Source organism: Eisenbergiella sp. OF01-20 (genome assembly GCF_003478085.1).
Taxonomy (GTDB): domain Bacteria; phylum Bacillota; class Clostridia; order Lachnospirales; family Lachnospiraceae; genus Eisenbergiella.
The window spans coordinates 1-190,513 of the sequence record NZ_QUES01000009.1 but is presented as its reverse complement, the minus strand read 5'-3'; the positions used below and the strand labels follow the sequence as shown (position 1 = coordinate 190,513).

156 protein-coding genes, 1 tRNA gene, 4 pseudogenes, 3 riboswitches and 1 other annotated feature are annotated in these 190,513 nt (G+C 48.1%); of the genes and pseudogenes, 124 read left to right on the top strand and 37 right to left on the bottom strand.

What is annotated here, in order from left to right:
* Positions 1–229: 229 nt before the first annotated feature.
* The 4 genes from DXA36_RS13315 (at position 230) to DXA36_RS13300 (ending at position 5,000) form a co-directional block, all read left to right on the top strand.
* A complete protein-coding gene (locus tag DXA36_RS13315; RefSeq protein WP_182479063.1) occupies positions 230–889 on the top strand; it encodes a GNAT family N-acetyltransferase in 660 nt (219 codons plus the stop codon).
* Between the two features lie 159 nt (positions 890–1,048).
* Positions 1,049–3,406 (top strand): ATP-binding protein, encoded by a 2,358-nt coding sequence (locus DXA36_RS13310; protein ID WP_118679942.1) that lies wholly within the window; start codon positions 1,049–1,051, stop codon positions 3,404–3,406.
* Positions 3,407–3,718: 312 nt separating this feature from the next.
* Positions 3,719–4,279, top strand: a complete 561-nt coding sequence (locus tag DXA36_RS13305) for a hypothetical protein (RefSeq protein ID WP_147366593.1) — start codon at positions 3,719–3,721, stop codon at positions 4,277–4,279.
* A 58-nt stretch (positions 4,280–4,337) separates the two neighbouring features.
* Positions 4,338–5,000 (top strand): topoisomerase DNA-binding C4 zinc finger domain-containing protein, encoded by a 663-nt coding sequence (locus tag DXA36_RS13300; RefSeq protein WP_118679938.1) that lies wholly within the window; start codon positions 4,338–4,340, stop codon positions 4,998–5,000.
* 92 nt (positions 5,001–5,092) lie between these two features.
* On the opposite strand, the gene DXA36_RS13295 is transcribed toward DXA36_RS13300, so the two are convergent.
* The 6 genes and pseudogenes from DXA36_RS13295 to DXA36_RS13275 all read right to left on the bottom strand — a co-directional run bounded on the left by DXA36_RS13295 (position 5,093) and on the right by DXA36_RS13275 (position 7,280).
* Positions 5,093–5,443: a DUF2200 domain-containing protein gene (locus tag DXA36_RS13295; protein ID WP_118679936.1), complete on the bottom strand. Its 351-nt coding sequence runs from the start codon at positions 5,441–5,443 to the stop codon at positions 5,093–5,095.
* Positions 5,444–5,450: 7 nt separating this feature from the next.
* Positions 5,451–5,645, bottom strand: a complete 195-nt coding sequence (locus DXA36_RS13290; protein ID WP_118679934.1) for a hypothetical protein — start codon at positions 5,643–5,645, stop codon at positions 5,451–5,453.
* Positions 5,645–6,070, bottom strand: a complete 426-nt coding sequence (locus DXA36_RS13285; RefSeq protein ID WP_118679932.1) for a VOC family protein — start codon at positions 6,068–6,070, stop codon at positions 5,645–5,647. The genes DXA36_RS13290 and DXA36_RS13285 overlap by 1 nt, the downstream gene beginning before the upstream one ends.
* A gap of 21 nt (positions 6,071–6,091) precedes the next feature.
* Positions 6,092–6,376: a DUF1905 domain-containing protein gene (locus tag DXA36_RS34230; protein ID WP_182479065.1), complete on the bottom strand. Its 285-nt coding sequence runs from the start codon at positions 6,374–6,376 to the stop codon at positions 6,092–6,094.
* Positions 6,377–6,415: 39 nt separating this feature from the next.
* Positions 6,416–6,748, bottom strand: a pseudogene (locus DXA36_RS34225) (iron chaperone); the annotation flags it as partial.
* A 452-nt stretch (positions 6,749–7,200) separates the two neighbouring features.
* Positions 7,201–7,280 (bottom strand) — tRNA-Leu (locus tag DXA36_RS13275).
* 364 nt (positions 7,281–7,644) lie between these two features.
* Here DXA36_RS13275 and DXA36_RS13270 point away from each other — a divergent pair.
* Together DXA36_RS13270 and DXA36_RS13265 are read left to right on the top strand one after the other, a co-directional pair.
* Entirely contained in the window at positions 7,645–8,301 is a 657-nt protein-coding gene (locus DXA36_RS13270; protein ID WP_182479062.1) for a GOLPH3/VPS74 family protein, read from the top strand.
* 133 nt (positions 8,302–8,434) lie between these two features.
* A complete protein-coding gene (locus DXA36_RS13265) occupies positions 8,435–8,692 on the top strand; it encodes a helix-turn-helix domain-containing protein (RefSeq protein WP_118679926.1) in 258 nt (85 codons plus the stop codon).
* A 42-nt stretch (positions 8,693–8,734) separates the two neighbouring features.
* Here DXA36_RS13265 and DXA36_RS13260 read toward each other — a convergent pair whose 3' ends face one another.
* The 3 genes from DXA36_RS13260 to DXA36_RS13250 form a co-directional block, all read right to left on the bottom strand.
* Complete coding sequence (locus tag DXA36_RS13260) at positions 8,735–9,358, bottom strand: DUF47 domain-containing protein (RefSeq protein ID WP_118679924.1); 624 nt, start codon at positions 9,356–9,358, stop codon at positions 8,735–8,737.
* A 119-nt stretch (positions 9,359–9,477) separates the two neighbouring features.
* Positions 9,478–10,530 carry an inorganic phosphate transporter gene (locus tag DXA36_RS13255; protein ID WP_118679922.1) on the bottom strand — a complete coding sequence of 351 codons (1,053 nt, stop codon included), beginning with the start codon at positions 10,528–10,530 and terminating at the stop codon, positions 9,478–9,480.
* A 216-nt stretch (positions 10,531–10,746) separates the two neighbouring features.
* Positions 10,747–11,343 carry a cytidylate kinase-like family protein gene (locus DXA36_RS13250; RefSeq protein ID WP_118679920.1) on the bottom strand — a complete coding sequence of 199 codons (597 nt, stop codon included), beginning with the start codon at positions 11,341–11,343 and terminating at the stop codon, positions 10,747–10,749.
* A gap of 115 nt (positions 11,344–11,458) precedes the next feature.
* On the opposite strand from DXA36_RS13250, the gene DXA36_RS13245 reads away from it, so the two are divergent.
* Positions 11,459–13,771, top strand: coding sequence for a sensor domain-containing phosphodiesterase (locus DXA36_RS13245; RefSeq protein ID WP_118679918.1), 2,313 nt, complete (start codon positions 11,459–11,461; stop codon positions 13,769–13,771).
* A gap of 47 nt (positions 13,772–13,818) precedes the next feature.
* On the opposite strand, the gene DXA36_RS13240 is transcribed toward DXA36_RS13245, so the two are convergent.
* Both DXA36_RS13240 and DXA36_RS13235 read right to left on the bottom strand, forming a co-directional pair.
* A complete protein-coding gene (locus tag DXA36_RS13240; RefSeq protein WP_118679916.1) occupies positions 13,819–15,174 on the bottom strand; it encodes an MATE family efflux transporter in 1,356 nt (451 codons plus the stop codon).
* A 234-nt stretch (positions 15,175–15,408) separates the two neighbouring features.
* Positions 15,409–16,248: an AraC family transcriptional regulator gene (locus DXA36_RS13235; protein WP_118679973.1), complete on the bottom strand. Its 840-nt coding sequence runs from the start codon at positions 16,246–16,248 to the stop codon at positions 15,409–15,411.
* Positions 16,249–16,549: 301 nt separating this feature from the next.
* Between DXA36_RS13235 and DXA36_RS13230 the strand changes: the two genes are divergently transcribed.
* The 9 genes from DXA36_RS13230 (at position 16,550) to DXA36_RS13190 (ending at position 28,939) form a co-directional block, all read left to right on the top strand.
* On the top strand, positions 16,550–17,500 hold the full coding sequence (locus DXA36_RS13230) for a calcium/sodium antiporter (RefSeq protein WP_118679914.1): 951 nt from the start codon (positions 16,550–16,552) through the stop codon (positions 17,498–17,500).
* 96 nt (positions 17,501–17,596) lie between these two features.
* Complete coding sequence (locus tag DXA36_RS13225) at positions 17,597–18,826, top strand: 6-phosphofructokinase (RefSeq protein ID WP_118679912.1); 1,230 nt, start codon at positions 17,597–17,599, stop codon at positions 18,824–18,826.
* Between the two features lie 288 nt (positions 18,827–19,114).
* Complete coding sequence (locus DXA36_RS13220) at positions 19,115–19,453, top strand: HEAT repeat domain-containing protein (protein ID WP_118679910.1); 339 nt, start codon at positions 19,115–19,117, stop codon at positions 19,451–19,453.
* A gap of 243 nt (positions 19,454–19,696) precedes the next feature.
* Positions 19,697–20,686 (top strand): LacI family DNA-binding transcriptional regulator, encoded by a 990-nt coding sequence (locus DXA36_RS13215; RefSeq protein ID WP_118679908.1) that lies wholly within the window; start codon positions 19,697–19,699, stop codon positions 20,684–20,686.
* 32 nt (positions 20,687–20,718) lie between these two features.
* Positions 20,719–23,028 (top strand): glycogen/starch/alpha-glucan phosphorylase, encoded by a 2,310-nt coding sequence (locus DXA36_RS13210; protein WP_118679906.1) that lies wholly within the window; start codon positions 20,719–20,721, stop codon positions 23,026–23,028.
* A gap of 51 nt (positions 23,029–23,079) precedes the next feature.
* Positions 23,080–24,552, top strand: a complete 1,473-nt coding sequence (gene malQ, locus DXA36_RS13205) for a 4-alpha-glucanotransferase (RefSeq protein WP_118679971.1) — start codon at positions 23,080–23,082, stop codon at positions 24,550–24,552.
* Positions 24,553–24,701: 149 nt separating this feature from the next.
* A complete protein-coding gene (locus tag DXA36_RS13200; protein WP_182479061.1) occupies positions 24,702–26,093 on the top strand; it encodes an MBL fold metallo-hydrolase in 1,392 nt (463 codons plus the stop codon).
* 208 nt (positions 26,094–26,301) lie between these two features.
* On the top strand, positions 26,302–27,759 hold the full coding sequence (locus DXA36_RS13195; protein ID WP_182479060.1) for a 5-bromo-4-chloroindolyl phosphate hydrolysis family protein: 1,458 nt from the start codon (positions 26,302–26,304) through the stop codon (positions 27,757–27,759).
* Positions 27,760–27,790: 31 nt separating this feature from the next.
* A complete protein-coding gene (locus DXA36_RS13190) occupies positions 27,791–28,939 on the top strand; it encodes a toxic anion resistance protein (protein WP_118679900.1) in 1,149 nt (382 codons plus the stop codon).
* Positions 28,940–29,002: 63 nt separating this feature from the next.
* Here the strand turns inward: DXA36_RS13190 and DXA36_RS13185 are convergent, their stop codons facing one another.
* A complete protein-coding gene (locus DXA36_RS13185) occupies positions 29,003–29,449 on the bottom strand; it encodes a CYTH domain-containing protein (protein WP_118679898.1) in 447 nt (148 codons plus the stop codon).
* 388 nt (positions 29,450–29,837) lie between these two features.
* On the opposite strand from DXA36_RS13185, the gene DXA36_RS13175 reads away from it, so the two are divergent.
* Both DXA36_RS13175 and DXA36_RS13170 read left to right on the top strand, forming a co-directional pair.
* Positions 29,838–30,392: a DJ-1 family glyoxalase III gene (locus tag DXA36_RS13175; protein ID WP_118679894.1), complete on the top strand. Its 555-nt coding sequence runs from the start codon at positions 29,838–29,840 to the stop codon at positions 30,390–30,392.
* A 63-nt stretch (positions 30,393–30,455) separates the two neighbouring features.
* Positions 30,456–30,938 carry a CBS domain-containing protein gene (locus DXA36_RS13170; RefSeq protein ID WP_118679892.1) on the top strand — a complete coding sequence of 161 codons (483 nt, stop codon included), beginning with the start codon at positions 30,456–30,458 and terminating at the stop codon, positions 30,936–30,938.
* Between the two features lie 71 nt (positions 30,939–31,009).
* On the opposite strand, the gene DXA36_RS13165 is transcribed toward DXA36_RS13170, so the two are convergent.
* The 7 genes from DXA36_RS13165 to DXA36_RS13130 form a co-directional block, all read right to left on the bottom strand.
* Positions 31,010–31,213 carry an alpha/beta-type small acid-soluble spore protein gene (locus DXA36_RS13165; protein WP_009255824.1) on the bottom strand — a complete coding sequence of 68 codons (204 nt, stop codon included), beginning with the start codon at positions 31,211–31,213 and terminating at the stop codon, positions 31,010–31,012.
* A gap of 404 nt (positions 31,214–31,617) precedes the next feature.
* Positions 31,618–33,171, bottom strand: a complete 1,554-nt coding sequence (locus tag DXA36_RS13155) for a helix-turn-helix transcriptional regulator (RefSeq protein ID WP_182479059.1) — start codon at positions 33,169–33,171, stop codon at positions 31,618–31,620.
* A 274-nt stretch (positions 33,172–33,445) separates the two neighbouring features.
* On the bottom strand, positions 33,446–34,138 hold the full coding sequence (locus DXA36_RS13150; RefSeq protein ID WP_118679886.1) for a class I SAM-dependent methyltransferase: 693 nt from the start codon (positions 34,136–34,138) through the stop codon (positions 33,446–33,448).
* Positions 34,139–34,192: 54 nt separating this feature from the next.
* Positions 34,193–34,801: an ATP-binding cassette domain-containing protein gene (locus DXA36_RS13145; protein WP_118679884.1), complete on the bottom strand. Its 609-nt coding sequence runs from the start codon at positions 34,799–34,801 to the stop codon at positions 34,193–34,195.
* 169 nt (positions 34,802–34,970) lie between these two features.
* Positions 34,971–35,672: an ABC transporter permease gene (locus DXA36_RS13140; RefSeq protein ID WP_243114647.1), complete on the bottom strand. Its 702-nt coding sequence runs from the start codon at positions 35,670–35,672 to the stop codon at positions 34,971–34,973.
* Between the two features lie 185 nt (positions 35,673–35,857).
* Positions 35,858–36,979, bottom strand: coding sequence for an ABC transporter substrate-binding protein (locus DXA36_RS13135; RefSeq protein ID WP_118679882.1), 1,122 nt, complete (start codon positions 36,977–36,979; stop codon positions 35,858–35,860).
* 103 nt (positions 36,980–37,082) lie between these two features.
* Positions 37,083–37,340: a TM1266 family iron-only hydrogenase system putative regulator gene (locus tag DXA36_RS13130; protein WP_118679880.1), complete on the bottom strand. Its 258-nt coding sequence runs from the start codon at positions 37,338–37,340 to the stop codon at positions 37,083–37,085.
* A gap of 368 nt (positions 37,341–37,708) precedes the next feature.
* Between DXA36_RS13130 and tig the strand changes: the two genes are divergently transcribed.
* The 22 genes and pseudogenes from tig to DXA36_RS13020 all read left to right on the top strand — a co-directional run bounded on the left by tig (position 37,709) and on the right by DXA36_RS13020 (position 62,941).
* The gene (gene tig / locus DXA36_RS13125) at positions 37,709–39,025 is read left to right on the top strand and encodes a trigger factor (RefSeq protein WP_118679878.1); all 1,317 of its coding nucleotides are present in this window, start codon (positions 37,709–37,711) and stop codon (positions 39,023–39,025) included.
* 152 nt (positions 39,026–39,177) lie between these two features.
* Positions 39,178–39,783 (top strand): annotated as a pseudogene (gene clpP, locus DXA36_RS13120) (ATP-dependent Clp endopeptidase proteolytic subunit ClpP); the annotation flags it as partial.
* Positions 39,784–39,874: 91 nt separating this feature from the next.
* Positions 39,875–41,149, top strand: coding sequence for an ATP-dependent Clp protease ATP-binding subunit ClpX (clpX, locus tag DXA36_RS13115; RefSeq protein ID WP_118679874.1), 1,275 nt, complete (start codon positions 39,875–39,877; stop codon positions 41,147–41,149).
* A gap of 129 nt (positions 41,150–41,278) precedes the next feature.
* Positions 41,279–43,729: an endopeptidase La gene (gene lon / locus DXA36_RS13110; RefSeq protein WP_118679872.1), complete on the top strand. Its 2,451-nt coding sequence runs from the start codon at positions 41,279–41,281 to the stop codon at positions 43,727–43,729.
* Positions 43,730–43,768: 39 nt separating this feature from the next.
* Positions 43,769–44,362, top strand: a complete 594-nt coding sequence (yihA, locus tag DXA36_RS13105) for a ribosome biogenesis GTP-binding protein YihA/YsxC (protein WP_118679870.1) — start codon at positions 43,769–43,771, stop codon at positions 44,360–44,362.
* 18 nt (positions 44,363–44,380) lie between these two features.
* On the top strand, positions 44,381–45,535 hold the full coding sequence (gene ytvI / locus DXA36_RS13100) for a sporulation integral membrane protein YtvI (RefSeq protein ID WP_118679868.1): 1,155 nt from the start codon (positions 44,381–44,383) through the stop codon (positions 45,533–45,535).
* Positions 45,532–46,521: a D-isomer specific 2-hydroxyacid dehydrogenase family protein gene (locus DXA36_RS13095; protein WP_118679866.1), complete on the top strand. Its 990-nt coding sequence runs from the start codon at positions 45,532–45,534 to the stop codon at positions 46,519–46,521. The genes ytvI and DXA36_RS13095 overlap by 4 nt, the downstream gene beginning before the upstream one ends.
* On the top strand, positions 46,522–47,289 hold the full coding sequence (truA, locus tag DXA36_RS13090) for a tRNA pseudouridine(38-40) synthase TruA (RefSeq protein WP_118679864.1): 768 nt from the start codon (positions 46,522–46,524) through the stop codon (positions 47,287–47,289). It abuts the gene before it with no gap.
* Between the two features lie 18 nt (positions 47,290–47,307).
* Positions 47,308–47,871, top strand: a complete 564-nt coding sequence (locus tag DXA36_RS13085) for a VanZ family protein (protein WP_118679862.1) — start codon at positions 47,308–47,310, stop codon at positions 47,869–47,871.
* Positions 47,872–47,902: 31 nt separating this feature from the next.
* On the top strand, positions 47,903–48,547 hold the full coding sequence (locus tag DXA36_RS13080) for an HdeD family acid-resistance protein (RefSeq protein ID WP_118679860.1): 645 nt from the start codon (positions 47,903–47,905) through the stop codon (positions 48,545–48,547).
* A 48-nt stretch (positions 48,548–48,595) separates the two neighbouring features.
* Positions 48,596–49,477 carry an aldose 1-epimerase family protein gene (locus DXA36_RS13075; protein ID WP_118679967.1) on the top strand — a complete coding sequence of 294 codons (882 nt, stop codon included), beginning with the start codon at positions 48,596–48,598 and terminating at the stop codon, positions 49,475–49,477.
* A gap of 63 nt (positions 49,478–49,540) precedes the next feature.
* Positions 49,541–50,926: an MATE family efflux transporter gene (locus tag DXA36_RS13070; RefSeq protein ID WP_118679858.1), complete on the top strand. Its 1,386-nt coding sequence runs from the start codon at positions 49,541–49,543 to the stop codon at positions 50,924–50,926.
* 39 nt (positions 50,927–50,965) lie between these two features.
* Positions 50,966–51,688 (top strand): histidine phosphatase family protein, encoded by a 723-nt coding sequence (locus DXA36_RS13065; RefSeq protein WP_118679856.1) that lies wholly within the window; start codon positions 50,966–50,968, stop codon positions 51,686–51,688.
* 128 nt (positions 51,689–51,816) lie between these two features.
* Positions 51,817–51,930, top strand: a riboswitch (THF riboswitch).
* A gap of 73 nt (positions 51,931–52,003) precedes the next feature.
* The gene (locus tag DXA36_RS13060; RefSeq protein WP_118679854.1) at positions 52,004–52,732 is read left to right on the top strand and encodes a folate family ECF transporter S component; all 729 of its coding nucleotides are present in this window, start codon (positions 52,004–52,006) and stop codon (positions 52,730–52,732) included.
* Positions 52,733–52,889: 157 nt separating this feature from the next.
* On the top strand, positions 52,890–53,108 hold the full coding sequence (locus DXA36_RS13055) for a cation transporter (protein ID WP_118679852.1): 219 nt from the start codon (positions 52,890–52,892) through the stop codon (positions 53,106–53,108).
* A gap of 229 nt (positions 53,109–53,337) precedes the next feature.
* Positions 53,338–54,093 carry an ABC transporter ATP-binding protein gene (locus tag DXA36_RS13050; protein ID WP_118679850.1) on the top strand — a complete coding sequence of 252 codons (756 nt, stop codon included), beginning with the start codon at positions 53,338–53,340 and terminating at the stop codon, positions 54,091–54,093.
* Positions 54,071–54,994 carry a SufB/SufD family protein gene (locus tag DXA36_RS13045; protein WP_118679848.1) on the top strand — a complete coding sequence of 308 codons (924 nt, stop codon included), beginning with the start codon at positions 54,071–54,073 and terminating at the stop codon, positions 54,992–54,994. Before DXA36_RS13050 ends, DXA36_RS13045 begins: the two co-directional genes overlap by 23 nt.
* Positions 54,995–55,227: 233 nt before the next feature.
* A complete protein-coding gene (locus tag DXA36_RS13040; RefSeq protein ID WP_182479058.1) occupies positions 55,228–55,956 on the top strand; it encodes a LytR/AlgR family response regulator transcription factor in 729 nt (242 codons plus the stop codon).
* Positions 55,953–57,272: a sensor histidine kinase gene (locus DXA36_RS13035; RefSeq protein WP_118679844.1), complete on the top strand. Its 1,320-nt coding sequence runs from the start codon at positions 55,953–55,955 to the stop codon at positions 57,270–57,272. Before DXA36_RS13040 ends, DXA36_RS13035 begins: the two co-directional genes overlap by 4 nt.
* Before the next feature lie 174 nt (positions 57,273–57,446).
* Positions 57,447–57,662 (top strand): hypothetical protein, encoded by a 216-nt coding sequence (locus tag DXA36_RS13030; protein WP_118679842.1) that lies wholly within the window; start codon positions 57,447–57,449, stop codon positions 57,660–57,662.
* Between the two features lie 100 nt (positions 57,663–57,762).
* Entirely contained in the window at positions 57,763–61,257 is a 3,495-nt protein-coding gene (locus DXA36_RS13025; RefSeq protein ID WP_118679840.1) for a tetratricopeptide repeat protein, read from the top strand.
* Positions 61,241–62,941, top strand: coding sequence for an Hsp70 family protein (locus DXA36_RS13020; RefSeq protein WP_118679838.1), 1,701 nt, complete (start codon positions 61,241–61,243; stop codon positions 62,939–62,941). The genes DXA36_RS13025 and DXA36_RS13020 overlap by 17 nt, the downstream gene beginning before the upstream one ends.
* Positions 62,942–63,050: 109 nt before the next feature.
* On the opposite strand, the gene DXA36_RS13015 is transcribed toward DXA36_RS13020, so the two are convergent.
* Positions 63,051–64,118 carry a PTS transporter subunit IIC gene (locus DXA36_RS13015; RefSeq protein WP_118679836.1) on the bottom strand — a complete coding sequence of 356 codons (1,068 nt, stop codon included), beginning with the start codon at positions 64,116–64,118 and terminating at the stop codon, positions 63,051–63,053.
* A gap of 167 nt (positions 64,119–64,285) precedes the next feature.
* Positions 64,286–64,798, bottom strand: coding sequence for a transcription repressor NadR (locus DXA36_RS13010; RefSeq protein WP_118679834.1), 513 nt, complete (start codon positions 64,796–64,798; stop codon positions 64,286–64,288).
* A 520-nt stretch (positions 64,799–65,318) separates the two neighbouring features.
* Here DXA36_RS13010 and DXA36_RS13005 point away from each other — a divergent pair.
* The 12 genes from DXA36_RS13005 (at position 65,319) to DXA36_RS12945 (ending at position 82,479) form a co-directional block, all read left to right on the top strand.
* Positions 65,319–67,046 carry a cache domain-containing sensor histidine kinase gene (locus DXA36_RS13005; RefSeq protein ID WP_118679832.1) on the top strand — a complete coding sequence of 576 codons (1,728 nt, stop codon included), beginning with the start codon at positions 65,319–65,321 and terminating at the stop codon, positions 67,044–67,046.
* Between the two features lies 1 nt (position 67,047).
* Positions 67,048–67,800 (top strand): response regulator transcription factor, encoded by a 753-nt coding sequence (locus DXA36_RS13000; protein ID WP_118679830.1) that lies wholly within the window; start codon positions 67,048–67,050, stop codon positions 67,798–67,800.
* Between the two features lie 319 nt (positions 67,801–68,119).
* Complete coding sequence (locus DXA36_RS12995) at positions 68,120–69,868, top strand: extracellular solute-binding protein (protein ID WP_118679828.1); 1,749 nt, start codon at positions 68,120–68,122, stop codon at positions 69,866–69,868.
* 52 nt (positions 69,869–69,920) lie between these two features.
* Complete coding sequence (locus DXA36_RS12990; protein ID WP_118679965.1) at positions 69,921–70,868, top strand: ABC transporter permease; 948 nt, start codon at positions 69,921–69,923, stop codon at positions 70,866–70,868.
* A gap of 20 nt (positions 70,869–70,888) precedes the next feature.
* A complete protein-coding gene (locus DXA36_RS12985) occupies positions 70,889–71,803 on the top strand; it encodes a carbohydrate ABC transporter permease (RefSeq protein WP_118679826.1) in 915 nt (304 codons plus the stop codon).
* Positions 71,804–71,956: 153 nt separating this feature from the next.
* Positions 71,957–73,852 (top strand): hypothetical protein, encoded by a 1,896-nt coding sequence (locus DXA36_RS12980; protein WP_118679824.1) that lies wholly within the window; start codon positions 71,957–71,959, stop codon positions 73,850–73,852.
* 297 nt (positions 73,853–74,149) lie between these two features.
* Positions 74,150–75,901, top strand: coding sequence for a sensor histidine kinase (locus tag DXA36_RS12970; RefSeq protein WP_118679820.1), 1,752 nt, complete (start codon positions 74,150–74,152; stop codon positions 75,899–75,901).
* A 16-nt stretch (positions 75,902–75,917) separates the two neighbouring features.
* Positions 75,918–77,414, top strand: a complete 1,497-nt coding sequence (locus DXA36_RS12965; protein WP_182479057.1) for a response regulator transcription factor — start codon at positions 75,918–75,920, stop codon at positions 77,412–77,414.
* 97 nt (positions 77,415–77,511) lie between these two features.
* Positions 77,512–79,125, top strand: coding sequence for an extracellular solute-binding protein (locus DXA36_RS12960; protein ID WP_182479056.1), 1,614 nt, complete (start codon positions 77,512–77,514; stop codon positions 79,123–79,125).
* Entirely contained in the window at positions 79,125–80,030 is a 906-nt protein-coding gene (locus tag DXA36_RS12955) for an ABC transporter permease (RefSeq protein WP_118679814.1), read from the top strand. Before DXA36_RS12960 ends, DXA36_RS12955 begins: the two co-directional genes overlap by 1 nt.
* Before the next feature lie 9 nt (positions 80,031–80,039).
* A complete protein-coding gene (locus tag DXA36_RS12950; protein WP_118679812.1) occupies positions 80,040–80,933 on the top strand; it encodes a carbohydrate ABC transporter permease in 894 nt (297 codons plus the stop codon).
* A gap of 13 nt (positions 80,934–80,946) precedes the next feature.
* On the top strand, positions 80,947–82,479 hold the full coding sequence (locus DXA36_RS12945) for a sulfatase family protein (RefSeq protein ID WP_118679810.1): 1,533 nt from the start codon (positions 80,947–80,949) through the stop codon (positions 82,477–82,479).
* 76 nt (positions 82,480–82,555) lie between these two features.
* Here DXA36_RS12945 and DXA36_RS12940 read toward each other — a convergent pair whose 3' ends face one another.
* The 5 genes from DXA36_RS12940 to DXA36_RS12915 form a co-directional block, all read right to left on the bottom strand.
* Positions 82,556–82,837 (bottom strand): hypothetical protein, encoded by a 282-nt coding sequence (locus tag DXA36_RS12940; RefSeq protein ID WP_118679808.1) that lies wholly within the window; start codon positions 82,835–82,837, stop codon positions 82,556–82,558.
* On the bottom strand, positions 82,838–83,536 hold the full coding sequence (locus DXA36_RS12935; RefSeq protein WP_118679806.1) for an ABC transporter permease: 699 nt from the start codon (positions 83,534–83,536) through the stop codon (positions 82,838–82,840).
* A complete protein-coding gene (locus tag DXA36_RS12930; protein ID WP_118679804.1) occupies positions 83,508–84,263 on the bottom strand; it encodes an ABC transporter ATP-binding protein in 756 nt (251 codons plus the stop codon). The genes DXA36_RS12935 and DXA36_RS12930 overlap by 29 nt, the downstream gene beginning before the upstream one ends.
* An 88-nt stretch (positions 84,264–84,351) precedes the next feature.
* Positions 84,352–84,999, bottom strand: a complete 648-nt coding sequence (locus DXA36_RS12925) for a TetR/AcrR family transcriptional regulator (protein ID WP_118679802.1) — start codon at positions 84,997–84,999, stop codon at positions 84,352–84,354.
* 497 nt (positions 85,000–85,496) lie between these two features.
* A complete protein-coding gene (locus tag DXA36_RS12915) occupies positions 85,497–86,387 on the bottom strand; it encodes an AraC family transcriptional regulator (RefSeq protein ID WP_118679800.1) in 891 nt (296 codons plus the stop codon).
* A gap of 213 nt (positions 86,388–86,600) precedes the next feature.
* Between DXA36_RS12915 and DXA36_RS12905 the strand changes: the two genes are divergently transcribed.
* From DXA36_RS12905 to DXA36_RS12860, 10 genes are all read left to right on the top strand, one after another.
* On the top strand, positions 86,601–87,833 hold the full coding sequence (locus DXA36_RS12905) for an MFS transporter (RefSeq protein WP_118679796.1): 1,233 nt from the start codon (positions 86,601–86,603) through the stop codon (positions 87,831–87,833).
* Positions 87,834–87,884: 51 nt separating this feature from the next.
* Complete coding sequence (locus DXA36_RS12900; protein WP_118679794.1) at positions 87,885–89,339, top strand: FAD-dependent oxidoreductase; 1,455 nt, start codon at positions 87,885–87,887, stop codon at positions 89,337–89,339.
* Between the two features lie 99 nt (positions 89,340–89,438).
* A complete protein-coding gene (locus DXA36_RS12895; RefSeq protein WP_182479055.1) occupies positions 89,439–90,998 on the top strand; it encodes a sialate O-acetylesterase in 1,560 nt (519 codons plus the stop codon).
* A gap of 82 nt (positions 90,999–91,080) precedes the next feature.
* Positions 91,081–91,971 carry a tocopherol cyclase family protein gene (locus DXA36_RS12890; protein WP_118679790.1) on the top strand — a complete coding sequence of 297 codons (891 nt, stop codon included), beginning with the start codon at positions 91,081–91,083 and terminating at the stop codon, positions 91,969–91,971.
* A gap of 358 nt (positions 91,972–92,329) precedes the next feature.
* Complete coding sequence (locus tag DXA36_RS12885; RefSeq protein WP_118679788.1) at positions 92,330–92,764, top strand: DUF523 domain-containing protein; 435 nt, start codon at positions 92,330–92,332, stop codon at positions 92,762–92,764.
* 19 nt (positions 92,765–92,783) lie between these two features.
* Entirely contained in the window at positions 92,784–93,500 is a 717-nt protein-coding gene (locus DXA36_RS12880) for a LytR/AlgR family response regulator transcription factor (protein ID WP_118679786.1), read from the top strand.
* A gap of 8 nt (positions 93,501–93,508) precedes the next feature.
* Positions 93,509–94,630: a sensor histidine kinase gene (locus DXA36_RS12875; protein ID WP_118679784.1), complete on the top strand. Its 1,122-nt coding sequence runs from the start codon at positions 93,509–93,511 to the stop codon at positions 94,628–94,630.
* A 254-nt stretch (positions 94,631–94,884) separates the two neighbouring features.
* Positions 94,885–95,307 carry a hypothetical protein gene (locus DXA36_RS12870; RefSeq protein ID WP_118679782.1) on the top strand — a complete coding sequence of 141 codons (423 nt, stop codon included), beginning with the start codon at positions 94,885–94,887 and terminating at the stop codon, positions 95,305–95,307.
* Positions 95,288–96,064, top strand: coding sequence for an ABC transporter ATP-binding protein (locus DXA36_RS12865; RefSeq protein WP_279221547.1), 777 nt, complete (start codon positions 95,288–95,290; stop codon positions 96,062–96,064). The genes DXA36_RS12870 and DXA36_RS12865 overlap by 20 nt, the downstream gene beginning before the upstream one ends.
* Complete coding sequence (locus DXA36_RS12860) at positions 96,058–98,103, top strand: FtsX-like permease family protein (protein WP_118679780.1); 2,046 nt, start codon at positions 96,058–96,060, stop codon at positions 98,101–98,103. The genes DXA36_RS12865 and DXA36_RS12860 overlap by 7 nt, the downstream gene beginning before the upstream one ends.
* A 104-nt stretch (positions 98,104–98,207) precedes the next feature.
* On the opposite strand, the gene DXA36_RS12855 is transcribed toward DXA36_RS12860, so the two are convergent.
* The gene (locus DXA36_RS12855; RefSeq protein ID WP_330425026.1) at positions 98,208–99,203 is read right to left on the bottom strand and encodes a sulfatase-like hydrolase/transferase; all 996 of its coding nucleotides are present in this window, start codon (positions 99,201–99,203) and stop codon (positions 98,208–98,210) included.
* Positions 99,204–99,245: 42 nt separating this feature from the next.
* Positions 99,246–99,677, bottom strand: a complete 432-nt coding sequence (locus tag DXA36_RS34015) for a sulfatase-like hydrolase/transferase (protein WP_330425025.1) — start codon at positions 99,675–99,677, stop codon at positions 99,246–99,248.
* A 381-nt stretch (positions 99,678–100,058) separates the two neighbouring features.
* Here DXA36_RS34015 and DXA36_RS12850 point away from each other — a divergent pair, with 381 nt between their 5' ends.
* From DXA36_RS12850 to DXA36_RS12790, 13 genes are all read left to right on the top strand, one after another.
* Positions 100,059–101,528, top strand: coding sequence for a sulfatase (locus DXA36_RS12850; RefSeq protein ID WP_118679961.1), 1,470 nt, complete (start codon positions 100,059–100,061; stop codon positions 101,526–101,528).
* A gap of 427 nt (positions 101,529–101,955) precedes the next feature.
* On the top strand, positions 101,956–103,320 hold the full coding sequence (locus DXA36_RS12845) for an ABC transporter substrate-binding protein (protein ID WP_118679778.1): 1,365 nt from the start codon (positions 101,956–101,958) through the stop codon (positions 103,318–103,320).
* A gap of 91 nt (positions 103,321–103,411) precedes the next feature.
* Positions 103,412–104,341: a carbohydrate ABC transporter permease gene (locus tag DXA36_RS12840; protein WP_118679776.1), complete on the top strand. Its 930-nt coding sequence runs from the start codon at positions 103,412–103,414 to the stop codon at positions 104,339–104,341.
* Positions 104,338–105,168, top strand: coding sequence for a carbohydrate ABC transporter permease (locus tag DXA36_RS12835; protein ID WP_118679774.1), 831 nt, complete (start codon positions 104,338–104,340; stop codon positions 105,166–105,168). Before DXA36_RS12840 ends, DXA36_RS12835 begins: the two co-directional genes overlap by 4 nt.
* 55 nt (positions 105,169–105,223) lie before the next feature.
* Positions 105,224–106,111: a class II fructose-bisphosphate aldolase gene (locus DXA36_RS12830; RefSeq protein ID WP_118679772.1), complete on the top strand. Its 888-nt coding sequence runs from the start codon at positions 105,224–105,226 to the stop codon at positions 106,109–106,111.
* Positions 106,112–106,181: 70 nt separating this feature from the next.
* A complete protein-coding gene (locus tag DXA36_RS12825; protein WP_182479054.1) occupies positions 106,182–107,624 on the top strand; it encodes a sulfatase family protein in 1,443 nt (480 codons plus the stop codon).
* A gap of 20 nt (positions 107,625–107,644) precedes the next feature.
* Positions 107,645–110,077, top strand: a complete 2,433-nt coding sequence (locus DXA36_RS12820) for an alpha-mannosidase (protein ID WP_118679768.1) — start codon at positions 107,645–107,647, stop codon at positions 110,075–110,077.
* A 44-nt stretch (positions 110,078–110,121) separates the two neighbouring features.
* Entirely contained in the window at positions 110,122–112,548 is a 2,427-nt protein-coding gene (locus DXA36_RS12815) for an alpha-mannosidase (protein WP_118679766.1), read from the top strand.
* Positions 112,549–112,601: 53 nt separating this feature from the next.
* A complete protein-coding gene (locus DXA36_RS12810) occupies positions 112,602–113,567 on the top strand; it encodes an ROK family protein (protein ID WP_118679764.1) in 966 nt (321 codons plus the stop codon).
* Positions 113,568–113,589: 22 nt separating this feature from the next.
* A complete protein-coding gene (locus tag DXA36_RS12805; protein ID WP_118679762.1) occupies positions 113,590–116,736 on the top strand; it encodes an alpha-mannosidase in 3,147 nt (1,048 codons plus the stop codon).
* 67 nt (positions 116,737–116,803) lie between these two features.
* Positions 116,804–119,395, top strand: coding sequence for a glycoside hydrolase family 2 protein (locus tag DXA36_RS12800; protein WP_182479053.1), 2,592 nt, complete (start codon positions 116,804–116,806; stop codon positions 119,393–119,395).
* 66 nt (positions 119,396–119,461) lie between these two features.
* Complete coding sequence (locus tag DXA36_RS12795; RefSeq protein ID WP_118679758.1) at positions 119,462–121,555, top strand: glycoside hydrolase family 36 protein; 2,094 nt, start codon at positions 119,462–119,464, stop codon at positions 121,553–121,555.
* A 124-nt stretch (positions 121,556–121,679) separates the two neighbouring features.
* Complete coding sequence (locus DXA36_RS12790; RefSeq protein ID WP_118679959.1) at positions 121,680–124,103, top strand: alpha-mannosidase; 2,424 nt, start codon at positions 121,680–121,682, stop codon at positions 124,101–124,103.
* A gap of 81 nt (positions 124,104–124,184) precedes the next feature.
* Here DXA36_RS12790 and DXA36_RS12785 read toward each other — a convergent pair whose 3' ends face one another.
* A complete protein-coding gene (locus tag DXA36_RS12785; RefSeq protein WP_118679756.1) occupies positions 124,185–124,922 on the bottom strand; it encodes a DeoR/GlpR family DNA-binding transcription regulator in 738 nt (245 codons plus the stop codon).
* Between the two features lie 236 nt (positions 124,923–125,158).
* On the opposite strand from DXA36_RS12785, the gene DXA36_RS12780 reads away from it, so the two are divergent.
* The 4 genes from DXA36_RS12780 (at position 125,159) to DXA36_RS12765 (ending at position 130,613) form a co-directional block, all read left to right on the top strand.
* Complete coding sequence (locus tag DXA36_RS12780) at positions 125,159–127,471, top strand: pyruvate formate lyase family protein (RefSeq protein ID WP_118679754.1); 2,313 nt, start codon at positions 125,159–125,161, stop codon at positions 127,469–127,471.
* A 50-nt stretch (positions 127,472–127,521) separates the two neighbouring features.
* Positions 127,522–128,409 carry a glycyl-radical enzyme activating protein gene (locus DXA36_RS12775; protein ID WP_118679752.1) on the top strand — a complete coding sequence of 296 codons (888 nt, stop codon included), beginning with the start codon at positions 127,522–127,524 and terminating at the stop codon, positions 128,407–128,409.
* 127 nt (positions 128,410–128,536) lie between these two features.
* Complete coding sequence (locus DXA36_RS12770; protein ID WP_182479051.1) at positions 128,537–129,913, top strand: AraC family transcriptional regulator; 1,377 nt, start codon at positions 128,537–128,539, stop codon at positions 129,911–129,913.
* 19 nt (positions 129,914–129,932) lie between these two features.
* Entirely contained in the window at positions 129,933–130,613 is a 681-nt protein-coding gene (locus DXA36_RS12765) for an ATP-binding protein (protein ID WP_182479050.1), read from the top strand.
* Between the two features lie 701 nt (positions 130,614–131,314).
* Here the strand turns inward: DXA36_RS12765 and DXA36_RS34395 are convergent.
* Both DXA36_RS34395 and DXA36_RS33530 read right to left on the bottom strand, forming a co-directional pair.
* Positions 131,315–131,423, bottom strand: a pseudogene (locus DXA36_RS34395) (transposase); the annotation flags it as partial.
* Positions 131,424–131,631: 208 nt separating this feature from the next.
* On the bottom strand, positions 131,632–132,030 hold the full coding sequence (locus tag DXA36_RS33530) for a zinc ribbon domain-containing protein (RefSeq protein WP_243114645.1): 399 nt from the start codon (positions 132,028–132,030) through the stop codon (positions 131,632–131,634).
* Positions 132,031–132,291: 261 nt separating this feature from the next.
* Here DXA36_RS33530 and DXA36_RS12745 point away from each other — a divergent pair, with 261 nt between their 5' ends.
* The 26 genes from DXA36_RS12745 (at position 132,292) to DXA36_RS12615 (ending at position 163,828) form a co-directional block, all read left to right on the top strand.
* On the top strand, positions 132,292–132,939 hold the full coding sequence (locus DXA36_RS12745) for a CatB-related O-acetyltransferase (RefSeq protein WP_118679746.1): 648 nt from the start codon (positions 132,292–132,294) through the stop codon (positions 132,937–132,939).
* An 11-nt stretch (positions 132,940–132,950) separates the two neighbouring features.
* The gene (locus DXA36_RS12740) at positions 132,951–133,274 is read left to right on the top strand and encodes a hypothetical protein (RefSeq protein ID WP_147366591.1); all 324 of its coding nucleotides are present in this window, start codon (positions 132,951–132,953) and stop codon (positions 133,272–133,274) included.
* Positions 133,255–134,004, top strand: coding sequence for a MerR family transcriptional regulator (locus tag DXA36_RS12735; protein ID WP_118679742.1), 750 nt, complete (start codon positions 133,255–133,257; stop codon positions 134,002–134,004). Before DXA36_RS12740 ends, DXA36_RS12735 begins: the two co-directional genes overlap by 20 nt.
* Positions 134,005–134,133: 129 nt before the next feature.
* Positions 134,134–134,907 carry an inositol monophosphatase family protein gene (locus tag DXA36_RS12730; RefSeq protein WP_118679740.1) on the top strand — a complete coding sequence of 258 codons (774 nt, stop codon included), beginning with the start codon at positions 134,134–134,136 and terminating at the stop codon, positions 134,905–134,907.
* A gap of 50 nt (positions 134,908–134,957) precedes the next feature.
* Positions 134,958–136,325 carry a leucine-rich repeat domain-containing protein gene (locus tag DXA36_RS12725; RefSeq protein ID WP_118679738.1) on the top strand — a complete coding sequence of 456 codons (1,368 nt, stop codon included), beginning with the start codon at positions 134,958–134,960 and terminating at the stop codon, positions 136,323–136,325.
* 187 nt (positions 136,326–136,512) lie between these two features.
* Positions 136,513–137,772: an SGNH/GDSL hydrolase family protein gene (locus tag DXA36_RS12720; protein WP_118679736.1), complete on the top strand. Its 1,260-nt coding sequence runs from the start codon at positions 136,513–136,515 to the stop codon at positions 137,770–137,772.
* Positions 137,773–137,825: 53 nt separating this feature from the next.
* Positions 137,826–138,527 carry a nuclease-related domain-containing protein gene (locus DXA36_RS12715; protein ID WP_118679734.1) on the top strand — a complete coding sequence of 234 codons (702 nt, stop codon included), beginning with the start codon at positions 137,826–137,828 and terminating at the stop codon, positions 138,525–138,527.
* 75 nt (positions 138,528–138,602) lie between these two features.
* Positions 138,603–138,833: a binding site (T-box leader), on the top strand.
* 138 nt (positions 138,834–138,971) lie between these two features.
* Positions 138,972–141,632 (top strand): valine--tRNA ligase, encoded by a 2,661-nt coding sequence (locus tag DXA36_RS12705; RefSeq protein WP_118679957.1) that lies wholly within the window; start codon positions 138,972–138,974, stop codon positions 141,630–141,632.
* A gap of 157 nt (positions 141,633–141,789) precedes the next feature.
* Positions 141,790–143,103 carry a bifunctional folylpolyglutamate synthase/dihydrofolate synthase gene (locus DXA36_RS12700; RefSeq protein WP_118679730.1) on the top strand — a complete coding sequence of 438 codons (1,314 nt, stop codon included), beginning with the start codon at positions 141,790–141,792 and terminating at the stop codon, positions 143,101–143,103.
* Positions 143,104–143,139: 36 nt separating this feature from the next.
* Complete coding sequence (locus DXA36_RS32915) at positions 143,140–143,295, top strand: hypothetical protein (protein ID WP_182479049.1); 156 nt, start codon at positions 143,140–143,142, stop codon at positions 143,293–143,295.
* A gap of 12 nt (positions 143,296–143,307) precedes the next feature.
* Positions 143,308–144,717 (top strand): tetratricopeptide repeat protein, encoded by a 1,410-nt coding sequence (locus tag DXA36_RS12695; protein ID WP_118679728.1) that lies wholly within the window; start codon positions 143,308–143,310, stop codon positions 144,715–144,717.
* 136 nt (positions 144,718–144,853) lie between these two features.
* On the top strand, positions 144,854–145,180 hold the full coding sequence (locus DXA36_RS12690) for an anti-sigma factor antagonist (RefSeq protein WP_118679726.1): 327 nt from the start codon (positions 144,854–144,856) through the stop codon (positions 145,178–145,180).
* Between the two features lie 52 nt (positions 145,181–145,232).
* Positions 145,233–145,688 carry an anti-sigma F factor gene (gene spoIIAB / locus DXA36_RS12685; protein ID WP_118679724.1) on the top strand — a complete coding sequence of 152 codons (456 nt, stop codon included), beginning with the start codon at positions 145,233–145,235 and terminating at the stop codon, positions 145,686–145,688.
* A 3-nt stretch (positions 145,689–145,691) separates the two neighbouring features.
* Complete coding sequence (locus tag DXA36_RS12680) at positions 145,692–146,432, top strand: SigF/SigG family RNA polymerase sporulation sigma factor (protein WP_118679722.1); 741 nt, start codon at positions 145,692–145,694, stop codon at positions 146,430–146,432.
* An 80-nt stretch (positions 146,433–146,512) separates the two neighbouring features.
* Positions 146,513–147,529: a class B sortase gene (srtB, locus tag DXA36_RS12675; RefSeq protein ID WP_118679720.1), complete on the top strand. Its 1,017-nt coding sequence runs from the start codon at positions 146,513–146,515 to the stop codon at positions 147,527–147,529.
* Positions 147,530–147,578: 49 nt separating this feature from the next.
* Positions 147,579–148,562 (top strand): hypothetical protein, encoded by a 984-nt coding sequence (locus tag DXA36_RS12670; RefSeq protein ID WP_118679718.1) that lies wholly within the window; start codon positions 147,579–147,581, stop codon positions 148,560–148,562.
* A gap of 126 nt (positions 148,563–148,688) precedes the next feature.
* Positions 148,689–153,413: a SpaA isopeptide-forming pilin-related protein gene (locus DXA36_RS12665; RefSeq protein ID WP_118679716.1), complete on the top strand. Its 4,725-nt coding sequence runs from the start codon at positions 148,689–148,691 to the stop codon at positions 153,411–153,413.
* Positions 153,414–153,782: 369 nt separating this feature from the next.
* Positions 153,783–153,868: riboswitch (cyclic di-GMP riboswitch) on the top strand.
* Between the two features lie 102 nt (positions 153,869–153,970).
* Positions 153,971–154,055, top strand: a riboswitch (cyclic di-GMP riboswitch).
* Between the two features lie 114 nt (positions 154,056–154,169).
* Positions 154,170–154,679: a CAP domain-containing protein gene (locus DXA36_RS12655; RefSeq protein ID WP_118679712.1), complete on the top strand. Its 510-nt coding sequence runs from the start codon at positions 154,170–154,172 to the stop codon at positions 154,677–154,679.
* A gap of 227 nt (positions 154,680–154,906) precedes the next feature.
* Positions 154,907–155,539, top strand: a complete 633-nt coding sequence (locus DXA36_RS12650) for a stage V sporulation protein AA (protein ID WP_118679954.1) — start codon at positions 154,907–154,909, stop codon at positions 155,537–155,539.
* A complete protein-coding gene (locus DXA36_RS12645; protein ID WP_118679710.1) occupies positions 155,529–156,023 on the top strand; it encodes a stage V sporulation protein AB in 495 nt (164 codons plus the stop codon). The genes DXA36_RS12650 and DXA36_RS12645 overlap by 11 nt, the downstream gene beginning before the upstream one ends.
* 252 nt (positions 156,024–156,275) lie before the next feature.
* Positions 156,276–157,718 carry an alpha-L-fucosidase gene (locus DXA36_RS12640; RefSeq protein ID WP_118679708.1) on the top strand — a complete coding sequence of 481 codons (1,443 nt, stop codon included), beginning with the start codon at positions 156,276–156,278 and terminating at the stop codon, positions 157,716–157,718.
* 277 nt (positions 157,719–157,995) lie between these two features.
* Positions 157,996–158,874 carry a nucleoside hydrolase gene (locus tag DXA36_RS12635; protein ID WP_118679706.1) on the top strand — a complete coding sequence of 293 codons (879 nt, stop codon included), beginning with the start codon at positions 157,996–157,998 and terminating at the stop codon, positions 158,872–158,874.
* Between the two features lie 279 nt (positions 158,875–159,153).
* Complete coding sequence (locus DXA36_RS12630; protein WP_118679704.1) at positions 159,154–160,854, top strand: extracellular solute-binding protein; 1,701 nt, start codon at positions 159,154–159,156, stop codon at positions 160,852–160,854.
* A 56-nt stretch (positions 160,855–160,910) separates the two neighbouring features.
* The gene (locus DXA36_RS12625) at positions 160,911–161,816 is read left to right on the top strand and encodes an ABC transporter permease (protein ID WP_118679702.1); all 906 of its coding nucleotides are present in this window, start codon (positions 160,911–160,913) and stop codon (positions 161,814–161,816) included.
* 17 nt (positions 161,817–161,833) lie between these two features.
* The gene (locus DXA36_RS12620; protein WP_207666358.1) at positions 161,834–162,745 is read left to right on the top strand and encodes a carbohydrate ABC transporter permease; all 912 of its coding nucleotides are present in this window, start codon (positions 161,834–161,836) and stop codon (positions 162,743–162,745) included.
* A 48-nt stretch (positions 162,746–162,793) separates the two neighbouring features.
* On the top strand, positions 162,794–163,828 hold the full coding sequence (locus DXA36_RS12615; RefSeq protein ID WP_118679700.1) for an AraC family transcriptional regulator: 1,035 nt from the start codon (positions 162,794–162,796) through the stop codon (positions 163,826–163,828).
* Positions 163,829–163,879: 51 nt separating this feature from the next.
* Here DXA36_RS12615 and DXA36_RS12610 read toward each other — a convergent pair whose 3' ends face one another.
* Entirely contained in the window at positions 163,880–164,746 is an 867-nt protein-coding gene (locus DXA36_RS12610) for an AraC family transcriptional regulator (protein WP_118679698.1), read from the bottom strand.
* 296 nt (positions 164,747–165,042) lie between these two features.
* Here DXA36_RS12610 and DXA36_RS12605 point away from each other — a divergent pair, with 296 nt between their 5' ends.
* The gene (locus DXA36_RS12605) at positions 165,043–166,095 is read left to right on the top strand and encodes a uroporphyrinogen decarboxylase family protein (protein WP_118679696.1); all 1,053 of its coding nucleotides are present in this window, start codon (positions 165,043–165,045) and stop codon (positions 166,093–166,095) included.
* A gap of 50 nt (positions 166,096–166,145) precedes the next feature.
* On the opposite strand, the gene DXA36_RS12600 is transcribed toward DXA36_RS12605, so the two are convergent.
* On the bottom strand, positions 166,146–166,952 hold the full coding sequence (locus DXA36_RS12600; RefSeq protein WP_118679694.1) for a MarR family winged helix-turn-helix transcriptional regulator: 807 nt from the start codon (positions 166,950–166,952) through the stop codon (positions 166,146–166,148).
* Positions 166,953–167,568: 616 nt separating this feature from the next.
* Between DXA36_RS12600 and DXA36_RS12590 the strand changes: the two genes are divergently transcribed.
* The 6 genes from DXA36_RS12590 (at position 167,569) to DXA36_RS12565 (ending at position 172,984) form a co-directional block, all read left to right on the top strand.
* Positions 167,569–168,648 carry a cellulase family glycosylhydrolase gene (locus DXA36_RS12590; RefSeq protein ID WP_118679690.1) on the top strand — a complete coding sequence of 360 codons (1,080 nt, stop codon included), beginning with the start codon at positions 167,569–167,571 and terminating at the stop codon, positions 168,646–168,648.
* Positions 168,649–168,811: 163 nt separating this feature from the next.
* Entirely contained in the window at positions 168,812–169,960 is a 1,149-nt protein-coding gene (locus DXA36_RS12585; RefSeq protein WP_118679950.1) for an aldo/keto reductase, read from the top strand.
* A 74-nt stretch (positions 169,961–170,034) separates the two neighbouring features.
* On the top strand, positions 170,035–170,472 hold the full coding sequence (locus DXA36_RS12580; protein WP_118679688.1) for a hypothetical protein: 438 nt from the start codon (positions 170,035–170,037) through the stop codon (positions 170,470–170,472).
* 6 nt (positions 170,473–170,478) lie between these two features.
* Positions 170,479–170,940, top strand: a complete 462-nt coding sequence (locus DXA36_RS12575) for a YaiI/YqxD family protein (RefSeq protein WP_118679686.1) — start codon at positions 170,479–170,481, stop codon at positions 170,938–170,940.
* A gap of 218 nt (positions 170,941–171,158) precedes the next feature.
* Entirely contained in the window at positions 171,159–172,127 is a 969-nt protein-coding gene (locus DXA36_RS12570) for a hypothetical protein (RefSeq protein ID WP_118679684.1), read from the top strand.
* A 14-nt stretch (positions 172,128–172,141) separates the two neighbouring features.
* The gene (locus DXA36_RS12565) at positions 172,142–172,984 is read left to right on the top strand and encodes an SMODS domain-containing nucleotidyltransferase (RefSeq protein ID WP_118679682.1); all 843 of its coding nucleotides are present in this window, start codon (positions 172,142–172,144) and stop codon (positions 172,982–172,984) included.
* 60 nt (positions 172,985–173,044) lie between these two features.
* Here the strand turns inward: DXA36_RS12565 and DXA36_RS12560 are convergent, their stop codons facing one another.
* Positions 173,045–173,836: an ElyC/SanA/YdcF family protein gene (locus tag DXA36_RS12560; protein ID WP_118679680.1), complete on the bottom strand. Its 792-nt coding sequence runs from the start codon at positions 173,834–173,836 to the stop codon at positions 173,045–173,047.
* Positions 173,837–174,028: 192 nt separating this feature from the next.
* Positions 174,029–176,161, bottom strand: a complete 2,133-nt coding sequence (locus DXA36_RS12555) for a hypothetical protein (RefSeq protein WP_118679678.1) — start codon at positions 176,159–176,161, stop codon at positions 174,029–174,031.
* A gap of 226 nt (positions 176,162–176,387) precedes the next feature.
* Between DXA36_RS12555 and DXA36_RS12550 the strand changes: the two genes are divergently transcribed.
* From DXA36_RS12550 to DXA36_RS12500, 11 genes are all read left to right on the top strand, one after another.
* Entirely contained in the window at positions 176,388–178,304 is a 1,917-nt protein-coding gene (locus DXA36_RS12550; RefSeq protein WP_118679676.1) for a cache domain-containing sensor histidine kinase, read from the top strand.
* Complete coding sequence (locus tag DXA36_RS12545) at positions 178,282–179,892, top strand: response regulator (protein ID WP_182479047.1); 1,611 nt, start codon at positions 178,282–178,284, stop codon at positions 179,890–179,892. The genes DXA36_RS12550 and DXA36_RS12545 overlap by 23 nt, the downstream gene beginning before the upstream one ends.
* Before the next feature lie 161 nt (positions 179,893–180,053).
* Entirely contained in the window at positions 180,054–181,418 is a 1,365-nt protein-coding gene (locus tag DXA36_RS12540; protein ID WP_243114644.1) for an ABC transporter substrate-binding protein, read from the top strand.
* Between the two features lie 153 nt (positions 181,419–181,571).
* A complete protein-coding gene (locus DXA36_RS12535) occupies positions 181,572–182,351 on the top strand; it encodes a carbohydrate ABC transporter permease (protein ID WP_243114643.1) in 780 nt (259 codons plus the stop codon).
* A complete protein-coding gene (locus DXA36_RS12530; protein WP_243114642.1) occupies positions 182,352–183,191 on the top strand; it encodes a carbohydrate ABC transporter permease in 840 nt (279 codons plus the stop codon).
* A gap of 15 nt (positions 183,192–183,206) precedes the next feature.
* A complete protein-coding gene (locus tag DXA36_RS12525) occupies positions 183,207–184,019 on the top strand; it encodes a sugar phosphate isomerase/epimerase family protein (protein ID WP_118679670.1) in 813 nt (270 codons plus the stop codon).
* A gap of 14 nt (positions 184,020–184,033) precedes the next feature.
* Entirely contained in the window at positions 184,034–184,777 is a 744-nt protein-coding gene (locus DXA36_RS12520) for a sulfite exporter TauE/SafE family protein (RefSeq protein WP_182479046.1), read from the top strand.
* A gap of 238 nt (positions 184,778–185,015) precedes the next feature.
* Positions 185,016–185,789, top strand: a complete 774-nt coding sequence (locus DXA36_RS12515) for a nitroreductase family protein (protein WP_118679666.1) — start codon at positions 185,016–185,018, stop codon at positions 185,787–185,789.
* Between the two features lie 10 nt (positions 185,790–185,799).
* Complete coding sequence (locus tag DXA36_RS12510) at positions 185,800–186,147, top strand: ArsR/SmtB family transcription factor (RefSeq protein ID WP_118679664.1); 348 nt, start codon at positions 185,800–185,802, stop codon at positions 186,145–186,147.
* A 135-nt stretch (positions 186,148–186,282) separates the two neighbouring features.
* A complete protein-coding gene (locus DXA36_RS12505) occupies positions 186,283–187,035 on the top strand; it encodes an EFR1 family ferrodoxin (RefSeq protein WP_118679662.1) in 753 nt (250 codons plus the stop codon).
* 176 nt (positions 187,036–187,211) lie between these two features.
* Positions 187,212–188,141 (top strand): family 43 glycosylhydrolase, encoded by a 930-nt coding sequence (locus DXA36_RS12500; protein WP_118679659.1) that lies wholly within the window; start codon positions 187,212–187,214, stop codon positions 188,139–188,141.
* Here DXA36_RS12500 and DXA36_RS12495 read toward each other — a convergent pair.
* Positions 188,108–188,746, bottom strand: a complete 639-nt coding sequence (locus tag DXA36_RS12495) for a Crp/Fnr family transcriptional regulator (RefSeq protein ID WP_118679657.1) — start codon at positions 188,744–188,746, stop codon at positions 188,108–188,110. The two genes, DXA36_RS12500 and DXA36_RS12495, sit on opposite strands and share 34 nt — an antisense overlap.
* A gap of 113 nt (positions 188,747–188,859) precedes the next feature.
* On the opposite strand from DXA36_RS12495, the gene DXA36_RS12490 reads away from it, so the two are divergent.
* The gene (locus DXA36_RS12490) at positions 188,860–190,200 is read left to right on the top strand and encodes an MATE family efflux transporter (protein ID WP_118679655.1); all 1,341 of its coding nucleotides are present in this window, start codon (positions 188,860–188,862) and stop codon (positions 190,198–190,200) included.
* 116 nt (positions 190,201–190,316) lie between these two features.
* On the opposite strand, the pseudogene DXA36_RS12485 reads toward DXA36_RS12490, so the two are convergent.
* Positions 190,317–190,513, bottom strand: a pseudogene (locus tag DXA36_RS12485) (hypothetical protein); the annotation flags it as partial.

The following is a 190,513-nucleotide window of genomic DNA, read 5'->3' as shown; positions in this document are numbered from 1 at the left end:
ATCAAACACGAATTTAAAGGGTGAAATAAGAATTAACTAATACATTTTAGGGGTTTGAGAAAAATACTTCTTGACTTTACAGTTAGTGTAAAGATTATTATAGCGTTAACAGGAAGCGGGAGTCAAGGACGAGTGCCCGCAGGCGCATGGAAAACGTAACAGTTCAGACGGCAGTGGGATGAGTTATGCGGCGCCGGAATGCTGTAAAACAAAAAAGGAGCGTATGGCTATGGAAAACAGAGGAACGGGTATTGTATACAGAGAACTGGAAAAAAGGGATTATAAGGCGGTGGAGGATATTATAAGAAAAACCTGGGGTTATGATAAGCTCAGCCCCAATCCGAAGGATGCGCGGCGGATGGCCGCTTTATATCTGCGAAGCTGTCTTGCGAGAAAGACATTTTCCAGAGTGGCGGTAAGAGGGGATAAGGTACTGGGAATCATTATGGCGCGCAGCGAGGCGGCAGGAGGCCGGATCCGCCTGGGGGATGATCTCCGCCAGACTGCGGCGGCCCTGCATCTGCTCACAACCAAAAGCGGGAGGCGGATCGGACGCATGTTTTCCGGCTTTGATAAAACGGATCAGGAGCTGCTGAAGGAATGCGGACGCCGCTTTGACGGGGAGCTGGTTTTCTTTGCCCTTTCGGAGGAGGAAAGAGGGAAAGGGACGGGAAAGCAGCTGTTATTACGGGCACTTGCCTATCTGAAGGAGGAAGCGGTTTCCGAATTTTACCTGTACACGGACAGCACCTGCAATTATCCGTTTTATGAAAGCCAGGGATTTCTGCGGCGCGGGGAAAAGACAGTGGATTTCAGACCGGCTGCGGATTATACGCTTCATATGTTTATTTACAGTTACTCATTCGGGAAAGCTGATTCTGCTTCCTGACAGAAGGAACTCCCTGCGCAACAGTTCAGACGGCCCTGCTGCTTTCTGTGCCTCCATCTGGTTCCAAAGGCTTGTTTTTCCCATGCAGAGATGGTAAGATGACCATAAACTATCGGTTCACGGAAAGAACAGGATAGAATAAAACTGACGGAGCAGGGTATGAAGGCAGGAAAAACATCTAATAGAAAACAAACCGCAGCCATGGCCGCCGGGGGAGCCGCGATGGTGCTGCTGGTACTGTTTCTGCTGGTATGGATGGTGCGGGAGGACAGGAAGGAAACCAACAGGACCATCCTGGAAATCAGCGATATCTATCTGGCGGAGATGGCCGATCAGATGGCCGGTCATTTTGATACGACAATGGCGAGCCAGTTTACCCGTGTAGGCAGTGTCATGACCAATATCGAACCCAGGAATCTGGAATCGCAGGAAACGCTGCAGCAGTTCATGGCGGAAAAGCAGCAGAACAATAATTTTGCATTCCTGGCGATGCTGGATGAAAAAGGGAATTACTACTCGGCGGATGGCTGTTATCCTGCGGCGGAGGTTATCGAAAGTGCGCAGGCACTTCTGGACGGACAGCCCAAATGCATGGAGTCCAACCGGACCCTGCTGGGACGCCAGATAATCCTTATTTCAGCGGTGATGGAACCTATTCCCTTCGGAGACACCCGGATGGTGGCGGCTATTGTGGGGATGGAGCCTGCCTATCTGAGCGAGAGACTGTCCCTGTACCGGGAAGGCGCCAATGCTTACGGGAATATTATAGACAGGGAAGGCAGCTATATCCTGCGGTATGAAGGAAAGGAAGAAGACGGTGAAAATGTCCTGGATTTTCTGGAAAGCAACGCTGTGTTTGATGACGGGTATACTTCCGATATGCTCAGCAGGGAGATCAGAGAGGGAAAAACGGGAGTGACGGCATTCACTCTGGACGGGGTGCATAAATATCTGTATTATATCCCCCTGTCCGTGAACGGCTGGTATATGTGCGTAAGTATGCCCTATGGAAAGCTGGATGAAAGGATCAGTGAACTGAGCGGCGGCATGACCCGGATGGCGATGGGGATCATCCTGATTATTACAGTCGCATTACTCAGTATATTCATTGGCTATGCCATGATTATAAGGCAGAAAAACCGGCTTCTTGCACGGGAAAAAAGCTCCACGGAGCAGGCACTCAGGCTGGCGGAGGAGGCCAGCCTGGCTAAGAGCGAATTTTTATCCCGGATGTCCCATGAAATACGGACGCCGCTGAACGGTATTATCGGGATGAACCACATTGCCATGCATAACCTGGAGAACCGGGAAAAGGTGAAGGACTGCCTCCATAAGGTGGAACTGTCCTCCGGCCAGCTGCTTTCCCTTCTGAATGATGTGCTGGACATGACGAAAGTAGAGAGCGGCAAAATTGAGCTTTGCGTGGAACGTATGGAATTCGGGACAATGCTGGAGCAGCTTGCCGCGATTGCCGGTTCCCAGGCGGCGGAGAAAAATATCGATTTCCGTATGGAGACGGAGATGGACAGGGATACCGCCTATCTGGGGGATTCCCTGCGCATCAGCCAGATCATCAATAACCTTCTTTCCAATGCTTTTAAGTTTACGGAACCGGGGGGACGGGTAAGCCTCCGTGTACGGGAAACGGATGTCAGGGAAGGCCTCCGCCGCCTGCAGTTTACAGTGGAGGATACCGGATGCGGGATCCGTGAGGAAAATAAGGAAAAAATATTCCGGCCCTTTGAACAGGAGTGCAGTGCCACCGCAAAGAAATACGGCGGCACCGGCCTTGGGCTGGCTATCAGCAGGCGACTTGCGGAGCTGATGGGAGGCAAGCTTACGGTGGAAAGCCGGCTGGGAGTGGGCAGCTGTTTTACCGTAGAAATCCCTTTATGGGAAGCCGGGGACGGGGAGCCTGCGCTGCAGGGAGCGGGACAGAAAGAGAGAGAGCCGGAAAATCCTTCGCAGGGAGCGGCGCATTCGATGCATCAGGGGAACGGGCAGGATAATCCGGCGCCTGAAGTCTCTCCGGAAGAAAACGGGGATTTGCAGGACAACGGAGCGCCTGCCGATACCGGAACACCTGCCGATACCGGAGGAGTGAAACCGGAGGGCAGAGCTTTTGAAGGCAAACGGATCCTCATCGTGGAGGATAACGAACTGAACCGGGAAATTGCATCCGAATTTATCCATATGATGGGGGCGGAATCAGAGACGGCGGAAGACGGGAAAAAGGCAGTGGAAAAGTTCGCCGCCTCCCCTGTGGGCTATTATGATATGATTCTTATGGATATTCTCATGCCGGAGATGGGCGGCTACGAAGCTGCCGGCCTTATCCGTTCCATGGAGCGCAGGGATGCGGGTACGGTTCCGATCCTCGCCATGACGGCAAATGCTTTTGCGGAGGATGTGGAAAAGAGCAGACAGGCGGGTATGAACGCCCATATCAGCAAACCTGTTTCTGCCGAACTTCTGTATGCACAGATGGATAGGTTTTTTCGGAAGGAAGATTCCTGAGAAATAAATAAAGTCCCGGAAACCAGAGAATGCTTAGACGCAATTGAAAGCTACCTCTTGTCATTTCTCACTGATGATAGTGACCAAGACATAGATACACTCATATCTAGTACATTTGGCGATTTTCTTGCTACCGCAAAAGAAAAAGAACGCTTGAAAATCATATTCACAACAATCAGAGAGCATATACTGAACACGATTAGTAGCGCAGATAAGCGATCGGCTTTTAGTCGCACATTGCTTGGAACAAAACAACTCCTTGAATTAGAAAATTGGGTTAATGAAAACTGTGATGGGCTAATGAGCTGTGAGATGACATCAGAAATTCTACAGTTAATTATTCAAAAACTGATTGAATACAGTGAAAACAAATGTCTGAGGGCAGTGATAACAGCAGAATCAATACCCATTATGGCCAATATGTGGATTGATGGAGCTTCGTATAAGCAAATTTGTGATTATGCATCTGAAAATGATGTCAAGATTATCCGCAGGAAAAAGGAAGGAGATATACAGCTTGGAGAAATCATTGATATTTGCGATGATGGGTTTGGATATGCCTCAACACTCATTATTAATGCGATCGCTGAGCTCATGCAACTACATTACGAAGAAATCGAAGACACATGTAGGCTGCTGGGTGAACTAAGCAGGCAGATGCGATATGGCCTTCCATCTAAAAAGAGTATTATTATTTATGAATCAGGTTTTGGCGATAGAGTTATATCTTTAAGACTTGCAGCGGTACTTTCAGGGGTTCCAATAAAAAACAAAAGGCAATTTCAAAAGGTGGCAAAAGAAAGAAAAGACGTTTTAATGGAAACCCTGACTGGGTTTCCTCGAATATTTTCAGATAGAGTATCTGAAATATAATAATTAACCTGAGTTCTGTATTGTTAATCGCACTTGACTATAAGAGGAGGAGTCGTTCATGGGTATATTTGATAAATTGTTCGGCAAGAAAAACGATGAAAGCGAAAGTCCAAAAGCTAAGCCAGAGCCAAGGGCCAATACTGTTTCGAATTCCCCGCATGTGGATGTTCGAATCTCATGTGGCAGCTGTAATGGCTATTATAAAATCCGTGAAGGGAAATATGGTGTATTTGCAGGATGTTCTAATTATCCGACATGCAAATCAACATTGAATATTCCCGACTTTATATTAAAGTATATACAAAACTATGGATTGAACATCTATCGCTGGGAAAAGGAATGCTATAAATGCAAAAAGAAAACGCCAGTTTATTCTTATTATCTTGATTATGATCTTGCTGATTTGGACGAACTCTTTAGCCTAGGTGGCCCCACAGTTGGATTGGGGGATTTAAGTTATATTGATGATTTGCTATCAAAGCAAATATCAACTATTCAGTTACGCTATAGCAATACCACAAAATCAAAATATATGGCTAATATATGTGAACATTGCGGCGCATTGCAAGGTAGGAATTATGTTGTGGATGATCCACATGAAATCATTGGTGAACTTTGGCATGATCGGGATATGGGAAAATATCTTTATACCAATATCAAAATAAAAGATATAACTCCGCTTAAAATGGATATTAAGCAACTATATGCCCAAGAAGAATAGTTACCTATATTTACGGGTTGAGTATGAGGAACGCTCAATTGTAATAAATCCGCTCCGTACAAATACGAAGCGGATTTATTACGGTTTCACATTCAATTCTTTAAAACCTTCTCCATCGGTTTGCCTTTCGCTAATTCATCAACCAATTTGTCAAGACAACGGATTTTCTGCATGAGAGGCTCTTCGATGTTCTCTACACGAACGCCACAGATTACGCCTGTAATCTTATGTGCATTAGGGTTGATTTGCGGGGCTTCAGCAAAGAACGTCTCAAAATCAACCTCTTTTTCAATTTGCGCCTGCAATCCACTGTCGTCATAGCCCGTCAGCCAGCAAACCACCGTGTCGAGTTCCTCTTTGGCACGGCCCTTCTTCTCCACTTTTTGAATATACATGGGATAAACGCTTGAAAATGTCATCTTATATACACGCTCGTTGTCCATTATATTTTTATCCTTTCTCCTCCTGTGCTTGTTCCTTCTCGATCAATGTCAGCGCAATTTTCAGAGCGGCGATTCGCCGTTTAAGAAGAGTCTGTTGTGACTTGCCCAGTTTGGCGGCGTCCATCTTCTTGCACTTATACAGCGTGGTCAGCAAAGCGCGATGCGCTTCGCGGAGCTCGTCAGGAGTAAAGCCTGCCGGCATCAGCCTTGCTCCTGTTTCGGCTGTTCCTCGGCGACAACATTCCAATTCACGCCGAACTGATCCGTTACGGCGGCATGGAATACGCTGTAGAACGTTTCGGTCGACGGAAGTGTCACTTCGCCGCCTTGGCAAAGCGCATCGAAGATAACCTTTGCCTCCTTGCCCGTGGGCACGGCAGCGGTCAGCCTGATGTTGCCCCCTTCTTTGACCGGTGTTGCTTCATCCGCAAACCAGACATTCGTACCACATATTGTCATCTCGGCGTGCATCACCCAGGTGCGCATAAGCTCCGGCGGGGTCTTGGAACCCTCCGGCATATAGTCTCCATAAGGCAGGACTTTCGGCTCGCCACAATGGAATATTGCGCGGTAAAAATCCAGCGCGTCATTGCAGTTACCGTTAAACACAAGATAAGGTGTAATCATTATCAGCTCTCCTTCTTTATTTTATTTCCTCTCCGTTATCTTAACGGTCACCGGATCGCCAATTTGCTTGCCGATTTTTGCCCGGATGTCCTTTCGGATACCGATGATATAGCAGACAGAGCCGTCCGGGTTCTTCACTCCCATGTTCACGACACTGCCATCGTAAGGCTCGCCGTCAAATGTTGCATGGACTTTGACACGTCCCTTGCCGAATTCCCCACGGACATCGTATGGAAATACAACATAGGCGCCGCATTTATCGGTGGACTCAATGATTGCATCATATTCATAAGTTTTATCATTCATCTTATTCTTTTCCTGGACGCAGGCCACACGCCATCGCGCCATGTCCGCTATCAGCTCAAAGTCAATGGGCTTGTCAAACGGAAACTGAACCGCACCCTTCGTCCTGTGATACCCAGTCAGGCGTTCTTCAAAGGGCGCAAGGGACAAATCGCCGGGATAGATGCCAATATGCTTTTGAAACGCCGCAAAGTGGATAATGTTCTCGCCTTGCCAAAATGTAGGCATCTGCCAGGAGATTTTCTCCACGGCATCTGGTGCGGTAGCGCGGATGGCTTCACGCACTTTATGCAAAATCAGCTGAACTGCCGCAGGCTGGCCGGCGATATATTCATCAATCGTATTTAATTTACCGCAATAATGGTCTTGATTCATCTTCTTGAACTCTTTGCCACATTCCGAGCATCTCCACATAATAACACCTCTCTTGCCAAAGTGTACATACAATCCACTTTTTTAATCCGCTGGTTTAATATCAGATCACTCTATCAGTTTAACTGCCTTTTTCTCAGTGAGACAATATTGTTTATTATAGGCAAAAAGCTTTTTATTTACGCATAGAATTTACCCGAAACACTACTGTAAACCGTGCAAAGTCCACAAGGGTGAATCAGAAGTTCGGCGATAAAGGTACGTGTAAATGTAATGTCATAAGTTAAACAACATCAGCGGTTAATTATTTTGGTTTTAAATAGAGGGTGCCGCTCAATCATCTCTATTCAATGATTTTGCGACACCCTCTGTACGCTGTTGTATAGTACGCACCTTCTCTCCTTTTTCTCTAAACAAAATCATGTTTAAGTAAGGACATTTCGGTGTTAAATTCATGCGGTTAACAGGACTTGAACCTGCATGGTCTCCCACCAGAACCTAAATCTGGCGCGTCTGCCAATTCCGCCATAACCGCAAATCACAGCATAGGAATGCTGTCACGGTCTATATTATACCGTGGCAGTTTCTGGCTTGTCAATAGTCAGGAAGGAAAAAGACAGGACAAAGCGTATCAACCGTTACAGTTAACGCCCCCTGTGGTGCTGCCGCGTGGTTTTGCCCTCCGGCTTTTCCCACAGGCTGTTATTCGTCCTCCTGTTGTAAGACTTTTTTCCTGCTTATTCGTAATAGTTATTGACAAAAGGGAAGAGAACGAGTATATTGTAAGTAGCAAGTGATAAGTAGTAAGTAATAAGTGGTAACCTATACACATTATGCAGGAAACGGCAATCGGCAAAACCGATACGGTACTGTTTTTTCTTAAAGGAGGAAATGACAGAATGAAAGAACTTGGATTAACACAGCAGTATTTATTATGCGCATTGAATAAAAATGGGAAACTGTCCGCCTGGTCGGTGGAGCAGCAGGTATGTCTTACAGGAGGAGCGTTACTGGAATTGATGGGTGCAGGCTGCTGCGAAGAAGAGGGAAAAAAGATTGCAGCAAGGAAGGAACCCGGAGAAGAGAGAAGCTATTTACGCCCTTTTTATGCTTATCTGGCGGAGAAACCCAGAAAAATCAGTACGATAGCCTCTGATTATGCATTTTCTTTTACGGATAAAAGGATAAAGGAGCTTGTATACAGCGTGGGCGGATCGTTGGTAAAGGAAGGCTGCGCGAAGGAAGAAAGCAAAGGGATACTGGTGGAAAGCCTGCGTTTTTATCCGGAGGAGGGATGTGTGGATAACGTTATCCAGCAGCTCCGGGCGGAACTTCTGGAGGAGGGCGAGGTGAGCGATGATATCGCCGCTTTGACGGCTCTTTTGGATACAAGCGGGCTTTTAAAGCAGTATTTCAGTAAATATGAATCGGAACAGTTGAGGAAGCGGATCAAAGAGGTCAGGGAATCGGAGCAGGGAACCACGGTTAAGAAAATGATGGAGTATGTGGAGACAATGATTATAGCGGTCAGCATATCGGGAAGTGCCGCCACCTGATTCCTTCGTTTAAAAAAGAAACGTGAAAACAAATATAAAAGCTGCTGATGAAAAGAAGAAAGCCGGCAAAGAAAAGGCTGTAAATAAAAAGACAGTAGATAAAAGACAGTAAATAAAAGGCAGGGTGAGGAAAATGGGCAGGCAAAGAAGTCTGGAAACAATACAGACAGCTGAATTTGTTACCATTGGGGAATTGGTTCGTCTGACGGAATCCCGTTACAGCACGCTTAAATTTTATACGGAGGAGGGCATGATTCCTTTTGAACAGGCAGAAGAGAATCTCACCCGCAGATACCGGAGGGAGGAAGCGGTATCCCGGATCCGGGAAATTAAGCAGATGCGGGAGGACGGCATGGCTGTGCCGGAAATAAAGAAGGCGCTTGGTGTATAAAAAAGCGCCTTCTGTTTTGCATAAATGCTGCGGGCAGGGGGATCAGCTGTATTTCAGGAGGACGGCTTCCACCACGTCGGCGGCGTCTTCACATTTGTCGCAGCATTTTTCCATACGGTTGTAGATGGTGGTCCAGGCAAGGATCTCCACAGCGTCGGCCGGTTCCGTATAGAGCCGGTGCATGGCCTCCGTATACAGGCGGTCGCCGGTTTCCTCCAGATGGTTGATATCGATGATCATTTCCTTAATCACTTTGGATTTACGGAAATTCTCAAATTCCAGCATCAGCTTTTTAAGGGAATAGCAGCAGTCATTGATGATGGAAACAAAGGATATGGCATCCTCCCGTAACGAGGTGATCCCGAACATGTACAGCCGAAGAAGGACATCCTCCAGGCTGTCGGTCACATCGTCCAGGGCTTTGGAAAGCTCCAGGATATCTTCCCGGTCGATGGGGGTGATAAATTCCTTCATGAGCTTTTCCAGGAGTCCGTGCTTGGCAATGTCCGCGGTATGTTCGATATTATGCAGAGATTCGATATGGACAGCCAGCTGGGCGGGATCAAAATTCAGAAAATCCTCCTTCAGCATATCTGCGGCCTGGCAGGAATAGGTAACCGCTTCTACAAACATCTCAAAATAATTATTTTCTTTTTTACGTGCCATGATAGTTTCCTTTCTTGAGGGCTTGAATTATATTTGCAGTCTGCTTCCATAATCTTGATGGCCTTTCGGCCGGCTGCTTTCCTGCATGATGCTGTCCGGTGAACCGGGCATGGGGGACTTCAGAAGAGGAATAAAAATAATTTTGCGAAAAGATAACCGATAATGCCGCAGCCCGGGAAGGTCAGTACCCAGGTCAAAACCATTTCCTTCACTACGCCCCAATTTACGGCGGAGAGCCTGCGGGAGGCGCCCACGCCCATGATAGCTGTTGTTTTTGTATGCGTGGTGGATACCGGGATTCCGGTCAGGGAGGAGAGCAGCAGGCATACGGCACCCGCCATATCTGCGGCAAAGCCCTGGTATTTTTCCAGCTTGACCATATCCATACCCACGGCTTTGATGATACGGTAGCCTCCAATGGAGGTTCCGAGAGCCATTACCATACTGCAAAGGATCATGAGCCAGAGAGGGATTTGGAAAGAGGTGACCCCGTCCTTCCCGCCGGCAAGAAAGATCCCCAGCATGAAAACCCCCATAAATTTCTGGCCGTCCTGCGCACCGTGCATGAAGGCCATCGCCGCCCCGCCGGCGATCTGCGCCCCTCCGAAAAAGCGGGTGGTACCGCATCTGTCCCTGTGTCTGCAGGAAAACTCCACGCCCTTAGCGGAAAGCCAGCCCAGGGCAAAACCAAGGAGCGTGGAAAGGATCAGGCCGTAAATAACCTTGATCCATTCGGAAAGCTGGATGCCTGCCAGACTGTTATGCATGGCGATAGCGGCACCGGAAAGCCCGGCAATCAGGGCATGGCTTTCACTGGTGGGAATGCCGAACCACCATGCTGCGGTGGCCCAGGTGACAATAGCCACAAGCGCCGCACACAGGGCTACCAGGGCCTGCTCCGGGTTTCCCCCGAAATCCACCATATTATAGATGGTGGAGGCGACGCTGGCATTTATCATAGTCATTACAAATACACCGAGGAAATTAAAGACAGCAGCCATGATGATGGCATGCCTGGCGCTGATGGCTCTGGTAGATACACAGGTGGCAATGGCATTGGGCGCGTCGGTCCAGCCATTGACAAGAATGACTCCCAGGGTCAGCAGGGCGGTGATGGCAAGGGCGGGATTGGATAGAAGCTGCGAGAGAAAAGCAGAGAAGCTGATAGTCATTTCTTTACCCTTTCTTAACATGTATTAAACGTGCAATTTACATTGCCTATTATATAGGAAGAAAAAGAAAAAACCATGCCTGCGGCGCCTATTTTACATACTTTTTACAAAGGTTAAAAAGATGCCAAAAAAAGAAGAATTTCCGGGAAAAAGGACCCGGAAATTCTTCTGTAATGCTGCGGGGCTTTGCCTGGCAAAGACAGTTTCTCCCCATACTTATTTAACCAGCGAACAAATCAGGCGGACGCATTTATCAACGCCCAGGGTAGTACTGTTAAGAACGAGGTCATAGCTTTCCGCCCGCCCCCATTTTTTGTCGGTAAAAAAGTTGTAGTAGAGGCTTCTGTCCTTATCCCTTTTTTTGATCAGGGATTCCGCTTCACGGGAGGAGATGTTCTGCCGTTCCATAATCCGTTTGACGCGTTCCGGCATATTGGCACGTATGAATATGGAAATCACATCCGGATAGGACTCCAGTACGGAATCGGCACATCTGCCCACGATGATGCAGGATTCCTTATCTGCCAGCTGACGGATGACCTGGGACTGTACATTGAACAGCATATCATTCATAGGCAGCCCGAAGCCGGTCATTTCATTGGAATAATCCGAAGGCACGGTATACAGCCAGGGATTGGCCCGCTTTTCATCCACAGGCTTCAGGTGCTCCATTCCGATACAGCTCTTTTCGGACGCCATTTGAATCAGCCTGCTGTCGTAGCATTCGATTCCTAGTTCACGGGCGGCAATTTTACCGATTTCATGACCGCCGCTGCCGAACTGCCTGCCGATTGTAATAATTGTGTTTGCCATATGAAAACCCCCTTTTCTATGGAAAGAAACACACGCCATAAGTGACCTTGCCGGTAACAGGGAAGGTATGGAACAGTTACCCTTCTTACTATTATAATACCGCAAAAAGGAAGGGATGAAAAGACATTGCTTTTTTTCCTGTGCTATTTATAATAGAGAGATAGAAGGAACAAAAAATACGAAAAGGCAGGTTACGGAAGAGATGGACGGATATGTGGGACTGTCCGGGGAGTCGGCAGTTTTTACCCATATGCTGGAGAAGTATGCACTGGGTTTTTCCGAAAAGCTGACGTTGGAGTCAAATGAAGATTTTATTTATCTGAGCGATCCGGTTACCTATGAGCTGTACCTGATCAATGTGGTTGATCCCGGCAAGATAAAACGGACATGGGGAGATTACCAGGGAAAAAAATGCTATCAGGTACTGCAGGGCAGGACGGAGCCTTGTCCTTTCTGTACGAATGACATCCTCAGCAGAGAGCAGTATTATATCTGGAAGCATCATAATGATATCATCAACGGCGACTATATTCTGAAGGACAAGCTTGTGGAATGGGAGGGGAAAACAGTCCGAATGGAAGTGGTCATGGATGTTTCCGGGCCGGAGAGGACGGATGAGGTGCTGCAAAGAAGCCTGAACGGACAGAATGTCCTTGCCTCCTGCATGCGTTCCCTGCTGGATCAAAAGGAGGCCTCAGGAGCCGCCAGGGAGCTGCTTTCCAAGATGTGCCGCTTTTTTGGAGCGGAAGAAGGGTTTATGCATTTTTTTATCCAGTCGGGAAAGGTGATCCGCTGGGATCAGAAGCAGGAGACAATACGGACGATGGATAAAAAACTCCCCTCCTTCCGGCTTCGCTCCTATTGGGAGGAGCTTCTTGCCGGCGGGAAGCAGGTTATCGTCAAGGATGCTGCGCAGCTGGCCGGGAGGGATGATACCAGCTATCAGGTGCTGAAGGAGAGCGGCACGCAATCCTTCTGCCTCACCCCTATTTGTGCGGGGAAACGGCTCCTGGGATTTATGGGCCTGAAGAACATTACCAGATACTGGACGGAGCTTTCCCTGCTGAACATGCTTGCCGATTATACTTCCGCATTCCTGATGAAGGAAGAACTGAAGCTGGAAAATCAAAGAATCATGTATTATGACGGGACCACAGGGTATCTGAATTTCGAAGGCTTTAAAAAGAATGCGCTGAAACTGTTACAGGAAAATACCGATAAAAAGTATGTCCTGTGGTACTCGGACCTTAAAAAATTCAAATACATAAATGATGTATTCGGTTATGAAACGGGGGACAAATTCCTGAAGTACTGGGCGCAGTCCATTGCCCGGACCATGGAGCCGTGGGAAACCTTCGGGCGTATTTCCGGGGATAAATTTGTGGTACTGCGATGCTACAGGGATGAAAACGAGCTGGAGAGGCGCTTCCGGAATATGGCGGATACGCTGGAGCTGTTTGCTCAGGATTATAAAGGCGTGCGCGTGGAATTCGCCTGCGGGGCCTATCTGATGGAAAATCCCGAAGACAGGCTCAGTCTGAATGAAATGCTGGACAGGGCCAATATGGCGGAAAAAAGTGTCAAACCTCTGTCCGGCAGCCATATGGCTGTGTACAGTGAATCTATGCGAAGCAGTGCGGTCAACGAAATGCAGATGGAATCGGCGGTACGGGAAGCTATGGACAGGGAGGAGTTCGTTATGTACCTCCAGCCCCAGGTATCCCTGAGACCTGCGCGATGCCTCCGTGCGGAAGCGCTTGTCCGGTGGAAAGGGACCGACGGCTGTCTTGCATATCCTTCTGTATTTATCCCTATACTGGAGCGGGAAGGGATTATTGCAAAACTCGACCGGTATATGTTTGAGCATGCCTGCCGGTACGTGCAGGACTGGCGGGAAAAGGACGGCAGGCCGCTGTGTGTCACGGTAAACGTATCCCGCATGACCATGCTGCAGCCCGATTTTGTGGAAAGCTTCAGCCGGATAAAGGAAGCATACCATATTCCCCGGGGAGGTATTGAGCTGGAATTCACCGAAAGCGTTATTGTGGAAAATCATGAGGTGTTCCGGGAGATTGTGGACGGGCTGAAGGAAGCGGGTTTTCCCTGTGCCATGGATGATTTTGGCGCGGAACAGTCCTCTTTGAATATCGTAAAGGATATCCCCATGGATGTTCTGAAATTTGACAGACGGTTTTTTGAAAAAGGGAAAGAGGATGAGAGAGGGCTGGCTGTGATTTCCTGTATGATGAAGCTGGCGGAGGCCCTGAACATGGAAACGGTGGCCGAAGGCGTCGAGGACAGCGAACTGGTGGAGCTGCTGAAAAAAATGGGCTGTGACTATATCCAGGGATATGTATTTTCCAAACCCATGCCCGCAAAGGATTACCAGGCCTTTCTTGCGGAATTTTCCGCCGCCTCTGTTACGTGACAAATGGACAGAAAAAAGGATCCGGCTGCCGGATCCTTTTTTTCTGTTTATGTAAGGCCCCGGCTGCGCTTCAGCCAGTTGCCTCTCAAATAATAGACGATGAACATAACCGAGGTTACCGTCCAGGTCAGCGGATAGCTGAATGCCACCGTAGAAACCTCCGGACGGAACGGGACAATCACGAGAATCCAGATGACGCGCAGGACGCAGATACCGAAGCAGGTAAGGAGCATGGGAATGATGGAATCCCCGCAGCCTCTTGCCGTACCCCCCAATATCTCGATACAGATATAAGTGATATAGCTCGGGGAAATGACGGCCATCATATGAAGCCCGATGTCGATAACACTGTCGTCCGAGGTAAACAGCCGGAAGAAAATCCGCCCTCCCAGCAAAACGACGGCACTGAGCAGAACACTGGTAAAAGCGGCCATACCCAGGCAGACCTTGACGCTTTTATGGATTCTGTCGTATTTGCCGGCACCGAAATTCTGACCTGCAAAAGTAGTAATTGCCACGCCATAGGCGCCCATGATCATCCAGAAAATCCCGTCAACCTTTCCGTATGCGGTCCATGCGGCAATCGTATCCGTACCGAACGAGTTGATGCTGGCCTGGATGATCAGGTTGGAAACGGAATACATGGTGGACTGCAGCCCGGCCGGCAGCCCTATACGGATGATATGCTTCAGAATCCCCGGCGTAAACCGGATTTCCCGCACACGAAGCTTGTAGGAATCCTCGGCCCGTATCAGGGCCGCAAGAACCATAACCGCGCTCGCCACCTGGGAAAGAGAAGTGGCTATCGCCACGCCTGCCACACCCATTTTTAAAACTACCACAAAGAAGACATCCAGAATAATATTTATTAAACACGATATAATCAAAAAATACAACGGACGCTTGGCATCCCCCACCGCACGGAGGATACCGGATCCCATATTATATAACAAAGAAGGGATGACACCCAGGAAATAAATACGCATATAAGTCAGAGAAAGCTTCATGATATCATCCGGCGTATTCATAAGCTGAAGAGCTGCCCCCGCAAAAAGAATGCCAAGAACCATAATAACAGCGCCCCCTGCAAGAGAAAGGGCGATAGAGGTGTGTACGGCTTTTTTGACATCGGAATGATTTTTAGCCCCATAAAACTGGGATATAATAACGGTAGCACCTGAAGAAAGCCCTACGAAAAAGCCAACCAGCAGGTTGATCAGAGTGGACGCAGGCCCTCCTACCGCAGCGAGCGCCTCTTTCCCTACAAAATTACCCACGATTACAGCATCGGTGGTATTATAGAGCTGCTGAAAAAATGTCCCGAAAAGAATGGGAAAAAAGAAAAGCAAAAGCTGCTTCCAAATAACCCCTTCTGTAATCTGATTTGCTGTCTGCTTTTTCATACATTCCTCCTGCCCGTTTGACCGGTGTAAATAACAGCCTGAAAGCGGCTTCTTCCTATTATAAAGGGTTTATTTGGGAAACTCAATAGCCGTTTACGGGGAATTTTTCCGGACAACAAAACGATTGTTACTGTTCGCTTCGTAATCAGTAACAATCGTTTTGGATGCGGCTTAATGATGTGCGGTTTTACGGCGGGAAAGCCGGTGCCGCAGAGCCTGTGATGTGACTTGGGATTACACCTTCTCTACAGGTATCCAAATCTCGTTATAATCATCTTCCGGGTTCTCGCATAATGGTGTATACATTTCAATATTGTAGTTACCCGCAAGCTTATATGTTTTGCATGAGGGCAGCCATTCACTCCATATCTTTGTATTCACATCCTGTAATGCTTTCGGTAATGCACCATGGCAGGGGAATATAGCCCAGGTACCTGCAGGAATTACTTTTGTTACATAATCATCCGGAACCTCATTCCATGGAATATAATTATCGGCAATTAAGTAATCAAAGTTCTTTCCGTCAATGTCCATACATATTCCGTACATACCACATACCGTCTTGTTTTCCAAGCTTGTCATATGCTCCTTCCAAAACATGGGGATTTCGTCATAAGCAGTTTCCGTATGGAACCTGCGCAGCTTTCCCATTACTGTAAACTGTGACTTTTCAACAATTTTGTACTCTAACATAGTACCGCCCTCCAATGTGAGTTTTATTTTCAGTGGAGCAAAGGAATTCAGGTTGCTGCCTTGCTCTTTAGCAGCAGAAGGAGTTATTCCATGGAACTTTGTGAATGCCCGGGTGAAGCTGTCCGGTGATTCGTAACGATATTTCAGGGCAACATCAATCACTTTTATATTAGTAGAACATAGCTCCTGGGCAGCAAGTGTCAGACGGCGGTTTCGGATATATTCACCAACTGTGAATCCGCATAGTACATGAAAGATTTTTTGGAAGTAAAAGCTTGATACATAGGCTTTGCCGGCAATATCATTGATATCCATATCTTCCGTCAGATTATCTTCTATATATGCTATCGCATTGGTAATACCCTCATTCCATCCGTTCATAAACATCCTCATTCCTTGTCACACCGTAATTATATTATAGGAATATGCGTGTGTATTTTCCCTGCATTTCCTGTTCTTTTGTGTCGGGCTGTAATTGTTCCCCGTATGAAAGAAGCTGTCAGCCTATGGATAGGATTATACATTTTTTCCACAGGCAAGTCACTAATAAATTAATGAGATAACTTATCCATGATTCGGAAGAGAAGCGATACTAATCCGCTTGACGGATCGGACAGAGGAAAGGTATACTGAAAACTGTTCGTCAGAATGTGATAAAAAAGGCGATTTGGAGGACTGGTAAATGGTTTCAGTAATTTTATTATTTGTTGCAGGGCTTGTGTTAATCTGCTTCGGCGGAGACAAGCTGGTGGATGCGTCGGTGGCACTGGCTAAAAAGATCGGGATCCCCCAGATTGTTGTGGGGGCTACGATAGTGAGCATAGGTACAACCCTGCCGGAGATCCTGGTGTCTACGACGGCGGCTTTTGATGGTTCTGCCGCAATCAGCGCGGGGAATGCTTTCGGCTCGATAATATGTAATACGGCCTTAATCGCGGGTTTTGCCCAGCTTATCCGGCCGGTAAAGAAGGTGGAATTCACCTCACTTGCGTGGCGGTGTCTGTTTTTCTTCGTTTCGATATTGGCCTTGACTGCATACGGCTGGTTTACCGGAAGCTTTGACAGGCTGAGCGGAATTGTGCTTCTGTGCCTGTTTTTACTGTACGCATGGCTGAATATGGTGCGTGCCAAATCCGAAGAGGAGGTCACGGCAGAAACCGAAGAAAGCCTGGCGGAGCTGAAAAAGATATCCCTTCCCCGGAACCTCATGATGCTGGCGTTCTGTGCGGTGCTTTTGTTTTTAGGCGCCAACCTGCTGGTGGACAACGGTATCATCATTGCCGGCTATCTGGGGGTGCCGGAGCGTGTCATCGCCGTAACCGCCATCGCTCTGGGGACGTCTCTGCCGGAGCTGGTAACGACGATTATGTCCCTGATTAAGGGATGCGAAAACGTGGGGCTGGGAAATATTATAGGGGCCAATATACTGAATATGCTGCTTGTAATCGGTATTCCCGCCACGATAACCGGTATGGAACTGGAAATGCAGACCGTACGTGTGGACGCACCTCTCGGGGCGCTGCTCATGGCCGTGCTCATCCTGCCTATCCTGTTCCGGAAAAAAGGGAGCCGTGTCCAGGGAGCCGTGCTTTTAGGCATATATGCCCTTTACTGCGCATTCAACTTTTTCTAAGACTTGCACTTGTAATAGGGAAATGAATCTGCTATAATTTTAACGATCTATGCAAAGAAAACTATTTTTTTAAGAATTTTAAAAGGAGATGTCAAAATGAGAGGAAACATTGTAGTTGGACAGTCCGGCGGACCGACAGCCGTAATCAACTCTTCCGTTGCAGGCGTATACGCCGCAGCCAAGAAGCTTGGAGTAAAGAAAATCTATGGTATGGTTCATGGTATTCAGGGATTCTTACAGGACAACCTGATCGACCTTGGAGAGTATCTGGATGACGAAACAGGTATCGAATTACTGAAGAGAACTCCTTCCGCATTTTTAGGCTCCTGCCGTTTTAAAATGCCTAAGATTGAAGGACATGAGGAAGTATATGAGAAAGTATTTGAAATCATGGAAAAGCATGACATTGAATGTCTGTTCTATGCAGGCGGAAATGATTCCATGGATACGGTGAAGATGCTGTCCGATTATGCAGCAGCTCATAACAAACCCCAGCGCTTCATGGGCGTTCCCAAGACGATTGACAATGACCTGCCGGTAACCGATCACTGCCCCGGATATGGTTCCGCAGCTAAATATATCGCAACCAGCATGAAAGAAATCATCCGCGACAACGAATCCTTTGGTGTGGAGAAGCCCACCATCTGTATCGTGGAGATCATGGGCCGCCATGCAGGTTGGCTGACCGCAGCAGCAGCTCTGAGCCGCGGGGATGACTGTACCGGACCGGATGCAATCTACCTTCCTGAAGTTACCTTTGATATGGACAAGTTCATGGAAAAGGTAAAACATCTGGCAGCAACCAAATCCTCCGTTGTAATCGCTGTTTCCGAAGGAATTGCTCTGGCTGACGGACGTTTCGTATGTGAACTGGGCAATGCTTCCGATTTCGTGGATGCATTCGGACATAAGCAGCTTTCCGGCTGTGCCGCTACTCTGGCTAACAAAGTGGCTGCGGAGACAGGACTGAAGACCCGTGCGGTAGAATTCTCCACCCTGCAGCGTGCTGCTACCCATCTTGCTTCCCTCACAGATATCAACGAAGCCTTCCAGGTGGGACATGATGCGGTTGTTGCTGCAGAAGAAGGAAAGACCGGCATGATGATCACTCTGGACAGAAACGGAGACGATCCTTACCAGTGCGGTACCAGCGCTTATGATATCCATGCAATTGCCAATGTGGAAAGACCTGTTCCGGCAGAATGGATTACCGAAGACGGCTGTGATGTGAACGAAGGCTACGAGAAGTATGCAAGACCTCTTATCATGGGTGAACTGCAGCCGCTGTATATCAACGGTGTTCCCCGTCATCTTGTTAGAAAATAATAAGTATAGAAGCTTTATGGAAGAAGCAGTATCGGTTAACCGGTGCTGCTTCTTCCGTTTTTATACAAATTATATAGATGACAGTACTTTTTTAGTCGGATTTATAGTATTTTTAGAACATGGACACAATTTAGACACATTTGGGGTATACAGTTATATATATCGAGTAAGACACCGGCTGTGCTGACCTGAATATAAGCCAGAATAGCAGGCGCTTTACCAAGAGGGCGGGCATTTGACGGATGTGGCAAAAGCCGCAGCCCCGAGAAAATTCAGGAGGCGGTCAAGATGAGTGATCAGAAAGAATTAGCAAAAATCCAAAAATTTGTAGAAAAGAAAAAAACAGCTCCCATTATTAAAATGATGGGTAAAGCGGACAGCGATGTACTTGTAGCTGCATTGGAAGCATTGGGATCGATAGGAGATGAGGACTCTTTTAATCAGATTACTCACTATCTCGAGCATGAAGATGCACGGGTAAGGGTTGCAGCCTGCAAGGCAGCGTTGGTTATTGATACGGAATATATGAAGACCAGGGTCAGACATCAGCTGATGGTAGAGGCGGATCCGGAAGCCAAGAAGCAGATACAGGATGCGCTGAACAGTGCAAAAGAAACCAGAGTCTGAAACGGATTGTACATAACGAATGAGGTGGCTGTAGGAAAGGCGGCGTAATACGTTGCTTTACCTACAGCCATTTTTTGTACGGAAGGAATCGCCCGGATACCGTTCAAGGCCCTTTGTGCCGTGAACGGTATCCGGGCGATTTCCGGGCTTGACAAGAGGAAACGGATGGAGTATGATTTGAACAACAGGGAAAACGTTTTCCGAAAACCGTAAGAGGAAAACGCAGGAAAAAGGAGGGATGAAATGGCTTCCATCAGGGATGTGGCACAGAAGGCGGGAGTGGCAATTTCCACCGTTTCCAAAGTATTAAACCAATATCCCAATGTAAGTGAAGAAACGAAAGCCAGGGTTAATGAAGCGATCAGGGAGCTTCATTTTACACCGAACACCATAGCTTCCGCGTTGTCATCCAAGCAGGCGGGCAGAGTGGCCCTGCTGCTGAATCTGAATACCCAGACCCAGGCGATTGACGAAATTGATATGCAGTATCTTTCCGGAGCGATTAATAAAGCACAGGAAAGGAAGCTGGATGTCATCACCGTGTTTTTTTCCATGATAAGAGACAGGGACGTTATGGGAATCGTCAATTATCTTAAGGCACAGAGCATTGAAGGGATTATTATTTACGGAATGAGCCGTGAAGATAAGGTACTGCACAAGCTGGTAGAAGAGCAGCATTTCCGGATCGTGGTAGTGGATGCCCCGTTTGTCAACCCCTATACTTCTTCGGTGCAGATTGACCATGAAAAGGCCCAATACGATGTGGCGAAGAAAACAGTCCTGGAAAACAAAGGGAAACGGATTCTTTATATTGCAGGCAAGAAAAACGGCTTTGTTACCGGGGCCAGGCTGAACGGCATGAAACGCCTCGCGGAGGAAGAAAACCTGTCCTTATTTGTCAGGCAGGGGGAATTCAGTGAAAAGAAAGCCAGACAGCTGACCTTCCAGTATGCCCGCAGCAGGGATATCGTGGTATGCGCCTCGGATCTAATGGCTATCGGTGCCATGAGGGCCTTGCAGGAGATGGATATTTTCCGGCCGGTCTGCGGCTTCGACGGCATCACTTTAATGGGGTATGCAGGAAAACAGATGAATACGGTGAGACAGGATTTTTACAGGGTATCCGCCGAAGCCATGGAAGAGATGTCCCGGCTTCTGGAAGGCGGGGAAGGACGGGAAGTCCTTCTTGATTATTCCATCATAAGAATGCAATATCTGGATATTATATGTTAAAATAGTAAATGCAGAGACCAGGAGGAAGAACAATGGCATTAATGGATACAATTCAGAGAGAAATACTGGAGGAACGGCTGGAGCAGGAAATGGAAGCTCTGGCACAGGAAATGTACGGGAAAAAAATTGCGGAGATATCGGATCAGGAGCTGTATTACGTGATCCTGAACCTGACAAAGGGGCTGATGCATGCCACAATCCCTACGGACGGAAAGAAAAAGGTTTATTATATTTCCGCAGAATTCCTTATCGGCAAGCTGCTTTCCAATAACCTGATTAACCTGGGGGTTTATGACAAGGTGGAAAGCATCCTGAAGGAAAAAGGAAGGGAGCTGTCCCGGATAGAAGAAGCGGAACCGGAGCCTTCCCTTGGCAACGGCGGGCTTGGCAGGCTTGCGGCCTGCTTCCTGGATTCCATCGCTACCCTGGGGCTGCCGGGGGAAGGGATCGGCCTGAATTATCATTTCGGCCTGTTCCGTCAGGTTTTCAAGGATAAGCTGCAGACGGCGGAAAAGGACGCGTGGCTGGAAAAGCAGTCCTGGCTGAATAAAACCGACACCAGCTTTGACGTATATTTTGGAAAGAAAAAAGTGACCTCCCGGCTTTATGACATAGATGTCATAGGGTATGACAGCGGCGTTAACAAGCTGCGTCTGTTCGATTTGGAATCTGTGGATGAGGATTTGGTAAAAGACGGAATCACCTTTGATAAAGAGGACGTGGAAAAGAACCTCACACTGTTCCTGTATCCGGACGATTCGGATGAGGCCGGCAATCTGCTCCGTATTTACCAGCAGTATTTCATGGTGAGCAACGCGGCGCAGCTGATATTAAAAGAGATGAGGGAGAAGCATTATGATCTGCGCAAGCTGCATGAGCATGCGGTGATCCAGATCAATGATACCCACCCTTCCATGATTATTCCGGAATTAATCCGTATCCTGGTGGAGGATAAGGCGTTTACCATAGATGAGGCGATTGAAGTGGTGAGCAAAACCTGCGCTTATACCAACCATACGATCCTGGCGGAGGCTCTGGAAAAATGGCCCTATGCCTACCTGCAGAAAGTAGTGCCTCAGCTCATCCCCATCATTGACGAGCTGGATAAGCGGATAAAGGCTGAATTCAAGGATCCCAAGGTACAGATTATCGATAAGGACAAAAGAGTCCATATGGCGCACATGGATATCCATTACGGCTTTTCCGTAAACGGTGTGGCGGCTATCCATACCCAGATCCTGGAGGAAACGGAGCTTCATCATTTTTATGAGATTTATCCGGAAAAGTTCAACAACAAGACAAACGGTATCACCTTCCGCAGATGGCTGCTTTCCTGTAATAAAGAACTGACCGCCCTGATCGGGGAAGGGATCGGAAACGGATTTAAAAAGAACGCGGATGAACTGGAGAAGCTTCTGGCGTATATAAACGACAAGAACTTCCTGGACCGTCTGGAAGCGATTAAAGTGGATAATAAAAAGAAGCTGGCGGCTTTTATACAGGAAAAGGAAGGGGTGGAAATCAATCCGGATTCCGTATTTGATATTCAGGCCAAGAGACTCCATGAATACAAACGCCAGCAGATGAACGCGCTGTATATCATCCATAAATATCTGGAGATCAAGAGGGGCAAGAAACCCTCCGTTCCGGTTACCTATATCTTTGGAGCCAAGGCGGCGCCCGCATATATCATTGCCCAGGATATCATCCACCTGCTTCTGGTGCTGCAGGATATCGTGAACAACGATCCGGAAGCAGGCAAATATATGAAGATTGTTATGGTGGAGAATTACAATGTTAGCTATGCGGAAAAGCTGATTCCCGCCTGCGATATTTCCGAGCAGATATCCCTTGCTTCCAAGGAAGCATCCGGGACCGGCAATATGAAATTCATGCTCAACGGTGCCGTGACACTGGGAACCGCGGACGGCGCCAATGTGGAAATCCATGATCTGGTGGGGGAGGACAATATATACATTTTCGGAAAAGATTCCGAGACCGTCATTGCCCATTATGAGAAAGCCGATTACGTATCGAAAGATTATTACAAAAAAAGCCCGGTTATCAAGGAAGCGGTGGACTTCATCATAGGGGAACAGGCCATGAAGGCCGGTCATAAGGAGAATCTGGAACGCCTGTACAAAGAGCTTCTGAATAAGGACTGGTTTATGACCCTGCTTGATCTGGAGGATTATATCGCCGTCAAGGATAAGATGCTGGAAGATTATAAGGACAGGGAAAAATGGAAAAAGATGATGCTTGTTAATATTGCCAAAGCCGGCTTCTTCTCTTCTGACAGAACCATCAGGGAATATAACAGGGATATCTGGAAATTAGACTGATTAGGATTCGTGCGCAAAAGCGGACAGAGGGGCGTACAGATGGGAGCAGAAATGAGAAGAAGTGGTATTTTAATGCCGGTGTCCAGCCTTCCTTCGGAATACGGAATCGGATCCTTTTCGAAGGAAGCATATGAATTTGTGGATTTTCTGGAAAGCGCGGGGCAGAAGCTGTGGCAGATACTGCCCCTGGGACCGACAGGGTACGGGGATTCCCCGTACCAGTCCTTCTCCACCTTCGCAGGGAACCCGTATTTCATTGATTTGGAAAGCCTTGTGGAAGAAGGCTGGATTACCCGTGCAGAATGTGATAAAATGGATTTTGGAGAGGATGAATGTTATGTCGATTACGAAAAGATGTATCATTCCCGGTTCCGGATCCTGAAAAAGGCTTTTGACAGAAGCGGCATAGAAGAGAAGCCGGAGTATCAGGAATTTGCAAAAGAAAATGCGTTCTGGCTGGAGGACTATTCTTTATATATGGCTGTGAAGGATTCTCTGGGGGGCGCGAGCTTCCTGACCTGGGAGGAGGATGTCAAGCTCCGTAAGGAAGAAGCGCTGGCCAAGCTGCGAAAGAAGCTTTCACAGGAGATTGCTTTCTATAAATTCCAGCAGTTCCTGTTTACGAAGCAATGGCTTGCTTTAAAGAGTTATGCCAATAAAAAGGGAATCCTCATTGTGGGCGACATTCCCATTTATGTGGCCCTGGACGGAGCGGATACCTGGGCAAACCCGGAGCTTTTCCAGTTGGACGAAGACTGTACCCCTCTGGCGGTGGCAGGCTGTCCGCCGGATGCGTTTTCCGCAACCGGGCAGCTTTGGGGGAATCCCCTTTACCGTTGGGAATATCATAAGGAAACGGGCTTTGCCTGGTGGATAAAACGGATTTCCTATTGCTATAAGCTGTATGATATCCTGCGGATCGATCATTTCCGCGGTTTTGAATCCTACTATTCCATTCCGTACGGAGATCCCACAGCGGAGTTCGGGCATTGGGAAAAAGGGCCTGATTACGACTTTTTCCGTACCCTGAAGCAGGAACTGGGGAAGAAAGAAGTAATCGCCGAAGATCTGGGATACCTGACCCCGGCGGTTCTTAGCATGGTAAAAAAGACAGGTTATCCGGGGATGAAGGTGCTGCAGTTTGCTTTTGATCCCAGGGAAGAGAGCGATTATCTGCCCCACAACTATACCAGGAACAGCGTGGTGTATACGGGGACCCATGATAACCAGACCACAACGGCCTGGGTGGAGGAAATAGGCAGGGCCGATCGGGCCTTTGCCAAGCAGTATCTTAACGTAAAAAGAAACAAGGACGTGCCGGAAGCCATGGTAAGGGCGGCGCTTTCCAGCGTTTCCGACACTGCTGTTATACCGGTTCAGGACTGGCTGGGCCTTGGGGCCGAGGCCCGTATCAACACCCCGTCAACGTTGGGGGAGAACTGGAAATGGCGTCTGAAAAAAGGACAGTGCAGCCAGGAGCTTGCGGAGTACATCCGCGGGCTGACAAGACTGTACGGCAGATAGCAAAGATAAGTAACACAGAACAAAAAACCGCCGCAGGGCGGTTTTTTGTGCTTAAAAGAGGAGGGAAGGCAATAAAGGGCATAACCGTTCAGACAGGTCTGAACAGTTGACAAGGGACAGCAGAAGTCAAATTACCAGGAGGTATGGGGATGGAAAACAAGAATAAGACGTATTTGGAAAAACCTGCGGATTTTAGCAGGGAAAAAGCCGGGGAAGGCTATCCGCTTCTTCTTTATATGGAAAGCGACGGGAAAAAGCAGCATTGGGATCAGGAAAAATACCCCTGTTTTTTCTGGCAGGTATCGGTGGACAAGGATACGGAACATATGGACATCGCGGAGCAGATGCGTTCCCTGGTGGAGGAATTCCCGATTGATGTGAGCCGGATTTACGGGATGGGAGCCGGGAGGGCGGCCGATATGCTGTGGGAAATGATGGGAGCCTATCCGGATTTATTTGCTGCCGCAGCGGTGTCAGGCGGGGCAGGGCAGACCTGGAAGGTAAGAAGGGCCTCCTATGTGCCGGTCTGGATATTCGGCCGTGAGGACGACAGCTATTGTCCGGCGGGCGGACAGATCTGGTCCTCCCAGGGAAAGCTGCTCCATGGGTGTCTCACGCTGGCAAGAAGCCTGCGGGCGGCAGGAAATGAACGGGTGCTTTATTCCTGCAGGCCGGAAATGACCGGGGAAGAGTTTCTGGAGGACAAGGAGGTTCTTCCGTGGATGTTTGTCCGCAGCAAGAGGGAGGGCTACCGCATTGAAATGCTCCGCCCCGGTGTATGGAAGCTGCAGGATTACACGGGAAGCTCTTTCTATGTGGTGGAAGGAAATACGGCGGCACTGGTCATCGATACCGGCATGGGGCCGGAACCGGTAACCCCCTGGATCAGGAAAATAACTCCTCTGCCGCTGGAACTGGCGCTTACCCATTGCCATGGGGACCATATGTACCATGCGGACGAATTCCCGACAGTATATCTGTCTGCCAAAGAGAAGGAGCCGCTGGAAAAGATGAAACATACCATGCTGGAGGGAAGGGCTATCGCCTATGACTCCCTGCAGGATATTCCCGACGGAACCGTGATCGATCTGGGCGGGCTGGGGATTGAGGTGATGGAACTGCCGGGACATACGCCGGGCAGCGTACTCTTTATCGATCATACCCATAAGGTGATTTTTACAGGAGATGCTATCGGATCCGGGCAGATGGTCCTGCTGCAGCTGGATCCTGTGATATCCCTGCAGGAATATAAGAAAAATCTGGAGCGTCTGTACGGACGTCTGGAAGAGATGGACGATTATGTGCTGCTGGGAGGGCATATGGAGCAGGAGGGCGGTTATCCCTTCGGCACCCCCTATAACCCTTCCCCCTATAATCCGCTTGGCAGGGAAGTGGTGCAGGATATGATGGAGCTGTGCGATATATTCGGAACGGATAAAGTGAAAAAACAACGGATGCCGCCGGATCGGCTGTGTGCGGAAACCGCCTTCCTGGGATATTATGGAAAAGCCGGATTGTGTGCGAGAGACAGCCAGTTCTGATTTTACTGTAAAAAGGACACCAAATACCGCCGGGAAAGCCTTCGGAATTGTTTCTGAAGGCTTTCTTAAGAAAATCATTAGGATTTTAACCGTTGGTTTCGTTGATTTTTTATAGCATATCATATATAATTTATCCAGACGTTTATCTTGGATGAGACGGGGAGATGGAACGGACCGGGCTGTAACGGACAGAGACTGGGAGAATAATATGAGCGATAAAGATTGGACAGACCTGGGGAACAATATCAGGGATATGGTGGATGACGCTGTCAGGTCACAGGATTTCAGAAAACTGAATGAAAATATATGCCGTACGGTGTCGGACGGGATTGACAATATCAGCAGAAGCATAAAGAAGAACCTGGGGTATGAGAACCCGAATGACCCCGGTCAGAATCATAACGGGCAATGGGGGCCCCCTTATACCAACGGGCCCGGCGTACGGCCGGGACAGCCGCAGGGACCTAATCCAGCCGGTCCTTTTCCCAATAACGGGGCGGGCGGCTGGCGCCAGGGAAATGCGGCCGGGCCGGGACAGGGCGCTGCGCCCCAGGGGAATCCGGGTCAGGCCGGTTCCTGGGGACGGCAGGGCGGTATTCCCTACGGAAACAATCCGTCGGGACAGTGGCAGTATAACCGTCCGGCACAGAACGGCCCGGGGACATCGGTGCAGAATGCCTTTTCATCAGCAAGAAACAGCCTGATGCAGCATCCCCTCTATGCCAAGACCTTCGGATCCCAGGCGGGCGGAACCGCCTTGTCTGCGGTGGGCTTTACGGTTGCCGGCTGTTCGGCGGTGGGAATCCTGATAATCGCCCTGGTGGGCCTTGCAAGCACCTGGGTGGGAGGCATGAGCGTGGCGATCGCGGTTCTGGCCGTAGTTCTGGGCGGTTCCTCCCTCATGGCGTGGAAGGGGACTTCCATTCTGGGAAGGGTAAAAAGGTTCCGCAAATATGTGGACGGCCTGAAGGGCAGGACCTACTGCAGCGTGAAGGAGCTTGCGGAAGCGGTTGGCAAAAATGAAAAATTTGTCCGCAATGACCTCCAGAAGCTGATAAAAATAGGCTGGTTCAAGCAGGGGCATATGGATCGCCTTGGGACATGCCTTATCGTCAGCCATGAAACCTACCGGCAATATGAAGACACACAGCTGCAGCTGGAGGAACGCCAGAAGCAGGAAAAAGAGAAAGTGCTGGAAATGAAAAAAGCAACGGACGGGCTTTCCGATGAAGTGAAGGAAATGATCCGGACGGGGAATGAATATATTATCCAGATAAAAGAAAGCAACGATGCCATCAAGGGAGAAGAGATATCTGAGAAAATTTCCCATATGCAGATGATTGTGGAGAAAATTTTCCAGAGGGTGAAGGAGCATCCGGAATTCGCCCCGGATCTTCATAAATTTATGGAATATTACCTTCCCACCACAGTGAAGCTCCTGGATGCCTATGAAGAACTGGATAAGCAGCCTGTCCAGGGCGAAAACATCACAAGCGGAAAGTGTGAAATCGAAAAGACGCTGGATACGCTGAATGTAGCTTTTGAAAAGCTGCTGGACAGCCTGTTTGAGGATACGGCCTGGGATGTTGCAACCGATATTTCCGTCCTGCATACCATGCTGGCGCAGGAGGGGCTGACGGAGTCCGGAATGAAAGCAAAAGAATAAGACTGCAAGAAAGATAAAAGGAGCATACAAAATGAGTGAAGAATTCAAAGATTTTACCGCAACGCCCACACTGACACTAAACCCCATGCCAGAGGCGGCTGCGGCGCCCGCACCTGCACCGGAAACAAGACTTGTGCAGGACGAAGCAGGCTGGGATGACAGCATGCTCAGCACGGAAGAAAAGCAGATGGTGGTGGATTTTTCCAAACAGATAGACCTGAAAAATTCCAATCTGATCATGCAGTATGGCGCAGGTGCGCAGAAGAAGATGGCGGACTTTTCCGAGAAGGCACTGGATAACGTAAAGACACAGGATCTGGGAGAAGTAGGTGATCTTCTCAGCGGCGTGGTTTCCGAATTAAAAAGCTTTGATGCGGAAGAAGAAAGAGGCGTTTTTGGATTCTTCAAAAAATCGGCAAATAAAATAACGGCCATGAAGGCGAAATATGCCAAAGCCGAAACCAATATCAATAAAATCTGTCAGGTTCTGGAGGGGCATCAGGTACAGCTGATGAAGGATGCCGCCACGCTGGATAAAATGTATGAGCTGAACAAGACCTATTTTAAAGAGCTGTCCATGTATATCCTGGCCGGCAAGAGAAAGCTGAAGGAGGTCCGGGAAGGGGAACTGGCGCAGATAACGGCAAAAGCCCAGCAGTCAGGACTGCCTGAGGACGCCCAGGAAGCCAGGGATCTGGATTCCATGTGCAACCGTTTTGAGAAAAAGCTTCATGATCTGGAGCTTACCCGCATGATTTCCATCCAGACGGCTCCTCAGATCCGCCTGGTACAGAATAATGATACGCTTATGGTGGAAAAGATCCAGTCCACAATAGTTAATACCGTCCCTTTGTGGAAGAGCCAGATGGTCCTCGCCCTGGGAGTGGAACACTCCACCCAGGCCGCTGCCGCACAGCGCCAGGTTACGGATATGACCAACGAACTGCTTCGTAAGAATGCGGCGACACTCAAGACAGCCACCATCGAGACCGCCAAGGAATCCGAACGCGGAATCGTGGATATGGAGACACTGAAGATTACCAACGAATCCCTGATTTCCACGCTGGACGAAGTAATGCGCATCCAGCAGGAGGGCAGACAGAAACGTCAGGAAGCGGAAGTGGAAATGGCGCGTATGGAAAACGAACTGAAAACAAAGCTGCTGCAGATCAGCGGCTGATGCGGAATGCGAAAAGGAGACTGAAATCCAGTCTCCTTTTTTTGATCTGCAAACCGCGGCCGATCAGAATTTCTTGGTACTTAGAGTGGAATTATGATAAGCCGGATCATAGGTTACCTCATCCAGGAACCAGGCGGGAGGAACAAAGGCTTCCGCTTCTTCTTCGGTGGGAAATTCCACCTCCGCTATCATAAGAGGGGCAAAAAGACCTTCGAAAACATCCAGCTCAATGGTATAGGGCGGCAGTGGAATGAGGTATCTGCGTTTGGTGATGATATTGCCGTCCGCCTTGGCAATCAGGTGATGATAAGCCTCTTTATTCAGGGGAAGATTATATTCTTCCCTGGCCATAAGGCCTTTTCCTTTATAGGTGAGATAATACGTATCGTCTTCCCTGCGGACCCGGACAACCGGGTTCGTATTCAAATAGCCCTGTTCAATCAGATGGCTGTCGTAAGCGGAGAGATAGTCCGGGAGTTGTCTGATGGTAAATTTTCTTTCTATTTCCATAATCGGTTCCTCATTTTCCCTGCATGGACCGTATCCTGCAGATTCTTCCCGCGTGAAGCGGGCCAAGGCCATGAATACCTGGCTTGTCAGCTGCGGGGTATTTGACTTGACCTGCTTTCAGTGTAACACAGGGTGCCGGGGCGTACAAGAAAAAACAGGCGCTTTGTGGGTGTTTGTAACTGTTCAGATGGCCCGCAGGATAGGACAATGATAATATACTGTATTCCGGCGTCGTATAAAATTAAGGAAATATTCACAGTTTTTTTATTGGATATCAGGCGGCTTTTTGGTACAATGAACAAGGACATAAGGGAATAGGAAAAAAAAGTAAGGCCAAAAAAATAATATATGTCGGATAAGCGCGTAAAATGCGCGGATGGGAGTAAAAATGAGCAGAATCGGGATTTTTTTTGCAGAAGGATATGAAGAGATTGAAGCGCTGACTGTGGTGGATTTGGTAAGACGGGCAGGGCTTACCATTGATATGATCTCGGTTTCGGGAGCAGGAGAAGTGACAGGTTCTCATGGGATAACGGTAAAAATGGACAGAACGCTTTCGGAAACGGATTTTTCCCGGATGGATATGATTGTCCTTCCTGGTGGAACGGCGGGAACCACAGGACTGGAGAACTGCGGGGTTTTGATGGACAGGCTGGATGAATTTTATCAATCCGGGGATAAGTACATCGCTGCTGTCTGTGCGGCACCCAGTATTTTCGGGCACAGGGGATATCTGAAGGGAAGGAAGGCAACCTCCTACCCCACCTTTGAAAGCCACCTGGAAGGGGCTGTTGTTACCCGAGCAGCAGCGGAAGTGGACGGACATATCATAACGGGAAGAGGAATGGGGTGCTCCATACCCTTCGGCCTTGCCATTGTAGAGCAGTTTCAGGGGAAGAACGCGGCGGATGAGCTTGCGGAAAAAATTGTATACGACAGGTAACTGCGAAGATACGGTACCGTTACTACGACAGATAAGGAATAGAAAAGGGAGTTATTACAGCGAATGAATATTTTATTTTTTCTGACGCCAAAAAGCGAAGTGGCCTATGTAGAAGAAAATGACAGCCTTCGTCAGGTTCTGGAAAAGATGGAGCATCACGGATATGCGGCGGTTCCGCTGCTGTCTTCCGGGGGAAAATACATCGGCACGATAACGGAAGGGGATGTCCTTTGGAGGCTGAAAAAGGAAGGGTTTCCGGAGCTGCACGAAATGGAGGAAATCTCCGTTATGGAAATGATAAGGAACCGGGATAATAAGCCCGTACATATTAATGTGGATATGGAAGGGCTTATGGAGCGGATAATGAAGCAGAATTTTGTTCCCGTTGTGGATGATGATAAGGTCTTCATAGGAATAGTTACCAGAAAGGATGCCGTTCAGTATCTGGTTGACGAATTGAAAAAAATTAAGACCGGCAGCACAGCAGCAGAAAAAGTACAGATGGCGGTGCACACACGCAATCAAATGGCAGGCAAATATAAGTAAGGACAGGCAGTAAGGACAAACAAATATCCCGGCAAGCTTATAGCTTGCCGGGATTTCTGCTGCAGAAAAAGTTATTTCATCTGCTCTTCCTGTTTCTTGATCATTCTACGAACCATTTCTCCGCCGATAGAACCAGCTTCTTTGGAAGTAAGGTCACCGTTGTAGCCTTCTTTTAAGTTAACACCTAATTCAGAAGCAACCTCAGTTTTGAAACGATCCATTGCTGCCTTTGCTTCAGGGACCTCTACTCTATTAGATCTGTTAGAACTTGCCATTTGAATTCACCTCCGTAATTCTTGTTTCTATTTTTCTTTGTTTTTTAGATAAGCGGGCGGCGACATTCGTTTGCCGTCCGCTTATCCAGGGGGATGTCTGAATTCGCATGTCGGCGTTCCGTTTGTTTCCGTCGCTTATCTTGATGTTATTATTTGCGGAATTCATTTAATTATTATGACAATATATGGTAATTTTTCAGAGGCGTTTTTTGGGGGTAAATAGGTTGTTTTTGTCTGGGAAAATCGTTATACTGTTAGCATATGCAGTCTTTTTCTTCTTTATATATAGAAAGAAAACAAAATACGCTTCCCTAACTTCCTTTTTTAAAATGATAAACGGCGGCTTGAAATTGTTATTTCAAAACCGCCGCCCGTCAAAGACGCAACAGGATTTCCCCCCGGAGTTAAATGCGTTCTAGAAAATACGCATATTCTTTAGCGAAATAGGCAAAACTGCCTCCAACCTCCAATGCAGGAACTTCCTTGTTTAATTCTTGAAGGAATTTTGCAATTGCTTCACGGTATTCTGCAACATTCCGGGTTTTCAATAAATTTGTGTTGGCTGTAAGGGCCGTTTGAGTAAGAGCACGGATCGTTTCGCAGTTGATTCGTTCTGATTCGAGAGCGAATTGTGACGATAATATCCTGCTTTGGAAAATGATGTCGTCAATACGCTTTTCAGCAAGTGCATGTTCACTTTGCTTGCCGTTTCGTTTTGTTAATTCCATTAAACGCTCGTATTCACAACAAAGAGCTTCGCATTCGTGATAAGTTGTTTGCAAAACATCCGTATATTTCATTATCTTTTCGGTGGCGGTTACGCATTCGGCGAGGTTGCCTTCTCTTGCGGTTTCAACGGAAGCATTGAAACCGTTAATGTTCATGCTGTAAGCGGTGTTGGCTAATTGATGAAGGTCAGTTGATAAATTGTGTAAATGTTTGAAATCATCTGTTATGTTTTTCAATACGTTTATGCTTGTGCTAACCTCTTTGGCAATATATAAGAATGCTCTGCCGCACCCGTTCAATGATTTGGCGGCAACATGTGCTGATGCCGCAGTGTTCCCGCCAGTCTCAACGGCTTTATCCATCTTTCTGATACAGGCTTCAACGCAATTTGCAGCTTCTTGTTTAATATCCTCATTAAGCAGTTCAATCGCTTCGTTCATTAAGGTAATCATGTATTCTTTATTCCCAACAAATTGACCGCACAACTTGGCATAATCTGCTTCAATCGCATCAAATTGGTCTTTTGGTGGGGAAATACGCCCAGTTTCAATACCGCAAAAGAAACGCAGCAGATTCATTTGGAAAACCCCGTCATCAATGCAGCGAATCAAGGTAAATATTTTGTCAAACATTTCAAAAGAGGACGTACCACCTGCTGCCAAGTTCCTTACATTCTCATTTCTAAGTTGCTCCATGCGCTTGGCAAGATTACTTAACTCATTTGCCACGATGGTTGTTGGTATGCCTTTAACACCCGCTGAGCTTGCCGTTTCATAGGCAAAAGCAACCAGTTTTTCAGCTTCCTCAATGAAATTGCTTAACAATGCGGAAGTTTTTTCCGCATTTTGTCCAATCCTGTTTAATACCTCGTTCGATAACATTATGACTACCTCCATTTCGTTTGAAAAACTATATTTACGGTATTCGGAGGGTGTCACGCCGAAGTATGCCTTAAACGCCCGGGTGAAACCTTCGTGAGAATCGTAGCCATATTTAAGTGCAATATGCAAAATCCCGGTACTTCCTGCACACACATCACGACAAGCAAGTTGTAATCGGCGATTTTTTACATATTCCATCACAGGTTCACCAACAGCGGCACGAAACAACCGCTGATAATGCGTTTTCGAGAAAAACGCCTGCTGTGCCAACTCACCTATGTCTATTGCTTTGGTCAAACGGCTTTCAATAAAGTCAATGGAGCCATTGATTGCGTTAGGATTTTTCAAGCGTGTCACCCCCTTCCTTAGTATCATTTTATTACAAAACAGACTTTATTTCTTGACCGAAAATACCGTAACCCATATGATAACGCATTATGTACCATTGCGATAAATAATGCAGTTTAGTTCTTTAGGATTCCAAATGGCTTATAAAATGGAAAGGGAAGGACACTGTTCTGAAAGCAGTCCGTAAAGTATGAGGATTGTCCTGCCGTCTTATAACAGGGTATTCCGGTATCAGGCAATAGAACATACCGGCAGTTCTCTGCAGGATATAAAATTATTCGGCAGGAATATACTTTTTTATAACAGCATACATGATTGCAGGAAAATCAGGCTCAATTGAGGTTATTCCGCTTTCAAGCAGCTCAAGTTTGTTATCGGCGAGTTCTTTGCCCAATGTATTAAAATTAACTTTTCTGCAAGAGGTTCCGGTTATTTCCAGTTCCCGGCCGGTTGTTTCATGGGTTCTTTTCTGCAGCTCAAAAGCGGAGCCAATATCTGAACTCCATTCTTCTTTGCCGTCTCCCAATGTACATAGGAGTGCAAATCCATCTTCCCTGAGATGCTCATATATAAATTGATAAAAGCGTTTTCTGTCATTATCCAGGACTAACATATGCAGCACGGAAACGGCGTAAATAAAGTCGAAGGTATCATTTAGCCGCCGTGACAGGCAATCCAAAACGGTAAAGGAACAGGAATAATCGGGAAACCATTCTTTACAGTGTTCGATTACCACGGGAGATATATCGGTAGCTGTCACATGATATCCTTTGTTTAGCAGATAAACAGCATCCCTTCCTTCTCCGCAGCCTAGTTCAATAATTTTTGGATTGTCGTTTGTTTTATATTTTAGCAAGGTTTCTTCAACAATTCTTGAAGGGGAATCAGAAAACCATTTTAACGATCGTTGATGGACCTGTTTATATCTGTCATCGTAGGCTTCATAATAGTGTCGTTCTTTTTTCATAGGTACCTCATAAATACAAAAATAATGTGGTATCGTTCCTTGGTGGAAGGATAGTTATATGGAAAAAGGCTGAAGGATTTCGGCCGCCATATAAGAAGCCTCTGTTTCGTCATGTGTTACAAAAAGCACCGTTTTGGCAATGCCCGCGTCGTTATCCCGGCGGATAGAGGTGAGGGTGTACTCCATGATACGGAGTCGTGTTTTTGTGTCAAGCCCTTTAAATGGTTCATCCAGAAGAAGCAGCTCATAAGGGGAGAGGAGGGCGCGGAGCAGGGCCACACGGCGGCTCTGGCCGCCGGAAAGCTCCCTTACAGGCTGGGTTGCACAGGAAAGCAGATCCGTTTCTTCCAAAGCCTGCATAATAACCTGCCTGGGGAAATGTGTACCTGCAGTCAGGCGGATATTGGAAAGGGGGCTTAAGTTCCCGCAGAGCCTGTCCTCCTGGAAAACAGCCGAAAGGCGCAGACCACGCAGGCCTTCCACCGAACCGGAATCCGCTTCCTCCAAACCCATGAGAATGCGCAGCAGGGTGGTTTTTCCGGCCCCGGAGGGTGCCATAAGAGCGGTGACGGCTCCGGATTTTATGGTAAAGGATAATTCATCCAGCACTTTTTTACCATGATAGTTTTTGGATAATTGGTTGATTCGTATATCTTCCGGCATACATACCTCCTTACTGTAAGCTGCGTTTTCATAGAATTGACGGCCATCCGGTCAGGCTGTTGTGTTATGTCCGCAGGCAACGAGACAATCGGACGCTCTCTTGCATCTGCTGTGTTTTCCTGCAGTCTGTGCAGGAAATCTGCAGACCTGTCTGAACAGTTATATGAAATTACGTTTTTTCAATGAGTGCCACACCCCGGTCAATCAGCCGGAGAAAAAGCTTTTCAAAAATAACGCTGATCAAAACAATCACGAGGGTCCAGGAAAAGAGATCCGCAGTCTCCAGGTAAACCTTGGCCTCATAAAGTTTTTCTCCGATGGAGCCTTTGGGGATGCCGATCACCTCGGCGGCCACTCCTGCCTTCCAGCACAATCCCAGGGACAGGGAAAAGCCTGTGCGCAGGAAGGGGAGAAGCTGGGACAGGTAAATATAGCGGATGCGGCGTATAAGCGGGACCCGGAATACACGGGCCATTTCCAGCAGCTTGGGATCGGTGCTTCGGATTCCGTTCAGCACGTTAGTATAAATGACAGGAAGCACCATAAGGAAGGAAATGATTACGGACAGGTTTCTGGAGGGCACCCATATGAGTACCAGGATAATAAAGGAAGCGACAGGAGTCGCTTTGATGGCCGCCATGGCAGGTGCCAGCAGATCCCGGAAAAAGCCGAAGGCACCGGCCAGGCCGGCCAGGAGTGTGCCGCAGAATGCAGCCAGCATAAAACCGCCGATGATCCGGAAAAAGGAAAAAGCGATGGAAGCCCAGAAATCGGGCAGGAGGGCCAGTCCGCAAAGACGGCGCAGGACGGAAACAGGAGATACCAGCAGTATCTCCTGTCCGATGTAAAGGCTGGCAAGTTCCCAGACCATTAGCCATAGAACTACCGCCCAGAGGCGGATCCGGTTTTGTTTATGGGGAGCGGCCCGGCGGGCACCGCGGCGTCCGCCGGTGATGGGGATGGACCGCGTACGGCGGTATCCGTTGTCTGCCATAGCATCTTCCTCCGTAAAAAGGCGTGACTTCGTATCAGTCCGTACTTGTCGGTACGGTTACGTCACCGCTGGTAATAGAAATCATCGGCAGGCAGGGCGCCGCCCACCGCTTTGGGATTCTGTTCGGACAAAACGTTCAGGTAACCGGAAAGCTTTTCTTTCATTTCGCTGCCTTCGATAAAGGTAATGTTACAATAGGGAAGTGCCTTTACAGCCACCGCAGCAGGGACAATATCATATTTCTCGATAAGGGCTGCCGCGTCTTCCGCATTGCCGTTCACATAATCCACAGATTCTTTGTAGGAAGCAAGGAAGGCGTTCACGGCCTCCGGGTTTTCGGCGGCAAAATCCGCGCGTACTGCCACAACACCGGTGATAAGGGCGCTGGGAGTTTCCGTATCCTTCTGCAGGGTATCCCACTCTTTTGTCAGGTCAAGAGCGATACGTATGTTATCATTTTTAGTCTGGGCGGTGGTAACGAAGGGCTGGGGCAGCATGGCGATCCCGCTTTCGTCGGCAGCGAGGGCGGCCACACATTCGGAATGCTCGGACTTCCATTCGATGGTCACATCCTTTTCCGGATCGATGCCGTTGGAAGAAAGGATGTAGTTCAGGGCATACTCGGGAATAGAGCCTTTTCCGCTGGCATAAATGGTTTTTCCTTTCAAATCGGCGACGGACTGGACGGTATCCCCGCTTTCTACTATATAAAGGACGCCCAGGGTATTCACAGCCAGCACCTGGATTTTGCCTTCTGTATTATTATACAGAACAGAGGCCAGATTGGCGGGAACCGCCGCGATATCCACCTCTCCCTGCACCAGTTTGGGAGTTACCTCGTCGGCGGAAGCAGCGATGGTGAATTCATAGGAATTGCCGTTGACCGCACCGGCTTCGGCGGTATCCATGAGCTTAACCATGCCCATGGCTGTAGGGCCTTTCAGGGCCATAACGCGTACGGCGGAAGCCTGCCCGGAATCGGAAGCAGTTTCCGGTACAGTGCTGCTTTCCTGTTCGGAGGATTCCGGTACCGCGGAGGCGGTTTCGGAAGCAGTTTCCGCAGCGGAGGAGGTCTCCGGTGCAGCGGCAGGGGTTTCGGTCTGGTTTGCATTAGTTCCGCCGCAGCCTGCCAGCAGGGAAACGGACAGAGTTAATGCAGCAAGAACGGATAACATTTTTTTCATACTTATTTTCTCCTTCTTTGTTTGTGATGTAATCTGTGCGGGCCGGTTTTCTTATCCGCGTGGGATCAGGAGTAACAGTTCCGGCAAGGCTTGACTGTTACGATCAGGAACCTGGCCTGACCTGCGCCTGCATGGCCTTGGAAGAAATGCCTTCGATACGTCCCAAACGGCCCGACAGGGCGCTGATGCGGCCCGGAGCGGCGCTAACAATGATGGATATGATATTCATGGATTTTTCCCGGCAGGGAACACCCATCCTGCCGATGATACAGTCACTGTATTCATGCAGCAGTTCATTTACCTTTGCAGCGGCGCTGCCGTCCGTGATAAAAATACCGATGATGGCCACTCTTTCTTCCATAATTATTTCCTCTCTGAAAAGCTTAAAAAAGCCTTCCCGGGCAGACTCCGGGAAGGCGTGATAGGTTCCGTTATGCCACCCTTTCTTTACTTCAGGAATCCTTTGGTTTCAGAAAAAAGTTATAGTAAGCTTGCAGGCTGTACAAAAGGGAATAAAAAATCCATCAGGAAATTTATTGCCGTTCATACAGGCTGTCATCAGTATAATACAAAAACCCAAAAAAAGCTAGTATTTTTCAATGCTTTATGCTATAATCGTAAAATGACTGTGAAGACCCGGAGGCAACGGAGATAGTGATAAGGAACGGGAAATGCAGTTCCTGAGTAATACGGAATCATGAAAGTGAAATACAAGGAGGAAGCAGTAAAATGAGTTTACAGGTGGAAAAACTGGAAAAAAACATGGCTAAGCTTACCATTGAAGTGCCGGCAGAAGAGCTGGAAGCGGCAATAGAGAAGGCTTATCAGAAAAATAAGGGAAAAATTCAGATTCCCGGTTTCCGTAAGGGTAAAGTGCCCCGCAAGATGATCGAGCAGATGTACGGCAAGGAATTCTTTTATGAAGATGCAGCAAACGAGCTGATTCCTGATGCATATGAGAAGGCTGTGGAGGAATGCACAGAGACGATTGTATCCTCCCCTAAAGTTGATGTTTCACAGATTGAGGCTGGAAAGCCCTTTATTTTTACAGCGGAAGTGGCTCTGAAGCCGGAAGTGGCCCTGGGCAAATATAAAGGGGTTGAGGTGGAGAAGATCGATACTGCGGTAACCGATGAGGAAGTGGAAGCCGATCTGAACCAGCAGAGAGAAAACAACTCCAGAATGGTGACTGTGGAAAGAGCAGTGGAAGACGGAGATGTTGCTGTTATTGATTTCGAAGGGTTTGTGGACGGCGTTGCTTTTGAAGGCGGCAAGGGCGAGAATTATTCCCTGGCTATCGGCTCCCATTCCTTCATTGATAATTTCGAAGATCAGCTTATCGGCAGGAACGCCGGCGAGGATGTGGAGGTTAACGTAACCTTCCCCGCAGAGTACCAGGCCAGCGAACTTGCAGGAAAGCCTGCTTTATTTAAAGTAAGCATCAAGGAAGTTAAGGAAAAACAGCTTCCCGAGCTGGATGATGAATTCGCTTCCGAGGTTTCCGATTTTGAAACCATGGCTGAGTACAAAGAGGACATCAGCAGGAAGCTGGCAGAGAAGAAGGAACAGGATGCCAAGAATGCGAAGGAAGATGCGGTAATCGAAGCGATTATTGAAGATTCGCAGATGGAAATCCCGGATGCCATGGTTGCCACACAGCAGAGACAGATGGTGGATGATTTTGCACAGAGACTGCAGATGCAGGGCATGAACATGGATATGTACTGCCAGTATACCGGACAGACTCCCGCTGCTATGATGGAATCCGTTAAGCCGCAGGCGCTGAAGAGAATCCAGTCCAGACTGGTTCTGGAAGCAGTTGCCGCCGCTGAGAAGATCGAAGCTTCCGAAGAGGATTTTGAAAAGGAAATCCAGAAAATGGCAGAATCCTATAAGATGGAAGCCGATAAGGTGAAGGAAATCATGGGAGAAGCAGGCAGGAAGCAGATCATGGAAGATCTGGCTGTTTCCAAGGCTGCTGATTTTGTAAGGGAAAATGCAAAGGAAAAGAAAGCCAAGGCTAAAAAAACCAAAGGTGAGGAATAATCAGAACAGGTTATAAAACTTTTCTTAATTAAATGTATGCCTTATTGCAAAAGAAACGTATGTGCGATAATATAGAGTGTGTTTGGGAAACCCTTACACTATAGAGCGTAAATTCCTGCACAGAAACTTTAAGAAGCGAAACGGAGGCAGATTATATGAGTTTAGTACCTTATGTCATTGAACAGAACAGTCATGGGGAACGTTCCTATGACATCTATTCAAGACTTTTAAAAGACAGGATTATTTTCCTGGGTGAAGAAGTGAACGATGTTACGGCCAGCCTGGTAGTGGCCCAGCTTCTGTTTCTGGAAGCGGAGGATACGGAGAAGGATATCCATCTTTACATCAACAGCCCCGGCGGTTCCGTTACGGCAGGTATGGCTATTTATGATACCATGCAGTTTGTAAAATGTGATGTCTCCACTATCTGTATCGGCATGGCCGCAAGTATGGGAGCCTTCCTTCTGGCAGGCGGCGCAAAAGGAAAGAGGATGGCTCTTCCCAATGCGGAAATCATGATTCACCAGCCCTCCGGCGGTACGCAGGGACAGGCAACGGAGATAGAAATCACCGCGAAGCATATCCTGCAGACCAAGGAAAAACTTGCAAGAATTCTTGCACAAAACACCGGTCAGGACTTTGAAGTCGTTATGGCAGATACCGAAAGGGATAACTGGAAAACGGCGGAAGAGGCGAAGGCTTACGGCCTTATTGACAGTGTCATCATATCAAGAGCAGATGCCCAGAAACAGGCATAATACTTTTCCGGGTATACCGTCTGAAAGGATGGTATATCCGGTATGCTTTGACCCCGAATTATTTTATGAGATGGAAAATTGAGGTATAAAAATGGCAGGTAGAAATTCAGACGACCAGATAAGATGTTCTTTTTGCAATAAGACGCAGGATCAGGTCCGTAAGCTGATTGCCGGACCGAACGGCGTCTATATCTGTGATGAGTGCGTGGATATCTGTGCGGATATCATTGAGGAAGAGTACGAGGATGAAGCACCGGAAGAGGCGATGGACATCAATCTTCTGAAGCCTGTGGAGATAAAGGAATTCCTTGATGACTATGTAATCGGCCAGAATGAGGCGAAGAAGGTTCTGTCAGTTGCGGTATATAATCATTATAAACGCGTGACTGCTGAGAAGGATGAAGATGATGTTGAGCTTCAGAAGAGCAATATCATTATGATTGGACCCACGGGCTCCGGTAAAACCTATCTGGCGCAGACACTTGCCAAGATTATAAACGTACCGTTTGCGATTGCGGATGCTACGACTCTTACAGAGGCCGGCTATGTGGGGGAGGATGTGGAAAATATTCTCCTGAAGCTGATACAGGCGGCAGATTATGATGTGGAAAGAGCACAGTACGGAATCATATATATTGATGAAATAGATAAAATTACGAAAAAGAGCGAAAATGTATCTATAACCAGAGATGTATCCGGTGAGGGTGTACAGCAGGCGCTCCTTAAGATTATAGAAGGAACGGTTGCCAGCGTTCCGCCGCAGGGCGGAAGAAAGCATCCCCATCAGGAGCTTATACAGATCGATACTTCCAATATACTCTTTATATGCGGAGGCGCTTTTGACGGCCTGGATAAAATTGTGGAGACACGCCTGGACAGAAAGTCAATTGGTTTTAATGCGGAAATAGCGGATAAAAGCACCAGGGAGATGGGTGAACTTCTTGCAGAGGTGAATCCCACCGACCTTGTAAAGTATGGCCTTATTCCGGAATTCGTTGGCCGTGTGCCTGTGAATGTTTCCCTTCAGGGACTGGACAAAGAGGCGATGATGCGCATTCTTACAGAGCCGAAAAATGCTCTTGTAAAGCAGTATCAGAAGCTGTTTTCCTTTGACCATGTGAAACTTAACTTTGAGCCGGATGCTGTGGAAGCTATTGCCATTAAGGCGATGGAAAGAAAGACCGGCGCGAGAGGACTTCGCTCCATCCTGGAGAACGTGATGATGGATGTGATGTACCGCATCCCTTCCGACGACACAATTGAACAGTGCATTATCACAAAAGAGGCCGTGGACGGAGAGAGTAAGCCTTTGGTTGTTCATCAGGAAGCCGGGGGCCGACTGGAAGATTATAGAGAAGCAAAGTAGTTGGTAAAGATAACGCCGCCCTTTTTAAGGGCGGCGTTTATGGTAACTCGTAAAAGAGGCGGAAGCTTCGGGATACCGGGATAAGGGGATGGTTTTCCGGGCAGGGCCTCAGACAATAGGGAATAATCAATGGAAGAAAATACAAAAGCTGAAAACATGAGTTTAGATAATATAATCACAGATATTATCTCTGCGGGAGAACAGGAAGACGCTTCCGCAAGAGTTCTTCAGGTGCCCGCGGTGGCGTTGCGCGGGATGACGGTCCTGCCCGGCCTTGTTATTCATTTTGATTTGAGCCGTGCAAAATCCATATTGGCTGTGGAGCAGGCAATGATGAGCGACCAGAGGATTTTCCTGGTGGCACAGAAGGAGATTGAGGATGACAATCCGGATTATGAGGAAGTATACCATATGGGATGTCTGGCACAGATTAAGCAGGTGACCAGACTTCCGGAAAATGTGGTCCGTGTCCTTGTGGAAGGAATCGACAGGGCAAGGTTAATCGGCTTTTCCGGAAAAGAGGAGCGCTATCTGATAGGGGAAATCGAAATTGTAAAAGCGCCCCTGCACCTGAATGAAGAAGGGCACATCCAGTTCCGGGAGGGTGCGGAAGTGGAGGAAGAAGCCATGATCCGCAACCTGAGGGAGCTTTTTATGGAATTCTGCTCCTTTTTCCCCAGAATTGGGAAAACTATGCTGAAGCATTTTGAAGGGACCTTCAGCCTGGGTATACTAATGGATGAACTGATTGAAAGCATGCCGGTTACCTTCGATAAGAAGCAGGAGGTGCTGGAGGCGGTCGATCTGGATACCCGTTACCAGGTACTGGCAAGAATCCTTTATGAAGAAATCGAGGTTGCCAAAATCCGTACGGAGCTTACGGAGCAGGTAAAGGCGCGGATGGAGAAAAACCAGAAGGAATATATGCTCCGGGAACAGATGAATTATATCCGTGAGGAGCTGGGCGAGGACAATGTGATGTCGGATGCCGAACAGTTCCAGCAGGAGCTGAATAAGCTGAAGGCGGGCAAGGAAGTAAAGGAAAAGATTCAGAAGGAAATCAACCGTTTTAAGAGCCTGGGACAGGGCAGCGCCGAGTCCTCCGTGGAAAGAGGGTATCTGGAAACGCTGCTGGATCTGCCCTGGGACAAAATGTCCAAGGATAACACGGATATAAAAAGGGCGGAGAACATCCTGGAGAGGGATCATTACGGCCTGGAACAGGTGAAGGAACGGATCCTGGAATTCCTGGCGGTACGGAGTCTGACAAAGCAGGGAGACAGCCCGATTATCTGCCTGGTGGGACCGCCCGGAACCGGTAAGACATCCATCGCAAGAAGCGTGGCGGAATCCCTGAATAAAAAGTATGTGCGCATCTGCCTGGGAGGGGTACGGGACGAAGCGGAAATCCGCGGACACCGCCGCACCTATGTGGGAGCTATGCCCGGACGCATTGTAACCGGGCTGAAGCAGGCCGGTGTAAAGAATCCGCTGATGCTGCTGGATGAAATAGATAAGGTGAGCAGCGATTATAAGGGGGATACCTCGTCGGCCCTGCTGGAGGTTCTGGACAGTGAACAGAATAATCATTTCCGGGATCATTATGTGGAAATCCCGGTGGATTTATCGGAGGTGCTGTTTATAGCCACCGCCAATTCCACGGCGGAGATTCCCAGGCCGCTGCTGGATCGTATGGAAACAATCGAAGTGACCAGCTATACGGCCAATGAGAAGTTCCATATAGCAAAAGAGCATCTGATAAGCAAGCAGCTGAAAAAGAACGGCCTGGATGAGAAGAAATTAACCATCAGTGACGGTGCCCTGAAGGAAATCATTCTTTCCTATACCAGTGAAGCGGGCGTGCGTGAGCTGGAGCGGAAGATCGGTGAGATATGCAGAAAAGCGGCAAGACAGCTGCTGGAACAGAAGAAAGCGAATGTCCATGTGACCGGAAGGAACCTGGAGCTGTATCTGGGCAAACGTAAAATTGCCAGGGATAAGGTGAATGACAAGGATGATGTGGGGATTGTGCGCGGACTGGCATGGACCAGCGTGGGCGGTGTCACTATGCAGGTAGAGGTGAATATGATGCCCGGGAAGGGCGAAATCCGGCTCACCGGCCAGCTGGGCGATGTGATGAAGGAATCCGCCATGACCGGCGTGAGCTATATCCGTTCCGTAAGCGGGCAGTACCGGCTGCCGGAGAATACGTTTACCGAATACGATTTCCATATCCATATACCGGAAGGGGCGGTGCCCAAGGATGGCCCTTCCGCCGGAATCACCATGGCGACGGCGATCCTGTCGGCGATTACCAAGGTTCCGGTAAAAGCGGATGTGGCTATGACCGGTGAAATCACCTTACGGGGCCGTGTGCTTGCCATCGGCGGTCTGAAGGAAAAGCTGCTTGCGGCCAAAACAGCGGGAATGAAAACTGTTCTGATCCCTAAGGAAAACGAAAAGGATGTGGAAGAAATCTCCCGGGAAATCAAAAACGGACTGGATATTATCCTGGTAGAGGGCATGGAAGAGGTGATCGGGCACGCTTTTGCCGGAGAGCCGGATACCTCCGGGGAATAAACGGGCAACGGCAAGGGGAAGTCACAGGAAGGGAACACAATGATTATAAAAAACGTAAATCTGGAAACCGTATGCGGCATAACCAGCAATATGCCTGACAACAGCCTCCCGGAAATTGCATTTGCGGGAAAGAGCAATGTGGGCAAATCCTCCCTCATTAACGGCATTATGAACAGGAAGTCCCTTGCCAGGACTTCCTCCCAGCCGGGGAAAACCCAGACAATTAATTTTTATAATGTAAATGAGGCGTTTTATCTGGTGGATCTGCCCGGATACGGATATGCGAAGGCGAATGAATCCGTAAAGGCGCAGTGGGGAAAAATGATTGAACGGTATCTTCGCAGCTCCAGGCAGCTCAGGGCAGTTTTTCTCCTGATAGATATCCGGCATGAGCCGTCTGCCAATGACAGGCAGATGTATCAGTGGATTTGCCATCAGGGCTACCATCCCATTATTATTGCCACGAAAATGGATAAACTGAACAGAAGCCAGATCCCGAAGGCGGTCAAAACGGTGCGGGAGGGACTGGAGACGGAAAAAGATACGGTGATTATCCCTTTCTCTGCACAGACCAAACAGGGACGGGAAGAAATCTATGATGTGATTGACAGCCTGCTCGCCGGAGAAGAATAAGAAGGGTGGTGTTTGGTTATGCAGCAATCCGGTTCGACGAAGTATATAAAAGCAGTTTTGAATCTGTTGACGGCAGTGGTCCTGCTGCTGCTTCTTATTTTTGTGCTGCCCAAGCTGCTGGGGTTTTTCATGCCCTTTGTGGTGGGCTGGATTATTGCCATGATAGCCAATCCTCTGGTCCGCTTTTTTGAGCAGAAGATAAAAATCCGCAGGAAGGCCGGTTCGGCTATCGTCATTATAGCGGTGCTGGCTCTTGTTGTCGGCCTGGGATACCTTGTCATTGCCAAGCTTGTTTCGGAGGGCGCCGGTTTTATCTCCGATCTGCCTAATATCTGGAAGGGGCTGGAAAGCGACCTGAAGCAGGTGGGGACAAACCTGACCGATTTTTATGCACGCTTTCCCCTGGAAATACGGGAAAATGTATCCGTTATATCCGAGAAGCTTGTGCAGTATATCGGTGATGCCATCAATGGGCTGAGCGCCCCTACGGTTACGGCTGTTGGAAATTTCGCCAAAAATATCCCGTCCATACTTATCGGCACCATCATGTGCCTGTTATCTTCCTATTTCTTTGTGGCGGAAAAGGAGAACGTGGGAAAGTTCCTCAAAAAATACCTTCCCCAGGGCTTCCGGGAGAAATGGAAGGTGCTTTCCTCCAGCCTTGCGGGTGCGGTGGGCGGTTATTTCAAAGCCCAGTGCAAAATAGAAATCTGGATATATCTGATTCTGATGGCCGGCCTGTGGATCCTGAAGGTGGATTATGCGCTGCTGATCGCGCTGCTCATCGCTGTTCTGGATTTCCTTCCTATTTTCGGCACAGGGGCGGTTTTATGGCCCTGGGCTGTGATAGAGCTTTTGGCAGGAGATTACCGGATGGCCCTGAGCCTGATGATCATCTGGGGAGTGGCCCAGTTGATCCGGCAGATCATCCAGCCTAAAATTGTGGGGGATTCCATCGGGATGCCTCCTATTCCCACATTGTTCCTCTTATTCATCGGGTATAAGATTGGAAGCGTGGTGGGCATCATTCTGGCGGTGCCTATCGGGATTGTGGTGGTGAAAATGTACGAAGCGGGGCTTTTTGATACCACCAGAAACAGCATACGGATCCTGATAACGGGTTTTAACCGGTTCCGCAAGCTGAACAAGGAAGATTTGGAGGATCAGAAATGAAAAAAATAGCTGTTTTTAATCTGCGGGATTTTGATGAAGCCGAATGGTTTGATCAATACAGCCGGGAGCTGGGGCTTTCTTTGTCCACCTGTCCCGACGCGCCGGATTTGGATAACATCGCCCGGGTGACGGCAGGCTGTGAATGCGTGGATATCATTACCTCCCGGATTACCAGGGAGCTGATGGAGGCGTTTGCCAAAAGCGGCATCCGGTATCTGACAACGCGGACCATCGGTTATGATCATATCGATCTGGATGCGGCGAAGGAATTCGGTATCCATGTGGGAAACGCGCCTTATGGGCCGGACGGGGTGGCAGATTATACGGTGATGCTGATCTTAATGAGCCTCCGTAAAATGAAGCGTATTCTGGAAAGAACGGCCATACAGGACTACACCCTTCAGGGGCTTCAGGGAAGGGAACTGAAATGTATGACGGTAGGGGTTATCGGAACCGGCCGCATCGGACAGACCGTCATCCGCAGCCTGAGCGGTTTTGGCTGCCGGATTCTGGCTTATGATTTATATGAGAAGGAAGAAGTGAAGGAATATGCTTCCTATGTGTCCCTGGAACAGATGTGGAAGGAAGCGGATATCATCACCCTGCACACCCCTCTGACAGCCGGAAACCGCCATCTGATCAACAAAGAAACCCTTTCCGCCATGAAGGACGGCGTGGTCCTTGTGAATACCGCAAGAGGCGGCCTGATTGATTCGGAGGCGCTGATTTCGGGGATAGAAAGCGGCAAAGTGGGAGCGGCGGCGCTGGATGTGGTGGAAAAAGAATTCGGCCTGTATTATTATGACCGGAAATCGGATGTGCTGGATAACAGGGAGCTGGCTGTTTTACGGGGATTCCCGAATGTGACGGTATCCCATCATATGGCTTTTTATACGGATAATTATACCAGGACAGTGGTGCGGGATTCCCTGCACAGCTGCAAGCTGTTTATGGAAGGGAAAGAGAATCCCTGGGAGGTCTGCTGATTGCGTAATTTTAAAATAGTACTTCAATATGAAGGAACCAGATACAAAGGCTGGCAGAAGCAAGGTAAGGCAGATGCGGATCCGCTGTCCGGTGCTGCGGCCGAGAATACCATACAGGGAAAGCTGGAGCGCCTGCTTACCCGGATTGCCGGAAAACCTGTGGAAGTCCAGGGATCCGGCAGGACGGACGCCGGCGTCCATGCGTATGGACAGGCAGCCAATTTCCATATGGATACGGAGGAAACGCCGCAGGCGCTGATGGATCAAATAAACAGCTATCTTCCGGAGGATATCGGGGTGATTGCTATAGAAGAGGTGCCGGAACGGTTTCACAGCCGGCTCCATGCAAAAGGCAAAACCTACCGGTACAGGGTGTTAAACAGCGCGGTGCCACATATATTTGATAGAAGGTATGTCTTTCAGACGGCGGAAAAGCTGGATGTGGAGGCCATGCGCAAGGCGGCGGCCCTTCTGACGGGAACGCATGATTTCAAAGCGTTTACCTCATCCAAAAAAGGAAAAAAATCCACCGTGCGCACGATAGAGTCCATACAGATTGACCGCGTTTCGGAGGAAATCATTTTCCTCTTCACCGGTGACGGTTTTCTGTACCACATGGTGCGTATCCTTATGGGTACGCTGCTGGAGGTGGGGGCAGGAAACAGAAAGCCGGAAGAAGTCACCGCAATCCTGGAAAGCGGTTCCAGGGAATGTGCCGGGCCGCTGGTGCCCGCCTGCGGGCTGGCCCTGATGGAAGTGCGTTATTAACGGCAGAAAGGAAGCAATGTGCAGGAACCGGAATACATTACCATGCAGATAAAGGATCCGGAACAGCAAAAGAAAATCCGCAGGGCCGTGTTCTTGGTTTACCTTGCTATTACCATTAAGCTTATCATTTTCAAGTATCCCTGGGAGCATTTGAGGGAAATTATGGACACCTGGGAAAAGGGGGTGATTCTGGAGGGTCTGGAGACCGCCAATTTTACCCTTTTCAAGACGGTGCGTATGTATATCCGTTACTACGACAGGCTGAACAGCTTTGAAAACCTGTTTGGGAATGTGGGGATCTTCGTACCCTTCGGGATCCTGCTTCCGTGGTCAGATCCGATGTACCGTTCCTGGTGGAGGGTACTCTGCAATGCTTTTTTATTTGTGACAGGAATAGAAGTATTTCAGCTTTTTTCCGCCTTCGGCGCTTTCGATGTGGATGATATCCTGCTGAACTGCTTCGGAGCCATGCTGGGTTATCTGACGTTTTGGGTGCTGGAACGCAGACGGGCCGCGGCAAGGACACGTCCCGGACAGAGGAAAAGGGAGGAATCCCTTGACAGAGGCAGGGGCGGAGAGTAAGTTAAAAGTAATCGGAAGGGGGTCGTGTGTTATGAAAGATTTTGTACAGAAACGGAAGCTTTCTTTTATGGGACATAAGGATGGCCTGCAGAGCATGGCATCCGTTGTTTTTACCGCACTTTTCTGTATCCTGTGCGGTATCGTACTGTTTGTCTGGCCGGATATGTCGGCCCGTATTGTGTGTATGGTGCTGGGGGCGATCCTGGTGCTGATGGGGGTCATTTATCTGGTCAGCTTTTTTTCAACGCCTCCGGGTACCTTTATGAAGCAGATCCATCTGGCTCTTACCATTGTGTTTGTGGTTATCGGTGTCTGGATTTTACTGAAGCCGGATTTTGTTATCAGCCTGATTCCGGTGATTATGGGGATCATCCTCATCCTTCACGGGCTTTATGATCTGCAGCAGGCGGTATATCTGGGACGGGCGAAATACAGCTTCTGGTGGCTTGCGCTTGTGTTTGCCGGACTGACAATCGCGCTTGGAGGTGTTCTTTTATGGAATCCTTTTGAAGCAATGAGTGTGGCTATTAAGGTGATCGGCATTTTCCTTGTATTTGACGGCCTGTCCGATCTGTGGATTTTTTCCATGGCGCGCAGGATCACCAGACAGATACGGGAGGCAGTGGCGGAGAGCATGGAGGAAAGTCTGCGGAGCGAAGAGGATATCATCGACTGATACGGCATGAGCAGTCGCTGCCTGCGGGAAGGAAAAGGGAGAATCGATATGGAGGATTATGAACTGCGGAATGAGGACATAGCTGTCCGCATAGCCTCTCTGGGGGCGGAATTGAAGTCGCTGAAGGATATACGCAGCGGCAGGGAATATATGTGGGACGGAGATCCGGCCTATTGGAAACGGGTTTCTCCGGTGCTTTTTCCGCTGGTGGGCAATTACAGGAATAAGCAGGCGGTCTATGAAGGGAAGGCGTATCCGCTGTCCCAGCATGGGTTTGCCAGGGACAGGGAATTTACGTTGGTATCGGAAACGCCGGAAGAGATCTGGCTGGCCCTGGACGCCGATGACAGGACAAAGGAATGCTATCCCTTTGCTTTCCGGCTTGAGCTGGGATACCGATTATCGGGCAGAGCGGTGGAAGTGCTCTGGAGGGTAATCAATACGGGAAACGAAACCATGTATTTTTCCATAGGGGGACATCCGGCTTTTGCCTGTCCTCTGAATGAGGAAGGAAATAAAGAGGGCTACAGCTTCTGGTTTGATTCCGGGGAACCGTTGGAAACCAGGATTATCGGGCCGGACGGGCTGGCGACGGACGATCACGAGGCTTATTTCCTGGAGGAGGGCAGGCTTCCGATAACGGAATCCCTTTTTGACCAGGATGCCCTTGTGGTGGAGGGCGGACAGGCCCATGAAGTAAAGCTTCTGGATCCGGCGGGAACCGCCTTTGTGACAGTGCAGTTTGACGCGCCGCTCTTCGGACTCTGGTCCCCTCCGGGGAAAAACGCCCCCTTTATCTGCATCGAGCCATGGTACGGCAGATGTGATCATAAGGATTTCCGGGGAACGCTTGCGGAACGGGAATGGGGCAATGCATTGGAGGAAGGCGGCGTATTTAGCGCGTCCTACCGTATTATTACGGAAGCATAAAGATACAAAACGGCAGCCCCGTATTATGCGGGGCTGTAATACTGATAACAGGGGATATGGATAGTGAGCATAAGAAAAAAATTTATCGGAACCAGAGATTTTTATAAGTTGGTGCTGTCGGTGGCAGTGCCTATCATGATACAGAACGGCATTACAAACTTTGTAGGCCTTCTGGATAATATCATGGTGGGGCAGGTGGGCACGGAGCAGATGTCCGGCGTGGCGGTGGCAAACCAGCTGCTGTTTGTCTTTAACATATGTATATTCGGGGCTATTTCAGGAGCCGGCATATTCGGCGCCCAGTTTTATGGCTGCGGGAACCATGAGGGGGTTCGCAATGCCTTCCGTTTCAAGCTGTGGTGCTGCGCCGGGCTGGTGGTGCTGGGGATAGCCGTGTTTATCGGGGGAGGAGAGAGCCTGATTTCCCTTTATCTCCATGAAAGCTCGGAAGCGGGAGATGTGGCAAGGACCCTGTCCTTTGGCTACCGCTATCTTCTGTGGATGCTGCTGGGGCTGTTACCCTATGCGCTGGCCCAGACCTATGCAAGTACGCTGCGGGAGGCCGGGGAAACCCTGCTCCCCATGAAAGCCGGGATCGCGGCGGTGCTGGTGAACCTTGTGCTGAATTATATCCTGATTTACGGGAAGCTGGGGGCACCTGCCCTTGGTGTGGTGGGAGCGGCTATTGCAACGGTTATTTCCCGGTATGTGGAATGTCTGATTGTGGTAATCTGGACCCACCGGCACAGGGAAAAGGCGCCTTATATGGAAGGGGTATACCGTACCCTCAAAATCCCGTCCCATCTCGTGGGCCAGATCGTCATTAAGGGGCTGCCCCTGATGCTGAACGAAACGCTGTGGTCGGCAGGGATGGCGATTATGATGCAGTGTTATTCCATGCGCGGGCTTGCCGTGATTGCCGGACTGAATATTTCTTCCACCATTTCCAACCTTTTTAATGTGGTGTTCCTTGCGTTGGGCAATTCCGTCGCCATTATTATCGGGCAGCTTCTGGGAGCCGGTAAGATGGAAGAAGCAAAGGATACGGATACCAAACTGATTTTCTTTTCCGTGGTGAGCTGTCTGGGGATCGGGGCGGTTATGGCCGTCATCGCACCCCTCTTTCCCCGGATGTATAATACTACAGAGGAGGTCCGGCGTCTGGCGGAGCAGTTTATTTGGATATCCGCCCTCGTGATGCCCATCCAGGCCTTCATGCATGCCTGTTATTTCACACTGCGTTCCGGAGGTAAGACCTTTGTTACCTTCCTTTTCGACAGCGCATTTATGTGGGTGGTGAGCATTCCCCTCGCCTTCCTTTTGAGCCGTTTTTCAGGCTTACCTATCGTACCGCTGTATCTTTTCTGCCAGATGGCGGATATCATTAAATGTGTGATTGGGTTTATCCTTGTGAAAAAAGGAGTTTGGCTGCAGAATTTTGTGGAGTGACGGAAAGTGATAACGGTTCAGACGAGAGAGGTAAATAAAATGAGAATTATTTTTATAAGGCACGGGGATCCGGATTATGCCAATGATACGTTGACGCAAAAAGGCTGGAGAGAAGCAGCCCTTCTGGCGGAACGGGTGAGCGGATGGGAGGTGACGGACTTTTATGTATCTCCTTTGGGAAGGGCACAGGATACGGCCTCTCTGAGCCTTGCAAAGATGGGACGCAAGGCGGAGACTAGGGAATGGCTCCGGGAATTTCACGGGCCGATAACCGATCCTGCCCGGGGGGAGAATGTGATTCCCTGGGATTTCTACCCGGCGTATTGGACGAACATTCCGGCTATGTATGATAAGGATGGTTTCGGGGATACGGACGTGATGAAAAGCGGTCATGTAAAGGAGGAGTATCAGCGGATCAGCGGTTGTCTGGACGCGCTTCTGGAACGGTACGGATATGTGCGGGAAGGCGGCCTTTACCGGACGGACAGGACGGAGGCGGGGGATCGGAATGCCACGGTGGTTCTGTTTTGCCATATGGGGGTAACCTTGTTTTTATGCAGCCATCTGCTGGGGATTTCACCGGTGGTGCTCACCAGCGGCTTTTTTCTGGCGCCCACATCGGTAACGGTGCTGGCTTCGGAGGAGAGAACGCCGGGAACCGCTTATTTCCGGTGTCAGATGGCCGGGGATACGGGGCATTTGCGGGACGGGGGAGAACCGGTTTCTTATATGGGGTATTTTACGGAGCCTTTCCAGGGGTAGTTATCGTTTTGTATTTCCGTTTCACCTCCCGGTTTTTCTCTGGGGCGGAGGGCACAAAGGCTGTCTGAGCGGTTACGAGTTTTCTCCTTTTGTGTGATGATTATAAGGATACTAAAATACAAGTTATGGGCAGAGTAGAAATTTGTACGTGGATCAGGGATCCGGGTGCCTTCTGAACGGGGAGTTGTCAGAGGGACGAAAAGCCTTTCCGGCTTACGCTGCATAGTTCGCATCCCGCTGCCGCATAAGAAGAAGCGGCGGAATATTCCTGCCTCTTGTTATGTGGCCAGTCTGCATGACAGGAGGTGTTTTTTTATGAATGGAGTATCTTTTTCGGTACGCCGCATCACCATTTCTGCGGTATTGTTAAGTATTTCTCTTGTTTTGAAAACAACGCTGACCTTTGATTTTCCCTTATTCGGACAAAATGGGCTGCGTATCGGAATCTCCGGTATTTTCTCCATCCTTCCGGCTTTTCTTTTCGGGCCTGTGTACGGAGCGGCGGTTTCCGGCCTTTCCGATTTCCTTGGCTATCTTATCAAGCCTGTAGGGGCATATCTTCCCCTGCTGACTGTGACTGCGGCGGCAGGGGGCTTTCTCAGGGGGCTTCTGTGGCGATGGCTGCAAACGAAGGATAGCGGGCGGATGCGGCTTCTTATCGCCGCCGGTTCTGCGGTTTTGCTGGTGCTGGGTGTGAGCAGCGGCCTGGCGTCAGGGGAGGGGATGGAGCCGGCGGCAGCAGGGGTGACAGGAAGTGCCATCCTGGGAATCCTTTTGCTCGCGGGTGATTTAATCCTGTCCGGAAAACTCCGTTCCGGCAAAGGGCAGAGGAAAATCCCCCAGCTGCTCGTGGTTATGGTGGTTTCCGGCCTTGCGGTTACTACGGTTAACACGGTTATTCTGCGGGAAACCATAGGGGCGGCCTGGAAAACAATTCCTTTCCTCCTCCTCTGGATGCCCCGGGCGGCGGAGGAATTGCTGAGTAATATAGTGCTGACCTATTTTATTGCCGTGCTTTTGTCACAGTGCGGCCGTGAATTGTAATCTTGTAACAGTTCAGACTTGTCTGAACTGTTATAATCTTCTGTCATTTTACTGAAAATTTTTGAAAAACAGTTGACAAGAAAAGTGTCTTTGTATAATATAATCATATGAACAATTAATCATATGTTAAAGTGATTTCTATACAGGAGGCTATTATATGAAGAAAAAATTCAATCTCACCGACTTAGACTGTGCAAACTGCGCTGCCAAAATGGAAGAGGCCATTAAGAAGATAGATGGCGTAAATGATGCCAATGTCAGCTTTATGGCGCAGAAGCTTACCATTGATGCCCAGGAGAGCCGTTTTGACAGCATCATGAAGGAAGTGGCGGCGGTATGCCGCAAAGTGGAGCCTGATTGTGTGATTGAAATGTAACAGCCGGGTAGCCGTTCGGATGCCCTTTGAATCCTGCGGCATCTGAGCGGTTACACAGCCAGCCATTTTTTACCAGCCATTTTATGGTAAACTTGTACTTGCAATGTATAACCGTATTGTGTACAATAAAATATGTGTGCCGGAGCGCACACTTGCAGTTTGGAAAAGGCACAGGCAGGGGAATTCTCTGCCTGTATTTTTCCTTTTAAGAAAGAGAAGAGGTGTATCTATGCTTGAAGTAAAACATCTTTCATACACGGTGACGGAAAACCAGGAAACGCTTCCTATTGTTACCGATATCAGTTTTACCGTGAACGACGGGGAGATGCTGGTAATTACAGGCCCGAACGGAGGCGGTAAGTCTACCATAGCCAAGCTCCTTATGGGGATTATCAAAGAAACGGAAGGGACGATCCTTCTGGACGGGAGGGATGTCACTCCCATGGGTATTGACGAGAGAGCCAATGCGGGAATCGGCTTTGCATTTCAGCAGCCCCCTGCTTTTAAGGGGATGACTGTCCGCCGTCTTTTGAATCTGGCGGCGGGAGCTGAGCTTCCGGAGCATGTGAGCTGCCGGCTGCTTAGCAGCGTTGGGCTTTGTGCCAGGGAATATCTGGACAGGGAAGTGGATGCGACGTTGTCGGGCGGGGAAAGAAAGAGAGTGGAGATAGCCACAGTAATGGCAAAGGACCATAAGGTGAGTATCTTTGACGAACCGGAGGCGGGAATTGATCTGTGGAGTTTTTCCATGCTGGTGAAACAGTTTGAGCAGATCCACAGGGAAAAGAAGGAAAGCCTGGTCCTGATTTCCCACCAGGAGCGGATCATCCGTATGGCTGACCGTATTATGGTGGTGCGGGACGGACGTGTGGAGAGCTGCGGCAGCAAAGAGGAAATCGCCCCTCAGCTTTTCCTTGACGGGGCCGGCTGTGCATGTCTGGACAGGGAAGGAGGAAACGGCAATGAAGCTGGATGCAGTTACTGACGGCGTATTACAGAAAATAGATGATATGGGCTTTAAGCAGGAAGGCGCCTATAATCTGCGGTATAACGGGCAGCCCCTTTGTCATGGGGATACGGAGCATATCAGGATCCGGAGGAAAGAGGACAAGCAGGGGATTGACGTTTATATCAGCAGGGAAGCACAGGGAGAGCAGGTCCATATCCCGGTGGTGGTTTCCGCTTCGGGCATTACCGATGTGGTTTATAATGATTTTTACGTGGAGGATGGAGCCAGTGTTATTATTGTAGCTGGCTGCGGGATCCATAATGACGGCTGCAATGACAGCCGCCACGATGGCATCCACGCTTTCCATGTGGGAAAAAATGCCAATGTGACCTATGCGGAAAAGCATTACGGAGAGGGAAAAGGAACCGGGGAAAAGATCCTGAACCCCGTGACACAGATCTATCTGGAGGAAGGCGCGGTCTTTACCCTGGATACCGCCCAAATCGGCGGCGTGGATTCCACGGTGCGCAAGACGGAGGTTCATATGGAGGCGGATGCCAGGCTGTATGTGATGGAAAAGCTGATGACCCATGACAACCAGACTGCGGTATCCGATATGACGGTGGAAATGAATGGTGCAGGAAGTTCCGCCCAGATCGTTTCCCGTTCCGTGGCGAAAGGGCATTCCATCCAGACGTTCCATCCCATTGCCATAGGCAACGCGTTATGCCACGCCCATGTGCAGTGCGATTCCATTATCATGGATAAGGCCCAGATTTCATCTATTCCCGAAATCAACGCCAGGGATATCGATGCCCAGATTATCCATGAGGCGGCTATCGGCAGGATCAACAATGAGCAGATACTGAAGCTGCGTACCTTCGGCATGACGGAGGAAGAGGCGGAAGCCGTTATCATAGAAGACTTTTTAGCTTAAATGGAGATAAAATAAGACGGCGGTGCCGGAACAGGAAGCTTGCCAACCTGTATCCGGTGCCGTTTTTGTTCGTATAAGAGCGGCTTTTTTGTCCGGACAGATAGTAACCGTTCAGACGGCCCTTTGTGCCCTGCGGCATCCCCGTTTCCTAAGCTGCCTTATTTTTATGCTGTTAAAAGAGGATGGTTTACGCTATAATAGAAATGTTGCCAGAAAGAATGGGAGGCTTGAAAATGGTACGTATTGCAGTATGTGATGATGTCAGGGAGATGTTGGGGATTTTATCGGAAATGGTGGGAAAAGAAGCGGAAAGGCTGTCTGAACCCTTTGAAATATGCTGCTTTACAAAAGGAAACTGCCTGCTGGAGGCGCATCATAAAAAGCCGTTTCAGATTATTTTCCTGGATATATCCATGCCGGGTATGAACGGATTTGAAGCTGCCGGAAGAATCGGTGAAAGGGACAGCAAGCCGTTCCTGGTATTCGTCACTTCCAGGGAAGAACTGGTGTTTGACTCCTTTGATTACCGTCCGTTTTATTTTGTTCGGAAACGGGACTTGGAGGGTATGCATAAGGATATGGAAAAGATTTTCGAAAAGGTCAGGGAATTCCGGCTGGAAGAAAAGGAATTTATATTGGAGCTGCCTTATAAACGGAAACGGAGCGTGCGCTGCAGGGATATCCTGTATCTTATCAGCGACGGCAACTATATGGTCTATATCCTGAATACGGGTGAAAATATTAAGATTCGTGGCACGATGAGGGATACGGAAAAGGAGCTGGAGGATTACCACTTTGTCAGGATCCATAAGCGGATATTGGTCAACATGAGCTACATACAGACAATCGATACGGTGAAAAATGAAGTGTTCGGTGATAAGATAGGTTATCTGGAAATCGGGCGGAACTACAAACGGGATATTCTGGAAACGTATTTCGCTTATACCAGGAGCGTGCTATGAATGCGCTCATGCTGAATGTGACGCAAAATATGCTGTTCTTTCTGGAAGCCTTCAGTGTCTCTTATTTTCTTCTCCGCTTCTGCGGCTGTAAATGTAAAGAGCATCAGAGACAGGTGCTGGTATTCCAGACGATGGTAATGGCGGTTCTGTGTACCTTGTCCCCCTATATTCCGCGGTATCTGGTTTTTATCGGTGCGGCCTATATGCCCTGCCTGATCCTGTTTTCCATCTTTTTCCTGAACGGAGGCTTCGGTCAGAAGCTGAAAGCCTGCCTGCTGGTCCTTTGCGTTAAAATGCTTACCCTTCTCGCGGCTTTTTTCATAACGGCGCGCAGCGGCGGATGGACTGCACAGGAGTTATATAACGGGCATGGATGGCATCATATAGCGGTTATGATCCTGCAGAGAGGCTTTCTGGTGGTCATGCTCGGCTGGATTCTCAGGACGGAGGGGAAATACCGGGTCCAGATGAAATTGCTGGAAAAGGGAGTGGTGCTGTCCAACCTGTTCATGTCGGCGGCCTCCTTTGCTATCATCCACCTCATCAGCTACGGGAATATCAACAGGGAATGGAAGGCCTATCTGTTCATCCTTTCCCTGCTGTGCCTGGTGGTGATGAACGGCATTACCTTTTATCTGTTGGAGAAGCTGAACCAGAAAAATGAGCTGGCTTCGGATAACAAAATGCTCCGGCAGAGAGTGATGTATTATGAGAACCACCTGGAACAGGCCTATGATCAGATTGAAGAACTTAAGCAACTGCGTCACGACATCCGGCATTCCTACCAGCTTATCAGCAATCTGGCCGGGCAGGGGAAGAGCAGGGAAGTGGAACAGTATGTGTCTGAGATTCTGGAGGTGGTGAACCGGGAGGATTATGTGGTAACCACGGGAAACGGGTTTGTGGATTCCATGCTCTGCTACAAACTTAATTTTGCGGCCAAAAAAGGAATACAGGTCTGCCATACCGTCACCGCCGGCCTGGAAGGAATCAATAATGTGGATTGCTGCAACCTGATAGGAAATCTGATAGACAATGCCGTGGAGGCAAGCCTGAAACTGCCTGCGGAGAGGCGGAAGCTGGAACTGTTTATCAAAGGGGATCCCCACAAGCTGCTCATCCAGGTGAAAAATGCGCTTGCGGCCTCGGTCCTGGACACCAATTCGGATCTGCTTACCCAGAAGGAGGACAAGGATGTCCATGGTTACGGAATCCGGATTATCCGCAGGATTGCGTCCCAGTATAACGGATGTGTCCGGTTTTCGGAGGAAAACGGCTGTTTTTGTGCGGAAGTCATGCTTTTTCGTAATACATAAACGTTACGGTTCATTCCGTAATCAATAAGACGGAATCTCCCAACATTTGACGGGATCTCCCATTATCATTGACAAAAAGCCAAAAATTGATACTATTATTTATAGATTTTTGTTAGTTTTTTGCAAATATAATGGGAAAAGGAGAAGAAGGTATGACAGCGAGGGGGGTCCGGCATGGAGGAGTACGCGGCATTTGTATCGGAACTATACAAAATGCCATTTTCTATTTCCGATATGCCGGAGAAGAAAAAGCAGTATCACAGAAAAAAGGGGTTGGAGAAAAAGAGCGCCTCTGAAATGATGTTTTCGGATGGAAGTTTTATAAACTATGGTTCGGGAAATTCAGGGCATCAGGGAATGCCGTCCGTCCTTACCTTTCAGGGCAGCTGATTTCAAAATCCGGGGATTTTATTCCCGGATTTTGTTGATCCCGGGGGCAAACGGGATTAAAATGGGAACATGTTGACAGCATAAAAAGGACGGTATTACTATGGATGAAAAGCAGGTTTGGCTGGTTCTGGAAACAGAGGCTACGAAGGACGAAGAGGAGATTAAGAGGGCATACCGGCAAAAGCTGGTCCGCACCAATCCCGAGGATGATCCGGAGGGGTTTAAACGGCTGCGGGAGGCTTTTGAACAGGCGCTGCGTCTGGCGTCAGAAGAGGATCGGGCGGCGGAGGAAATCTGGGAGGGGCCGGTAGGGGACTGGCTTTCGGAGATCCGGGAAGTCTATGCCCGGCTGCCGCTTCGGACGGATGAGCTGCGCTGGAGGGACTTGCTTAACAGGGAGGTCTGTGTAAACCTGGAGACTATGCTGGACGCCAGGGAAGCTTTGCTGCAGTTTTTGACGGATCATTTCCGGCTTCCGGGGAACATATGGAAGATTGTGGATGAAAAGCTGTCCCTGCAGGAGGATATGGAGGATCTGCGGAGGCGTTTCCCGGAGGATTTTCTTACCTATATCCAGAGCAAATGCACCCAGGAGGAGTGGTTCCCTTTCCGGCTGTTTGAAGGGCCGGAGGATGGGGATTATGATACCTGGCTCAACTGCTTCTATGAAATGCGGAATGCCTGGAGGGAGGGAAAGACGGAGGAGACGAAGGCCCTGTACCGCGATCTGGAGAAAACCGGCGTTTACCATCCTTATCAGGATGCCGTTTATGCGGCGGTGCTGGTACAGCAGGAGGAAACAGAAAAAGCAAGGGAACGATTGCTGGCAGCTGTGGAAAAAGCGCCGGAGGATGCCTGGCTGCGGGATATTTCCGGACAGGTGAAAGCGGCGGCGGGGGATGAGGAAGGGGCTTACCGGGATTTTCTGGCGGTTCTGGAAACGGATCCCGATAACTATATGGCAGGCCTTCGCTGCGGGCAGTATGAGAGCGGTCACGGGAAAGAGGAGGAAGCGAAGAAACGCTTGATCCATCTGTTGGACAGCGGCTATGATACGCCTGATGTGAGAACGGCCATCCGTGAAGTGAACAAACGGCTGATTCCCGTTTACCGGGAAAAATGGGAGGCGGATAAGGAAGATTTGTCCCTGTTTTTCAAGCTGGGCTGGTGCCTTCTGCAGAACGAAGAAAACCGGCTTGGAGTCCGGCTGATGGAGACGATTGTCCCGGATGATAAAAACGAGGCGGAATACCACAGTCTGCTGGGACGCTTTTTTTATAATGAAAAAGCGTATTCCCTGGCGGAAAAGCAATTCGGGGAGTGGATCGAAAGCATCCGCAGGGAAAAGCCGGAGGAGGAATCGCAAAAGCAGGAGCTGCCCGCCCGGTTTGCAACCGCATACAGCCTTCTGGCGGCCTCCCGCAAAATGCAGGAAAATTATGCGGGTGCCCTGGAGGCGGTGAAGGAGGCGCTGTCCCACAAGGAGGAGACGAATTTCTTCCAGATGGAGGCAGATGTTCTTTTGAAGCTGGGAAGGTATCAGGAAAGCGTGGATGTATGCGACCGCATTCTGGAAAAGGATAAGGGCTGGCTGCCCGCGCTGGCGGTCAGACAGGAAGCTTATTACGAACTGCATATGGCCCAGCAGGTAGTGGATGATTTTTATGCCATAAAAGAGATCTATGCGGGACTGGCAAAGCCGTATGAACTGGCGGCCGAGGTTTTCCACAGGTACCGGCAGTATAAGGATGCGCTGCATATTCTGGATCAGGCGGAGGAAGCGGGTGTAACCAGCAGGAAGCTGGAGCTGCTGCGGATAAAGGTGCGGCGGATGACGGCGGAGGGAAAGGAAGCTAATGAGGAAGTGTACCGGCTGGCCGCAGCGCTTCTTTCCGGGCTGGAAGAGGAGGAGAAGCAGCTGAAGGAGAAGGCGGAGAACGGCGTCCTGCCGGAAAAAGAAAGAGAAAAGCTGGAACAGCAGGAAGCGGAGGTTTTCCGGGAAATGGCCCTGTGCCAGGCAGGCATGGGGGATCTCAAAGCGGCCCTGGATCGGATCGGGGCGGCTGTCCGTCTGGATCCTTCCTATACCCATATCTGGGTGAAGGGAGATCTGCTTTACCAGAACGGTTCCTGGTCCAAGGCGCTGGAAGCTTATGAAGAGGTAAGGGAAATCCTCCCGGAAAATGCGGATATCTGGACGGATATGGCGGCCTGCTATAAGAATACCTCCCGGGAGGATAAGGAAATCGAATGCCTGGAGCAGGCAGTGCGCCTGAATCCCGCACATCCCCGGGCTTACGGAAGGCTGGCGGCCTGCTACCGGGAAAAATACGGGCAGCGGGAGCAGAAGGAGGACTACGACAAGGCGCTTGCTTACAGCAATAAACAGCTGGAGCAGACGCCCGAAGCCTATTACTATATTGAACGGGGGCAGCTTTTTATAGAAAGCGGCCAGTGGCAGAAGGCGGAAGCGGATTTTGAGAAAGCGGCACAGCTGGATCCGGATAATGCCTATGCGTATTATAATTGGGGCTGTTCCTGTAAATACAGCGGCAGGTACGAGGAAGCGGCCCGGCTGTTGGAGAAGGCGGTTTCCCTGCGCACACCGAAGGAATCCCTTGTCTTTTTCAGAGGGCTTGGGGACTGCTATGAGCGGATGCGCCGGTTTGACAAGGCAGCAGCCGCCTATGAGCAGAATAAAGCCGAGTTCCCGGAAAATGCGTCGGTGCGCTGGGATTTGGCGGAGCTTTACTGCAAAATCGGGACGGAAGAGATGCTTGACAGGGCTGTCCGGGAAACCGAAGATATCCTGAAGCTGAAAAATATACGCCGGGCCTATTATCTGGTGAAGCTGGCCGGGATTTACCGGCTGAAGGAGGCATATGGGAAGGCGGAAGAGATATGTGAAAAGGCCCTGCAGGAGGAGCCTGGCTATTCCCGTGCCTGTATGGAGCTGGCGGAGCTTTATCTGGAGAACATGAAAAACAGCAGGAAGGCCCTGAAAACTATGAAAAACGCAATCGCATCCCTCCGGGAGAGCGATGCTCTTTATGCGGACTGCCTCCGGGTGATGACGCAGATCCTGGGGACCAGGGGCAGCTGGAAGGCGGCCCGCAGCTATGGGGATAAGGTTATCGGCATCTGGGAGAAGGAATACGGCTCGCTCCGGGCTTATCTGGGCATGAAAAAATACAGGAATGCCAGGCTGTATCTGTTGGGCAAGATCTATTACTTTTCAGGACGCCTTACCGAAGCGTCGGACTGTTTCCGGGCCATGACCCCGTGCCTGAAGGGACCGGAAGACGGAGGGAAGGAGCCGGCCGGCGGGGAAAGCGGAATGTGCCGGCACTGCAGCAGCCGGGACTGCTGGGAATATTATGCGGGGCAGGGCCTGCTGGCGGAAGCGGCGGGGGATTATGCGGCGGCCTGCACTTATTACAGGACGGCGCTGGAAATTGACGGCAGTGACAGCGCAACGAGAAGCCGGTTCGAGGCATGCAGGGAAGAAGCGGAGGCAAAGAACCGGCAGCCGGGCTTTTTCCTGAAAAAGAAGGTATTTGGCGGAAAGGATAACGAGCATGATAATAGGAATTGATCTGGGTACGACAAACAGTCTGGCAGCATATTTTACGGAAGAAGGACCGAAACTAATTCCTAACCGTCTGGGAAACCGTCTTACCCCGTCCATCGTGAGCATTGATGAAGAGGATCAGGTATATGTGGGAGAAACCGCAGGGGAGCGGCTGGCGCTGTATCCGGATACGGCGGCGGAGGTGTTCAAGCGGAGCATGGGAAGCGGCAGGAAATACCGTCTGGGGAAAAGGGAATTCACCGCAGAAGAACTGTCCTCCTTCGTGCTGCGTTCCCTGAAGGAGGATGCGGAAAGCTATCTGGGAGAAGAGGTGACGGAGGCTGTAATCAGCGTCCCCGCCTACTTTAATGATAGGAGAAGGAAAGCCGCCAAACGGGCGGGCGAGCTGGCAGGGCTTAAGGTGGAACGGATCATCAGCGAACCCACAGCAGCGGCAATCGCCTATGGCCTGTATGAAAAAAAGGGCGGCAGCAAGTTCCTGGTATTTGATTTGGGCGGCGGAACCTTTGATGTATCCATTCTGGAGAGGTATGATCCGATCCTGGAGGTGCGGGCCGTAGCAGGTGATAATTTCCTGGGCGGGGAGGATTTTACGGAGGTGCTCTACGACCTGTTCCTGAAGCGCCGGGGCATCCCGGAAGAAAGCATAAGCCTGAAAAAACGCCTGTATATCAAGAAGCAGGCGGAGCTTTGCAAGCTGGGATTTTCGGCCGGGCGGGTGTCTGTCATGCGCTGTGTCCTGGACGGCGAAGAAATGGAAGAGAGCTTCAAAATAGCGGAATATGAGGAGGCCTGTGCCCCTCTGTTTGATAAAATCCGGGGACCGGTGAAACGCAGCCTTTCGGATGCGGGAATCCGGCTGTCCCAGATTGACGAGGTGGTTCTGGTGGGAGGCGCCACGAAGCTTCCCCTTGTCCGTCAGTTTATCGGACGGCTATTCGGCAGGGTGCCGGATACCCATATTAATCCGGATGAAGCGGTCGCCCTGGGAGCAGCGGTACAGGCGGCCATGAAGGAGCGGAACAAAGCGATACGGGAAGTGATTCTGACCGATGTGTGTTCTTTTACCCTGGGAACGGAGGTGGCGGTGAAGGAACGGATATCCGGGCAGTTTGAAGGCGGGCATTTCTGTCCGATTATAGAACGCAATACGGTCATTCCCGCCAGCAGGACGGAGCGCTTTTATACGATTTATGACGGCCAGACGAAAATCAGCATCCCCGTCCTCCAGGGAGAAAGCCGGTTTGCCTCCAACAACCTTCTTCTGGGTAAGGTGGAGTTGGAGGTCCCTGAAAACAAAGCCGGGGAAGAAGCCATAGACATTACCTATACCTATGATATCAATTCCATCCTGGAGGTGGAAGCCACCGTGGTATCCACCCGGGAGCAGACCAGGAAAATCATAAAAGGGGAAGAGGACGGCATGACGGAAGAAGAGATCGAAGAACGCTTCCGCGAACTCTCCTTTTTAAAAATCCATCCCCGGGATCAGGAGGAAAATAAACTTCTGCGTTTACAATGTGAACGGCTTTATGAGGAAAGCCTGGGCGATAAACGCCGGCTGGTGGAGAGGGAGCTGCGGAAATTTGAAGAAGCGCTGGATACCAGGGACAAGAGCCGGATTGAAGAAGGCAGGGAGGAACTGAAGAAGGCTTTGAAGGAGCTGGATGATTTTTGGGAGGAATAGAGAGTGCCTGAAAATCCATTCCATGCAGGAACCGATCAGACGGATGACAGAAAAACACCATGCCGTACCATTGTCAAAATGGCGGGCATGGTGTTTTTCCGGTTCCGGATCAGATATCCAGCTTCATATCGCCGGGCTTAATCCAGCCTTTCCTGCGCATGAGTTCGCTGAACACAAGGGCCAGGACGGCAGGGGCGATGACATGCATAAGGATTATCTGGATCAGGACCAGAGCCGCGCCCATTCCCTCCCCGGTCATGGTCTGGAAGGCCATGATCTGGCCTACAAGCCCGCAGGTCCCCATACCGGATCCGGTGGCGTTGTTGGTCATCTGCAGGACGCAGGTGGAAATGGGGCCGAGGATAATGCTGGCAAAAATGGCGGGCAGCCAGATAACCGGCTTGCGGATGATGTTGGGCATCTGCAGCATGGAGGTCCCCAGTCCCTGGGCTACCAGCCCGCCGGTTTTGTTTTCCCGGAAGGATGCCACGGCAAAACCTACCATATTTGCGGCACAGCCAACAGCGGCCGCGCCGGCAGCGATTCCGCTCAGGTTTAAGGATACGCCGATGGCGGCAGAGCTGATGGGAAGGGTGAGGGCGATTCCCATCAGGGCGGAAACGATGATGCCTGCCCAGAAGGGCTGCTGTACGGCACCCCAGTTAATCAGTTCCCCCACCTTGGTCATAAAGGCGGCGATAGGAACACCGATGGATAAACCGACAAGAGAACCTGCCGCAATCGTGGTGATCGGGGTTACCAGAATATCCACCTTGGTTTTTCCTGCCACAAGCCCGCCGATCTCCACCGCCAGATATGCCGCAACAAAAGCGCCAAGAGGCTCCCCTACGCCGGCGAGGGTGAATACCCCTTCCGTGAGGATGGTGCCGCCGATGATGGTTTTGGCATAAGCGCCTATCATGCCGGCTGCGGCGGCGGATACGGTTACAAGAGGCGGCATTTTGAATTTGCTGGCTACGCCGATTCCGATTCCGGCCCCTGTGAGTTTTTTGGCAACGGTGGCAACTACAATGATATAGGCGCCGATGCTGCCGCCTATCAGATTTCCTGCCTGCTCCAGTATTGTTCCGACCAGAAGCGTGGCAAACAGGCCCTGCGCCATACCGGAAAGGCCGTCGATAAATATCCGGTTGCAGAGTTTCTTTCCTTTTTCCATACTCTTTTCCCCTCTTAAGAACTGTCTGAACGGTTACGTTCTGCTACCCTTACGGGCATGTTATGTACATGTTCCGGCTTCCTTTGCTGAGGAAGCCGGAATATGTGATTTGACACATGTAAATACAGGTGTCTTGTCACCTTGAGGTATAAAATAGCACATAAGGGTTATGAAAGCAAGTACTTTTTTTCTGCCAGCGCCTTTTCTATGGAGTCCAGGATCGCTTCGCTTTCGGCTTCCACTGTGTGGTAGTGGATGTCATCCGTAAGTTCCTTCAGGGGTTTCGTCTGTCTGGTGTTTATTTTATGGACAAATTCCTGTACGTCTTTCCGGCTGGAAATAATAAGGTTCACCGTGATGGTACCGTATATAGGATGTGTGATGACAACATCCAGCACCTTACCTCCCAGATCCACGATGGTATTCAGTTCGTCGGCAATCTGTTCCGTGGTATGGGAAACCATAAAGCAGCGGTTGCAGCGTGCCGCGGGGGGCGAATAAAGCAGGTATCCCCTGGCGGTGGACAGGATGTCGCGGTTGGTTGCCCGTAGTAAGGCGATATCCTGTACGATTACCTGACGGCTTACCCCCAGCCTTTTAGCCAGTGCGGATCCGGATAAGGGTTCCCCGGCAGCGGCAAGAAGTTCAAGAAGAGTCTTTCTGCGGTTTTCTCCGTCCATGCGGATCCCTCCTTCTCTTTTTTTACAAAACCGTTCCGAAGCGGTGGGATGCCTGCCGCCGCGTTTTCACACGTTATGCGCGGCGAATGCCAGGACCTGTCGGAACGGTTACCTTTTGTTCGATTGTAGCACAGGGAGGGGAGGGGCGCAAGGCGGACTGCACTCAGAAATTTTATCTGCACCCGGAGCGGTTTTGTCTGACGGGGAGGTATGGAAGGGGCTAAGTTAAAGATATTACCAAAATATCAAGTATATTTCATAAATTATTTGAAAGGTACCCCTTATAATGAATAGGGGGAGATATGGCAGTCAAAAACCCCGCCGCAAGCAACGGGGCATCAAACTTGAAACGCCGTGAACGGCGGGATATTTGACCCTCGCGGCAGTCGCCAAGTGAACGCGCAAGCGCGTTCGTTTGGCTCGTTGCCCGCGGCAATAAATGGAAAACAAGGGAACGGTTTGGCAGGCCGGGATATGGAATGCAAAATTGGAGTGATAAATAGATAAAGGGGCGTAGGGGATGCTTCGATTTTTAACGGAAAGGCTGCGGGAGAGACATAAAAGGCTGCTTCACGAGTATGTGGGTATTTTTATTATCATGGGGACGGTGCTTTTTCTGTCTTTTCTTGTTATCGGATATATTGCCAATTCCACCACGATGGAACAGTCCCGGAACTCTTCCCGGGTGGTTTATAAGCAGGCAAGGGAGCAGATGGAGCAGTTCGAGGAAGAACTTAAGAATATGCAGATGAACGTGGTGAAGAATGAATCGGTGCTTTCTTTCCTGGAGGCTGCAGAGGTGTATGAGAGGCTTCAGATGCTGGAGAATGTCCAGAGTATGGTGGGTATGAACCGGAGGATTAACCGGAATCTGGAGAATATCATCTTTTATGACAAAGACGGAAAGCTCATATTTGCTTTAGGGAATGTATTTCTGGACAAGCCGGATCTGGAGCTGAATGAGATGCTGAATTTTTCGGGAAGGATGTGGGATGAAACCACAAGACAGGCCTGTTTTGAAGTGGGCATGCCTATTTTTAAGGAGGAGGCGGGAGGCTATACTATGCTGGGCAGCGCCTACCTGCTGTTTAATGTGGGAAATCTTCAGGAGATTGTGGACAGGGCACTGCTGAATGCGGAATCGGCAATCGCGCTTGTCGACAAGAGCGGGAGGGCGATTGTCAGGGCGGGAAAGTGGGAGGATTACTACGGGGAGTATGAGACGGATCGGGAGGATAAGAGCAGGCTTGTGTATGCGGATTATGTAGGGGCCACAGGCTGGAGGATCGTAAATGTCATTCCCAAAAAGGCGCTGCTGTCGGGGGCTTCCCAGATGCGCAAGATTACGTATGTTACTTTTCTGGCGGTCGTGTCCATGATGGTTTTCCTGTGCGCCATGCTTTACCGGCACATTCTGTATCCGATTTCCCGGCAGATAGCTTTTATGGAGGGGTTTACGAAGGATACCAACCGGCGCATTGAGGTGCTTGAGGATAACGAAATCGGGGAAATGGCCCGGAAAATGAATCAGATGCTTGACGATATTGAAGAGCTGAACGACGAGATCCTGGAATCCAAACGCAGATATCTGGAGATGGAGTATGCCAAGAAGCAGACGGAGATGATCGCTTACAGAAGCCAGATTAATCCTCATTTCCTATATAATACCTTCAATTGTATCCGGGGGATGGCCTTGTATCACGGGGAAAAGGAAATTGCGGATCTGACCATGGCCCTGTCCAGCTTTTTCCGGTACAGCGTGCAGGGGGAGGAAACGGTGACCGTGAGGGAAGCGCTGGAAAACCTGCAGAGATATGCCCAGATTATCCGGTACCGGTTTAACGGGAAGCATAAAGTAGAGGTGAATGCTTCCCGGGAGGTATTCCTGATTAAAATCCCTAAAATGCTGATGCAGCCCCTGGTGGAGAACGCGGTGCTCCATGGACTGGAGACAAAGGTTGGGGAAGGCACGGTGCGGGTGGATGTCTGGCAGGAGGAACGCAGGCTTGTGGTACGGGTAAAAGACAATGGATGCGGTATTCCGGAAGAAAAGCAAAAGGAACTGCGATGGGCGATGGAATGCTTTGACAGAGAAGAAACCATACCGGATAACGGGCACGGGATTGGTTTCCTGAATGTTTACAGACGTATGCGGCTTTTTTACGGGCAGGATGCGGTATTTACCTTAGAAAGCAGAGAAGGGGAAGGTACGGAAATAAGGATGGTTTTACCGGTGGGAGGAAGATGATATGTACCATGTGTTTTTGGCGGATGATGAGCCATGGGCTTTGCTGACACTTAAAAATATGATAGCGTGGAGTGATTACGGCTTTGCTGTCAGCGGCGAGGCGGAGGATGGGGAACAGGCCCTGGCGAGGATTAACAGAACCAACCCGGATTTGATTATTTCCGATATCCGTATGCCCGGAATGGACGGCCTCACCCTGCTGCAGACGATCCGGGACGGCGGCCTCCAATCGGAGGTACTGCTGGTCAGCGGGTATACGGATTTCGAATATGCAAGAAAAGCGCTGCAGTTCGGCTGTGCCGGTTATCTGGTGAAGCCGGTGGAGGAGAAGGAACTGACGGAATATCTGGATAAGGTTAAGCGGCGTCTGGATGAGAAAAAAGCGGAGCGGGGGCCGGGAGCCGGGGAAGAGCGCCAGAAAGAGGGATACCAGTCGGAAAAGCTGCAGGTACAGGCAATGGTGAAATACATACAGGAGCATTACGCACAGCCGCTCACCCTTCAGGTATTATCGGGCGAGTTTAAAATGAGTGAAAGCTATATCAGCAGTCTCATTAAAAAGAGGACAGGAAAAGGCTTCAGCGAGCACCTGGTGGAAATCCGGATCCGCAAAGCCCAGGAATATCTGCGCACCACCAATGACAGCATCGAGCGGATAGCGGAACGGGTGGGTTATCCCGATTATTTTTATTTTACCAAGGTTTATAAGAAAGCAACCGGAATCAGCCCGGCGGCATACCGCAGGCAGCTGTAGGAGGAAGGGGCGGATCGGTACATATACCTGTCCGATTCGAAAAAAGTAGTGGAAACCGATAGATAGGGATGGGGCCGCGGGGAGAATGCCGCGGCTATTCTTTTTATACCAGGTAAAATCCGTTACCGCTCACGACCTCTCTGTACCCGGGGAGGCCGTGGACGGTAACAAAAATCTAAATATGTGACAAAAATCTAAAAGTATATCCATACAAAGGAAATCCCGGGGATAGTAGAATGAAGCAGTCAGAAACGGTCCGGCCTCCCTGCGTTGATACGCCGGAAGGCGCCGGAAATTCAGAAGGAAAGAGGAAAGGTTTATGAAGAGAAGAAAAACAGGGAAAAGGAACACAAAAAGCCTCTGCGCAATGATGCTGGCCGGCGTGATGGCTTTCAGCCTGGGAGCCTGCGGCTCTGCCGAAACCGGGGCATCGGGTACACAGACAGGACAGAGTGAAGCGGCCGGGGAAACCGCGCAGGCGGACACAGCTGCGGCCGCTTCGGGAGAAACAAGCGAGCTTTACTGGTTTTCCGATGTCTCCGGCTGGGGACCGGCGACGGCAAACTGGTCCACGAAGGAGTCACCCGCTACCAAATATATAGAAGAAAATTTCGGCCTTACATTGAAAATCGAGCAGCCGCCCACAGACGCGTCCACCAAGCTGGGACTGATGATCGCCTCAGGAGAGCTTCCGGATGTGATGTCCATCACCGATGCGGATATGTATAAGCAGCTGGTGGCTGCGGATAAGGTGTGGGATATGAAAACCTTCCTGGAAACCTATGATCCCGATTCCCATCTGCTGAAGGATTTCCCGGAGGATATCAAGCAGGCGCTGACCGATACCTACGGCGGCTGGTATTCCTATCCCAGCCATATGGAGTCCAAAGATAACCGGGAAGTATTCCCTCCGGATGATCAGGTCTGGATCGATGTGGTGGAAAAAGGCAGCAACAGCTGTATTATGTTCAATAAGGAGATTATGGATGCCCTGGGAATAACACAGGAGGATGTCCGGACGGAGGAAGGCTTTTATGCGGCCTGTGAAAAAGTGAAAACCTCCGGTTACCAGGTTGACGGACAAAGTGTGCTGCCTGTGGTACTGCAGTGTAATTTGTGGATTACCGGCAGCCTGGATAGTATCGTGTCATGGAACTTCGGCGCGGTGCCTGTGGATGAAAACGGCAGCTACAGACATATGGAACTGAGCCCCGGATACAAAAACGGCCTGAAGTTCCTGAATAATCTGGTACAGGACGGCTATCTGGATGTCAATACCCTCACCATAGATGAAACGGCACTGAAAACCTATCTGGATGCCAAAAGAGTATTCTGCTGGATTGGAAACCAGGCACAGCAGGACAAGACCAATATGCCCTGGGTTTCCTACGGCCCGATTCTTGCATCCAATGGCGCCAGACCGGCTATGCCCGTAAACCAGTCCGCAGGGACCGGCTGGATTCAGACCCTGGTATCCAAAGACTGTAAGGAGCCGGAGAAGATAGCAAAGCTGTTAAGCTGGGCGTCAGGCAAAGAAGGCCTGCTCATCAATTATTACGGGATGGAAGGCACGGATTATACGATCGATGAAAAAGGAATTGTGACCAGAACGGAAGAAGGGACAACAAAGCTGGCGGAGGATTATGACAATAATGTGCTGATGTGGCCGTTTGCCAACACCTCTTTTGAAAGAAATACGGAGCCGGTTCCCGATCCTGCCAGCAACAGAGGCGTTGAGGTTTCCCTGATGCCGGCTTTGGGAAATTACGAAGATACTTATATCTATGATGAATCCCTGCTCGGTTTCAAGAACAGTACCGTGATTGAACCCTCCAGCGACCTGGGGATCAAACTGTCCCAGATAAAGAATTACCTGGAATCCCAGAAGGCGAAGATCGTAACAGCAGCTTCCGACGAAGTGTTTGAGACAGAATACCGGAATATGCTCGATACGCTGAACCAGTATGAAATCACAGCCATCGATGAGGAATACAACAAGGTATATCAGGAGTACTGTGAAAAGAAAGGCAGCAGCATAGAAGATGTGAATGCCGATTTGTACAAATAAATCCCATGCCCGGCTTACCGGGCGGCAGCCTGATGAAAGACGGAGGTTTTACATGAAAAGGAAAGAAAAAACAAGGAAAGGGTTCCGCCTGGGCTACGACAGGGCCACACAGCTTCAGCTGCATACCCTCATGCTGCCCGGAACCGTTCTGATGCTGCTGTTCAGTATCGTGCCGCTGTTCGGCCTGCTGCTGGCTTTTAAGAATTACAGTGTCATAGAAGGAATCAAAGGGGTATTCACCAGTCCCTGGTATGGCTTCCAGAATTTCAAGGTCATATTCGGTAACTTTGACTTCAAGCGTATGCTGGTAAATACCCTGGGAATCAATCTGATTGGGAATCTGGTGAATATCGTGATGGCGATTCTGTTTGCTTTATTCATCAATGAAATCGCCCGTCCCAGATTTAAAAGCTTTGTCCAGACAGTGACCTATATGCCCCATTTTATTTCCTGGGTAGTATTCGGAGGGATCGTCATTACGCTTCTGAGCGGTGACGGCGGTCTGTTCAATCAGATTCTGATGAAGCTGGGGATCATTTCCCAGCCTGTCGTCTTTATGGCCCAGCCCCGGTATTTTTGGGCGATAGCTATTCTTTCCAATCTGGTCAAGGAACTGGGATGGAGTACCATCCTGTATACCGCAGCCATATCCGGCGTGGATCAGGAGCTGTATGAGGCCGCGGATCTGGACGGCGCAGGCAGACTGCAGAAAATGCGCTACGTAACCCTTCCCTGTATCAAGGGAACTATTGTGATTATGGTAATCTTCGCCGTTGCGGGCATCATGAACAACAACTTCGATCAGCTCTATGTGCTGCAGAATTCTTTTAACCTGGAACGAAGTGAAGTCATTGACACCTACATCTATAAAGTAGGCCTGCAGCAGCTGCAGTTCGGTATGGCGGCGGCCGTTAACATTTTTAAATCCATACTGGCAATTATCCTGCTGACAACTGCCAACTTTGTATCCAACAAGCTGACGGACAGCGGCCTGTTCTGAACGGAAAGCGGAGGTTTCCTATGAATAAAATCAAATCAAGAAGGGAGAAACGTTTTTCCGTTCTCCTGACGATAGTTATGATACTCATTATGGTGATCACGGTGTATCCGGTATGGTATTCCCTGATCAATTCCCTGAACAGCGCCCAGGCTATTGCCAAAGACGGCTATGCCATGCTGCTGCCAGGAGAATTTTCCCTGGAGAGCTGGAAATCCGTGCTGAAAAATCCGGAAATATTCCGGGCCTTCGGTATCACACTCTCCCGGACTGTGATTGTCACGGTGGTGCAGACTCTATTTACCGCCATGTTTGCTTATGGGTTTTCCCGGGACAATCTGGTGGGAAAGAAATTTTACACAGTGCTGGGGTTTATCAGCATGTACTTAAACGGCGGCGTTATCGCCTATTTTATCCTGTTCAACGCCATGCATATTTACAACAGCTACTGGGTGTATATCCTGCCTGCGCTGTTCGGCGGCTTCTATAACGTCATCATTTTTAACACCAATTTCAAAGCGATCCCCGAATCCCTGTTTGAGTCGGCCAAAATCGACGGGGCGAGCGAGTATACGATATTTTTCCGTCTGGTCATTCCTCTGTCCAAGCCTGTTATCAGCGCGCTGGGCATCTTTACGGCAGTGGCTACCTGGAATGATTATACCCAGACCCTGTATTATACCAAATCATCGGAAATCCAGACGCTGTCCTATTACATGCTTTCCATCACCAAGGCCAGCGCCTCCGCCGCCCAGCTGGGTGAAACCATGAGTGCGGGAGCGGCTTCCGTGCTGACCACGGTATCCAATTCCTCAGCCAACTACAAGACAATCGAACTGGCCTGTATGGTGCTGTCGGCACTGCCTCTGATTATCATGTATCCTTTTGCCCAGAAGTTTTTTGAAAAAGGCGTTATGGTAGGATCGGTAAAAGGGTAGTTGCCCTGCGGTTGAAAATGTGCCAGAATGAAGGTACGGTTCAGACGGCCCTTTGCGGCCTGCGGCAGGCATTGGGTTCTGCAGCCGCGTTCGTCCGGCGCATTGTATGCGGGATTAGCACACTCTGGAAAAAAGAGGGAGAAGGAGAATAGGATGGCAGTGATTCAAGTAGAAAAGGAATGGACAAAAGAGCCGGTGGACCGGCGGATTTTCGGCAACTTTATTGAGTCGGGCTTCGGACGGCAGGTGAACGGGATGTGGAGCGAGATGCTGTATAACCGCGCGTTCCGGCAGGTGCCTGCAATCAAAATCGCCACATGGGAATGGCTCGGACTGGATAAAGAACACTATAACAGCGGGGCGCCTTTCTGGCACAGCGGTTATGAGGAAAATGACTGGCAGCCGGTGGGAACTCCGGCAATGGCGCATACCTGCGGTACACATACTTATAAGGGGACCACTTCCCTTTTACTGGAGAATACGGACGGCAAAGAATGCGGCCTCAGACAGGAAGGGATCCATCTGAAGCAGGGAAAGACCTACCGTTTCCGTCTGTTTGCCGGAATCCGCGGCAGATTGAGCGAAGCCGGGTTAAACGGATTCGGGGATACTATCCACAAAGAAGAAGCGGAAGAACTGAGAGTGGCAATCGGAACACAGTGTACCCGTTTTTCCCTGACAACGGTTCCGCGGCTGTATGAATGGGAATGGACCGCGGAGGAAGATACGGTTACGGATATCCGCCTTACCTTTGCGTTCCCGGGAACATTGATCCTGGCCTTTGCTTCCCTGATGCCTGCCGACAACCTGGGCGGCTGGCGTGCGGATGTGGTGGAAAAGCTGAAGGAGGCATCTCCCAGCGTGGTACGGTTCCCGGGCGGCTGCTTTGTCAGCTTCTATAATTGGGAAAGCTCCGTCGGAGACAGGGATACCAGAGAACCCCAGCCCAGCTTTTACTGGGGAGGGCTGGAGGAAAATGATGTGGGGCTGGATGAATTCCTGCACCTTTCTTCCCTGGTTGGTTTCGAACCCCAGATCTGCTTTAACATGATGACCTCCGATCCCTTTAAAGCCAGGCAGCTGGTGGAATACCTGAATGCGCCTGAAACCGTGGGGATGGGCCGCCGACGTATGCTGAACGGAAATCCCAGGCCCTATGGAGTGAAGCTGTTTGAAATGGATAACGAACCGGGAAGAAAATGGACGGCGCAGCAGTATGCCTGCCAATGTGTGGAGTTTGCCCGGGAAATGCGCCTGGCGGATCCCGGCATCGAGCTGATGCTGGCGGCTTATGCCTATGAACCGGAGTTCCTCCCGGGAATGCTGGAGATCGCAGGAAAAGATATCCAATATGTCATATACAGACAGGGCAGCCCGGATTTTGTCCATAAAATACTGCCCGTAATCCGGGAATATAACCGGAAGAACCAGACGAATCTGAAGCTGGTAAATACGGAGTGGCTTCCCTCCTGCCACAGCCCGGAACCTTTTGAAGATCCGCGGATGCCTCTTGATTTCAGATGGCACGGTGAGGTGACCAACGACTACGCCAATATTTTCGGCGTCCAGCAGATCAGCTGGAACTATGCCCTCAACGGCGCCCGAAGGCTGCTGGATTATATCAGCTACGGCGGGGAATTTGCCCTTGCCAATTTCAATAATATGTGCAATACCTGGGGACAGAACATAATCGAGGCTACCAAGGATAGCTGTTATCTGTCCTGCATGGGCAAGGTATTCGCCCTGTTTGCCCGCGTGTTCGAGCCCTGCTTTGCAGCAAAGACCCGGACCGGGGACGAGAAGCTGTTTGCCCTGGCTGTAAAGACGGTTACCGGGAAACAGCAACTCTATCTTATTAACCATTCAGGAAGCGCCTGTGATACGCTGCTGCCGGAAGGAAACTGGACCTGCCGGGACGGCCTGCAGGGATGCGGCCGGATGGCCCATGAAACGGAAGGGGAAAGCTGCGCTGAGGGCTGTCTGGTACAGCCGGAAGGATCGCGGATTAGGGTTCCGGGACTTTGCTTTTTGTGTCTGGAACGCAGCTGACAGGAGATAACGGGAAGCATAAAAAAGACGGGCAGCGGCCTTGGATAACCGCTGTCCGTCTTTTTTTATGGCCTTTGCGGCAAATATACGGACCGGTTTAACAGGCCTGCAGGATAACGAGTTCATAATCCCGGCTTCCCACGCCGATTTCAGCAGACCCCCGCAGAGAACGTTGCGTATAATTGCATGGAGAGTTAAGGGCAGGATCTTGGTGGATTTTGCCTTTTTTATTTGCACCGATCTATTATTCTATTGTATATTTACTATAAAAGAGTAGTATATGGGAGGCGGGAATGGATGAATCTAAAAAACAATAAAAAGGGTGTGCTGCGGGGAAGCTTTACGATACAAAGTAAAATATTGACTGTCTGTTTATCTCTTGCCCTAGGAATAACAATGGTTTCGCTTATTTTATCTTATTATACGGAAATTAATTCTTACAGGAAAATAGCTGAAAGCTATTTGACACAGTACATCAGGTTTGCAGATCAAAATTTCGATAACATGATAGGGGAAGCAAGAAAAATTTCTCTTTCTATTGCAGTGAGTAATGATATGATTTACCCCATCCTGAATAATGAGCTGACCAGTGAAGTTTCTTATGACCGGTTCCTTCAAAAAAAGCGTATTACCAACTTCCTGTCAGGTTTAATGACACAGAAAGAGTATATTGCGGATATAATGATTGTTACCAGGAATGGCTCGGTATACCAGGCGAGTCAGGACTTAATTGTACGGAAAGACCTGCAGGAAGAGGATATACAGATTGCGCTGCGTTCAGAAAGAGCCGGGATTATTTATGACAGAAAGAAAAATTCGGTTATTTATTGCTGGCCTATTTACTATAAAAATGAGATAAAAGCAACCGGAATGATAAACTTAAAGTATGACTTTCTGGTAGATGCGTATAATATGGAGCCGTTAAGAACTTCTACCGTTATTATAACTATTCCGGAGGATACGGTTTTTTATAGTAATAGGGGGGATGAGAAAGAAACAGCGCATATCCTGCAGATGATTGGGAAAAAAGAAAAGGATACGGGCTATATAAAAATAAACGGGGAAAAACAGTATTACATAAGAAACAAATCCGGCACAGGTTTTATGTCAATATCCGTACTGATACCTTATCGTGTCCTGTCAAAAGATGCAGAGAAATTAAAATTAAAATTTATAATTATCGGGTTCTGTGCTGCTGCGGCTGCCGTTTTCTGTTCTGTTTTTTTATCACGGAAATTATGCCGGAATCTTAAGCAATTATCCAATAATATGGAGGAAATCAGACAAGGGAATATGGAAGTAAGAGTGTCCGTACAAACAAGAGATGAGATTGGGATTTTGGCGGATACATTTAACAGAATGATGGATCAAATAGCAAAGCTCATGATTGAGATAAAGGAAAAAGAAATAGTAAAAAAGGAGGCGGAACAGAAATTTTTAGATGCACAGATAGAACCCCATTTTTTATATAATTCCATTAACAGTATCCAATATGTAGCCCACATGCGGGGAGAAGAAGAAATAGAAAGGGTGGCAATCGCATTATCGGAGTTATTCAGGAGTGTGTTATCTAATAAAAGAGAGTTTATAACGCTTTGGGAAGAAAAAGAATATATCGATAATTATATCCTGATTGAACGTTTTAAGTATACCCGCGATTTTTCCCTGATTTGGGATGTGGAAGAAGAATTGTGGGCATATCAGATACCTAAGCTTCTGCTGCAGCCAATCGTTGAAAACGCATTGATTCATGGTATTGCCGACAAAGAAGAAGGGGTGATTAATATTAAGGTTTACAGGGACGAAAATGCCGTAGTAGTAAAAATATTGGATAACGGGAAAGGGATTGCCAGAAACAGATTGCAGGAATTACAGGAAGGGATCTATAAAAATAAGAAATCAAGGTTCCGAAGGGTTGGGATATCCAATGTATTTGAAAGAATAAAGCTATTATTCGGAGAAGAATACGGAGGAAATATTTACAGTTATCAAAATACTTTTACATGTATAGAGTTGACTCTTCCACTATATGTGGAGCAATACCTGTGAGGGGGACAAGACAAAAATGCCGGTTAAAATGGTAGTGGTAGATGATGAAAAAGTGTTTCGAAACTATATTAAATCAATGGAGTTTATCGGACACGGCGAATACGAACTGGTTGGGGAAGCAGGAAATGCGGAAGAAGCGCTTCCAATTCTTGCCAAAAAAGAGGTGGATATCATAATTCTTGACATTTCAATGCCCGGCAGGAACGGAGTGGAATTTTCCAAAATAGTTGCAGGAAAGTATCCGCAGATTTCAATGATAATAGTAAGCGGTTATGATGATTACGATTTTGTAAGAGAGACTTTGAAAAATGGCGCAAGGGACTATATCCTGAAGAGCAGGCTGACAGAAGAACTTCTTCACAATGTGCTGGAAGAAATAGGGAAACGCAGAAAAGACAGGACATTGTGGGATATAAAGAAGGAATTAAGACACCGGGCGGACGAGTGGATATTCGGAGACGGGGGGAACCCTTTTACCTCTGATAATTCGAAGAAAGCAGTTATGATAGAAAAGGTGGATTTTGTTAAGAAATATTCACGTACAGCCAAGGAAAATATAGCGGAGGGAATATGTAAAATATTTGAGCGATTATCCACGGATAAAATGGATATCCTGGCTGTTCATCACGAAGAAAATTTATTTGTTATTCTCGTCCGTTTTTATGAAGAAAACTCGGAAAAGAAGATGAGGGAAATTCTTGAATATCATCATTTAGTTGGCTCAGACAGCATAAAGAGCCTGTATGAAATGAGAACATCAGTCTGGTATTGTCCGTTTTTCTTCAGTGACAATGCGTTAAAGTCCTATGTGCTTCATAGAGTGGAAACGACGGAAAAAGCGGATAGGTCGATAGATACGCAATTATCATTGACGATTCATCAGCAAAAAAGGATTTTGTCGGTGATAGAACAGCCGAATATAAAAGAGGCTGTAGATATTATAAAAGATATTTATGGACAGATCCCGGAGGATAACACCAGCCTGTGTTTTATGGTTACAAAAGAATTGATAGAATTATTGGAAAAGGCGACAACTGAGTACGGAATTAAGCTTGATTTTATACCGAAGAATTATGATTTGTTTGACTATACGAAAGGAAAAAAGCGGTTGGCTTTAAGTGAGAATATTTCAGGATTATACGGCAATGTACTGAGAGAAATCAAGAGCCGGCAGGATTCCCTTCAGAATTATTCAATAATTGTTACAAACGCAATTGACTATTTACAGGAGAATTTTTATAAGAATATCAGCCTGAGTAAAATGGCGGCAGATATAGGAGTCAACAGTTCCTATTTGAGCAGGGTATTTCATTCTGAAACAGGATATACCGTGACGGAATATCTGAAAAAAGTAAGAATAGAAGAAGCAGAAAAACTGGTATTAGACAGAATTCCATTAAAAACGGTAGCATATCAGTGCGGCTTTAACAGCTGCGGTATTTTCTTTAAGACATTTAAAGATTATACGGGAAAAACACCGAAGGAATTTTTCAGGGATAGTAAAAATACATGATAGAAAAGTAAAAAATAACAATCATTTTCAAAAAAACACACAGGGAAACTATGCTACCATGAAACAGTAACAAATAACGGAAATGGAGGAAGGTCTTATGAGAAAAGGTATTTCGTTACTGCTGTGCGTGGCATTAGCCGGAAGTCTGCTGGCTGGGTGCCAATCGGAAAAAAACGATAAACCGGCCGCGGGAGTGGAAGAGGAAGGGCAGCAGACCGCGGCGGAATCATCGCAAACAGAGGGTCCGGACGGACTCAATATGGAAGGATTCCCTGTAGTCAGGGAACCGGTCACCCTGACTGTTTACGGACAGCGGGATCAGAACCAGGCTGATTGGGATGAGGTAATGGTGCTGAAGGAATATGAAAAGATGACCAATGTCCGCATGGATTATCAGGAGGTCCCTGCAGACGGTTTTCAGGAAAATCTGCAGCTTCTGTTTGCTTCAAACGATTTGCCGGATGTTTTTTTAAGGTGCTGGCTGACTGACAATCAGATTGCCACTTATGGAGTTACAAGTAATCAGCTTATGCCCCTTGAAGATTTGATTGACACATATGCGCCCAATCTGACCCGGGTTTTAGAGGAAAATCCGTTAATGAGGCAGGCAATAACAGCTTCCGACGGCCATATATATGCAATTCCGCAGATTGATATCAGTGCCACGGGACGTATTGATTTTAAACAGTGGATTAATAAGAAATGGTTAGATGAGCTGAAATTGGATATTCCCACTAATTATGAGGAATTTAAGGAGGTGCTGATTGCATTCAGGGATGGAGATCCTAACGGGAATGGAGAAAAAGATGAGATTCCCTTAGGCGTGCGCGAACCCAGCTCCATTTATGTATTGGGAGGTTCTTTCGGATTACAGTATCAAATGAAAGATACCTATAATGTGGACAAGGAAGGGAAGCTTCACAACTGGTTATGTGATGATGCGTTTAAAGTATATCTTCAATATATGAATGAGCTGTATGAAGAAGGCCTGTTATGGCAGGATTATTATAAAAATGACAGACCGGCGTGGAGAAGTAATCTTGCAGGTGAATTATTTGGTGCCATGTACATGCCTTATTCGGATGTTTTTCTGAATTGTGAATTGGATTATGTGGGATACGAACCCTTAAAGGGACCGGATGGCAAACAGCTTTGGGCCAATGTAAATACCGGTGTAACAGGCGGTGCTTTTGCCCTGAGCAATACATGCAGTAATCCGGAAGCTGCTATCAGATGGGTGGATTACTTTTATAGTGAAGAGGGAAGCCTGTTCTTTAATTACGGCCTGGAGGGGGAAACGTATACCTTTGACGATGCCGGTATCCCAAGGTTTAAGGATGAGATTTTGAATGCGGAAGAGGGCTTTATGACAGCTCTTGGTAAAATTAATTTAGTGCCCGGAAAAGGCTTTCCCTGTCTGATAACGGATAAGACAGATGGCACAGTCGCCAGCGATCACACGAAGGAAGTTACGAAGGTGCTTACCGGTTTCCTGCCGGAGAAGGTTTATGCAAAACCGTCTGTCAGCATGGAGGATACGGAAAGAGTGATAGCGATCGAACAGGATTTACAGAATTACAGGGATGAATCTGTAACGAAGTTCATTATCGGTGAATGGGACTTTGATAAATGGGATGAATATTGTGCAACGCTTGAGCAAATCGGCATCAGGGAATTGGAAGAGATATACCAGAAGGCTTTGGGGGACTGATGAAAGAAAAATTGAAAAATATCAAGAGATACAGCAGTCTGTATGCGTTATTGATGGTGCCATTGGTATGGTATATCGTATTCAAATATATCCCTATGTATGGGCTGCAGATTGCTTTTAAAAGATTTAATCCCAGTCTGGGAATAGCAGGCAGCCCATGGGCCGGGGTGACATATTTTAAACAGTTTTTCGGTTCTTATTATTTTGGGGATATTTTATGGAATACAATATCGCTCAGTCTGTTTACGATGCTGATTGGATTTCCCATGCCGATTATTCTGGCGCTTCTGATCAATGAGATCAAGAGTATAAAATTCAGGAAAATAATACAGAACATAACGTATATGCCTAATTTTTTATCGGTAGTCGTTATTGTAAGCATGCTGACTTTGTTTTCAAATAAAGATTATGGTTTGTTTAATAAGCTGACAGGATTTTTCGGGGCGGTATCGGTGGATTTCATGTCGAAGCCCTCCTGTTTCCAGCCTTTGTATGTATTTTCCAATGTATGGCAGTTTATGGGATTTAATGCAATTATATATATTGCGGCTCTTGCGGGAGTGGATCAGGAACTGTATGAGGCGGCTTCTATAGACGGAGCCACAAGAATGCAGAAAATTATTCATATTTCCGTTCCCTGCATCATGGGCACGATTCTTATTATGTTTATTATGAGAATCGGAAATTTAATGTCTGTAGGTTTTGAAAAGGTATTGCTGATGCAGAACAGTGTCACGTTATCTTCCAGTGAAATCATATCCACCTTTATCTATAAAAATGGGATTCAAAAAGGGCAGTTCAGTTATAGTACGGCCGTAGGAATGTTCAATTCTGTCATAAATTTTATATTATTGATAAGTGCCAATTCTATCAGTAAGAAAACAACCAAAACAGGTTTGTGGTAGAAGGGAGATATGATGAATGCGCTGAAAAGAAAATTAAAAAGTGATTTATTTTTTAATATAATCATTTATGCAATGGGACTTCTTATTGTTTTGCTAGTGCTGATTCCTCTCCTTTTTGTGGTTGCAGCATCTTTTTCCGATCCGGATCTTGTAATAAAAGGAAAGGTGCTGCTGCTGCCCAAAGGAATCACATTAAAAGCTTATACGATGGTTTTTGAGAATGAAGATATCTGGAGAGGTTTTCTTAATTCCTGTTTTTACACCGTAAGCGGAACTTTTATCAGTGTGGTTTTGACAATTATAGCAGCATATCCTTTGTCAAGAAGGAAACTGCCGGGCAGAAATCTTTTTATGATGGCTATCCTTTTTACAATGTATTTCAGCGGAGGAATGGTGCCAACTTATTTGCTGGTGCGGGATTTAGGTATGTATAATACGATTTGGGCCTTACTGATTCCATCCGCAATATCCACTTACAATTTAATAGTGGCTAAAACCTTTTTTGAAAACAGCATCCCTGAGGAATTGTATGAGTCGGCTACACTTGACGGCTGCGGGAATATACAAATGCTTTTACGGATTGTTATCCCTCTTTCCAAGGCAATTATTGCCGTGTTAATCTTATATTATGCCGTTGGGATCTGGAATGCATATTTTGATGCGTTGATATATCTGAAAGATGATAATAAATATCCGTTACAGATTATCCTGAGAAATATTCTTTTGCTTGGGCAGACCGAACAAATGGGGACGAATGATGTGGGAATGGCGGAAAAAATAAAAATGTCCGAGGCAATTAAATATTCTGCTATAGTTGTATCAAGTATACCAATGCTTATTATTTATCCTTTTGTACAGAAATATTTTGTAAAAGGGGTTATGATAGGAGCAATTAAGGGGTAAAGGAAATATCAGAATGAAAGAGAAGAGAGCAAAAAATCTGATTATAGTAATGACAGACCAGCAGAGGGCGGATTTGCGCAAGAGCTGCGGATATGAGCTTGACACAATGCCATTTTTAGACAAGTGGGCGGAAGGCGGAGTGGATTTCGAACGTGCATATACTTCCAACCCTACCTGTATGCCTGCGCGGGTCAGTATGTTTACCGGGAGATATTCCCAAGCGCACAGGGTACGGACTAATCATAATGCGGTAGATGCGCTTTATACAAGGGATCTTTTGGATGTCCTTAAGGAAAATGGGTATAAGACGGCTCTGTGCGGAAAAAATCATTCACACCGCAGTACGGAAGATTTTGATTTTTGTGAAGAAAACGGCCATTTGGGACACGAAGGAGAAGTTAACAGCACCGATGCACAGAGCGAATTTGCTGAATTTCTCTGTAAAACAAGACATATGGAGGTGGACTATCCATCGCCCGGAGGGATTGAGGTACAGCATCCGTACAGAAACGTAAGCTCCGCATTGGAATTTATAGACGGTGTGGAGGAAGGAAGGCCATTTTTTGCATGGGTTTCGTTTGCAGAACCTCACAATCCTTATCAGGTACCGGAACCATATTTTGACATGTTCCCGCCGGAGAAACTGCCGGAAGTCCATGCGGGAAAAGAAATCCTGCCGTTAAAAGGAAAACGTTTCAGCAGGCTTCGTGAGAACTGGGAAGAGGTTCTGGGAAATGATATAGAAAAAAGAATCCTGCGTTCACGTTCCAATTACCACGGAATGCTCAGATTGATTGATGATCAGTTTAAGCGTTTGATTGAAGGGTTAAGACAGCGTAATATAGAAGAGGATACGATAGTGTTGTTTTTATCCGATCACGGGGATTTTGCAGGGGAATACGGACTGCTTAGGAAAGGGCCGGATCTACCCCAGCTTCTTACACGGATTCCCATGATATGGAGAGGTCCGGGGATTACAGGCCGGGGAAAAGACAATAATCATTATGTCAATATGGTAGATGTATTGCCGACTGTATGTGATATGCTCGGGATAGGGCTTCCCTTCGGGATACAGGGGAAGAGCATTCTTACGCTGTTGGAGAATAAAAATATTCCTGAGAAGGAGTTTGTTAGCGCCTATGCCGAGAGCGGGTATGGAGGATTATATTGGGATGAGAATGACGGACTGACATTGGAAGCGGAAGGGGCGCTGCATTCGGGTGTTACCTATGATTGCCTTAATACCTGGACGCAATGCGGGCAAGTACGGGCTGTTTGGCAGGACGGGTATCATTTACAGCTGGATATGATGGGAAACGGACATTTGTATGAGGTGGCAAAAGATCCTTATGAACGATATGATCTGTGGGACATACCGGAGTATAATTCAATAAAAACTAAGATGCTTCAAGCGTTGGCGGAGAGTATGATGAAGGCAGCTGATCCGATACCGGTACCGCATAACCGGTATCGTACCAAGGTACATCCGAAAGGGTATTGGAATCAGGAATATCATGCAGCAGATCCGGGGGTGCGCCGTTTGTAAAGAATGGAAATATGTGCCGGTGTTTAGTAAACCGGGGGCAGAAACAGGCTGTTGAGACTAACAGCCTGTTTTCGATTCAATTATCCTTTGTTTTTCCCAAATAAATGATATTGGACAATATCGTGACTGCTCCTGCGGATAATGCTCCTATCGCCCATAAAGTTTTCCCAAACAATAGCCCGGCACTGCCCGTAAGCAACAGTACCGCACCGGTACAAGCACCGATAGCCCGCCCGATTTTATCCACTTTTGGAGAAGGTGTTTTTACCCTTTCTGTCTTTTCCATAAGCGACTGCGTAAATTCCATAGGTACCTCTATGGCTTTTCTTGTGATTTCAGAAATTTTGTCCTGTTTCATTTATTCTACCTCCATATGATTAATTTTACGGGATAAGGTAACAAGTACGATCAATATAACAATTAAAGAAATACCAATAATTATCAAAGAAATAGCTGGTGTTCCCACGTTGCTAATAGATATATTTCCATAAATACCCAACAATATAAACGCACTGATTAGCGTGGCTGAGATGGATTTTTTTATAAATCCGATACGCATAGACAGTAGTCCGATTGCACTGACAGCGACGAAAGAAACAAGCAGATTACAGAAAGCTGTTATTATGATGTCACTCGTCATAACGTCCGATACAATTGGGGAAAAAGCTTCGGTCAGGACGAAAATACCGACAGACAACACTGTGCTAAAGAACATGGATAGCATTACAAATAAAAGAACAATGAGTATTTTTGCCATAAATGTTTTTTTGCGGCCAACAGGATAGGAAAAAAGCAGTGCTAACCGTTTGCCTGAATATTCTTCAACGATCAGTTTTGCGTACATCGTTGCTGACAAAATACCAAAAAGAATTATAGAAATTGCACCCGTAAACATAAAGATATTTCCATAGTTCATAAACTGTACTTCTTGTTCCGCTTGTGCCACATAAGCAACAAAATAAGTAAATACCAGCAGAACAATACCCGATATAGCACTGCTAATAAAATAAGGACGCAGATTGATACGCTCAAGTTCTAATTTCATAAGTTTTGTCATAGCTGTTCCCCCCGCTCATGATAGTGAAAAAATAGTCCTCCAGGCTATTTTTATGTTCTGCTTTGATTGTTGCCAAGTCAGTTTCACATACTATTGTACCATTAACGATTACTCCAATTTTATCCGCAACGTGTTCAATTTCACTTAGGATATGACTGGATAATAAGATTGTTATGCCGTACTCCTTTGCAAGGCTTAAAAACAATTCTCTCATCGCCCTGATGCCCATAGGGTCAAGTCCGTTAATCGGCTCATCTAAAATCAGAATTTTGGGTTTATGAATTATCGCTCTCGCAATTCCCAGTCGCTGCCGCATTCCAAGCGAAAACTTAGAAGAAGCTTTCTCCTGGGTATCGGATAGACCAACCATTTTAAGTGCTTTGTCTACTCCAAAGCCCTCCACGCCCATATACTCTGAGTGAATTTCTAAGTTTTTGTAAGCAGAAAGATGTTCGTAAAAGGTGGGGGCCTCAATTAAACTCCCTATTTGAGAAAGCATCTTGTCACGATATTGAAGCATATTTTCTCCCAATATTTCAACATCACCAAAATCAGGTGTCAGCAATCCGGTCAGCAACTTAAACATAGTGGTCTTTCCTGCACCATTTGCACCAAGAAAACCATAGATTGTACCTTCCCTGATGCACATGGAACAATCCTTGATAACCTCATTTCCTCCAAAACTTTTAGCCAGGCGAGTGGTTTGTATCGCTATTTTTCCGCCCATTCAATTCCTCCTTATAAAACCGACTGCCGGTTTCTAACTTTTTAAAAAAATGGACTGTTTTATAACAGCCATTTTAGCTTATAAATAGTTAAAACAATCCTGTTTTAACATATCCATCTGTTATATTCTCAATAAATGTATTATCTATTATATCTAATCCAAGAAGGCGCATAACCGATTGCAGATAGTATAGACGTTTTTTGGTGTCATTTATATTTCGCGTAAAAAGCACAGGACTAGTCCAAAAATTTAGAAGCAGTAAAAATATTTCTGCACAAAAGGCAGGCTCTGTGGTTTGTATCGAACCATCTGTAATCCCTTCCTCAATCAGCTTTGAAATAATAGGGGCATCTTGATTAACCGCATTTTGCAAAGCACCCATCACAAAATGAGGATTGTTTGATTGAGAGGTCAAAACGGTATCAAAAGAATGCGTTTGTGTGCTCACGCTCCACTGATAAAGAATTTTTTTCAGCTTTTCCTTTGCATTGGCTGCCTTGGTGTTCTCAATTAAATCATGCAGCATATCAGCGGCACATTGTGCCCTTTTATGCTTTACAGCTTCTAAGATTTCCTCTTTTGACTTGAAATGGTGATACAGCCCACCCTTAGAAAGCTTTAGCGCATCTAAAATATCCTGTATGGTAGTCTGCTCATAGCCTTTTTCAATAAATAATTTTATGGAAGCATCAATGATTCTTTCTTGTGTTTGCTCCGGATGTTTATTTCGCCCCATGCTGCACCTCCTAAAACCGACGGTTGGTCTGTAATATACTTTAACAGCCGTTACCCATTTTGTCAATCTCTTTTGCTATATATTATCTCCCAAACAGTATAACTTCGTAACAGTTCAGACGGTCCCTTGTGTCCTGTGGCATCCCCCACCCCTCCTTTTTCCCGGGGCGGCAGTGCTGCAGGACACAAGGCACGCAAATCCTCAAAAGCCGTTTTATGGACAATAGGGACGAGCAAATCACGGGCAGGCAAAGCTGAAAGTTCGTTATCTGCTACCTCTTCTCCCTTAACGCGTTTAAGAAATGGGTTTCAGTATTGCGGATTTCACCCAAACAGAAAGGCGGAAAAGTATGAAGATTCAGAGAAAATGGAAGCGATGCGGTGCCGGTCACCTTCTGGAGGTCCTGATGGCCCGGATTTTCGCAAAGAAGGCCGGCTGCCTATATTTGCAGGGTTTTTCTGCGTCCGGAAACAAAAAAACTGTTCCCGCTTCCTATCTCAGGCCAGCCTGCGGAAGCAGCGGGGAGATACGCCCTTGACCTGTTTGAAAAACTTGCAGTAATAGCTGGCGCTGTGAAATCCGCAGGCATAAGCGATCTCCGTAATGGTCTGCTTCGTGTCGGATAACAGCGGAAGGCTCTTTTCAATCCGGTAGGTCAAAAGATAGGTGATGGGAGAAACCGAAAGGTGTTTCCGGAACAGGCGGCTGCAGGTACTTTCACTGATGTGAAAAGAGGATGCCAAATCCTTCAGCGTAATGGGATCCATATAATGAAGATCCATGTAATGCAGCATTTCCTTCAGGATTTCCACATCCCTTCCCCCGCTCTGGATGGGGGCAAAGGCAGCAGGCCGGCGGGCAGCCAGGGCGTGAAACAAAGAGAGGATATGGCTTTGAATCATCAGTTCAAAGCCGTATCCTTTTTCCTGCGATACCTCATACAGAGATTCCAGGATGTGCACGCACGCCGCATCCCGGGAATCTTCCCCATGGAATGCATAGCTGGAAAAGCTCTTGTTCCTCATGAGCGGGAGCAGATATTTTTCCATGACAAGGCTGTCGGGTGCAGATTGCAGAAGCTCCGGCGCAAAGACGAAATTATACATGATACAGTTTCCGCAGTCTACGGGAACAATGCTGTGAAGCACATCGGAATTGATGAAAAGGCCGTCCCCTTCCTTTAAAAGATAGGTGTCCGATGCGATTTGAAAGGATGCCCGGCCGGCGATCACTGCGGTGAATTCAAATTCCCTGTGCCAGTGCCACGGAATATATCCGGCCGGGTACAGCGACAGATCGTCCAGGTAATCCTGGAAGGGAAACGCCTTGGATCCGTGTTTGGTCAGTTCCTGCAAATCCGCCCCGATTTCTATAGTAAGCTGCTTCATGGGAAAAATCCTCCATAATGACCTGATTGTTATAAAAAGATCCCATATTATGACTAAAAAACGCTATTTTTATAGTTTCAGTGACTCTATAATACTAAATTGCCGGGTGGTTTACAAGGCCCGTACAGAGAACCTGTCCTGGCAGGCCGGGATGCCGGCAGATACCCTGGGACACAGAGGACAGACAAGAGACTGGAAAGAGAGATAAGATCTATGGAAAACTATGTTGTCAGCGGAGGAAAATCGGTTCTGAAAAGCTATCGGCATACGCTGTATGCCAGTTATCTGGGTTACATTACCCAGGCTATCGTCAATAACTTTGTCCCCCTTCTTTTTACTACATTTATTGCATCGTATGGGATTTCCCTGGAAAAAATAACATTGCTGGTAACCATTAATTTCGGCATCCAGTTAGTGGTGGATTTGCTGTCCCCCCGTTTTGTGGATCGGATTGGCTATAAGACCTCGATTATTATCGCACATGTGTTTGCGGCGGCCGGCCTGGCCGGTCTGGGTGGCCTGCCGGATCTGCTGCCGGATCCTTATGTCGGCATGCTGGCTGCCATTCTTTTTTATGCCATCGGCGGCGGGCTGATAGAGGTGCTGATAAGCCCCATTGTGGAGGCCTGCCCGTTTGACCAGAAGTCGGCGGCCATGAGCCTGCTGCATTCCTTTTACTGTTGGGGGCATGTGGCGGTTATCTTGGTATCCACATTGTTTTTTGCCCTGGCCGGTGTACACAACTGGCGGATTCTGAGCTTTATCTGGGCGCTGATCCCGCTGTTGAACGCGGTTTATTTCTGCCTCGTTCCGGTCCGTTCCCTGAATGAGGACGGAGAGAGCATGTCTGTAAAAGAGCTGCTTTCCGGCAAGCTGTTCTGGATATTCGCCCTTCTCATGGTATGTGCCGGGGCATCGGAGCAGGCTATGAGCCAGTGGGCATCCGCATTTGCGGAGTCCGGCCTGAAGGTTTCTAAAACCATAGGCGATTTGGCGGGACCGTGTATGTTTGCCATTTTTATGGGGACGTCCCGGGCCTTTTACGCCAAGTTCAGCGAAAAAATAAACTTGATTCTGTTTATGGCGGCAAGCGGTGTTTTATGCGTTGCCAGCTACCTGCTGGCTTCCCTGTCCCCCCTGCCGGTCCTGGCTTTAGTCGGCTGCGGCTTCTGCGGCCTGTCCGTAGGTATTATGTGGCCGGGTACCTTCAGCCTGGCGGCGGAAAAATGTCCCAAGGGAGGTACCGCCATGTTTGCTTATTTTGCCCTGGCGGGAGATTTGGGCTGTTCCTCCGGCCCCACGCTGGTGGGAATGATATCCGATGCCTTTGACGGAAGGCTGACCGCCGGTCTGCTGGCCGCCATTATTTTCCCGCTGCTGCTGCTGGCAGGACTGCGGGTTTGTAAAAAAATGACGGATAGAATCCATAAACCGGAGGCATCCTAAAAGAAAGAGGTCTGAGCAGCGATCGGACGAATCGAGGAAGAGGTGTACGGCATGGATTCTATCTGGAAAAAAATGAACCATAACCCGGAAAAGCTGGCTTTTTCCGGACATATACAAACAGAAGCGGCGGTGATAGGCGGCGGGATGGCGGGCATCCTGACCGCTTTTTTCCTGCAGGAGGCGGGGGTGAAAACCATTCTTTTGGAGGCGGGGCATATCGGGGAAGGACAGACGGGCAATACCACAGCTAAAATCACGGCCCAGCACGGACTTCTTTTTGACGGGCTGACGGCAAGCCAGGGTGCCCAACGTGCGGCCCTGTACGCGAAAGCCAACCAGGCCGGCGTGGAAGAGTACCGGCGGCTTGTAAAGCAGATGGATATCACCTGTGACTGGCAGGATACCTTTTCCTGCGTGTACAGCACCCGGGATCGGGAGCTGATGGAAAAAGAAGCGCTGGCCGCTGCAGCGCTGGGGCTGCCGGCGGAATTTGTTACGGAAACCGAGCTGCCCTTTGCCGTGGAAGGGGGTGTCCGGTTAGAAAACTGTGCCTGTTTTTCGCCGCTGGATTTTCTGTATACATTGGCCGAAACATTGACGATTTATGAGAATTCAGAAGTGAAAAAGGTGGAAGAAAAGGTTATCACCACAGCCGGAGGAGAAGTGACCGCGGAGCATATTATCTTCGCGGGCCATTTTCCCTTCCTGAATAAGCCGGGATATTATTTTGCCAGAATGTATCAGGAGCGGAGCTACTGCCTGGCATTGTCCGGGGCAGGAAGCATGAAAGGGATGTATTACGGCGTGGAAGAAGAGGACTTTTCTTTCCGCGGCCTTTCCCACAAAGGCCGGGAGCTGGTGCTCATGGGGGGCTGCAACCATCGGACGGGAGGCAATGAAGGAGGCCGGTATGACAGGCTGCGTGCAGCCTCCCGCCGGTTCTGGCCGGAATGTGCGGAGGCTGCCGCCTGGTCCGCCCAGGATTGTATGACTTTGGACGGTATTCCTTATATCGGCCGTTATTCCTCCCAGACACCGGAATGGTATGTAGCCACCGGTTTCGGAAAATGGGGGATGAGCCATTCCATGGTGTCGGCCCTGCTTCTAACGGATTTGATCACCGGAAAAGAAAATCCGTATGAGGAACTGTTTACCCCCGCCAGGCTGGGCTGGAACGGGGCGGTGAACCTGGCGAAGCAGGCAGGCTGTTCCCTGAAAGGATTTATGGGAAAACGCAATGCCACGGCAGGTGAATATCTGGAGGATCTGGAACCGGGAGAAGGACATCTGGTGGAATACGGGAAAGGGAAAATAGGCGCATATCGGGATGAGGAAGGTTCCCTGCATCTGGTTACCGCAAGATGTCCCCATTTGGGCTGTGAGCTGACCTGGAATCCGGATGAGAAAAGCTGGGACTGCCCCTGCCATGGTTCCCGTTTTGACTATGAAGGCAGAGTGCTGGACGGGCCGGCCCAGGAGGGAATCGGGCTGGTATGGGAGTCCTGAGACACACCTGAGCCTGTCCTGTGCCTCCCTCTGTTCAAAAAAGAAAGCAGCTGGTATAATATGCGTAAGAACGAAGGAATACAAGGGAGGAACGGATCGATGGAAGAGGTAAAGGCAGGCATTTTATTTCAGGATGGCTGTGTCCTGCAGCGGGAAAAAGAAATCCCGGTATGGGGAGAAGGGCCGGAGGGCGCGCAGGTGGTTGTATCACTGGCGGGAAACCAGGCTGTATGCCGGGTAAAGGACGGCAGATGGAAGTGTACGCTTCCGCCAATGGAGGCGGCCTGCGGGCTTGCCATGACGATTGCCTGCGGCGGGCAGACGATAGCGTTACAGGATATTTCCGTGGGAGAAGTATGGATTGCGGGCGGACAGTCCAATATGGAATTTTTCCTCTGCTATGATGCGGATTGGGAACCTATGAAGCAGGCAGAGTGCAATCCGCAGATCCATATGTTCAATGTCCCGCGGCTGGCATTTCCCGGCCATGAAAAGGATGTGTCCGAGTGCGGGTACTGGTTCCGGGAAGGGGATAAGGCCTGGCCCCTCTTTTCCGCGCCCGGTTATTCCTTTGCCAGAAAGCTGCAGCCTGTGCTGGACGTTCCTGTGGGGATTATCGGCTGTAACTGGGGCGGTACCAGCGCTTCCACCTGGATGGAGGAGGAGTGCCTTCAGGAGCCTCCCCTGGATATCTATCTGGAGGAATATCGGGCGGCGGTCGCGGGAAAGGATCCCGAACTTCTGAAAAAAGCTTCCGTGGAGGCGTTTGCTTCAGAGGATTCCCCCGAACGCCGGGCGGACTGGGCAAAGGTGATGTACGGACTCAGCCTGAAGGAGCAGAAGGAATGGCAGGAAAACCAGGAGCCGGTGCCGGAAAACCCCATGGGCCCCTATAATGTGGGACGGCCGGGCGGACTGTACCATCAGATGCTGGAACGGATTATCCCTTTTGCAGCAAGAGGTGTGCTTTGGTATCAGGGAGAGTCGGATGAGGGCCATGCCGGAATCTATGACCGGCTTTTTGAAACCATGATAGGGTGCTGGCGGAAAAGCTTCTGCCAGGATCTTACATTCCTGTTCGTACAGCTGGCGCCGTACGGTACCTGGCTGGGAGGCACGGGGGAGAAGTATCCGGAATTAAGACGCAGACAGGAAATGGTGAGCGAACGGGTTCCCGGCGTGTTTATGACCTCCATCATGGATCTGGGGATGTATGAGGATATCCATCCCAAGCGTAAAAAAGAAGTCGGCGAACGCCTTGCCCTGCTTGCCAGAGGAAAGGTATATAAGGAGGCGATTCTGTGTGAACCGCCTGCGCTGCGCTTTGCCGAAAGACAGGATCAGGAGATAGTCCTTCATTTTGCCCATACAGGGACAGGACTGTGGAAAAAGGATAAAGCCCCGGAAGCGGAACCGGAGGCGGAGATTCCTTCCCCCCTGACCGGGCCGCGGGAAAGGAAGGATGGGTTTCTCGTGATCCAGGGAGAAAAACCGGTGGAAATCCGGGAGGTAACCCTGTGGGGAAATGAGGTGATTCTGCAAACACCCTCCCTTTCCGGGGAAGCATGTACGGTTTCGTTTGCCTGGGTGCCTTATATCTGTGCGGAAATCTATAATTCCGCCGGCCTTCCCATGAAGCCCTTTTCCTGTGAGTTGTAACAACACTTTCGGTTCCATACATGCATAAAGTTCCTTCCGCCTGGGAATCCTGATCGGCAGGACTTATTATGCGGAGGTGCCTATGTACAGGAAAGGTTTTTTTAAGGGCTGGTATTATAAGCAGGAAAAAAGCGGCCGGGCGGTTGCTTTTATTCCTGCTTTTCATTTGGCAAAGGATGGGAAGGTTACGGCATCCATCCAGGTGATTACGGAGGAACGGGCCTGGAATTTTGATTTTCCCGGGGAGGCGGTGCGGCTGTCCGACAAGAGGGACACGATCCAGATTGGAAACAATTATTTTTCACCCAAAGGGTTTCGCGTGAACCTGACGGGAGAAAAGGACGGCAGGCCGGTAAAAATAGAAGGCAGGATCGCTTTCGGCAGCCTGACGCCTTTAAAGGGAGATATTATGGGGCCTTTCCGTTTTATCCCCTTTCTGCAGTGCCGCCATGGTGTGGTAAGCATGTGCCATAAGACAAAAGGCAGCCTGCTGGTGGATGGTGACAGCATCAATTTCCACGGAGGCAGAGGATATGTGGAAAAGGATTCGGGCTGTTCCTTCCCTTCCTACTATTTTTGGAGCCAGTGCGGCTGGTATGACCGGCAGGAATGCAGTGTTATGGTTTCCGTTGCCGACATCCCGCTGGCAGGCGCCCATTTCCCGGGTTGTATTGCCTTTGTGTATTTCGGCGGGAAGGAATACCGCCTGGCTACCTACCGGGGGGTGAAAATACTCCGGTTCGGGGAACGGGAGGTTCTGCTCAAGCAGGGGAACCTGCTTTTGTATCTCCGGGTACAGGGACATGGTGGACAGAAGCTGAAAGCGCCGGAAAAAGGAAGTATGGACCGCATGGTAAAGGAAAATCTGGTATGCAAGGTATGGTGCCGTTTCTGGAAGGACGGAAAGCTGCTGTTTGATCATGTGGGCACAGGGAGCGCGGAATTTATGGCCGGCAGTCCGGGATGCAGCTAAAATACAGGCGTCTTCCTTCTGGGTGCAGATAAAAAAGTTTGGCGTCCCGCGGCCCTGCTTCCCTGTGCGGCCTGCTGCCCTGCAAGGATTCCTGGAAGGGGCGTTATAAGCACGCCGGTCCTTAGGCTGCGTCCTTTGCAGCCTTAGTACCGCTGCGTGATTATCCGAGCGGAAGCGTCCCCTGGAAGGAACCTTGCAGGGCAGCTGGCCGCACAGGGAAGCAGGCCCGGGGGGACGCCAAACTTTTTTATCTGCACACCCTTCCTTCTGAAAATGTTGGACGAAACAGGCGGGGAAAGTTATAATAGGTAAAAGCGTCACCGTTCGGAAACGTACGTAAGCTATGGAGGTAATACCTATGAATATTCTTGTCAGCGCCTGCCTGCTGGGAGTAAACTGCCGGTATGACGGTACCGGCTGCCTGCTTCCGGTTTTGGAGGAATTAAAGAAAAAACATCACCTGATACCGGTATGCCCGGAAGCCTACGGAGGGCTGGCCACCCCGCGTCCGCCGGCAGAAATCCGGGAGGGAAAGGTGATTAACCGGAATGGGGAGGATGTAACGGCGCAGTATCGGAAAGGGGCCGGGGAGGCATGGAAGCTGGCCCGCTTTTTTGACTGCAAAGCGGCAATCCTCAAAGAACGCAGTCCTGCCTGCGGCAATGGCAGGATACATAACGGCAGGTTTGATGGCGGTATGACCGAGGGAAACGGTGTGCTGGCCCGGCTGCTGGCGGAAGAAGGGATTCCCGTGCTGGGGGAATCCGAGACGGAAAAAATACGGGCTTTATGAAAAAAGGGGATATGCCGGAATGATCAGCGTAGCTATATGTGATGATGAAATTGGCACCTGCTCGGAAATAGAAAACATGGTGACCTCTTATGGGGACAGCCATGGGCTGCAGATAGAAACAGAATGCTTTTACACCGGCGAAGAACTGTACCGCTGGCTGCAGGAACAGGGGCCGATTGATCTTATCTTTCTGGATATCCAGCTTTTAGCCCTGGACGGCGTACAGGTGGGCAGGCAGATCCGGGAACAGCTTGGCAATGAAAAAATAAGCATTGTCTATATCTCATCCAGAGAAACCTATGCCATGAGCCTTTTCCAGGTCAGGCCGCTGGACTTCCTGATTAAGCCGATAACAACAGAAAAGACCTTCGGCGTGCTGGATAAGTTTGTACGCCTGCATGGAGTAACGAAAAAGGAATTTTATTACAAGGCCGGAAAGACCACCTGCAGACTATACCTGGATGAAATCCGCTATTTTGCCTGCAACGGAAAAAAAGTAGAAATTTATACTGTTTCCGGGAGGCAGGAATATTACGGAACCATGCAGGAGGTCTGGAAACAGGCGGAAGGAAAAGGCTTTTGGATCATTCATAAATCCTATATCATAAACACGTCATTTGTTTCGGTATTCCACTATGATTCCGTGCAGATGACGGATGGTACGCATCTTCCTGTCAGCCAGAGATACCGGAAAGCCGTGAAAGAAAATCTGACCGTGAAATACCGGATGGAGTGAAATTAATTATGTGGGGAGAACCTATCTTTCTGTTATTGACAGAGGCGGCCCGTATCTATATTTATATGCGCTGCTGTCGTATGTGCATTGGCAGTTACAAAGTCCATAAAAGACCGGCGGCCGTTATTTTTGCCATGCTGTGGGGAATCGACTGTCTGATAGGCGCTTCCGTTTCCCCGAAGATGGCGGTGGAAGTGGCACCTTCTCTTTATTTTGTGGAAGTTCTGTTACTTTTCGGCGCTTCTTTTTTCTATCAGGGAACGGCGATAAGACGGATATTGACGGCGATTCTCCTTCCCATGGCATACGGGGTTGGAAAGTGGACTATAATTTTCACCCTTTTCAGGACTGTGAATGTGAATGAACGCCAGCTGCTTTTGGGCACGGTTGTTTCTGCGGCCGCCCTGGGTATCCTGGAAATCTGCATGGAGCGGTTCCGCAGGACAAGGCAGGAGCAGGAACGGGAATGGCTGGAGCAGGAAATCCGTATGTATGAGAACCAGTTCCAGGTGATACGGCAGTCCCAGCAGGCTGTGCGTTCCCTGAGGCATGATATGAAGCATCATATGAAAATGCTGGCGGATATGATAGGGAACGGAGAAAGGGACAACGCGCTTGCCTATCTTGCGTCCATGGGCGCATTTATGGACAAAGGGGAGGAATATGTCTCTTCCGGAAATGAGAGAACGGACAGCATTCTGAATTATATGATATCCCGTGCCAAATCGGCGGGTATTGCTGTGGAGTGGGACATACAGATTCCCGAGCAGTTGGACATGTCACCGTTTGACAGCAATGTAATCCTGAGCAACCTGTTTGAAAATGCATGTAACGCCGTTCAGGAGGTGAAGGATCCCCGCCTGTATATCAGGATGAAGTATGACCGCGGCATTTTGTGTATTACGATGCGCAACACGTATTCGGCATCAAAAGCAAAAGCAGCAGCATTGCCTTCGGGGGCTGCACCGGCGTGGACAGCAGCGTCGGAGGAGCACGGATATGGACTGAAGAATATCCGCCGGGTTGCCGGTAAATACCATGGGGAACTTACCGTCAATACAGAAGGGGATATGTTTGAAGCGAATGTTATCCTGTTCCTGCAGGAGTCTGATACCTCGTCAGCAGGCTGACAGGCACAGATATGAATTAGGAAAAAGAAGCCGGATGTTCAGAACCGGTCTTCTTTTTTTTTATATAAGGCTTCCCCCGGTAAAGTGGTATCCATGTTACATCTGTTATTTTTTCCCCGGAGACGTTCCGTTTTTCCCTTCAGCAGGGGGAACTGTTTTCCTGTGCTACTATAGTTACAGCATCGGCAGCCGGACAGGGGAGTAGCCCGGCCGGCTCCCGATGCGGAAGAAAACAATAACGGGAGGTATGTTTTATGAAGAACAGGAAATGGAAAAAACGGATAATCCTAACGTCGGGAGGGATTGCAGCAGCCCTTCTCTTATGTCTGCTTTTGCTCCCGTCCACAATCCGGATACGTTCGGATTCTTCCGGGGTAACCTTCGTCCGGGACGGGGAAAGAGTGACCGAGGTGGATATTAACGGGCCTTTCCCCTATGGTCTGGCGGTTTCTTCCCTTGTTGAGAAGGTGGTGCGGGACGATGAAGGCAAGGTGACGGAAGAAATACAAACCTATACAATGGAAGCCGGTTTTTCCCTGCGCCGCAGGACGAGTGTCAAAATTTATATAGAAGTACCGGAGAAAGGGGACCGGACTTATATCCTGAAATTTGCGGATGCGGATGTGACGATAACCAACGGAAAGGTGGTGGATCCGGATGATGGCGGACACAGATAACCCATTGCTTCAGGTGGTACAGGTGGAAAAATATTACGGTGACAGGGAAGCTGTGACAAAAGCGCTTGACCAGGTCAGCTTCGGGGTGGACAGAGGGGAGTTTATCGGCATAATGGGAGCCTCCGGATCCGGGAAAACCACTCTGCTTAACTGCATTTCCACCATTGATACGGTGAGTGCAGGACATATCCTGCTGGGAGGTACGGATATCACTACCCTTAACGAGGAGGAGACCGCTGCCTTCCGGCATGATCATCTGGGTTTTGTTTTTCAGGACTTTGAATTGCTGGACACTCTGACGCTGGAGGAAAACATAGCCCTTCCCCTGACGATCAGCGGGCTGTCGCCGCAGGTAATTGAGAAGCGCGTTCACGATATTGCAGACAGGCTGCAGATAGGCGGTGCGCGGAAAAAATTCCCCTTCCAGGTGTCGGGGGGCCAGAAGCAGCGGTGCGCATTTGCCCGCGCAGTAGTCTGCGGCCCGGACCTTATCATGGCGGATGAACCTACCGGTTCGCTGGATTCCGGTTCGGCCCGGATTCTGCTTGAGATCATCCAAAGGTTCCATGAAGAACGTGGGGCGACTATCCTTATGGTAACACATGATGCATACAGCGCCAGTTATGCGAATCGGATTCTGTTTCTGAAGGACGGGAGGCTTTTTCATGAAATACGGAAAGGGGGAAGGACGCGGGATTATTTTTACCGGGATATTCTGGAGGTTCTTTCTTTGACGGGAGGTGAAACGCTATGCTGAGAAAACTGTCTCTTCGTAATGCCAAAAGGCAGTTCCGGGAATATACGCTGTATTTTGTCACCCTTACCTTTACGGTATCCCTTATGTATGCGTACCAGACCCTGCTTTTTTCCGACAGCGTAAAGGCACTCTCCCGTTTGGAGATATTCCCCCTTATGATTGCGGCGGCGTCCATACTGATCGTTTTTATCATAGGGAAAATCATCAGTTACATGACCAATTATATGCTTAGAAAACGCAGCAGGGAATTCGGTATTTATATGCTCTCCGGGATACCCGGCAAGGCGGTGGGAACCCTGGTCTTTTACGAAAACACCTTGATTGGGACGTTGGCTTTTTTACCGGGGCTTCCTGCGGGAATGCTGCTGTCGCAGGTTCTGGAGGCGGTTCTGCTTCCCCTGTTCGGCCTGTCTTATATGCCGCATTTCCTTCTTTCGCTTCCCGCGGCAGGACTGACCTTCCTGTATTTTGCGGTGATGCTCCTGTATTCCCTTTTGAAAAATGGAAAATGGATCCGCCGGATTACGCTTTATGAATTGCTCCTGTTTGACCGGAAGAATGAAAAAAGCCTGTTGGCGGGGAGTAGTACATCTGCTGTCGCCGTATTTTTCCTATCTGCACTGCTGGGCGGTTCCGGTATCCTGCTCCTGTATTTCCAGCCTTTCGGAAGCGGGTATGACGTCCTGGTGGGAACGGTTTTCCTCGTCCTGTTCCTGTTCGGCTTTTTCCTATCGGTCCCCTCCTTTTTGTGCACGCAGCTTGGCGGGCGTATTTCCTGGAAATACAGGAAAGACAGACTGGTGCTGTTCCGGAACTTTACCGCCAAAATCCAATCGGCCGGTCTTGTCATGGGAATGCTGTCCGTTCTGTTCATGCTGGCGTTAACCTTTATGGGGACAGGAACCGTGGTGAGTATGATGATTACTAAAAAGATGGAACGGAGCGCATTTGATATCCTGATTCTGCACAACAAAGAGCTGAGGGATTTTACGGACTATGAAACCCTGCTCCGGCAAAGCGTCTCCATCCGGGCAGGCCTCTCCTACGGCATTTATACCGGTATGGGAAGGGAGCTGGCGCAAATCCGGGATGATTCCATGGCGCAGCTGGGCGGTACCGGCAGTTCTATATACGCGGAATTTCAAACGGACACCTGTATGAAACAAAGCGATTACAGCAGCCTGCGAAGGTTACTCGGCTATGACGCTGCGGAACTGGACCCGGCCTCCTGCTATATTCACTGTGTTCCCGGCCTGGCGAAAAGACTGGAAGCATATACACGGCAGGAGGAGAGGCCGTATTATGCCGGATATCCGTTTGCTGCGGACGGTGTGTTTACCGGGCCCTTCAGCCAGACGGAAGCGTATGGAAACGGGCTGGATTATATCATCATTGTACCCGATGATGCCGTCACCCGGATGACGGTCCTCTACAGCCTGTATGCGGCGGTAACCGAAGCCCCTCCCGATAACCGTTTTCTACAGAATATCACAAAGGAATGTCCGGGCCTTGTCCGTCTGGAAAGAAACCGGATGAAGTCCGTTCCCGGAAGCAATACCGCAACGGCTCTGACGGAGGATGCGGATTATTTTTCCGGCAAATGGGCGGAAAGGGAAAACATGAGCCATCTTTACGCGATGATTATCTGCCTGTTCTACCTTGCTCTCGTTCTGGAGGCCGCCGGCGCGGCAATCCTGGCAACACAGGTACTCGGCGACAGGGAAAAGAAATGGAAGCAGGAACGTATTTTGCGGCAGCTTGGTATGAGCCGCCGGCTTGCCGGCAGGCTGGGCAGGCGGCAGCTGTCACTGCTCTTTCTGCTGCCGGTGCTGCCGGCGCTTGTTGTCAGCAGCAGCTTCATATATGTGGGCGCGGTGAAAATACATGCGCAGGCTTTTCGGTTTCCGGTATTCGGGAATACGTTCTGGGTAATCTGTCCGCTCGCTGTTTCGTTTCTTTTATTTGCTCTGCTTTACGGTATTTATTATGCTGCGGCCTGTATCAGTTACCGGCAGGAACGGATAATAGAAAACGGGTGATGCTGGTTTGATAAAAAGGGGGAATACTGCAACGAAACAGTTGGGCACTATGATTTACTTCACAGAACGGGAAGCGGCTATTCACCGCTTCCCGTTGAATTTGATTACTTATTTATATCAGAAAAAATATGCGATAAGCATGGCTTTTGTTTCTTGCCTGGAATCAGCTGTGTGCCATCACTATAGTGTTCCTCTCGTCCGGCGAGTTCTTTGATAAGCAGACTGCGGAGCTCACGAATACGTTCCTGACAACCGGCATCGCGGATGGCATTATGTAGCTCGTTTGGATCCGTATCCAAATGAAAATACTGTTCCTGACCAGTATGGGTAAACCAGATATATTTATCATGCTCTGTGACAATAAAATGGTTTCCCATTCCCAAAGGGCTTTCTTCCCCGGTGTGTTCTCCGTGAATGTAATCTCTGATATGGCTTGTTTCACCGCACATGATGGGCACCAGGCTTTGTCCATCCAGGGAATCGGGAATGGGCAGCCCGGCTATATCAAGCAGGGTAGGCATAATGTCCCGCAGTTCAGCGAGTGCCGGAATGGATTGGTTTTTCCTGATGCGCAGGTTATTACCAGGATCATAAAATAGGATTGGAATGCCGCAGCTTCCCTCGTAAGGGCGGAATTTACGAAAAAGATTATGGTCGCCTAACATTTCTCCGTGGTCTGATACAAATACAAAGACGGTATTATGTAACTCGCGTCGCTCAAAAATTGCTTGGATCAGTCGTGCAATCTGGTGGTCAATATGGGTGATACTGCCATAGTAGGCCGCTTTTGCGCGTTTTATCGCCTGAGGCTGTACACAGCCCCGATCGGTGTTATAGACCAGCCCGTGTTCCTTTAAATCCTCTTTCGCAGCCCAGTCACCCATGAAAGGATCAGGCAGATCGGTATCCTTATACATGTCAAAATAGACCTGGGGAGGTGTGTAAGGCGGGTGGGGAGCCACAAAGGAGGTCATGAGAAAGAAAGGCTTTTGAGGGTCTTTCCTACGCAAAAAATCAATAGATTCACTTACGGTCCAATTGGTGTGATGATATTTTTCCTCGTAAATATAAGATCTGCACACCCAGGAGTTAACTTCCATGCCATCATCAATAATGTCGGTGTCAATTCCCTTTTCTTTTTTTTACCAATACAGATAATCATTACAGCCTTCAAAATTATCAAATACATTCTCTTTGTAAGAGCGTCCGTGATGCATATAACCGTCATTTAACACCACATTATGAAAACCCAAAAGATTGCGTGCAGGAGAAACATGCATTTTGCCAATACACTGCGTATGATAGCCGCCTGCATGAAATTCTCCCGGCAGGGTGCGGGCGTAGTCCCAGGTTACACCGTCCTGATAGCCGACCCGTCCGTGATGTTCCTGGGAAAGCCCGGTCAGCAGCGCTGCGCGGGCAGGAATACAGGATGGAACAGCGGAGTAAGCGTGCGTAAAAGCGCAACCCTCATGCTTCATCGTATCTAAAGTAGGTGTTTCAATGTGGGGATTCCCAAAAGCGTGCACACAGTCCCTTCGCATCTGATCAACGCAGATTAAAACAATATTCATTCTTTTTTCGCTCATAATAAATGTTATTGGCAGCAAAAGTCTGCACAATCTATCTCCTTAATAAAATAATATAAAATTGTTGAATTCTTCCAGGCCGGCAGGAAATTTTTCTTTTTTATCTTACTTCAGATTCAAATGGATGGGGATATTCAGTTACACGGATTCCTTTCCTGTTATATCAGTATCATATCATAGAAAAGCTAAAAAGTGAATAAATTTGAAAAATATTAGAATTATTATGATTTATATTGGCTTTTTGCTGGTAAAAAAAACATAATTATGATAAAGTTATGGATAATATTAGATGGTATTGGCAGCTCTGATACCCGTCATCACAGGGATCGGGTACATATCAGCCGGAGAATGAAAGGAGAGATCGTTTTGAAAATTTTATTTTTTGATATTGATACTTTGCGTGCAGACCATATGGGATGCTATGGATATGACAGAAATACGAGTCCGGTTATGGATAGTGTGGCAAAAGAAGGAGTCTGTTTTGATAATTATTATTGTCCCAATGCGCCTTGCCTTCCTTCCCGTGCTTCCCTGGTTTCCGGACAATATGGTATTCATAATGGAATTGTGGGACATGGCGGAACTACAGCGGATATGAGACTGCAGGGAGATACACGCCGGTTTACGGATTCCATATCTGATAATGGATTGTTTATGCAATTTCGTAAAGGTGGTTTTAATACGGTTTCTTTTTCCACTTTTGCAGAAAGACATTCTGCATGGTGGTTTAACTCTGGTTTTAATGAATGTTATAATGTGGGAGGGCACGGTGAAGAGTCCGCAGAAGAAATTACGCCATTGGTGCTGGATTGGCTGGAACGGCATAAGGAAAAAGATAACTGGATGCTTCATATCCACTACTGGGATCCTCATACACCGTATCGAACACCCGCCGACAGAAAAAACAGGTTTGACAAGGAAAAATTATCCGATAATTGGATTACAGAAGATATTTTTAAAGAACATTTACTTCATATAGGGCCTCATAGTGCGAATGAGGTTGCAATGTGGAACGATTCCGTCAACCCAAAATATCCCAAGCAACCGGGAAAATTGAGAAATTTGGATGAAGTGAAACAGTTGATAGATTTATATGATGATGGTGTGAAATACACAGATGAGAATATCGGTATGGTTTTAGATTATCTGAAAAAGAATAATCTGTATGGAGATGACCTTGCAATTATTATTACGGCAGACCATGGGGAAGATTTGGGTGAGTTTGGTGTCTATGCTGAGCATGGGATGGCGGATGAGCCGGTTTGCAGAATACCGTTGATTATTAAATGGCCCGGTATGGAAGGCGGCAGGCATGTGCAAGGATTTTATGATAATGTAGATTTACTTCCTACAATAACGGAGTTGCTCGGAACAGAAATTGCGGAAAACTACCAGTTTGATGGAAGATCGTTTGCGCCGGCTCTGTTGCGTGGGGAGGATTGCTCCAAGCCTTATGCGGTATTGACACAATGCGCACATGTCTGTCAAAGAAGCGTCAGATTTGAAAATTATATTTATATTCGTACTTTGCATGGTGGATACCATTTGCTGCCTGATGAGATGCTGTTTGATTTGGAGGAAGATCCACATGAACAGAATAATTTGGCTAAGGCCAGGCCGGAACTGTGTAACAAAGGTGCAAGGATGATTTTGAATTGGGTGGATGAAATGATGAAGACTTCTGCATTTGATGTGGATCCTTTGTGGACAGTTATCAGGGAAGGGGGGCCTTATCATTGTAAAGGCAGGCTGAAGCAATATGAGGAACGGTTAGCAGGCACTTCTAGGGAATTTGGTATTACAGAATTGGAAGAAAAGTATAAGGGATTTGATTAAAGGGAAAGGGACGGCAGATCAAAATTGCCGTCCCTTTCCTTTTTCCGGAATCGTTTTTCGGGTGGTTTACAAATAATTTGCCGATGGTTATTGGAGTGGATAAAGATGAACAAACATGAATTTGTAAGAAGCGAATAAGGAAGTTGAAAAATGCAAAAATAAAAAGATCGGCATGGTGTATGCGTGAAATGAAAAGAAAATTGTTAAAATATACAAATTACATAACTGATTTTCATGAAAAATAGACTATTGACAAAAATTATACAAGATAAAAAACGGTTAGTTCAAAAATAAATCAAAAATAATCAAATATTATTCAGAAAAGTTCTTGCAAAATCAATTATATGGTGATAATATGACACCAAGGACATGACGACAAACCTTAAATAAAAAGAAAGAGTGATAAGAAAAAGGAGGAAAAAAGTTTATGAGGAAGAGATTACTTGCAGTTTTACTTACTGCAGCAATGGCAGTTACCACGCTGGTGGGATGCGGCAGCAGTGAAAAAAATACGGAGAGTGCGGCATCCGCTGCAAATGGGGAGGCAAATTCTTCAGTGAGTGAGGAAGCAGCTCCTGCAGAGGATAATGCCGAGGTAGTAGAACTGGAGTTTTGGGGATGGTGGAGTTCTGAAACGCGGAAACCGCATATGCTCACCATGGTTGACAATTTTAATAAATCGCAGAGTAAATATCATGTTACATATGTAGATATCCCATGGGGGGATATTTTTACGAAGAATATTGCACAGATTGCTGCTGGTAATCCCTGTGATATTATAGCAAACGATTTAAGCGGCGTGCAGTTCCGTGCGGCGGAAGGCCAGGTAGAGTCCGTAAGTCCGTATCTGACAGACGATGTAAAAGGCGGATTTTACGATCAGTACATTGAGGCCTGTTCTGATGAAAACGGCGAGGTATATGCGTTGCCTTACAATGTGGATACCAGAGGTATCTTTTACAATAAAGCGCATTTTGAAGAAGCCGGCATCAATCCGGAGGATATTAAGACATGGAGCGATCTTGTGGATGCAGCCCGTAAGCTGGATGTGAAGAACGGCGATACATGGGACAGAATCGGCTTTCTTCCTGTTATTGGAAACGGCGGTGTGGATACATGGGTATTTAACATGAATAAGGGACGCGGCTGGTATGATCCGGAAACGTTGGAAGCGACTGTGAATACAGACGCCAACAAAGAAACGTTCAAGTGGATCAGAGACCAGATCGATTATTACGGACAGAGTACATATAATGAAATCAATGCGGCTGTGGCAAATGGTATGACAGATCCGTTTGCCTCCGGCAAGGTGTCCATGTGGGTACATACTTCCGCTTATCCGGCAGCGTTGGCGAATACGGCTCCTGATCTGGAGTATGGTGTGATTTCCCTGCCTGAGTTTAAGGAGGGCAACGGACACATGGTAAATGGCGACGGTTTCGTGCTGGAAATACCCAAAGGGGCAAAATGTCCGGAAGGATCCTATGAATTTATCAAGTACATTACCGGAAAAGAAAATCAGGAATATATGCAGCAAAATCTGAAAGATTTTTCCGCAAGAAATGATCTGGATCCTAACAGCGAATTTTTGTCAAACCCTGTAACCAAAGCTCTGGCAAAATGTCTGGAAGAAACTGCAACAAACGTAACCGTTAAAGAGATACAGGGCTATACATCTGTTGTAAACCCTCTGATTGAAGAAGGCACATTGGGACTGACTCCTACGGACAAAGCGCTTGACAATGCGCAGAAAGCACTGGAAGACTTTATTGCGAACAACAGCGGTAAATAACTTTTCCGGGAAGACACTATAAATTAGGAAATGAAGGGGTTCTTATATAGAAATGTATAGGGGCCCTTTTTCTTTAAGAAAGGAAGGCATTATGTTTGGTAAAATACTTTTGAAGCTGGGCATTAAAAAAAGGCAAAGCAGAGAAAATGTTTACGGCTACATTTTTATCCTGCCATGGATTATCGGTATGCTCGTATTCACATTGGGGCCTATGGTTTTTTCCTTTATTACAAGCTTCGCAGATTACAACATGATAAAGATTGACTTCATTGGCCCAGGTAACTATCTGCATATGCTGACGCGGGATCAGCTGTTCTGGAAATCCCTGAAAAACACCGCGGTTTATGCGGTGATGAACATCCCGTTAGTTACGGCCGGGGGTGTTATTGTTGCGGTAATTTTAAATAAATCCATTTTCGGGCTTCGGACATTCCGCACAATTTTTTACCTGCCATCCATAATGGTTGGTGTTGGAACTTATTTCCTCTGGATGCTGCTGTTAGATCCTGCCAACGGTATGGTGAATACTATGCTTGGGCTTATCGGTATCAAGGGTCCGGCGTGGCTGACCGATCCCAACTGGACAAAACCTGCCATCGTGCTGATGCATGTGTGGGGGCTGGGCGGACAGATGCTTCTTTATCTGGCAAGACTACAGAGCATACCCCAGGATTATTATGAAGCGGCCGCACTGGATGGTGCCACCGGATTAAAGCAGTTTACAAAGATCACCGTTCCCCTTTTATCACCGATTATTTTCTATAACCTGACCATCGGTATCATAGGTGCATTCCAGGTATTTCAGGAAGGCTACATTTTCTCCGGAGACGGTACGGGCAAACCGGCGGGATCGCTGCTGTTCTATAATCTGCATGTGTGGAATCAGGCATTTAAGAATTACGATACCGGATATGCCAATGCGATGTGCTGGTTCCTGTTTGCAATCGTTATGCTCATGACGGTGCTCAACCAGAAGGTATCCAAAAAATGGGTTTATTATGAAGGAGGGGATAACGAATGATTCGGAAACGTAAGATTGGAGACATTATCCTGTTTATTATTCTTTGCATCGGAGCACTCATCATTTTGTTCCCTATTGCATGGATGGTCAGTACGGCACTGAAATCCGCACCGGAAGTAGCGGCTTATCCGCCTACACTTCTGCCGGAAAAGCCGATGTTTGAAAATTTTGGGATCGCCTGGAGCAAAGCACCTTTCGGACGTTATATCACCAATACGCTGATGATCGTATTCTTTAACGTGATTGGGGCGGTATTTTCCAATTCCCTGATTGCATACGGGTTTGCGAAAATTAAATTCACGGGAAGAGAAACGCTGTTTAAAGTGGTTTTGGCAACTATGATGATCCCTGGATTTGTGACACTGGTCCCTACTTTTGTCATTATGTCAAAACTGCATTGGGTGAATACCTACCTGCCTCTGATTGTTCCGGTATTCTGCGGTAATGCGTTCCATATTTTTATGATGCGTCAGTTCTACCAGACCATTCCCAATGAGCTGTCTGAAGCGGCAAGAGTAGACGGAGCCGGACACTTTTACATATGGGGTAAGCTGATTATGCCGCTGACCAAACCAATTATGGCAACGGTTGCGCTGGTCAATTTCAAAAACGCCTGGGGCGACTTCCAGGGGCCTCTGCTTTATTTGAGCGATCCTAAGAAATATACCCTGCAGCTCGGGTTGCAGGTATTTAAAGGACAGGGCTATACGGAGTGGAACTACCTGATGGCAATTTCTTTCCTTTCCATGCTTCCTATCCTGCTGTTGTTCTTCTGTTTCCAGAATTACTTCATTGAAGGAATGAACGTGGGCGGGGCAGTGAAATAGGTGCGGTGTTTCGCATGAGGTATTAAAGTTTATCAGAAATTGTGGAGGGAATAAAATGGCAAATGTAGAGAATTTAACAAAATTATTGGAGGATGCGAAGAAAGGCCGGTATGCAGTAGGATCTTTTTCCGCAAGATACACGAAGCTGATCCAACCGATTATCTGCGCTGCAATGGAAACAAAATCACCAGTAATCGTGCAGCTTTCGGAAAAAGAAGTGATACGGCATAAGGTGGGAGTAAAAGAGTTTGCAGATGCGTTTTACCGGGTGGTAAAAGAGTTGAATCCCCAGGTGCCCCTTGCCCTGCATTTGGATCACACCAAAACACTGGATGTCATCAAAGAAGCGCTGGAAGCAGGATTTACCTCTGTCATGATAGATGCCTCGGAAATGGATTTTGCCGACAATGTAGCGGTGACAAAAGAAGTGGTGGAAATGGCAAAGCGCTATCATGCAACCGTTGAAGCGGAACTGGGCAAGATAGGCACAAACGATTTCGTAGAGACGGATACCGATGAAGAACTTTATACCGACCCAAAAGAAGCAAAAGAGTTTTGTCAGAAAACCGGTGTGGACTGTCTGGCGGTTTCCGTGGGCACAGCTCACGGTGTATATACGGTCCGCCGGCCCAAAGTCGATTATGTGCGCCTGGAGGAGATCAATACGCTGACAGAAGTTCCGCTGGTTCTACATGGCGGTTCCGGAGTGCCCAGTGAGATGGTGGTGAAAGCAGCACAGCTGCCTGAAGGCGGCGTAAGCAAGGTGAATATTGCCACCGATCTGGAGCTTGCGATGCTTGCCGTTGTCGGAAAAGAAGGCCATCTTACCGAGACAGAACTGAATGCCTATGATGAAGAAACCACTGTGAAATTCCAGAAAGCGGTACAGCTTCTGGTGGAAGATAAGATTATTAACTATCTGCAAAGTGCAAATAAAGCCTGACGATGAACGCTTCCCACACTACCGGATGAAGCTGGCGGTGTGGGGATTATTATATGAAGGGAAAGGCAGAATGGAAAAGCAAAAAAACATTATTTTATTTATGGCAGATGAACTACGGAGTGACTATGTGGGCTACAGCGGCAGCGGTAAGATTGAGACCCCTAATATCGATCGAATAGCAAAAGGCTGTGATTTTTCGTGCTGTCAGAGCAGCAATCCCATTTGTGCACCGGCCAGAACTTCCCTGATTACCGGAAGATATCCGCATCAAATCGGAACGCTCGCAATGTATGGGGATTTGAATGTGACAATTCCGACTTATATGCAAGTGCTGCAAAATCATGGGTATTATACGATGGGAGCTGGAAAGCTGCACTATTTAGCAACTTGGGCGTCAGGAACGCCGAGAGGGAAAATTTTAAATTTGGTGGAACTAAAAAAGGAGATAAAAAAATTCGGCTTTGATGAACTGTGGGAATCCGCAGGTAAACAGCTGATGCTGCGGAATTTCTGCGATTACGGAGAGTATCTGGAAGAAAAAAATCTCCTGGAACCTTATCTGGACTTTGTGGAAGAAAGTTTGGAGGGGGAAAAAGGAATTTTACATAAAGAAGAAGCTACACGTCCCTCCATTTTGCCGGAAAAGGATTATATAGATATGGTAACGGCAGAAAAATCTCTGGAAATGCTGAAAAACCGTCCGAAGGACAGACCGTTTTATCTGTTTACCTCCTTTTGCGGACCCCATATGCCCTTTGACCCGCCTGAGGATTGGATAAAGCGGGAGGTATATGAAGAAAATGATGATTTTATTGAAGACGTACCGTTAACTGTTGAACAGAAAAAAGGGCTTTGGAAAAAACGGCGTAATTACCGCGCTATGATTCGGCTGATCGATGTGCAGATAGGCAGAATTCTGGATTATCTGGAAGAAGAAGGAATTCTGGAGGAAACAGTGATTCTGTTTACGGCAGATCACGGGGAAATGCTGGGCGATCATAACCGGATGGGTAAAGCAGTTCCGTACAAGGAGGCCTGTACAGTGCCGCTGGCAGTCCGCCATCCGGATTACATAGAAGGGAAAAAATGCAGCAGTCCGGTTTCACTGGTGGATGTGGCGGCAACGATTCTGGATAGTGCAGGAATTCCGGTATCGGAGCTGGAGGGACAAAAACTTGCCTTTTCCAGTCAGATTCCGGCAAAATCGCTGTTGCCTATTCTGCGTAAGGAAACGGATCATATCAGGGAATACAGTTTTTCGGAATCCGGAAGGAACTGGCAGATGTTAGAAACAAAGGATTGGAAATACATATTTCACTGTGAGGAATCCGGGCCGGATGACCTGGTGGAAGAGCTTTATCATAAAAAAAACGATCCTGACGAGCAGCATAATCAGGCCAAAGAGCCGGAATATGCAAGGCTTTTGGAATGGTTCCGCAGACGCAGATCCTATGAACTGGATCATACCCTGCCTATTCAGACAGTGTGGGCGCCGTTACATCTGGAGAACTGAAACAGGTTAAGGAGAAGATGATGAAGAAGAAAACACTCTACATGATTGGAAATTCTCATATTGATCCGGTCTGGTTCTGGGACTGGGAAGAAGGGATGCAGGAGGTCAAGGCGACATTTTCTTCTGCGCTGGACAGATTGCGGGAATTTCCCGATGTGAAATTTACTGCCACTTCAGCTGCCTTTTTTGAATGGATTGAGGAAGTTGCACCGGAGATGTTTGAAGAAATCCGGCAGCGCGTCGGAGAAGGCCGTTTTGAACTGTCCGGCGGCTGGTTTATCGAACCGGATTGTATCCTTCCCTGCGGGGAGGCATTTGTGAGACAGGGGCTGTATGCCCAGTCCTATTTTAAAGAGAAGTTCGGAGTTATCTGCCGTACCGGCTCCAATGTAGACAGTTTCGGGCACAATCCCATGCTGCCCCAAATATTAAAGAAATCCGGCATGGAGGAATATGTTTTCATGCGCCCGCGCCTGGATACGCCGGTATTTGTTTGGGAGAGCATTGACGGCAGCCGCGTAAATGCCATCAGCCTGCCCAGCGAATATACTACCTGGTTTTTTGAAAAAACAAAGAACGCTGTTGAGCTTGCACAAGCTGCGGCGGATCGGGAGGAACTCTCAGAGATTCCCTGCTGTTTTGGGGTGGGCAATCACGGCGGCGGACCTACTATTGAGAACATAAAGAGTATTTTCAGACTGCGGGAAGAATATCCGGATACAGAGATGAAATTCAGCAGTTATCGGGAGTATTTTGACAGCCGGAATACAAAAGAAGCAGAAAAGCTGCCAGTAATGCAGGCTTTTTTCGATGGGGTGAATACCGGCTGCTATGTGATGGACGGACGGTTGAAAAAAAGCAACCGGACAGCGGAAGGGAGGCTGTTTACTGCGGACAGCGTGCTGGCCATGGAGAGCCTGTTTTTACAAAAGAATGTTCCCTCTCATAAGAAGGAAGAGATGAAGAAACTGTGGAAGACGCTTTTATTCAATCAGTTTCACGATACCTTGGGCGGTACAGCCATTAAGCCGGCAAGGGATGAAGCGATTTATCAGTTTTCCGGTGTCTGTGCGGAAGCCAAAAGACTCTGGACTGTGGCAATGGAGCATATGCTGCAGGAGATGGATACCACAGGGGAAGGCTTTCCGCTTCTGTTATTCAATCCCACGGGGAAGAACTACCATGGGGATGTGGCCGTGGAAGTCAACTGGTTTTGTAAGGACGGTCTGATTTTAAAAAATCCGGACGGTAAGGAGATTCCCTACCAGCGGGTGCATACCAGAGCAAAGGCGAGAAATTACAATGTGGGAGGAAGAAGAGGACTTATCTTTCAGGCACACATTCCGGCGCTGGGATTTGCCGTTTACCGTACTTTAGTAGGGGAATCGGCTCTTTGCGATGACAGCAGGGAAAGCGGCGGCGCTCCGCTTTCCGGCTGTGTACTGGAGAACACACATATCAGAGTTGTATTTGATGAAAGCGGCTGCCTGGTTTCACTTTTTGATAAAGAAACCGGATATGAGGCATTGAACGGAAAGGCATTTTTCCCTGTCTGGCTGGATGAACGGGATACCTGGGGACATGAACAGGAGGAACGGGAATTTAAAGACAGCGGGGAACGCCTTGCCTTTGAATCCTTGTATTTGGTGGAAGAAGGAAAATTCCGAAAGGTGGTGCGTGCCTGCTACCGGCTGGGAGGCAGTGTTTTAAAGCAGGATTATATTCTGTATCATGATGCTAAAGAGGTGGAAGTTGTAAACCGGTTGTATTGGGACAGAGAATGGCAGATGTTAAAATTGTGTTATCCTCTGGCCGGACAGACAGATGTCATTTATCGGGAAGCGGCGTATCAGACGGTCAGCAGTCCCATCGAGGACAGGATGGAGTACAGCATGCATCGTTTTGTGGATGTGACGGAGAAGGGGAAGGCGGGACTTTGCGTTGCTAATGACTGTAAATATGAGTTCCAGATGGACAATAATACATTGGAATTTCAGGTCGCCAGAAGTGCCATCTATGCCCAGGGCTGGAATATTGACTGGTACAATCCCATTGAAGGATATGAATATACGGATATCGGAAAACAGGAATTCACGTTTACCCTTTGCCCCCACGGAAGGGCACTGGCTGCAGGAGAAAGATACCGTCAGGCGGAAAAGACGGCGAAGAAGCTTTTGGTGCTTTCGGATAACCAGCATGAAGGAAAGCGGAGGGAGACTTTCTGGGGCGGCCTTGTGCTGGAAGAGGAAAACGTGGAGTTGGGATCGATAAAGGCGGCAGAGAAGGAAGGCGCCATGATCATCAGGCTGTTTGAAACCGAAGGGAAGGCTGTGAAGGGAGTCTTATTGCTGGCAGGGAAAAAAATGGACTATGAAATCAAGCCTTATGAGATTTTGACATTAAAAATAAAAATAGACGGCACATACAACGTGACCGATCTGCTGGAACGCTGACGAAACAGGCAATTTCTGCGGAAAAAGACTTTGGAGGAAGGAATATGAAAGAGAAAAAGTTATATATGATTGGAAATGCACATCTTGATCCGGTGTGGCTGTGGAACTGGCAGGAGGGGTTTCAGGAGGCGAAGGCTACCTTTCAATCGGCTCTGGACCGTATGGATGAGACGGAAGATTTCAGGTTTTCCTGTAGTTCCGCCGCGTTTTTTGAATGGGTGGAAAAGAATAATCCGGCAATGTTTGCCAAACTCCGGAAACGTGTGGAAGAGGGACGTCTGGAACTGGTGGGCGGCTGGTGGGTTCAGCCGGACTGCAACATACCTTCCGGCGAAAGTTTCATCCGTCAGGGATTAATGGGACAGCGCTATTTCTATGAAAAATTCGGCAGAATGGCAACAACCGGATATAACGTGGACAGCTTCGGACACAACGGGAATTTGCCCCAGATTTTAAAAAAGAGCGGCATGGATAACTATGTTTTCATGCGGCCTATGCCGCTGGAAAAAGGGCTGCCGTGCAGAATCTTTAAATGGCAGTCCATGGACGGCTCTGAAGTGATGGCTTACCGTATCCCCTACGAATACTGTACCTGGGGCAAGGATCTGGAAAAATATACGGACCGCTTAAAATGTGAACTCACAGACGGAGAAGACGAGTTAATGATGTTCTACGGTGTGGGAAATCATGGAGGCGGCCCTACCAAAGAAAATATTAACAGCATCCATACACTGAATGACAGGGAAGATATGCCGATAATGGAGATGGAGACAACGGGCAGCTTCTTTGATCATATACGGGAGAACGGAAAAGAGTATCCGGTAGTTATCGGAGATTTACAGCATCACGCAAGCGGATGTTACAGCGTAATGTCACGGGTAAAGCGGGGAAACCGCCGGGCAGAGGATAAATTAGTGGAAGCGGAAAGCTGGAGCAGTATTGCAAAGGTTGTGGAAAACCAGCCCTACCCCGTAGATTTTAATAAGGCATGGAAAGGGGTGCTGTTCAATCAGTTCCATGATATTTTGGCAGGAACCAGCATTCCGTCCGCTTATGAAGATGCTTCTTACCTCTATGGACAGGCGATGGCAGTGGGACAGGAAGGATTAAACTATGCGCTGCAGGCGATTTCCTGGGACATTGATATCCCGGAGGATACTGCCATGCGCCCCATCGTAGTGTTCAACTCCCATGCATGGGAGGGGAAGATGGTCATTGATCTTGAGGTCAGAGGGCTTTCCAATGATACGTTTAAGCTTACAGACGCAGAGGGAAATGTGATTGCAGCACAGCGCATCCAGTCCGAAGCGACGGTGAACGGACAGTCCCGCCTGATCTTTACGGCGGAGCTGCCTTCCATGGGTTATGCGCTGTTCAAGCTTTACTTAAATGCAGAAGACGCACCTTATTTTCCGTCTGTTCCTGTTACGGATTCCACGCTGGAAAATGACAGATTTATGCTTTGTTTCTCCGAATCCACAGGATACCTTTCAAGCCTCTTCGACAAAAATGCTGCCCTTGAGGTGCTGCGCCGTGAAGGCGGACGGCTGGTGGTTATCGAAGATAAATATGACACCTGGGCCCACAATATCTTTAAGTTTGACAAACAGCTGGGCGATATGAAGCTGGTTTACAAAAAAGTGCTGGAAGAGGGACCGGTGCGTTCCACCGTCCGCGTGAAATATAAATACAACCAGTCCTATGTACTGCAGGACTTCCGTGTTTACCGGGAACTGGACTATGTGGAAGTGAAGGTTCACGTAGACTGGAGAGAACCCCAGACGCAGTTAAAAATCAGCTATCCGGTGAATTTTAACTTCAGAAGGCCCACTTATGAGATTCCATACGGCTATATCGAAAAGAGCGCCAACGGAGAAGAAGAACCTGGACAGACATGGTTTGATTTTACAGGTGAGCACTTTAAAAAGCAGGTGATGTACGGACTTGCTATTGCCAACGATGCAAAGTACAGCTACAACATGTCTGTGGATGAGATGAACCTGACGGTATTAAAGAATTCTGTTTTTGCCCATCATGATCCGAAGGTGCTGGAGGAAGGCGTAGAATACAATTTCGTGGATGACGGCATCCAGGAATTCACCTATATGCTGATTCCCCATACAGGCTCCTGGAAGGATGCAGATGTGGTGAAGCGCGCCAGAGAATTAAACAGGAAGGCTAAAACTGTAATTGAGACTTATCATAAAGGGCGGCAGACACAGAAGGCCTCCTTCCTGTCCCTGGATTGTGACCATGCCATTATTACGGCTGTGAAGGAGTGCGAGGATCGGGACGGCATTATCATCCGCGCCTATGAGACAAAAAAGCAGGCGGGGAAAGCGTTTTTAAAGATTCCCTTTATGGATAGGACACAGGAACTTACCTTTGCGCCCTGTGAGATTAAGACAATTAAGGTTCCTTATGACTGTAGCAGGCCCATCGCAGAAGTGAACATGCTGGAAATGGAATAAAAAGATAGCAAAAGAGCAGGAGGGTGCAGAATGATTGAGGAGGAATTTTTCGGATGAAATATCTGGCGGGAATCGATATCGGCGGCACCAAATGTGCCGTCACAATTGGAAAGGCGGAGGGAGAGGACATCACGGTTCTCTTCAAAGAAAAATTTTCAACCCCGGGAAAACCTGCAGAAGCGGTGGGAAAGCTGGTGGATACGTTAAAGGAAATGGTGGCAGTCCATTCGGAAATTTCGCTGTCAGCCATCGGCATAAGCTGCGGCGGCCCTCTGGATTCGGAAAATGGACTGATTCTATGTCCTCCGAATCTGCCTGACTGGGACAGGATTGATGTGGTGACTCCTTTTAAGGAGAACTTTGGCGTGCCCTGCAGTGTGCAGAATGATGCCAATGCCTGTGCGTTAGCGGAGTGGATCTGGGGCGCGGGAAAAGGGATGAAGAACTTGATTTTCCTGACTTTTGGAACAGGGCTGGGTGCGGGTATGATTTTGAATGGAAAGCTTTACAGCGGTACCAATGATATGGCAGGAGAGGTGGGACATGTGCGCCTGGCCAAAACCGGTCCGGAGGGATACGGTAAAAAGGGATCCTTTGAGGGTTTTTGCAGCGGCGGCGGAATTGCCAGATATGGTATCCCCAAAATTCACGAATGGATTGATCAGGGGAAGCAGACTGCAATTTTGAACCGGGGGCAGAAAATCGAAGAGGTGACAACGCAGGATATCGGCCTTTCGGCGCAGACGGGGGACGAACTTGCCCTTGCTATCCTGCAGGATACCGGAAAAATGCTGGGCAGAGGAATTGCCATGCTGATGGATATTATAAATCCTCAGCGCATTATCATTGGCAGCGTATTTTTACGCCAGGAGGAGATTATGCGTGCCCCAATGGAAGAGGTTATTGCGAAAGAAGCATTGTCTTATACTCGCAAGGTGTGTCAGGTGGTGCCCGCAGGCCTTGGAGAACAGCTGGGCGACTATGCGGCACTGTCAGTGGCAGGAAACTTATTACAATGAGTGATGGTGAGGAAAACGGATAATGAAGGTAAAAGATCCTAATTTTGTACTGGAGAAAATAGAAAAATATATTGATGAGGACATCCGGCCTTCCAGGATTTTGGAATCGATGGATATCGAGTCCTGGAAATATTTTGAAACTTCCATGGATGAAAAAAAAGATGATGCTTTCACGCCCGGTTACGACGACGGCAGCTGGGCAGATTTTAAGCTGTGGGATACTTGGGGCGGCTATGATAAGGTGGCGTGGTTTTGCACTACAATTTCGGTGCCGGAAAGCTTTGCAGGAGGACAACTGGCATTAAAAATGCTGGTGGGCCCCAGAGATGGCGGCGATTCCACGGCTGAAGCGCTGCTTTACATCGACGGAAAACCGGTACAGGGCATAGATGTCTGGCATGAGGAGGCGCTGCTGGAGGAAAAGCTGTGCAGACAGACACAGATGCATCTCGCTCTGAAAGCATGGAGCGGCGTATTGGTGCCGCCAAAATTCCGCACCTTTAAGCTGGCGCAGCTGGTAAAGCTGGATATGCAGGTGGACCGGTTTTGCTTTATGGCGGATACGGTACGCCGCTGCGCACTTTTGCTGGATGAGAATGATCTGAAGAGAGTCCGTCTCACCAGATTGTTGAATGATACCTTTAAAAAAGTGGATTTCTTAAACTACAAAGAGGAATCCTATTATAAATCCGTGCATGATGCGCTGGACTTTCTTGCGGGAGAGCTGGAAGAACTGGCAAAAGCGGAAGAAATCAAACCTACTGTTTACGGCGTGGGGCACTCTCATATTGATATGGCATGGTTATGGCGGCTTTGCGCCACACGGGAAAAGGCATCCCGCACTTTTTCCACGGTATTAAACCTGATGAAACAATATCCGGAATACCGTTTCATGCATTCCTCTCCTCAGCTTTACAAGTTTTTAAAGGAGGATTATCCTGAAATTTATGAACAGGTAAAACAGCGTATCAGGGAAGGACGGTGGGAAATTACCGGAGGAATGTGGGTGGAACCTGATACCAACGTGCCTTCAGGAGAATCGCTTGTACGTCAGTTTGTATATGGGAAGAAATTTATCCGGGAAGAATTCGGAAAGGAAACAACGCTGGTATGGTTACCGGACGTTTTTGGATACAGTGCCGCTTTCCCCCAGATCATGAAAAAGAGCGGCATGAAGTACTTCATGACTACGAAAATTTCCTGGAACCAGTACAACCACTTCCCTTATGATACTTTTATGTGGAAGGGTATCGATGGCAGTGAAATTTTCACTCACTTTATCACTACTCCGGAAGATGGCTCCTGGTTTTACACCTATAACGGACATATGGATCCGGAGGAAGTGACCGGTGTCTGGAAAAATTATAAGGACAAGGATAAAAACGAAGATCTGCTCATCGCCTTTGGCTGGGGAGACGGAGGCGGAGGACCGACCCGTGAGATGCTGGAGCAGAGCCGTGTGATGAAAAACATTCCCGGCATTCCGAAAGTTGCCAATATCGGCGCGGAAGCGTATTTTGAAAAAATATACGAAAAGACAGATCACGACAGACTGGGCAAATGGGACGGAGAGCTTTATTTTGAACTGCACCGGGGAACTTATACTTCACAGGCTGCCAATAAGCGGTATAACAGAAAGACGGAAATCCTGCTGCATAACATAGAGTTTCTCTCCGCCCTGGCTTCTTTGGACAAAAGCTGTGACTACCCGAAGGAAGCGCTGGATGAAATCTGGGAACGGATGCTGTTAAATCAGTTCCACGATATCCTGCCCGGTTCCTCCATCCGTCAGGTTTACGAGGATACCACAGCAGATTATGAAGCCATCGCAAAGAAGGGCGGCAGGCTTTTGGAAAGAGCAGCCTCAGCGCTGGCGGCAGATATTCGGGTAAACCGTGATTCTGTTGTTCTGTATAATACGACAGGCTTTACGAGGGAGGATCTGGTGCACATACCCTATGGGGAGAAGGTCACGCAGGACACGTTTTTTGTGGATGAAACAGGGTTTTTGGAATGCAGTGCGGGAGAGGCCGGCATCCTTGTGTACGTAAAAAATATTCCCGCTTACGGTTATAAGACGCTGCAGATTGCGGAGGCAAAAGAGTGTCCGGCATCTGACGTCAGGGTTGCAGGCAACAGCATCATCACCCCGTTTTACTCGATAGAATTAAATGAAAACGGTGAGATAGTATCCCTTTATGATTTGGAGAATGACCGCCGGATCGACTGCGGCAGACCGATGAATGTGCTGGCGGCGTTTGAAGATAAACCCCAGCGGTTTGATGCCTGGGATATCGATGTTTATTATAAGGAAAAGCCTTACGCACCGTTTGTATTGACAGGCAGGGAAGTGATTGCGGAAAGTGGCCGGACAATCATCCGTCAGCGCTATGCCTTCAATAAATCGAGCCTGTCTCAGGACATGATTCTGTATGCAAAGATCAGAAGGATTGATTTTGTGACAATGGCAGACTGGAAAGAAGAACAGGTATTCTTAAAAACTTATTTCCCCGTGGATGTGCATGCCCGGGAAGCGACATATGAAATTCAGTTCGGCAATTTAAAGCGGCCCACACATACCAACACGGAATGGGATTTCGCACGTTTTGAGGTGCCGGGACATAAGTGGGCGGACCTGTCCGAGGAAGGCTACGGCGTAGCCATCCTCAACGACTGTAAATACGGCTATGACATCCATGAAAATGTTCTGGGTTTATCTCTGATTAAGTCCGCGGTGCGCCCTGATGAGACGGCGGACAGAAAAGTCCATCATTTTACCTATTCTCTGTATCCCCACGCAGGAAATGCAGAGAGCGCGGATGTGACAAAGGCTGCATTAAACTTAAATATGCCCGTTCTGATAAAAGAGATTGCAGGAACAGATACAATGCAAGGCTTTGCAGCAGGTAGTTTTGTTTCCACAGAATGCAGCCATGTGCTGCTGGATACCATCAAGATGTCTGAGGACCGGAAAGCAGTAGTGGTGCGTCTATATGAATATAAAAATGAAAAGGACAGCGATGTCTGCTTGATTTTTGGCAGAACGGTGAAACGGGTGACGGAAACCGACCTTTGCGAAGAGCAGGAAACAGAGATAGAATTATCTGACAACAAAATGCATTTCGGAATCGGCTGTTACGAAATTAAAACATTTAAAATTTATGTATAAAGAAAAGCTGATGTGGGCCGAAGTCCGTACGCTTCGGCCCATGTTGCTTTCAGGCGGGAGAATTTACATGAAATTGTCATTATCCGGACAGAAATGGGAAGTAAAAGGGTACTGGCCGTATGTGCCGGTTAAAGAAAAGAGTATGGAAACAGGGCAGCTCCTGCACGGTGTGACGGACTGGATTGCAGCGAAGGTGCCCGGCGGGGTACATTATGATCTTTGGAAGGCAGGGCTGATCGAAGATCCCTGGTTTGGAAAAAACAGCCTCCACTGTGAGTGGGTAGAAAACCGCTGGTGGATGTACCGCACCACATTCCCGGCCGTGATGGAAGGGTGCAGCCTGCGAAGCAAAAAATGGTATCTGGTTTTTCAGGGGCTTGATTATGAGGCTGAGATTTTTTTCAATGATGAAAACTGCGGAACCCATAAGGGAATGTATGATTCTTTTTGTGTGGATCTGACCGGAAAGCTCAAAGAGGAAAACAAGCTGGTGGTCCTCTTAAAAGGTGTGCCCCGGGAAATGGGTCAGATTGGTTATACCTCCCGGACTTCCACCCAGAAAAGCCGCTTTAATTACAAATGGGATTTCTCCACCCGCTTAGTTAATATCGGCATCTGGCAGGATGTGATATTAAAAACGCAGGCGGAGGCAGCCTTACAGGATTTGTATGTAGATACGGATTATGCGGACGGCAGGGGGATCCTGCACGTGAAGGCGGAGATTACGGATGAGCGGGAACGTAAGGAAAGGCCACTTTGTGTGCGCCTGAATGTCTATGATCCGGATTATGGAAGGGGAGAGAATAACAGTCCCAGCCTGACCAAAACGATATCCCTTACAGACAGCTTTCTGAATGAAACGCTGGCAGTCAAAGAACCTTCCCTGTGGTATCCAAACGGTATAGGCGCCCAGCCGCTGTATAGGGTGGAAGTTGAACTGTGTGAGGAAGCGGACGAGAGCAGCACAATTCTGGACTGCCGGACAATCCGGACCGGAGTCCGTTCTTTTTCCATGGAACAAAACGAGAGGGCGCATGAAAATGCGCTGCCTTATACCTTTGTGATAAACGGAAGGAAAATTTATATCAAGGGTGTCAATATACTTCCGCTGGATCATATTTACGGCAATGTTACCAGGGAACAGTATGCCCATCTGGTTGATGCCATAGTGAATGCCGGAGTGAATCTGGTCCGTGTCTGGGGCGGCGGGCTGATTGAAAGGGAAGACTTTTATGAACTCTGTGATGAAAACGGGATTCTTATCTGGCAGGAATTTATCCAGTCCAGTTCCGGTATTGATAATAAGCCCTGTGAGGATGCTGCTTTTCTGGAACTGCTCAAAAATGCGGCAATAGCGGCGGTAAAAGAGAAGAGAAATCATGTTTCCCTGACGGTTTACAGCGGAGGAAATGAGCTGATGGAAACCCATAACAGTCCCTGTGGCCTGGAAAATAAAAACATTGCCATGCTGCAGGAAATTGTAACCGGATATGACGGGCACAGAGCTTTTCTTCCCACGTCCGCATCCGGACCCAGAGAATTTGTGACACAGGAAAAAGGGGTCAGCCATGATGTACACGGTAACTGGCGGTATGAAGGAAATCCTGACCACTATGTGCTTTACGGGGAGTCGGACAATCTTTTCCACAGCGAATTCGGCATGGACGGAACCTGCAGCGTGAAGAGCCTGCAGAAATTTTTGCCGGAAAGCTCTTTGCGCCCCACACCCATGTCCGGGGATGCCGACTGGCAGCATCACGGCGAATGGTGGGGGACATATTTCAGAGACTGCAGCCTGTTTGGCCCCATAGAAAAAACACCGGACAATCTGGAGCGTTTCACAAGATGTAGTCAGTATGTACAGGCGGAAGGCCTTCGGTTTATTCTTGAGGCGGACAGGAGAAGAGCGTATCAGAACAGCGGTGTCATCATCTGGCAGTTAAATGAGCCCTGGCCCAATGCCTCCTGTACAAATCTGGTGGATTACTATGGAGAAACGAAAACCGCTTATTATCAAATGAAAAGAGCCTATGAGGCCCGTCATATTTCCCTGGATTACCGGACTCTCTGTCTAAAAGCCGGAGAAACTGCCGCTTTTCCCGTGTATGTATCCAATAGTCTGAAAGCATTCAGGGCAATTGCGGCTGTTTATGTGCGAAACAGCGCCGGACAGTTTCTGTATGAAGAAAAGCTGTCGGTGGATGCAGCCGAAAACCAAAGTACAAAGGTTGGAGAAGTGAGATTTCCGGTGCCAGAGGAAGACTTGATTTTTGTGACCGCCATTTTGGAGGCGGATCATACCCTGCTATCGGAAAATACATATGTTTTCGGCACAGAGGAAAAAGAAGTGTTCGCGTCCCTGTTCAAACAGAAAACACAAATAGAAATCCTGTCTGTGAACTTTACAGAATTGCCGGAAAACAGGCGGAGTGCGGTGGTTACTGTCAAAAATACCGGTAAGAGAGCGGCTCTGGATGCAGGCTGCGAACTTATCGGAAATCAGTACTATCTGTTAGGGAAGGACAATGACAGAATCCTGTTCCCGCAGGAAGAAAGAACCTTTATGTTTACATTAATCCCGAAGCACGCAGGCACTTTTCTGGAAAAAGAGAACTATGACGGGACGGAAGAGCCGGCATTTAAGACACACTGGCTGTAGCAGACATCAAACAGGAAGGAAACGGGCATTACCACAGGAGGGAGGTGTCCGGAAAAAGGATGAAAAATGGGACAGTATTATTATATAGAGGAAAACGGAATTCATCTGGTTTTTATGGTTTCCGAAAAGAAAGAAGTTTTTTTTCTTCACTGTCAGAAGAGTGCTTTTAGAGAGACTGTTATTGCAGAAAAGGAGTTGGAAGGATACCGTCTGGTAGAGGTGCAGGCTGCCGGAGAAGATCAGGATGACCATCACGGCGCAAAGTATACGGGAACGTTGCCGGGGCGGCGGCTCCTATTTGAACGGCTTCTGGATGACAGGACTGAAAGGGGCCGCCTCATTACGATTGTACAGAAGGATCCGGTGAGCGGACTTTTCGTAAAGAGCAGATTTTTATTTACAGGTGCGGCAGCGGTGGTGGAGAGCTGGACGGTTGTGGAAAATAGAGGAAATGAGTCCGCAGGTCTTACTTATATTTCCAGTTTTTGCTTAAACGGACTGACCAAATCGGCAGGAGTGCCCTGGGATCAGGCGGCAGAGCTTTCCGTGCCCTCAAATAGCTGGTACGGGGAATTTCAGTGGAAAACCAATACACTGCCTCAGCTTGGTATGTATAAAGTATTTCAGTATTCCACAAAGCGCCTGTGCTATTCGTCTACGGGCACATGGAATTCTTATGAATATCTGCCTATGGGCTATGTGTCAGACACTCTGACCAAAGAGGGCTGGTATTTTTCCATTGTCCACAATGGCTCCTGGCACTGGGAAATCGGGGACAGCAGGGATCAGCTTTATCTGCAGCTTTCCGGTCCCACAGAAGTAGAAAATCACTGGTATCGGGAACTTCTCCCGGGGGAAAGCTTTGAGAGCGTGCACGCGGCGATTGCAATGACGACGGAAAGCTTTGAGGACGCGGTGGCGCAGATGATGGTGTGGCGGCGTACAATGCGGCGGAAAAATGCGGATAATGAAAAGCTTCCGATCATATTTAACGATTTTATGAATTGTCTGGGAGGAGATCCCAGTGAGGAAAAAGAATATCCGTTGATCGATGCGGCAGCGGAAATTGGCTGCGAATATTTCACTATTGATGCAGGCTGGTATGCCCGGGGTTCCTGGTGGTCCAGAGTAGGGGAATGGGAACCGGCAAAGGAACGCTGGCCAAATGGAATTCATAAAGTCCTTTCCTATATCCGGGAGAAAGGGATGATACCGGGACTGTGGCTGGAGATTGAGGTCATGGGTATCCATTGTCCCATTGCGAACCAACTTCCTGACGACTGGTTTTTTATGCGTCACGGAAAACGGGTTATCGATCATGGAAGATATCAGCTGGATTTCCGTAATCCTGCCGTGCGGGAGTTTGCAGACGGCGTGATTAGGCGTTTGGTGGAGGAATACGGAGCAGGATACATAAAGATGGATTATAACATCAATGCCGGAATTGGCACACAGCGGGCGGCCGACAGCGCCGGAGACGGCCTTCTTTCCCATAACAGGGCCTATTTGGAATGGCTGGATCATATTTTCATAATTTATCCTGACCTAATCATAGAAAACTGCGGCAGCGGCGGGATGCGCATCAATGATGCCCTGCTTACCCGGCACAGCATTCAGTCCTCCAGTGACCAGACCGAATATACTGCTTATGCGGCGATTTCAGCGGCGGCTCCTGCCGCGGTGACTCCGGAGCAAAATGCTGTGTGGTCATACCCGTTATTTGACGCGGACTTGGAGCAGACCGCTTTTAATATGGTAAACGCCATGACCATGCGCATTCACCAGAGCGGACATCTGGCCCGGCTGGCGGCGGAAAACAAGGTTTTGATCAAAGAGGCGCTGGATTACTATAAGGGCTGCCGTCATCTGATCGGCAGTTCCTTCCCGTTCTGGCCGCTTGGAATGCCTGCATTTGATGACAAGCGGTTTTCATTGGGATTTTATAACGAAGAATGTGCCCATCTGGCGCTGTGGCGTGTAGAGGATGAAGGGGACTGTGTCATAATCCCGCTGGATGGCTGCAAGAAGAAAATCCGTGAAGTACGGCTTGTGTATCCCAAAGATCTGCCCTGCAGTTGGGAGTACCGGAAAAAAGAAAACTGTCTGGCGGTGAGTCAGCCTGCAAAAAGTGCGCGCCTGTTTCAAATTATTTATGCATAGAGGTACCAACATGAGCAATGTGATTATTATCACTACAGACCAGCAGCGGCGGGATTCCTGCTAAACAGAGAAAGAGATCAGGAGAGGACAATAGAAAACGAATAAGAGGAATGGGAGCATGATAATGGAAAAAAATCAGTATTATATGGTGGGATATACCCATATTGACCCGGTATGGCTCTGGATGCGGGAGGAAGGAATGCAGGAGGTGAAATCCTCTTTTACCTCCGCACTGGACCGGTTGGATGAATTCCCGGATTTTAAGTTCACCCATACCAGTATCGCTTTTCTGGACTGGCTGAAAGAAAACTGTCCGGCACAATATGGAAGGATCCGTAAAAATGTGGAAGAAGGGCGCTGGGAGATTGCAGGCGGCATGTGGGTGGAGCCGGATTGCGATCTTGCTTCCGGAGAGGCCATGATCCGGCATTTCCTTTACGGCAAAAAATTTGTCAGGGAGGAGTTTGGCGTAGAGGTGACGGAAGGATTTAACCCGGACAGCTTCGGGCATGGCGCCAACATGCCTGCGATTTTAAGCGGCTGCGGTATCCGCAGTTATGCCACCTCCAGGCCTGATCCCAAAACGGTAGCGCTTCCGCCCCTGTTTAACTGGAAATCCCCGGACGGCAGCAGCGTGATGACAGAGCGCACCGGAGGGGAGTACATGGCGTGGACAAGACCCGCCATTGAGTTTAACCTCAGCGAAAGCAGACAGCAGCTTTCCGAAATCGGATATGACAAAATGGCCGTATTTTACGGCGTGGGCAATCATGGTGGCGGCCCTACCATGGAAAATATCCGCGCGATTTGTGAACTGCGGGAAGAAACCAGGGATGCAAAACTTGATTTTGCCACTATGGGCGAATTTTTTGACGCGGTAGAATCGGAAAAACTGCCTGTTGTGACAGGGGAACTGGGACGGATTTTTTACGGCTGCTATAGTTCCGATCGGGAAATCAAACAGAATAACAGAAAAGCGGAGTGGACACTGTTAAAAGCGGAAGCGGTTGCAGCGATGGCGGCCAATATGGGGACGGCTTCTTATGTTCATCCGTCTCAAAAGCTGGAAAAAGCCTGGAAGGAGATGCTCTTTAACCAGTTTCACGATGTGCTGGCGGGAACCAGCATCGAACCTGCCTCAGATGCAGCCTGCCGGGAATTCGGGGCGGCCATTGCGGAGGCGGAACATATCATCCGGGATGGCCTGCAGGCGGTTGCCAATGCAGTGGATACCAGAGGGGATGGCTTTCCTCTGGTGTTATATAACCCTACGGGAACGGAGTTTTCCGGCGTTTTTTCGGCCAATGTGTATGTACCAAGGGCGGGGAAAAAGCGGATCCGTTTGCGGGACGATAAAGGAGCGGAAATTCCCTATGCCGTTACGGAGTATAAAAACTGGGCACCAGACAGCAGAAGAACCATTTTATTTGAAACGAAAATTCCGGCATACGGATATACGATCTGCCGGATTATCCACGAAGGTCCCAATCAGGAAAACACAATGCAGGCCCTTGGGGCAACTGAAACAGAACTGGATAACGGCATTCTTAAAGTGACGTTAAACGGCGAAACGGGCTGTCCTTCTTCCATCCTCCGTGAAGGAAAAGAATTGCTTTTAGCGTCTGCCGCAGTCAAAGTATTTTACGATGACCGGGGTGCCTGGGGAGAGAAGATATACGAGGAAAAACTGCTTGGGGCATTCCGCATGACAGGAAGCCGTGTCCTGGAAGCGAACTCCATGCGTTGTATCGTCCGGGTATTTCTGGAATGGGAGCGCTCCGAAATGCGCATTGATTATATCCTGGAGAAGGGCAGCGACATACTGAAAACGGATATTCGGCTGCATAATATGGAAAAGCACAGGCAGATAGCATTTTGCCTGCCGGTAAAGGCAGAAACACCTTCCGTTGTGACAGAGGCTTCGTTCCTTGCAGAAAACAAGATTGATTGTATGGATGTAAACAGAGAGCATTATCAGCACCGGTTTGCGGATATTTCGGATGAAAAAGGAAGCGGCATCGCCCTGTTAAATGACAGCGTATATGCCTGTGCCCAGGCCGGAAATGAATACCGCCTGATCCTTTCCCGCAGCAGTATTCATGCCCGGGGCAACGCAGGCCCTCTTGCAGAAGATTTGGATTACTGTTATATGGATCAGGGAACCTGGGATTATGAACTTCGGCTGATTCCCCACAATACGCCCATTTTTAAGAAACGTCTGTTTGAAGAAGCGGACTTTCTGCATATGCCGGCAGAATATTTACAGGACAGCTGCCATGCGGGAAATAAGTGGCTGGCATCGGACAGTCTGCTGGATTTTGAAAAGGAAAACGTAACCGTCTCCTGTGTCAAACAGAGCCTGGAACATCCTGATGAACTGGTGATCAGAGCCTTTGAGACAGAAGGAAAGGAAGGGACCCTTACGGTTTCCTGTAAAAACCAGAAAGCGCGGATCGATTTTAATCCTTATCAGATTAAAACGCTTCGCCTGACGAAAAAGGGCTTTGCAGGATGTGACATGCTGGAGCGGGTACAAATAGAGGGGTGAGCATAAATCCCGCCGCATAAAGAGCGGCAGATGGTTAAGGAATGAGGAAGCGCCAGAACATAACGGAAAGTACGACTTTATTTAAGAACATAAAATAAAATTGTTGTAGTTTTCAAGATCTTTTGGTATTTCATCAATCAGGATAGGGTATTCATCAAGATTGGCAACCTGAACCATAGTAACAATTCCGTATTTAGTATGATCCAGTAAAAAGTAAGGCTTACTGGAATTATTTAAGGCAAGCAATTTGATAACGCGTTCATTCATATCGTGGTTGGTGATGCCGGATGTAATGGAGAATCCGCTGGCGCCAAGGAAACACTTGTTGAAATAAAGTGTTTTCAAGGTGGCTTCTGTTATAGGGCCAATACATGAATTGGTAGTTTTTTTTATAGAACCGCCGATCATGATGCAGGGAATATCAAGAGCAGTCAGTTGGTTGATATGAGAAATCCCGTTGGAGACAACGGTGATTTCTTTTCCGGCAAGATAAGGAATCATTAAATAGGTGGTGCTGGAGGGATCCAGAAAAATAGTTTCACCGTTTTCTACCAAACCGGCGGCTTTTCTGGCAATGCGTTCTTTTGCTTCTTTGTTCATTTCCAACTTTGTTGAAATAGTAAGTTCAACAGACTTCTGCATCAGGCGGACTCCTCCTCCGTGCAGAAGGGTTATTTTTTTTCCTTTTTCCAGTTTTATTAAATCTCTTCGCAATGTAGAGACAGATATCCGCAGCTCTTCCAAAAGATAATCAGTGGATAAGATTTCATTTGAAGACAGAATTTCCAAAATTTTTTCTTGACGCACAGCGGGAATCATTTAAATTACCTCATTTCTGTTAAGTAGTAAACCAATATAATTGTATTTTATTATAGCACGAAGCGAATATAAAGTGAATAAAATTTCAAAATGTTATGAAAATATATGAAAATATTTGAATCCGAATGTTGCTCTATACACAACTAAGTCAAATTAAAAAGGAGAAGAAAAATGTATGATGAAGTAAATATAAAAAGGTTCGGGAAAAATCCGATTGGCTGTGAAAGGAGATAGTAATGGCAACAATAGCAGATAGAAGTGATTTTACATTGGAACTGGAGTTTACTGGAATATACAGGGAGAACGAGTCCGCGCACAGGGCGGTACGGGAAGCCAGATGTCTGGCATGGCAGCTGCCGCGCATCATACTTGATATAGAAGAGGATGATTTGGTGCCGGGGGGATGCCACTATGGTGCGGTTGGCTTTTCCAGCCAGATTGGCGGTTTTTTATACTATGCCCATGAGGAAAAAATACAGGAGGAAATTGACAGAAGTCAGGATCGTCCGGAATATTGCAGTTTGCTAAAGCAGATGTGCAGCTTTTGGAAAAAAGAAGATTGCAAATCCAGACTGCGGCGGCGTTATAGCAAGAGGCAGCTTCTTGCTATGCCAGCTGATGACTGGGAAGAGAAAAAGGCGGTAACTTATCCGCTTTATCGGATAGCAGGAGGAATTTTGGACTTTCAAAAGCTTCTTTCACTGGGCCTTCCGGGACTTATGGATTTGGTGGAGGAAAAATGCAGTCATGTGCAGCCTGACAGTGAAGAAGAGGGAGTATATGAAGGAATGCGTTTAAGCCTTCAAACACTGCGGGAGATTATACATATTTATGAAAAGAGGGCGGCAGAAAAAGTGGTCCTGTTCGGACAGAGAGAAGATACCCCGGCTAACAAAAGGGCGATTTTGCGGATGCAGGCGATTCAGAAAGCCATGGCATCCATCCAAAAGGAAAAGCCTGTGCATCTTCTGGAAGCTGTGGAATTGTTCTGGATGTACGTACTGGTATCCGAGGTGAGAAATTATGGCCGGATTGACAGTTACCTGGGAGGATTTTATGCAGATGATATTGACAGCGGATATCTCACACAGGACGAAGCCGATCTCATCATACAGAAGCTCTGGGAACGGATGGGAAAACGCCGCACTATTACGGATGGCCGTATTTTTATAGGGGGAAGAGGGCGGAAGGAAGAGAAAAAAGCAGATCGGCTTGCAAAAGCCTGTATCAAAGCTACAAGGAAATTAAAAAATCCAGATCCACAGTTATCTCTGCGGTTTTATCAGGGTATGGATCCTGAAATTCTTCAGATGGCCTATGATGCAATTGGTGAGGGGTGTACCTACCCTATTTTATACAGGGATGAGACGGTTATCGGGGATGTCTGCAAGGCTTTTGAACTGCCGGAGGAAATTGCAGAACATTATGTGCCGTACGGATGCGGGGAATATGTAATAGACCATGCCGGTTTTGGCACGCCAAGCGGTGTGATCAACCTGATGAAAGGGCTGGAACTGTTTTTATATATACCGGGCGTACAGAAAGAACCTGATGCGGAGTATCTGCGGTCAGAAACAGGCAGAAAACGGCTGATGGACCTGCGGCACGAAGCAGGGATTACTCAATGGGCTGAAGAATATGAAACTTTTGATCAGTTTTATAAAGCGTATCAAAAATGGATTTCCTTCCATATAGAAATAATGGCAGAACAGGAAAAGCTGGAATATGATTTCGCAGGGGAGGTCTGCGGCCTGTCCTATCTGTCTATTCTATATGACGACTGTATTGAACGGGGGAAAGGGATTTTTTCCGGTGGTATCCGTTATCTTGGCGGTACCTTGGAAAGCTACGGAAATGTAAATACGGCGGACAGCCTGACGGCCATCAGAAAGCTGGTATATGAACAGAAGCTGATTGGATGGCGGGAGTTATTATGTGCGTTAGATGTTGATTTTAAAGGATATCTTCTGCTTCAGAAAAAGGTGAAGAACTGTCCCAAGTTCGGCAATGATCAGGAAGAAGCAGACAGTATGATGAAAGATCTGCACCGATTTGTCTGTCTGACTGCAAAATCACAGGCAAAGCGGGTGGGGCTGGACAGTTATTTAGTAGTAGTGATTAATAACAGTGCGAATACAACGCTGGGACTTCTTACCGGAGCAGGTGCGGACGGAAGGAAGGCCTGTACGCCTATGGCAAATGCTAACAGCCCACAGGCGGGAGCGGATCGAAACGGAGTAACAGCAGTACTTAATTCCATGCTGCGCATAGATACGGATATTCATGCAGGAGCGGTGCAGAATATTAAGTTCTCAAAGGAAACTTTTAATGATTCCCGGTCTGCGGCAGTTAAAGTAATAGAGAGCTATTTTGAACGCGGCGGGGCACAGCTCATGATTACGGTGGTAGGCCGGGAAGATTTGGAAAATGCCCTGAAACGACCGCAGGACTATATGGGGCTCCTGGTAAGGGTGGGCGGTTTCTCAGCCAGGTTTGTGGAACTGTCTAAAGAAGTGCAGGGTGAAATTTTAAGTCGCAGCTGCTATTAATTTTAGGTATTATAAACACTTGCCGGTATATAACAGCTTTGGAGGAAAAGATGACAGGAGAGATTTTTTCAATAGAGCGATTTTCGCTCCATGATGGTCCGGGGATACGGACAAGCATTTTTTTAAAAGGGTGTTCTTTACATTGTATTTGGTGTCATAATCCGGAAAGCCATGAGAAAGGACCTGTGCTGCAGTATTTGGAGAAGGAATGTGCCGGCTGTTTTGCTTGTGTATCGGCTTGTCCTGTCAATGCTCACTGTTTTGTAAAGGGCCGGCATTTGATTGACCGAAAAAAATGTACGGGCTGCGGAACGTGTAGTCTGGTTTGCCCGGGAGATGCATTGAAGATTTGGGGCAAAACTTATAGGATCGAGGAAGTTATGCAGGTGATTTTAAAGGATGCCTCCTATTATGGAACAGATGGAGGGGTCACCCTTTCCGGCGGAGAACCGCTTTTGCAGCCGGAATTTGCTGCAGAACTATTAAGAGAATGTAAAGACCGGGGAATCGGGACCTGTGTGGAAACCGCGGGATGTGTACCACAAGAAGCCTTTTATAGAGTTCTGGATACCACGGATTTATTTTTGTATGACTATAAGCTCGACAGTCAGGATCAGATGAACCGTTATACCGGGGGAAGTCTGAAAAGGGTGATGGAAAATCTGGAGCTGCTGGTGAAACATAAAAAAAGAGTGGTACTGCGCTGTCCCATCATACCAGGAATTAATGACACGCAGGAACATATTGAGGCAATCGCAGCGCTGGCGGACAGATTTTCATTAAACAATATCGAAATCATGCCATATCACGGGTATGGTGAAGATAAATGGAGGCAGGCAGGAAAAAAATATGTGCTTTCGGGACTTCCCAATATGGGAAAAGAAACGGCGGCGCTCTACCGGGAAAAGATATATGCCTTCAGGAAAAAGACAGTGTAAACCTCACCCACGAAATTCCAAACAGAAAGTTACGCTTGCGGTATTATATAAGAGTGGTATCCTGTATTTATAAGTATTACCGGAAATGGAGTACCGCTATATTGCCGGTTTCAGGGGGAAGCGAATTATGGGACAATCCGACAAAAGACAGGAAGACTTCTGGTTCACCCTGCTTCGCAGGGAGGAGGAACGTGCGCTGTGGCATCCGGAGCTGGAACTGATTTTTGTGTTAAAAGGGACGGGCCGGGTGTGCCTGACACAGAACGGGCCGGTATACCGCATCAATGAGGGGGATATTTTTGCCGTCAACAGCTTTCAGATACTGGAGCTTGAGCTGGACGGGGATGCGTATGCGCTGTCGCTGTCAATTTCCCTGCATTATCTGACCTCCATCAGTCCGGAGCTGCTCAGCCATAAGGTAAACTGCCGCTCCTTCCTGTATCCGAAGGACAGGCAGGGGCTCTATGATGTGCTGCGCCGGAATCTGGCGCGGGCTTTTCAGGCACAGTATAAGTATGAGATGAGGCAGTCGCTTTCATTAAAGAACCGGATTGCAGCGCTGCTTGAGAATCTGGTTCAGTATTTCCGGGAGGAAGAGGAACCGCAGCCGGAGGGCGGCAGCTGGGAACGGCTGAAGCCGGCTATTGATTACATCCAGAACAACTACAGGGATCCGATTACTCTGGAGGATTTGTCGGAGCATACCTTCCTGAGCCGTACCTGCATTTCACACAGCTTCCGCAGGTATTTGGGCGTGTCCTGTATGGAATATCTGGCGCGGGTACGTATCTGCCATGCAGTCCGGATGATGTACGGCAGGGAAACGCTGACGGAGATCGCTTATAACAGCGGCTTCCCCAACGTGAACGCCATGATTAAGGCGTTTAAGCAGTATCGTGGAATGACACCGGGAGAATACCGGAAGCAGGCCGCGCAGCCGCAGACAGCTTTGCAGCCGGCGGCGGAGGAGCCGGATGAAATGAACCACGTTTTCTCTTCTCTGATGAATTATGCGCTGGAAGATCCGGAGGTGAAGCAGCCGAAAGAAACGGTACGGGAACTGATGATAGATCTGGAGGGCAGGAAACCGCGCATTACCCAGCACTGGAAGCGGATTATGAATGCCGGCTATGCGAGAGAACTGCTGGACGGAGCGAGACAGCAGGAAATAATTCTGCTGCAGAAGCAGATAGGATTCGAGTATATCCGGGTAAAGGGGATTCTTGATGATGATATGTGTCTGCTTCGGACGGATATGAATGGAAACAGGGTGAAAAATTTTACCTATGTGGATGAGGCCATCGATTTTATTGTGTCTGCCGGGGCAAAGCCCATGGTGGAGTTAAGCAGTATGCCCAGGCTTTTGGCGCGCAGTGTATCCATTTCGTCCATGCGGGCGGGAGTATTCTCCTATCCGGAATCCCTGGAAGCGTGGAGGGATCTGATTCAAAGCCTGCTGGAACATCTGGCAGAGCGCCACGGCAGGGAACGGGTGCGGGGATGAGATTCATGGTTCACTGCTTATGCAGGCTGATCGGGTTGTAGATTTGATTTACTTAAAATATATGAAAGCTGAAATTTCGTATTCCAATGTGACAAGGATAGAAACATATCCGCTTCCTAAGTCAGCAGTCAGAGAAGCTGTTTACAATGCTATTATTCATTCCAATTATGCTGCGTTAATCCCAATTCAAATTCGCATTCATGAGGATGGCTTATATATTAGCAATGACTGTATTTTTCCGGTTGGTTGGACAGTAGAGACATTGATGCAGCGTCATCGTTCCCAACCTTACAATCCGAATATTGCGAATTGTTTTTTTCGTGCGGGATATGTGGAAACTTGGGGACGTGGAACTGAAAAGATTTGTGAGGCATGCAAACAGTATGGAGTGCCTATGCCGGAATATACATTGCATCTGGAAGATATTATGGTAAAATTTACTCATTTAAAGAAATCTAAAGTGCCAGATAAACAAAATGGCACTTTAAGTGGCACTTTGTTTGGCACTTTAGAAGAAAAAATATTGACCATAATCAAAGAAAATCCTAAGCTGACACAGGTTCAAATAGCGGTTTTATCGGGCAGTTCTGAACGTTCTACGAAACGCCTGATGAAGACAATGGTTGAAACTGGAAAAATAGAACGCATAGGAGGACGCAGATATGGCTATTGGAAGGAAAACACCAAGTCTGACAGTTAAGTGAACATGATGAAAACAAAGAAAGCAAGAAATGCGCAGATATATTTGCAGGAATATTTTACAGGCCGTGTTGACAAGTCTTTTTATCCGGAGCGAGATAAGGATATCTTATATTGGGATTTTTTGAGAGAAGTATGCGAAACAGTAAAAGCTCAGATTGAATTTAAACACCGTTTCCCTTTCATGGTAATCTGCAACAGCGACAATAACTTTAAACGAAGTCTGATAAATTTCAATTTGGATGAAGTCCTGAAATGAGCGTAAAAGCAAAATGGAGAATGTTGGTTGATAGTTTGATGGTGGTACTTATACCGCTGCTAATGACATATTCCTTAATCGGCGAAACAGCACACGAGTGGTTAGGCGTGATGATGTCCCTGCTTTTTGTTGATCATTATCTGCTAAATTGCTACTGATTCAAAGGACTGGTAAAAGGCAGATGGACTGCATTACGAATTTACCAGACTATCGTCAATATTCTCCTTTTGCTATGTACGCTCGGCTTAATCATCAGCGGCATAGCGCTTTCACACACTGAAATTTCGTTCCTGCCAATAGAGGGCGGTGGGAGTTGGGGGAGGACGCTCCCTTTATTAACCTCGTATTGGGGGTTGTGTTGATGTCCTTTCACTTAGTTCAGCACTGGAGCATGATTCTAAACAGGGTTCGGTGTTCAGCGAAACTCCCCGTTATATTACGAGCAGGATATAGACTGGTTCGTTATCGGGTAAATTCTATTTCGAAGAAACAGAAACTGATTTTCTGCTGCCCTAATTCGAAAAAATCGTTATAATAATTTTGTTTTAGCATGGTTCCATGGATGAAATTTCAGTGACAGGTATGATTTACATAAATCATACCTGTCACTGTGTAGGACTAGCTATTTTCCGATAACCCCGTAGTTACATGAGAGTATTGCCAGTTCTTGTTACTCGACTAACAGATTGCTTACTGCAAAAATACGAAATACCGAATAAATTTATTGCTAAAATTATATATAATTTAGTGACTTTATATGTTAATCTGCGTCTATTACATCCACTTCAGTAATTCTGAATGTAGCTAACATATGTATACCCATATCTTGTACTAACGAATATTTTTTACGTGGTTCAACAGTACCTTCTACATTATTTGCCCAACCGCCAAGATTAATGATTATATTAGTAGCTCCATCTACAGTAAAACTGGCGTTTTCGCCATGTTTACCTTCCCACAATGCTTTACCGCTTGTATCATATACAAGTGCCTTGCGGGAAGAAAACAGTCCGACAACCCCTTCTACAATATTATTTGGCATTTTAATCCGGACAATACCTGATGTAGCTACTTCATCCAACGGACAGCCGCAGTTAATACAGACTTTTGCTTTATCGCTGATTTCTTTTCCACATTCGGGACATTTAATTAAAGCCATATCAATTTCCTCCTCATAAGAAATGTTTGAAATAAAAAAAGTAATGTTTTAAAATAAAACTAATACATTTTTCCTCTTTTTATGTTAGTATTATTTTACTATATATCTGTTTAAAATACTACTATAACTTTGCGAATATAATAAGAATTGCCGTAGGTTCAATGATATTTAAAATAATACAGAAAGCAGGTGAACGAATGAGGCTATGTATTGCAGGAGCCGGAATAGAGCAGAAAATATTCATATTCAGGAGGAAGAAAAATGACTATTCCGGCAAAAAAAAGATATCCGCGCTCCGGTGACAGGCAGACGGTGTATCTGGATGCAGTGGTAACAGATCCTGCCATAGAAATCGGGGCATATACGATGTACAATGACTTTGTCAGAGATCCGGTTGATTTCGAAAAAAACAATGTACTTTATCACTATCCGGTTAATAAAGACCGTTTGATCATCGGCAGCTTCTGTTCTGTTGCGTGCGGGGCAAAATTTATATTTACCAGTGCAAACCACACCATGACTTCCCTGTCAACCTATCCCTTTCCGCTTTTTTATGAGGAATGGGATTTACCGGTTGCCCAAGTCACTGAAGCATGGGATAACAAAGGCGATATTGTGATCGGAAATGACGTATGGATAGGTTACGAAGCGGTCATCCTGTCCGGCGTCCATATAGGAGATGGGGCTATCATTGGAACAAGAGCCGTTGTTACCAGGGATGTGGAACCTTATACAATCGTGGGAGGTGTTCCGGCAAAGCCGATCCGCAGGCGGTATGCACAGGAGGTTATCGATCTTCTGGAGGCTGTCCGTTGGTGGGATTTGCCGCGGGAAGAAATCAGGAGGCTGCTCCCGGTTCTTAGAAAAGGGGATGCGAAGGAGCTGGCTTGTGCGCTTGGTAAGCTGTAGGTAACTCGTTTTTGGGGGAGAGGAAAAAATCCGATACAGGGCCTCTCCCCTTGCGGCTTCTTATTCCGGGATGGTACGGCACCGCCGCAGTCATTCCCGAAAGAGGCGGTATTAGTAAAAGGATAAATAAGGAAGGAGAATTTTTGGCAGCTTTAGGCAGGCGGCCTAAAAGTTCTCTTTTTTTATTGTTCAAATCCCTTTGCAGATTCCAAATAAAGGGATTCCAAATAAAAATACTTGACTTTAACGCAGCGTCATGGTTTAGACTACAGTTATTCAGGATAACCGGTTATATGAATGAAAGGAAGGGAAAAAATGCAAATGAAGATCAATGAGGCGGCCAGGCTGACAGGGGTTACGATACGTACGCTTCACTATTACGATCAGATAGGCCTGCTGCGGCCGGAAACGGTAACGGAAACCGGATACCGGCTGTATGGGGATAAGGATATGGAACGGCTTTCCCAGATCCTGTTTTTCCGGGAACTGGATTTTTCCCTGGCGCAGATTAAGGAAATGCTGGATTCCCCTTCCTTTGACCGTAAAGAGGCGCTGCGTGCGCAGCATGAACTGCTGGTGAAAAAAAAGGAAAGGCTGGAGAAGCTGATCGATTTGACAGAACGGAGAATGGGAGGAGATAAGGAAATGAGTTTTCAGGAGTTCAGTATGGAAGATATTGATCGTTGTAAGGAGAAGTATGCCGAAGAGGTAAAGGAGCGCTGGGGAGGAACCAGGGCCTATGACGAGAGCAAAAAAAAGACGGACGGCTACAGCCCTGAAAAATGGGAACAGCTGATGCAGCAGAGCAACTCTATTATGCAGGCCTTTGCGGACTGCAGGGATCTGGAACCGGGATCCGGGCAGGTACAGGAGCTTGTGGCCAGATGGCAGGATTTTATCAGCAGCAGCTATTACGAATGTACGGATGAAATTCTGGAAGGGCTGGGCCTGATGTACACAGCAGACGAGCGCTTCCGTAAGAATATTGACCAGTTCGGCGAGGGTACGGCGCAGCTTATGTCCAGAGGTATCGCCTGCTATATACAGAATAAAAAGAACCGCTGATAAGCAAGTCGGTTGCCGTCCGCCCTGCCGTCTGTGCCCCGCGGCAGCTGAATCCATTTAAAAAGTCCGCAGGATATTTTCTATCCTGCGGCTTTGTGTTATTCTGGGGAGAGAAAGCGAGGGAAAGAAATGACAATAGATATGGAAAAGCTGATAAAGCTGGTTAAGGAAACGCAGCCTCTGCTCACCAATGAAAAAGCAGCGGCTCAGGTGACCGTAAAAGGGATATCCGATTATGTGACCCAGGTGGACTTTCAGGTACAGGAGTTCCTGAAGGAAAGGCTGCGGGAGGAATGGCCGGAAATCCAGTTTATGGGGGAGGAAAAGGATAACAGTGAGATCGATTTTGACGGTGCCGTATGGATTCTGGATCCGGTGGACGGAACCACCAATCTGATCCATGATTTCAGGAACAGCGCGGTATCCCTGGGACTTTGTGACAGAGGGGAAATGGTGTGCGGCGTGGTTTACCAGCCCTTTACGGATGAGGTTTTTCATGCGCAGAAGGGGAAAGGGGCTTTCCTGAACCGGAAACCCATCCATGTCAGCGCGTCGGCTTCCATGGGGGAAAGCCTGATTTCCATAGGAACTACCCCCTATGAACATGCATATGCGGACCGCAATTTTGCCATCTTTAAAAAGGTGTTTCTGGATTGCCAGGATATCCGGCGTATCGGTTCTGCGGCAATTGAACTGTGCTTTGTGGCCTGCGGCCGCCTGGAAGCCTTTTTTGAAATGAATCTGAAGCCATGGGATTTTGCGGCCGGACTGTTGATTATTGAAGAAGCAGGCGGGACGGTTACGGATTTTGAAGGCGGAAGGCCCTTGCCCTGGGAAAAAGGGAATATTGTGGGAAGTAATGGGAAAATAGGGCGTATACTGGTGGAACAATATCTTAATTAATGCTACAATTATAATACAGGCTGACCAGCCGGAAGGGAGGTACGGATAAGATGCTTGCTAAGTTAACCGCAGTTACAATGGGAATGGTACTTTCCTTGAACGGGGTGGAACCGGCCCTTCCGCCGGAGGGCCGGCTGCCGGAGAGGACACGGAAGCAGGAGTCCTGCGAATGGGTGCCGGTGATGAAGGAAGATCAGAAGATTGCCCGGCCCATGGGAAGCAGCTATGATATCATGCAAGAGGATGCCTATGGCTTCAACGTCTCCGGTCAGTGGACTACAGGGCCGGGACCTGACGGCATTCCCTGGGGAATCTGGTTTGCCAAGTCCGACGCAGTCCTTCTTGTGGATGTCAGGCCCGCCGTAACGGAGGGGTTCCTGTTCGTCGAAGAATGGGAGGATACCCAAATAGAACTGGAGCGTACAGCCAGGGAAAACCTGGGTTCCGAACTGGACAGTATCCGTTTTTATACCAGGGAAAGCGGCGGCGGGGATTTGATATATGCCATGGATTATTCCTGTATCAGGGAAGGGCAGAGATGGTATGTGACCGCCTGCTACCGCTTCGGTGACAGCTATATCGGAGAGTTTATAGGGGTGAATCCCTATTCGGCGACGGACTGCAGGGAAGTGACCGTGGGAGCGGCCTCCTCCTTTCGGGAATTGGGAAAAAGTGCCAAAAGGGAAGGGACGGACAGCCCGGATAAGAATGGATGGCCGTACCCGTTTCTGCATAATCCCTTCGCTATAACCACATACTATATGGATGAAGAAATCCCGCCGGCACCCTCCGGAGAACGCAGGGCGGATGATTACGAAATCAAATGGAAGGACGAGGGAATGGAGACTATCCTGCGCGCCCTGCTTGGAAAAAAGAGCGGGCCTGTGATGTCAAGCGATCTGGATCGATATGAATCGCTGTATATCGTAGGCTGGCTGGGGGATTTTTACCGGGTGGGACTGGGAGATCATATGATGGAAATCCCTGCGGAAGGAATTGCTATCCGGTCATTGGAGGATGTGAAAGAGTTCCGGAACCTGACCTCCCTGACGGTACAGGTACGGGACCTGTCGGATTTATCGCCTCTGGCCTCCCTGGAGGGCCTAACCTATCTGAATCTGCTGGTATCCCCCAAACTGTCCACGCTGGACTGGCTGCAGGGAATGACCGGCCTGGAAGAGCTGATGATGTGGGGGGAATCCTATCCGGAAATCAAGGATATCCGGGTGTTTGAAGGGATGGAAAGCCTCACCTCGGTCATGATTATCCTGCCCTCCATTACAGATATTTCCGTGTTTGCGGGCCTGCCGAAGCTGGAAACCCTCTGGATAAACTGCAATAAAAACGCAGATATTACACCGGTAAAGGAAGCGGATCAGATCAAAAGCCTGATGGTCAACACGGAAGAAATCCGCTGAAGCCGCCCCCTGTGCCGCCCTGTGGGTGTGAACAGTAATGATTCGGTAAAATTACCAGTTCACAGGGGCGGAAAATGTTGCTATAATAACGAGAGTCAAATACCCTGCCACACACAAATACAAGAATGAACCGACAGCTAGTTAAGGTAAGGAGGAATACAGGAGAGGGTTCCCTGTAAGTAAACTTATGAAACGTATGAATAAGCAATGGAAAAGACAGTTTCTGGCCCTGGCCCTTTGTGTCAGCAGTCTTTTTACCCTACATGTAAATGCGGCGAAACCCCAGGCGGATACGGTGGATGCAGCGGGAAAAACGCAGACGGAATCCGTACAGCAGACAGAAGCGGCCGGTGATATATGGCAGCAGCAGGCGGAACTGGAGGCGGCAAATGCGGAAGCATACCGCAAAGCCCAGGAGGAATTCGCAGCCCAGCAGGCGGCATATCAGCAGGCTTTGCTGGAGCAGCAGGCGCGTGCGCAGCAGGAAACCAGGGAGCAGCAGGAACGTGAGGAAGCCGCAGCCCAGGCCGCCCTTCAGCAGAGCCTGACGGAAGCGGCACTGGCCGCACAGCAGGAACAGGAAGCCGCAGCCCGGCAGGCAGCAGACCTTGCCGCCAGGCAGGCCCAGGCGGAAGCGGCCGCAGCCCAGGCGGCGCAGTCCCTGCAGACACTGCCCCAGGACGGGACGATTGCCAACGGGCGTCTGATTGCCGCAGGTCTCTTGTCCGCTCCTATCGATTCCCCGTTAAAAGGAAAGAGCCTTTCGATTCTGGGAGACAGCATATCCACCTATCAGGGGTATATCCCCTCCGGTTATGCCTGTTTTTATCCGGAATCCGGGAACGATGTGAAGGAGGTGACCCAGACCTGGTGGATGCAGGTGCTCTATAATACGGGCATGCGCCTTGCGGTGAATGGTTCCTATTCTGCCAGCTCCGTATGCGGGGATTCCCAGGCGGAGGATTCCAGCGCCGGCTGCAGTGACCGGCGGATTAAGGAACTGGCCGGGGCGGACGGTATGCCGCCGGATGTGATTCTGGTATATCTGGGTGCCAATGATTTTTTCCGCTGTATGGATCTGGGAAAATTTGAAGGCATCACGGGCCGCGGTGAAAAATATTATACCAATTTTACGGAAGCCTATGAACGCATGATCCAGAAGCTTCTGAACACCTACCCCACATCCCGTATTTACTGCATGACCCTGATTGAAGCCAATTCCGGGGATCATCCCAGAATCAACGAAAAGGGAAATACGATTGCGGACTTCAACGGGCGCATCAAAGAAATTGCCGCTGCTTATGGACTGCCGGTGATCGATGTGCATAACTGCGGCATGGAGGTTTATGAACTGAATCATTATACCAGTGACGGGACCCATCCCAACAAAGAAGGGGCCGCCAAAATGGCCAACTATGTAACCGCGATGCTTCTGCAGACCGCATAGGGGATGCAGGCAAAGCTCCGTTTGGCATGTGACTGGGGAATCAGGAGGATCGGATGGTATCTGTTCTTTGCTTGCTCTTGGTTTTGATTTACTTATACAGGCATCATTTATACAACAAGCTGGACAGACGGAAGCTGTCACACAGCTCTTATTATGATGTGACCTTCGGCGGGGAACAAAAATGCAGCGATGAGGTGGTTCGCATCCTCAGGGATGTGGGCGGCTATAAAAAAATAGTGGTAAACTGGCATTACGTGGAAAATGGTGAACCTGCCTGTGCCGATGTGATCCTGCTCCATGAAACCGGGATTTACGTAGCGGAGGCCAAGGATTACCAGGGATGGGTATCCGGGAATCCCGAGGATGAATACTGGGTGCAGACCCTGTGCGGCAGCCAGCTGACTTCCTATAAAAACTACTTTTACAATCCCCTGCTAAAAAACAGCGCGTGCATACGCGCCCTGCAGAAGGAACTGCCCGATATGAAATGGCTGCCCTTCTTTTCCCTTGCCATCTTCGGAAATGCATGTGAGCTGGAAAACGCCGGTCTTTCGGATAATACATCCAAAATCATTCTGGTGCGTCAGCTTTCCTATACTATTTACGGGATGGTGCGCAGTGCCAGGAAATTCCTTGCGCCCCAGGTGATAGATGAAATCTATGACAGACTGCAGGTGCTGCCTTCGACGGAAACAGCCGGAGGAAAGTATTCCGGTCTTGACAAAAAGGCAGACTTTTATTATAGTAAAAAATAATCGGCGGCAGGCGGAAGGATTAGGTTCTTTCTCCGGTTTGGGTATGGCGCCGCCGCATCCCTTATGATATATCCGCAAAAGATGAGGAAAAAGAGGAGTACGCATAAACACCCGGCAGAGAGGGAGTCCCGCAGGCTGAAAGGACACCCGGAGGAATGGTATGCGGAAGGTAGCTTTGGAATCGGAGGCCTGAACAGGCGGTGTTCCTGCCGGTAGGGCTTCCCGTTTTATCCCCGTTAAAGGATTCAATGAGACCGGATTTTTGTCCGGTGAACAAAGGTGGTACCGCGTAAATACGCCCTTTGCCGTAGGAACGGCAGAGGGCTTTTTGTATGTCGCGGGCAAAGGGCCGGACGGATGGCCCCGCAGAGCGCGGCAAGCGCTGTTTTTGACTGGAGCACGGCTGAGGCCGTTTATGCGCCGCAGGCGCAGAAGGGAGTAAGTATGAACAAAGAATTGGCAAAAACCTATGATCCTCACGGTATTGAGGACCGATTGTATGAGAAGTGGATGGAAAAGAAATATTTCCATGCTAAGGTGGATCGGAGCAAAAAGCCCTTCACCATCGTGATGCCCCCTCCGAATATCACGGGACAGCTCCATATGGGACATGCCCTGGACAATACCATGCAGGATATCCTGATCCGTTTTAAAAGAATGCAGGGCTACAATGCGCTCTGGCAGCCGGGAACGGATCATGCCAGCATCGCAACGGAAGTTAAAATCATCGAGAAGCTGAAGGAAGAAGGCATTGACAAGCACGATCTGGGAAGAGAAAAATTCCTGGAAAGAGCCTGGGAATGGAAAAAGGAATACGGCGGAAGGATTACCGGACAGCTCCGGAAGCTGGGTTCCTCCTGTGACTGGGACAGGGAACGCTTCACCATGGATGAAGGCTGCAATAAGGCGGTTACGGAAGTGTTCTGCAAAATGCATGAAAAAGGCTGGATTTACAAAGGCAGCAGAATCATTAACTGGTGTCCTGTCTGCAATACCTCCATATCCGATGCGGAGGTGGTTTACGAGGAACAGGCGGGCCATTTCTGGCATATCAAATACCCGCTCCTGAATGCGGACGGATCGCCCAGTACCACGGAGTTCCTGGAGTTTGCAACGACACGTCCGGAAACCATGCTGGGGGATACCGCGGTGGCGGTGAATCCGGATGACGAACGGTATACCGCTCTTATCGGAAGGAAGGTGCTTCTTCCCCTGATGAACCGGGAAATCCCCATCGTGGCGGATTCCTATGTGGATATGGAATTCGGCACCGGCGTGGTAAAAATCACCCCGGCCCATGACCCTAACGACTTTGAGGTGGGAAAACGCCATAACCTGCCTGAAATCAATATTATGAACGATGACGCCACCATCAGCGAAAACGGCGGGAAGTTTGCCGGTATGGACCGTTATGCAGCCAGGGCCGCTATCGTAAAGGAACTGGAAGAAATGGGGCTTCTGGTGGGAATTGAAGATTACAGCCACAACGTGGGAACCCATGACAGATGCAAAACTACGGTGGAGCCTCTGATTAAGAAACAGTGGTTCGTGAAAATGAACGAGCTGATCAAACCGGCGGTGGAGGGCGTGAAAAACGGGGATATCCGCCTGATACCGGAGCGCATGGACAAGACCTACTTTAACTGGACGGATAACATCCGTGACTGGTGTATTTCCAGACAGCTGTGGTGGGGACACCGGATTCCCGCCTATTACTGCGACGAATGCGGGGAAATCGTGGTGGCGGCTCAGATGCCTTCTGTCTGCCCGAAATGCGGCGGAACCCACTTTACCCAGGATCCGGATACCCTGGATACCTGGTTTTCCTCCGCCCTGTGGCCCTTCTCCACGCTGGGATGGCCCGAAAAAACCGAAGATCTGGACTATTTTTATCCTACGGATGTCCTTGTTACCGGCTACGATATCATTTTCTTCTGGGTCATCCGCATGATCTTTTCCGGTTATGAGCAGATGGGGGAAAAGCCCTTCTCCACCGTGCTTTTCCACGGGCTTGTGAGGGATTCCCAGGGCAGGAAAATGTCCAAATCCCTTGGGAACGGGATTGATCCGCTGGAAATTATTGATCAGTACGGTGCCGACGCGCTGCGTCTCACCCTGATTACCGGTAATGCCCCCGGAAATGACATGCGCTTCTATTATGAAAAGGTGGAAGCCAGCCGTAACTTCGCCAATAAGGTGTGGAACGCGTCCCGCTTCATTATGATGAATATGGATGGCAAGACCATTCCTGCCGATGCGGATAAAAAGCTCCAGCCTGTGGATAAATGGATCCTTTCCAAGCTGAACCGTGTGGTAAAAGAAGTGACAGACAACATGGAGAACTTCGAACTCGGCATTGCGGTACAGAAGATATATGATTTCATCTGGGATGAATTCTGTGACTGGTATATCGAAATGGTGAAGCCCAGGCTTTACGATACCGATGATGCCGACAGCCAGGCAGCCGCTCTCTGGACGCTGCAAAATGTGCTGCAAAGCGCATTGAAGCTGCTGCATCCTTTCATGCCTTTTGTAACGGAAGAGATTTTCTGCACCCTTCAGGAAGAAGAGGAATCCATCATGATTTCCCGGTGGCCGCTGTACCGGGAGGACTGGAATTATGCCGCGGAGGAAAAGGATATTGAAATCATTAAAGAGGCTGTGCGCGGCATCCGTAATGTAAGAAGCTCCATGAACGTACCGCCCAGCAAAAAAGCAAGGGTGATTGTGGTGAGCGCCAGTGCGGATATCGTTAAGGCGTTTACGGAAGGAAAGCTGTTCTTTGGTTCCCTGGCCTACGCTTCCGATGTGACCGTCCAGGCGGATCGGTCCGGCATCGCGGAGGATGCGGTTTCCGTAGTGATTGCGGGGGCGACCTGCTACATCCCGTTTGCGGAATTAGTGGATATTGCCCAGGAAATAGAGCGTCTGGAAAAAGAGGAAAAGAAGCTGCAGGGAGAACTTGCCCGTGTCAATGGCATGCTCAGCAATGAAAAGTTCCTGTCCAAGGCGCCGGAGAGCAAGATAGCGGAAGAAAAAGATAAGCTGGATAAATATACCCGGATGATGGAACAGGTAAAAGAGCGGCTGGATGCATTGAGATAATCCAATACCCTGCCGTGGACAAAGCTTTAACCGGCAGATTATCATATGACAGGGCGGAGGCAGCAGGCGGAAAGCGATTTCCGGCCGTGCTTTCCGCCCCTTGCCTGTCCCGGAAAGGGGGAACCCCGCCGGGAGGGAAGGACACAGGTAAAGGAAGATGAGGGAAAATAAGAGATACGGTTACGAAGAAGCGGTGGATTATGTGCTTCAGATTCCGAAATTTACGAAGAAAAATACGCCGGAGGATACCCGAAGGTTTTATGAATATCTGGGAAGGCCCGGAGAGCGCTCCGGGCTTATCCATGTGGCAGGGACAAATGGAAAAGGGTCCGTCTGTTCTTATATCGATTCCGTGCTGGAGGAAGCCGGTTACCGCACGGGGCTGTTTACCTCTCCCCATCTGGTGGACGTAAGGGAACGGTTCCGGCTGAAGGGTGAAATGATATCCACAGAGGATTTTGCCCGGGTGTTTAATCAGGTGCTGGAAAATGTGGAAAACTTTTCTGAAAAATGCGGGAACGGTGCATATCATCCCACGTTTTTTGAAATGCTGTTTTTTATGGCGATGCTATGGTTTCAGGAAAAACGGGCAGACTATATTATATTGGAAACCGGAATGGGCGGAAGGCTGGACGCCACCAATGTAATCGCCCATCCGTGTGTTACGGTGATTACCCGCATCGGCCTGGATCATACGGAATATCTGGGAAACAGTAAGGAAGAGATCGCCGGGGAAAAGGCGGGAATCATCAAAAAAGGCGTGCCTGTGGTGTTCTGGGAACAGGAGGAATCCGTGAACCGGGTCATTGTCGAAAAGGCGCGCGGCTTGTCGGCGGAAGTGATTCCTGTGTCAGAAAAACAAGTTATTTTCTTTAAATTTAAGAATAAAACCGTTGATTTTTCCATGCGCTCTGAGTATTATGGATATATTAGGGCCAGCCTGCCGACGGCTGCTGTATACCAAAAGGAAAACGCAGCCCTGGCCATACGTGCCCTGGAGGTGCTGGGACGTACCTGTCCTTTGACCAGGCAGCAGGTGGAAGCCGGATTGTCCCATGCTAGATGGGAAGGCCGGATGGAAGAGGTCCTGCCGGGCGTCTTTATCGATGGTGCCCATAATGAAGACGGTGTGCAGGCTTTTCTGGACAGCGTCCGGGAGGACGGATGCCGGGGGAAAAGACACCTTTTGTTTTCCGCCGTTTCGGATAAACGGGTGGAGGCCATGGCCGGGCAGATCGCGGAAAGCGGCCTGTTTGATGATATTGCCGTAACCAGGATTGACAGCGCCAGGAGCCTGACGCAGGAGCAGCTCCTTTCCCTTTGGAAGGGAAAAAACCATGCCAGGCTTTATAACAGCCCGGAGGAAGCGTGGGAAGCGCTGCTGCGGGAAAAGGAAGGGCCTGATATCGTGTATGCCGCCGGTTCCCTGTATCTGGCAGGCCAGCTGAAGGCATACCTGAGTAAACTCTAAAACTGTGAACAGCCCGTAGTACAGGAGGACAGCAGTATGATAGATTTTGAAGAAGAATTAAAAAAATTTCATCCCAGCCTTGAAGTAGACGAGGTGGAGGAAGCCATATACAACCACGATTTAACAGACCTGACGGATTTGCTGGTAGAGATAGAGAAGAGCAGAAAAGCAGATAAAAACAGACAGGAATAGAGGAACGCCGATATGAATTGTTATAATTGTGGTGTGGAGCTTACGGAGCACGATTTTTGTACGAATTGCGGTGCCGATGTGGTGCATTACAAAAAAGTCATCAGCGTTTCCAATTTTTATTATAATGATGGCCTGGAGAAAGCAAATGTACGGGATTTGTCAGGTGCAGTTGTCAGCCTGACGGAGTGTCTTAAGCTGAATAAATTTAATATTGATGCGAGGAACCTGCTGGGGCTTGTCTATTTTGAAATGGGCGAAACCGTGGATGCCTTGAGTGAATGGGTGATAAGCAAGAACCTGAAGCCGGAAAAAAACATTGCCGATGCTTATATTGAGTCCGTGCAGAACAGCCCGAGCCAGCTGGAAAGCCTGAACCAGGCGATCAAGAAATTTAACCAGGCGCTTGTTTACTGCAGCCAGGGGAGCCTGGATCTGGCGCTGATACAGCTGCGCAAGGTACTTTCCGTCAATCCGAAGTTCCTGCGCGCCCACCAGCTCCTTGCCCTTCTGCATATGCATAATGAGGATTGGGAGAAGGCCAAACGGGAACTGGTAAAATGCAACAGGATTGATATCGGCAATACGCGCACCCATCGTTATATGAAGGAAGTGAATGCCGCCCTCAATGTGGATGACGGCCTGAAAAGCAGCCATAAGGCCACTAAAAATGAAGATGTGATCAAATACCAGAGCGGCAACGAAACCATTATCCAGCCGCTGGCGGTAAAGGAGCCGGGAAAGAACTATACCGGCCTTCTGTACCTGCTGGGCGGTGTGGTAATCGGTCTCGCGGTGGCGCTTACCCTCATTCTCCCCGGAAGGCTGCAAAGCCTTAAAGCGCAGCTGAACGAAGAAAGCAGAAGCGTGGGAGAACAGCTGGATAAGAAAAATACGGAGCTTACGGATATGCAGAAGCAGCTGGATGCCCTTACGGCAAAGAATGCGGATCTGAGTTCCGAACTGGAAGCCTATGCGGGAACCGACGGAACACTCCAGACAGTGGAAGATCTGCTGAATGCGGCTTATACCTATCTGGACACACCGGACGACATGGAAAAGATATCCCAGGCACTGGAAGGCATCGACAAGGACGCCATGGAATCCGATACCATTTCCCAGGCATACAAAAACCTGTATGACAAGCTTTTGGAAACGGCGGGGCCGGGGATCAGCAAAGCCTATGCGGACAGCGGAAACAAGGCTTATAAAGCCGGAGATTACGATACCGCCATCCAGGATTTGGAAAAGGCCTTTTCCTATGATGAAACAAACGGGGATGCGCTCTATATCCTGGGGAATGCCTATAAGAAAAAAGGAGACAGCAAGAACGCCGTTAAGATATATAACCAGATCATCGAGCTTTTCCCCAATACCGAAAAGGCCCGCCGGGCGAAGGATTATCTGAAGGAACTGGAGTCCTGACACAACTGATGCGCCTGCATTCGGCGAAAATAGAATAAAAGAGTCATATACGAAAGAGAACTGCCATGGGAATGGCTTCCTTCGGGGAGCCGCATGGGGTTCTCTTTTATTACTTAAAATCAGGAAGGAGAAACAGATGGAAGAAGAATCGAAAGTGCTTGATAATTACAGGGTCATTGAGGATTGCCTGTGCATCAGAATGCCGGAGGAGGTGGATCACCACCGTTCCGAAGAAATCTGTAAAAATGCGGATCATTTCATCCTGGAATCCCAGGTGGCAAATGTGGTATTTGATTTTGAAGACACCCATTTTATGGACAGCTCAGGCATAGGTATCCTGATCGGCAGATACAAGCTGATTTCCTGTTTTGGAGGAAAAGTATATGTGCTTCATCCGGACAAGCAGATCCGGAGGATGCTTCAGCTTTCCGGTGTGGAAAAAATCGTGGAAATCATGGAATGAGCAGGACAAAAATTACATTTTGCATTTGCCGTACAGGCAGAATGGAGGAAAAATGAGCAACGAAATGAAATTGGAATTTGATGCGGTTTCAGAGAATGAGGGCTTTGCCAGAGTGGCTGTGGCAGCTTTCGTCACACCGCTGGATCCTACGCTTCAGGAGGTCGCTGATGTGAAAACCGCCGTTTCCGAGGCGGTTACCAACGCCATCATACACGGATATGCAGGCTGGGCGGCCCAGGAGCCGGGAAAGGTGATCATCCGCTGCTGCCTGAAAGAAGATGTGTTACATATCGAAGTGGAAGATAAGGGAAGGGGCATTGAAGATGTGGAAAAAGCCATGGAACCCTTGTATACCACCAGGCCGGACATGGACCGGTCAGGTATGGGATTTGCTTTTATGGAAGCCTTTATGGATGATTTGGATGTGGAATCCGTGCCGGGAAAAGGAACTCTTGTCAAAATGGAAAAAAAGCTGGGAACCCTTTCCTGGACGGAAGATGAGGAGTAGTGCATGGAGGAAATATCAGTACTGATTGCACAGGCGCAGGCCGGAGATAACGGGGCAAGGGAAGTACTGATAGAGAAAAACCTGGGACTGGTTCATCATATCGTGAAACGATTCTCAGGCAGAGGATACGATATGGAGGATTTATTTCAGATAGGGACAATCGGCCTGATGAAAGCCATTGACAAGTTCGACTTGTCCTTTGATGTCCGATTCTCCACTTATGCGGTTCCTATGATAAGCGGGGAAATCAAACGGTTCCTGAGGGATGACGGGCTGGTGAAGGTGAGCCGGACCCTTAAGGAAAACGGATGGAAGATAAAGCAGGCCTCCGAAAAGCTGGCCCATCGTTTCGGGAGGGATGCCACGCTGGAAGAAATCGCCAGGGAAACAGGCATTGCCAAAGAAGATATTGTCATGGCTATGGAAGCCAACGTGGAAGTGGAGTCCATCTATAAAACCATTTACCAGTCCGACGGAAACGAGGTACAGCTTCTGGACAAGGTGGCGGCTGGCAGCGGCCAGTCGGGCTGCATGGATGAAGAAAAGGAAAAACTGCTGGATCACATGCTTTTGGATCAGCTTCTGGACAGCCTTACCGATTCGGAAAGAGAACTGATCGAAATGCGGTACTTCCAGGACAAGACCCAGACGGAGGTGGCGGGGGTAATGGGTATCAGCCAGGTGCAGGTAAGCAGGCTGGAAAAGAAGATTCTGCTGCGCATGAGAGAACAGCTGGTGTGTTAATATGTGTAACAGATAGATGATACCGGGTACGGATAAAAAAGCGGGTGCGCCCGGGCAAAGGTTCCCGCCCGTGACGCGGTATGTTTTTTTATCTGTACCCCAATTTACTTTACCAGAATAACACGTTAATTTCGGCATTTTGTCCGGAATCCGGTGCGGAATACCTTTTAAATTGTAGGAAGGGGAAAATTTGGTATTTTCCGGCCCAAAAGGCCGGAAATCCGTTGCACTGCGCGGATGAAAAGGTATATAATGAAATAAATGTAACTATATCATTTGTTATTTTATATACATCATATATCATACATCATAATAGAGGGATTATCATGAAAAAATGGATAAGGATCATTATTCCTGTTTGTGCAGTAATGGTTCTTATAGTTGCCTGCATTAATCTGGGAAGTATTTTTATGGAATACAACAGAGGCGTGCAGGAATATAAGAATCTTCAGGAGTATGTAAAGGAGGAACATCCTCAGATTCCTGCCCGGCCGGAGGAAGAGGATGATTTTTTGGTGCCCGAAATTGATTTTGAGGCCCTGAAAGCGAGGAATGGGGATTTCAGGTATTGGCTCTATATCCCGGCCCTGGAGGTGAACTACCCGGTAGTCCAGGGGGCGGATAATGAGATTTATCTGTACCGTACCTTTGAAGGGGAAACAAACAGTGCGGGCTGTATTTTCCTGGATGCGGGCAATTCCCCGGATCTGACGGACCGGAATACCGTGATATACGGCCATAATATGAAGAATCATTCCATGTTCGGCTCTCTTAAGGAATTCCTGCAAAATGAGGAACTGGCGGAAGAAAGTCCCTATTTCTACCTGTATACCGAGGAACGGGCAGTCCGCTACCGGATTGTTTCCTACTACACAACAGTGAGCGGAAGTGATACATACCAGTCGGTTTATACGGATGAAGAATATGACGGCTATCTGAAAATGACGCTTCAAAAATCCCAGTATAACGGGTATCAGGAAGAATTTACAGAAGGCCGGCCGGATATGGTGACCCTTTCCACCTGCCACGGGAAAGCCGGGGGGACAGGAAGGTTCGTGGTGCACGGCGTTGTGGATGAGATACGGGAATGGGAGTAAGGACGGCTTATGCCGCAGGCGTACAATCGGTACGCGGACTGGAGTTAGTATGAAGAAAAAAATAGGGAAAATCGTTGCCTTATTTATTGCGGCGGGATTACTTGTGAACAGTTTTTTCCTTGCAGCTGCCAATGAAGGAGACAGTGGGGCAGGGGAAAGCGCACAGGAAATACAGGAAAGCGAACATACCCACAGCTGGGGGGAGGAAACGGTGGCGGAACCGGCCTCCTGCGGCCGGGAGGGTTCGGCAACCGTGAAATGTACCGGGTGTGATGCCACGGAAAGCCGTACCCTTGCTGCCACGGGAGAGCACAGTTATGGGGAATGGACGGAGGAAACACCGGCCGCTGCGGATGGGCCCGGACGGGAAAAACGTGTCTGCGGCCAATGCGGCGCGGAAGAAACCCGGGAAATCCCCCGGCTGGAATCAGCCGGCGCCGCTGAGCCTGGTACGGGCAGTACAGGGACCGGAAATGCAGATGGCGGGACATCTTTCGGTGAAACCGGCAATCCGGATCAGAACACAGAAAACGGAACCGGAAATGAGGGAGCCGTGCACAACTGGTCCGCCGGGGAAAAAGTGGAGCCCACATGTACGGAGAATGGGAAACAGCATTATCTGTGCAGCGATGAGAACTGTGGGGCCGTAAAGGATGAGGAAATTCCCTCCGCCGGTCATAAAGTGGATACCTGGACACTGGAAAAAGCCCCCACGCAGGAGGACGCCGGAAGCGAGTACGGTACTTGTACGGACTGCGGGGAAAAAGTTACCCGTCCGGTTCCCGCAGGGAACCACAAGCATACCTTCAGTGATTCCGGAACCGTTGTGACCGCGGCATCGGAGACAAAAGACGGGAGTGTGGACTATTTTTGCACTTCGGATACCTGTGAAGCTTCTGAGGAAGGAATTTCCCATTATTATAAAGACAACGGGGCCGGAGAATTCCTGTGTGTCAACTGCAGCGCGAAGGAGAATCCGGAGGGGGACGATGCCTGCGCCCATGACTGGAAGGAGAAAGAAAGCGGCCTGTAGGAATGCGGGAAATGCCATTCGTTAAAGAATACGGCGGCTGGGACAGCGCCCGGCAATACGGTTGCCGGGGAAGAAAATAATAACAGTCCGGAACCGGGGAGTCCGAATGCGGAATGTACCTGCGCAGTGAAATGTACCGATAGGAAGAAAACGGAAACCTGTCTTTTCTGCAAGACCGGGGATGCGGATTTGGACCAATGCAAGGGTAAGGAGTCTCCGGCATCCCAAGAGGGTACGGATACATGCAGCTGTACGGTCAAATGTACACCGGGAAGCATGAATGGGGAGTGCCCTGTCTGTAAAGCGGACGGTGCCGCACCTGATACCTGTAAGGGAAACCAAACAGAACCGGACAAAAAACCGGGAGCAGCCTGTATCTGCGTGGCAAAATGTACGGATGGCGACAGCAATGTGAAATGCCCCGCCTGCAGTGCGGACGGCGCTAACATAAATGAGGTCTGCCAGGGGAAGGAACCGTGCGGGGAAGGGAAGCATACCCGCCCTGCCACTTATGAGACAGTGAAAAAGGCCAGCTGCACGGAGAAAGGGGAAATACGCTACACCTGTTCTGCCTGCGGCATACCGGTAACGGAACAGCTTCCCCGGACCGGGCATATATGGGACAGCAAAACCGGGAAATGCATCAGCTGCAAAACGGCCTGTCCCCATACCGAAAACGGGAACACAGCGTTTGATCCCGCTACGGGTAAATGTTCTGTCTGCGGATACCTGTGCGTGCATTCGTTCGATGAGGAGACCGGCGAATGCCGGATATGCGGCTTCAGGGAATGCGAAACCCATAAAAGGCCCTCCGGTGAGGGCGCCGTTATCCTTTCCGTGAAGGAAGCCACCTGCTCCGCCAAAGGGCTGGAGCGTTATCAGTGTGCGGTGTGCGGCACAGAAGTGACGGAAGAGACGGCAGCCGATCCCGATGCCCATGACTGGAACAGGGAAACCGGAAAATGCAAGCTTTGTGATGAAAGCTGTACCCATGAGGATGGCGATGGAAATACCTTATACCAGACGGATGGAACATGCCTTGTCTGCGGCCATACCTGTGCGCATGAATTCAGGACTGTCACGGAGGAAGGCAAAGACGATAGTATCCAATGTGATATCTGCGGCTACATCTGTCCCCATGAGGAAAAAGCCCTTGTGCCCATTCAGGGAAAAGGGGATAAGGAGGCAGATTGTAAAAATGCCGGTCAGCAGACCTATCTGTGTTCCGTCTGCGGGACGAATATGGAAAAAGAACTTCCTCCCAGCGGAAAGCATGAGTATGATACGGCGGGGAGCTGCCTGGTGTGCGGGGATGACTTGTACACAGCAGCGTCCGGCGACTGCATTCATAAAGACAGCCGGTGGACGGTGTGGAAAAATGACGGAAGTGCGCTGGAGAAAGACAATCCCTGGAAATATGTCAAGACGGATATCGACGGAAAGACGGACATTTTCCAGTGTGCCAGATGCGGTTCCGCCTGGGAACGGGAAGGCGCCGACAGAGAAGAAAAAACCGTGGATCTGATCCAGATCACCAAAGGAACGCTGGGAGTAACCATTTCCGTGAACGGCGTTGCCGTGGGAAATAACCAGGAAGTGAAGATCAACAAGACCGATGTGCTTGCTATCCATATAGACTGGGCTATTGACAACGACAGAAAACCCAATGCGAATACCACCATACAATACCAGCTGCCTGTTATTTTGAAAGCAGTTCCGATGTCCGATACTATATGGGGAGCCGGCGGAACCGTGGAGTACGGCACCTATTCCATTGATGCCAACGGGCTTCTGACCTTCCGGCTGAATGATAATATCCTCAAAAAGAGCGAAATCAACGGCTCCTTTGACCTGCAGGCAACCCTGATCATGGATGAGGAAACCAGCCTGGATAAACAGGAAATCCTCTTCCCCGGCGGTGCGGGAATCGTTGTATATTTCAAGAGCAATATGACCTGTAAAAAGGATGCGAAGCTGAACAACGACGGAAGCATTACTTACAAGATTACCTTTGAGCTGGATTCGGACTCCCGGAAAGTCAGCCTTACCGATACCCTGGGCAGCAATCTCAGCTTTGACGGTTACGAAGGCTCTTTCTGCCTGAAGGATACCGCAGACGGCATGCAGACCGATATTACGGATAAGGTGACGGTAAACGCGGAAAAGAACGAAGCCGTCATCGACCTGGGAGATGTGAAAAAAGGAAAATATGAAATCTCCTATATGGCGAAGCTCATTGATGCTGCCGCCAATGCTTCGGGCGGCCGGAATACAAATACCGTCAGATGGAAATGGGACGGCAAGGAAGGCGGGCCTGTCAGCTGCAAGGTGACGGTGACAGGCAAGCCCCTGTGGAAGAATTCCGCCGCGGCAACGGCGGCAGAAAAGGAACAGGGGATTTATCGTTGGGAGATTGTGATCAATAAGGATATGATACCGGTTAATCTGTCCGAAAAAACGATTTATGACTGGTATGAAGTTTATAATGATTCCGCTCCTGACGACAATACCTGCATTTATGGCAATATCACTGTAACGGATATCACCGATAACAAGGATATCACCAGCCAGCTAACGATAGAATCAAAAACCGAAGGCTCCGGCTGGGGACTGGAAAATAACGGATTATTCCGTATTAAATTCCCCTATGGAGACTATACCCATGTATATAAAATCAGTTACGCCACACAGACAAAAGCCACGGGAATGGACGGTGTTGACTGGGGATTCGTAAAGCTGCGGAACTGGGCAAAGATTATTGAAACCGGTGAAAATGACTATGAAGACGCCCTTGTGGGCAAAAAATATGGAACAGCGATTCTGACTAAAACAGGCAGGGCTTTGAGCAATGACACCTCCGGCAGCAACGAGGCTTACAAAGCGCAGTGGCAGGTAAAGCTGGATCTTACCCAGTTTAAAAATGCGGATGTGCACAAAGATCTTGTCCTTACGGATACCTTACCGGACGGTATGAATTTCTATACCGCGGACGAATCCGAGATGAATTTTGCGGTAAGCCTTTCGGACGGCACATCTTTGAATGCCGGAGAGGACTTTCAGAAAGGAATAGACGGCGGCAGGAAAACGATGACCCTGACCTTTACGGAAGCGGGCTGGCGAAAGTGCGCGGGAAAACAAATCTTGCTGACCTTCAGCTCCGTGGCTGACAGCAGCAGGATCCCGGCAGGCGGAAGCCGGGAATATGTCAATAAGGTAAAGGCGTCCTTCAGTTACAACGGCAAGTGGAATTACGAAGCGCAGGCCAGGGTTACCATGTATAAAAGGGAAGCGCTGAACAAGAGCGGCGAAGTTTTGAAAACCAAGAATGCCAACGGTAACTATGAAATCCTGTGGACCATCCTGGTCAATACCAACGACGCAGCGAATCTTACGCCGGAAAAAGTATACACCGGAGAGATTACAGTAACGGATGCCCTTCCCGGCGGCCTGGCTTATATTGACGGTTCCGCCCAGCTGACCACCTCCACGAGAACGGACTGGACGGTATCAAAATCCGGCCCTGCGGCAATTACTCCCGCGCCGGAAGGGCTGCCCGGACAGCTGCAGTTTACCATACCGGATGCCACCTATGACAAGGCATATAAGATTACCTTTAAAACCGAAGTGGATCCCGCCAGTCTGGATAAAACAAACTATGGCACCACCTTTACCAACGAGGTGCTTGTAACGAATAAGGGAAATACCTCCCGGGCGGAAGCGTTTGTTACGATAGCGGAGGCTGATCTTCTTAAAAAGGGAGGCCAGACCACAGGAACCCACATCCTTTATACCATTGATGTGAATACCAATGCCCAGCAGCTGACATCCCGGGGCTACCTGACGCTGGAGGATGAGATAGACAGCAACGCGGAAATCCTGGTTAATACCATATCCGTTACCACCATCGACAACGTGTCCCAGGTACAGACGGATATTACCGCTTCCTGCAGTCTGAGCTATTCCGGCAGCAGGCTGCTAATCGGCAATATACCTGACGGAAAGCATGTGAGAATCACATATAAAGCCGTAACGGTAAGAACCGGGGATGTGTCTGTGACCAACAGCGCGATCCTGAAAGGAGAGCAGGAGCTGGCAGCCACGAGTGTATCAGGAAGCTTCCGGATTAAGGCAGGCGCTACCGCAAGCGGCCGGGCCGGAACCTTTAACCTGATAAAATATGACAGAAGCGATGCCCGAAGGACGTTATCGGGTGCGGAATTCACACTTTATAAATTTAATATGGATGCTATAGATACGACACCTGGGGAGGCAGGCACCCTGGCCACAGATGAGGACGGCCGGATTACCTTTGGGGAAGGCACCATGGAAGAACTGGAATTCGATGTGCTGTACTGTTATGTGGAGACTAAAGCTCCGGCAGGCTACCTCCTGGATAATACACCTCACTATTTCATGCTGGAAGGAAACAGCTTCCAAGCCCGCAACCAGCTGGCATTGGGCAGAATAGGGGAGGGAGCGGATTACAGGACTTATACCGAGGATGGATCCAAGACCAGACAGCTGTATAATGATCCTTATACACCGCCCACACCGCCCACACCGCCTCCCGCACCGGAGGATCCGGGGACTCCCGATGAACCCGGCACCATCACTGTCACGACTACAACGACGGTACCCCCTGCAACGGGAGTGACCCCCAAGGTTGCTGTCCTGGGAGAAAGCAAGATGCCTGACGGCGCCATGCCGGCAGCGCCCACAGTAGGAGTCCTGGGGGAAATGAAGGGACCGGGAACAGGAGATAAGGCCCCTGTCATCATCTGGACACTCCTGATTTCCACAGCGATGGCTGTACTCATTTCCTGTGCCGCATTCAGAAGAAAACGCAGATAACAGCAGTGCTTGAGGCCCCGGCGGTCCCGCCGGGGCTTTCAAACCATTCCCTGTCAAGTGCCGATATTTGGCTTCTATTCGGAAAAGCGGGCGGACCGAAACCAAGAAAGGCAGGCGAAGCGCTTGAAAAAGCCCTCTGTTTTGGCTGGATAGACGGACAATGGGCCGCCTCCAACCTTCCGGCAGGGGCCGCTGCGCTGCCTTGCCAAACGCTCCGGCAGGGCCGTTTGAACTGTTATATAAAAATAGTTACAAAAAATAAAATATTAAAAAAAAACACTTGCTTTTTAAACGCGTATGGTGTAGTATAAAGCTAACGAAAGAAATCATCATACATCAAACAATCATCATATTATTAATTTATTTTAATTTAACACTTGGCAAACTTGCTGAAAGGCAAGGACGCAAAGCTATAGGGCCTTCCCTCATAAAGAGGATGGTAGCCAGTTGCCTGATACATAGTAAAAACGTATGTATTTGCACAGTAGCCTTGGTCGCCGTATGACACAAGACTATTTTTTTTACTTATCAGGCCTTTGAACTGAAAAAGGCGTGAAAACTACATTTGGCAAACTTATTGAAAAGTAAGGACGCAAAGCTACAGGGCCTTCCCTTTAAAAAGGATGGCAGCCAGCTGCCGGTACCATATGGTACTGTATTGATAGCCGAAAGGCTCTCACTACTTTTAAATAATCGAAAAGCCTTAGTAGTTTTCCATCATTTTTCAATCGACACGATTTGAAAGGATGAAGGAAAATGAAGAAAGCAATCATCACCGTATTAGCGGTATTAACAATCATCGTAACAGCAATGGCACCCGCAGCAAAAATGGATGCAAAAGCAGCAACAGACCAGACCTCTGCCATGAATGCAAGACTTCTGGCAGATATCAATAACTTAAGAGCAGAGCAGGGACTTCCCGCACTGACACTTGACAGTGAATTAACCAGTTATGCAGCAGTAAGAAGCGAAGAAATTACCACAGTTTGGAGTCACACCCGTCCCAATGGAACAAGCGGTGCTGATATGATTAGCTCCAACAAATGGCGCGGCGAGAACCTTTCCTACATTACATACGGAAGCTTCGGATTTTCCGATTCCGAACAGAACGGCGCAGCAGACAGCGTTTTCGCAAGCCTGAAGGCAAGCCCTTCACACTATAGCAACATGGTAAGCGGCAACTACACAAAAATTGGTATTTATACATATGTAACCAATACCGATTCCGGAATCAAACTTTCCACCGCTTATATGTTCTCTAACTAAGAAAATCCCTTAATTTTGATAGATGATATGATGATGATTGGAAAAACAGCAGTTTGATCAACTGCTGTTTTTTCATGTCCAAAAGAGAAACCGTTCAGGAAGATAAGAGCGGTTTCTCTTTTCCTTTTTTTGCAAGACCGTATAAAAACGGAAAATCTCCATATTACTAACGAAAGAATGAAATGACCGTATTTTCAGAGGGTGTACCGGTCGGAAAGGTGGTTGGGATGGCATCACAGGAAACATTATATCTGAAGCTGGATCGGAATGTGGAAGTAGAAAAGGATGACGTGCAGCTTTCGGATCTGGGTAAAGTGGTATGTACGAATAAAGATATACTGGCACATGCTAAAGCGATGAAAATATATAAATTTAAAGATACAAAACCGCAGCGCCAGGTAGTAAGTGTTATGAAAATTATTGAATCGCTGCAGACGATGTACCCGGATTTAACAATAGATAACATCGGTGAAACAGAAGTAATAATGGAAAAGGTTAAGGTAAAAAATGAAAAGGGATTCATGCAATGGCTTAAAATTGCATTTGTTTCCCTTATTTGTTTTTTTGGTACGGCCTTCACTATTATGGCCTTCCATAATGACATAGGCATTAATAAGGTATTTATGAAGGTGTATGAAATGATTGCCGGACAGGCGTCGGACGGCTTTACCATATTGGAAGTGGCCTATTCCATCGGGCTGGCCGTGGGTATTATTGTATTCTTTAACCATATCGGCGGCCGGAGGATCACAAAGGATCCCACGCCCATCGAAGTGGAAATGCGGATTTATGAGGATGATGTAAATAACGCCTTAGTGGAAACGGCTGACAGGGAGGGGAAGACCATTGATGTTTCTTAAAAGCATATTTATGGCGGTTATCGGTGTAAGCTTTGGATTCCTTGTTTCTGCCGGTGTATTTACCGTACTCATCGCCGTGGGCCTGGTTCCCCGTTTCGCGGGAAAGACGCATACGAGCAAGAAAGTATTCCTCTATGAGGAAATGGTGGTTGCCGGCACGTTATTTGGAAACTTTATCAGCGTTTTTGAGTATTCCTGCCATGTGGGTGAATGGGTGAGGAAAATACAGATTTTCGGAGCTATTACAGACAGTATGTGGAAATGGATTACCGTGGTTATCTTGATATTCTTTGGTTTTTTTGCCGGCATTTTTGTTGGATGCCTGGCCCTGGCGATTGCAGAGATGCTGAATACCATTCCTGTTTTTGCAAGGAGGATCCAGTTCCGGCATGGCCTGGGAATTGCAGTCCTGTCTATAGGGTTAGGAAAACTGGCAGGCAGTCTTATTTATTTTTCCCAGCAGGTGTTTTTAACGGGAGGCTGAGAAAAACACAAGCTGCAGAGCGGTAGGGCTTTTATAATATTCGATACCACGACATAAAGCGGATAAACTTGTCATGATTCTGTATAATACTTTTCCTGTCAAATTTATATAATAAACTCAAACTTCATATGTGTCGGACGGCCTTCCTCCTGCCGCAAAAGCAGGGAGAGAAGGGATGGCCGGTACATGTAAAGTCCGGGCAATACAGTTACAAAAGGGGTTCTGTAATTATGATAATGGAGGGGTAACAGGATGACAGGAAAATTTCAGCCAACGTTTGAATCACTGCGGGAATACGAGTGTCCGGAATGGTTCCGGGATGCCAAGTTCGGTATATGGAGCCATTGGGGGCCGCAGAGCGTACCGATGTGCGGAGACTGGTACGCAAGAAACATGTACATACAAGGGAGTCCCCAGTACAATTACCATATCCGGCATTACGGGCATCCGTCGGAATTCGGATACAAGGATATCTGCCGGCTTTGGAAAGCGGAAAAGTTTGATCCCCGGGAGCTGATGGAGCTGTATCACAGGGCGGGGGCCAGGTATTTTGTGGCGCAGGCCATGCATCATGATAATTTTTTTAACTATGATTCCCTGGTAAATGCGAATAATTCGGTTAAAATCGGACCCGAAAAGGATATCTGTGCATTATGGAAAGAGGCGGCGGATCAGTTCGGGATGCCTTTCGGACTGACGGAGCATCTGGGCGCTTCATTTTCCTGGTGGTATGTGAATAAGGGGGCGGACAGCTATGGCCCGTATAAAGGGGTGCCGTATGATGGTGCGGATCCTGCCAGCCGGGATTTTTATTATGAAAACAGCGAGCACACGATGCCGGAGCATGGTGCGTTAGCCCAGTGGCTTACGGGAAATAAGAAATTCCAGAAATACTGGCAGGATACCATGAAGGAGCTTGTGGATAAATTCCATCCGGCCCTGCTGTATTCCGACAGCGGGCTGCCCTTTGAAGAGGAAGGATACCAGCCGGGGCTGGATGCGGTTTCCTATCTGTATAACGATTCCATAGAGCGAAACGGACGGAATCAGGCGGTATATACCCAGAAGAACAGGGCGCAGGAGGTTTACCGGGTTGGCGTGCTGGATATTGAGAAAAGCCAGCTGCCCGGAGTGAATCCCAGCCCGTGGCAGACGGATACCTGCATCGGCAACTGGTTTTATGATGCGAAGCAGACATTCAAACAGCCGGGACAGATCATCGAAATGCTGGTGGATATTATTTCCAAGAACGGCTGTATGCTGCTGAATGTCCTGCAGCGGCCGGACGGGACAATTGATGCGGAAACCCGGTTTATTCTGGAAGAGCTGGCAAAGTGGTTTGCGGTCTGTCAGGAAGGAGTATATGGAACCAGACCTTTCCGTGTATTCGGGGAAGGGGATACCCGCGTGCTTATCGAAGGCTTCCGGGAGCACAAGACAGAATGGAACAGCTCTGATTTCCGGTTTACCAGAAAAGACAATACGGTGTACGCCTTTATGCTGAAAGCGCCGGAAAACCGGGCGGCAGTTATCAAATCCCTTCGGCCGGAGGAAAGAGTGGAGTCGGTACGCCTGCTGGGCGCGGGAAGCGTGGAATTTTCCCAGTATTGCGGTATCCTGACGGTAAAGCTGCCGGAAAACCTACCTACCGGGTATGTGAATTGTCTGGCGTTGGAATTGCACACGGGGGACTGAAGAAACAGAAAACAGATAAGGCACCGGATACAGAAATGTATCCGGTTTTTTTCTGTGCCAGGACAAAGAGGTATCTATAGGAAAAGGGCATGTTTTCACCAATGACTAGAAGCAGATCAAACCTGCGGAAAGCAGATGTATAGGAACGAAATGATCGTATTGGAATACATTACCTTGTTTTTCCTGTCGTTTGTGAGCGTTGTTACAGGCCATATTTTTAATTAAAATAAACAGGGAAGCAACAATATGCGATATTTGGAATAGTAGGAGGAAAATAATGAAATTTACTTATGGGGTACCCGAAAATAAAAAAATCCGGGTTATTATTGACTCAGATACGGCTTGTGAAGCAGATGATCCTTTTGCCATAGTGCATGCGCTGTTGAGCCCGAAGCTGATTGTGCGTGCTGTTATTGCGGAGCATTTTGCAGCGGCCGGTTCCATGCAGAAGAGTTATGAGGCGATTAAACGGCTGACCGCAGCAATGGGCTTGGAAGTAAATGTACTTTCGGGTGAGGAGTGGCCGTTGAATCGTGCAGAAAAAATGTCGGAGGGCGTTAAATTTATGATTGAAGAAGCCCGTTCTGAAAATTCTCAACCGCTGTATATCTTATGTCTGGGAGCTTTGAGTAATATTGCCCGTGCGCTGGAAGAAGCGCCGGATATAGAAAAACAGATAACCGTGGTGTCGATTGGGGGCCGTTCCTATGATGACAGTACGAGGGATTTCCGTGAGTTTAATTTTGGAAATGATGTGGAAGCGGTAAATAAGGTGTTGGAATCGCAGGTACCCTTTTGGCAGATTCCGGTATCCGCTTATGCTTCGATACGGGTGGGGCTGGCAGAACTGCAGAAAAAGGTTGCAGGCTGCGGGAAAGTGGGAAAATACCTTTTTGAGCAGATGGTGACGTATAATCAGTCTGAATACGCATCCTGGACATCAGGGGAAAGCTGGTCATTGGGTGATTCACCGGCTGTTGCAGTTACCATTGATCCGGGATGCGGGGATTATAAAGTTATACAGTCAAAACGGGTTAATCAGGATACATCATATACAGATAATGATAAAGGACGTCTTATCAGGGTGTATGATACGATCGATTCCCGCTATGTTTTAGAAGATTTCTTTTCCAAACTGGAATTAATTTATGGATAATAATTAAGATAAGTTGGAATTTGGTTTCAGGAATGTACTTCCGGGAATGAAAAAATGGCCTTTACGCAGAAGATGTACGTAAGGGCCATTTTTTTATCCGGCCGCTCTGCCTGCCTTAAAGTATGTTGAAAATACTACATTTGTGTAACACATCGGAAAAAGATACATTTTGTATAAACAGAAGTCGTCATGTGAAATTGCTGTCTGCGCTTAATTTAAATAGAATACTCTTATAGAACATGTCAATGCCTAACGAATACAAAAAGGGGAGGAACTAAAATGTTGCGTAAGAAAGTTTTATCTGTTTTACTGACTGGCTTAACGATTGCTTTGGCACTTTGCGCTTGCAGCGGTGATACTGTTGTCCCGGAGGGATCAGAAGCAGGAATAAATGGGGCTGCTTCCGAAGCGGAAGAAATGACGGAAGATGCGGCGACAGGCTATGGTGCAGGGGAATGGAGGACATACGACCCGGCCATTTCCGCTACCTTTGGTATGGGACATGATATTAACAGCGATGCATTCACTGCGATGGCCAATGCAGGTGAACCATATGATAACAATCGGTGGATCCAAATGTTCCGCGATGAAGTCGGGGTAGAATGCAGTTATAAACTAACTTCACCTAATGCGGAGGATTATCAGCAAAAACTGGTTTTAGCTATGACATCAGGAGATTTACCGGATATATTTCATGTAAATGATCTAGCGCTGTATAAACAGATGGTAGATGCGGGAGTTATCGCAGACCTGACTGATGTTTACGAAAGGGAAGCAAATCCGACGTTAAAAAGTATCGTTGAAGGAGAGGGCACTGGTTTTATTGATAACTTTAAGTTTGATGGGAAGTTATACTGTATTCCCGGGAAAATGCCGTCAACAAACGGATACAGTTATCTATGGATTCGGAAGGACTGGCTGGATAAATTGGGGCTTGAGATTCCGAAGACTATGGATGAGGTTATGGAAGTGGCCCGTGCGTTTGTGGAACAGGATCCGGATGGAAATGGAAAAGATGATACATTGGGGCTGAGTATAGATGAAAATTATACCGTATTTGGTTCTATGGGCATCTTTTGGGCATATGGCGGACAGGCAGCCGGTAAAAAATTCTGGAGTAAACTGGATGACGGCACAATAGGGTATTCTATGGTGCAGCCGGAGATGAAAGGCGGCTTGAAATGGCTGCAGGAAATGTATGTACAGGGATTATTGAATCCGGAATTTTCCACACAGTCATTCACCGAAATAGGACCTATGATTGCCAATAATTCTCTGGGGATGTTCTACGGCTGTCATTGGTATGCCGGACAAATAAATGGCGTCAAGAGCGAAATCCCGGATGCGGAATGGATTCCGATACTTGCACCAGGTACAGATGGAAATCCCGCACCTGTATATGCGTCGGTGGATATGAATGGAATTTATTGTGTCCGTGCTGATTATGAACATCCGGAAGCTTTGATTGCGATGTTTAATGCCTATACAGAGAAATTATTTGGAGAAAATAATGATTTCGAAAATTATTTTGCCTGTAAAGAGAATGGAAACCTCTGGCAGTCAGGTCCAATCCATATGTTAGATGCGGATGTGGATATTGTGCCTTTCCGTGAAATGAAAAAGGCTATGGACGAAGGGACACTTGACTCTCTTACAGGCGTAGGGGGAAGCTATTGGAAATACATTCAGGAGGGGGATCTGAGTTATAAACTGATGTTTGGGCCGGAAGGCTCCTGCTTTGAATTAGTAGATGCCACATATCCGGACATTTTCATCTGGAACAGCTATCAGGGTGCCCCCACTCCGACACAATCAGAACGCTGGAGCAGTATGCAGGAAATTATAGACACATCTTATATAAAAATGATTGCCGGTGAAGTGGATGTTGATGAAGGCTTTGAGAAAATGGTTAAAGAATGGATGGCTGCCGGAGGAGATAAAGTAACAGAAGAAGTAAATGCAATCGTAGCTGGTAAATAGGTTGCCGGGAATCGCGGGTGTGGTTTTGCCCGCGATTCTATCAGTGAGGAGCGAGTATGAAGCTGCAAAAAAAGAAAAAAGGGAACTGGTCGCTGCACTTGATGATGCTGCCGTCAGTCACTGCATTAGTCATATTTTCCTATGTTCCAATGGCAGGGATTATTATAGCCTTCCAAAAATTCAATCCTGGATTTGGACTTTTTGGGGAAAGCCCCTGGGTTGGCCTGGATAACTTCCGCTATATTTTTTCATTGCCGTCAATCTGGCAGGTTGTTGGAAATACCCTGATTTTGTCAGTAGCTAAAATTATAATTGGAACAATACTTGCGATTGCAACAGCATTACTGCTGAATGAATGCAGGCATCGATTCTTAAAGAAATCGGTACAGACGATAATCTATTTTCCTTACTTTATTTCCTGGATTATTATGGCGGGTATCCTTGCAGATATGCTTTCTCCTGCCAAAGGAGTTATAAATCAGTTAATTACGGCCCTTGGAGGAGAACCTGTTTATTTCCTGGGGGATAACCGGTACTTCCGGGGAACGTTGATAGTTTCAGATATCTGGAAAAATTTTGGTTATAACAGTGTGGTATATCTTGCTGCAATAACCGGAATTGATATGTCACTTTATGAAGCGGCAGCGATTGATGGTGCCGGAAGATGGAAGCAGACGGTTCATGTGACACTGCCGGGAATGAGTGTGATTATTATACTGATGGTAATATTGAATATGGGAAACCTTTTAAATGCAGGATTTGATCAGGTATTTAACCTGTATTCTCCCGGAGTATATGAATCCGGAGATATTATTGACACCATGGTTTTCCGCCTGGGCATTCAACAGGGGCAGCTGTCTCCATCGACAGCGGTCGGCCTTTTAAAGTCGGGGGTGTCCCTGCTGTTAATATCATTATCCTATTATATTGCGGATAAAAAATTCGATTATAAAATTTTCTAGGAAGGGAGAAATTTATTTTGGAAAAAGAAAATGGTAAGGAACAGTCCGTTCATCTTGTTCAGTCCGGGAGCCATAAAATGTATCAGATATTAATTATTGGTATTCTGGTGATCATGGCGCTTGTATGTTTTCTTCCTTTTTGGTATATTATTTGTCAAAGTTTTAGTTCAAATGAAGCCATAAGAGCTGGTAAAGTAGGACTTTTACCGGTTGATTTTACCTGGAACAGTTACTTATATGTACTTAAACGGGCTCCCTTTTGGAAGTCTTTCGGAATAACCATAGTGAGGGTTGTTTTAGGCCTTCCTCTTAATTTGTTTATGATAATTACGGCGGCCTATCCCTTGTCGAAAGATAATCGTAAATTTAAAGCACGCAGTATTTATGTTTGGATATTTTTTCTTACTATGTTGTTTAACGGCGGTATGATACCCACATATCTGCTGGTGAATAATCTGCATATGACGGACACTGTCTGGTCCTTGATACTGCCTGGATGCATCAATGTTTTTAATATGCTGTTGGTACTTAGCTTTTTCCGTCAGCTGCCGGATGAACTGGAAGAGGCGGCGGCGATAGATGGGGCAGGACATTGGAGAATCCTTTGGAAGATTTTTATACCGATATCTTTACCGGTTATTGCTACCGTAACACTTTTCACTTTAGTACAGCATTGGAACAGCTGGTTTGACGGTATGATTTATATGAAAACAGAAAATTACCCGCTTCAAACCTATCTTCGCAGTATCATTATAAATTTTAACTTTACCAATCTTAGCCCGGAGGAACAGAAACGGCTCTCCCAGTTTAACGAGGATGGATTGAAAAGTGCCCAGATGATAATTGGAGTGATCCCTGTTCTATTGGTATATCCGTTTCTTCAAAAATATTTTGTTGCCGGGATTACCTTGGGCAGTGTTAAGGGATAGAATTCCGGGAACTCTGTTGGCTATTACAAATTTAGGGGAGTTACTTACATGGAAGAACATTTTCTGAAATGGAAACAGTATATTTTGGAGCATGCAGAAGATTTACGGATAGAAGATGAACACTTATCTTCCAGTGAGTATTATGTGGGAAATACAAAAGTGTGCCTTTATTCAGGGAACCCTGTTTTTAATGCCGGGATGTGGCTGCAGCTGGAAAACCATCAGCTGCGTATTTATGTCCGCAATGATGAAGGCGAAAAGGTAATATGGAGATCTTTTACGGAGGGGCAGACAGAAGGGCCGGTCCATCAGCATGACTTTGTTGAAATCGGATACGTGGTACAGGGATGCGCAACCCAGTCATTTTTTGGTAAGGATCATGAGTTTAAACAAGGGGATTTCTGGTTAGTTGACAGGCACTGCTATCATAGTGATAAATATAGTAATGAAAACCTGTTTACCGTATATATTGGAATTCCATCGGATGTATTTGATTCAGCCTTTGTCGCGTGTATCGGCAATACGGAAATACAAAGATTTCTTTCTCTTGCCCTTTTGGAACAGAAAAGGACAAAACAGTTTCTGCATTTTGCACCAAGGGGAAAACAGGCGGATGGCAGCAGCCTGATGGAACAGCTGCTTTGTGAAATTATTGAACAGAAGGTGGGCTTTTATGATGTTTCAAAGGGCTTGTTGGCAAGGCTTCTGCGGACGTTATCCGTTGATTATGAGTTTATGCTTACAAGTCAGGAAAAACAAAAAGTGAATGATCTTTTGTTCTGTGAAGTGGAGAGGTATATCAGTAATAATTACAGTACGGTTACGATACAGGAGCTGGTGGCACATTTTCATTATAATGAGGATTATTACAACCGGCTGATAAAGAAATACAGCGGCTGCACTTATTCGGAATATGTAAAGAATGTCAGGCTGACAGAAGCGGAAAAGCTTCTCAGAAATACGGAACTTTCTGTAGAACAGATCGCAGTATTGTCAGGATATCAAAGCAGAGGAAGTTTTTATCATATGTTTGTTGAAAAAAATGGGATGACGCCCGCACAATATAGAAGGCAGCGGAAATGATTCCGTATCTTTACGCATCAGTCAGAAATGATTGGTGCTTTTTCTTACGCTTCAAGACTCAACCTTCTTGCTTCTGCTCCGGTACACGGATGGCGCCATCCCCATTTGCTGGGTAAAGAAGCGGTTAAAATGGGAGGCATCATACATGCCGATGCTTTCTCCCACCTCTTCGCAGGTCAGGGAAGTCGTGTTTAATAAAGAGCAGGCATACTCGATGCGCTTCAGGCTTATGTATTTTATGGGTGTGGTTCCCACGTATTTGCGGAAAATCCGCGTGAGCCAGGTGTGGCTCACATGCAGCTGCCCGGAAAGCTGGCTGACCTGGAGATCCTCTGTAAAATGGCTGTCAATGTATTGCAGGGCATCGGTAATCAGCCGGGGATGATCACAGGGGGAGGAAAAGCGCGCCGCTTCCATCAGATCCATGAGAAAAGAATAATACATTTTGGACAGGGTGAAATCATCCATTTCAGGAGCAGCCTTCCGCGTTTTCATAATGGATATCAGCTGGGATAACGGTTTTTGGGTATGGGCGGCATCAATGGTATGGATGTGGTTCCTTTTAAAATAACCCGACAGCTCCTGCTGGCCGGGTATGGCAAGCTCGATCCAGATGAGGCCGAGGGGATCCCCAGAATGGTTGGAATAGGTATGGGCATTCCCCGCTGTTATAATGAAGGCATCCCCTTTTTTCAATAAATAATCCTTTCCCCCAATGTGGAAGAAACCACAGCCGTCAAACAGGAAATGAACGGTAAAATAAGGGTAATCCGCTTCTCTGTGCACGCAAAAAAAAGACTCCTCACAGCCGCAGCCCATACGGTTGGCATGGAGCATGAACGGCAGGCTGATGCGGCCGGTTTCCGGAGCATTATATAGATAAGGCGCGAAGTTGTCGGGATTGTAGATGTCCTGCATATGTTTTTCCTTCGTTTTATGCCGTAAAGGGCAGCGTATCCGATTAAGTTCCGGCGGCTGCAGTTACAGATATTGTACTATTGCCGGATGAAATCAGCAAGACCGATTCCTGTATCCGCTATACTTTTTGTTGGCCCGTTATGTCCCCGGGTATTTTCCGGCCGCCCCGCCCGGGCAGTAACCGGTATTGGTTTTAATTTATACAACAAATCCGATAAAAAAGGGAATTCCGGCAAAGGGCTGCGAAAGCTACAATGAAATAAAAAAAGAATTACGGGAAAAGGAGGACATCTGCGATGACATCCAAAGAAAGAGTCCGGGCGGTGATGGAGCACCGCAAGCCGGATCGGATACCGGCAGCGTTTGAAGCGGTGGGATCCGTGACGGAGAAGCTGCTGAAGCATTATGGCTTCACCGATTACAGCCAGCTGCTGGAAAAATATGAGGTGGATATAGTGACGGCTTCGCCGGAATATATCGGGCCGGAATTAAAAACCAGTCTGAATGAAAAAGGGGAGCGGGTGGAACAGTCCTGGTGGGGCTATGAAACCACGCTGCATACCACCGCTGTTGATACGTATGGGACGACGACTTATTTTCCCTTAAATGGGGTGGAAACGGTGGAAGAGGTGGATGCGGTCAGGTTTCCCGATCCGGATTGGTTCGATTACAGCGCAATTAAGCGGGTATGCGACAGCAATCCGGATAAGGCGATCATTGTGGGACATGAAGGGCCTTTTCAAATGGTTACCTTTCTGATAGAGATGGATCAGTTTTTTATGCTGATGCTGGACGAGCCGGATACGGCAAAGCGGATTCTGGAGCGCATGAATGCATTTGAGATGGAATATTACCGGAGGATTTTTGAGGCCGGAGAGGGCAGAGTGGATGTCCTGCGTCCGCATGATGACTATGGGACACAGATATCGCTGTTGTTTTCGGTGGATATGTGGAGGGAATTCTATCGGGAAAACACGATAAAGCTGGTGGAGCTGGCGCATAAATATGGAGCGTTCTACCAGCAGCATTCCTGCGGGGCCGTAGCGCCGCTGATACCGGAATTTATCGAATGCGGCGTGGATGCGCTGGAACCGGTGCAGAAGGTGCAGGGGCTGGAGGCGGAACGGCTGGCGCAGCTGTATAAGGACAAGATTGTGTTCCATGGAGGGATTGACACCCAGGGGCTGCTGCCGTATGGAAAGCCGGAAGAGGTGAAGGCGGAGGTGCGCAGGTTCATGGATTTGCTGGGGAAGGACGGCGGGTATATCCTTATGGCAAGCCAGGGTTTTGAGGGGGATGTCCCGATAGAGAATATAGAAGCGGTATATGCGGTGGATCGGCGTATATGATGATAAAACGCCTGCATGGGATAAGTAAAAGAAATCCCTGCAGGCGTTTTTCAGCGCCGGTTTCCGTGTTCTCCGGTATCCCGTTGCCGTCCGTAAGGCTCCCGTCCGCGTTCTTCTGCGCGTCCCTGTTCCCGGCTTCTGCGCTCTCTGCTGCCGTGTTCTCTGCTGCCGCGTTCGTGTCTGCCGTAGTCCCTGCCGCCGTCCATTCCTTTTTTGCTGCGCCAGTCCTCCAGCAGCTTTTCCAAAAGAAGGGAAAGCTGCTCTTTTTCTTCCTGGCTCAGGCAGGAGAAAAAGTCCTGCACCGAGTTTCCCCTGTGGACTTGCATCTGCGCGGCGGCTTCCAGGCCGGCAGGGGTGAGGGTTACATCCACGCCTCTTTTATCCTGTTCATTGGGTGTCCGGGTGATATAGCCTTCCGTTTCCATTTTCCCCAGGATTTCACTCAGGGAACCGGAGCGGACATCCAGGATATCCATGAGCTGACGCTGGGTAATCGGGCTGTTAGCTGATAAAACGGAGAGGATCCGCAATTGGCCGGATTTGCGGTTCCCCGGATGATGGAGGGCATGAGTACAGGCACGGAATTGTTCAAAAAGCTGCTCCTCCGGAGAAAACGGCTGTCCGGAAGGGAAAAAACGTTCCGGGGTCTGCTCCCGCCGGCTTCTTCTGTCGCGCCGTTCCCGGCATTCCTCATGGCGTGCATGGCGGGGGATACTTCGCTTCCCGGCGGCTTCATCCTGGGCCTGGAAAGGTTCCCGGTTCTCTGAAAAATAAGTCCTTCCTTTTCCGCATTGCAAAGCATCGGAAGAACAGTGGTTAGGACAACAGGGGCATGTTTGGTTCGGATTATCATTCATAGTATATTCCTTCTTTCTCTTGGATTTATTCAATAAAATATAATTGCTAGGTACCTTGTGAAATAAGAATACCCCTTTTTTGAATAAATGTCAAGGTGCCTTGTGAATATTTCGGAGGATTTCTTACCGTCCCGGCCTTGCACCTGCCATGCGCCAAAGGGTCCGGTAAAGCAATGTTACTGGTCACGGAGTGAACAAGTAACAAAGTAATGGGCATCTGCAGCCGCAAAAAGGGATTCTCTGGCTTTCCATGCACAGGAATGATATAATAAACATAATTATCAACGGCAGGAAATCCGGATGCCAACGGAAAAAAGGAGGCCTGAATTTTATTTGCGTATGAAGGAACGTTCGGCACCACACACCTGCTTGTCGTGTGCGGCTTTACGGAAAAGGAGCTTGTGTGGCGGCTGCCGGAGGAAACGGCAGGATAGACGGCGCAGCGGCTTATCGGGAATTATGAGGATTCGGTGTGGGGACCGGAGCTTACGCTGCGTCCTTATGAAGCGGTGGTCTGGGAATGGACGGAGAAGCAGGGGGAATAAGAGGAGCAGAAAAAGGCGGAGTGGTCACAAAGAGATAGTTTGGAGCAGGTTACGTGAAAGGAGAAAAAGGGATGGGGAACAGATGGAGTAAGGAAAAAAGCAATGTATGGTATGACAGCCGTCCATGGCTGATGGGCTGTAATTATGTCCCGGCAATTACCCTGCATAATACGGAGCTGTGGCAGGATGATACGAGGGAGGAGGTTCTTGCCTCTGTAAAAAAAGAACTGAAACTTTTGCGGGAGACGGGGCTTAACAGTGTGAGAATGTTTATGCCTTTTCATGCATGGTTCTTTGAGCGGGAGCGTTTTTTCGGGAAGATGGATGAGCTGCTTGCGCTGCTGGACGGATACGGGATTACACTTATGCCGGTGCTGTTCAATGACTGTGCTCCTTTTGAACGGCCGGATCCGGTGTTCCCGGATAAGATGGGGACAGGCTGGCAGCCTTATGATATCGGGCATCACGGGGGAAAAGCGGAAAATCCGTTTACCGGGGAGAAAAGAAAAACCGGCTGGATTCTGTTCGATGAAGAAGCATGGAGGGAGCCGCAGTATACCTATGCAAAAGAGCTTATCGGGCGTTATGCCAGAGATCCCAGGATTATCATGTGGGATTTATGGAACGAACCGGGTAACAGCAACCGGCATTCCCTAAGCATGGAATATCTGGAGCATGTATTTGAAATCGCCCGGGCTGTCGATCCGGATCAGCCGCTGACAGCGGCTCCCTGGTCATACCCGGAGAGGTATGGTGTGGCGGAGGATGTGGATCTGGAGCCGATTCAGAAAAGGGCGGTGGAGCTTTCGGATATTGTTTCCTTCCACCAATATGAGAATTTCGGTCGGGTTAAGCAGGTGGTAAATGCGCTGGCAAAAGAGGGAAGGCCCCTTATGAATACGGAGTGGCTCAACCGCATCCTGGACAATAATATCAGAGATCTTCTCCCCTATTTTTATGAAAACAGGATCGGCAGCTATCATTGGGGACTGGTGGCGGGGAAGTCCCAGTTTTATCTTCCCTGGGATTATCTGCGGGAGGAAGACGGGCTGGATCTTACCCTGTGGCAGCATGATTTGTATCATGAGGATTATACCCCTTATGATCAGGAGGAGATCGCGTTATTCCGGAAATATGGGATGACAGAATAAATAATTTTCATCAGGCGGCAGGGGAACCCCTGTATGGCGGAAATATGAATGGACTGACAGCAGCAGGAAGTTTTCTTTTATGCACAGATACATTTTTATCCCTGCAGGCAATACGCTGAGGCCGGGTCAGTTTGCGGAGACTTTAATTTCAGGAGGAATACCAATGAGATACAGAGAATTAGGAAAAACAGGACTGTCCGTCAGTGAAATCGGACTGGGAGGGGAATGGCTGGAACGGCATAATGCAAAAGAGGTCAGGGAGGTCATAGACCGGTGCGAAGAGCTGGGGATCAATATCCTGGACTGCTGGATGTCGGAACCTGAAGTGCGTTCCAAAATCGGGGCGGCGATTGCGGGAAAAAGAGAACGCTGGATCATACAGGGGCACCTGGGATCCACCTGGCAGAACGGGCAGTATGTTCGTACCAGGAATCTGGAGCAGGTCCGCATCGCTTTTCAGGATCTTCTCGACCGTATGGGTACGGACTACATAGATTTGGGGATGATCCATTTTGTGGATGAAAAAGCGGAATTCAAGCGTGTTATGGAAGGCGAATTCATCGACTATGTGAAGGGGCTGAAGGAAAAGGGGATAATCCGCCATATCGGCATGAGTACCCACAATCCGGAGGTGGCCAGGATGGCGGCGCAAAGCGGTATTATAGAAATGATTCTTTTCAGTGTGAATCCTGCTTTCGATCTGCTTCCCGCCACAGAGGACCTGAATGATTATTTCAAAGAAACCTATGAGGAGCAGCTGGGCGGGATCGCACCGGAAAGAGAGGAGCTTTACCGTATCTGCGAGCAGGAAGGCGTCGGCATCACCGTCATGAAGGGGTATGCCGGGGGACGTCTGTTCCGGGCGGAAACATCGCCTTTCGGTACGGCCCTGACGCCGGTGCAGTGTCTGCATTATGCCCTGACACGGCCTGCGGTAGCCAGTGTGATGGCAGGTTTCGATACACCGGCGCATGTGGATGCGGCCGCAGCCTATGAGACGGCAACGGAGGAGGAAAAGGATTATGCCAGCGTACTGGCGAATGCTCCCCGTCATGCCTACAGCGGCCAGTGCACCTATTGCGGCCATTGCGCACCCTGCCCCTCCAGGATTGATATCGCTATGGTAAACAAGCTGTATGATCTGGCGGTGATGCAGGACGAAATTCCCGCGACGGTCAAAGCCCATTACGGGCAGCTGTCTGCCGCAGCGGGGGACTGTGTCCGGTGCGGCGGCTGTGAGACCCGCTGTCCTTTTGGCGTAAGGATAATAGACCGGATGGAGAAGGCGGCGGCTTTGTTCGGGCAGGACTGAAGGCGGGATATAGGACGCTGTGTTCATTAGAAACGGTCATCCCCGGATTTTGTAAGGAATCAGCAGGAGATAGCATGAAAAAGGAAGAATTGATAAAAGAAGGCTGTATGGTACCGGATACCCTGCAGGAGGCCATGCGGCTGGGCAGACAGGAAATGGTGGAGGGGGACGGGGAAACTCTCAGGGAGTACCTTTACCGCCTGCTGGAGGAAAACGGAAGGGACAATACCTATTTTGATTTTTATTACGGGACTTTGAGCCGTGAGGAACAAAAGAAAGCGGAGACTGCCCTTTCTCAGGAAGAAACTGCGTATCTGCATGGACTCACTCTGCCGGTAAACCGGGAGGATGTTTATTTCCGATATGAGGAAAGGCTGTTTTCCATTGCGGTCACACTGTCCGTAACGGAGATGCTGTTCTCCACCTTTTATTTTCCGGTGCTGTGTAAAACGGTCTGGAGCAATTATCAGGGTTCCTTTCTCCTTTTTTCATACGAAACAGGAAAGGAATAACAGGAAATGCAGATACTGGTGGATGCGGACGCTTGTCCGGTGGTGGGAATTGTGGAACGAGCGGCGCAAGAAAATAAGATACCGGTGGTTCTTTTATGTGATACGAACCATGTCCTGGCTTCGTCCTACAGTCAGGTACGGGTCATCGGAGCGGGTGCCGATGCGGTGGATTTTGCATTGGTGAACCTCTGCAGAAAAGGGGATGTGGTGGTGACCCAGGACTATGGGGTGGCGGCTATGGTTCTGGGAAAAGGGGCCTATGGGATCCATCAGTCCGGGAACTGGTATACCCGGGAAAATATCGATCAGCTGCTGCTGGAAAGGCATCTGGCGAAAAAGGCGCGGAGAGCGTCCTCTAAGCACCATGGGAAAGGGCCCCGCAAGAGGCAGCCGGAGGACGACGTCCGGTTTGAAAAAGAGTTTCGCAGATTGCTGCAGCTTGTGCAGAAGGAGCATATTGCCATTTGAATCCAGAATTTGTGTCGTTTTACAGCCGGAAAAGGATATAAATAAGAGAGAGGATCTCCTCTCTTATTTTTTATGTATCAGAATCTCTTTAACTATCCTGTAATTTATTTCATTTGACTATATTTTGTGTAATATATGTGACTTTTATGTAGAATATGAGCAAGTGTTCAAGCTTTTGTGATAAAATTATATAAATAATCACTAAAGGAGGAGGAACAATGGCGGTTGGTATAGAACAAGGAAAGTTGTGTATCAGTTCAGTTATAGTAAAGGAAAACGGATTTCAGGATTTTCGGTTTGCAGCATATTTGGCTGCAAGCCGATTAGGGTTTGATGTGAAAAGAAATCCTGAGGATTCTGGGATTACCCAAGCTAATTTTGAATATATTTTAGCACATGAATATCCTGTTTTTATTTTGATTACCGGTGTTGTAGATTCAAAAGTTGTGTTAAGAGAATGTAGACAAGCAATAGATAATTGTTTACCAATATTTATTTTTATTAAAGCCAATAACGGCAAGATGTCAAAGAAAACGATAGATTATATGAATGAAATATCAAAAGTTGCTTTTGCTTATGATTGTACGTTATTTCAAACATGTGAAGAATTATACAGACAGGTAGATGACAGGTTGAGGAGATATCTAAACAGGAAAAATAAACTTTATCCAATATTACAATCTGATATTGCAATGGCATATTCTTTAAATGCGGAACTTATGCCTAAGGTAAAAAAACAAATAATAGTTTGTCAACAAACATCTATATTGATATTAGGGCCTAGAAAGAATATTGAGTATGAGATAAATTTTTATAAAATATTACTTGACTGGTTAATAAATAAGGATCCGAGTATGGAGTTTTTACATGTGTTTTCTAAGACAAAAACATTGCAGGAAATCAGACAGCATGGAAATTGTTATGATTTAGGTTTAGCCAAGCGGAATTTAGAGACCCTGTTTACAAATGAAAAAGTTAATTTATTTATTGGTACTACTAAAAAAGAAAGTGTATCTTATGTAATTACAGATACAAATCTTTTATTGGTTTTGCCTATTGAAGAATATAAATATACTATAAATTTACCTTCTTACTTAATGAAAAATAGTGAAGTAGATAAAATAAAGCATGTTCTTTATAGAACATCTGGAAAATTTGGAATTGATAATATAGCAGAGTATTATTAATAGGAGGATAAATTATGTATGGCCCGTTAATAAAGTTAATTGATAATATGCAAATAGGAGATGATGTAAATAAACTTATTTTAGATCGTAAAAAAATTATTGCACAATGTATAGGAAAAAGTTTTTGGGATAAAGATACAGAACAGTCTACAAGTCAGTTTTTGGGGGCCTATGGTAGAGGAACAGCAATATATACGGATGAAATTAAGCTATTAGTTTACTTGCCGAATTCACTTTTTATAGATACTGGTATTAATAATATAGAAATTTTAGGTCAGATAAAAACATCATTAGCGTCAGAATATCGTTCTTCTGATATTGATAATAATTGTAACGGAATCCAAATAGGTTTCTCTGACGATATAAATTTCGATGTTATACCTGCTTTCAAATTTGAAAATGGGGTAATAAATTATTATTTTAACCACAGATGGAAAAAAATTAATATTGGAAAAGAATTAAGTTCTTTCAATTCACTGGATAAAGTGTGTAAAGGAAATCTTCGTGTTTTATGTAAATTATTAAAAGTTTGGAAATCATTCTGTAATGTAAACATCAGCAATATTTTATTAGATACATTTGCGTATCACTTTTTTCGCTATAATAAAGAAAAAAAATATGCGAAAGAAAGTTATGAACATATGATATCAGATTTTTTTTATTTTTTGAGTAAAGTAATTGGACAAGATGATTTTGTATCTATAGATGGTGAAACAATTTTACAGAAAACAGAAGATATAACAGATAAAGTAAATAAATCATATATTTCAGCTAGTAGCGCTATTCTAAATATTAAAGTAAATGAATATGAGTATGCAAATAAAGAATACGAAAAAATTTTTGGGCATTTAATATAGTTGTACTTCTATATAGGTATTTCAAACATCACGGATGCAAATGTCCTATTATGGTATGGTTTAAGAGTAAGCCAGATTGGCGGCCCTGGAAAAATCGCCGTAGTTTTTCTTTAGAAAGGCATACGCTTCTGCTACGTTTTCAGGGATATCTACATGTGCAATAAAGCCCTTTCCATGCGGTCCGTATCCTTCCTCAATGTCACTGAGACGGGGAATTTCGCCCATGAGCAATGTGATATAGCGTTCCATATCCCACATGCCGGTGATGGTATCCCGGAAGGCCAGCCTGTTTCCTTCGGCAATGACCTCTACCTGGTAGCAGGCGAAATTGATGATCCGGGTATCGGGGCTTATGTGTCTGCGGAAACCGGCATCCATACGCAGCTGCATGGATGCATCCTGCATCAGAAGAATGGTGCGGTGGGGAAGGCGGTTTTGTGTCATCAGCGCCAGGGCATTGGTTACATTGTTGCCGCAGTTGGTGGAGGCGGTTTCCAGATAGTCGGGGGAAAGGCCGTATTTCTGTGACAAATAGCCGGCGAATACTTCGGCCTCCGCTTTCCCTTCCGTGACAAGTCCGGGACAAAGAGCGGCCATTTTCCGACGCAGGCTTTCCGTGGTATGGCCTTCTCCTCCCACAATCATATAGTGTTCCGCAATACCGGCCTGCATTGCCTGCGCAAAAAGATCCCCGGCACAGGCAATGCTCCCGCCAAATAATAGAAAAAGATCCACACGGGGAATCCCATAGCTTTCCATCAGGCTTTGTGTTGTCAGATCTTTAATATCCCTGCGGCCGCAGAAACGGCCTAATATATTGATGCATTCTGCTGTTTTCTCTAAAACCGTCATTTTCTCTCCTCCGTACAGGTATGTACGTTACCGTGCTGATGACAGTATAGCATACCGCAGCCTGCAGCTGCAATCCGACTTAAAGCATAAAAGAAGCATTCTATCTGACTGTTAGCTCTGTAGATGCACGTGTATTCATGCATTTATATGGTACCTGGGAACCGGTTAATGGGGAGATATTTTTATTAGCAGTCATGTAAAAACCTTCGTTGTATTTGAGGAAAGGATAGTTTCTGTGAACGAAAATGCCGGTATTTCAAATGTTTGTATGTCCTCCAGTCTAATTGACCCGTAACGAACTTCCTCTCGTATATTTCCGTGGGAATGTATCGTCTCCTGTATATCTCCATCATCAGCGGAAAGGCGCAGCATACGGAATCGGGAAAACGATCGGCCTAATCCTGTAACGTTCAGCGTGACCCGTGTATCCTGGTCGCATTTATTTACGAAATCTAACACAAGTTCTGTGCGATCCAGATTCCAGCTTGCCTGGATTTCCACACTTTTCAGACTGTCAGCATCATAACCGTCGATTTTCAGCGGCCATGCTGCCGCGGTTTGTGACATCCATTTAAGCAGAAGCCCTGATGCTGTCAGGATACTTTCCTGTTTTGAAACTTCAATGCACGATTGTCCTGACGTATTGCACAGGTTGTTAAAGCACATAAATTGCACCAGTCCTCCATATCGTTCATAATGTAATAAATTTCCTGCCATTGTCAGCGCATAAATCCAGGTCCGCCGGCTTTTGCAGAAGTCAATCCCATGATCTGCGTAGAATTTCCGTGTAAACGGAGCCAGTGCCGGATCACGGTTTTGCAGTGCCTCTGTATCGGTGTAATAAATCTGATGTTTATGGGTTCGATTATATTCCTGCAAAATTTTTATTTTACGTTTGATATTAAACGGTTCACACATTCGGTCGGCAATAAAATTGATGGCATCGCCGCACAGTTCCAGCAGCTCCCCGATCGGTTCGCTAAACGCATGGTAAGAGCAAATTCCAATTTGGATGTCAGGATCGACAGATCGCATTGCCTCCGCATATTTCCTGACATATTCGGCATATTCCTCTTTGGTAAACCAGCGCCATGTTTCGTTGTCCATCTCCCAGTATTTTACGTGATATGGTTCCGGATGCCCGTTTCGTGCACGAAGCTTTCCCATGGGTGTGTTTATGTTTCCGTTACAATATTCTACCCATTTCCGTGCTGTCTCTATTCCCGCCTCCTTGTCAAGAATATGGGTAAGGCGGTAACCATGACGCTGCAATCCACCCCATTCTTTCATCTCCGGGAATGCAAGAAAATAATATTCCTTGGAAGGATGAAACATATTTACTAAAAGAAGCGGTTTTGCCCCCACTTGCTCACAAAGGTTTAAAAATTCATCGGTCCCTACATCGTTATAGTTAAGCTCCCCCCAATTGATACTGGGTTCCGGACGGCGGGTGTTTTTCGGCCCAATTGCATCCATCCAATTATGGAAAGAGCCAAAATTTCCTCCCGGAAACCGTAGAACGGATGGATGGAGTTCTTTCATCGCCTCAACCGCATCAGTACGCCAGCCATGTGCGGAATGTTCCGGCATGAAAGAAAAAGCATCACATAATACCTGGCTCCCTCCTGAAACCAGCAGCGCAAATGTGGCCCAGCAGTCATGCGGTATCGGACCAAGAACCACTTCCAGCCATCTTCCCTCTTCCGCAGCCTGCGGGAGCGTGGCCTGAAATACAGGCTCTCCTTCTAAATTTGCCGTTTCATACAAGCATACTTTCATCTGTACAGACTCACCGGCAAGTTTCTGGAAATATCCGGAAAAACGGTAGCTTTCTCCAGCCCGCAGATACTTTCCATCCTGCGCTACGCCGGCTGACCGCGTATCGTAGTTATTAATTACCAGGCAGCTCTCCCCGTGTATACCGCCTGTCTCCTGGGAAAGCGTTACACTGTATCCGGGCGTGCGCGATGTCAGATAAGAAGCATCTCCGGTAATGCTCTCCGGGCGGTCTTTCCCTGGAAATGCATACCAACGGTTATGTTGATAAGAGGAGTGGTACCATTCTTCCCCTGTCCAGTCGTTGCCAAGTCCTTTATCGTTGCCGCCGAACCAGTCATAGGTGCCTTTTGCAATTGGTACAGCTTTCTCAAAGCTTCTGTTGAACAACATTTCGGTCCACATGCTTTCTACCTGATAGCCAAATCCCACTTCAATAAAATTTCCGCACAGCCGGCAGCTGACAGGAGATGGGGCCATTTCCTCCGGCAAAATGGGAAAAATCCGGTTTCCATTTTGGAATTCTTCAACATTAGTTAAATTTTTCATAATTTTTCCGTCTTTCCGCGAAAGACGCCGATGGGATGATAGCTCCGAGGGTCTTACGCTGTGAAAATATCTTATTTTGTAAACTTACATTTATAATAGCTTATATTAATTGATATTATAATCTATTATTTTTACGACTTATGTATAGTTTTAGATAATTTTGGAGATTGCTGGCACTCTCTTTTGTTTATATAATTATATAAAAAGAACGAAGAGGAGTGGGTGCATGAGAATTTGTAACAAGTTTAAGTTTGGCAGCCGTCTGATCAACAGGCTTTATCTTTGGCTGCGCCGATACTCCCTCAGCACACGCTTTTTTATAGTTTGCATTTCCCTTTGTATCGTGCCTCTGGTTCTGGCAACGGGAATTGTATTTTTTACATCCTACTCAAGAGAAACGGATAATTACATATCGTTTACACAGCAGAACATGGTACAAACAAGCAACAATCTGTTTAATCGTTTAATGAATGTCCGTACTGATGCAATTGATTTTGCCTATAACAGCTATATTCAGGATTTTACGGAAAGCTATAGCTCTGAAAATTCAAGCGTTGGGCGTGTTCCTGTAACAGAAGAACTTGTTCATTCTGTGGTCGGACGATTCAATTCCACATCTGATTCTGCGGGACTGATTATCCTTTCTCCTGACGGCAGGCCGTGCTATGTCTATAACAATCAGAACCGGTTCTATATGTATTTCTATGAAAAAAGTAAGGCCAGCATCATGGAAAATGTCGATCGCAGCGGCAATGGTTATTGGCATTATGCAACACCGGAAGATTATTATTTGAAAAGTGTGGAATGGCATGCGCCGCAGACCGATGAACCGGTAATTTATTATGCCCTGAAAATGAAACGGCTAATAGGGGATGAATCGGTTGGATACCTTATTATGACATTGCGCGCGGGAGTACTTACTGAGCTGTTTTCCAATCTGGAGGGGGATGGAGCATCTACGGTATATCTGTTGGATCGGGAGGGAAATGTCATTATCCATACCGGGGAAGAAGATACCGTTGACGGAGCGGACTGGATGGAATATCTTTCTTCTGTCAACTCTTCCAAAATAGAGGTTTTTCATCCGGAGGGGATGTTCGACAATACATTGATTGCCATGCAGATGGAAGAAACAGGATGGTATGTGGTAAATGTAATTGACGGCGGTGTCCTTTCACAAATTGCATTGAATAACAGTATGGATGTCATCACTCTGCTGCTGACCATGATGGTATTGGTACCCTGTGTCTTTTTCCTGCTTAACCGCACGATGAAGCGCCCTCTTTGGCACATTGTGAACGTTCTAAACCGGGTCCAGCAGGGCGATTTTTCTTCACGTATTCAGGATCAGGGCTGCGATGAATTTGCTGTCATTGCGCAGAGTATTGATACGATGTCAGGCAAGCTGGAAACGATGATCGAACAGGTTAAATGCAGCGAAAAGCAACGGCAGGAATCACAGATCGAACTTCTGCAAATGCAGATCAACCCGCATTTCATAACCAATACGCTCAATATGGTAGCGTGGATGGCGGACTTGCAGCAACAGGCTAAGCTGTCCCATATTTTACAGAGTCTGTCAGCTTTACTGAATCGTACGCTTCGTTCGGGGCGGGATTTTATACCGCTTTCGGAGGAGCTTGATTATATTCGCTGGTATCTTGATATTCAGCAGTACCGCGGCATAGCTTCATACAGGCTTAATGTGTGTCTTGATGATTCGCTGCAGGACTGCCTTTTGCCCCCGTTTACACTGGAGCCGCTGGTGGAAAATTCTGTGATTCATGGGACTGTAGCGGGACGTGGTTTCCTTAATATTACAATTAAAGGCTTCCGGACAAAGAATATTGTGGAGATCTCGGTTATTGATGATGGCTGCGGCATGGATGCCGGCACATTGGAACGGCTCAGCCACACAACGGAAACACGGACAAGCCGGCAGCATAGCGTTCATGGCATTGGGATAGCCAATGTACAAAAAAGGCTCCAAATTTATTTTGGGGCAGAATATGGGGTTTCATATGACAGTATGCCGGGATGCTTTACAATTGCAACGGTAAGGATCCCGGTGAGGACCGATGGCTCAGAGGAGACAACGGATCAGGGAAAGAGGTGGGAGAATGTATCATGTGATGATCGTTGATGACGAATTATATGCGCGGACTCGTCTGAAGGTGGATCTGTGCCTGGAACGGGATGGTTTTCTTGTAGACAGGGAAGCAGCCAACGGGCAGGAAGCTTTGGAAAAAATACGCTGTCTGTGCCCGGATATTCTGCTTACCGATATGCGTATGCCCGGTATGAATGGTGTGGATCTGATTGAACGGGTGAGACAGATGTACCCTGAACTGCCGGTGATTGCGCTGAGCGGATACGAAGATTTTACCTATGTACGTTCCAGTTTGAAACTTGGTGCGATTGACTACCTGCTCAAGCACGATCTGAATCGTGAAGTCGTTTTGGAAGCACTCCAGAAATGTGCCGAGCAGATCCGGCAGTCGCGGCAAAAAGAAAAGGATACACAAATTCTGCAAACATACTGGCAAAACAGTGAAAAGGAAAGCCAGCGTCAATTGGTACTCAGCCTGCTAAACGGCGACACTGTTGATCCTGCTGTCCTCTCAGAACAGCTTCCATTTCTGAATCATGGAAGTAATATCCAGCTTATCTTGATGCAGCTTGATAACATCCACAAGCTGGAACAGGAAGGCGGCAAAATTGAGCTGGTTATGCTCAGCCCTTCCATCCTTTCCATTCTTCAAGAGGTCATACGCCAATATGCACAAGGGATTATTGCGGAAATCGGAGGAGGAGAGTTCGTCACTCTTGTTTCCTTTGAAGGCCGGAACAGCCAGCAATATTTTTGGAATATCAGCAGGCAGCTGGTACAATCCCTCCGGCAGAACCTGGAGAAATACACAAACCTGACAGCATCGTTCGTACTGGGAAAACTGGTACAGCAGCCATCCGGCCTTCCCGGCTGTTATCGTCAGACACGTCAGGAGATGTCACTGCGGTATCTGACCGGACATGGATCCTTAATCGATGTTTCAGAAAGCCGTTCTCTGAATCCTGGAAAATTCGTCACATTGGATACTGTATCTGAAAAGCAGATTGCTAATGCTGTGGAACGTCGGGATCATGAGCACTGCATGGCCGCTGTGCAGGCCGTCTTTGACGGATTGTTGTATAGAGAGGCTGATCGTACCTCCTGTCAGATTATATGCCTGGAGCTGCTGAACCTGGTCATACGGAATATTAAAACGGTTCCGCTCAGCAACGAGCTGCAGGAATTCTGCACCCTTATGAGAGTAGAAATACTGAACAGCGATAACATCCAGGAAAACCGCCGCCTGATTGTATCCGCTTATAACAGGCTGTTTGATTTCTTTCAGACGGCAGATCGGGTTTCCCATTATAATTCCAACACCATTAAAGCGATAGAGTATGTCCATGCACATTGCCAGGAAGATCTCGGCCTGGATGCGGTAGCCGGAAAGCTGAATGTAAGTAAGTCATATCTAAGCCGTATTTTCAGTCATGACTGTGGAAAAAGCTTTACGGAATATGTTGCCTGTTATCGTGTTGAGCAGGCCAAAGTGCTGCTTGCACAGGGTGTGTCGATTAAAGAAGTCGCGGAACGGGTGGGTATTGGCAATCAATCCTATTTTTTCCGTGTATTTAAGTCCTATACTGGTACAACTCCACATGCCTGGGAAAAGAAAAAGTAGAAATTGTACATAAAATGTCATTGTATTGCACATTCGTTTTGCATATATATGTGTCATTTTTGTCATATCTGACAACGCTGTGGATTGGAGTTGTGTTTTTGACAATCTATAATGATAGTTAAAGAACAGGAAAACCTGACTTAAGCATAGGAGGATGTTATATGAAAGTGAAAAAACTGACAGCTTTAATTTTGTCGCTTCTTATGGTTGTATCCACGGCAGCTTGTTCCAATGGCAGCGATGCCACATCTGGCAGCGATACTGCGGGAAGCCCAAAGACAACTGAAACAACAGAAACAACGGAGCCAGCCGATCCCATTAAACTGACTTGTTGGGTTAACGAACAACACACCGATATTTTTGAGTATGGTGCTGAACTTTATAATGAAGCACATCCAAATAATCCCATTGAGTTGAGTTTGGAATTTTATCCGGTTACTGAAATGCATAATAAGCTTCTCATCGCTTTGCAGTCCGGTGTAGGCGCTCCCGATATTGTGGATGTTAATCTCACCTGGTGGTCGAACTTTATGCAGGGAGATATCCAGCTTGTACCGCTCAACGATATTGTGGAGCCGGAACTGGATCATATGGTTAGATCCCGTTTTGACTTATATTCCAAAGACGGCTCCTATTACGGCATTCCTACCCATGTAGGTGCCACCTGCATGTACTATAATATGGATTTGATTAAACAGGCTGGCGTCACCATAGAAGAAATTGATGCGATTGAAACATGGGATCAATATCTTGAAATCGGCCGCAGGGTTACGGATGCGACAGGTATGGCGTGGACCGCATATGAAACCCTGAACCAGCGTCCCTATTGGCCGCTGCTGAACGAATGCGGATTGGATTATATCGACGCGGACGGCAATGTGACAATGGACAGTGAAGAAAACATCGCCGTATTGGATTGGATGTATGATGTATTCCAGGATGGATTGGCAACAGAAGCTCCTGGCGGTGACCTGATCAACGAAAGCTTTTATAATTGGATGAACGGAGGCAACTGTGCTTCTTTGCTGATGCCATCCTGGTATATGATTCGTCTGATGGACTATATGCCTGACCTTTACGGTAAAATGATCGTGCGTCCGGTTCCTGTATTTGAGCAGGGACAGCCTCGTTCCACCTGTGTAGGAGGTACACCGACAGCTATCACAAGCCAATGCAAGTATATTGAAGAAGCTAAGGAGCTTCTGTATTGGGCAAAATTGAGCGATGAAGGCTCCATCAATATTTGGGAAACCTGCAAATTCGATCCGGTTAATCTTAATGTATGGACCGATGAAAGTCTGACGGAACCGATGGATTATTTTTCAGGGGAATCATTCTTTGAAATTATGATGCCGTATATTGAGAATGGCATTCCGTCTCCTATCAATCCAAGCGATGCGAAATCCACGACGGCTCAGGAGTTAATGCGTAATAACGTGATGTATCAGGTATTTGTTACACAAGAAAAGAGCCCGGAGCAGGCATTGACCGATGCGGCCAATGAGGTACGCAATTCGAAAAACTAAGGGGTGATTACAATGCAGGCAAAACAGGTTCGTTCTTCCTGGAATCCAAAACGTATTCTGTACAGTAAAAAAATGGCCCCCTACATATTTGTAGCACCATTTATAGCTTCATTCCTCATATTTTTTCTATATCCTTCATTGGAAACGATCCGTATGAGCTTCATGAGCATGGAAGGTTTTGGAAAAGAGCGGTTTGTTGGATTCCATAATTATGCAAGGCTGTTTAATTACCACTTTGGCCATGCAATCCTCACGAATACCATTTATACCGGCTGTATGCTGGCGATTATGATGACTATACCGATCGTGCTGGCTGTAGTCGTTAATTCCAGGCTGCTGAAGCTGCGTAATATGTTTCGTGCGGCATTTTTTATCCCATCGCTGGTATCAGCACTGATTGCCGGTATCGCATTCCGTCTGATGTTCAGTGATATGGACTCCGGCCTGTTTAACCAAATCCTGCATCTGTTTGGTAAGGAAAGCATCGCCTGGAATATGGGCTATTCTACCGGTATCCTTATGATGGTAACGTTGGATATCTGGAAATCGATTGGTATCAACATGGTCTACTGTCTGTCGGCTCTGCAAAGTATTCCTGAGGATATTTATGAATCCGCGGAAATCGACGGTGCGTCCGCCTTTCGTAAATTCTGGAATATTACCGTTCCTATGATTAAGCCTACGCTGATTTATATTTTTACTCTTACGGTTATTGCAGGCTACCGAATGTTTACGGAAAGCTACGTCTACTGGGTGGATTCGACCCCCGGCGATATCGGCCTGACAATTGTGCGGTACCTGTATCAGATGTCGTTCCAGCGTAATGACATGGGCTTTGGCAGTGCCATAGGAATCGTATTGCTGGTAATTATTATGGGGATCAACCTTGTTCAGCTGCGCGGCTTTGGAATGTTCGGTAAGGAGAGGGATTGAATGATGAAAAAGAAAATTACATGGCAGTCGGCACTGCTGACAATTTTTATTTTAGCCGCGGCCCTGGTGGCGTTGTTTCCGGTTTATTTTCTAATAGTTGCGTCGCTCCAGCCTACACAATATATGTTCAGCCGCGGGCTTTCTCTTGTTTTAGGTGATACCGCTACGTTTGCCAATTTCCGCACACTGGCTGAATATCGTGAGGGGATGTATTTTTCATGGTATAAAAACAGCGTTATGATTACGGTGTTACAAACTATATTAGCGCTGTTCTTTTCCAGTATGACCGGATATGCGCTTGGTGTATACCGTTTCCGTGGCCGGGGGCTGATATTCACACTGATGCTGCTTGTTATGATGATCCCGTTGGAAATTATCATGTTGCCGTTATATAAGCTTTGTATTGGCATGAAGATTATCAATACAACCGCAGGTGTTATCCTTCCGTTCATCCTGTCTCCTATCTGTATTTTCTTCTTTCAGCAGTTTGTATCGAGCCTGGGAGACAGTTTTATGGAAGCAGCGCGCATTGACGGCTGTACGGAATTCGGTATTTATTTCCGAATCATGATGCCGCTGATGAAACCGGCATTCGGTGCAATGACTATCCTGATGGCAATGAATAGCTGGAACGGTTTCCTGTGGCCTTTGGTAGTCCTGCGAACAAATGAAAAACTCACGCTCCCGATTGGTCTGGCTTCTCTTATCAGCGCAAATGCACAGAAGATGGAAGTGCTGCTGCCCGGCGCCGTGTTGTCTATTGTACCGATTGTTATCCTGTTCCTTTTTAACCAAAAGAAATTTATTAACGGGCTGACCAGCGGCGGAGTCAAAGCGTAAAGGGAGAAAATACATATGAAAACAGCATATACCGGATGGATGTGGGTAAACCAATACGTTGGGAATTCGAAACAGTTTCGGAGTCAGTTTGTACAGTGCGTTAAAGAATTGTCATATTTGGGATATGATTATCTCGAAAACTTTCCCTATTTAAAAAAGCACTTCACTCCAGACGAGGTAATAAAGATCTGTGATCAGTATGGAGTTTCTATGTCTGCTTTGTATTGCAATTTAAGTGAAGGCCTGGATGAACTCAAAGAGGATGCCGAATATACAGCGGCAATGGGGGGAAAATATCTGATTTGTTCAAGCGGGAACTGGCCCGAAGATCAGGGACTGGATTGTCCGGCTGACTGGGATGCGGTTAAGAAAGATGCGCTTTTATGTAATGAATTAGGGGTCTATTGTAAAAATGCGGGCATTAAACTTCTGCATAACCACCATTCCTATACGACTGTCTGCCGCCGTCCGGAGATTGATGCCTTTGCCAGGCAAACGGATCCGGAGCTTGTTGGATTCTGTGTAGATGACGGCCATGCGATGGTTGCCGAAGTTGACATAATTCATTTAGTAAAGGTTTACGCGGATCGGATTGATTATGTCCATATTAAGGATTTGGATCCCACGCTGTCATGGCGCGGACGCGGAATGAGCTGGGTCCCATTGGGATTGGGGACGTTAAATCTTCCCGGATTTTTTGAAGCCCTCCGTGGTATTGAATTTGATGGGATTGTATGTGCCGGCCTTCCCGCCGGCTGCGAGAAAATCAACCACTTTGAATCAGCAAGGCTGTCTCGTCAGTATTTAAGAAGCGCGCAGGGCCTGTAATGCGGGAGGAGCTCATGGATAGCGAATGGTTACTTTTCTTATATACATTTCTGGCCTGCATTGGCGGCGGATTCGTTCAGTCAACGACCGGCTTTGGCTTTGGAATCTTTGTTATGGTATTTTTTCCGTTATACCTGCCGGTATTGCAGGCCGCCGGATTATCCAGCTTAATTTTAATTTTTCTATTGAGCACATTAGTCTGGCGTTACCGTAAATATATCCAATGGAAACAGGCAATTTTTCCGGCCGCGGTATATCTGATTGTGAGTACAATAACGATCCGTCTGGCATCTTCGATCAATCTGTCTGGGATCAACTTTTGGCTGGGAATGTTTCTGCTGCTGATTGCCATTTATATGGCGTTTATGAATCAAAAGATTACAGTTAAGGCGAACTGGGGGACCGCTGCTGTCTGCGCATCACTGTCTGGTACGGTGGATGGGTTATTCAGCATCGGCGGTCCGCCGATGACAGTGTATTTTCTTGCTTTATTGGGTAATGAAAAGCTGAAATATCTGGGAACGATACAATTCTTTTTCTTTATAACCAATTTGATGAACAGTTTTAACCGTATCTTTAGTGGTATTTTAAAACCATTTACATTACTTTTGGTACTTCCCGGTATTTTGGGGCAATATATCGGCAGCAGATTGGGAAACCGTATTGTAGATCGAATTGACAGCAGGCATTTTCAGATACTCGTATATTCATTTCTTGCTGTTTCCGGGATCTTTACTTGTATATCATCCTTATTTTAATTTGAAAAATGACTTTGTTGAGGGTTCAATTCCCTCAAGAAACGGTAATCCGTACAGAAAGGACTTCATCTTTTTGTACGGATTTTTTATATTATCCGCTCAAACTTCGCAGGAGACGATTGGGCATGGCGTTTTGCCGGCAACCAATCTGTCCGTAACGATTTTCTTTACCAATGTCGCATTTTTTGCGGATCCTGCTATAATGGTTAACAAAGATTAACGAAAGAAGGGAAGGAAAATGGCAGAACATGAGATAACTATAGAGAAAGAAAAATGTATCGGCTGCGGTATGTGTGTAAGGGACTGCGCCGCCCGTAATATTGAGATACAGAACCGGAAAGCCAATATTCTGTCCGGGGATTGTATCCTGTGCGGGCATTGTGTCGCTGTCTGCCCGAAGGGGGCCGTTACGATCAGCGGCTATGAAGCCGAACCTGTCCCGATAAAAGGGGAGGTGCATCTGAAACCGGAGGAGGTGCTGGATGCCATCCGGTTCCGCCGGACGATCCGGCAGTTTCGGGATCAGAAAATCCCGGAGGAAATCCTGGAACAGATTCTGGAGGCCGGCAGGCTGACGCATACGGCAAAGAATGCACAGGATGTGTCTTTTGTTGTACTGGACAGAAGAAAAGAGGAACTGGAACAGGCGGCGGTGCGTGTATTCCGGGCGGTTAAGCCATTTGCGGATATGTTCAGCCCCATGGCGAGAAGAAATAAAATGGATAATCATTTCTTCTTTTTCCATGCCCCGGCGGTGATAGTCATTCTGTCAAAAGAGAAGCTGAACGGTGCTCTGGCGGCACAGAACATGGAGTTTGTGGCGGAGGCGAACGGGCTTGGCGTATTGTTCAGCGGCTTTTTTTCCATGGCGGCCAATCTATCTCCGAAGTTAAAAAAAGCGCTGGGTGTTTCAAAAGGAAAAAAAGTGGTTACAACATTAGTATTGGGGTATCCGAAGGTAAAATACCGGCGCAGCGCACAGCGTGAAAAGCTGGATGTCAGATATTTGTAAAGGAGGGTATATGGAAAAAGACTGCAAACAGCGGCTGGAGGAGATTACACAGGGCTTTCAGGAATGCCGGGGAGCATTTACGGCTATTGGGGATGAGACAAGGCAGTTGATCCTGCTCGTACTGCTGCAGAGTGATCTGGACGGTATCCGTGTGGGAGAAATTGCAGCAAAGACGCATCTGACCAGGCCGTCCGTATCCCACCATCTGCAGATTTTGAAGGAAGCGGGCATCATCAATATGCGGAAGGAAGGTACGAAAAATTATTATTATATCCGAGCGGACGAAACGCAGTGGAAAAAGCTTGCGGATTTAATGAAGCTTGTGTATGAGGGAATTATCCATATCGGCGGGGTATAGGGATATCAGGGGGCCGCAGGGCCGGTTAACAAGATAGAGGATAAGAGGGCAGGGCCGTAAAAAAATGGTTTCGGCGGCCCGGATTGGAATGCGGTGTCCGCCGCATGCGTGTAAAAGCGCAGATAGGAGACAGAAATGATTTTATTTTTTTCAGGTACCGGGAACAGTGAATATGCAGCAAAACGGATTGGCAGGGAAACGGAAGATGACGTTTCCAATCTTTTTAAGAAAATAAGGAATCAGGATTATACCGCATTGCGGTCGGATAAGCCGTGGATTATTGTCACACCCACCTATGCATGGAGGATACCTCGGGTGGTTACGGACTGGCTGCTGAAGACGAAGCTGGAGGGCAGCCGGGATATCCGTTTTGTGATGACCTGCGGCGGCAATATCGGAAATGCAGGCGCATATTTGGAAAAGCTTTGCGAAAAAAAGGGGATGACGTATCAGGGATGTGCCTCTGTCCTCATGCCGGAGAATTATATTGCACTTTTTGAAACGCCTTCCAGGGAAGAAGCGTTAGTGACGATCGGGCAGGCCGAACAGAAGATAGATGAGATCATACAATGGATAAAAGCGGGGACGTCTTTTCCGAAACCGGAGATTACCGGAAAGGATAAACACAGCAGCGGCGTGGTAAATACCGTTTTTTATCCGCTTTTCGTGCATGCCGGTAAATTTTATGCCACGGATGCCTGCATTTCCTGCGGCATGTGTGAAAAGAGCTGCCCTCTTGGAAATATCCGCCTGAAAGACGGGAAGCCCGTATGGGGGAAAGAATGCACCCATTGTATGGCCTGTATCTGCCGGTGCCCCCGGGAAGCGATTGAATACGGAAAGCACAGTGTGGGACTGCCCCGGTATGTTTGTCCGAAGAGGCTGTAAGGGAAGAGGGGGCGCAGGTGCATATCGGGGGTGATATGCAGGAGGATTACGGATTGCATGTTGTAAAATACGCTGTTATACTGGGTTGGTGAAGAAGGAAACGCTCACAGTCCCGGCAGAAGGCACTGTGTCATGCCGGGGTGGCGCTTACGCGGAAAGAAGGAGAGGAACAGCTTATGGAAACAAAAAGGGTAAACGGAGAGGTATGGTATGATACGGACGGGAATGTCCTCCATGCGCATGGAGGGCATATGCTCCAATGGGAGGATAACTGGTACTGGTATGGGGAAAACCGGACGGAAAACAGATATGTGAGTGTGTATAAGTCCGCGGATCTGGTTAACTGGACCTTCTGCCGCCATGTGCTGACCACAGACTCCCCTGTTGCAGAATACCGTGTGCGGACAGACCGGAAGCTGCGCAGCGAAACGGGCGGTAAAATCAATGTGGAGAGGCCCAAGGTGCTCTATAACGCAAAAACCGGTAAATTCGTGATGTGGATGCATGTGGAAAACGGGGTGGATTATCGGGATGCCGCCTGCGCGGTCGCGGTGTGCGACACGCCGGACGGAGAGTTTACTTATCTGGGCAGCTTTAATCCGTTCGGCTATATGTCCAGGGACTGCACGTTGTTTCAGGATAAGGACGGAACCGCTTATTTCCTCTCCGCTTCCAGGGATAATGCGGATATGCATGTGTACCGGCTGTCGGAGGATTACCTGAACGTAGACTGCCTGGTACATAAGCTGTGGCAGGGGGAATACCGGGAGGCGCCGGCGGTTATGGAACGAAACGGAAGGTATTATATGTTTTCTTCCTATTGTACCGGATGGGCGCCCAACCAGTGCCGCTATGCTTTTGCAGACAGCATGGAAGGCAGATGGAGCAGCCTGACGGATATCGGGGATGCTACGACCTACCGTACCCAGCCCGCTTTTATTCTTCCTGTGGAAAAAGAAGGGAATACGGTATATTATTATGTGGCGGATCGTTGGAACGCTTCGGATTACCATGATTCCCGTTACGTGATCCTGCCTTTGGAATTCACCGAAGAAGGACGGCCTGTTTTGGATTATACGGAGATTTTTGCCCCGGAAAGGCGGTAGCAGCCTTTTTTGATTTTAATTAGGGTTCCCCCGTCGGTGAGTTTTTTCAGGAGGCGCTGGAGCTGGCGGCGGCTGCAGTGGATATGGGCGGCGGTTTGTTCTACATTGGTAAGGGTATTGTGGGGGCAGGTGTATTGCAGGTAATACAGAAGCTTTTCTTCCAGACTGGAAAAGACGGCTTCGTTCAGGGAGGACATTTCTATCTTTTTTATGAGGGAATGGAGAAGATAATGCAAGAAGCGGATATCCTTGTCCAGAAGCTTCCGTGCTTTTTCCATAGGCAGGCAGACGGCGGTTACCTCGCTTTGTGCTTCGGCAAAAAAGGCGGGGTAATCGTTTTTGATAAATTCGATATCGCCAAGGAGTGTGAAGCCGTCACTGGCGGAGAGGGTATATTGGGAGCCGTCTTTGCGGATGGAATAAACGGAAATGGTGCCTGATACGACAAACTGCAGATATTCGGTAAGCTTGAGGGGGTGGACAATGGTTTCCCCCTTTTCGTATTGGATAAGAAAAAAGGGGAGGTCCTGTGTATCAAACAACTGTTGCAGGGCATAAGCTTCCAGACAGGTGTTCAGTTTTTGGGAATCGTATATTTTTTTCATGACAGCCTCCGAAGCCCGGGCGTTTTTTTCTTTTATTGTGACATATGTCACTTGGAAATGCAAACGGATCTGCTATAGTTAGACCGATAACCCGGAACAGGAGAGTGGAGAAAATGACAAACGATTTATTTGAAAAAGTGTCCGTGCCGAGAGCTTATTTTAAGCTGGCGCTGCCGGTAGTGTTCAGTATGGTGGTCAGTCTGGTTTATAATATGGTGGACACTTTTTTTATTGCGAGAACGCAGAATGCGGATCTGGTGGCGGGAGTATCCCTGTGCGCGCCGGTCTTTACGCTGATGATCGCTTTGGGGGATATTTTCGGGCTGGGGGGAAGCTCGGTGATATCCCGGTTATTCGGGGAAAAACGGGATGAGGATGGAAGGAGGGCGAGCGCGTTCTGTTTTTATGGGGCGATTGTCTGCGGTATTGCGGTTGCCGGAATCATGCTGTTTTTCCAAAAGCCGATCCTGTATCTGCTGGGGGCGGGGGAGGGAACGTATGAGTTCGCGTCGCAATATTATACCTATATGGCCATAGGCGCGCCGGCGGTGATTCTGGCGCTGACGCCGGGAAATCTGATGCGTACGGAGGGGCTGGCCGTGGAAGCGATGGCAGGAACGATCATCGGATCCCTGGTGAATATCATTCTGGATCCTGTCTTTATTTTCGGTCTGGGAATGGGGGCAGGCGGTGCGGCTGTCGCCACGGTATTGGGGAATCTGGCAACGGATGTGATCCTGATAGGTTTCGTTCTCAGAAAAAGCGGCAAGTTATCCGTTTCCATAAGGGCGGCGGGGATAAGCAGGAGGGAAATGCTGGGGATTTTCGCAATAGGAATCCCGGCCTCGGTTACGAATCTGATGCAGAGCCTGGGGATGGCCTTAATGAACCGTTATCTTGTCCCCTATGGCACCAAACAGGTTGCGGCTATGGGAATTGCCATGAAGGTAAATATGATTGTCATGCTGGTTATGGTAGGTTTTGCTTTCGGCGCCCAGCCTTTAATCGGATATAATTACGGGGCCGGGAATAAGGAGAGGCTGCAAAAGATCATCCGGTTTGATTTGGGGGTGGAGGTAGTGTTTGCGCTGGTGTTTTCCCTGCTGCTTGCCTGGCCGGCGAGACAGATATTGTCGCTGTTTATGAAGGATGTACAAATAGTGGAGGCGGGGAGCCTGATGCTGCGCTGTCTGCTGGTTACCATGCCGTTTGTGGGGATTGTGCTCGTGTTTACCACCGTGTTCCAGGCGGCGGGAAAAGCGTGGCCGGCCTTTTTGCTGTCCGTGAGCAGGCAGGGACTTCTGTTTGCGGTATGTATCGCGGTGCTGTCGCGGACGGCAGGTTATCATGGAGTGATCGTTTCCCAGGCCGCGGCGGATGTGCTTACCGCGGTGCTGGCAGCAGTGCTGTATTACAGAGGATTCGGCCGGAATGCGGGGAAGGGCACTTTTTGACCGAATCATTTAGTCGGTTTTTGATTCTCTCTTTATAACTTCTCAAAAGCCGGGAAAGCCCGTAACTACGGGCTTTCCCGGCTTTCATAAAAGCGGATGCTTCATGTGATGTAAAATTACTTCCCCGCCCCGTCCGGGCCGACTACATAACCGTCCACTTTCGTATTTACAACCATGGCGCCGTTCTCGTCAAAGTAGTACCGCTTTCCGCCGATTTCCTTCCAGCCGGTGAGAGCCTTACCGTTCTGATAGTAGAGCAGATGGCCGGAATCGTTCTTTGTCCAGCCGGCAGCCGCGGCCGGGTCAATTATAA

Coding starts and splice junctions, on each gene's coding strand:
- spoIIAB (WP_118679724.1), top strand. CDS start 145,233: ATGAGCAACGAAATGAAATTGGAATTTGATGCGGTTTCAGAGAATGAG.
- DXA36_RS13300 (WP_118679938.1), top strand. CDS start 4,338: ATGGGTATATTTGATAAATTGTTCGGCAAGAAAAACGATGAAAGCGAA.
- DXA36_RS12640 (WP_118679708.1), top strand. CDS start 156,276: ATGACAGGAAAATTTCAGCCAACGTTTGAATCACTGCGGGAATACGAG.
- DXA36_RS12600 (WP_118679694.1), bottom strand. CDS start 166,952: ATGAATGATAATCCGAACCAAACATGCCCCTGTTGTCCTAACCACTGT.
- DXA36_RS12945 (WP_118679810.1), top strand. CDS start 80,947: ATGAAAGAGAAGAGAGCAAAAAATCTGATTATAGTAATGACAGACCAG.
- DXA36_RS12805 (WP_118679762.1), top strand. CDS start 113,590: ATGAAGGTAAAAGATCCTAATTTTGTACTGGAGAAAATAGAAAAATAT.
- DXA36_RS13030 (WP_118679842.1), top strand. CDS start 57,447: ATGGAGGAGTACGCGGCATTTGTATCGGAACTATACAAAATGCCATTT.
- DXA36_RS12695 (WP_118679728.1), top strand. CDS start 143,308: ATGAATTGTTATAATTGTGGTGTGGAGCTTACGGAGCACGATTTTTGT.
- DXA36_RS13075 (WP_118679967.1), top strand. CDS start 48,596: ATGGAGGATTATGAACTGCGGAATGAGGACATAGCTGTCCGCATAGCC.
- DXA36_RS12955 (WP_118679814.1), top strand. CDS start 79,125: ATGAAAGAAAAATTGAAAAATATCAAGAGATACAGCAGTCTGTATGCG.
- DXA36_RS12860 (WP_118679780.1), top strand. CDS start 96,058: ATGCTGAGAAAACTGTCTCTTCGTAATGCCAAAAGGCAGTTCCGGGAA.
- DXA36_RS12800 (WP_182479053.1), top strand. CDS start 116,804: ATGAAATTGTCATTATCCGGACAGAAATGGGAAGTAAAAGGGTACTGG.
- DXA36_RS12510 (WP_118679664.1), top strand. CDS start 185,800: ATGGAAAAAGACTGCAAACAGCGGCTGGAGGAGATTACACAGGGCTTT.
- DXA36_RS13095 (WP_118679866.1), top strand. CDS start 45,532: ATGAAAAAAATAGCTGTTTTTAATCTGCGGGATTTTGATGAAGCCGAA.
- DXA36_RS12845 (WP_118679778.1), top strand. CDS start 101,956: ATGAGGAAGAGATTACTTGCAGTTTTACTTACTGCAGCAATGGCAGTT.
- DXA36_RS12925 (WP_118679802.1), bottom strand. CDS start 84,999: ATGGGGCGAAATAAACATCCGGAGCAAACACAAGAAAGAATCATTGAT.
- DXA36_RS12655 (WP_118679712.1), top strand. CDS start 154,170: ATGAAGAAAGCAATCATCACCGTATTAGCGGTATTAACAATCATCGTA.
- DXA36_RS13145 (WP_118679884.1), bottom strand. CDS start 34,801: ATGCCGGAAGATATACGAATCAACCAATTATCCAAAAACTATCATGGT.
- DXA36_RS12700 (WP_118679730.1), top strand. CDS start 141,790: ATGAGGGAAAATAAGAGATACGGTTACGAAGAAGCGGTGGATTATGTG.
- DXA36_RS12550 (WP_118679676.1), top strand. CDS start 176,388: ATGAGAATTTGTAACAAGTTTAAGTTTGGCAGCCGTCTGATCAACAGG.
- DXA36_RS12960 (WP_182479056.1), top strand. CDS start 77,512: ATGAGAAAAGGTATTTCGTTACTGCTGTGCGTGGCATTAGCCGGAAGT.
- DXA36_RS13250 (WP_118679920.1), bottom strand. CDS start 11,343: ATGGCAAACACAATTATTACAATCGGCAGGCAGTTCGGCAGCGGCGGT.
- DXA36_RS12690 (WP_118679726.1), top strand. CDS start 144,854: ATGGAAGAAGAATCGAAAGTGCTTGATAATTACAGGGTCATTGAGGAT.
- DXA36_RS13285 (WP_118679932.1), bottom strand. CDS start 6,070: ATGATTACACCTTATCTTGTGTTTAACGGTAACTGCAATGACGCGCTG.
- DXA36_RS12765 (WP_182479050.1), top strand. CDS start 129,933: ATGCAGGCTGATCGGGTTGTAGATTTGATTTACTTAAAATATATGAAA.
- DXA36_RS13175 (WP_118679894.1), top strand. CDS start 29,838: ATGAGCAGAATCGGGATTTTTTTTGCAGAAGGATATGAAGAGATTGAA.
- DXA36_RS12865 (WP_279221547.1), top strand. CDS start 95,288: ATGATGGCGGACACAGATAACCCATTGCTTCAGGTGGTACAGGTGGAA.
- DXA36_RS13140 (WP_243114647.1), bottom strand. CDS start 35,672: ATGGTCTGGGAACTTGCCAGCCTTTACATCGGACAGGAGATACTGCTG.
- DXA36_RS12900 (WP_118679794.1), top strand. CDS start 87,885: ATGGATTCTATCTGGAAAAAAATGAACCATAACCCGGAAAAGCTGGCT.
- DXA36_RS12820 (WP_118679768.1), top strand. CDS start 107,645: ATGAAGAAGAAAACACTCTACATGATTGGAAATTCTCATATTGATCCG.
- DXA36_RS12645 (WP_118679710.1), top strand. CDS start 155,529: ATGTTTCTTAAAAGCATATTTATGGCGGTTATCGGTGTAAGCTTTGGA.
- DXA36_RS12825 (WP_182479054.1), top strand. CDS start 106,182: ATGGAAAAGCAAAAAAACATTATTTTATTTATGGCAGATGAACTACGG.
- DXA36_RS33530 (WP_243114645.1), bottom strand. CDS start 132,030: ATGGCTTTAATTAAATGTCCCGAATGTGGAAAAGAAATCAGCGATAAA.
- DXA36_RS13220 (WP_118679910.1), top strand. CDS start 19,115: ATGAGTGATCAGAAAGAATTAGCAAAAATCCAAAAATTTGTAGAAAAG.
- DXA36_RS13185 (WP_118679898.1), bottom strand. CDS start 29,449: ATGGAAATAGAAAGAAAATTTACCATCAGACAACTCCCGGACTATCTC.
- DXA36_RS12840 (WP_118679776.1), top strand. CDS start 103,412: ATGTTTGGTAAAATACTTTTGAAGCTGGGCATTAAAAAAAGGCAAAGC.
- DXA36_RS12790 (WP_118679959.1), top strand. CDS start 121,680: ATGGAAAAAAATCAGTATTATATGGTGGGATATACCCATATTGACCCG.
- DXA36_RS12830 (WP_118679772.1), top strand. CDS start 105,224: ATGGCAAATGTAGAGAATTTAACAAAATTATTGGAGGATGCGAAGAAA.
- DXA36_RS13130 (WP_118679880.1), bottom strand. CDS start 37,340: ATGGAAGAAAGAGTGGCCATCATCGGTATTTTTATCACGGACGGCAGC.
- DXA36_RS12725 (WP_118679738.1), top strand. CDS start 134,958: ATGCTTGCTAAGTTAACCGCAGTTACAATGGGAATGGTACTTTCCTTG.
- DXA36_RS13245 (WP_118679918.1), top strand. CDS start 11,459: ATGAAAAGACATTGCTTTTTTTCCTGTGCTATTTATAATAGAGAGATA.
- DXA36_RS12785 (WP_118679756.1), bottom strand. CDS start 124,922: ATGATTCCCGCTGTGCGTCAAGAAAAAATTTTGGAAATTCTGTCTTCA.
- DXA36_RS12505 (WP_118679662.1), top strand. CDS start 186,283: ATGATTTTATTTTTTTCAGGTACCGGGAACAGTGAATATGCAGCAAAA.
- DXA36_RS12770 (WP_182479051.1), top strand. CDS start 128,537: ATGGGACAATCCGACAAAAGACAGGAAGACTTCTGGTTCACCCTGCTT.
- DXA36_RS13310 (WP_118679942.1), top strand. CDS start 1,049: ATGAAGGCAGGAAAAACATCTAATAGAAAACAAACCGCAGCCATGGCC.
- DXA36_RS13290 (WP_118679934.1), bottom strand. CDS start 5,645: ATGCCGGCAGGCTTTACTCCTGACGAGCTCCGCGAAGCGCATCGCGCT.
- DXA36_RS12880 (WP_118679786.1), top strand. CDS start 92,784: ATGATCAGCGTAGCTATATGTGATGATGAAATTGGCACCTGCTCGGAA.
- DXA36_RS13225 (WP_118679912.1), top strand. CDS start 17,597: ATGAGAGGAAACATTGTAGTTGGACAGTCCGGCGGACCGACAGCCGTA.
- DXA36_RS12985 (WP_118679826.1), top strand. CDS start 70,889: ATGAATAAAATCAAATCAAGAAGGGAGAAACGTTTTTCCGTTCTCCTG.
- DXA36_RS12870 (WP_118679782.1), top strand. CDS start 94,885: ATGAAGAACAGGAAATGGAAAAAACGGATAATCCTAACGTCGGGAGGG.
- DXA36_RS13260 (WP_118679924.1), bottom strand. CDS start 9,358: ATGGCACGTAAAAAAGAAAATAATTATTTTGAGATGTTTGTAGAAGCG.
- DXA36_RS12735 (WP_118679742.1), top strand. CDS start 133,255: ATGCAAATGAAGATCAATGAGGCGGCCAGGCTGACAGGGGTTACGATA.
- DXA36_RS12905 (WP_118679796.1), top strand. CDS start 86,601: ATGGAAAACTATGTTGTCAGCGGAGGAAAATCGGTTCTGAAAAGCTAT.
- DXA36_RS12575 (WP_118679686.1), top strand. CDS start 170,479: ATGCAGATACTGGTGGATGCGGACGCTTGTCCGGTGGTGGGAATTGTG.
- DXA36_RS12885 (WP_118679788.1), top strand. CDS start 92,330: ATGAATATTCTTGTCAGCGCCTGCCTGCTGGGAGTAAACTGCCGGTAT.
- DXA36_RS12495 (WP_118679657.1), bottom strand. CDS start 188,746: ATGAAAAAAATATACGATTCCCAAAAACTGAACACCTGTCTGGAAGCT.
- DXA36_RS13240 (WP_118679916.1), bottom strand. CDS start 15,174: ATGAAAAAGCAGACAGCAAATCAGATTACAGAAGGGGTTATTTGGAAG.
- DXA36_RS32915 (WP_182479049.1), top strand. CDS start 143,140: ATGATAGATTTTGAAGAAGAATTAAAAAAATTTCATCCCAGCCTTGAA.
- DXA36_RS12705 (WP_118679957.1), top strand. CDS start 138,972: ATGAACAAAGAATTGGCAAAAACCTATGATCCTCACGGTATTGAGGAC.
- DXA36_RS12590 (WP_118679690.1), top strand. CDS start 167,569: ATGGGGAACAGATGGAGTAAGGAAAAAAGCAATGTATGGTATGACAGC.
- DXA36_RS13065 (WP_118679856.1), top strand. CDS start 50,966: ATGAGAATTATTTTTATAAGGCACGGGGATCCGGATTATGCCAATGAT.
- DXA36_RS12730 (WP_118679740.1), top strand. CDS start 134,134: ATGACAATAGATATGGAAAAGCTGATAAAGCTGGTTAAGGAAACGCAG.
- DXA36_RS13050 (WP_118679850.1), top strand. CDS start 53,338: ATGCTTGAAGTAAAACATCTTTCATACACGGTGACGGAAAACCAGGAA.
- DXA36_RS12795 (WP_118679758.1), top strand. CDS start 119,462: ATGGGACAGTATTATTATATAGAGGAAAACGGAATTCATCTGGTTTTT.
- clpX (WP_118679874.1), top strand. CDS start 39,875: ATGGCAGGTAGAAATTCAGACGACCAGATAAGATGTTCTTTTTGCAAT.
- DXA36_RS13020 (WP_118679838.1), top strand. CDS start 61,241: ATGATAATAGGAATTGATCTGGGTACGACAAACAGTCTGGCAGCATAT.
- DXA36_RS12585 (WP_118679950.1), top strand. CDS start 168,812: ATGAGATACAGAGAATTAGGAAAAACAGGACTGTCCGTCAGTGAAATC.
- DXA36_RS13035 (WP_118679844.1), top strand. CDS start 55,953: ATGAATGCGCTCATGCTGAATGTGACGCAAAATATGCTGTTCTTTCTG.
- DXA36_RS13025 (WP_118679840.1), top strand. CDS start 57,763: ATGGATGAAAAGCAGGTTTGGCTGGTTCTGGAAACAGAGGCTACGAAG.
- DXA36_RS12610 (WP_118679698.1), bottom strand. CDS start 164,746: ATGCAGGACATCTACAATCCCGACAACTTCGCGCCTTATCTATATAAT.
- malQ (WP_118679971.1), top strand. CDS start 23,080: ATGAGAAGAAGTGGTATTTTAATGCCGGTGTCCAGCCTTCCTTCGGAA.
- DXA36_RS13135 (WP_118679882.1), bottom strand. CDS start 36,979: ATGAAAAAAATGTTATCCGTTCTTGCTGCATTAACTCTGTCCGTTTCC.
- DXA36_RS12555 (WP_118679678.1), bottom strand. CDS start 176,161: ATGAAAAATTTAACTAATGTTGAAGAATTCCAAAATGGAAACCGGATT.
- DXA36_RS12950 (WP_118679812.1), top strand. CDS start 80,040: ATGATGAATGCGCTGAAAAGAAAATTAAAAAGTGATTTATTTTTTAAT.
- DXA36_RS13315 (WP_182479063.1), top strand. CDS start 230: ATGGAAAACAGAGGAACGGGTATTGTATACAGAGAACTGGAAAAAAGG.
- tig (WP_118679878.1), top strand. CDS start 37,709: ATGAGTTTACAGGTGGAAAAACTGGAAAAAAACATGGCTAAGCTTACC.
- DXA36_RS13215 (WP_118679908.1), top strand. CDS start 19,697: ATGGCTTCCATCAGGGATGTGGCACAGAAGGCGGGAGTGGCAATTTCC.
- DXA36_RS13060 (WP_118679854.1), top strand. CDS start 52,004: ATGAATGGAGTATCTTTTTCGGTACGCCGCATCACCATTTCTGCGGTA.
- DXA36_RS12815 (WP_118679766.1), top strand. CDS start 110,122: ATGAAAGAGAAAAAGTTATATATGATTGGAAATGCACATCTTGATCCG.
- DXA36_RS12890 (WP_118679790.1), top strand. CDS start 91,081: ATGTACAGGAAAGGTTTTTTTAAGGGCTGGTATTATAAGCAGGAAAAA.
- DXA36_RS12965 (WP_182479057.1), top strand. CDS start 75,918: ATGCCGGTTAAAATGGTAGTGGTAGATGATGAAAAAGTGTTTCGAAAC.
- DXA36_RS12515 (WP_118679666.1), top strand. CDS start 185,016: ATGGCAGAACATGAGATAACTATAGAGAAAGAAAAATGTATCGGCTGC.
- DXA36_RS12990 (WP_118679965.1), top strand. CDS start 69,921: ATGAAAAGGAAAGAAAAAACAAGGAAAGGGTTCCGCCTGGGCTACGAC.
- DXA36_RS12630 (WP_118679704.1), top strand. CDS start 159,154: ATGTTGCGTAAGAAAGTTTTATCTGTTTTACTGACTGGCTTAACGATT.
- DXA36_RS12745 (WP_118679746.1), top strand. CDS start 132,292: ATGACTATTCCGGCAAAAAAAAGATATCCGCGCTCCGGTGACAGGCAG.
- DXA36_RS13000 (WP_118679830.1), top strand. CDS start 67,048: ATGTACCATGTGTTTTTGGCGGATGATGAGCCATGGGCTTTGCTGACA.
- DXA36_RS13045 (WP_118679848.1), top strand. CDS start 54,071: ATGAAGCTGGATGCAGTTACTGACGGCGTATTACAGAAAATAGATGAT.
- DXA36_RS12615 (WP_118679700.1), top strand. CDS start 162,794: ATGGAAGAACATTTTCTGAAATGGAAACAGTATATTTTGGAGCATGCA.
- DXA36_RS12935 (WP_118679806.1), bottom strand. CDS start 83,536: ATGACAAAACTTATGAAATTAGAACTTGAGCGTATCAATCTGCGTCCT.
- DXA36_RS12520 (WP_182479046.1), top strand. CDS start 184,034: ATGGATAGCGAATGGTTACTTTTCTTATATACATTTCTGGCCTGCATT.
- DXA36_RS13190 (WP_118679900.1), top strand. CDS start 27,791: ATGAGTGAAGAATTCAAAGATTTTACCGCAACGCCCACACTGACACTA.
- DXA36_RS13080 (WP_118679860.1), top strand. CDS start 47,903: ATGAAAGATTTTGTACAGAAACGGAAGCTTTCTTTTATGGGACATAAG.
- DXA36_RS13230 (WP_118679914.1), top strand. CDS start 16,550: ATGGTTTCAGTAATTTTATTATTTGTTGCAGGGCTTGTGTTAATCTGC.
- DXA36_RS13165 (WP_009255824.1), bottom strand. CDS start 31,213: ATGGCAAGTTCTAACAGATCTAATAGAGTAGAGGTCCCTGAAGCAAAG.
- ytvI (WP_118679868.1), top strand. CDS start 44,381: ATGCAGCAATCCGGTTCGACGAAGTATATAAAAGCAGTTTTGAATCTG.
- DXA36_RS12915 (WP_118679800.1), bottom strand. CDS start 86,387: ATGAAGCAGCTTACTATAGAAATCGGGGCGGATTTGCAGGAACTGACC.
- DXA36_RS12715 (WP_118679734.1), top strand. CDS start 137,826: ATGGTATCTGTTCTTTGCTTGCTCTTGGTTTTGATTTACTTATACAGG.
- DXA36_RS12980 (WP_118679824.1), top strand. CDS start 71,957: ATGGCAGTGATTCAAGTAGAAAAGGAATGGACAAAAGAGCCGGTGGAC.
- DXA36_RS12970 (WP_118679820.1), top strand. CDS start 74,150: ATGAATCTAAAAAACAATAAAAAGGGTGTGCTGCGGGGAAGCTTTACG.
- DXA36_RS13295 (WP_118679936.1), bottom strand. CDS start 5,443: ATGGACAACGAGCGTGTATATAAGATGACATTTTCAAGCGTTTATCCC.
- DXA36_RS12540 (WP_243114644.1), top strand. CDS start 180,054: ATGAAAGTGAAAAAACTGACAGCTTTAATTTTGTCGCTTCTTATGGTT.
- DXA36_RS12855 (WP_330425026.1), bottom strand. CDS start 99,203: ATGGAAGTTAACTCCTGGGTGTGCAGATCTTATATTTACGAGGAAAAA.
- DXA36_RS12650 (WP_118679954.1), top strand. CDS start 154,907: ATGGCATCACAGGAAACATTATATCTGAAGCTGGATCGGAATGTGGAA.
- DXA36_RS12775 (WP_118679752.1), top strand. CDS start 127,522: ATGACAGGAGAGATTTTTTCAATAGAGCGATTTTCGCTCCATGATGGT.
- DXA36_RS12500 (WP_118679659.1), top strand. CDS start 187,212: ATGGAAACAAAAAGGGTAAACGGAGAGGTATGGTATGATACGGACGGG.
- DXA36_RS12565 (WP_118679682.1), top strand. CDS start 172,142: ATGTATGGCCCGTTAATAAAGTTAATTGATAATATGCAAATAGGAGAT.
- DXA36_RS12810 (WP_118679764.1), top strand. CDS start 112,602: ATGAAATATCTGGCGGGAATCGATATCGGCGGCACCAAATGTGCCGTC.
- DXA36_RS34015 (WP_330425025.1), bottom strand. CDS start 99,677: ATGAATATTGTTTTAATCTGCGTTGATCAGATGCGAAGGGACTGTGTG.
- DXA36_RS13270 (WP_182479062.1), top strand. CDS start 7,645: ATGAAAGAACTTGGATTAACACAGCAGTATTTATTATGCGCATTGAAT.
- DXA36_RS13195 (WP_182479060.1), top strand. CDS start 26,302: ATGAGCGATAAAGATTGGACAGACCTGGGGAACAATATCAGGGATATG.
- DXA36_RS13255 (WP_118679922.1), bottom strand. CDS start 10,530: ATGACTATCAGCTTCTCTGCTTTTCTCTCGCAGCTTCTATCCAATCCC.
- DXA36_RS12605 (WP_118679696.1), top strand. CDS start 165,043: ATGACATCCAAAGAAAGAGTCCGGGCGGTGATGGAGCACCGCAAGCCG.
- DXA36_RS12875 (WP_118679784.1), top strand. CDS start 93,509: ATGTGGGGAGAACCTATCTTTCTGTTATTGACAGAGGCGGCCCGTATC.
- DXA36_RS12545 (WP_182479047.1), top strand. CDS start 178,282: ATGTATCATGTGATGATCGTTGATGACGAATTATATGCGCGGACTCGT.
- DXA36_RS12580 (WP_118679688.1), top strand. CDS start 170,035: ATGAAAAAGGAAGAATTGATAAAAGAAGGCTGTATGGTACCGGATACC.
- DXA36_RS12670 (WP_118679718.1), top strand. CDS start 147,579: ATGAAGAAAAAAATAGGGAAAATCGTTGCCTTATTTATTGCGGCGGGA.
- srtB (WP_118679720.1), top strand. CDS start 146,513: ATGTTTTTTTATCTGTACCCCAATTTACTTTACCAGAATAACACGTTA.
- DXA36_RS34230 (WP_182479065.1), bottom strand. CDS start 6,376: ATGAATGATAAAACTTATGAATATGATGCAATCATTGAGTCCACCGAT.
- DXA36_RS12895 (WP_182479055.1), top strand. CDS start 89,439: ATGGAAGAGGTAAAGGCAGGCATTTTATTTCAGGATGGCTGTGTCCTG.
- DXA36_RS12635 (WP_118679706.1), top strand. CDS start 157,996: ATGAAATTTACTTATGGGGTACCCGAAAATAAAAAAATCCGGGTTATT.
- DXA36_RS12995 (WP_118679828.1), top strand. CDS start 68,120: ATGAAGAGAAGAAAAACAGGGAAAAGGAACACAAAAAGCCTCTGCGCA.
- DXA36_RS12525 (WP_118679670.1), top strand. CDS start 183,207: ATGAAAACAGCATATACCGGATGGATGTGGGTAAACCAATACGTTGGG.
- DXA36_RS13200 (WP_182479061.1), top strand. CDS start 24,702: ATGGAAAACAAGAATAAGACGTATTTGGAAAAACCTGCGGATTTTAGC.
- DXA36_RS13265 (WP_118679926.1), top strand. CDS start 8,435: ATGGGCAGGCAAAGAAGTCTGGAAACAATACAGACAGCTGAATTTGTT.
- DXA36_RS12780 (WP_118679754.1), top strand. CDS start 125,159: ATGGCAACAATAGCAGATAGAAGTGATTTTACATTGGAACTGGAGTTT.
- yihA (WP_118679870.1), top strand. CDS start 43,769: ATGATTATAAAAAACGTAAATCTGGAAACCGTATGCGGCATAACCAGC.
- DXA36_RS13235 (WP_118679973.1), bottom strand. CDS start 16,248: ATGAACGGATGGAATGAGGGTATTACCAATGCGATAGCATATATAGAA.
- DXA36_RS12625 (WP_118679702.1), top strand. CDS start 160,911: ATGAAGCTGCAAAAAAAGAAAAAAGGGAACTGGTCGCTGCACTTGATG.
- DXA36_RS12535 (WP_243114643.1), top strand. CDS start 181,572: ATGAGCTTCATGAGCATGGAAGGTTTTGGAAAAGAGCGGTTTGTTGGA.
- DXA36_RS13150 (WP_118679886.1), bottom strand. CDS start 34,138: ATGAAAAAAGAACGACACTATTATGAAGCCTACGATGACAGATATAAA.
- DXA36_RS13210 (WP_118679906.1), top strand. CDS start 20,719: ATGGCATTAATGGATACAATTCAGAGAGAAATACTGGAGGAACGGCTG.
- DXA36_RS12530 (WP_243114642.1), top strand. CDS start 182,352: ATGATGAAAAAGAAAATTACATGGCAGTCGGCACTGCTGACAATTTTT.
- DXA36_RS13010 (WP_118679834.1), bottom strand. CDS start 64,798: ATGGACGGAGAAAACCGCAGAAAGACTCTTCTTGAACTTCTTGCCGCT.
- DXA36_RS13170 (WP_118679892.1), top strand. CDS start 30,456: ATGAATATTTTATTTTTTCTGACGCCAAAAAGCGAAGTGGCCTATGTA.
- DXA36_RS12680 (WP_118679722.1), top strand. CDS start 145,692: ATGGAGGAAATATCAGTACTGATTGCACAGGCGCAGGCCGGAGATAAC.
- lon (WP_118679872.1), top strand. CDS start 41,279: ATGGAAGAAAATACAAAAGCTGAAAACATGAGTTTAGATAATATAATC.
- DXA36_RS12570 (WP_118679684.1), top strand. CDS start 171,159: ATGGCGGTTGGTATAGAACAAGGAAAGTTGTGTATCAGTTCAGTTATA.
- DXA36_RS13305 (WP_147366593.1), top strand. CDS start 3,719: ATGACATCAGAAATTCTACAGTTAATTATTCAAAAACTGATTGAATAC.
- DXA36_RS13015 (WP_118679836.1), bottom strand. CDS start 64,118: ATGGAAAAAGGAAAGAAACTCTGCAACCGGATATTTATCGACGGCCTT.
- DXA36_RS12560 (WP_118679680.1), bottom strand. CDS start 173,836: ATGACGGTTTTAGAGAAAACAGCAGAATGCATCAATATATTAGGCCGT.
- DXA36_RS13040 (WP_182479058.1), top strand. CDS start 55,228: ATGGTACGTATTGCAGTATGTGATGATGTCAGGGAGATGTTGGGGATT.
- DXA36_RS13055 (WP_118679852.1), top strand. CDS start 52,890: ATGAAGAAAAAATTCAATCTCACCGACTTAGACTGTGCAAACTGCGCT.
- DXA36_RS12720 (WP_118679736.1), top strand. CDS start 136,513: ATGAAACGTATGAATAAGCAATGGAAAAGACAGTTTCTGGCCCTGGCC.
- DXA36_RS12490 (WP_118679655.1), top strand. CDS start 188,860: ATGACAAACGATTTATTTGAAAAAGTGTCCGTGCCGAGAGCTTATTTT.
- DXA36_RS12940 (WP_118679808.1), bottom strand. CDS start 82,837: ATGAAACAGGACAAAATTTCTGAAATCACAAGAAAAGCCATAGAGGTA.
- DXA36_RS12835 (WP_118679774.1), top strand. CDS start 104,338: ATGATTCGGAAACGTAAGATTGGAGACATTATCCTGTTTATTATTCTT.
- DXA36_RS13005 (WP_118679832.1), top strand. CDS start 65,319: ATGCTTCGATTTTTAACGGAAAGGCTGCGGGAGAGACATAAAAGGCTG.
- DXA36_RS12930 (WP_118679804.1), bottom strand. CDS start 84,263: ATGGGCGGAAAAATAGCGATACAAACCACTCGCCTGGCTAAAAGTTTT.